General features: G+C 73.8%; 199 protein-coding genes, 1 tRNA gene, 1 rRNA gene and 1 riboswitch. Of the genes, 89 read left to right on the top strand and 112 right to left on the bottom strand.

Annotation, left to right across the window (positions count from 1 at the left end; genetic code table 11):
• The 3 genes from IR170_RS17105 to tyrS form a co-directional block, all read right to left on the bottom strand.
• Nucleotides 1–106 (bottom strand): 16S ribosomal RNA (locus IR170_RS17105); the annotation flags it as partial.
• Between the two features lie 545 nt (nt 107–651).
• Nucleotides 652–1,695: an alpha-hydroxy acid oxidase gene (locus tag IR170_RS17110; RefSeq protein ID WP_319805139.1), complete on the bottom strand. Its 1,044-nt coding sequence runs from the start codon at nt 1,693–1,695 to the stop codon at nt 652–654.
• Between the two features lie 10 nt (nt 1,696–1,705).
• A complete protein-coding gene (gene tyrS / locus IR170_RS17115) occupies nt 1,706–2,977 on the bottom strand; it encodes a tyrosine--tRNA ligase (RefSeq protein WP_193666139.1) in 1,272 nt (423 codons plus the stop codon).
• 144 nt (nt 2,978–3,121) lie between these two features.
• Between tyrS and IR170_RS17120 the strand changes: the two genes are divergently transcribed.
• Together IR170_RS17120 and IR170_RS17125 are read left to right on the top strand one after the other, a co-directional pair.
• Nucleotides 3,122–4,585, top strand: coding sequence for a serine/threonine-protein kinase (locus IR170_RS17120; protein WP_193666142.1), 1,464 nt, complete (start codon nt 3,122–3,124; stop codon nt 4,583–4,585).
• 53 nt (nt 4,586–4,638) lie between these two features.
• Nucleotides 4,639–7,854, top strand: a complete 3,216-nt coding sequence (locus IR170_RS17125; protein WP_193666145.1) for a hybrid sensor histidine kinase/response regulator — start codon at nt 4,639–4,641, stop codon at nt 7,852–7,854.
• 11 nt (nt 7,855–7,865) lie between these two features.
• Here the strand turns inward: IR170_RS17125 and IR170_RS17130 are convergent, their stop codons facing one another.
• Complete coding sequence (locus IR170_RS17130; protein WP_056865880.1) at nt 7,866–8,108, bottom strand: DUF3099 domain-containing protein; 243 nt, start codon at nt 8,106–8,108, stop codon at nt 7,866–7,868.
• Between the two features lie 10 nt (nt 8,109–8,118).
• Nucleotides 8,119–9,036 carry an oxygenase MpaB family protein gene (locus IR170_RS17135; protein WP_193666147.1) on the bottom strand — a complete coding sequence of 306 codons (918 nt, stop codon included), beginning with the start codon at nt 9,034–9,036 and terminating at the stop codon, nt 8,119–8,121.
• A gap of 46 nt (nt 9,037–9,082) precedes the next feature.
• Here IR170_RS17135 and IR170_RS17140 point away from each other — a divergent pair, with 46 nt between their 5' ends.
• Nucleotides 9,083–9,691, top strand: a complete 609-nt coding sequence (locus tag IR170_RS17140) for a TetR/AcrR family transcriptional regulator (protein WP_193666149.1) — start codon at nt 9,083–9,085, stop codon at nt 9,689–9,691.
• A 16-nt stretch (nt 9,692–9,707) separates the two neighbouring features.
• Here IR170_RS17140 and IR170_RS17145 read toward each other — a convergent pair whose 3' ends face one another.
• Genes IR170_RS17145 through ligD (IR170_RS17160) form a run of 4 tightly spaced genes read right to left on the bottom strand, consistent with a single transcriptional unit; the run spans nt 9,708 to nt 13,093 of the window.
• On the bottom strand, nt 9,708–10,463 hold the full coding sequence (locus IR170_RS17145) for an HAD-IIA family hydrolase (RefSeq protein WP_193666298.1): 756 nt from the start codon (nt 10,461–10,463) through the stop codon (nt 9,708–9,710).
• A gap of 41 nt (nt 10,464–10,504) precedes the next feature.
• The gene (locus IR170_RS17150; protein WP_193666150.1) at nt 10,505–11,197 is read right to left on the bottom strand and encodes a response regulator transcription factor; all 693 of its coding nucleotides are present in this window, start codon (nt 11,195–11,197) and stop codon (nt 10,505–10,507) included.
• Nucleotides 11,198–11,225: 28 nt separating this feature from the next.
• Complete coding sequence (ligD, locus tag IR170_RS17155; protein ID WP_319805140.1) at nt 11,226–12,140, bottom strand: non-homologous end-joining DNA ligase; 915 nt, start codon at nt 12,138–12,140, stop codon at nt 11,226–11,228.
• A complete protein-coding gene (ligD, locus tag IR170_RS17160) occupies nt 12,137–13,093 on the bottom strand; it encodes a non-homologous end-joining DNA ligase (protein WP_193666151.1) in 957 nt (318 codons plus the stop codon). The genes ligD (IR170_RS17155) and ligD (IR170_RS17160) overlap by 4 nt, the downstream gene beginning before the upstream one ends.
• Before the next feature lie 86 nt (nt 13,094–13,179).
• Between ligD (IR170_RS17160) and ku the strand changes: the two genes are divergently transcribed.
• Complete coding sequence (ku, locus tag IR170_RS17165) at nt 13,180–14,145, top strand: non-homologous end joining protein Ku (protein WP_193666153.1); 966 nt, start codon at nt 13,180–13,182, stop codon at nt 14,143–14,145.
• A gap of 4 nt (nt 14,146–14,149) precedes the next feature.
• Here ku and IR170_RS17170 read toward each other — a convergent pair whose 3' ends face one another.
• From IR170_RS17170 to IR170_RS17180, 3 genes are read right to left on the bottom strand one after another with little or no spacing between them, the layout of a single operon-like run.
• Nucleotides 14,150–15,586 carry a carboxyl transferase domain-containing protein gene (locus tag IR170_RS17170; protein WP_193666155.1) on the bottom strand — a complete coding sequence of 479 codons (1,437 nt, stop codon included), beginning with the start codon at nt 15,584–15,586 and terminating at the stop codon, nt 14,150–14,152.
• Entirely contained in the window at nt 15,583–16,830 is a 1,248-nt protein-coding gene (locus IR170_RS17175) for a CaiB/BaiF CoA transferase family protein (RefSeq protein WP_193666157.1), read from the bottom strand. Before IR170_RS17175 ends, IR170_RS17170 begins: the two co-directional genes overlap by 4 nt.
• Before the next feature lie 17 nt (nt 16,831–16,847).
• Nucleotides 16,848–18,176 (bottom strand): SLC13 family permease, encoded by a 1,329-nt coding sequence (locus tag IR170_RS17180; RefSeq protein WP_193666160.1) that lies wholly within the window; start codon nt 18,174–18,176, stop codon nt 16,848–16,850.
• A gap of 103 nt (nt 18,177–18,279) precedes the next feature.
• Between IR170_RS17180 and IR170_RS17185 the strand changes: the two genes are divergently transcribed.
• Complete coding sequence (locus IR170_RS17185; protein ID WP_193666162.1) at nt 18,280–19,002, top strand: FadR/GntR family transcriptional regulator; 723 nt, start codon at nt 18,280–18,282, stop codon at nt 19,000–19,002.
• A complete protein-coding gene (locus IR170_RS17190; protein WP_193666164.1) occupies nt 18,999–19,763 on the top strand; it encodes a sulfite exporter TauE/SafE family protein in 765 nt (254 codons plus the stop codon). Before IR170_RS17185 ends, IR170_RS17190 begins: the two co-directional genes overlap by 4 nt.
• Here IR170_RS17190 and IR170_RS17195 read toward each other — a convergent pair.
• Nucleotides 19,760–20,614: an SDR family NAD(P)-dependent oxidoreductase gene (locus IR170_RS17195; RefSeq protein ID WP_193666166.1), complete on the bottom strand. Its 855-nt coding sequence runs from the start codon at nt 20,612–20,614 to the stop codon at nt 19,760–19,762. The genes IR170_RS17190 and IR170_RS17195 overlap by 4 nt on opposite strands.
• A gap of 9 nt (nt 20,615–20,623) precedes the next feature.
• Nucleotides 20,624–22,036, bottom strand: coding sequence for an amidase (locus tag IR170_RS17200; RefSeq protein WP_193666168.1), 1,413 nt, complete (start codon nt 22,034–22,036; stop codon nt 20,624–20,626).
• 98 nt (nt 22,037–22,134) lie between these two features.
• Here IR170_RS17200 and IR170_RS17205 point away from each other — a divergent pair, with 98 nt between their 5' ends.
• Nucleotides 22,135–22,524: a tautomerase family protein gene (locus tag IR170_RS17205; protein ID WP_056865868.1), complete on the top strand. Its 390-nt coding sequence runs from the start codon at nt 22,135–22,137 to the stop codon at nt 22,522–22,524.
• Nucleotides 22,525–22,535: 11 nt separating this feature from the next.
• On the opposite strand, the gene IR170_RS17210 is transcribed toward IR170_RS17205, so the two are convergent.
• From IR170_RS17210 to IR170_RS17235, 6 genes are read right to left on the bottom strand one after another with little or no spacing between them, the layout of a single operon-like run.
• Nucleotides 22,536–24,362: an ABC transporter ATP-binding protein gene (locus IR170_RS17210; protein ID WP_319805141.1), complete on the bottom strand. Its 1,827-nt coding sequence runs from the start codon at nt 24,360–24,362 to the stop codon at nt 22,536–22,538.
• Nucleotides 24,359–26,167 (bottom strand): ABC transporter ATP-binding protein, encoded by a 1,809-nt coding sequence (locus IR170_RS17215; protein ID WP_193666170.1) that lies wholly within the window; start codon nt 26,165–26,167, stop codon nt 24,359–24,361. Before IR170_RS17215 ends, IR170_RS17210 begins: the two co-directional genes overlap by 4 nt.
• 43 nt (nt 26,168–26,210) lie before the next feature.
• On the bottom strand, nt 26,211–31,133 hold the full coding sequence (locus IR170_RS17220; RefSeq protein WP_193666172.1) for an NAD-glutamate dehydrogenase: 4,923 nt from the start codon (nt 31,131–31,133) through the stop codon (nt 26,211–26,213).
• Nucleotides 31,134–31,143: 10 nt separating this feature from the next.
• A complete protein-coding gene (locus IR170_RS17225; protein WP_193666174.1) occupies nt 31,144–31,452 on the bottom strand; it encodes a hypothetical protein in 309 nt (102 codons plus the stop codon).
• Nucleotides 31,449–32,189 carry a hypothetical protein gene (locus IR170_RS17230; RefSeq protein WP_193666176.1) on the bottom strand — a complete coding sequence of 247 codons (741 nt, stop codon included), beginning with the start codon at nt 32,187–32,189 and terminating at the stop codon, nt 31,449–31,451. The genes IR170_RS17225 and IR170_RS17230 overlap by 4 nt, the downstream gene beginning before the upstream one ends.
• A complete protein-coding gene (locus IR170_RS17235) occupies nt 32,186–32,530 on the bottom strand; it encodes a hypothetical protein (protein ID WP_193666178.1) in 345 nt (114 codons plus the stop codon). Before IR170_RS17235 ends, IR170_RS17230 begins: the two co-directional genes overlap by 4 nt.
• A 93-nt stretch (nt 32,531–32,623) precedes the next feature.
• On the opposite strand from IR170_RS17235, the gene IR170_RS17240 reads away from it, so the two are divergent.
• Nucleotides 32,624–32,983 carry a hypothetical protein gene (locus IR170_RS17240; protein ID WP_193666180.1) on the top strand — a complete coding sequence of 120 codons (360 nt, stop codon included), beginning with the start codon at nt 32,624–32,626 and terminating at the stop codon, nt 32,981–32,983.
• Nucleotides 32,984–33,010: 27 nt separating this feature from the next.
• On the opposite strand, the gene IR170_RS17245 is transcribed toward IR170_RS17240, so the two are convergent.
• The gene (locus tag IR170_RS17245) at nt 33,011–33,730 is read right to left on the bottom strand and encodes a GntR family transcriptional regulator (protein ID WP_193666181.1); all 720 of its coding nucleotides are present in this window, start codon (nt 33,728–33,730) and stop codon (nt 33,011–33,013) included.
• A 104-nt stretch (nt 33,731–33,834) separates the two neighbouring features.
• Between IR170_RS17245 and IR170_RS17250 the strand changes: the two genes are divergently transcribed.
• From IR170_RS17250 to IR170_RS17275, 6 genes are all read left to right on the top strand, one after another.
• Nucleotides 33,835–34,278 carry an SRPBCC family protein gene (locus IR170_RS17250; protein WP_193666182.1) on the top strand — a complete coding sequence of 148 codons (444 nt, stop codon included), beginning with the start codon at nt 33,835–33,837 and terminating at the stop codon, nt 34,276–34,278.
• A 61-nt stretch (nt 34,279–34,339) separates the two neighbouring features.
• Nucleotides 34,340–34,954: an alpha-ketoglutarate-dependent dioxygenase AlkB gene (locus tag IR170_RS17255; RefSeq protein ID WP_193666183.1), complete on the top strand. Its 615-nt coding sequence runs from the start codon at nt 34,340–34,342 to the stop codon at nt 34,952–34,954.
• A 60-nt stretch (nt 34,955–35,014) separates the two neighbouring features.
• Nucleotides 35,015–36,469 carry an NADP-dependent phosphogluconate dehydrogenase gene (gene gndA, locus IR170_RS17260; RefSeq protein ID WP_193666185.1) on the top strand — a complete coding sequence of 485 codons (1,455 nt, stop codon included), beginning with the start codon at nt 35,015–35,017 and terminating at the stop codon, nt 36,467–36,469.
• Nucleotide 36,470: 1 nt separating this feature from the next.
• Nucleotides 36,471–37,322 carry an aldo/keto reductase gene (locus IR170_RS17265; protein WP_193666187.1) on the top strand — a complete coding sequence of 284 codons (852 nt, stop codon included), beginning with the start codon at nt 36,471–36,473 and terminating at the stop codon, nt 37,320–37,322.
• Between the two features lie 30 nt (nt 37,323–37,352).
• Entirely contained in the window at nt 37,353–37,718 is a 366-nt protein-coding gene (locus tag IR170_RS17270) for a lipopolysaccharide assembly protein LapA domain-containing protein (RefSeq protein ID WP_193666189.1), read from the top strand.
• Nucleotides 37,719–37,767: 49 nt separating this feature from the next.
• Nucleotides 37,768–39,087 (top strand): MFS transporter, encoded by a 1,320-nt coding sequence (locus IR170_RS17275; RefSeq protein ID WP_056903472.1) that lies wholly within the window; start codon nt 37,768–37,770, stop codon nt 39,085–39,087.
• On the opposite strand, the gene mftF is transcribed toward IR170_RS17275, so the two are convergent.
• Nucleotides 39,035–40,489, bottom strand: a complete 1,455-nt coding sequence (gene mftF / locus IR170_RS17280; protein WP_193666190.1) for a mycofactocin biosynthesis glycosyltransferase MftF — start codon at nt 40,487–40,489, stop codon at nt 39,035–39,037. The genes IR170_RS17275 and mftF overlap by 53 nt on opposite strands.
• Before the next feature lie 182 nt (nt 40,490–40,671).
• Here mftF and mdo point away from each other — a divergent pair, with 182 nt between their 5' ends.
• From mdo to mftM, 4 genes are all read left to right on the top strand, one after another.
• Complete coding sequence (mdo, locus tag IR170_RS17285) at nt 40,672–41,964, top strand: NDMA-dependent methanol dehydrogenase (RefSeq protein WP_056865852.1); 1,293 nt, start codon at nt 40,672–40,674, stop codon at nt 41,962–41,964.
• A 79-nt stretch (nt 41,965–42,043) separates the two neighbouring features.
• Nucleotides 42,044–43,270 carry an AAA family ATPase gene (locus IR170_RS17290; RefSeq protein ID WP_193666191.1) on the top strand — a complete coding sequence of 409 codons (1,227 nt, stop codon included), beginning with the start codon at nt 42,044–42,046 and terminating at the stop codon, nt 43,268–43,270.
• Nucleotides 43,271–43,274: 4 nt separating this feature from the next.
• Entirely contained in the window at nt 43,275–44,813 is a 1,539-nt protein-coding gene (locus IR170_RS17295; RefSeq protein ID WP_193666192.1) for a VWA domain-containing protein, read from the top strand.
• Nucleotides 44,810–45,766 carry a mycofactocin oligosaccharide methyltransferase MftM gene (gene mftM, locus IR170_RS17300; RefSeq protein WP_193666193.1) on the top strand — a complete coding sequence of 319 codons (957 nt, stop codon included), beginning with the start codon at nt 44,810–44,812 and terminating at the stop codon, nt 45,764–45,766. Before IR170_RS17295 ends, mftM begins: the two co-directional genes overlap by 4 nt.
• Before the next feature lie 2 nt (nt 45,767–45,768).
• Here mftM and IR170_RS17305 read toward each other — a convergent pair whose 3' ends face one another.
• The 4 genes from IR170_RS17305 to IR170_RS17320 form a co-directional block, all read right to left on the bottom strand.
• Complete coding sequence (locus IR170_RS17305) at nt 45,769–46,452, bottom strand: MadR family response regulator transcription factor (protein WP_193666194.1); 684 nt, start codon at nt 46,450–46,452, stop codon at nt 45,769–45,771.
• Entirely contained in the window at nt 46,440–47,843 is a 1,404-nt protein-coding gene (locus IR170_RS17310) for a MadS family sensor histidine kinase (RefSeq protein ID WP_251535492.1), read from the bottom strand. The genes IR170_RS17305 and IR170_RS17310 overlap by 13 nt, the downstream gene beginning before the upstream one ends.
• On the bottom strand, nt 47,840–49,075 hold the full coding sequence (locus tag IR170_RS17315) for an iron-containing alcohol dehydrogenase (RefSeq protein WP_193666195.1): 1,236 nt from the start codon (nt 49,073–49,075) through the stop codon (nt 47,840–47,842). The genes IR170_RS17310 and IR170_RS17315 overlap by 4 nt, the downstream gene beginning before the upstream one ends.
• 82 nt (nt 49,076–49,157) lie before the next feature.
• Nucleotides 49,158–49,427, bottom strand: a complete 270-nt coding sequence (locus IR170_RS17320; protein WP_056865845.1) for a DUF4242 domain-containing protein — start codon at nt 49,425–49,427, stop codon at nt 49,158–49,160.
• A gap of 165 nt (nt 49,428–49,592) precedes the next feature.
• Here IR170_RS17320 and idi point away from each other — a divergent pair, with 165 nt between their 5' ends.
• Genes idi through IR170_RS19680 form a run of 3 tightly spaced genes read left to right on the top strand, consistent with a single transcriptional unit; the run spans nt 49,593 to nt 53,580 of the window.
• Complete coding sequence (gene idi, locus IR170_RS17325) at nt 49,593–50,207, top strand: isopentenyl-diphosphate Delta-isomerase (RefSeq protein WP_193666196.1); 615 nt, start codon at nt 49,593–49,595, stop codon at nt 50,205–50,207.
• Nucleotides 50,204–51,727, top strand: a complete 1,524-nt coding sequence (locus tag IR170_RS17330; protein WP_056903465.1) for a phytoene desaturase family protein — start codon at nt 50,204–50,206, stop codon at nt 51,725–51,727. Before idi ends, IR170_RS17330 begins: the two co-directional genes overlap by 4 nt.
• Entirely contained in the window at nt 51,724–53,580 is a 1,857-nt protein-coding gene (locus IR170_RS19680; RefSeq protein WP_227489514.1) for a DUF5914 domain-containing protein, read from the top strand. The genes IR170_RS17330 and IR170_RS19680 overlap by 4 nt, the downstream gene beginning before the upstream one ends.
• A 16-nt stretch (nt 53,581–53,596) precedes the next feature.
• Here the strand turns inward: IR170_RS19680 and IR170_RS17345 are convergent, their stop codons facing one another.
• The 12 genes from IR170_RS17345 to IR170_RS17400 form a co-directional block, all read right to left on the bottom strand.
• Nucleotides 53,597–55,168, bottom strand: coding sequence for an FAD-dependent oxidoreductase (locus IR170_RS17345; RefSeq protein WP_319805142.1), 1,572 nt, complete (start codon nt 55,166–55,168; stop codon nt 53,597–53,599).
• A gap of 1 nt (nt 55,169) precedes the next feature.
• Nucleotides 55,170–55,976 carry a class I SAM-dependent methyltransferase gene (locus IR170_RS17350; protein WP_193666197.1) on the bottom strand — a complete coding sequence of 269 codons (807 nt, stop codon included), beginning with the start codon at nt 55,974–55,976 and terminating at the stop codon, nt 55,170–55,172.
• Nucleotides 55,973–56,317 carry a lycopene cyclase domain-containing protein gene (locus IR170_RS17355; protein WP_227489515.1) on the bottom strand — a complete coding sequence of 115 codons (345 nt, stop codon included), beginning with the start codon at nt 56,315–56,317 and terminating at the stop codon, nt 55,973–55,975. Before IR170_RS17355 ends, IR170_RS17350 begins: the two co-directional genes overlap by 4 nt.
• A complete protein-coding gene (locus IR170_RS17360; RefSeq protein WP_056865840.1) occupies nt 56,317–56,697 on the bottom strand; it encodes a lycopene cyclase domain-containing protein in 381 nt (126 codons plus the stop codon). The genes IR170_RS17355 and IR170_RS17360 overlap by 1 nt, the downstream gene beginning before the upstream one ends.
• 154 nt (nt 56,698–56,851) lie before the next feature.
• Nucleotides 56,852–57,598, bottom strand: coding sequence for an SRPBCC family protein (locus tag IR170_RS17365; RefSeq protein ID WP_193666198.1), 747 nt, complete (start codon nt 57,596–57,598; stop codon nt 56,852–56,854).
• Nucleotides 57,599–57,603: 5 nt separating this feature from the next.
• A complete protein-coding gene (locus IR170_RS17370; RefSeq protein ID WP_056865838.1) occupies nt 57,604–58,458 on the bottom strand; it encodes an FAD binding domain-containing protein in 855 nt (284 codons plus the stop codon).
• On the bottom strand, nt 58,455–60,959 hold the full coding sequence (locus tag IR170_RS17375) for a xanthine dehydrogenase family protein molybdopterin-binding subunit (protein WP_193666199.1): 2,505 nt from the start codon (nt 60,957–60,959) through the stop codon (nt 58,455–58,457). The genes IR170_RS17370 and IR170_RS17375 overlap by 4 nt, the downstream gene beginning before the upstream one ends.
• Nucleotides 60,956–61,462, bottom strand: a complete 507-nt coding sequence (locus tag IR170_RS17380) for a (2Fe-2S)-binding protein (protein WP_056865836.1) — start codon at nt 61,460–61,462, stop codon at nt 60,956–60,958. The genes IR170_RS17375 and IR170_RS17380 overlap by 4 nt, the downstream gene beginning before the upstream one ends.
• Before the next feature lie 95 nt (nt 61,463–61,557).
• A complete protein-coding gene (locus IR170_RS17385) occupies nt 61,558–62,799 on the bottom strand; it encodes a sigma-54-dependent transcriptional regulator family protein (protein ID WP_193666200.1) in 1,242 nt (413 codons plus the stop codon).
• A gap of 135 nt (nt 62,800–62,934) precedes the next feature.
• Nucleotides 62,935–64,083, bottom strand: coding sequence for an XdhC family protein (locus IR170_RS17390; protein ID WP_193666201.1), 1,149 nt, complete (start codon nt 64,081–64,083; stop codon nt 62,935–62,937).
• Entirely contained in the window at nt 64,076–65,239 is a 1,164-nt protein-coding gene (locus IR170_RS17395; protein ID WP_319805143.1) for a vWA domain-containing protein, read from the bottom strand. Before IR170_RS17395 ends, IR170_RS17390 begins: the two co-directional genes overlap by 8 nt.
• A complete protein-coding gene (locus tag IR170_RS17400) occupies nt 65,236–66,117 on the bottom strand; it encodes an AAA family ATPase (protein WP_056865834.1) in 882 nt (293 codons plus the stop codon). Before IR170_RS17400 ends, IR170_RS17395 begins: the two co-directional genes overlap by 4 nt.
• Before the next feature lie 61 nt (nt 66,118–66,178).
• Here IR170_RS17400 and IR170_RS20080 point away from each other — a divergent pair, with 61 nt between their 5' ends.
• Complete coding sequence (locus IR170_RS20080; RefSeq protein ID WP_193666202.1) at nt 66,179–66,559, top strand: DUF2256 and DUF3253 domain-containing protein; 381 nt, start codon at nt 66,179–66,181, stop codon at nt 66,557–66,559.
• A 5-nt stretch (nt 66,560–66,564) separates the two neighbouring features.
• Here the strand turns inward: IR170_RS20080 and IR170_RS17410 are convergent, their stop codons facing one another.
• From IR170_RS17410 to thrC, 10 genes are all read right to left on the bottom strand, one after another.
• Nucleotides 66,565–67,521, bottom strand: a complete 957-nt coding sequence (locus IR170_RS17410; protein WP_193666203.1) for an aminoglycoside phosphotransferase family protein — start codon at nt 67,519–67,521, stop codon at nt 66,565–66,567.
• 11 nt (nt 67,522–67,532) lie between these two features.
• Nucleotides 67,533–68,093, bottom strand: coding sequence for a nucleotidyltransferase family protein (locus tag IR170_RS17415; protein ID WP_193666204.1), 561 nt, complete (start codon nt 68,091–68,093; stop codon nt 67,533–67,535).
• A 10-nt stretch (nt 68,094–68,103) separates the two neighbouring features.
• On the bottom strand, nt 68,104–68,796 hold the full coding sequence (locus tag IR170_RS17420; protein ID WP_193666205.1) for a hypothetical protein: 693 nt from the start codon (nt 68,794–68,796) through the stop codon (nt 68,104–68,106).
• Nucleotides 68,793–69,365, bottom strand: coding sequence for an RNA polymerase sigma factor (locus IR170_RS17425; RefSeq protein WP_193666206.1), 573 nt, complete (start codon nt 69,363–69,365; stop codon nt 68,793–68,795). The genes IR170_RS17420 and IR170_RS17425 overlap by 4 nt, the downstream gene beginning before the upstream one ends.
• A gap of 93 nt (nt 69,366–69,458) precedes the next feature.
• Complete coding sequence (gene groL / locus IR170_RS17430; protein ID WP_056865829.1) at nt 69,459–71,087, bottom strand: chaperonin GroEL; 1,629 nt, start codon at nt 71,085–71,087, stop codon at nt 69,459–69,461.
• A 193-nt stretch (nt 71,088–71,280) separates the two neighbouring features.
• Nucleotides 71,281–72,150 carry an ATP-grasp domain-containing protein gene (locus tag IR170_RS20460; RefSeq protein WP_193666207.1) on the bottom strand — a complete coding sequence of 290 codons (870 nt, stop codon included), beginning with the start codon at nt 72,148–72,150 and terminating at the stop codon, nt 71,281–71,283.
• A gap of 26 nt (nt 72,151–72,176) precedes the next feature.
• Nucleotides 72,177–73,046 (bottom strand): SGNH/GDSL hydrolase family protein, encoded by an 870-nt coding sequence (locus IR170_RS17440; RefSeq protein WP_193666208.1) that lies wholly within the window; start codon nt 73,044–73,046, stop codon nt 72,177–72,179.
• Nucleotides 73,047–73,215: 169 nt separating this feature from the next.
• Nucleotides 73,216–74,949 carry an HNH endonuclease signature motif containing protein gene (locus IR170_RS17445; protein ID WP_193666209.1) on the bottom strand — a complete coding sequence of 578 codons (1,734 nt, stop codon included), beginning with the start codon at nt 74,947–74,949 and terminating at the stop codon, nt 73,216–73,218.
• Between the two features lie 435 nt (nt 74,950–75,384).
• Nucleotides 75,385–75,660 carry a MoaD/ThiS family protein gene (locus IR170_RS17450; protein ID WP_056863510.1) on the bottom strand — a complete coding sequence of 92 codons (276 nt, stop codon included), beginning with the start codon at nt 75,658–75,660 and terminating at the stop codon, nt 75,385–75,387.
• A gap of 60 nt (nt 75,661–75,720) precedes the next feature.
• Nucleotides 75,721–77,013, bottom strand: coding sequence for a threonine synthase (gene thrC, locus IR170_RS17455; protein ID WP_082500124.1), 1,293 nt, complete (start codon nt 77,011–77,013; stop codon nt 75,721–75,723).
• Nucleotides 77,014–77,022: 9 nt separating this feature from the next.
• Nucleotides 77,023–77,167: riboswitch (SAM riboswitch) on the bottom strand.
• 200 nt (nt 77,168–77,367) lie between these two features.
• On the opposite strand from thrC, the gene IR170_RS17460 reads away from it, so the two are divergent.
• Together IR170_RS17460 and IR170_RS17465 are read left to right on the top strand one after the other, a co-directional pair.
• A complete protein-coding gene (locus IR170_RS17460; RefSeq protein WP_193666210.1) occupies nt 77,368–79,155 on the top strand; it encodes a PHP domain-containing protein in 1,788 nt (595 codons plus the stop codon).
• Nucleotides 79,152–79,763, top strand: coding sequence for a beta/alpha barrel domain-containing protein (locus tag IR170_RS17465; RefSeq protein WP_193666211.1), 612 nt, complete (start codon nt 79,152–79,154; stop codon nt 79,761–79,763). Before IR170_RS17460 ends, IR170_RS17465 begins: the two co-directional genes overlap by 4 nt.
• Nucleotides 79,764–79,806: 43 nt before the next feature.
• Here the strand turns inward: IR170_RS17465 and otsB are convergent, their stop codons facing one another.
• From otsB to IR170_RS17480, 3 genes are read right to left on the bottom strand one after another with little or no spacing between them, the layout of a single operon-like run.
• Nucleotides 79,807–80,652: a trehalose-phosphatase gene (gene otsB, locus IR170_RS17470; protein WP_193666212.1), complete on the bottom strand. Its 846-nt coding sequence runs from the start codon at nt 80,650–80,652 to the stop codon at nt 79,807–79,809.
• 26 nt (nt 80,653–80,678) lie between these two features.
• Nucleotides 80,679–81,194: a LytR C-terminal domain-containing protein gene (locus tag IR170_RS17475; RefSeq protein WP_193666213.1), complete on the bottom strand. Its 516-nt coding sequence runs from the start codon at nt 81,192–81,194 to the stop codon at nt 80,679–80,681.
• A 40-nt stretch (nt 81,195–81,234) separates the two neighbouring features.
• Nucleotides 81,235–81,525, bottom strand: a complete 291-nt coding sequence (locus IR170_RS17480) for a DUF3263 domain-containing protein (RefSeq protein ID WP_056863505.1) — start codon at nt 81,523–81,525, stop codon at nt 81,235–81,237.
• A 121-nt stretch (nt 81,526–81,646) separates the two neighbouring features.
• Here IR170_RS17480 and IR170_RS17485 point away from each other — a divergent pair, with 121 nt between their 5' ends.
• The 5 genes from IR170_RS17485 to IR170_RS17505 all read left to right on the top strand — a co-directional run bounded on the left by IR170_RS17485 (nt 81,647) and on the right by IR170_RS17505 (nt 86,890).
• Nucleotides 81,647–82,711, top strand: a complete 1,065-nt coding sequence (locus IR170_RS17485) for a Gfo/Idh/MocA family protein (protein ID WP_193666214.1) — start codon at nt 81,647–81,649, stop codon at nt 82,709–82,711.
• 82 nt (nt 82,712–82,793) lie between these two features.
• Nucleotides 82,794–84,218: an alpha,alpha-trehalose-phosphate synthase (UDP-forming) gene (locus IR170_RS17490; protein ID WP_056903450.1), complete on the top strand. Its 1,425-nt coding sequence runs from the start codon at nt 82,794–82,796 to the stop codon at nt 84,216–84,218.
• A gap of 22 nt (nt 84,219–84,240) precedes the next feature.
• On the top strand, nt 84,241–85,341 hold the full coding sequence (locus tag IR170_RS17495) for an alpha/beta fold hydrolase (RefSeq protein ID WP_227489516.1): 1,101 nt from the start codon (nt 84,241–84,243) through the stop codon (nt 85,339–85,341).
• 9 nt (nt 85,342–85,350) lie between these two features.
• Complete coding sequence (locus IR170_RS17500) at nt 85,351–86,043, top strand: uracil-DNA glycosylase (protein ID WP_193666215.1); 693 nt, start codon at nt 85,351–85,353, stop codon at nt 86,041–86,043.
• A gap of 34 nt (nt 86,044–86,077) precedes the next feature.
• Nucleotides 86,078–86,890: a dioxygenase family protein gene (locus tag IR170_RS17505; protein ID WP_227489553.1), complete on the top strand. Its 813-nt coding sequence runs from the start codon at nt 86,078–86,080 to the stop codon at nt 86,888–86,890.
• Between the two features lie 15 nt (nt 86,891–86,905).
• Here the strand turns inward: IR170_RS17505 and IR170_RS17510 are convergent, their stop codons facing one another.
• Nucleotides 86,906–87,445 (bottom strand): GNAT family N-acetyltransferase, encoded by a 540-nt coding sequence (locus IR170_RS17510; protein ID WP_193666216.1) that lies wholly within the window; start codon nt 87,443–87,445, stop codon nt 86,906–86,908.
• Between the two features lie 46 nt (nt 87,446–87,491).
• Here IR170_RS17510 and pdxY point away from each other — a divergent pair, with 46 nt between their 5' ends.
• The 3 genes from pdxY to IR170_RS17525 all read left to right on the top strand — a co-directional run bounded on the left by pdxY (nt 87,492) and on the right by IR170_RS17525 (nt 89,560).
• Nucleotides 87,492–88,343, top strand: a complete 852-nt coding sequence (gene pdxY / locus IR170_RS17515) for a pyridoxal kinase PdxY (protein WP_193666217.1) — start codon at nt 87,492–87,494, stop codon at nt 88,341–88,343.
• 22 nt (nt 88,344–88,365) lie between these two features.
• Entirely contained in the window at nt 88,366–88,788 is a 423-nt protein-coding gene (locus tag IR170_RS17520) for a DUF6153 family protein (protein WP_193666218.1), read from the top strand.
• A 73-nt stretch (nt 88,789–88,861) separates the two neighbouring features.
• Nucleotides 88,862–89,560, top strand: a complete 699-nt coding sequence (locus IR170_RS17525) for a DUF305 domain-containing protein (protein ID WP_193666219.1) — start codon at nt 88,862–88,864, stop codon at nt 89,558–89,560.
• A gap of 21 nt (nt 89,561–89,581) precedes the next feature.
• On the opposite strand, the gene IR170_RS17530 is transcribed toward IR170_RS17525, so the two are convergent.
• Nucleotides 89,582–89,657: transfer RNA gene (locus IR170_RS17530), tRNA-Thr, on the bottom strand.
• Nucleotides 89,658–89,784: 127 nt separating this feature from the next.
• On the opposite strand from IR170_RS17530, the gene IR170_RS17535 reads away from it, so the two are divergent.
• Together IR170_RS17535 and IR170_RS17540 are read left to right on the top strand one after the other, a co-directional pair.
• A complete protein-coding gene (locus tag IR170_RS17535) occupies nt 89,785–91,662 on the top strand; it encodes a glycoside hydrolase family 13 protein (RefSeq protein ID WP_193666220.1) in 1,878 nt (625 codons plus the stop codon).
• A gap of 40 nt (nt 91,663–91,702) precedes the next feature.
• Nucleotides 91,703–92,914: a DUF4032 domain-containing protein gene (locus IR170_RS17540; protein ID WP_193666221.1), complete on the top strand. Its 1,212-nt coding sequence runs from the start codon at nt 91,703–91,705 to the stop codon at nt 92,912–92,914.
• A 10-nt stretch (nt 92,915–92,924) separates the two neighbouring features.
• Here the strand turns inward: IR170_RS17540 and IR170_RS17545 are convergent, their stop codons facing one another.
• Nucleotides 92,925–94,478: a metallophosphoesterase gene (locus tag IR170_RS17545; protein ID WP_193666222.1), complete on the bottom strand. Its 1,554-nt coding sequence runs from the start codon at nt 94,476–94,478 to the stop codon at nt 92,925–92,927.
• Between the two features lie 121 nt (nt 94,479–94,599).
• Here IR170_RS17545 and IR170_RS17550 point away from each other — a divergent pair, with 121 nt between their 5' ends.
• Nucleotides 94,600–95,658, top strand: coding sequence for an aldo/keto reductase (locus IR170_RS17550; RefSeq protein WP_193666308.1), 1,059 nt, complete (start codon nt 94,600–94,602; stop codon nt 95,656–95,658).
• Nucleotides 95,659–95,668: 10 nt separating this feature from the next.
• On the opposite strand, the gene rlmB is transcribed toward IR170_RS17550, so the two are convergent.
• Both rlmB and cysS read right to left on the bottom strand, forming a co-directional pair.
• Nucleotides 95,669–96,622, bottom strand: a complete 954-nt coding sequence (gene rlmB, locus IR170_RS17555) for a 23S rRNA (guanosine(2251)-2'-O)-methyltransferase RlmB (protein WP_193666223.1) — start codon at nt 96,620–96,622, stop codon at nt 95,669–95,671.
• Nucleotides 96,612–98,030 (bottom strand): cysteine--tRNA ligase, encoded by a 1,419-nt coding sequence (cysS, locus tag IR170_RS17560; RefSeq protein WP_193666224.1) that lies wholly within the window; start codon nt 98,028–98,030, stop codon nt 96,612–96,614. Before cysS ends, rlmB begins: the two co-directional genes overlap by 11 nt.
• An 85-nt stretch (nt 98,031–98,115) precedes the next feature.
• Here cysS and IR170_RS17565 point away from each other — a divergent pair, with 85 nt between their 5' ends.
• Nucleotides 98,116–99,435, top strand: a complete 1,320-nt coding sequence (locus IR170_RS17565) for a C39 family peptidase (RefSeq protein WP_193666225.1) — start codon at nt 98,116–98,118, stop codon at nt 99,433–99,435.
• 3 nt (nt 99,436–99,438) lie between these two features.
• Here IR170_RS17565 and IR170_RS17570 read toward each other — a convergent pair whose 3' ends face one another.
• On the bottom strand, nt 99,439–101,001 hold the full coding sequence (locus IR170_RS17570; protein ID WP_319805144.1) for a molybdopterin-dependent oxidoreductase: 1,563 nt from the start codon (nt 100,999–101,001) through the stop codon (nt 99,439–99,441).
• Nucleotides 101,002–101,032: 31 nt separating this feature from the next.
• On the opposite strand from IR170_RS17570, the gene ispF reads away from it, so the two are divergent.
• Complete coding sequence (ispF, locus tag IR170_RS17575; RefSeq protein ID WP_193666226.1) at nt 101,033–101,560, top strand: 2-C-methyl-D-erythritol 2,4-cyclodiphosphate synthase; 528 nt, start codon at nt 101,033–101,035, stop codon at nt 101,558–101,560.
• Between the two features lie 21 nt (nt 101,561–101,581).
• On the opposite strand, the gene nirD is transcribed toward ispF, so the two are convergent.
• Nucleotides 101,582–101,953, bottom strand: coding sequence for a nitrite reductase small subunit NirD (nirD, locus tag IR170_RS17580; protein WP_193666227.1), 372 nt, complete (start codon nt 101,951–101,953; stop codon nt 101,582–101,584).
• A gap of 208 nt (nt 101,954–102,161) precedes the next feature.
• Between nirD and IR170_RS17585 the strand changes: the two genes are divergently transcribed.
• From IR170_RS17585 to IR170_RS17640, 12 genes are all read left to right on the top strand, one after another.
• Nucleotides 102,162–103,139, top strand: coding sequence for a thiamine pyrophosphate-dependent dehydrogenase E1 component subunit alpha (locus IR170_RS17585; protein WP_319805145.1), 978 nt, complete (start codon nt 102,162–102,164; stop codon nt 103,137–103,139).
• A gap of 43 nt (nt 103,140–103,182) precedes the next feature.
• The gene (locus IR170_RS17590) at nt 103,183–104,208 is read left to right on the top strand and encodes an alpha-ketoacid dehydrogenase subunit beta (protein ID WP_193666229.1); all 1,026 of its coding nucleotides are present in this window, start codon (nt 103,183–103,185) and stop codon (nt 104,206–104,208) included.
• A complete protein-coding gene (locus IR170_RS17595) occupies nt 104,208–105,527 on the top strand; it encodes a dihydrolipoamide acetyltransferase family protein (protein ID WP_193666230.1) in 1,320 nt (439 codons plus the stop codon). Before IR170_RS17590 ends, IR170_RS17595 begins: the two co-directional genes overlap by 1 nt.
• A 204-nt stretch (nt 105,528–105,731) precedes the next feature.
• Nucleotides 105,732–106,718: a sugar-binding transcriptional regulator gene (locus IR170_RS17600; protein ID WP_193666231.1), complete on the top strand. Its 987-nt coding sequence runs from the start codon at nt 105,732–105,734 to the stop codon at nt 106,716–106,718.
• Nucleotide 106,719: 1 nt separating this feature from the next.
• Entirely contained in the window at nt 106,720–107,124 is a 405-nt protein-coding gene (locus IR170_RS17605) for a transcriptional regulator GutM (RefSeq protein WP_056863484.1), read from the top strand.
• Between the two features lie 152 nt (nt 107,125–107,276).
• The gene (gene srlA / locus IR170_RS17610) at nt 107,277–107,903 is read left to right on the top strand and encodes a PTS glucitol/sorbitol transporter subunit IIC (RefSeq protein ID WP_082500122.1); all 627 of its coding nucleotides are present in this window, start codon (nt 107,277–107,279) and stop codon (nt 107,901–107,903) included.
• Entirely contained in the window at nt 107,900–108,496 is a 597-nt protein-coding gene (locus tag IR170_RS17615; RefSeq protein WP_082500121.1) for a PTS glucitol/sorbitol transporter subunit IIB, read from the top strand. The genes srlA and IR170_RS17615 overlap by 4 nt, the downstream gene beginning before the upstream one ends.
• A 32-nt stretch (nt 108,497–108,528) precedes the next feature.
• Complete coding sequence (locus IR170_RS17620) at nt 108,529–108,900, top strand: PTS sorbitol transporter (RefSeq protein WP_193666232.1); 372 nt, start codon at nt 108,529–108,531, stop codon at nt 108,898–108,900.
• Nucleotides 108,897–109,304, top strand: a complete 408-nt coding sequence (locus IR170_RS17625; protein ID WP_193666233.1) for a PTS glucitol/sorbitol transporter subunit IIA — start codon at nt 108,897–108,899, stop codon at nt 109,302–109,304. The genes IR170_RS17620 and IR170_RS17625 overlap by 4 nt, the downstream gene beginning before the upstream one ends.
• Complete coding sequence (locus IR170_RS17630; protein ID WP_193666234.1) at nt 109,301–110,632, top strand: NAD(P)H-dependent oxidoreductase; 1,332 nt, start codon at nt 109,301–109,303, stop codon at nt 110,630–110,632. The genes IR170_RS17625 and IR170_RS17630 overlap by 4 nt, the downstream gene beginning before the upstream one ends.
• 112 nt (nt 110,633–110,744) lie before the next feature.
• Nucleotides 110,745–111,536, top strand: coding sequence for an IspD/TarI family cytidylyltransferase (locus IR170_RS17635; protein WP_319805146.1), 792 nt, complete (start codon nt 110,745–110,747; stop codon nt 111,534–111,536).
• Entirely contained in the window at nt 111,533–111,841 is a 309-nt protein-coding gene (locus tag IR170_RS17640; RefSeq protein WP_193666235.1) for a hypothetical protein, read from the top strand. The genes IR170_RS17635 and IR170_RS17640 overlap by 4 nt, the downstream gene beginning before the upstream one ends.
• A 21-nt stretch (nt 111,842–111,862) precedes the next feature.
• Here the strand turns inward: IR170_RS17640 and IR170_RS17645 are convergent, their stop codons facing one another.
• The 3 genes from IR170_RS17645 to IR170_RS17655 form a co-directional block, all read right to left on the bottom strand.
• A complete protein-coding gene (locus tag IR170_RS17645) occupies nt 111,863–112,570 on the bottom strand; it encodes a 2-C-methyl-D-erythritol 4-phosphate cytidylyltransferase (RefSeq protein ID WP_193666236.1) in 708 nt (235 codons plus the stop codon).
• A gap of 31 nt (nt 112,571–112,601) precedes the next feature.
• Nucleotides 112,602–113,198, bottom strand: a complete 597-nt coding sequence (locus IR170_RS17650; protein ID WP_227489517.1) for a hypothetical protein — start codon at nt 113,196–113,198, stop codon at nt 112,602–112,604.
• A 118-nt stretch (nt 113,199–113,316) separates the two neighbouring features.
• Nucleotides 113,317–113,802: a CarD family transcriptional regulator gene (locus IR170_RS17655; protein WP_056863477.1), complete on the bottom strand. Its 486-nt coding sequence runs from the start codon at nt 113,800–113,802 to the stop codon at nt 113,317–113,319.
• A 268-nt stretch (nt 113,803–114,070) separates the two neighbouring features.
• On the opposite strand from IR170_RS17655, the gene IR170_RS17660 reads away from it, so the two are divergent.
• From IR170_RS17660 to IR170_RS17670, 3 genes are all read left to right on the top strand, one after another.
• Entirely contained in the window at nt 114,071–115,042 is a 972-nt protein-coding gene (locus IR170_RS17660; protein ID WP_193666237.1) for a UbiA family prenyltransferase, read from the top strand.
• A gap of 64 nt (nt 115,043–115,106) precedes the next feature.
• Nucleotides 115,107–115,772, top strand: coding sequence for a copper chaperone PCu(A)C (locus IR170_RS17665; RefSeq protein ID WP_193666238.1), 666 nt, complete (start codon nt 115,107–115,109; stop codon nt 115,770–115,772).
• A gap of 2 nt (nt 115,773–115,774) precedes the next feature.
• Nucleotides 115,775–116,527, top strand: a complete 753-nt coding sequence (locus IR170_RS17670) for a phosphoglyceromutase (RefSeq protein ID WP_193666239.1) — start codon at nt 115,775–115,777, stop codon at nt 116,525–116,527.
• Between the two features lie 28 nt (nt 116,528–116,555).
• On the opposite strand, the gene phoU is transcribed toward IR170_RS17670, so the two are convergent.
• Entirely contained in the window at nt 116,556–117,212 is a 657-nt protein-coding gene (gene phoU / locus IR170_RS17675) for a phosphate signaling complex protein PhoU (protein ID WP_056863473.1), read from the bottom strand.
• 121 nt (nt 117,213–117,333) lie between these two features.
• Here phoU and IR170_RS17680 point away from each other — a divergent pair, with 121 nt between their 5' ends.
• The 4 genes from IR170_RS17680 (at nt 117,334) to IR170_RS17695 (ending at nt 121,544) form a co-directional block, all read left to right on the top strand.
• Entirely contained in the window at nt 117,334–118,482 is a 1,149-nt protein-coding gene (locus IR170_RS17680) for a sensor histidine kinase (RefSeq protein WP_056903431.1), read from the top strand.
• A complete protein-coding gene (locus IR170_RS17685; protein WP_056863471.1) occupies nt 118,479–119,156 on the top strand; it encodes a response regulator transcription factor in 678 nt (225 codons plus the stop codon). The genes IR170_RS17680 and IR170_RS17685 overlap by 4 nt, the downstream gene beginning before the upstream one ends.
• Nucleotides 119,157–119,235: 79 nt before the next feature.
• The gene (locus tag IR170_RS17690; protein WP_319805147.1) at nt 119,236–120,189 is read left to right on the top strand and encodes a DMT family transporter; all 954 of its coding nucleotides are present in this window, start codon (nt 119,236–119,238) and stop codon (nt 120,187–120,189) included.
• Nucleotides 120,186–121,544: a putative bifunctional diguanylate cyclase/phosphodiesterase gene (locus IR170_RS17695; RefSeq protein WP_193666240.1), complete on the top strand. Its 1,359-nt coding sequence runs from the start codon at nt 120,186–120,188 to the stop codon at nt 121,542–121,544. Before IR170_RS17690 ends, IR170_RS17695 begins: the two co-directional genes overlap by 4 nt.
• A 10-nt stretch (nt 121,545–121,554) precedes the next feature.
• On the opposite strand, the gene IR170_RS17700 is transcribed toward IR170_RS17695, so the two are convergent.
• Nucleotides 121,555–122,070, bottom strand: a complete 516-nt coding sequence (locus IR170_RS17700) for a type III secretion system chaperone family protein (protein ID WP_193666241.1) — start codon at nt 122,068–122,070, stop codon at nt 121,555–121,557.
• The gene (mshA, locus tag IR170_RS17705; RefSeq protein ID WP_425572647.1) at nt 122,067–123,344 is read right to left on the bottom strand and encodes a D-inositol-3-phosphate glycosyltransferase; all 1,278 of its coding nucleotides are present in this window, start codon (nt 123,342–123,344) and stop codon (nt 122,067–122,069) included. The genes IR170_RS17700 and mshA overlap by 4 nt, the downstream gene beginning before the upstream one ends.
• A gap of 180 nt (nt 123,345–123,524) precedes the next feature.
• Here mshA and IR170_RS17710 point away from each other — a divergent pair, with 180 nt between their 5' ends.
• Together IR170_RS17710 and IR170_RS17715 are read left to right on the top strand one after the other, a co-directional pair.
• Nucleotides 123,525–124,325 carry an SDR family NAD(P)-dependent oxidoreductase gene (locus IR170_RS17710; protein ID WP_193666242.1) on the top strand — a complete coding sequence of 267 codons (801 nt, stop codon included), beginning with the start codon at nt 123,525–123,527 and terminating at the stop codon, nt 124,323–124,325.
• 33 nt (nt 124,326–124,358) lie between these two features.
• A complete protein-coding gene (locus IR170_RS17715; protein ID WP_193666243.1) occupies nt 124,359–125,048 on the top strand; it encodes an aspartate/glutamate racemase family protein in 690 nt (229 codons plus the stop codon).
• A gap of 30 nt (nt 125,049–125,078) precedes the next feature.
• On the opposite strand, the gene IR170_RS17720 is transcribed toward IR170_RS17715, so the two are convergent.
• Nucleotides 125,079–126,440 carry a protealysin inhibitor emfourin gene (locus tag IR170_RS17720; protein ID WP_193666244.1) on the bottom strand — a complete coding sequence of 454 codons (1,362 nt, stop codon included), beginning with the start codon at nt 126,438–126,440 and terminating at the stop codon, nt 125,079–125,081.
• 157 nt (nt 126,441–126,597) lie between these two features.
• Between IR170_RS17720 and IR170_RS17725 the strand changes: the two genes are divergently transcribed.
• Nucleotides 126,598–128,163 (top strand): sulfatase family protein, encoded by a 1,566-nt coding sequence (locus tag IR170_RS17725; protein WP_193666245.1) that lies wholly within the window; start codon nt 126,598–126,600, stop codon nt 128,161–128,163.
• A 31-nt stretch (nt 128,164–128,194) separates the two neighbouring features.
• On the opposite strand, the gene IR170_RS17730 is transcribed toward IR170_RS17725, so the two are convergent.
• Nucleotides 128,195–128,665 (bottom strand): PPOX class F420-dependent oxidoreductase, encoded by a 471-nt coding sequence (locus IR170_RS17730; protein WP_056863465.1) that lies wholly within the window; start codon nt 128,663–128,665, stop codon nt 128,195–128,197.
• A gap of 198 nt (nt 128,666–128,863) precedes the next feature.
• Here IR170_RS17730 and IR170_RS17735 point away from each other — a divergent pair, with 198 nt between their 5' ends.
• Together IR170_RS17735 and typA are read left to right on the top strand one after the other, a co-directional pair.
• A complete protein-coding gene (locus tag IR170_RS17735; RefSeq protein WP_193666246.1) occupies nt 128,864–129,868 on the top strand; it encodes a hypothetical protein in 1,005 nt (334 codons plus the stop codon).
• Nucleotides 129,869–129,925: 57 nt separating this feature from the next.
• Nucleotides 129,926–131,821, top strand: coding sequence for a translational GTPase TypA (gene typA / locus IR170_RS17740; protein WP_056863463.1), 1,896 nt, complete (start codon nt 129,926–129,928; stop codon nt 131,819–131,821).
• An 86-nt stretch (nt 131,822–131,907) separates the two neighbouring features.
• Here the strand turns inward: typA and IR170_RS17745 are convergent, their stop codons facing one another.
• Nucleotides 131,908–132,336 (bottom strand): hypothetical protein, encoded by a 429-nt coding sequence (locus tag IR170_RS17745; protein ID WP_193666247.1) that lies wholly within the window; start codon nt 132,334–132,336, stop codon nt 131,908–131,910.
• A 323-nt stretch (nt 132,337–132,659) separates the two neighbouring features.
• On the opposite strand from IR170_RS17745, the gene IR170_RS17750 reads away from it, so the two are divergent.
• From IR170_RS17750 to IR170_RS17765, 4 genes are all read left to right on the top strand, one after another.
• Nucleotides 132,660–133,574 (top strand): DUF4397 domain-containing protein, encoded by a 915-nt coding sequence (locus tag IR170_RS17750; protein WP_193666248.1) that lies wholly within the window; start codon nt 132,660–132,662, stop codon nt 133,572–133,574.
• Nucleotides 133,575–133,636: 62 nt separating this feature from the next.
• A complete protein-coding gene (locus IR170_RS17755) occupies nt 133,637–134,305 on the top strand; it encodes a class F sortase (protein ID WP_193666249.1) in 669 nt (222 codons plus the stop codon).
• The gene (locus IR170_RS17760) at nt 134,305–135,456 is read left to right on the top strand and encodes a glycosyl hydrolase family 8 (protein WP_193666250.1); all 1,152 of its coding nucleotides are present in this window, start codon (nt 134,305–134,307) and stop codon (nt 135,454–135,456) included. Before IR170_RS17755 ends, IR170_RS17760 begins: the two co-directional genes overlap by 1 nt.
• A gap of 29 nt (nt 135,457–135,485) precedes the next feature.
• Nucleotides 135,486–136,259 (top strand): tyrosine-protein phosphatase, encoded by a 774-nt coding sequence (locus IR170_RS17765; RefSeq protein WP_193666251.1) that lies wholly within the window; start codon nt 135,486–135,488, stop codon nt 136,257–136,259.
• Nucleotides 136,260–136,270: 11 nt separating this feature from the next.
• On the opposite strand, the gene IR170_RS17770 is transcribed toward IR170_RS17765, so the two are convergent.
• The 3 genes from IR170_RS17770 to IR170_RS17780 all read right to left on the bottom strand — a co-directional run bounded on the left by IR170_RS17770 (nt 136,271) and on the right by IR170_RS17780 (nt 139,224).
• Nucleotides 136,271–137,629 (bottom strand): MFS transporter, encoded by a 1,359-nt coding sequence (locus IR170_RS17770; protein ID WP_193666252.1) that lies wholly within the window; start codon nt 137,627–137,629, stop codon nt 136,271–136,273.
• 176 nt (nt 137,630–137,805) lie between these two features.
• Complete coding sequence (locus tag IR170_RS17775; RefSeq protein ID WP_193666253.1) at nt 137,806–138,600, bottom strand: enoyl-CoA hydratase-related protein; 795 nt, start codon at nt 138,598–138,600, stop codon at nt 137,806–137,808.
• Nucleotides 138,601–138,627: 27 nt separating this feature from the next.
• Entirely contained in the window at nt 138,628–139,224 is a 597-nt protein-coding gene (locus IR170_RS17780; protein ID WP_193666254.1) for a rhomboid family intramembrane serine protease, read from the bottom strand.
• Between the two features lie 99 nt (nt 139,225–139,323).
• On the opposite strand from IR170_RS17780, the gene IR170_RS17785 reads away from it, so the two are divergent.
• A complete protein-coding gene (locus IR170_RS17785; RefSeq protein WP_193666255.1) occupies nt 139,324–140,964 on the top strand; it encodes a sensor histidine kinase in 1,641 nt (546 codons plus the stop codon).
• A 145-nt stretch (nt 140,965–141,109) separates the two neighbouring features.
• On the opposite strand, the gene IR170_RS17790 is transcribed toward IR170_RS17785, so the two are convergent.
• Nucleotides 141,110–142,117 (bottom strand): cytochrome d ubiquinol oxidase subunit II, encoded by a 1,008-nt coding sequence (locus tag IR170_RS17790; protein WP_056863455.1) that lies wholly within the window; start codon nt 142,115–142,117, stop codon nt 141,110–141,112.
• Nucleotides 142,114–143,508, bottom strand: a complete 1,395-nt coding sequence (locus IR170_RS17795) for a cytochrome ubiquinol oxidase subunit I (RefSeq protein WP_319805148.1) — start codon at nt 143,506–143,508, stop codon at nt 142,114–142,116. The genes IR170_RS17790 and IR170_RS17795 overlap by 4 nt, the downstream gene beginning before the upstream one ends.
• A gap of 209 nt (nt 143,509–143,717) precedes the next feature.
• On the opposite strand from IR170_RS17795, the gene IR170_RS17800 reads away from it, so the two are divergent.
• On the top strand, nt 143,718–144,098 hold the full coding sequence (locus IR170_RS17800) for a hypothetical protein (protein WP_193666256.1): 381 nt from the start codon (nt 143,718–143,720) through the stop codon (nt 144,096–144,098).
• A gap of 366 nt (nt 144,099–144,464) precedes the next feature.
• Here the strand turns inward: IR170_RS17800 and IR170_RS17805 are convergent, their stop codons facing one another.
• From IR170_RS17805 to IR170_RS17820, 4 genes are read right to left on the bottom strand one after another with little or no spacing between them, the layout of a single operon-like run.
• Entirely contained in the window at nt 144,465–145,148 is a 684-nt protein-coding gene (locus tag IR170_RS17805; RefSeq protein WP_193666257.1) for a dihydrofolate reductase family protein, read from the bottom strand.
• On the bottom strand, nt 145,136–145,714 hold the full coding sequence (locus IR170_RS17810; RefSeq protein ID WP_193666258.1) for a class III extradiol ring-cleavage dioxygenase family protein: 579 nt from the start codon (nt 145,712–145,714) through the stop codon (nt 145,136–145,138). Before IR170_RS17810 ends, IR170_RS17805 begins: the two co-directional genes overlap by 13 nt.
• A 5-nt stretch (nt 145,715–145,719) precedes the next feature.
• Entirely contained in the window at nt 145,720–146,583 is an 864-nt protein-coding gene (gene folP, locus IR170_RS17815; RefSeq protein WP_228942672.1) for a dihydropteroate synthase, read from the bottom strand.
• Nucleotides 146,580–147,593 (bottom strand): glucosyl-3-phosphoglycerate synthase, encoded by a 1,014-nt coding sequence (locus tag IR170_RS17820; RefSeq protein ID WP_319805149.1) that lies wholly within the window; start codon nt 147,591–147,593, stop codon nt 146,580–146,582. The genes folP and IR170_RS17820 overlap by 4 nt, the downstream gene beginning before the upstream one ends.
• 166 nt (nt 147,594–147,759) lie before the next feature.
• Here IR170_RS17820 and IR170_RS17825 point away from each other — a divergent pair, with 166 nt between their 5' ends.
• Nucleotides 147,760–148,980, top strand: coding sequence for a hypothetical protein (locus tag IR170_RS17825; protein WP_193666260.1), 1,221 nt, complete (start codon nt 147,760–147,762; stop codon nt 148,978–148,980).
• Here the strand turns inward: IR170_RS17825 and IR170_RS20465 are convergent.
• The 7 genes from IR170_RS20465 to IR170_RS17860 form a co-directional block, all read right to left on the bottom strand.
• On the bottom strand, nt 148,892–151,099 hold the full coding sequence (locus IR170_RS20465; RefSeq protein ID WP_193666261.1) for an acyltransferase family protein: 2,208 nt from the start codon (nt 151,097–151,099) through the stop codon (nt 148,892–148,894). The two genes, IR170_RS17825 and IR170_RS20465, sit on opposite strands and share 89 nt — an antisense overlap.
• An 8-nt stretch (nt 151,100–151,107) precedes the next feature.
• On the bottom strand, nt 151,108–152,229 hold the full coding sequence (locus IR170_RS20470) for a glycosyltransferase family 4 protein (protein ID WP_193666262.1): 1,122 nt from the start codon (nt 152,227–152,229) through the stop codon (nt 151,108–151,110).
• A gap of 29 nt (nt 152,230–152,258) precedes the next feature.
• A complete protein-coding gene (locus tag IR170_RS17840) occupies nt 152,259–152,402 on the bottom strand; it encodes a hypothetical protein (RefSeq protein WP_193666263.1) in 144 nt (47 codons plus the stop codon).
• A gap of 218 nt (nt 152,403–152,620) precedes the next feature.
• Nucleotides 152,621–154,063 carry an oligosaccharide flippase family protein gene (locus IR170_RS17845; protein WP_193666264.1) on the bottom strand — a complete coding sequence of 481 codons (1,443 nt, stop codon included), beginning with the start codon at nt 154,061–154,063 and terminating at the stop codon, nt 152,621–152,623.
• Nucleotides 154,060–155,625: a phospholipid carrier-dependent glycosyltransferase gene (locus tag IR170_RS17850; RefSeq protein ID WP_193666265.1), complete on the bottom strand. Its 1,566-nt coding sequence runs from the start codon at nt 155,623–155,625 to the stop codon at nt 154,060–154,062. Before IR170_RS17850 ends, IR170_RS17845 begins: the two co-directional genes overlap by 4 nt.
• A 72-nt stretch (nt 155,626–155,697) precedes the next feature.
• The gene (locus tag IR170_RS20475; protein WP_193666266.1) at nt 155,698–157,098 is read right to left on the bottom strand and encodes a glycosyltransferase family 4 protein; all 1,401 of its coding nucleotides are present in this window, start codon (nt 157,096–157,098) and stop codon (nt 155,698–155,700) included.
• On the bottom strand, nt 157,091–157,888 hold the full coding sequence (locus IR170_RS17860) for a glycosyltransferase (protein WP_193666267.1): 798 nt from the start codon (nt 157,886–157,888) through the stop codon (nt 157,091–157,093). Before IR170_RS17860 ends, IR170_RS20475 begins: the two co-directional genes overlap by 8 nt.
• Before the next feature lie 608 nt (nt 157,889–158,496).
• Here IR170_RS17860 and IR170_RS17865 point away from each other — a divergent pair.
• From IR170_RS17865 to IR170_RS20480, 3 genes are read left to right on the top strand one after another with little or no spacing between them, the layout of a single operon-like run.
• Nucleotides 158,497–159,747, top strand: a complete 1,251-nt coding sequence (locus IR170_RS17865) for a glycosyltransferase (RefSeq protein WP_056863441.1) — start codon at nt 158,497–158,499, stop codon at nt 159,745–159,747.
• A complete protein-coding gene (locus tag IR170_RS17870; protein ID WP_193666268.1) occupies nt 159,744–161,393 on the top strand; it encodes an ArnT family glycosyltransferase in 1,650 nt (549 codons plus the stop codon). Before IR170_RS17865 ends, IR170_RS17870 begins: the two co-directional genes overlap by 4 nt.
• The gene (locus IR170_RS20480) at nt 161,390–162,616 is read left to right on the top strand and encodes a glycosyltransferase (protein ID WP_319805150.1); all 1,227 of its coding nucleotides are present in this window, start codon (nt 161,390–161,392) and stop codon (nt 162,614–162,616) included. Before IR170_RS17870 ends, IR170_RS20480 begins: the two co-directional genes overlap by 4 nt.
• Nucleotides 162,617–162,659: 43 nt before the next feature.
• On the opposite strand, the gene IR170_RS17880 is transcribed toward IR170_RS20480, so the two are convergent.
• From IR170_RS17880 to IR170_RS17920, 9 genes are all read right to left on the bottom strand, one after another.
• Complete coding sequence (locus IR170_RS17880) at nt 162,660–162,965, bottom strand: STAS domain-containing protein (RefSeq protein ID WP_193666269.1); 306 nt, start codon at nt 162,963–162,965, stop codon at nt 162,660–162,662.
• A 188-nt stretch (nt 162,966–163,153) separates the two neighbouring features.
• Complete coding sequence (locus tag IR170_RS17885; RefSeq protein WP_193666270.1) at nt 163,154–163,333, bottom strand: hypothetical protein; 180 nt, start codon at nt 163,331–163,333, stop codon at nt 163,154–163,156.
• Between the two features lie 116 nt (nt 163,334–163,449).
• A complete protein-coding gene (locus IR170_RS17890) occupies nt 163,450–163,806 on the bottom strand; it encodes a phosphomannose isomerase type II C-terminal cupin domain (protein ID WP_193666271.1) in 357 nt (118 codons plus the stop codon).
• 174 nt (nt 163,807–163,980) lie between these two features.
• Entirely contained in the window at nt 163,981–164,142 is a 162-nt protein-coding gene (locus IR170_RS17895) for a hypothetical protein (protein ID WP_193666272.1), read from the bottom strand.
• An 88-nt stretch (nt 164,143–164,230) separates the two neighbouring features.
• Nucleotides 164,231–164,434 carry a hypothetical protein gene (locus IR170_RS17900; RefSeq protein WP_156697800.1) on the bottom strand — a complete coding sequence of 68 codons (204 nt, stop codon included), beginning with the start codon at nt 164,432–164,434 and terminating at the stop codon, nt 164,231–164,233.
• A 26-nt stretch (nt 164,435–164,460) separates the two neighbouring features.
• Nucleotides 164,461–164,751 (bottom strand): DUF2516 family protein, encoded by a 291-nt coding sequence (locus IR170_RS17905; RefSeq protein WP_056903389.1) that lies wholly within the window; start codon nt 164,749–164,751, stop codon nt 164,461–164,463.
• Between the two features lie 123 nt (nt 164,752–164,874).
• Nucleotides 164,875–165,624 (bottom strand): hypothetical protein, encoded by a 750-nt coding sequence (locus tag IR170_RS17910; RefSeq protein ID WP_193666273.1) that lies wholly within the window; start codon nt 165,622–165,624, stop codon nt 164,875–164,877.
• A 57-nt stretch (nt 165,625–165,681) separates the two neighbouring features.
• Nucleotides 165,682–166,080 (bottom strand): helix-turn-helix domain-containing protein, encoded by a 399-nt coding sequence (locus IR170_RS17915; RefSeq protein WP_193666274.1) that lies wholly within the window; start codon nt 166,078–166,080, stop codon nt 165,682–165,684.
• Nucleotides 166,081–166,192: 112 nt separating this feature from the next.
• Nucleotides 166,193–167,173, bottom strand: a complete 981-nt coding sequence (locus tag IR170_RS17920) for an asparaginase (RefSeq protein ID WP_227489519.1) — start codon at nt 167,171–167,173, stop codon at nt 166,193–166,195.
• An 88-nt stretch (nt 167,174–167,261) separates the two neighbouring features.
• Between IR170_RS17920 and cysC the strand changes: the two genes are divergently transcribed.
• Together cysC and IR170_RS17930 are read left to right on the top strand one after the other, a co-directional pair.
• The gene (gene cysC, locus IR170_RS17925) at nt 167,262–168,545 is read left to right on the top strand and encodes an adenylyl-sulfate kinase (protein ID WP_319805151.1); all 1,284 of its coding nucleotides are present in this window, start codon (nt 167,262–167,264) and stop codon (nt 168,543–168,545) included.
• Between the two features lie 85 nt (nt 168,546–168,630).
• On the top strand, nt 168,631–169,689 hold the full coding sequence (locus tag IR170_RS17930) for a sulfite exporter TauE/SafE family protein (RefSeq protein ID WP_193666276.1): 1,059 nt from the start codon (nt 168,631–168,633) through the stop codon (nt 169,687–169,689).
• On the opposite strand, the gene gmd is transcribed toward IR170_RS17930, so the two are convergent.
• Nucleotides 169,657–170,694 carry a GDP-mannose 4,6-dehydratase gene (gmd, locus tag IR170_RS17935; protein ID WP_193666277.1) on the bottom strand — a complete coding sequence of 346 codons (1,038 nt, stop codon included), beginning with the start codon at nt 170,692–170,694 and terminating at the stop codon, nt 169,657–169,659. The two genes, IR170_RS17930 and gmd, sit on opposite strands and share 33 nt — an antisense overlap.
• Nucleotides 170,695–170,905: 211 nt before the next feature.
• Between gmd and cysD the strand changes: the two genes are divergently transcribed.
• Nucleotides 170,906–171,820, top strand: coding sequence for a sulfate adenylyltransferase subunit CysD (gene cysD / locus IR170_RS17940; protein ID WP_056863431.1), 915 nt, complete (start codon nt 170,906–170,908; stop codon nt 171,818–171,820).
• Nucleotides 171,820–173,115 carry a sulfate adenylyltransferase subunit 1 gene (locus tag IR170_RS17945; protein ID WP_056863430.1) on the top strand — a complete coding sequence of 432 codons (1,296 nt, stop codon included), beginning with the start codon at nt 171,820–171,822 and terminating at the stop codon, nt 173,113–173,115. Before cysD ends, IR170_RS17945 begins: the two co-directional genes overlap by 1 nt.
• Nucleotides 173,116–173,199: 84 nt before the next feature.
• Here the strand turns inward: IR170_RS17945 and IR170_RS17950 are convergent, their stop codons facing one another.
• The 5 genes from IR170_RS17950 to IR170_RS17970 all read right to left on the bottom strand — a co-directional run bounded on the left by IR170_RS17950 (nt 173,200) and on the right by IR170_RS17970 (nt 176,016).
• Nucleotides 173,200–173,496 (bottom strand): DUF1416 domain-containing protein, encoded by a 297-nt coding sequence (locus IR170_RS17950; protein WP_056863429.1) that lies wholly within the window; start codon nt 173,494–173,496, stop codon nt 173,200–173,202.
• The gene (locus tag IR170_RS17955; RefSeq protein WP_193666278.1) at nt 173,496–174,359 is read right to left on the bottom strand and encodes a sulfurtransferase; all 864 of its coding nucleotides are present in this window, start codon (nt 174,357–174,359) and stop codon (nt 173,496–173,498) included. The genes IR170_RS17950 and IR170_RS17955 overlap by 1 nt, the downstream gene beginning before the upstream one ends.
• 67 nt (nt 174,360–174,426) lie before the next feature.
• Nucleotides 174,427–174,882: a DUF4395 domain-containing protein gene (locus IR170_RS17960; protein ID WP_193666279.1), complete on the bottom strand. Its 456-nt coding sequence runs from the start codon at nt 174,880–174,882 to the stop codon at nt 174,427–174,429.
• A gap of 291 nt (nt 174,883–175,173) precedes the next feature.
• Nucleotides 175,174–175,671, bottom strand: coding sequence for a thioredoxin family protein (locus IR170_RS17965; RefSeq protein WP_193666280.1), 498 nt, complete (start codon nt 175,669–175,671; stop codon nt 175,174–175,176).
• 69 nt (nt 175,672–175,740) lie between these two features.
• The gene (locus IR170_RS17970) at nt 175,741–176,016 is read right to left on the bottom strand and encodes a MoaD/ThiS family protein (protein WP_193666281.1); all 276 of its coding nucleotides are present in this window, start codon (nt 176,014–176,016) and stop codon (nt 175,741–175,743) included.
• Nucleotides 176,017–176,129: 113 nt separating this feature from the next.
• Here IR170_RS17970 and IR170_RS17975 point away from each other — a divergent pair, with 113 nt between their 5' ends.
• The gene (locus tag IR170_RS17975; RefSeq protein ID WP_193666282.1) at nt 176,130–176,864 is read left to right on the top strand and encodes a response regulator transcription factor; all 735 of its coding nucleotides are present in this window, start codon (nt 176,130–176,132) and stop codon (nt 176,862–176,864) included.
• An 18-nt stretch (nt 176,865–176,882) separates the two neighbouring features.
• Here IR170_RS17975 and IR170_RS17980 read toward each other — a convergent pair whose 3' ends face one another.
• Nucleotides 176,883–177,191 (bottom strand): MerR family transcriptional regulator, encoded by a 309-nt coding sequence (locus tag IR170_RS17980; protein WP_319805152.1) that lies wholly within the window; start codon nt 177,189–177,191, stop codon nt 176,883–176,885.
• A 130-nt stretch (nt 177,192–177,321) separates the two neighbouring features.
• Between IR170_RS17980 and IR170_RS17985 the strand changes: the two genes are divergently transcribed.
• The gene (locus tag IR170_RS17985) at nt 177,322–177,750 is read left to right on the top strand and encodes an Hsp20/alpha crystallin family protein (protein WP_056863424.1); all 429 of its coding nucleotides are present in this window, start codon (nt 177,322–177,324) and stop codon (nt 177,748–177,750) included.
• A 61-nt stretch (nt 177,751–177,811) separates the two neighbouring features.
• Here the strand turns inward: IR170_RS17985 and IR170_RS17990 are convergent, their stop codons facing one another.
• A complete protein-coding gene (locus IR170_RS17990) occupies nt 177,812–178,888 on the bottom strand; it encodes a YihY/virulence factor BrkB family protein (protein ID WP_193666283.1) in 1,077 nt (358 codons plus the stop codon).
• Between the two features lie 79 nt (nt 178,889–178,967).
• Between IR170_RS17990 and mshD the strand changes: the two genes are divergently transcribed.
• Nucleotides 178,968–179,789, top strand: coding sequence for a mycothiol synthase (gene mshD, locus IR170_RS17995; RefSeq protein WP_319805153.1), 822 nt, complete (start codon nt 178,968–178,970; stop codon nt 179,787–179,789).
• Between the two features lie 27 nt (nt 179,790–179,816).
• Here mshD and ygfZ read toward each other — a convergent pair whose 3' ends face one another.
• Genes ygfZ through IR170_RS18010 form a run of 3 tightly spaced genes read right to left on the bottom strand, consistent with a single transcriptional unit; the run spans nt 179,817 to nt 181,745 of the window.
• Nucleotides 179,817–180,767, bottom strand: a complete 951-nt coding sequence (gene ygfZ / locus IR170_RS18000) for a CAF17-like 4Fe-4S cluster assembly/insertion protein YgfZ (protein ID WP_319805154.1) — start codon at nt 180,765–180,767, stop codon at nt 179,817–179,819.
• Nucleotides 180,764–181,243, bottom strand: coding sequence for a Fur family transcriptional regulator (locus IR170_RS18005; RefSeq protein ID WP_193666285.1), 480 nt, complete (start codon nt 181,241–181,243; stop codon nt 180,764–180,766). The genes ygfZ and IR170_RS18005 overlap by 4 nt, the downstream gene beginning before the upstream one ends.
• Before the next feature lie 7 nt (nt 181,244–181,250).
• The gene (locus IR170_RS18010) at nt 181,251–181,745 is read right to left on the bottom strand and encodes an FABP family protein (protein WP_193666286.1); all 495 of its coding nucleotides are present in this window, start codon (nt 181,743–181,745) and stop codon (nt 181,251–181,253) included.
• Between the two features lie 199 nt (nt 181,746–181,944).
• Here IR170_RS18010 and IR170_RS18015 point away from each other — a divergent pair, with 199 nt between their 5' ends.
• The 5 genes from IR170_RS18015 to IR170_RS18035 all read left to right on the top strand — a co-directional run bounded on the left by IR170_RS18015 (nt 181,945) and on the right by IR170_RS18035 (nt 188,231).
• Entirely contained in the window at nt 181,945–182,307 is a 363-nt protein-coding gene (locus tag IR170_RS18015; protein ID WP_193666287.1) for a DsrE family protein, read from the top strand.
• Nucleotides 182,308–182,441: 134 nt separating this feature from the next.
• The gene (locus IR170_RS18020) at nt 182,442–183,002 is read left to right on the top strand and encodes a hypothetical protein (protein ID WP_193666288.1); all 561 of its coding nucleotides are present in this window, start codon (nt 182,442–182,444) and stop codon (nt 183,000–183,002) included.
• A gap of 81 nt (nt 183,003–183,083) precedes the next feature.
• Nucleotides 183,084–186,446 carry a coiled-coil domain-containing protein gene (locus IR170_RS18025; RefSeq protein ID WP_193666289.1) on the top strand — a complete coding sequence of 1,121 codons (3,363 nt, stop codon included), beginning with the start codon at nt 183,084–183,086 and terminating at the stop codon, nt 186,444–186,446.
• 388 nt (nt 186,447–186,834) lie between these two features.
• Complete coding sequence (locus tag IR170_RS18030; RefSeq protein ID WP_193666290.1) at nt 186,835–187,410, top strand: DUF6318 family protein; 576 nt, start codon at nt 186,835–186,837, stop codon at nt 187,408–187,410.
• A gap of 392 nt (nt 187,411–187,802) precedes the next feature.
• Nucleotides 187,803–188,231 (top strand): hypothetical protein, encoded by a 429-nt coding sequence (locus tag IR170_RS18035; protein ID WP_193666291.1) that lies wholly within the window; start codon nt 187,803–187,805, stop codon nt 188,229–188,231.
• Nucleotides 188,232–188,238: 7 nt separating this feature from the next.
• Here the strand turns inward: IR170_RS18035 and IR170_RS18040 are convergent, their stop codons facing one another.
• Together IR170_RS18040 and IR170_RS20485 are read right to left on the bottom strand one after the other, a co-directional pair.
• Nucleotides 188,239–189,309, bottom strand: a complete 1,071-nt coding sequence (locus IR170_RS18040; protein WP_319805155.1) for an alpha/beta hydrolase — start codon at nt 189,307–189,309, stop codon at nt 188,239–188,241.
• Between the two features lie 82 nt (nt 189,310–189,391).
• On the bottom strand, nt 189,392–190,324 hold the full coding sequence (locus IR170_RS20485; protein WP_193666292.1) for a glycoside hydrolase family 16 protein: 933 nt from the start codon (nt 190,322–190,324) through the stop codon (nt 189,392–189,394).
• A gap of 185 nt (nt 190,325–190,509) precedes the next feature.
• On the opposite strand from IR170_RS20485, the gene IR170_RS18050 reads away from it, so the two are divergent.
• The 6 genes from IR170_RS18050 (at nt 190,510) to IR170_RS18075 (ending at nt 198,430) form a co-directional block, all read left to right on the top strand.
• On the top strand, nt 190,510–192,654 hold the full coding sequence (locus tag IR170_RS18050; protein ID WP_056863414.1) for an RNA degradosome polyphosphate kinase: 2,145 nt from the start codon (nt 190,510–190,512) through the stop codon (nt 192,652–192,654).
• Between the two features lie 69 nt (nt 192,655–192,723).
• Nucleotides 192,724–193,344 carry a DUF47 domain-containing protein gene (locus IR170_RS18055; protein WP_228942510.1) on the top strand — a complete coding sequence of 207 codons (621 nt, stop codon included), beginning with the start codon at nt 192,724–192,726 and terminating at the stop codon, nt 193,342–193,344.
• A 7-nt stretch (nt 193,345–193,351) separates the two neighbouring features.
• The gene (locus tag IR170_RS18060; protein WP_056863412.1) at nt 193,352–194,356 is read left to right on the top strand and encodes an inorganic phosphate transporter; all 1,005 of its coding nucleotides are present in this window, start codon (nt 193,352–193,354) and stop codon (nt 194,354–194,356) included.
• A complete protein-coding gene (locus IR170_RS18065) occupies nt 194,353–195,930 on the top strand; it encodes a peptide chain release factor 3 (protein ID WP_056863411.1) in 1,578 nt (525 codons plus the stop codon). Before IR170_RS18060 ends, IR170_RS18065 begins: the two co-directional genes overlap by 4 nt.
• A gap of 72 nt (nt 195,931–196,002) precedes the next feature.
• Nucleotides 196,003–197,688, top strand: a complete 1,686-nt coding sequence (locus tag IR170_RS18070; RefSeq protein ID WP_193666293.1) for a ribonuclease J — start codon at nt 196,003–196,005, stop codon at nt 197,686–197,688.
• A 100-nt stretch (nt 197,689–197,788) separates the two neighbouring features.
• Nucleotides 197,789–198,430 carry a DUF4396 domain-containing protein gene (locus IR170_RS18075; protein WP_193666294.1) on the top strand — a complete coding sequence of 214 codons (642 nt, stop codon included), beginning with the start codon at nt 197,789–197,791 and terminating at the stop codon, nt 198,428–198,430.
• Nucleotides 198,431–198,446: 16 nt separating this feature from the next.
• Here IR170_RS18075 and IR170_RS18080 read toward each other — a convergent pair whose 3' ends face one another.
• The 7 genes from IR170_RS18080 to pstC form a co-directional block, all read right to left on the bottom strand.
• Entirely contained in the window at nt 198,447–199,562 is a 1,116-nt protein-coding gene (locus IR170_RS18080; RefSeq protein ID WP_319805156.1) for an NAD(P)-binding domain-containing protein, read from the bottom strand.
• Between the two features lie 38 nt (nt 199,563–199,600).
• Nucleotides 199,601–200,002, bottom strand: a complete 402-nt coding sequence (locus IR170_RS18085; protein ID WP_193666295.1) for an arsenate reductase ArsC — start codon at nt 200,000–200,002, stop codon at nt 199,601–199,603.
• Between the two features lies 1 nt (nt 200,003).
• Nucleotides 200,004–201,155 carry an ACR3 family arsenite efflux transporter gene (arsB, locus tag IR170_RS18090; protein ID WP_227489521.1) on the bottom strand — a complete coding sequence of 384 codons (1,152 nt, stop codon included), beginning with the start codon at nt 201,153–201,155 and terminating at the stop codon, nt 200,004–200,006.
• On the bottom strand, nt 201,152–201,520 hold the full coding sequence (locus IR170_RS18095; protein WP_227489522.1) for an ArsR/SmtB family transcription factor: 369 nt from the start codon (nt 201,518–201,520) through the stop codon (nt 201,152–201,154). Before IR170_RS18095 ends, arsB begins: the two co-directional genes overlap by 4 nt.
• A gap of 68 nt (nt 201,521–201,588) precedes the next feature.
• Nucleotides 201,589–202,368, bottom strand: a complete 780-nt coding sequence (pstB, locus tag IR170_RS18100) for a phosphate ABC transporter ATP-binding protein PstB (protein WP_193666296.1) — start codon at nt 202,366–202,368, stop codon at nt 201,589–201,591.
• A 29-nt stretch (nt 202,369–202,397) separates the two neighbouring features.
• Nucleotides 202,398–203,480, bottom strand: coding sequence for a phosphate ABC transporter permease PstA (gene pstA, locus IR170_RS18105; RefSeq protein WP_193666297.1), 1,083 nt, complete (start codon nt 203,478–203,480; stop codon nt 202,398–202,400).
• Nucleotides 203,481–203,484: 4 nt separating this feature from the next.
• Nucleotides 203,485–204,378: a phosphate ABC transporter permease subunit PstC gene (gene pstC / locus IR170_RS18110; protein ID WP_228942507.1), complete on the bottom strand. Its 894-nt coding sequence runs from the start codon at nt 204,376–204,378 to the stop codon at nt 203,485–203,487.
• Between the last annotated feature and the right edge of the window lie 204 nt (nt 204,379–204,582).

Consider the following 204,582-nt stretch of genomic DNA (forward strand, 5'->3'; position numbering starts at 1 on the left):
ACCCGTTCGCCGCTCGTGTACCCCCGAAGAGGCCTTACCGCTCGACTTGCATGTGTTAAGCACGCCGCCAGCGTTCGTCCTGAGCCAGGATCAAACTCTCCGTTGAAAAACAACACCCCACACCCACAAAGGACGCAAGGAAAAAGAGATGCCTGACAAGAACAAAACCCTGACATGATGTCAGAATCATTGTCTTACCAAAGAAACCATCAACCAACCCCCAAAAAGGAGATCAGCCAACGGGGCATAACAAACTAATTCGTCGACTATGACACACTGTTGAGTTCTCAAGAATCAGACGCACACCGTCCCAGACCGTTTCCGACCCGGCGGCGGGGCTTGCGTTGCTAACGTTAGCGGAGCGAATTCTGCGGCGCAAACTCGCGCTTTTCGCATTCAATTCCGCTCACCACGCACACTACTGATCGCGGCTTTCGGCTTCCGCTCGAGGCGGTGGCCGTCTGCTCGCGATGCAGGCGTGAGGGTGGTCGACCCGGGGCCGGGAACCCGATCCAGACCGGATCTTGTCCCCCGCCGCTCCCTGGCGACAGATGGAACGTTAGGCGACCTGTCCCCGCAGCGCCAAATCGAACGGGCGTGACGGCGGGCACAGGCCCCTGACGGCGCTCGGAACAGGGCTCGGCGAAGCGCTCAGAACGGCGCTGGCGACCCGACGACGTCGCGCGCGTCGGCCACCCGCCGGCAGCCCGCGAGACGCATGGCCTCGACCAGCTCGGCCCGGATCCGGTCCTGCAGCCGGCCCACGCCGTGCTCCCCCTCGACGAGTGCCCACAGGGGCAGGCGGCCCAGGAACGCGGCGTCGGCTCCGAGGCCGAGAGCGGCGAGCACGTCGGTGCCGGAGCCGAGGCCGCCGTCGACGTAGACCTCGGCGTCCTCGTCGGCGAGCTCCCGCACGATCGCGGGCAGCGCGCGCGCCGGCGCCACCGCGCGGTCGAGCTGGCGTCCGCCGTGGTTCGACACCCAGACGGCGGCCGCACCGGCCTGGACACAGCGGCGCGCGTCGTCGGCACGCAGCACCCCCTTGGCGACGACCGGCAGCCCGGTGCGCTCGGCGAGCCAGTCGAGGTCGTGCGGCCCGAGGTCGAGGGCCTTCTCGGCACCGGGCTGCGTGTCGTGGCCCTCGTCGAAGTTGACCCGGGTGAACGCGGGGTCCACGACGTCCCAGACCCGGTCGCCGGCCGGCTCCCAGGACCCCACCACCGGGGTGTCGACCGTGAGCACGACGGCCCGGGCGCCGGCCGCCACCGCGCGCTCGAGCAGCGGCAGGGCGAGGGTCCGGTCGGAGGGGAGGTAGACCTGGAGCCACCAGGCGACCCCGGTGGCCGCGATGTCGGCGAAGGTCGACCCGGCGTTGCTGCTCACGACCATGAGGCCACCGGCCGCGGCCGTCGCGCGGGCCATCGCGAGCTCGCCGTCAGGGTGGACCGCACGCTGGAGCGAGGTGGGAGCGACGCCCACCGGTGTCTCGAGCCGGGTGCCGAGGACCTCGGTGGCGAGGTCGACGTCGGTCACGTCGTGCAGCACGTGGGGCAGGAACCGCACGTCGCGCCAGGCCGCCGCGGCCTCGTCGCGGCTGGTGCCGGCTCCGGCGCCGTGCGCGACGTACTCGTGCACGGGGGCGGGCAGGGACGCGCGGGCGCGCGCCTCGAGCCCGTCGACCCAGGACCTCGGCACCCCGACCACCTCAGACGACCTCGACGCCCTTGAAGCTCTTCTTGCCCTTGCGCAGCACCAGCCAGGTGCCGCCCACCAGGTCGTCGGAGGACGGCACGTGGTCGGGGTCGGTGACGCGGACGTTGTTGACGTAGGCCCCGCCCTCGGTGACGGTGCGGCGGGCCTCACCGCGACTCTTGGCCAGCCCGGCGCTCACCAGGAGGTCGAGGACGCCGGGCAGCCCGTCGGCCCGGTCGAGCCGCACGCTGCCGGCCTCCCGCAGCGCGGCGCCCAGGGTGTCGGCGCTGAGGCCGCCCATGTCGCCGCCGCCGAACAGCGCCGCCGACGCCGCCTGGATCCGGGCGGTCTCCTCGGCACCGTGCACCAGCGTGGTGACGTGCTCGGCCAGGGCCTTCTGACCGGCCCGCAGGAAGGGCTTCTCGGCGTGCTGGGCCTCCAGGGCCTCGATCTCGGCCCGCGGGAGGAAGGTGAAGATCCGCAGCAGCTCGCCGACCTTCTCGTCCTCGACGTTGAGCCAGAACTGGAAGAAGGCGTAGGGCGAGGTCAGGTCCGGGTCGAGCCACAGGGCGCCGCCCTCGGTCTTGCCGTACTTGGTGCCGTCGGTCTTGGTGATGAGCGGGGTGGCGAAGGCGTGCACGGACGCGCCGTCGGCACGACGCACGAGCTCGACCCCGCCGGTGAGGTTGCCCCACTGGTCGGAGCCGCCGAACTGCAGCGTGACGCCGTGGTCGCGGAAGAGCGCGAGGTAGTCCATCGACTGCAGCAGGACGTAGCTGAACTCGGTGTAGCTGATGCCCGACTCGAGGCGTCGGCGCACCGTGTCGCGGGCCAGCATGCGGTTGACCGGGAAGTGCTTGCCGATGTCGCGCAGGAAGTCGATGACCGAGAGTCCGCCGGTCCAGTCGAGGTTGTTGACCATCGTCGCTGCGTTGTCGCCCTCGAAGGAGAGGAACGGCTCGATCTGGGCCCGGACCCGCTGGACCCAGTCGGCGACCGTGTCGGCGGAGTTCAGGGTCCGCTCGCCGGAGTCGCGCGGGTCGCCGATCATGCCGGTCGCGCCGCCGACCAGGAGGTAGGGCGTGTGGCCGGCGTCCTGGAGGCGGCGCGCGGTGAGGATCTGGACCAGGTTGCCGAGGTGGAGGCTGGGCGCCGTGGGGTCGAAGCCGACGTAGTACCGCACGCTCCCGGCCGCCAGCGCCTCGCGCAGGGCGTCGAGGTCCGTCGTGTGGGCGAGGAGTCCGCGCCACGCGAGGTCGTCGGGGAGGGAGGGGTCGAGGGGCACGTCGGGCCTTTCGGGACGGACGGCGGGCGGGTCCCGCCGGGACAAGCCTGCCGCACGAGGACCACCGGCGCCCACCCGCCCACCCCGTCGGAGGATGAGCGACGCCGCCGCAGCGCCTATCGTGGCGCGCCAGGAGGTCAGACGTTGATCGCAGGCAGGTACACCCTCGACCGGGAGGTCGGGCGAGGGGGCATGGGCGCCGTGTGGCTCGGCCGCGACGAGGTGCTCGGACGCCAGGTGGCGGTCAAGCGGATCGGGCTGGCGCCGGGCGCCAGCGACGCCGACCTCCACCGCGCCGAGCGCGAGGCCAAGCTGGCGGCCCGGCTCAACCACCCCCACGTGGTGGCGGTCTTCGACCTCGTCGACGAGGGCGACCAGCAGTGGCTGGTGATGGAGTACGTCGAGGGCACCAACCTCTCCGGGCTGCTGCGGGACCGGGGCCGCCTCACCCCCGACCAGGCGGCGCCGCTGCTGGGACAGGCCGCCGACGCCCTCGCCGCGGCGCACGCCGCGGGCATCGTGCACCGCGACGTGAAGCCGTCGAACATGCTGGTGACCGACGAGGGCCACCTCAAGCTGTCGGACTTCGGCATCGCGCGCGCCGAGGCCGACCCGTCGCTGACCCAGACCGGCCTGGTGACGGGGTCGCCGGCCTACCTGGCGCCCGAGGTGGCCTCCGGGTCGACCGCGACCGACCGCAGCGACGTGTGGTCGCTCGGCGCCTCCCTCTACCACGCGCTGTCGGGCCACCCGCCCTACGAGGTCAAGGACAACGTGCTCGGCGCGCTCTACCGCATCGTGCACGAGGACCCTCCGCGGCTCGACGACGCCGGCTGGCTGGCCCCGCTGCTCGAGCACACGATGACCCACGACCCGGCCGAGCGCTGGCCGATGCACCGGGTGCGGGACTTCCTCGCCGCCGGGCCGGGCTCGGCCGAGACCGCCGTGCTCCCCCGTGCCGGCTCCGGTGAGACCCAGCGGCTCTCGGTGCTCCCGCCCGTCTCGACGGGCGTGGCCCCCGTGGTCACCCCCGCCGCGGCGGCGGCCGCGACCGGGGGCCGGGCGGAACGCCCCCGGCGTGCGGGCCGGGTGCTGGCGGCAGCGCTGGCCCTCGTGGCCATCGCCGCGGTCACGGGGCTCGCCTTCGTGCTCGGCAACGACCGCGCCACCGAGCAGCCCGCCACCGCGGCCCCGGGCTCGGGGGGCAGCGCCTCGGGCAGCCCTGAGGCCTCGCCGTCGGGGTCGCCGTCGGGGTCGCCCTCCGGCTCCCCCTCGCCGACGGCGCAGCCGCGGCCCACCGCGGCGTCGATGACCGCCTTCGTCGACCAGTACATCCCCCTCGCCGCCTCCGACCCCGAGTCGGCGTTCGCCATGCTGACCCCGGCCTTCCAGCAGGCCAGCGGCGGGCTCGAGGGCTACCTGGGCTTCTGGGGCACGGTGCGGCGTGCCGAGGTGCTCGACGTGAGCGCCGACCCCGCGGCGGGCACGGTCAGCTACGTCTACCGGCGTCAGACCGAGGCGGGCGGCGGGCCCGTCGAGGAGTCGGTGACCCTCCAGCTGCAGCAGCAGTCCGACGGCAGCTACCTGATCGCCGGCGACCTGAGCTGAGCCCTATCGTGGGGCCCACCAATCGACGCCCGGGGGGACCTCACGTGCAACCGGTGGATCTCTACCGCGACATCGTGGAGTCCTCCCCCGACGGGGTCTGGGTGGTCGACCTCGAGGGGCGCACGGTCTACGCCAACCGGGTCATCGCCCGCATGTGCGGCGTGCCGGAGCACGAGGCCATGGCGATGGACCTGCGCGAGGCGCTCGACCCCGGCGGGGTCGCCGACTTCGAGGCGCACCTGGCCGAGCTGCGCGAGGGCCGGGTGCGGGAGGCGCCGGTGGAGGTGCAGCTGCTGCGGCGCGACGGGGGCGTGCTGTGGACCCTGACCCGGGAGAGCCCGCTGCGCGACGAGCGGGGGCGCCTGACCCGCGTGATCTTCACCTTCACCGACTACACCGAGCGGCGGGCGACCACCGAGGCCCTGCGCACCAGCGAGGCCAGCCTCGCCGAGGCCCAGCAGATCGCCCGCATCGGTGGCTGGCACTGGGACCTCGACAGCGGCCTGGTCACCGCCTCTCCCGCGCTGCTCGCGCTCTACGGGCTGCCCCAGGACGAGCCGCTGACCGACGTCGAGGGCTTCCTCGCCCGGGTGCACCCCGACGACCGGGCCGACGTCGAGCACGCGGTCTCCCAGGCCCTCGCCGGGCCCGAGGACCTGGCGTTCGTGGCCCGGATGCGGGCCGGGGAGGGCTGGGTCTGGACGAAGGGGCGCGGCCGCGTGCACGAGGCGGACGGGCGCCGGTGGATGGCCGGCACCCACCAGGACGTCACCGAGGCCCACGAGACCGAGCTGGCGCTGCAGGACCAGGTCGCCCAGAACGCCCTCATGCAGACCGTCGCCAGCGCCGCCAACCAGGCGAGGACCCTGGAGGAGGTGCTGCTCCAGGCGCGGTCGCTGGTGCTGCTGCACGACGACTGGGTGCGCGGGCGCGCCTTCGTGCCGGTGGCGGACAGCGACGACCTCGCCCCGCTGCACCGCGGCGAGGTCGAGACCGCGGAGGACCTGAGCACCCCGGTCGAGACGGCCAACGAGCTCGCCCTGGCCCGGCGGGTCCTGCGCGAGCGGCGACCGCGGTGGGACGACGCCCGGCTCACCATCGGCTTCCCGGTCACGCTGGACGACGAGGTCTGCGCGGTCGTCACCCTCACCAGCGACCCGCCGCTCTACCGCCACGCCATGATCGAGGCGATGGTGGGGCTGGTCGCGGGCCAGCTGGGGCGCGTCGCCGAGCGCGAGCGCGACGACCGCGCCCTCGCGGCGGCCCGCGACGAGGCGATGGCCGCGTCGCTGCAGAAGTCGGAGTTCCTGGCCACGATGAGCCACGAGATCCGCACCCCCCTCAACGGCGTCATCGGCCTCACCGACCTGCTGCTGCGCTCGGGCCTGGAGACACGGCAGCAGCGCCTGGCCTCCGGCGTGCAGGTGGCGGGACGCGCCCTGCTCGGCGTCATCAACGACATCCTCGACTTCTCCAAGATCGAGGCCGGGCGGCTCGAGCTGGAGACCCTCGACTTCGAGGTGCGGCTCGTGCTCGACCAGGTCGTCGGGGTGCTGGCCGAATCGGCGCGCACGCGCGGGCTCGACCTGTCGGTGTCCTGCCACCCCGACGTGCCGGTGGTGCTCGCCGGCGACCCGACCCGGCTCGCGCAGGTGCTCACCAACCTGGTCTCCAACGCGGTGAAGTTCACCGAGACCGGCGGGGTGGCCGTGCGCGTCACCGCCGCGCCGACGACGGGGCCCGCGGGCGACGGCGGGGTGCGCCTGGCGGTCTCGGTGAGCGACTCGGGGGTCGGGGTCGACCCGAGCGAGCTCGACCACCTCTTCGAGCCCTTCACCCAGGCCGACGCCAGCACGACCCGGGTCTACGGCGGCACCGGTCTGGGCCTGGCCATCTCCCGCGAGATCGTCCACGCGATGGGAGGGGACATCACCTACGCCCCGCGCGACGGGGGCGGCAGCGTCTTCTCCTTCTCGGTGCCGCTGCGGGAGGCGGCCGGGGACGGCATCGACCCCGCCGAGGTCGAGGCCCGGACCCTGCTGTCGGGGCACCGGGTGCTGGTCGTCGACGACGTGGGCGCGAACCGGCTGATCCTCGAGGAGCAGCTGAGCTGGTGGGAGATCAGCACGGTCGGGGCGGCGTCGGCCGCCGAGGCCCTGGACGAGCTCGCCCGCGCCCGTGCCGCGGGCGACCCCTTCGACGCCGTCGTGCTCGACCTGGTCATGCCCGGGGTCGACGGCCTCGGCCTGGCCCGCGCGGTGCGGTCCGACCCGGCGTGGGACGGGGTGCGGCTGCTCGTGCTCACCTCCACCCCGGCCGTCGCCCCCGAGGAGCTCGACGCCGCCGGCGTCGACGACTGGCTGGTCAAGCCCGTCGTCACCGGGGTCCTGCGCTCCACCCTCGTGCAGCTGCTGGGCTCGGCCACCTCCGGGGCGGCCGGCGACGGCGCCGGCCAGGACGCCGGCGAGAGCCGCACCCGCGAGCAGGACGACCCGGCCGTGCTCGGTCGGGTGCTCGTGGTCGAGGACAACGCGGTCAACCAGATGGTCGCCACGGGTCTGCTCGAGGCGCTGGGCTTCGAGGTCGTCACCGTCGACGACGGGGCCGAGGGGGTCGCCCGCGCCGCCGCGGAGGACTGGGACGTCATCCTCATGGACGTGCAGATGCCGCACATGGACGGCTACGCCGCCACCCGCGCCATCCGCGCCGCCGAGTCCGGTGCGCGCCGCCCCATCGTGGCCATGACGGCCGCGGCGGTGGAGGGTGAGCGCGAGCGCTGCCTCGAGGCCGGCATGGACGACTTCCTCACCAAGCCCGTCGACCCGACCGCCCTGGCGGCCACCCTCGGTCGCTGGCTGGGCGTCGAGGTCGAGATGCCCACCGCGCTGCGCCGCTCCGCCGCGCCGCAGGCGGTGGCGCAGCTCGACCTCGACCGGCTCGAGATGCTGCGCGAGGTCGACGAGGACGGCACCTACCTGGCCCGTGCCATCGGCAACTTCGTCACCAACGGCACCGAGACGCTCAGCCGGCTGCGGACGCTGTTGGCGCAGGACGCCGATCCGGCCGAGGTGCGCGGCTGCGCGCACAAGCTCGTGGGCGGCGCGCTCAACCTCGGCGCCCGCGACGCCGCCGAGGCCCTGCGTCGGGTCGAGCACGTGGCCGAGTCGGGCACCACGGAGGGCATCGAGGCGCTGCTGCCCGACGTGGAGGCCGAGCTGGCGCGGGCCGGGGCCGCCATGCTCGCCTGGCGCGACGCGACCCTGGGCTGAGCCCGGGCCGGTCAGCGGTCGGGGTCGGGAGGCGGCGGGCGGCGCTCCGGGCGCTCCCGGGGCAGGTCGCTCTCCGCCAGCGCGCCGTGGTTGGCGACCACGCTGGCCACCGGCGGGATCACCGCCGCCACCACGCTCATCACCACCGCCGCCGAGGTCGACCACAGCCGGACGACGTTCCAGGCGAGCACGACCAGCACGAGGCAGGTGCCCATCAGCACCAGGTAGACCCGTCGTCGTCGCGCACGCTGCACGGCCCCGACGTTACGCCTGCCGCACCGGGCAGCCGGCGACCCCCGGCACAGGCCGGGTGCCGAGCGCAGCCACGTCGAAGCCGTCGGGGTAGGAGCGCACGTAGGGCAGGTCGTTGACGGTGCGCGCGCTCGTGCGGCTCGGGAACGCCCGCAGCAGCAGGCCGCGCGCCTTGAGCGCGCCGCGGGAAGCGGCCACGACGGCGGCCGGGGGCGCGGCGTACTGGAGGGCCGAGCGCAGCGGCGGATCCATGAGCGCGCGACTGAAGACCTCGACCGCCCGCGCGGCGGGGCGGGGGTAGAAGGTCAGCATCAGCCCGAGCGTGGCGTCGGCGACCCGGCGGGCGCCGGCGTCGGGGGCGAAGTGGACGGCCTCGTAGTCGTCGAGCAGCCGCTCGAAGCCGGCGTAGTCCTCCGGGACGTCGCGGATGCCGAGGTGGCGGCCGAGCTCACGGTAGTAGTTGACCGACGCCCGCAGCTCACCGTCGGTGAGCCGGCGCCAGCCGTAGTCGTCGACCCAGCGCTTGGGCACGACCACGAAGGTCGACAGCACGTAGCGCATCTCGTGCTCGGGGATGTCGTAGGAGCGGTGCATCTGGTTGATGCGCCGCACGGCCGTGCGGGCCTCGGGGTGCTCGAAGCCGCGGAGCAGCGGCACCTCCAGCAGCAGCCCGGTGTCGTCGTAGCGCTTCTGCACCGCCCCGGTGAACTGGCCGGTCTCGTCGAGGAGGCGACCGATGCCCGGCACGGCGTAGGTGCGGAAGAGCGCGAAGGAGAGGGCCTGGTTCATGTCCCAGGGCAGGTCGTAGGTGACGACGTTGCGGTAGATCTCGACGAAGTCGGTCTCGGGGTCGAGGCGGTCGTTGACCCGCCGCCAGTGGTCGCGGCCCACGCCGCCGAAGCGCTGCCCGCGCCAGGTGAAGGTCCTCATGGAGCCAAACTAGAGCACCTGCTCCAGTCGCGCTAGGGTCGTCGGCGTGAGGACCCCCGTGCAGTCGCGCAGCGAGTCGTCGGCCGACCGCATGCTCGCCGCGGCCCTCGACCTGCTGGCCGAGGGCGGGCTGGCGGCGGTGACGATCGCCGCCGTGGCCCGCCGGGCCGGCACCTCCAACGGCTCGCTCTACCACCGCTTCGGCGACCGCACCGGACTCCTGGTGGCCGCCCAGGCCCGCGCGCTGGCCCGGATCGAGGCGGCGACCGCCGCGTCGTTCGCCGCCGCCGACGCCGAGCCCGACGACGACCGCGCCGTGGGGCTGCTCGCCCGCGCCGCGCTGGGGATCTTCGCCACCGAGCGCGCTCCCCTGCGGACCTTCCTCGTCGAGGGACGCAGCGACCCCCGGCTGGGCCCGCCCGCCACGGCGGCGACCCACCGCCTCGGCGACACGGTGAGCGGGTGGCTGGTGGAGCGCTTCGCGACCACGCCGGAGCAGGCCGGCGCGGCCTGGCGGGTGCTGTTCGCACTCGGGGCGAGCCAGGCGCTCTTCGACGACGGGCAGGTCGCGGCCCGGCCGCTCGACGGCGACGTGCTGGGCGAGGCGCTGGCCAGGGCCGTGCTCGCGGTCGTGCGGGACCGCCCCGCCGGCTGAGCCGGCCGGGTCGCGGCTAGAGCGTGCCGTCGCCGACGAGGTCGACCAGGTCGGCCACGGACTCGAAGACCCGGGTGGGCCGGTAGGGGAAGGTCTCGACCTGGTCGGCGCGGGTCGAGCCGCTGGTGACCAGCACCGTGCGCAGCCCCGCCTCGAGGCCGCTGATGATGTCGGTGTCCATCCGGTCGCCGACCATCACCGTGGTCTCGGAGTGCGCGTCGATGCGGTTGAGGGCGCTGCGCATCATGAGCGGGTTGGGCTTGCCGATGAAGTAGGGCTGCCGCCCGGTGGCGGTGCTGATGAGCGCGGCCACCGAGCCCGTGGCGGGGAGCATGCCCTGCTGGGAGGGCCCGCTGGGGTCGGGGTTGGTGGCGATGAAGCGGGCGCCGTCGGCGATGAGCCGGATCGCGCGGGTGATGGCCTCGAAGGAGTAGGTGCGGGTCTCGCCGAGCACGACGTAGTCGGGGTCGCGGTCGGTCATGACGTAGCCGATGTCGTGCAGCGCCGTGGTCAGGCCGGCCTCGCCGACGACGTAGGCCGTGCCGCCGGGGCGCTGGTCGGCCAGGAACTGCGCGGTCGCCAGCGCCGAGGTCCAGATGGCGCCCTCGGGCACGTCGATCCCGCTGCCGAGCAGACGGGCACGCAGGTCGCGCGGGGTGTAGATCGAGTTGTTGGTGAGCACCAGGAAGCCCAGGCCGGAGGCCTTGAGCCGCTCGATGAACTGCTGGGCGCCCGGGATGGGCACCTCCTCGTGCACCAGCACGCCGTCCATGTCGGTGAGCCAGGTCTCGACGGCCCGCTCCGGGTGGGCGCTCACGGCGCGGGGGTCTCGAGGCGGAAGCCGACGCCGCGCACGGCCACGACCTTCTCGGTGACGCCGACGCTCTCCAGCTTCTGGCGCAGCCGGCCGATGGTGACGTCGAGGGTCTTCGTCGAGCCGTACCAGTTCTCGTCCCACACGTCGGCCATCAGCCGGCCGCGGGAGACCACCTTGTCGCGCTGGGCGGCGAGGATGCTGAGCACGTCGAACTCCTTGCCGGTGAGCGGCACCTCGACGTCGCCGGCGTAGACCCGGCGCGCGCCGACGTCGATGCGCAGCCCGTCGTGGGCGGGCTCGGGCTCGCGGACCGCCGTGGTGCGGCGCAGCAGCGCCCGCACCCGCGCCTGGAGCTCGGCCAGGCCGAAGGGCTTCGCGACGTAGTCGTCGGCGCCGTAGTCGAGCCCGACGACGCGGTCGAGCTCGGCCGCGCGGGCGGTGACGATCATGATCGCGCCGCCGAAGCCGGCCTCGCGCGCGCGGCGGCAGACCTCCAGGCCGTCCATGTCGGGCAGGCCGAGGTCGAGGATCACCACGTCGGCCGGGACCGCCGTCGCGCCGCCGGCGAGGTCCTCGAGGGCCTTCTGCCCGCTGTCGACCCAGACGACGTCGTAGCCCTCGCGCTCGAGGGTGCGGACCAGGGGGAACGCGATGTCCTCCTCGTCCTCGACGACCAGAACCCGCGGCATGTGCCCACCCTAAGGCCAGGCGGGCCGCTCAGGTGGCAGGGGCGAACAGGTCGCCGAGGTCGGCGACGCGGTCGAGGACCTCCTCGAAGCGCAGCTGCTCCAGGCCGAGCGGGTCCTCGGCTCCCGCCTCGACCTCCGCCCAGGTCACCGGGGCGGCGACGGTGGGCCGCTCGCGCCCGCGCAGGGAGTACGGCGAGACCGTCGTCTTGGAGCCGGCGTTCTGCGACCAGTCCAGGAACACCTTGCCGCCGCGCCGGGCCTTGGTCATGGTCGCCGTGACCAGCCGCGGCACGCGCGCCTGGAGCGCCTCGGCGACCTCCTTGGCCAGCGCGGTGGAGTCGTCGGGACGCATCCGGCCCGGCAGGTCGGCGTAGAGGTGCAGGCCCTTGCTGCCGCTGGTGACGGGGCGCACCGCCAGGTCGTGACCCGCCAGCTCCTCGCGCACCAGCATCGCGACCTGGCAGCACTCGTGCAGGCCGGCCGGCTCGCCGGGGTCGAGGTCGACGACGAGGCGGTCGGCGTTGCGCGGGCGCCCGTTGCGGCCCACCGTCCACTGGTGGACGTGGAGCTCGAGGGCGGAGAGGTTGGCCAGCCACGTCAGGGTGGCCAGGTCGTCGACGACGGGGAAGACCACCGTGTCGCCGTGGCGGCTCGGGCCGCGGGTGCCGGTGGTGGGCACCCGGGCGGTGCGGACCCACGACGGGGTGCCCGCGGGGGCGTTCTTCTCGTAGAAGCTCCCGTCGGCGACGCCGTGCGGCCACCGGATGCGGGTCACCGCCCGGTCGGCGAGGTGCGGCAGCAGCACCGGGGAGACCCGGGCGTAGTAGTCGAGGACCTCGCCCTTGGTGGTGCCGGTCGCGGGGTACATCACCTTGTCGAGGCTGGACAGGGTCAGCGTGCGGCCGTCGACCTCGACGCGCACCTCCTGGCGCTCGGGGCTCACCGGTCCTCCCCCGGGGCCGGCGCGACGACGTCCTGCGGAGCCAGGTCGGGGCGCAGGCCCTGGTACGACGGCTGGCGCAGCCGCTGGGCCCGCGAGGTGTGGTGGGTGTCGACGTCGACCACCAGCCGCGGCTCCACCCACCGGGTGCCGCGGGCGTCGACCCGCGGCACCTCGTCGGCGAACGGGCTGTCGCCCCGTGCGAGCGGGGCGAGCGCCTCGGCGAGCAGGGCGGAGGCCCGCCCGCCGATGCCGCTGCCCACCCGACCGCGGTAGAGCAGGCCGTCGCGGGTGGGCTCGCCCACCAGCAGCGCACCGAGCCGGTCGGTCGTGCCCTCCTGGGGCCGCCAGCCGCCCACGACGTAGGACAGCCGGTGGCGGTGGGCCCGCTTGAGCCAGTGCGGGCTGCGCTCGCCCGGGGTGTAGCGCGAGGTCAGCCGCTTGCTGACGATGCCCTCCAGCCCCTGCGCCCGCGTCGCCTCGGCGAGCATCTCGCCGTCGTCGTAGGTCGGCGGGACCTGCCACGTGCCGCCGAGGCCGTCGGCGACCAGGTCCTCGAGCAGCTCGCGACGCCGGGCGAGCGGCTCGCCGGTGAGGTCGGCCCCGTCGAGGCGCAGGACGTCGAAGACCATGAGCAGCGCGGGCACCTGCTCGGCCAGGCGGGCGGCCGTCGCGGCGCGGCGTACGTGCATCCGGTCCTGGAGCACGCGGAAGTCGGGCAGGCCCGCGTCGTTCATCGCGATGATCTCGCCGTCGAGGAGGACGTCGCGGCGCCCCAGCGGCGCGTCGACCAGGTCGGGCCAGGCCGGGGTGATGGCGTTGTCGTTGCGGCTGGTCAGGCGGGTGGAGCCGCCGGCGGTGTCGACGAGCGCCCGCACGCCGTCCCACTTCACCTCGTGGACCCACCCCGGGCCGGTCGGCACGTGGTCGGCCTTCGTGGCCAGCATCGGCAGCATGCGGCCATCCTGGCGCACCCGCCCCCGGCCGGCAGCACCCCGCGCGGGGTGATGACGCGCAGGCGGCGGAGGGGAATACTCGGCGCATGCGAGCCATCTGGAAGGGCGCCGTCTCCTTCGGCCTGGTCAACGTGCCGGTGAAGCTCTACGCCGCCACCGAGTCCCACGACGTCTCCTTCCGCCAGGTGCACGTCGCCGACGGGGGCCGCATCCGCTACCAGCGGATCTGCTCGGTCGACGGCGAGGAGGTGCCCTACAGCGAGATCGCGAAGGGCTACGAGACCGAGGACGGCGAGATGGTCGTGCTCACCGACGACGACATGGCCGAGCTGCCCGCGTCGTCCTCGCGCGAGATCGCGGTCGAGAAGTTCGTGCCGAGCGACCAGATCGACCCGATGCTCTTCGAGAAGAGCTACTACCTCGAGCCGGAGAAGTCCGGCGCCAAGCCCTACGCCCTGCTCCGCCAGGCCCTCGTCGACGCCGACCGGATGGCCGTGGTCACGGTGGCGCTGCGCCAGCGGACCTCCATCGCCGTGCTGCGGGTGCGCGAGGACGTGATCGTGCTCCAGACCATGATGTGGCCCGACGAGATCCGCACCCCCGACTTCTCCGTCGAGCCCGGCGAGGTCAAGGACAGCGAGGTCGCGATGGCCACGATGCTGGTCGAGACCCTGGCCGGGGACTTCGACACCGCGGAGTTCGAGGACGACTACGCCGGGGCCGTCGAGGCCCTGGTGAAGGCCAAGATCGAGGGCGGCGAGCTCACGCGCACCGCCACCTCGACCAAGTCCTCCGGCGAGGTCGTCGACCTGCTGGCCGCCCTGCAGCGCTCGGTCGACGCCGCCAAGAGCGCCCGGGGCGACGCGGGCCCGGCCTCGCCGCCGGCGGGGAAGACCACGAAGAAGACCACGAAGAAGGCTGCGAAGAAGACCACGACGAAGGCCACGGCCACGAAGGGCACCACGAAGAAGAGCACCGCGAAGAAGACCCCGGCCGCCAAGACCGCCGCCAAGCGCACGACGCGCAAGGCGGCGGCCCCCCAGGCCAGCTGAGGGCTCAGCCCCGGGCCGCCGCCAGGTCGCGGAGGCGGGCCGAGCACTCCGCGGCGACCGCGCGCGCCAGCGCCGCCGCGTCGTCGTCGGCGCGCTCGGGCACGACGTGGTGCACCGTGCCGTCGCGCAGCAGGTCGACGGCGCGGACCTGCTGGTGCTCCGACATCTCGGCCGCGTGGCCGGTGTCGCCGCGGTGCACGATCGCGCTGGCGCCCTCGGGTGGCAGCGGGGAGAGCCAGGCGCTCTCGGCTGCGACGACCACCTGCGCGGGCAGCAGCGCGAGCGCCCCTCCCCCGCAGCCCTGGCCGAGCACCACCGACAGGGTGGGCACGGTCATGGTGGTCATCGTGGCGATGCACCGGGCGATCTCGCCCGCGATCGCACCCTCCTCCGCACGCTGGGACAGCTCCGCGCCCGGGGTGTCGATAACGGTGACCAGCGGCAGGCCGAGCTCCTCGGCCAGCCGCATGGCGCGCCGGGCCTCGCGCAGCGCGCCCGGCCCCATCGGGGTGGCGGGGGTCTGACGCGTGCGGTCCTGACCCACGACGACGCACGGCTGGCCGTCGAGACGGGTCAGCGCGACGATCACGGTGTGGTCGTGCTCGCCCTCGTCGGTGCCGCGCAGGCGCAGCGTGCGCGACCCGGCGTGGCGCAGCAGGTCGCGCACCCCCGCGCGGCCCGGTGCCCGGGTGCGCTCGATGGCGGCCCAGGCCGAGGCGTCGGGATCGGGCTCGCCGGTGCGGCGCGGCAGCGCCGGCTCGTCGGGGGCGTCGACCAGCACCGCCAGGGCCTGGTCGACCAGGGCGGGCAGCTGCTCGGCCGGCACGACGGCGTCGATGACGCCACGGTCGGCGAGGTTCTCCGCGGTCTGCACACCGCTCGGGAAGGGCTCGCCGTTGAGGGCCTCGTAGACCTTCGGGCCCAGGAAGCCGACCAGCGCGCCGGGCTCGGCGACCGTGACGTGGGCCAGCGAGCCCCAGGAGGCGAAGACCCCGCCCATGGTGGGGTTGCGCAGGTAGACGAGGTACGGCAGCCCCGCAGCCCGGTGGGCCATGATCGCGCGGGAGATCTCGACCATCTGCACGAAGGCGGGGGTGCCCTCCTGCATGCGGGTGCCGCCGGAGGCCGTCGTCGCGAGCAGGGGCAGCCCCTCGGCGGTGGCGCGGCGTACGGCGGAGGCGATCCGGTCGGCCGCGGCGCGACCGATGGAGCCGGCCAGGAACCCGAACTCGTTGGCCACGACCGCGACGGGCCGCCCGTGCATCGTGCCGCGGCCGGTGACCACCGACTCGTCGGTGCCGGCCTTCTGCGCGGCGCGCTCGAGCGCCGCGCGGTAGTCGGCGGAGTGCCCGGAGATGTCGATGGGAGCGTCCCACGACTCGTAGGAGCCGTCGTCGAGCACCAGCTCGAGCAGCTGGTGGGCGGTCCAGCGCTCGCTCACGCCTCCTCCTCCAGCCACGCGCGGAGGGCGGCGCCGTGCTCGTCGAGCACCGGCGGCGCGGCGTGGTCGCGCCGGGTCACCTCGGTGCCGTCGCCGGCGAAGAAGCGCAGCGGCGGGCCGGGCAGCGAGACCGTGCCGAGCGTGGAGTGCTCGACGTCGACGACCAGCCCCTGGCTGAGGGTCTGGTCCCAGGTGTAGACCTCGTCGAGGGTGCGGACCTTGCCGGCCGGCACCCCGACCTCGGCCAGCCGGGCGAGCAGGGGCTCGCTGTCCCAGTCGGCGAAGACCGACTCGACCAGGGCCACGACCTCCTCCCGCACGGCGACGCGCTCGGGGTTGGTGGCCAGGCCCTCGGCCTCCGGGTCGAGTCCGAAGCCGGCGCAGAAGCGGCGCCACAGGCCCTCGCTGCCCAGCGCGATCTGCACCGCGCCGTCGCGGCAGCGGAACAGGCCGTAGGGCGAGATCGAGGGGTGGTGGTTGCCCTGGGCGCGGCCGACCTCGCCGGCCACGGTCCAGCGGGTGCCCTGGAAGGCGTGCACGCCGACCAGCGAGGCCAGCAGGGAGGTGCGCACGACGCTGCCGCGCCCGGTGCGGTGGCGCTCGTTGAGGGCGGCCAGCACGCCGTAGGCGCCGTACATGCCCGAGAGGAGGTCGGCGATGGGCGTGCCGACGCGCTGGGGGTCGTCGGGCCCGGAGCCGGTGAGCGACATCAGCCCGGCCTCGCCCTGGGCGATCTGGTCGTAGCCGGCCCGCCCGCCCTCGGGGCCGTCGTGGCCGAAGCCGGTGATGGAGAGCACCACGAGACGCGGGTTGCGCCGCTGCAGCTCCTCGATGCCCAGGCCGAGCCGCTCGAGGACGCCGGTGCGGAAGTTCTCCACCAGCACGTCGGCGCGGTCGACCAGTCGCAGCAGGACCTCGCGGTCGCCGCCCTCGCTGTCGTCCTTGAGGTCGAGGGCGATCGACTCCTTGTTGCGGTTGGCGGAGAGGAAGTACGTCGACTGCCGCTGGTCGGGCTCGCCCACGAAGGGCGGGCCCCAGCCGCGGGTGTCGTCGCCGCCCTGCGGGGTCTCCACCTTGACCACGCGGGCGCCGAGGTCGCCCAGCATCATCGTGGCGTGGGGGCCGGCCAGGGCGCGGGTCAGGTCGACGACGAGCACGTCGGACAGGGGGGTGCCGCTGGGGCCGGCACCGGGGGTCCGGCCGGGGGTCTGCTCGGAGGTCTGGTCGGGGGTCTGGTCGGTCATCGGTGTGGTCGTCCCTCTCACCAGTGCGGCAGCACGAGCGCGGCCCAGACCAGGAGCGGTCCGAGGACGACCACGATCACGCTGTAGGTCAGGATCTGCTTGTAGTAGACGGGCTCGCTGATGGTGTCGGGCCGGTTGGCCAGCATCAGGGCGCCGTTGGTCGAGAACGGGCTCACGTCGACGATGGTCGAGGAGACCGCGAGGGCCGCCACGAAGAGCGCGGCGTTGATGCCGCCGTCGGCGATGAGCGGCACCGCGATCGGGATGATCACCGGCAGCAGCGCCGTGGAGGAGGCGAAGGCCGAGACCACGCCACCGACGTAGCAGAGGATCAGCGCGCCGAGCGCGGCCGCACCCAGGCCGGCGGCCCACGTGCCGACGAACTCCGGCGAGCCCGCGGTGGTGAGGATCGTGGCGTAGGTGCTCACGCCCGCGACGAGGAGCACGGTGGGCCAGGCGACCTGCTTGACGGCGTCCTTGTGCTGGTTGGGCGAGAGCATGGCCAGGATGACCGCGGCCGTGATGGCCACGAAGCCGATGTTCTTGTCGAAGGCCAGCGCGATGACCGCGACCGCGACGAAGGCGACGAGCGTCAGCACCTGGTCGCTGCGCACACCCAGCGACTGCGTCGGCGTCGCGGTGGTGGCGCCCGTGCCGCGGGCCGGGATCGAGGCGCCGCCACGGTGGAGGTCCTCGGTGAGGGTGTCGGGTCCCTGGGCCTCGTCGGCGTCGATGCGGCGGCTGACGAGCTCGCGACCGCCGAGGACGGCGAAGAGCACGACCGCGAGCAGGAAGTTGACGATCAGGCTGGAGAGGAACACCACGATCTCGTTGGAGGGCAGACCGGCGTCCTCCATCACCGAGTTGGTGATGATGCCGTAGATGCTGATCGGCGAGAACCCGCCGGCCTGCGCGCCGTGGACGACGAACATGCCCATCATCAGCGGGCTGATGCGGTAGCGACCGGCGAACCCGAGGGCGATCGGGCCGATGATGGCGCAGGCGGCCGGGCTGGCCGCCCCGATCGCGGTCAGCAGCGCGGTCACGAAGAACATCACCCAGGGGATGAGCGCGACGCGCCCGCCCACCGCCCTGACCGCGCTGCGCACGATGAGGTCGACGGTGCCGTTGTTCCTCGCGATCGCGAAGAGGTAGGTGACGCCGATCAGCGTGAGAATCAGGTCACCGCTGACCCCGGCCAGGATCTCCTTCTCGTCGAGCTCCAGGGCGTACATGCCCACCAGCCACGCGGCGACGTAGGCCAACGCTCCCATGTTGATCGGCAGCAGCGTGCCGATGACGAACAACGCGACGAGCGCGATGATCGCTACCCATTCCGGTCCCATCAGGTCCCTCTCTCCCGAGCCCGCCGTCCCGGTGACCGCGATCACATCTGGCTCAGTGGCCTAGCCAATAGCCCAGTGACCCATTAGTCAATACGCTGGCCGCATGTCCGACGCCGCCTTCCCGCGCCGCCTCGCCCGCACCCGCCTCTACGAGCAGGTCGCGGAGCAGATCACCGGGTGGGTGCAGGAGAACGGGCTCGTCGCCGGCGACCGGCTGCCGCCCGAGCGCGAGCTCGCGACCAGGCTGGGGGTGAGCCGGGCGACGCTGAGCCAGGCCCTGGTGGCCCTCGAGGTCATCGGCGTCGTCGCGGTGCGCCACGGCGACGGCACCGTGGTGACCGGCTCGCCGGGCTCCTCGGGCGTGCCGGCCACCACCCGCATCACCGACGCCATCCGCGCCCACGCCGACCGGCTGCCCGAGATCCTCGAGACCCGCGACGCGCTCGAGACCAAGATCGCCTCGCTCGCGGCGGCGCGCCGCACCGACGACGACCTCGCGCGCATCCGCGACGCCCTCGCCGCCATGGAGGCCGACATCGCCGCCGGCGGGCGCGGCGTCGAGGGCGACGAGCGCTTCCACGGCGCCGTCACCGCGGCCGCCCACTCGCTGCTGCTGGCCCGGCTGATGGGCGAGATCGGCGACCTCGTCCGCGAGTCGCGCATCGAGTCGCTCTCCCAGCCCGGGCGACCCCGCGACTCCCTCGCGGGCCACCGCGCGATCGCCGACGCCATCGCCGCGGGCGACCCCGTCGCCGCCGCGGCGGCCATGCACCGCCACGTCGAGATGGTCAGCGACGTCGCCGTCCTGCGCGACGAGGAGCGGTGAGCGGGCTCGAGCAGCTGGCCGTGCTCGTGGCCGGCCTCGGGGCCGGCGTGCTCACCTCGACGGTGGGCGTCGCGTCGTTGCTCAGCTTCCCGGTGCTGCTGGCCGTGGGCCTGCCGCCGGTGGTGGCCAACGCCTCCAACACCGTGGGCCTCCTCCCGGGCGCGGTGAGCGGGTCGGTCGGCTACCGCGCCGAGCTGCGCGTCCACCCGCGGCTCACCTGGTCGGTGCTGCTGGCCTGCGGCTCCGGCGCGGTGGCCGGGGCCTTCCTGCTGCTCTCGCTGCCGGCCGAGGTCTTCGGGGCGGTGGTGCCGTGGCTGATCCTCTTCACGTGCCTGCTGGTGGGCGTCCAGCCGCGCCTCTCGGCCCGGCTGCGGTCGCGCCACGACGGCGGGACCCCCGTCGACCGCACCGCGATGTCGCGCACCACCCGCGTCTTCTGCGCCCTCACCGGCGTGTACGGCGGCTACTTCGGCGCCGGCTCCGGGGTGATGGCGATGGCCGTGCTCGGCCTGGGACTCGACGTGGAGATGCGCGTGCTCAACGCCCTGAAGACGCTGGCGGTGATGGCCGGCAACCTCGTGGCCGGGGCGATCTTCGTCGCGGTCGCCGACCTCGACTGGACCGCGGTCGGGCTGCTCGCCCTCGGCTCGGTGGGCGGCGGCTACGTCGGCGCCCGGATCGGCCGGCGCCTGCCGCCGACCGTGCTGCGCGCCCTCGTCGTGGCCGCGGGCGTGGCCGCCGCCGTCGGGCTGCTGGTCTAGGGGCGGTCGGAGCCGCGCGCCGCGGCGGAGTCGGGGAAGCGCGCGTCGACGAGGGAGAACACCGCGTCGGAGAGCCGCGGGGCGGCGATGGTGACGATCTCGCCCAGCCGGCCCGCGAGGGTGTCGACGGTGACCGGGCGGTCCTCCAGCGCCCGCACGACCCGCGCCCCGGCCCTCTCGGGGGTCTCCCCCCGGCCGGCGTAGGCCTCCGTGGGGGCGATCATCGGGGTGCGGACCAGCGCGAAGCGCATGGCGGTGAAGGCGACGCCGTCGGCGTAGGTCTCGCGCCCGGCGATGCGGCCCCAGGTGTCGAGCGCGGTCTTGGAGGCGATGTAGGCGGAGAACTTCGGCGCCTTGACCTGCACGCCCCAGGTCACGACGTTGACCACGTGGCCGAAGCCCTGGGCCCGCATCGCGGGGAGCAGGCCCATGGTCAGCCGCACCGGGCCGAGGTAGTTGACCGCCATCGTGCGCTCCACGTCGTGCAGCCGGTCGTGGCTCAGGCGCAGCGAGCGGCGGATCGAGCGACCGGCGTTGTTGACCAGGTGGTCGACGGCGCCGTGCTCGGCCAGCACCTGCGCGACGAGGGCGTCGACGGCGTCGGGGTCGGTGAGGTCGCAGGGATAGGTCGCGGCCCGGCCGCCGGCCGCTTCGATCGTCTCCTGCACACGCGCCAGCTCCTCGGCCCGACGGGCGACGAGCAGCACCGTGGCGCCCTTGGCCGCGGCCTGCACCGCGGTGGCCTCGCCGATGCCGGAGGAGGCGCCGGTGACGAGCACGACCCGCCCGGCCAGGGGGCTGGGGAAGCCCAGCAGACGACGGACGCGGGAGACGGGCGTGGTCAGCAGCACCCGCGGAGTCTACGAGGCGGGCGGGAACGACCAGGGGCGTGCCGCCTCGAGCTGGGCGCTGAGGCTCAGCAGCGTCGGCTCGTCGTCGGTGCGGCCCACCAGCTGCACCGCCAGGGGCAGCCCGTCGGAGGCCAGCCCCGCCGGCACGGCGGCCGCGGGGTTGCCCGCGACGTTCCACAGCGCGGCGTAGGCGATCGAGGGCAGCGCCAGCAGCGAGCTGGCCACCGTGCCCCGGCCGTCGAGGACTCCGGCCCGGGCGGGACGGTGGGCCGTGGCGGGGGTGAGCAGCACGTCGACGGCGCCGTCGCCCTCGAAGACCCGGTTGGCCAGGGCGGAGACGGTGCGGGTGCGCCGCAGGGCGGCCTCCCGCACCCGCGGGGTCACCCACGCGCCCAGCCGCAGCGTCTCGCGCGTGCGGCGCTCCAGCCGCTCGGGGTGCTGCACCAGCTCGGCCTCCGAGCGGATGCCGGCGAGGAACTGCGGCACGAAGGCGGCGGTCGGGTCGGGGTAGCGCGGATCGACCTCGCGCACCTCGTGGCCCAGCTCGGCCAGCAGCCGCGCGGTGTCGTGGACGGCCGCGACGTGCTCCGGGTGCGGGCGCACCCCACGGGTGACCGGTCGCACCGACCAGCCGACCCGCAGCCGCCCCGGAGCGCGGCCGGCCGCCTCCACGAAGGACCCCGCCTCCCCGGCGTGGTGGAGGTCGGAGGGCAGGCTGCCGCGCACCACGTCGTAGACCAGCGCGGCGTCCCGGACGCTGCGGGCCAGCGGGCCGGTCGTGCCCAGCGCCCACCACAGGTGCGGCTGCGGCGCCGCGGTCACCCGCCCGCGCTGCGGCTTGAGACCGAAGAGCCCGCAGCAGGCGCTGGGGATGCGGATCGACCCGCCGCCGTCGCCGCCGACGGCCACCGGCACCATGCCCGTCGCGACCGCCACCGCCGTGCCCCCGCTCGACCCTCCCGGGGTCCGCGAGGGGTCCCAGGGGTTGCGGGTGAGCCCGCGCGAGGCGCCCTCGGTGAACGGGAACGCGCCGAACTCCGGCATCGTCGTCTTGCCGACCACCACCGCGCCCGCCGCGCGCAGCCGACGCACCAGCTCCGCGTCGGCCGACGCGGCGGCGGAGTTGGCCTCGCCGCCGTACGTCGTCACGGCGCCGGCGACGTCGAGCTCCTCCTTGACCGCCACCGGCACCCCGTGCAGCGGCCCCAGCGGCTCCCCCGCCGCCTGGGCCGCGTCGCGCGCGTCGGCCTCGGCGCGGGCCGCCTCGGCGAGCACGACCGAGAACGCGTTGAGCGGCGGGTCGAGCCGCGCCACCCGCGCGAGGCTCTCCTCGAGCACCTCCCGCGCGCTCGACCGTCCCGAGGCGACCCGCTCGGCCACCGCCACCGCGTCGTGCTCGTCGACGCCCCTGCGCTCGTCCATGACCCGACCCTAGACCCGACCCGCGACCCGACCCTGGGGCCTGCTGCTTGACTCGGGCACGACCCGTCACCGCTGACCCCACCACCCCGAGGAGACCCATGCCGCTCGTCAGGATCGACGTCACCGCCGGCCGCACCCCCGAGGAGCTGCGGCGCCTCGCCGACGTCGTGCAGGAGGTGATGCTCGACGTCTTCGCCGCGCCGGCCCGCGATCGCTACCAGGTGGTGACCGAGCACCCGGCCGGGCAGATCATCGCCGAGGACACCGGGCTGGGCTACGAGCGCACCGACGGCATCGTCGTCGTGCAGGTCTTCCAGCAGGGGCGCGACGCCGAGCAGAAGCAGGCGCTCTACCGGGCGCTCGCCGACCGGCTCGAGGAGCACTGCGCGGTGCGCCCGCAGGACCTCATCGTCTCGGTGAGCGCCAACGAGAAGGAGGACTGGTCCTTCGGCGAGGGCAGGGCGCAGTTCCTCGACGGCGGGCTCTGAGGGCGCCTCGCTCAGGCCAGCGACTCCACCCAGGCGTCGTGGAGGGCGGAGTAGCGCCCGGTGCCGCCGGCGACCAGGTCGCCGGGCGCGCCGTCCTCGACGATGCGTCCGTGCTCCATCACCAGCACCCGGTCGGCGATCTCCACCGTCGAGAGCCGGTGGGCGATGATGACCGCCGTCCGGCCCGCCAGCACGGTGCGCAGCGCCTGCTGCACCAGGCGCTCGGAGGGCACGTCGAGCGAGGACGTCGCCTCGTCGAGGATGAGCACCGCGGGATCGGCCAGGAAGGCCCGGGCGAAGGCGACCAGCTGGCGCTGGCCGGCCGAGAGCCGACCGCCCTGGTTGGCGACGTCGGTGTCGTAGCCGTCGGGCATCGCGGCGATGAAGTCGTGGGCCCCCAGCGCGGTGGTCGCCTCGACCACCTGCGCCATCGTGGCCCCCGGGCGCCCGAAGCGGATGTTGTCGGCGATGGTGCCGGAGAACAGGTAGCTCTCCTGGGTGACCATGACGACGTGGTCGCGCAGGGTGTCGGAGGTCAGGTCGCGCACGTCGACCCCGTCGAGCAGCACCCGGCCGCCGGTGGGGTCGTAGAAGCGGGTCGCGAGCTTGGCCAGGGTGGTCTTGCCCGCGCCGGTCGTGCCGACCAGGGCGAGGGTCTGGCCCGCCGGCACGACGAGGTCGAGGTCGGGCAGCACCGGGCGGTCCTCGACGTAGGCGAAGCGCACGTGGTCGAAGCGCAGCTCCCCGTGGGCGGTGGGCAGCGCGACCGGTGAGGTCGGCTCCGGCACGTCGGGCTCCTCCTCCAGCACCCCGGCGAGCTTCTCCAGCGCCGCGGAGGCCGACTGGAAGGTGTTGTAGAACTGCGAGATCTCCATCATGGGCTCGAAGAACTGGCGCAGGTAGAGCAGGAAGGCGGCCAGGACGCCCACGGTCACGTCGCCGCGGTAGGCCAGCAGGGCGCCGTAGAGCAGCACGACGGCGATGGTGACGTTGCCGATGAGGCGGATGCCGGGCATGAACCACGCGACGAGACGGAACGCGACGAGGTTGGCCGCGCGGTACTGCTCGTTGACGTCGTCGAAGATCTCCTGGTTGCGCGGCTCGCGCCGGAAGGCCTGCACCGCACGGATGCCGCCCATCGACTCCACGAAGTGGACGATGACCAGCGCGACCTTCTCGCGGGTGGCGCGGTAGCTGCGGGCCGAGGCGTTGCGGAACCAGTTGGTGAGCAGCGCCAGGAACGGCCCGCACAGCAGCGCCACCAGGCCCAGCTCGACGTCGAGGAAGAGCAGGACGGCCGCGGTGCCGACCAGGGTGAGCGCCGCGGTGACGAGCCCGTCGAAGCCGGTCTCGAGCATCTCGTAGACCGCGTCGACGTCGGAGGTCTGGCGCGAGATGACCCGGCCCGAGGTGTAGCCGTCGTGGAAGGCGGGGCTGAGGTCCTGGAAGTGGCCGAAGACCCGGCGCCGCACCTGGAGCAGGACGTCCTGGCCGATGCGCCCGGAGCGCACCAGGAAGAGCTGGCGCGCGACGGCCTGGAGCAGGGTCGCGCCCAGCACGGCGCCGACCACCACCAGCAGCACCGTCAGGTCGTCGTCGCGACGGATGGGCGGGATGCCCGAGTCGATGCCGACCTTGACCAGGTAGGGGATCGCCAGGCGCGCGGCGTTCTCGACGACGACGACCGCGACGAGCAGCCACAGCGCCCGTCGGTAGGGCGCGAGCAGCTCCCCCAGCAGCCGGCGGGCGCCCCCGCCCAGACGCGCGGCGGTCATCGCCTCGGCGGCCTCGTCGGCGTCGACCGCCGCCGCGCCGCGCCAGTCGGTCGCGGCGCTCACACCGACACCGCCGCGTCGTCGGCCCAGGCCTCGGCCGACAGCAGCCGGGCGTAGGCGGGCACGGTGGCCAGCAGCTCACGGTGCTCGCCGACGTGGGTGATGGTGCCGTGCTCCACCAGCGCGACCCGGTCGGCCAGCATCACGGTGGAGGCACGGTGCGCGACGACGAGCCCCGTGGTCGACCCCAGGACGCGGCCCAGCGCCTCCTCGACCAGCTTCTCGGTGTGCACGTCGAGGGCCGACAGGGTGTCGTCGAGCACCAGCACGGCCGGGCGCGCCAGCACGGCACGGGCCAGGGCCAGGCGCTGCCGCTGCCCCCCGGAGAGCGAGAGCCCCTGCTCGCCGATGCGGGTGTCGAGACCCCACGGCAGGTCGTGGACGAACTGCGCCTGGCTGATCTCGAGGGCTTCGGCGACGTCGGCGTCGGAGGCGTCGGAGCGACCGAGGGTGAGGTTCTCCCGGGCGCTCATCGAGAAGAGCGTGGGGTCCTCGAAGGCGGTGGCGACCAGCGAGCGCAGGTGCACCAGGTCGAGCTCGCGCACGTCGATCCCGTCGAGCAGCACCCGTCCGCCGGTCACGTCCCACAGCCGCGGCACCAGGGCGGTCAGCGCGGTCTTGCCCGACCCGGTGGCACCGACGAGGGCCACGGTCTCCCCCGGCGCGACGTCGAGGTTGACGTCGCGCAGCACCGGCTCGTCGGGGGCGTCGGGGAAGGCGAAGTCGACGTGCTCCAGGCGCAGGTGGCCGCGGGGCCGCTCGATGCGGCGCGTGCCGCCGACGATGGCGGGCTCGGTGTCGAAGATCTCCAGGATCCGCGCGCTCGCCGTCATCGCCTCCTGGGCCATGGCGAGGATGACGCCGAGGGAGGAGATCGGCCAGACCAGCGAGAGCATCAGCGTGATGAAGGCGACCAGCTCGCCGGGGGTGAGCGCGCCGCGGCCCACGCCGATCGCACCGAGCAGCAGCACCGCCGCGACCGCGAGGTTGGGCACCGCGCCGAGGAAGGTCCAGAAGCGGGCCGAGAGACGGACCTTGTCCATGCTCGTGGCGTGCAGGGTGCGGGCGGCCGCGGCGTACTGCTCGCCGACGTGGCCGCTGCGGCCGAAGGACTTGATGACGCGGATGCCGACGGCGCCCTCCTCGGCGAGGGTGGCGAGGTCGCCCTGCTCGTCCTGCACGCGGCGCGAGACGACGACGTACTCCTTCTCGAAGCGCATGCACAGCCACACGATGGGGGCGGCGGCCGCCGCCACGACCAGGCCCAGCGGCCAGTACATGTGCAGCAGCACCGCGGTCGTGGCGACCAGCTGCACGACGTTGACCAGGAGGAAGAGCACGCCGAAGCCGCTGAAGCGGCGGATCGCGGAGAGGTCGGTGGTGGCGCGCGAGAGCAGCTGACCCGAGCCCCAGCGGCTGTGGAAGGCCATCGGCAGGCGCTGGAGGCGCTCGTAGAGGTCGTGGCGCATCGCGGTCTCGATGCCGAGCACGGCGTTGGACTGCACCCAGCGGCGCCAGAAGACCAGCACGGCCTCGAGCACGCCGAGCCCCAGCGCGAGCAGGCCGAGCGGGAGGATCGCCCCCGCGTCGCGCTCGGTGATCGGCCCGTCGATGAGGGCCTTGGTGACCAGCGGCACCGCGATCGACAGGGCCACCACCCCGAGGCTGGTGAGCAGCATGATGGTCAGGGCCACCACGTGCGGCCGCAGGTACGGCGCCAGGCGCAGCAGCGAGCGCACGTCGGCCGGCGGCGGCGCGGCGGCCCCCGCCGGGGCCTCGGCGGGGGACGGCCCGAGAACAGTTGACATCGTCAAGCAGCCTAGGCGCGCGCGCCGACGACGGGCCAATCGGTCAGCCGGCCAGCAGCCCCCGCACGACACGCAGCGCGACCGACATCCGCGCCAGGTCGGCGCTCTCGTCGGAGCAGATCTCCTGCAGCGTGGCCGCGGCCCGCGAGACCACGACCTCGTCGCCGTCCTCCCACGAGCCGATGCGGGCGGTGGCCGACTCCTCCCCCGACGTCGCGGCCAGCACCTGACCGGTGAGCTGCACGTGCACCGCGTTGAGGTCGTCGCGCAGGGCGGCCCGGGCCATGGTCTGCCACCGGTCGTGCCTCGGCAGGTCCAGGATCCGGTCGACGAGCACCGGCAGACCGAGCCGCTCGCCCAGGGCCACGTGCACCCGGGTCACCTCGACCGGGTCGAGCCCGTCGCGCAGGGCGAGGTCGACCACGCCCAGCAGCGTGTAGGCCGGCTGCAGACCGGCCACGCGCGAGGCGAGCTCCTCGTCGAGCCCGCCACGCACCAACCGGTCACGCCGGTCCTCGAAGGCCTGCAGCTCGCGCCCGGTGAGCAGGTCGGGCAGGGCCGCCATCGTCGTCTGCACCGGATCGCGGAAGTGCTCCACCGTGGCCGAGGAGTCGAGCGGGGGGCGACGGTTGACCACGAGCCAGCGCGAGGCCCGCTCGACCAGCGTGCGCATCTCCAGCCGGGCCCGGGTCTGCACGCCGGCGTCGATACGGGTGTCGAGGGCCGCGAGCCGCTCGCGCAGGTCGAGGGAGCCGAAGATCTCGCGGGCCACGAAGTTGGCCCGGGTCAGCTCGGCGGCGCTCGCGCCGGTCTCCCCGCCCAGGCGGGGCCAGAAGGTCATGCCGGCGCCGTTCACCAGGTCGTTGACCACCTGCGTGACGATGATCTGGCGTCGCAGCGGGTGGTCGGCGACCTGCGCGGCGAAGCGCTCGCGCATCGGCGTCGGGAAGTAGACCTCCAGGTCGTGGGCGAGGTAGGGGTCGTCGGGCAGGTCGGACTCGAGCAGCTCCTCGGCCAGGACGATCTTGGTCCAGGCCAGCAGCACCGAGAGCTCGGGCGCCGTGAGGCCCTCCCGGGCGTCGAGGCGCCGGCGCACCTCGGCGCTCGAGGGCAGGCCCTCGATTTCGCGTACGAGCACGCCGTCGCGCTCCAGGCGGCGCATCCAGTCCTCGTGCACGTGCAGCAGCGCGGCGGCGTGGTCGGCGGCGTTGGCCAGGGCGAGGTTCTGCTCGTAGTTGTCGGCCAGCACCAACGAGGCGACCTCGTCGGTCATCTCCGCCAGCAGGGCGTTGCGCTGCTTGCCCGTGAGGTCGCCGGCGGCCACCACCCGGTCGAGCAGGATCTTGATGTTCACCTCGTGGTCGGAGGTGTCGACGCCGGCGGAGTTGTCGATGAAGTCGGTGTTGATCGCCCCGCCCGAGCCGTCGCCGCCGCGCTGGGCGTACTCGATGCGGCCGGCCTGGGTCAGGCCCAGGTTGCCGCCCTCCCCGACGCAGCGGGCGCGGACCTCGCGACCGTCGACGCGGATGGCGTCGTTGGACTTGTCGCCGGCCTCGGCGTGGGTCTCCTGCGAGCCCTTGACGTAGGTGCCGATGCCGCCGTTCCACAGCAGGTCGACGGGGGCCTGCAGGATCGCCCGCATCAGCTCGGCCGGGGTCAGCCTGTCCACGTCGTCGGGCAGTCCGAGCGCCCGCCGCACCTGGGGGCTGACCGGCACGGACTTCAGGGCCCGGGACCACACGCCCCCGCCCTCGGAGATCAGGGAGGCGTCGTAGTCCTGCCAGCTGGAGCGCGGCAGGTCGAAGAGCCGACGGCGCTCGGCGTAGGACGTCGCGGGGTCGGGGTCGGGGTCGAGGAAGACGTGGCGGTGGTCGAAGGCGGCCACCAGCCGGGTCGTGGGCGAGCAGAGCAGGCCGTTGCCGAAGACGTCGCCGCTCATGTCGCCGATGCCGACGCAGGTGAACTCCTGGGTCTGGCAGTCGATGCCGCGCTCGCGGAAGTGGCGCTGCACCGAGACCCACGCCCCGCGGGCGGTGATGCCCATGGCCTTGTGGTCGTAGCCCACCGAGCCGCCCGAGGCGAAGGCGTCGCCGAGCCAGAAGCCGTAGTCGGCCGCCACCGCGTTGGCGAGGTCGGAGAAGGTCGCCGTGCCCTTGTCGGCGGCGACCACGAGGTAGGAGTCGTCGCCGTCGTGGCGCACCACGTCGCGCGGGGGCACGGTCACGCCGTCGACGAGGTTGTCGGTGAGGTCGAGCAGACCCCGGACGAAGGTGGTGTAGGCCGCCACCCCCTCCGCCATCCAGGCCTCCCGGTCGCCCGGGTCGGGCAGCTGCTTGGCGTAGAACCCGCCCTTGGCGCCGACCGGCACGATCACGGTGTTCTTGACCATCTGGGCCTTGACCAGGCCGAGCACCTCGGTGCGGAAGTCGTCGCGGCGGTCGGACCAGCGCAGTCCGCCGCGTGCGACCGCGCCGAAGCGCAGGTGCACGCCCTCGACCCGCGGGGAGTGCACGAAGATCTCGAAGCGGGGCCGCGGCTGGGGCAGGTCGGGCACGGCCTGCGGGTCGAGCTTGAAGGACAGGTAGGCGTGGGGCTCACCGTCGACGGTCTGGAAGTAGTTGGTGCGCAGGGTGGCGCGGACCAGCGTGAGGTAGGACCGCAGGATGCGGTCGTGGTCGAGGCTGGCGACGTCCTCCAGCGCCCGGCCGAAGGCCGCGACGAGGTCGTCCTCCCCGCGTGCCCCGGCGCCGGGGTGGGGGTCGAAGCGGGCCTCGAAGACCGCGACCAGGAGCCGGGTGAGGTCGACGTTGTCGCGCAGCGCGCCCTCGATGGAGTCCTGGGCGAAGGGCGAGCCGGCCTGGCGCATGTACTTGGCGTAGGCGCGCAGCACCGAGGTCTGGCGCCAGGTCAGCCCGGCGCCGAGCACGAGCCCGTTGAAGCCGTCGATCTCGCTGCGTCCCTCCCAGACCGCGCGCAGCGCGTCCTGGAAGAGGCCGCGCGCCCGCTCGGGCAGGGCGCGGCCGTAGCGCAGGCCGAACTCGTAGACGTAGGACGGCCGGTCGAGGCCGTCGAGCTCGTAGGGGCGCTCGTCGACGACCTCGACCCCGAGGGAGGACAGCATGGGCAGCACCTGCGAGAGGCTCAGCGGCTCGCCGACGCGGTAGACCTTGAGCCGGGCCTCGCCGCGGCCGGCGTCGAGCTGCTCGTAGAGCGACAGGTCGATGCCCTCCTCGCCCTCGACGTCCTCGAGGCGACGCAGGTCGACCGCCGCGGTGCGCGGGGAGAAGTCCTCCTTGTAGGCCTCGGGGAAGGAGTCGACGTAGCGCCGCCCGAGGCGGGCGCCGGCCTCCTCGCCGTACTCCGCGATGACCGCGGAGGTGAAGTCGTCGCGCCAGCTGCGGCTGGCTTCCGAGAGCCGACGCTCGAGGTCGGCGGCGTCGATGTCGCCGCTCCCCCCGGTCGCGTCGGCGGACAGGTGGACGACGAAGTGCACCCGCGCGGTGGTCGACTCGTTGATCCGCACGGTGAACTCGACCGACTCGCCGTGGAGACGGTCGAGGAGGATCTGGGAGAAGCGCTCGCGCACCGCGGTGTTGTAGCGGTCGCGCGGCAGGTAGACGAGCACCGAGACGTAGCGCCCGTAGGTGTCGCGCCGGGTGATCGTGCGCACGGCGCGCCGCTCGCGGGCGTGCATGGCCGCCTCGGCGCGCGGCGCCAGCTCGTCGACGCTGGTGTGGAACAGCTCGTCGCGGGGGTAGGTCTCGAGGGTGTCCATGAGGGCACGTCCGGCGTAGCTGCGCGGGTCGTAGCCGCTGCGGCGCAGCACGGCGGCCGCGCGCTCGCGCAGCAGCGGGATGCGGGTGAGGCTCTCGGCGTAGGCGGTCGAGGAGAACAGGCCGAGGAAGCGACGCTCCCCGACCACGGCCCCCGAGGCGTTGAACGTCTTCACCCCGACGTAGTCGAGGTACGCCGGGCGGTGCACGGTCGCCCGGGAGTTGGCCTTGGCCAGCACCAGCAGGCTGCGCTCGCGCGCACGGGCCTTGACGGCCTCGGGCAGGCGGGCGAAGGACTCCGACTGGTCCTGGTCGGCGCGCAGGACGCCCAGGCCCGTGCCCGGCACCGCACGCAGCACCTCGTCCTCGGCCGGGCCCTCCGGGCCGCCGGTCGAGCCGGCGGCGGAGCCCTCGGACGGCACGGTCTCGAGGTGGTACTCGCGGTAGCCGAGGTAGGTGAAGTGGTCGTCGGCGAGCCACTCCAGCAGCTCGGCGCCCTGCCGGACCTCCTCGGGGTCCAGCGGCGGCGGGTCCTGGCGCAGCTCCTCGACGATCTCGAGCATCCGGCCGCGGGTGCGGCTCCAGTCCTCGACCGCCTCGCGGACGTCGCGCAGCACCCGCTGGACGTCGGCGACCAGGTCGCGCGCGAGCTGCTCCCCGGTCCCGCCCTGGGGCAGCCGGTCGATCTCGACGTGCATCCACGACTCGCGCACGGCCTCGCCGTCGGGCTGCAGCGCGCCGTCGTCGACGACCCCGACGTGCTGCAGGGCGCCGGTGATGTCGCGCCGCACGTCGAAGTGGGGGTGGACGACCACGTGCACGTCGTGGAGCTGCCGGGCCAGCTCCATGGTGAGGGAGTCGACCAGGAAGGGCATGTCGTCGGTGACGACCTCCACCACCGTGTGACCGGAGGCCGACCAGCCGTGCTCGGCGAGCGTCGGGGTCAGCACGCGCACCGCCGCGGTGCCCTGCGGCCGCTCGGTGGCCAGCCGGTGGTGGGAGGCGAGGGCGCCGTAGACGTCGGCCTCGCTCCGACCGGCGAGGTCCTCCGGGGCGACGTGGCGGTAGTAGGCGGCCAGCAGCGCGCCCACGTCGTCGTGGGGCGGACCGCCCGTGCCCTTCCCGGCCCGGGCCAGGTCGGTCGCCTTCGCGAGGAGGTCGGACTTGTCCAGATCATGCGTCGTCGTTGACACGGGACCGACCCTAGGACCCCCGGACGGGTGGGGCCAACGCGCCCCGCCCGGTCTCGACCACCGCGGCGCGCACGAGGTCGACGCCCTCGCCCGCGCCGAGGCTCCAGGGGTCGCGCCACAGCGCCTCCCACGTGGTCTCACCGCGGTCGACCGAGGCGGCGTGGCGCCGCTGGGCGAGCGTCCCGCCGCGCGCAGCGCGCTCCAGCGCGCCGAGCACCGGCCGCGGCACACCGCGGTCGAGCTCGGCGGCGCGCCGCAGGGTGCGGCCCGACCGCTCCAGCGCGGCGGCGACGAGCCGGTCGGCCTCCGAGCCGCTCACGGCACCAGGTCGGGCAGGGAGGCGAGCAGCGCGAGCCGGTCGCCCACATGGCGGGCCCACACCGGCACCGTCTCCTTCAGCTCCAGCAGCCGCTGGAGCAGGTCGACCACGAGCCGGACGTCGTCGACGAGGTCGGCGATCGCGTCGAGCCCCTTCATCGTCACCTCGGCGGCCAGGGCGGCCCACCCGGCCGGTCCGCAGGCGCGGCTCAGCAGCCTGCGCACGAGCCGCGCCATGGCCTTGCCGAGCTCGACGACGAGGTGCTCGACCTCGACCCCGAGCCGCTCGGAGACGTCGGCCACCTCCTCCAGCACGAGCGCGCCGCGCTCGACCACGGCGCCCACCGCGCGTCCGGCGAGGGCGAGCCCCTCGATCCGTGCCGCGCAGGCGGCCCCGGCCAGCCCGCCCCACCCGAGCGCGACGTGCACGGCGAGACGGTCGAGGTTGCCGGCCCAGGCGGCCCACGCCGCCCCGGTCGTCACGCAGGCCGTCGCGTTCTGCCGGATCGCGGTGTAGTCGCCGCTCAACGGCAGCACGACCAGCTCCTCGAGGCTGCCGCCGGGCAGCTCGGGCAGCCCCGCGCCCACGCCGTTGAGGGCGCGCACCCCCAGGTTGATCGTGTCGCGCATGGCCGAGAAGGCGGTGTCCCACGACTCGAAGGTGGCGTCGTGGCGGCGCTGCGGGTCGCCCTCCTCGGGCACGAGGAGCACCGGGTCGAGCAGCACCGGGCCGCTCACGCCCCCGCTCCCGCCACGTCGCGGTGCAGGAGCGCGGCCGACGCCGACGCGTCGAGGTCGGCGCCCTCGAGCCCGGCGAGGGCCGACTCCACGTCGTCGACCACGTCGGCCCAGAGCGCCGCGAAGCGCCGGTCGAGCGCGTCGAAGGCGGCCGACACGAGGTCCATGGCCCCGGCCAGGGGCCGCAGCACGCACACCGGGCTCGGCTCGAAGCCGTCGCGTCGCGCCACCCACTCCCGGGCGTAGTCGCTCACCTCGCGCTCCTGCTCGGCCAGCACCGCGAGGTGGCGTGGCACCCGCCACGTCTCGACCCAGCTCGTGATCTCCGGTCCACCCGTCATGACCCACCTCCCGCTCCCCGCCGACGCACCGTGCACCGGCTCCCTCCAGGTGCCCGGCCGGGGTGGGCTTTGAAACGGGAGCATGATGGGGCTGTGGACAACGCGCTTCTCTTCGACGCCCGGGCGCGGGTGCTGGCCGACCTCCGGGCCCGCGACCACGCCACGCCACCCGCTGTCTCGGCGCTGGAGGACGCCGTCTCGGCGCGCTCGTGGTGGGCGGGGCAGTGGCCCGAGGGGGCGCAGTACGTCGCCGGCCTGGTCGCCCAGGACGTGCAGGACGCGCTGTTCGAGAGCATCGGTCGCTGGCCCCTGTGCGTCGGCTGTCCCGACGCGCCGGAGCACTCGCTCTACATCCAGCCCGACCTCGGGGGCCCCGACCCGCACTGGGTGTGCGAGGAGACCGGCCAGACGGTCGCCGACCTGGGCCGCCTCGGTGAGTGGCGCCCCTTCTGAGCCGACCCCTCCCCGGAGTCGTGGCCCTCAGACGTCGTGGCCGAGCTGGACCCAGAGCGTGAAGCGGTCGGCGCGGTAGACGGTGCGCGAGACCTCGACGACCTTGTCGCCGGCCAGCGCGCGTCGTGAGTGGCGCAGCACGGGCGCGCCCTCGTCGACCTCCAGGAGGGTCGCCTCCTCGGGCGTCGCCCGGTCGGCGGTGATGGAGTCCTCGGCCCAGGTCGGGCGCAGGCCGCGGCCGTCGAGGGCGTCGTAGAGGCTGGTCGGCATGCCGCTCTGGAGGAAGCCGGGCAGGAGGACCTCGTTGAGGTAGGCGTCCTCGAGGCACATCGGCGTGCCGTCGGCGCGGCGCAGCCGCCGCCAGTGGATGACGGCGTCGCCCTCGGTCAGGCTCAGCGCACGGGCCACGCCGGGGCCGGCCTGCTCACGACGCGCGAGGAGGGTCTGCGACTCGGCCAGCAGCCCGCGCCGCGACATCTCCTCGGTGTAGCCGATGATCCGGCTGGCCGCACGCCGCGGGCGGGCGACGAAGGTGCCCCGCCCGGGGATGCGCTCGAGCAGCCCCTCGACCACGAGCGCGTCCATGGCCTGGCGCACCGTCATGCGGGCGACCCCGAACTGGTGCACGAGCTCGCGCTCGGAGGGAGCGGGCGACCCGGGCGCGCTGCCGGTGACCAGCGAGCGGACGTACTCGCGCACCGCGACGTGCTTGAGGCCACGCCCGTCCGGCGCCAGAACGTCTTCCACACCCCCCAGATTAGGGAGGCGCGCGGCACCCTGTCCGGCGAATGCGCAACCTCGGGCGCCCCAGGGGTGAGCCCGCGCCGCGCCCCCCTCCCTACCCTCGACCCATGCACGTCGAGCGCACCTTCACCGTCCCGCGGCCCGTCGAGGCCGTCTTCGACTACCTCAGCGACTTCGCGCACACCACCGAGTGGGACCCCGGCACCGTCACCACCACCCGCACCTCCGGCGACGGCGGCGTCGGCACGACGTACGCCAACACCTCGCAGTTCATGGGCCGCACGGTCGACCTGACCTACGAGACGACGGCCTTCGAGCGGCCCTCCCGCGTGCAGTTCCGCGGCACCAACAAGTCCGCGACCGCGACCGACACGCTGAGCTTCTCCCCCGACGCCGACGGCAGCGCGACCCGCATCCACTACCGGGCCGACTTCGACTTCGGCTTCCTGCTCAACCTGGTGGCACCCGTCGTGCTGCGCGGCAAGCTCGACGCCCTCGCCGACGAGACCGTCGAGCAGATCACCCGCACGCTGCTGAACAAGGCCGTCTGACCGGCGGCGCGCCGGCCGATCGGTCGAACACGCGTTCGACCGATCGGTCTAGGATGACCTCGTGGACTTCCAGTCGTCGCTCTTCGAGGCGCCGGTCGCGCAGGTCGGTGACCTGAGCGCCCTCGAGCGCCACCCGCTGTCGCACGGCGCGTGGGTCGACGTGCACCGCACGTGGCTCCCCGAGCCCGACGACGTGCTCGCCACCCTGGTCGCCGACGTGCCGTGGCGCGCCGAGCGACGCCAGATGTACGACCGCCTCGTCGACGTGCCGAGGCTGGTGCACACCTACCTCGTCGGCGACGCCCTGCCCCACCCGCGGCTCACGCAGGCCCGCGACGCGCTGAGCGCGCACTACGCCGACGAGCTCGGTGAGCCCTTCCGCACCGCCGGCTGCTGCTACTACCGCGACGGGCGCGACAGCGTGGCCTGGCACGGCGACACCATCGGGCGCGGCTCGACGCAGGACACGATGGTCGCGATCGTCTCCCTCGGCGACCCGCGACGCCTGGCGCTGCGCCCCCGCGGCGGCGGGGCCTCGGTGTCCTTCGAGATGGGCCACGGGGACCTGCTCGTCATGGGCGGCTCCTGCCAGCGCACCTGGGAGCACGCCGTGCCGAAGGTCGCCTCGGCCGGGCCGCGGGTCTCGGTGCAGTTCCGCCCGCTCAACGTGTTCTGACCGCGCCCACTCACCCCCTTGGGCGGAACAGCGGCCCCCCACCCGTGGTTGTGTCGAACCATGGACGCCACTGCCACCATCGGCCTGACCGGCCTCGCTGTCATGGGCCGCAACCTGGCCCGCAACATCGCCCGCAACGGGCACACCATCGCCGTGCACAACCGCACCGCCGCCAAGATGACCGCGCTCGTCGAGGAGTTCTCCGACGAGGCCCGCGAGGGCGGCGGCGAGCTGGTGGGCTCGGAGAGCCTCGAGGACTTCGTCGCCTCGATCCAGCAGCCCCGCACCATCCTGGTGATGGTGAAGGCCGGCGAGCCGACCGACGCCGTCATCGACGAGCTGGTGCCGCTGCTCGACGAGGGCGACATCGTCGTCGACGCCGGCAACGCGCACTTCACCGACACCCTGCGCCGCCAGCAGGCCCTCGAGGAGAAGGGCCTGCACTTCGTGGGCATGGGCGTCTCGGGCGGCGAGGAGGGCGCCCTCAACGGGCCCTCGATCATGGTGGGCGGCTCCGAGCACGCCTACGAGAACCTCGGCCCCGTGATGGAGTCGATCGCCGCGGTCGTCGACGGCACCCCGTGCAGCACCCACGTCGGTCCCGACGGCGCCGGGCACTTCGTCAAGATGGTGCACAACGGCATCGAGTACGCCGACATGCAGCTGATCGCGGAGTCCTTCGACCTGCTGCGCACCGTCGGCGGCCTCGAGCCCGCCGAGATCGCCGACGTCTTCGACGAGTGGAACCGCGGCGACCTCGAGTCCTTCCTCATCGAGATGACCGCCGACGTCCTGCGCCACACCGACGCCGAGACGGGCAAGCCCTTCGTCGACGTCGTGCTCGACCAGGCCGAGCAGAAGGGCACCGGCCGCTGGACCGTGCAGAGCGCCCTCGACCTCGGCGTGCCGATCACCGGCATCGCGGAGGCGACCTTCGCCCGCAGCCTCTCGGGCCACGCCGAGCAGCGCGCCGCGGCCCGCGAGATGTTCTCCACCACCTCCGAGGAGCACACCGTCGAGGTCGACCGCGACGCCTTCGTCGACCAGGTGCGCGCGGCGCTCTACGCCTCCAAGGTCGTGGCCTACGCGCAGGGCTTCGACCAGATCGCGGCCGGCGCGGAGGAGCACGGCTGGGACATCGACCTCGGCAGCATCGCCACCATCTGGCGCGGCGGCTGCATCATCCGGGCGCAGTTCCTGGACCGCATCAAGGAGGCCTACGCCGAGGAGCCCGACCTCACCACGCTGCTGACCACGCCCTACTTCGCCGACGCGGTCAAGGGCGGCGTCGACGCCTGGCGCGACGTGGTGGCCACCGCGGCGCAGGCCGGCGTGCCGATCCCGGCCTTCGCCTCCTCGCTGTCCTATTTCGACGGGCTGCGGCGCGGCCGCCTGCCCGCCGCGCTCATCCAGGGCCTGCGCGACAACTTCGGCGCCCACACCTACCAGCGGGTCGACCGCGACGGCTCCTTCCACACCACGTGGGCGGGCGACCGCACCGAGCAGGAGGCCTGACGTGACCGGCACGAGCGACACCTTCCGCATCGGCGGCGACCTGCCCGTGACCCGTCTGGGCTACGGCACGATGCAGCTCACGGGCGAGGGCGTCTGGGGGCCGCCCGAGGACCACGACGGCGCGATCGCCGTGCTCCGCCGCGCAGTCGAGCTCGGCGTCACCCTCTTCGACACCGCCGACTCCTACGGCCCCGAGGTCGCCGAGGACCTGCTCCGCGAGGCGCTGCACCCCTACGCCGACGACGTCGTCATCGCCACCAAGGCCGGCCTGACCCGCACCGGTCCCGGCCAGTGGATCCCGGTCGGTCGCCCGTCGTACCTGCGCCAGCAGTGCGAGCTGAGCCTGCGCCGCCTCGGCCTCGAGCGCATCGACCTCTTCCAGCTGCACCGCATCGACCCCGAGGTCGCGCTGGAGGACCAGGTCGGCGAGCTGGCCGCGCTGCAGCAGGAGGGCAAGATCCGCCACATCGGGCTCTCCGAGGTCAGCGTCGAGCAGACCCGGGCCGCCCGCGAGGTCGCGACCATCGCCACCGTGCAGAACCTCTACAACCTCGCCGACCGCAGCGCCGAGGAGCTCGTGGACTACTGCGAGGCGGAGGGGATCGGCTTCATCCCGTGGTTCCCCCTCGCCACCGGCGCGCTGTCGAAGGACGACGGACCGCTGGCGGCGGCGAGCCGCGAGCACGACGCCACGCCCTCGCAGCTCGCGCTGGCCTGGCTGCTGCGCCGCTCCCCTGTCATGCTGCCGATCCCGGGCACGAAGAGCCTGGACCACCTCGAGTCCAACACCGCGGCGGCCGGGATCGACCTGAGCGACACCGAGTTCGAGGCGCTGGCCCGGGCCACGGCCTGACCCCCCTTCCCCACCACCAGGAGACGACCGATGAGCACCCAGTCCCACGAGCCCACCGCGGGCGACCGCGGCACCGGCACCGACCCCACGCCCACCCCGACCGACACCGGCTCGAGCCGCCACGAGGACCCGCTGCGCGGCTCACGCACCAGCGGCCTCTGGGTCGCCGTCATCGCCTCGATCGTGGTGCTGGTGCTGCTGGTGGTCTTCATCATGCAGAACACCGAGCGGGTCACCGTGGCCTTCCTGCCCTGGGAGGCCGAGCTGCCCCAGGCCGCCGCCCTGCTCATCGCCGCCGCCGCGGGCATGCTGCTGGCCGGCATCGTCGGCAGCATGCGCATCCTGCAGCTGCGACGCCGCGTCAAGCGCGAGGTGAAGGTCAACCGCAAGGGCTGACCGCGGTCGATTCCGCCGTCTCCGGCGCAGGTGCGAGACTGCGCCGGAGATGAGCACCAGCACCCCCGGCAGCACCGGCACGACCGACCGCCCGACCCTCGCGTCCTTCTGGCACGACCTGCCCCGGGAAGGGCGGTTGCTGCTGTCGGTGGTGGTCCTGGAGTTCTTCGGCACCGGTCTGGTGCTGCCCTTCCAGGTCGTCTACCTCAACGAGGTCCGCGGCTTCGCCCTCGCCGACGTCGGCCTGCTGCTCGCGGTGCCCCCGCTGATCGGCTTCCTCATCGTCGGCCCCGGCGGAGCCCTCATCGACCGCATCGGGGCCCGGCGGGTGCTGCTCGCCTCGCTGCTCCTGCTGGTCGCCGGCAACGCCCTCCTCGCCTTCGCCTCGACCATGCTGCTGGCGGGGGTGGCGCTGACGCTGAACGGCGTCGCCTTCGGCGTCTCCTGGCCGGCCTCCCAGAGCTTCATCGCCGCCGTCGTGCCGGCCGCGCTGCGCCAGCGCTACTTCGGCGTCAACTTCACCCTGCTCAACCTCGGCATCGGGATCGGCGGGATCCTCGGCGGGGTGCTGGTCGACGTCGAGCAGGTCTCGACCTTCCAGGCCATCTACCTCGGCGACGCCGCGAGCTACCTGCCCGCGATCGTCCTGCTCCTCGGCCCGCTGCGCCACGTGGCCGGGCGGCCTGACCACGACACCGCGACCACCGGGCCGTCGGTCGGCTACCTCGTGGTCCTGCGCCGGCCCGCCGTGGCCTCGCTCATGGTGCTGGGCTTCGTGTCGTCCTTCGTCGGCTACTCCCAGCTCAACGCCGGGATGCCGGCCTACGCCCGCGCCGTCGGCGAGGTCTCGACCCAGGGGCTGGGCCTGGCCTTCGGCGCCAACACCCTGGTCATCGTGGTGCTCCAGCTGTTCGTGCTCCAGCGCATCGAGGGCCTGCGGCGCACCCGGGTCATCGCGGTGATGGCGGTGATCTGGTCGCTGGCCTGGCTCTGCCTCGGCGCCACCGGGCTGGTCGCCGGCACCGTCGCGGCCACCGTGCTCGTCGCCGCCTGCGCCTCCGTCTTCGCCCTCGGCGAGACCCTGCTCCAGCCGACGATCCCCGCACTCGTCAACGACCTGGCCCCCGACCACCTGCGGGGTCGCTACAACGCCCTCAGCTCGGCCTCCTTCCAGGCCGCCGCCGTCATCGCCCCGCCGGTCTCCGGCTTCCTCATCGGCCACGCGCTGGGCGAGGTCTACATCGGGCTGCTCGTGGTCGGGTGCCTGCTGTGCGGCGCCCTGGCCGTGCTGCGCCTGGAGCCCCAGCTCGACCCCGTCACCAACGGGGTGCGGCCCCGCCCCGACCGGTCGGGCGCCGCGGTCGACTGACCCGCACGGGCACCAGCGCGCGCACCGAGCCCTCCCGCAGGGCACCGGCCCACACACCGGCCCCGTAGGCCACGTCGTCGAGGCGGCGCAGGGCGGCGTACGGGAGCAGGCCGAGGCGCGGACCGGTGCGGCGGTGGTCGGCGACGGCGTCGAGCACCCCCACCACCACGACCGTACGCCGGGCCCGTCGCGAGACGACCGCGGCGAGCAGGGCCGTGGGCCACTGCTCGCGCAGCAGCACCGACCCGCTCCCCCACAGCGCCGCCACCGCCTCCTCGAGCACCACGACCGCGGCCGCCCGCACCGGGCGGGGCGACCCGTCGCGCCGCAGGCCGCGGGTGCGCCCGACGAGCGCGAGGCCCGCCGCGGCGCCGGTCACCGCCAGCGCCCGCCGCCCGAGCAGGGGCGCGCCCACGAGCCCGCCCAGCAGCGCGACGGTCCACGGACGCATCACCAGCGAGGCCGCCGCCTGCGGGTGGCGGGCGGCCAGCGGAGCCGCGGAGGTGCCGTAGAAGGCCTTGCGCCCGGCCCAGGCCGCCACGCCGGTCCGGTGCTCGTGACGCACGTGGGCGCCGGGCTCGTAGCGCACCCGCCAGCCCGCGGCGAGCAGGCGGCGCACCAGGTCGACGTCCTCGCCGCAGCGCAGCCGGGGGTCGAAGCCGTCGCCCAGCGCCGCGGTGCGGGCCAGGAGGCAGGCGCCGGGGAGGTAGGAGACTCGGCCGCCCGCGCGCACCGCCGCCGGCGCCGGGCCCAGGTCGAGGGAGGAGCGCGCCTGCTCGTAGCGGGCGACCGCGCCGTCGCCGGGGCGCGCGGCGGGCCCCAGCACCCGCGGCGCGACCACGGCCAGCGACGGGTCGTCCAGGTGCGGCAGCAGTCGCTCGAGCCAGCCCGGCTCCGGCACGACGTCGACGTCGACGAACGCGACGCAGGGCGTGGTCACCTCCCGCAGGCCGCTGTCACGGGCTGCGGCGGGGCCGCGGTTGCGCCGGTGCGCCACCAGTCGCGCGCCGTGGGCGAGCACCACCGCCGCGACCTCGCCCGGGGCGCGCGAGGCGTCGTCGACGACCACGACCTCCACCCCGGGTGGGAGGTCCTCGCGCAGCGCGGCGAGCAGCCGGCCCAGTCGCACCGCGTCGTCGCGCACCGGCACCACCACGCTGACCTCGCGGGCGTCCACCGGCCGCGGCGTGACCAGCGGGTCGGCCAGGTCGGCGTCGAGGAGCCGGCGGGCGAGCTCGCCCCCGACCGGTCCGGCCGCGACAGCGGCGGCCTCCGCGTCGTCGAGGCGCACCAGGCCGGACTCGCCGCCGACCCCGCCAGCGACCCCGAGCAGGGAGCGGCCGCCGTCGCAGACGTGGGTGCGCGCCGAGAGCGTCGCGAGGGGCTCGGTCGGTGGCCGCACCCGCTCACGCTAGGCACCGGCGCGACCCGGCGCACCCCTCCCCGGGCCGTGGCCGACCTGTCCCGACGGGCAGGTCCCCACTGCCCCGCCAGGGTGTTTCCGCGTCCTCGTCTGTCGGTGCGGTCCCCACGCTCCTAGCGTCCGCAGGGCGAGCACCAGCCAGCGCGACCAGGAGGTCCCACATGCAAGTCGACGAGCTGCTCAAGCCCTTCCCGATCAAGGAGTTCCACCCCTTCCCCCGTGCCCTCATGGGTCCGGGCGCCCACGAGATGATCGGGCCCGAGGCCCTCAAGATGGGCTTCCGCAAGACCCTCGTGATGACGTCGGGCCTGCGCGGCACCGACATCGTGCACAAGATCGTGGAGTCGATGAAGTACCACGGCCTCGAGGTCGTCGTGTACGACAAGGTCGAGTCCAACCCCAAGGACTACAACGTCATGGACTCCGTGGCGCTCTACCAGCAGAACGAGTGCGACTCCTTCGTCTCCATCGGGGGCGGCTCCTCCCACGACGCCTGCAAGGGCGCGCGGGTCTCGGTGGCCCACGACGGGCGCAACGTCAACGAGTTCGAGGGCTTCAACATGTCCGAGAACCCGAAGAACCCGCCCCACATCGCGGTCTCGACCACGGCCGGCACCGGCTCGGAGACCTCGTGGGCCTACGTCATCACCGACACCACGACCGACCCCGACAACCCGCACAAGTACGTCGCCTTCGACGACGCCTCGGTGACGAGCCTGGCCATCGACGACCCGGTGCTCTACTTCGACTGCCCGGTCGACTACACCGCCCAGTGCGGCTTCGACGTGCTCGCCCACGCCAGCGAGCCCTACGTCTCGCGGCTGAACTTCGAGCCGTCGCTCGGCAACGCGATCCGCGCGATCAAGCTGACCTCGGAGAACCTGCGCGAGGCGGTCTGGAACGGCCAGGACCTCAAGGGCCGCGAGGGCATGATGTACGCCCAGTACATCGCCGCCCAGGCCTTCAACTCCGGCGGCCTCGGGATCATCCACTCCATCTCGCACGCCGTGTCGGCCTTCTACGACACCCACCACGGCCTCAACAACGCCATCGCGCTGCCGCGCGTGTGGGCCTTCAACATGCCCGCGCAGTACGCCCGCTTCGCCGACATCGCCGAGGCGATGGGCATCGACACCCACGGCATGACCAAGCCGCAGGCCGCCGACGCCGCGCTCGCCGCCGCCATCCGGCTGCTGCGCGACGTGGGCATCACCGAGAAGTTCACCGACGTCACCAAGGACAGCTACTCCAAGAACCGGCTCGGCGAGGGACCGACCGCGTTCTACGAGAACGCCGGGGTCATCACCGGCGACGCCGCCGACGTCGACCGCATCACCCACCACGTCCTCGGCGACGCCTGCACCCCGGGCAACGCCAAGGAGTGCACCTTCGAGACGGTGCGCCCCGTGGTCGACCACTGCATGAACGGCGACCTGGACGACCTGCTCAGCTGACGCCGCCGCGCGGCGGGCGCTCCCACGCCCGCCGCGCGCCGGTCAGGTCCCGCCCACCCCCAGAGCCCAGGAGCAGCGCGTGAGCGACGCACCCACCACCCCGTCCGACAGCGAGTTCCGCGACGTCGACGAGACCCGCGAGCGCTTCCGCGACGCCGGCTACCTCGCCGACGACCGGCTGGCCACCACCGTCTTCCTGCTCTCGCGGCTGGAGAAGCCGGTGCTGCTCGAGGGACCGGCCGGCGTCGGGAAGACCCAGCTGGCCACCAGCCTGGCCCAGGTCACCGGCCGGCGCCTGATCCGGCTGCAGTGCTACGAGGGACAGGACGAGACCAAGGCCCTCTACGAGTGGGACTACGGCAAGCAGATGCTCTACACCCAGATCCTGCGCGAGAAGATCGGGCAGGTCGTCGAGGACGCCACCACCCTCTCCGAGGCCGTGGAGCGCATCGCCGACCAGGACAGCATCTTCTTCTCCGAGCGCTTCCTCGCCGCCCGGCCGCTGCTGGAGGCCATCACCTCGGCGGAGCCCGTGGTGCTGCTCATCGACGAGGTCGACCGCGCCGACGAGGCGCTGGAGGCCGTGCTGCTGGAGCTGCTCAGCGAGTTCCAGATCTCCATCCCCGAGATCGGCACCGTGCGCGCCACCCACCTGCCCTACGTCGTGCTGACCTCCAACAACACCCGCGACCTGTCGGCCGCCCTCAAGCGACGCTGCCTGCACCTCTTCCTCGACTACCCCGAGGCGACCCGCGAGCTGGAGATCATCCGGTCCAAGGACACCGGCCTGGCCGAGGCCCTCGCGGTCCGCCTGGTCGACGTCGTGCGCGGGCTGCGCGAGCTCGACCTGCGCAAGTCGCCGAGCATCTCCGAGACCATCGACTGGGCCCGCACCCTCGCGGTGCTCGGCGTCGAGGAGCTGACCGCCGACGTGCTGTCGTCGACCCTGAGCGTGGTCGTGAAGTACGAGCGCGACCTCGACAAGGCCCGCAAGGCCCTGCCCGGCCTGGTCGACCCCAACGCCACCGTGCCCGACCACCTCGACCACGGCCACGGCCACGGGCACGGCCACGGCCACGGCCACGACGCGGACGACCGCGCCGGCGGCCCCGGTGACCCCGGCGACCCCGGCGACGGGCCCGACGGTCGCGACGTGCGTGCGGCCAAGGACCGTCCCGGGCGCCACGACGCGGCGTACGCCGGCGGCGGCCGGACCTCCAGCGAGGGCAAGCCCGCCAAGGCGGTGCCCGCCGGCCAGGGCGCGCGCTCCTTCGCGGCGCGCGGCGCCCGCAAGCGTCCGGTCTGATCCCGTGGAGGGCGCGGTCCACCGGTTCATCCGGCTGCTGCGGCTGCTCGGGGTGCGCGTCAGCACCGCCGAGGCCATCGACGCCATGCACGCCGTGGCCCAGCCCGGCGTGCTGTCGGACCGCGAGGTCCTGCGCTCCGCGCTGGCGGTGAGCCTGGTCAAGGACCGGCGCGACCTGCCGACCTTCGAGCGGGTCTTCGACCGCTTCTTCGGGCTGCGGGCCGTGGTCGAGGAGGAGACCGGCCACGGGCACTCCCACGCCCACGACGACCTCACCGACGACGGCGAGCTCGAGCAGTTCACGCTCTCCGAGGAGCCCGGCGACACCCCGGAGGACGGGCACTCCCACGGCAAGCCCGACGACATCAAGGAGTTCTTCAAGCCCGAGGACATGGCCCAGCAGTACAACCTGCACCAGGAGGCCAACAAGATCGACATCGCCGCCCTGACCGACGAGATCGTGCTGTCCAACGACACCCAGGACAGCGCCGGCGAGGCCGCCCGCGTGCAGATCTCCACCCAGCGCATGCACAACCCCGGGGCGCCCGGCGACCTCGTGCGCCGACCCGGGATGACGCTCGACACCGAGCTGACGGTGGCCGAGGAGATGATGCTGCTCGGCTGGCTGGAGGAGGCGATGCCCGACGGGCCCGACGACCCCGACGACGAGGGCCCGGCCGGCGAGGGCCTCGCCGCGCTGCGCGAGGCGCTCGCGCCCTTCCTGGCCAGCCTCCCCGAGCGGCTCAAGCAGCACCTCGAGCGGCTCATGGAGCTCGAGCACGACATCGAGGAGCGGGAGATCGCGGCGGCCCGGGCCGAGAGCGTCGAGGAGCACGAGCGCGCCGACCTCGAGGAGTCGCTGCGGCGGCTGCTGCGCAGCCTGCGCGGCGCACCCCGGCCCCGCCGCAAGGCCGCCGCCCGCGGCGTCGTCGACGGCGCCCGCACGATGCGGGCCAACATGCGCTACGACGGCGTGCCCTTCCGGCCGGTGACGGTCAGCAAGGTCGAGGACCGGCCCCGGCTGCTCGTGCTGTGCGACGTGTCGCTGTCGGTGCGCTCCACCGCCCGCTTCACCCTCCACCTGGTGCACGGCCTGCAGTCGGTGGCCTCGTCGGTGCGCACCTTCGCCTTCGTCAAGGACCTCGTCGAGATCACCGACCTCTTCGCCGAGCACCGCACGGAGGACGCGCTCAGCCTGGTGATGTCGGGCCTGCCGGCCGGCGGGGTCCTCGACGTCGACGCCGACTCCGACTACGGGTCGACCTTCGAGCAGTTCCTCGAGCAGTTCGGGTCGGCCGTCACCCGCCGCACGACGCTCGTCGTGCTGGGCGACGGCCGCGGCAACGGCAAGGACCCCGGTCTCGGCGCCTTCGAGGAGCTCAGCCGCCGGGCCCGCGAGACCGTGTGGCTGACCCCCGAGCCGCGCTACTCCTGGGGCCTCGGCTCCTGCGACCTCCCCCTGTACGCCGAGCACTGCAGCCGGGTGCAGGTCGTGCGCAGCCTGCACGGCCTCGACCTGGTGTCCACCGCCGCGGTGCCATGAGCACCCCGGCGGACCACACCACCCGGGGCGAGCTCGAGCGCATCGACCCCCTGGCCCCGCTGCGCGACGGGGCCTACCGCGACACCCTCGTCGAGGTCCGCCGCGTGACGGGGGCGCGCCCGCGCCGCTCGCTGCACATGGTCCGCACCCCCCACTTCGACGTGGTCCAGGGCCCCGAGCGGGTGCAGGTCGACCACGTCGTGCCCCCCGAGCTCGTCGACGACGACCTCGCCGGGCTGCTGGCCGCGGAGCTGTTCAGCCCCGGCTGGCTGCGTGGGCCCGAGCTCTTCGAGCGGCTCCTGACCGGCGTCGTGCTGACCTCCGGCGGCAGCGCCCTGGACTGCTGGACCCGCTTCTACCGCACCACGCTGGCCCGCATCGAGGAGTCGCTGGCCGCGGGCGGGCCCGGCAGCGACGCGCCGGCCGGGAGCGGCAGCAGCAGCGGCCACGGCACCATCGACGACTACGCCCCGGTCTACGCCTTCGCCGAGCAGCAGGTGGCCCCCGGGTCGGTGCTCGAGCTGGGCTGCTGCTTCGGCTTCCTCTCACTGCGGCTCGCGGCGGCCGGCCACGACGTCCTGGCCTCCGACCTGTGCGAGGGCACCGTGGGCCTGCTCGCCGCGGTGGCGCCGCGCCTGGGTGCGACGCTCGGCACCTGCGCCGCCGACGCCGCGCGCTTCCCCGCCCCCGACGCCACCGCCGACACCGTGCTGGCGGTGCACCTGCTCGAGCACCTCGACGCCGAGCACGGCGAGCGGGTGCTGGCCGAGGCCGTGCGCCTGGCGCGGCGCCGGGTCGTGGTGGCCGTGCCCGTCGAGGACGTCCCCGACGAGACCTGGGGCCACGTGCGGACGTTCACGACCGCAGACCTCGAGGCGGCCGGACGCCGCAGCGGCCTGCCCTACGCCGTGCACGAGCACCACGGCGCCTGGCTCGTGCTCGACACGGGCTGACCTCAGATCACGCCCATCTTGGAGGCCTCGTAGACCGCCTCGGCGCGGCGGGTGACGTCGAGCTTGCGCAAGATGTTGCCGACGTGGAACTTGGCGGTGGTCTCGGAGATGAAGAGCTGGGCCCCGATGTCGCGGTTGGACAGCCCCCGGGCCAGCAGCCGCAGCACCTCGCACTCGCGCGGGGTGAGGTGGCGGGCCTCCTCGGGCGGCGGGGTGTTGAGCCCGCGCACCATGGCGGCGGCGCTGCGGGCGTCGAAGGCGCTCTCGCCCCGCGCCACGTCGCGGATGGCGCGCACCAGGCCGGAGGTGTCGACGTCCTTGACGACGTAGCCCCGTGCCCCGGCCCGCACCGCACGCAGCACGAGCTGGTCGTCGAGGAAGGTGGTGAGCACGAGGACGCCCAGGCCCGGGAAGCGCCCGACGAGGGCCTCGCACAGGTCGAGGCCCTCGGTGTCGGAAGAGGTCGAGAGCTTGAGGTCGAGCAGCACCACGGCCGGGCGGGCCCGGCCGATCACGGTCATCGCCTCCGCCGCGGTGGAGGCCTCCGCGACCACCCGCAGGTCCTGCTCGCGCTCGAGGATCGAGCGCAGGCCCTGGCGCACGATCGCGTGGTCGTCGACGAGCATGATGTCGACGCCCGCCGACGGCGCGGGGCGGGCGGGCTGGGGTGGGCTCAGCGTGGCCATGGTGGCTCCTTCTGCCCGGTGCCGACCAGGCCGTGGATGACTCCCGCGTGGCGGGGCGCCACGAGGGGTAGCGGCAGGCGCATCTCGACCCGCACGCCGCCGAGCCGCGCCCGGCGGAAGACGACGCTGCCGCCCAGGTCGCCGATGCGGCTCTCGATGTTGACCAGCCCGCGGTGCCGGCCGTCGACCACCGGGCCGCGCTCCAGGCGCAGGCGGCGGGCGAGCTCGGTGGGGTCGCCGGTGCCGTCGTCGGCGACGCTCACGAGGATCTCCTCGGCGCGGTAGCGCAGGCGCACCACCGCCCGCGTCGCCTCGGCGTGGGTGGCGACGTTGAAGAGGGCCTCGCCCACGGCGCGGGCGATCTCGTGGTCGGCGTCGGCGGCCAGCACCTGGGCGTCGCCCTCGACCCGCACGCTCACCGACAGCTGAGGGCGGTGGTGCTCGGCGACCTCGTGGAGCAGCTCGGGCAGGGTGCCCACGGTGTCGCGGTGGGGCTGGTGGAGGGCGTAGATCGCGCGGCGCAGCTGGTCCACCGCCTCCTGGCTCAGGGCCTTGGCGGTGGCCAGCCGCTCCAGGATCGGGGCGCCGGCGGAGCCGAGGTCCTCGGCCTCGCCCCGCGCGACCTCGACGGCCATCCCGGCCGACAGGACGTACTGGGTCACGCTGTCGTGCAGCTCGCGGGCGATGCGGTGGCGCTCGTGGTCGACCAGCTCGCGCTGGTGGGCCACGACGAGACGCTCCTCGGCCTGGCGCAGCTCACGGGTGCGGTCCTCGAGGTCGCGGGCGCGGTCGGTGGCCTCGTCGTAGAGCCGCTGGGCCCGGCGGTGCAGGGCCAGGCCGGCCTGGTACTGCTCGGAGGTGTGCAGCGAGACCGCAGCCTGGTTGGCCAGGATGCGCAGCACGGACAGGTCGCGCGGCTCGGGGTCGTCGTCGAGTCCGTGCAGCCCGGCCAGGCTGCCGATGTGGCGGCCCTCCAGGCTCATCGGCACCCGCACCCAGCGCTGGTCGGCCCGGCTGCGGGTGACGTGGCCGGCCCGCACGGCACCCAGCTCGCGCCGCACCTCGGCCGGCACGGCCGCGACCTCGTCGTGCACCCCGCCGTCGGGCCCCACCAGGAGGAAGCGCGGGCGTGCGCCGGGCAGGTGCCCGTCGGCGAGCGCCAGCATCGTCCAGCTCGCGTCGAGGTGGGAGCCCGCGGCCCGCACGACCTCCTCGAGCAGGCTGCGCGGTCCCTCCACCGTGCGCACGAGCGCCCGGGAGATCGAGTCCATCGCCCGCACCGCGCGCTGCATGCGCTCGTCGGAGCGGACGTAGGCGCGGTAGTAGGAGCCCTTGCCGGAGCGGACCCCGGTGAGGGTCGCGACGTCGAGGGGACGCTCGGTGCTGCTCACAGCGCGTCTCGGAAGAGCTGCTCCACCTCGGCCGCGCTCGCCGGGCGCGGGTTGGTGGTCAGGCAGGCGTCGTCGAGGGTGGTCGCCGCCAGGCGCGGCACGTCGTGCTCGCCGACCCCCAGTGCGCGCAGCCCGCGGGGGACGCCCACGTCGTCGGCCAGCCGTCGCACGTGGGCGGCGAGGAGCTCGGCCGCCTCCACCCCGGGCAGGCCGTCGACCGGGAGGCCCGCGGCGGCGGCCAGGTCGACGAAGCGGTCGGGGGTGGCGCGGGCGTTGTAGCGGATGACGTGCGGCAGCAGGACGCCGTTGACCACCCCGTGGGGCGCGTCGAGCAGCCCGCCGACCTGGTGGCTCATCGCGTGGGTGGCGCCCAGGATGGCGTTGGTGAACGCCAGCCCCGCCTGCAGGCTGGCCTGCGCCATCTTCGTGCGCGCCGCCTCCTGCCGCGGGTGGCTCATCGTCGTGCGCAGGTGGGCGCACACCAGCCCGACCGCGGCGAGGGCGTGGGTGTCGGCCAGGGGGTTGTGCGCCAGCGACACGAACGCCTCCACGCCGTGGGTCAGCGCGTCGAGCCCGGTCGCGGCGTTGAGCTGCTCGGGCATCGTCATCAGCAGCCGCGGGTCGGTGATCGAGATGTCGGGCACCAGGGCGCGGCCCATGATGGTGATCTTCACCGACCGCTCGGTGTCGGTGACGATGCAGAACTGCGAGACGTCGGCACCCGTGCCCGAGGTGCTGGGGATGACCAGCAGCGGCGGGATCGGTGCGGTCGCCCGGTCGACGCCGGCGTAGTCGAGGATGTCGCCGCCGTTGCCGCTGAGCAGGGCCACGCCCTTGGCCGCGTCGGCGCACGAGCCGCCGCCCAGGGCGATGATGACGTCGGCGCCCTGCTCGACGTAGCGGCGGTGGGCGGCGCGGACCTCGTGGTCCTTGGGGTTGGGCGTGATCTCCGACCACACGACCGGCGTGAGCCGCGCCTCGCGCAGGTGGCCCAGCAGGGCGTCGACCCAGCCCGCCTCGATGATGCCGGGGTCGGTCACCACGAAGGGGCGCCGGGCGCCCAGCCGGGCGGCCGCGAAGCCGGCCTCGGCCAGCGACCCGATCCCGAACACGACCTCCGGGGCGTGGAACTTCACCAGCGGCACCCGCTCGGGGGCCGGCTCCGTGCCCGGGTCCGGCGTCGACCCGGTGCCGGCGTCCGGCGCGCGTCGCGGCGAGAGCGTTGCGGACATGACGGCCTCCCCTGCGTGACGTGCACCACACTGCCCGCCCGACGTTGTCAGAACGTTGGTCGGCGGCGCGCCACGGGCCGGGTCAGCGCCCCGTCTCGGGCGAGATGGTGGAGCGGACCTCGCTGATCCGGTCGCACGGGAAGCCCCCGCGGCTCGCGTGCTCCTCGATGAGGGCGGGGTCGGCGGCGTCGTAGACGCAGAACAACTTGTCGTCGGTGACGTAGGACTCGACCCAGCTGATGTCGTCGAGGCCGGCGAGCACCTCGTTGGACCGGGCACTGAGGTCGTGCAGCGCCCGGTCGTCCAGGTCCCCGGCTCCGGGCAAGTCGCGCTCGATGACGTATCGGCTCATGGGTGACCTCCTTCACACCCCACCCTAGGAACGCCACCCGGCGTGGCCACCGCCCGCACGGGCAGGCCCACCTGCCCGACCGGTGAGGAGCCGCGAGGGTGAGATCGTGCGTGGTGGGCCCGGCTACCGTCGGAGCCGCACGCCCCGCCTCCCGAGAGGTCAGCCATGACCGCGCCCGCCCGTCCCGACCGCCTGGCCGACGACCCGGCCGACGACCCGGCCGACGACGTCGTGCTGCTCGACGACGAGGGTCGCCCGACCGGCTCGGCACCGCGGCTGGAGGTGCACACCACCGACACCCCGCTGCACCTCGCCTTCTCGGTGCACCTGCTCGACCCCGACGGCCGCACCCTGCTGACCCGGCGCGCCCTGGGCAAGCAGGCCTGGCCCGGCGTGTGGACCAACTCCTGCTGCGGCCACCCGCGACCGGGCGAGCCCGTCGCCGACGCCGTGCGCCGCCGCACCCGCGAGGAGCTCGGCCTCGCGCTCGGGGACGTCGACGTGGTGCTGCCCGACTTCCGCTACCGCGCCGTCGACGCCTCCGGCGTCGTCGAGCACGAGGTCTGCCCCGTGCACGTCGCCCTGGTGGAGCGCGACCCGGTGCTCGACCCGCACGCCGAGGAGGTCGCCGAGCACGCCTGGGTGCCCTGGGCCGACGTCCACGGCGCCGTCACCCGCACCCCCGCCGTCTTCAGCCCGTGGCTCGTCCTCCAGGCGCGCGCCCTGGGCCCCGACCTGACCGCACACACCACCACCGCCCACACCAGGAGCCGAGCATGAGCAGCGTCGTCGTCATCGGAGGAGGCCTCGCCGGCCTCGCCACCGCGTGCCACCTCTCCGGCAGCGGGCACGAGGTGACGGTCGTCGAGCGGGAGCCGATCCCCGGTGGCCGAGCCGGCCGCATCCACCGCGAGGGCTTCACCTTCGACACCGGCCCGACGGTGCTCACCATGCGCAACCTGCTCGACGACGTCGTCTCCGCGGCCGGCGGTGACCTCGACACGCTGCTGCCGATGCGTCGCCTCGACCCGGGCTACCGCGCCCGCTACGCCGACGGCTCCGAGATCCTGGTGAAGTTCGGCCACGACGCCATGCGCGAGGAGATCGCCCGCGTCGCCGGCGCCCACGACGCCGCCGCCTTCGACGGCTTCGTCGACTGGCTGCGCGACCTCTACGACGTCGAGATGCCCCACTTCATCGACCGCAACTTCGACTCCCCGCTCGACCTGCTCTCCTCCCCCGGCGCCGCCGCCCGGCTCGTGCGCCTCGGTGGCTTCGGCCGCCTCGGCCCCGCCATCCGCCGCCGCTTCGACGACGACCGCCTCCAGCGGCTGTTCACCTTCCAGGCGATGTACGCCGGGCTGCCGCCCTCCGACGCGCTGGCCCTCTACGCCGTCATCACCTACATGGACTGCATCGAGGGCGTGTGGTTCCCCGAGGGCGGCATGAGCCAGGTGCCGGTCGCCCTGGCCCAGGCCGCCTCCGACGGCGGCGCCGAGCTGCGCTACGGCACGACGGTGACCCGCGTGCTGCGCCGCGGCGACGGCGGGGTGGCCGGCGTCGAGCTCGACGGCGGCGAGCAGCTGCGCGCCGACGCGGTCGTCTGCACCCTCGACCTCCCGGTGGCCTACTCCCAGCTGCTGCCCGACCTCAAGCCCCACCGCGCCGTGCGCAAGGGGGTCTACTCCCCCTCCGCCGTCGTGTGGCACGTCGGCGCGCGCGGGTCGCTGCCCGAGGGCGTGCACCACCACAACATCCACTTCGCCGACGCCTGGGACTCCTCCTTCGACGCGCTGATCAAGCGCGGCGAGATGATGCCCGACCCCTCGCGCCTGGTCACGGTGCCCTCGCTCAGCGACCCGTCGCTGGCCCCCGAGGGCGCCCACACGCTCTACGTGCTGGAGCCGGTGCCCAACCTCGACGGCGTCGTCGACTGGCGCACGCAGCGCCCGAAGATCCGCGAGTCGCTGCTGCGCTTCCTCGACCGCGAGGGCTACCCCACCGACGTCGTGGCCGAGGAGCTCGTCGACCCCGTCGACTGGCAGCGCATGGGCATGGAGCGCGGCACGCCGTTCGCGCTGGCCCACACCTTCCCGCAGACCGGCCCTTTCCGCCCGCCGAACGTGGAGAAGCGGGTGCCGGGGCTGTTCTTCGCCGGCTCCGGCACCACTCCCGGCGTGGGCGTGCCGATGGTGCTCGTCTCGGGGCGTCTCGCCGCCGAGCGGGTCACCACCTTCCTGCCCGCGGCCGGACGCAGCCGGCGACCCCAGCGGCCCGCCGCCGGTACGGTGGGCCGATGACGGCTCTGCTCCACCACGACGACGACCTCCTCGCCGAGGGCTACCGCCGCTGCGCCGAGCTCACCCGCCGTCACGGCACGACGTACTTCTGGGGCGCAGCGATCCTGCCGGCCCCCCAGCGTCGCCACGTGCACGCGGTCTACGCGCTGTGCCGCCTGGCCGACGACATCGTCGACGCCGCCGGCGCCACCACCGAGGGCCACGTCGCGACCACGACCGCGGCGCTCGAGGCCTTCCGCGGCCGTTTCCAGGACGCCGTCGCCGCGGGCACCAGCGACGACCCCGTGCTCGCGGCGGTCGCGCGCACCGTGCTCGACGCGCGCATCGACCCCGAGTGCTTCGACCGGTTCTTCGGGGCCATGGCCCAGGACCTCGACACCACCCGCTACGCCCGCTGGGACGACCTGCTCGACTACATGGAGGGCTCCGCGGCCGTCATCGGCGAGATGATGCTGCCGGTGCTCCAGCCCACCAGCCCGGCCGCGCGCGAGCCCGCCCGCGCGCTGGGCCTGGCCTTCCAGCTCACCAACTTCCTGCGCGACGTCGACGAGGACCTCGACCGGGGCCGGGTCTACCTGCCCCAGGAGGACCTCGAGCGCTTCTCCGCCGACCCCGCGGCCCGGGCCGTCACGCCGGAGTGGCGCGAGCTGATGCGCTTCGAGATCGCCCGCAACCGCGAGCTCTACCGCGAGGCCGACGCCGGGCTCGCCCACCTGCCGGGCCCCTCGCAGCGCTGCGTGCGCACCGCCCGTGTCCTCTACGCCGGCATCCTCGACCGCATCGAGGCCGCCGACTACGACGTCTTCTCCTCCCGCGCCCGGGTGCCCACGTGGCGCAAGGCCGGCGTGGCCGCCCGCTCGCTGGCCCAGCGCGACCCCGAGGCCCCGCCGCGGGTGCCGCTCGCCCTCCGCCCGATGCCCAAGCGCACCGAGCTGACCCCGACCTGGCGCGAGGCCCGCCCCGCCCGGATCCGGCGCGCCCTCGACGTGGCGCTCGCCGCCGACCCGGGCGGCTGGTACGTCGTGGGCGCCAGCCGCGACCTCGGTCGGCGCTCGCTGGTGCGCTCGGTCGGCGGTCGCGAGGTCGTCGTGTGGCGCACCTCCACCGGCGTCGCGGCCGGGCCGGGCTCGTGCCCCCACCTCGGGGCCCTGCTCACCGACTGCGAGGTCATGTCCGACGCCGTGGTCTGCAAGTGGCACGGCCTGGCCCTCGACCCCGCGGGCGCCCCGGGCTGGCCGGCGTACGCCGCGCACGACGACGGGGTGCTGCTGTGGGTGCGCGTCCCCACCCAAGGCGAGGTTACCGCCGACGCGCCGAGGATCACCCGGCGGCCCGACGCCGCGAGCTCGGTGGCCGCGGTGGTGGAGGTCGCCGGCACCTGCGAGCCGCGCGACATCATCGCCAACCGGCTCGACCCGTGGCACGGCTCGTGGTTCCACCCCTACGCCTTCAGCCACCTCACCGTCGACGAGGCGGCCAGCACCGACGAGGTGCTGACCGTCGACGTGACCTTCCGCGTCTCGCGCACGTGGGGCGTGCCGGTGCGTGCGGAGTTCGCCTGCCCCGACGCCCGCACGATCGTCATGACCATCACCGACGGCGAGGGCGCCGGGAGCGTGGTCGAGACCCACGCGACGCCCCTGGGGCCCGACGCCGCCGGCCGGCCGCGCACGATGATGGTCGAGGCCACCGTCGCGACCTCCGAGCGCACCGGCTTCGCGGTGGCCCGCCACCTGGCCCCGCTGCTGCGGCCGGCGATGCGCTCCACCGCGCGCCGGCTGTGGGTCGACGACATGGTCTACGCCGAGCGGTCCTACCTGCTGCGCTCGCGCGGGGAGTCCTACGGCGTGTAGCCGGCCCGGTCCCGCGTCAGCGGGCCACCCGGGCCAGGCCGCGGCGCAGCGCCGGCACGACCCGGTGGCGCCCGGTCACGGGCACGCTCCAGACGCCGTGCCCCGAGACCTCCCACCCGGCCAGCAGCGTGTCGGCGGCCTGCCACCCGGTGGTGGCGGCGCGCTCCATGAGCGCCACCGGCAGGGCGCAGCGCACACCGTCGCCGGCGAGCACGACGCGGGGGTCGGGGGTGACGACGCCCGGGCGCTCGGCCCACGGGTCGGTGCCGGCCATCGGGCAGTCCTCACGCACGAGCCACTCCTCGTGCACGACCCCGGCGCCGTCGAGCTCGGGGTGCAGGCGCGAGAGCTCGGCGCGCAGCCGCGCGCGCAGGTCGGCGTCGTCGGTGCCGGCGGGCACGGCGTAGGCGTGCAGCTCGACCACCGAGCCGGCGTGCTCGCGCGACCAGCGGGCGGCGCCCTCCTCGAAGAGCTCGAGCACCGAGACGTTGTCGAGCGGCCCGAAGCCGCTGGTGGCCAGGAAGGGCGGGCTCCCCGCGGCGACGCGGCGGTCGAGCCACAGCCGCCAGACCGCGAAGGACGGGGCCGAGGTCTGCGCGGCCAGCGCGCCGCGCCAGGTCGCGTCGCCCAGCCATCCGGCGTCGCCCACGAGGCGCTGGAGCGGGGCCCGGTCGGTGGCCAGGACGACCCCGTCGGCCGTGAGCTCCTCACCGTCGCCGGTGACCACGACGACCCGCCCGTCGCCTCCCTCGCGCAGGGCGGCGGCGGCGCAGGAGGTGCGCACGTCGACCCCGAGCCCGGCCAGGTGCCGGCCCAGCGGCGCCCACAGCGAGGTGTCGTAGTCGTCGGTCGGCACGTCGAAGAGCAGGCCCTCCGACGAGCCGAGGAAGTAGGCGTGGAACATCGCCACGAGCTCGCCGCCGGAGAAGTCGCGGGGGTCGGCGAAGAACGAGCGGGCGAAGACCTCCAGGGCGAGGTGCCGCGCGTCGTGGGGGAAGCGCAGCCGGTCGAGCACCTCGGCGGCGCTGATGCCGTCGTGCTCGACGAACGTGCGCGGGAAGGCGACGTCGAGCAGGCCCATCGCGGCGTGCACGTCGACGGCGGCGAGGTCGCGCAGGCGGAAGCTCGGCGAGCGCGCGACGAAGGCCATCATGTTCAGCGGCGGGGTCCGCGGGATGTCGCTGAAGGAGTCGGTGGGCCCGTCGGCCAGCACCAGCGGGTAGTCCTCGACCGCGCGCAGCCGCTCGAGCGCGGGGTCGGCGCGGCGCAGCAGCGCCCGCAGGTTGTAGTACTGGCGGAAGAAGGCGTGGAAGCCGCGGCTCATCGTGGTGGTGCCGCCGCCGGCCTCGACCGGCCAGGCCGCCACGCGTCCGCCGAGCTGCGGCGTCGACTCCAGCAGCGTCACGCGTACGCCGCGCTCGGCCAGCCCGGTCGCGGCGGCCAGGCCGGCGATGCCGCCGCCGACCACCACCACGTGGTGGCGACCCGCGTCGTCGGCGTCGTGCGGGCCGTCGACCGGCGGGTGCCACACGGCCCGGGGGTCGACGCCGGGGCGCCAGGCGCCGGTCGCACCGCTCGCGGCAGGCACGTCAGGCCGTCCCGGCGGCGCGGGGTCGGCGTCCGTGGAAGGTGTGCAGCACGTCCTTCTGCCAGCCCCCGAAGGTGCGGCTGCGCACCTGCTCGAGCCCGGCGGCGACCATGCGGCTGCGGAAGCGCTCGGCGCCGTCGAAGTCCACCACGCTGCGCCACAGGTAGCGGTAGATGCTGCTGCGGGGGGCGGTCAGCAGGCCCAGCGGCACGACCACGCCCCAGCACACGACGTCCCACTTGACCCGTCCCGAGCGGCTCTCCTCGACGCTGTACTCGTGCACCACGAGCGAACCGCCCGGCACGAGCAGGTCGCGCACCTGGGCGAGCAGCCGGTCGCGGGCGTCGACGTTGCGGAAGAGGTAGGCCGCGAACACCCCGTCGTAGCCCTCGCCCGGGGCACCGCTCGGCGCACCGGGCGCCAGCGAGGCGGGCGTCAGCGTCTCGGCGTTGCCCTGGAGGAAGCGCACGGCACCGCGCCAGGGCTTGCGACGGGCCTGGGCGAGCATGCCCGCGGAGCCGTCGACGCCGAGCAGCTCGTAGTCGAGGCCGGCGTCGCGCAGCGCGGCCTCCAGGGCCGCGGTCGAGGCCCCCGAGCCGCAGCCGAGGTCGGCGAGGCGCACCGGCCGGTCGAGGTCGCGGGGCAGCGCGGCGACCAGCACGTCGGCCGACGCGCGCAGGTGGGCGTGGTAGCCCGGGTTGAGCGCGACCATGAGGTCGTAGGTCGAGGCGACGCCGTCGAAGGCGTCGGGCACCGCGTCGAGGTCGACCCCGGTGGTGCGGGAGCTGGCGGCGGTCGAGGGGGTCACGGGGTCTCCTGGAGGGACGGGGTGCGGGCGCGGCGGTCCTCGCGCTCGCCGAGGCGGAGCCAGACGAGCATGGTCAGGGTGACCATGCCGAAGCCGAAGGCGAAGTCCTCGACCGGGATGTCCCACGGGAAGCGGACGCCGGTCATCTCGGCCTCCTCGTAGAGCACGATCGGGTCGGAGAGCTTGGTCAACCAGCCGTCGACGGGCACCTGGAAGCCCAGCACGATGAGCATGGCCAGCCAGTAGCGGGCGGTGCGGAAGACGCCGGTGCGCAGCCACAGCAGCTCGACCAGGACCACCACGAGCACCGACAGCACGGCCGGCACGGTGTAGAGCAGCATCAGCGCGCACCTCCGCGGTGCACGACCAACGCCGCCTCGCGCAGCCCGGCCCCCGCGCGCAGGGCCCGCAGGCCCGCCAGCACGTTGCCGACGGCCTCCAGGGTCAGCAGGCCGCAGATCGGGATGACCACGAAGAAGGCCAGCTCCTCCAGCGGCATCGCGAAGGGCAGCAGGATGCCGGTGGTGAAGCGCTCGCTGTAGTCCCACATGCCGCTCTCGATGGCCAGGACGTCCCAGACGGAGTAGACGACCACCACGGGCAGCAGGGTGAGCAGGAGCCGTCGGGGCCGGCGCCAGACCCGCGCGCCGAGCACGAGCTCGAGCGGGAGGGTGATCAGCAGGCAGCCGGCCAGGACGAGCAGGTACTGGTACTGGTCCACGCGCTCCCCCGGGTCAGGGCGGCCGGCGGCCGCTGCTGCGACTCTAGAGGACCGCCGGGAACGCCCCGCACGCACGACGACGCCCTCCCCGCGGGCGCGGGGAGGGCGTCGGGTGGTCGTGACGGGTGGGTCACGCCGGGTGGGTCGTGGCGGGTCAGCGCCGCCCGAGGAGCCAGCGCAGGACCAGGAGCACGCCGAGGCCGGCCGCGGCCTGGCGCCAGTAGGTCTTGGCCAGGATCGGGATGACCGCGGCGCCCAGGTCGAGCGCGTCGTCCTGCGGCGGGGGCGCCGCGTGGCGCGGGACCGCCGAGACCGGCGCGGGGGCCGCGGGAGCCGCAGGCGCGCCCATGGCCGACGGGGCGCTGGTCTCCCCCGCCGGGGCCGAGGCCGCCGCCGGGTCCACGGGCGGGGCGGCCGCGGCCGACTGCGCCGCGACCTCCTCGCCCGACGGTCCGCTCAGCCGCTGCTCCAGGCAGCCCACGAACTGCCCGAGCAGCTTGTCGGAGACGTCCTGCATGACGCCGCGGCCGAACTGCGCCGGCTTGCCGGTGATCGCCAGATCGGTGAGCACCTCCACGTCGGTCGACCCCGGGGTCTGCGACGAGGCTTGCATCGAGAGCTTGACCTTGGCGCCGGCCGTGCCGTTGCCGCGCTTGTCCTTGCCCTTCGCGTCGACGACGAACCGGTGGTCGGTGTCGTCCTTCTCCACGAAGGTGCCCGAGCCGTTGTAGACCAGGGCGATGGGGCCGAGCTTGACCTTGCAGGAGCCGGTGAAGGTGCTGTCCTCGACCGAGGTGACGGTGGCGCCGGGGAAGCACTCGGCCAGCCCCTGGATGTCCTGGAAGTGCGCCCAGGTCTCCTCGACGCCGGTGGGCACGGTGAAGCGGTGGGTGAGGTCCACGGGCCTCAGGCCCCCGCTGCCGCGAGCACCGCGCGGCGGGTCAGCACCGTGGCCAGGTGGCTGCGGTACGCCGCGTCGCCGTTGAGGTCGGAGGGCGGGTTGGCGCCCTCCGTGGCGTGGGCGGCGGCCGCCCGCACGGCCTCGTCGGTGGCCGGCTGCCCGCGCAGGGCGTCCTCCACCGCACGGGCGCGTAGCGGGGTCGAGCCCATGTTGGTCATGCCGACGCGGGCCTCGGTGATCACCCCGCCCTCGGCCTTGACCGTGGCCGCGATGGCCACGATCGGCCACTGGTGGGCCACGCGGACGAACTTCTCGTAGTGCGCGCCCCAGCCGGTGTGCTTGGGCACCCGCACCGCGGTGAGGATCTCGTCCTCGCCGATGGCGGTCTCGAAGAGGTCGACGAAGAAGTCGTCGGCCTCGACGGTGCGCGAGCCGTTCGGGCCCTGGATGACGAACTGCGCCCCCAGCGCGAGCGCCGGGGCGCCCAGGTCGCCGGCGGGGTCGGCGTGGGCCAGGGCCCCGCCGAAGGTGCCGCGGTGGCGGATCTGGAGGTCGGCCAGGTGCTCGACCGCGCGGTGGATGAGCAGCGCGTGCTCCTCCACCAGCGGGTCGTGCTCCACGACCGAGTGCTGGGTCATCGCGCCGATGCGGATCGCGTCGCCGTCGTCGGTGATCCCGCGCAGGGAGTCGATGCGGTTGAGGTCGATCACCATCTCGGGGGCGTTGAGCCGCATCCGCAGCACGGGGAGCAGGCTCTGGCCTCCGGCCAGGATCTTGGCGTCGTCACCGTGCTCGACGAGGGCCGCGACGGCCTCCTCGACGGTGGTGGGCGCCAGGTAGTCGAACTGTGCGGGGATCATGCGTCCGCTCCTCCGGTCGTGCGGTCGACGGTGCCTTCCATGCCGGTCGAGGGGTCGAAGTGCGGCGCGGCCGCACCGACCGTCTCGGCCTTCTGCCCACCTCGGGCGTCGTTGATGGCCTTCCACACGCGCTCGGGCGTGCACGGCATGCGCACGTCGTCGACGCCCAGCGGGCGCAGCGCGTCGACCACGGCGTTGACCACGGCCGGGGTGGAGGCGATCGTGCCGGCCTCGCCCACGCCCTTGGTGCCCAGCGTGTTGGTCGTCGCCGGGGAGGTGGTGTGGTCGAGGTCGAAGCTGATCGTGTCGGCCGCCGTCGGCAGCAGGTAGTCGACGAACGAGCCGGTCACCAGCGTGCCGGCGTCGTCGTAGACCGCCTCCTCCCACAGCGCCTGGGCGATGCCCTGCACCAGGCCGCCGTGCAGCTGGCCCTCGACGATGAGCGGGTTGATGATGTTGCCGATGTCGTCGCAGGCGGCGTACTTGCGCATCGTCACCTGGCCGGTCTCGGTGTCGACCTCCATCGCGCACAGGTGCGTGCCGTGGGGGTAGTTGAAGTTCACCGGGTCGAAGGTCGCGTCGGAGTCGAGCGAGGGCTCCACGCCGTCGGGCAGGTTGTGCGCCGCGAAGGTCGCCAGCGCCACCTCGGCCATGGCCAGGCCCTGGTCGGTGCCCTTGACGCTGAAGCGTCCGCCGGAGAACTCCAGGTCGTCCTCGGAGGCCTCCAGCAGGTGGGCCGCGATGACCTTGGCCTTGTCGATGACCTTGTCGGCGGCCTTGACGATGGCCTCGCCGCCGACGACCAGCGAGCGCGAGCCGTAGGTGTCGAGGCCCTTGTGGGCCACCTGGGTGTCGCCGTGCAGGATCTCGACGTCCTCGAAGGCCACCCCGAGGCGGTCGGCCACGATCTGGCTGAAGGCCGTCTCGTGGCCCTGGCCGTGGGCGGAGGCCCCGGTGAGCACCTCGACCTTGCCGGTGGGCAGCATCCGCACGCTGGCGTGCTCCCAGCCGCCGGCGCCGTAGTCGAGGGAGCCGAGCACCCGCGAGGGCGCCAAGCCGCACATCTCGGTGAAGGTCGACACGCCGATGCCGAGCTGGACCCGGTCGCCGGACTCGCGGCGCCGCTTCTGCTCCGCGCGCAGCTCGTCGTAGCCGAACATCGCCTTGGCGTTGGCCGTGGCGGCCTCGTAGTTGCCGGAGTCGTACTCCAGGCCGGCCACGGTCGTGAACGGGAACTCCTCGTGCTTGATCCAGTTCTTCTCACGAAGCTCGAAGGGGTCCACGCCCAGCTCGGCGGCGAGGTCGTCCATGATCCGCTCGATGCCGAAGGTGGCCTCCGGGCGCCCGGCGCCGCGGTAGGCGTCGGTCCAGGTCTTGTTGGTCAGCACGGTCTGGCAGTTGAACTGGTAGGCCGGGAACTTGTAGATCGCGTTGAACATGAAGGCGCCGAGCACGGGCACGCCGCCGCCGATCAGCGAGACGTGCGAGCCCAGGTCGGCCAGCAGCTCGACCTTGAGTCCGGTGACGGTGCCGTCCTTCTCGGCCGAGATGGTGAGCTTCTGCCACTGGTCGCGCCCGTGGTGGGCGGCCATCAGCGACTCCGAGCGGGTCTCGGTGTACTTGACCGGCTTGCCCAGCCGACGCGCCAGCAGGAAGGTGATGAACTCCTCCGGCGTCGTCTGCAGCTTGCCGCCGAAGCCGCCGCCCACGTCGGGGGCGATCACGCGGATCTTCGACTCCGAGACGCCGGTGACGGCGGCGAGCAGGAACTTGAGGATGTGCGGGATCTGGGTGGCCGACCACATGGTGATCTGCTCGCCCGTGGGGTCGACGACCGTGGAGCGCGGCTCCATGAAGGCCGGGATGAGGCGCTGCTGGCGGTACTCCCGCTCGAGCACGACGCCGTCGGCGCGCGCCTTGGCGATGGCCTCGTCGACGTTGCCACCGGTGCCGGCCTCGGCGGAGTCGAACTTCCAGAACGCCGACTTGTTGGTGCCCAGGTCGGGGTGCGCGAGCGCGCCGCCGTTCTCCGGGGTCGCCTCGGCGGCGGCCTTCAGCTCGAGGGCGGCGGGCAGCTCGTCGTAGTCGACGTCGACCAGCTCGGCGGCGTCGCGGGCCTCGGCGGCGCTGCGGGCCACCACGACGGCCACGATCTCGCCGGCGAACACGACCCGGTCGACGGCGATCGGCGGGTGGGCCGGCGCGACCTGGTCGGGGGTGATCGGCCAGGCGTTGGGCAGCGCGCCCTGCACGTCGGCGACGTCGGCGCCCGTGATCACGCTGACCACGTTGGGCGAGGCCTCGGCCGCGGACTTGTCGATGCCGGTGATCTTGGCGTGGGCGAAGGGGCTGCGGACCATGGCCACGTGGACCATGCCGGGCAGCACGATGTTGTCGGTCCACCGGGTGCGCCCGGTGATGAGGCGCTGGTCCTCCTTGCGGCGGCGGTCGCGCCCGATCTCCTTGGCGGCCTCGGCGGGACGCTCCTGGGTGGCGGTCACTGGGCACCTCCGGCGGCCTGGGTGACGGCGGAGCCGCCCGCGGCGCCCTGCGAGGCCGCGTGCTGCACCGACTTCACGATGTTGTGGTAGCCCGTGCACCGGCAGAGGTTGCCCTCGAGCCCGAGGCGGATCTCCTCCTCGCTCGGGTCGGGGTTGTCCTTGAGCAGGTCGACGCTCTGCATGATCATGCCCGGGGTGCAGAAGCCGCACTGGAGGCCGTGGCACTCGCGGAAGGCCTCCTGCACGGGGTGCAGCCGGCCGTCCTGGGCCAGGCCCTCGATCGTGGTGACCTCCGACCCGTCGGCCTGCACGGCCAGGACGTTGCAGGACTTCACGCTGGTGCCGTCGAGGTGCACGGTGCAGGCGCCGCAGTTGCTGGTGTCGCAGCCGATGACGGTGCCGGTCTTGCCGAGCTTCTCGCGGAGGTACTGCACGAGCAGCATGCGCGGCTCGACGTCGTCGGCGACCGTGGCGCCGTCGACGGTGAGGTTGATCCGGGTCATGGACTCTCCCTGAGGGTGACTGTGGTGCGCATCACGCTAGGTCGGTCTGGTTGGTGCTGGGTTGGCCTCCGGCGGGCCGTCTCATCCGGGAGGGATCAGCCGTCGGCGGCGGCGAGGCGGCCCTTCAGCAGCGGCAGCGCGGGGTGGGGGCCGGGCTGCGCCGACAGCGCCGCCACGCAGCGCTCGACGACCTCGGTGTCGTAGGGCGCGAGCTCGCCGTAGCGCAGCACCGCGTCGGGCTGGGGGTCGGCCAGGAGGGCCTCGCGCAGGGCGACCGCGACGTACTCCCCCAGCTCGCTGAGGGCCGGGGAGTTGGTGCCGGGCAGCAGGTCGCCGCCGTAGGCGTCGACGGCGGCGCGGACCTGGCCGCGGCGCAGGAGGGCGAGCACCTGCTCGACGTCGGTGGCCACCGGCATCAGCAGCCGGTAGGGCCGCGAGGAGAGCTGCCCGCCCAGGGCGGCGCGCAGGTGGGAGACCTCCGCCTTGAGCGTGGAGAAGGTGACGGCCTGGTCGCCGTAGACCATCGCGTGCAGCTGCTCCAGCGACAGCCCACCGGGGTGCAGCGCCAGCAGCGCCAGCACCTCGGTCTGGCGGCGGTTGAGCAGCAGCCGCTGGCCGTCGAGGCGCGACTCGGCCGTGCCGAGCAGGGTCATCACCAGCCCGGGGTCGCCGGTCTCCTCCAGCAGGGCCGCGGCGGGGTCGTAGTGGGTGTGGGGCATCGCGCCCTCGATGAGGCGCGCCATCACGCGGGCGGTGGCCATGCCGATCGGGTGGGTGCGGTCCCAGGTGGTGGAGAGGTCGAGCACGCCGAGCTGGCGCCCGGTCACCGGGTCGTGCAGCGGGGCGGCCCAGCAGACCCAGTTGTGCACGATCGAGGCGTAGTGCTCGGCGCTGAAGACCATGCTGGGGGCGTCGAGGCGGTTGGCCAGGTCGAGGGCGTTGGTGCCGGCCGAGCGGTCGTCCCAGCGGGCGCCGGCGACGAAGTTGACGCTCTCGGCCTTGCGGCGCATCACCCGCCCGCCGTAGGTCCACAGGATCCGGGTCTCGGGGTCGGTGACCGCGACGACCAGGTCGCCGTCCTCGGCGGTGCGGCGCAGCTCGGACTCCACCCGCTCGACGGCGACGGCCAGCGGCGACTCGCGCCAGTAGGCCTCGGTCTCGCCCTCGTCGGCCAGGGGTGCCTCGGTGAGGTCCTTGGAGACCGCACGCGACGAGCGGGTCCAGCTGGTGAGGATCTCCGGGCGCACGAGGGCCTCGGCCTCGTCACCGCGCTCGACGAAGGAGGTCCAGGCGCGGACCGCGTCGTACCTGCGCGCCTGGAGGTCGCTGCCCGTCATGCCCACCCCTGACCTCTCCGCCCGGCACGAGCCGGCATCCCGCCTGGTCCGGGCCCAAGGTAGCACCGGACGGGTGATCGTGGTCACACCTGTTCACCTCGTCGTGACGGCCCGGGCGCCGCCCCGGCCCGGGTCTCAGACCCCCAGCACGGGACGGTCGTGGTGGTGGATCCGGCCGTCGGTGCTCGCGAGCCGCTCACCGCTGCCGCCCCAGCGCCCGGCGATGATCTCGGCGGCGATGCTGATCGCGGTCTCCTCGGGGGTGCGGGCGCCCAGGTCGAGCCCGATCGGGCTGGAGAGCCGGGCGATCTCGGCCTCGGTGAGCCCCACCTCGCGCAGCCGCGCGAGGCGGTCGTCGTGGGTGCGGCGCGAGCCCATGGCCCCGACGTAGGCGACCTCGGGCAGGCGCAGGGCCACCTCGAGCAGCGGCACGTCGAACTTGGGGTCGTGGGTCAGCACGGCGAGCACGGTGCGCCCGTCGACGCGACCCGCCTCGTGCTCGGCGGTGAGGTAGCGGTGGGGCCAGTCGACGACGACCTCGTCGGCCTCGGGGAAGCGGCTGGCCGTGGCGAAGACGGGCCGGGCGTCGCAGACGGTGACGTGGTAGCCGAGGAACGCCCCGACCCGGGCCACGGCCGCGGCGAAGTCGATGGCGCCGAAGACGAGCATCCGCGGCTTGGGTGCGAAGGCCCACACGAAGACCCGCATGCCCTCGCCGCGGCGCTCCCCGTCGGGGCCGTAGCCGAGGACGGCGCTGGTGCCGGTGGCGAGCAGGCCGAGGGCGTCGTCGCGCACCGCGTCGTCGGCGCGCGGCGAGCCGATGCTGCCCGCGGCCAGTCCCTCGGTCTCGGGGCGCACCACGACGCGCCGCCCGCGCCACGCGGGGTCGGGGTGCTCGATGACGGTGGCCACGGCCACCGGCCGCCCCTGCGCGATGTCGTCGGCGATCTCGGCCAGCTCGGGGAAGGTCTCGCGGCTGACCTTCTCAACGTAGACGTCGAGGATGCCGCCGCAGGTCAGCCCGACGGCGAAGGCGTCGTCGTCGGAGACGCCGTAGCGCTCGAGCTGCGGGGCACCCGAGCCGACCACCTCCTGGGCCAGCTCGTAGACCGCGCCCTCGACGCAGCCGCCGGAGACCGAGCCCACCGCCGAGGCGTCGGGGCCCACCAGCATCGAGGCGCCGGGCGGGCGCGGCGCCGACTGGAAGGTCGCGACGACGGTGGCCACGCCGACGGTCTCGCCGGCCTCCCACCACTCCATCAGCTCGGGCAGCACCTCACGCACGACCGATCACCTCGCACAGCTCCGTGTAGGTCGCCAGCGAGTGGCCGGCGACGAAGTCGTCGACGTGCGGCAGCACGGCCAGCACGCCCTGTTGCACCGGCGCGTAGCCGGCCTTGCCGCGGTGGGGGTTGACCCACACCACACGGTGGGCGACGCGGTGCAGCCGCTCCACCTGCTCGGCCAGCAGCGCGGGGTCGCCGCGCTCCCAGCCGTCGCTGAAGACGACCACGACGGCCCCGCGGGCCATGCCGCGCTGGCCCCAGCGGTCGAGGAAGAGCCGCAGCGACTCCCCCAGCCGGGTGCCGCCCGACCAGTCGGGCACCGTCTCGCCGGCGGCGACCAGCGCCCGCTCGGGGTCGCGCAGCCGCATGGCCCGGGTCAGGTGGGTCAGCCGGGTGCCGACGGTGAAGGTCTCCACCGACCCCGCGCGCCCGGCCGCGTCGGCGGTGGCCAGGGTGATGCGGTGGGCCAGGCGCAGCAGCGCGTCGGCGTAGCCGCTCATCGACCCCGACACGTCGACCAGCAGCACCACGCGCCGCGGACGGGTGGCGCGGCGGCGCCACGCGATCTCCGAGGGCTCCCCCATGCGGCGCAGGCTGGCGCGCAGCGTGCGGGCCGCGTCGACGTCGCCGCGGTGCCACCCCTGGTGCCGTGGCGTACGCCGCCGCGGCGGGCGCACGCGCAGAGTGGCGAACATCGCCGCGAGCCGGGCCTTCTCGTGGTGGGTCATGCCGGCCACGTCGCGCTGGCGGAGCACCTCGGTGTCGCTGGCCATCGCGCGCACCAGGTCGGCGTCGGCCTCGGAGCCGGCCCCGCCCGCGGCGTCGGACTCCGGCAGCTGCGACGCGGTCGGGGCGGTCGGCGGGGTGGGCACCGTGCGGGGCAGGCCGTCGCGGGCGTTGAACCACGCCTCGAAGACCTGGTCGAAGCGCACCAGGTCGTCAGGGCCGGCGCACAGGGTGGCCCGGCCGGCCCACCGGGTGGCGTCGACGTCGTCGAGCCCGACCACCGACGTGGCGGCGACGAAGGTCTGGGCGCGGTCGGAGGTGACCCCGACCCCCGCGGCGCGCAGCGCCCGGGTGAAGGCCAGCAGGATCTCGTCGGCCCCGTGACCGGCCTCGGCGGGGGCCTCCCGGGTGTCGGTCGGCACGCTCACGCCGTGAGCACCCGGTCGAGCGCGTGACGCACGCGCTCGGCGTCCTCGCGGTACTTCACCAGGGCGCCCAGCGTGCGGGCGGCGGTCTCCAGGTCGAGGTGCTCGGCACCGAGGTGCTCCAGCGCGCGCGCCCAGTCGAGGGTCTCCGCGACGCCCGGCGGCTTCTGCAGCGAGCCGCCCTCGCGCAGCTGCTGCACCAGGGTCACCACCTGCCGGGCCAGGGTCTCCGACACCTCGGGCGCGCGGGAGCGCACGATCTCCACCTCGCGCTCCAGGCCCGGGTGGTCGATCCAGTGGTAGAGGCAGCGCCGCTTGAGGGCGTCGTGGAGCTCGCGGGTGCGGTTGGAGGTGAGCACCACGATCGGCGGGGTCGCCGCCGCGACGGTGCCGAGCTCGGGGATCGAGACCTGGTAGGTCGAGAGCACCTCGAGCAGGAAGGCCTCGAACTCGTCGTCGGCGCGGTCGACCTCGTCGACCAGCAGCACGGCCGGGCTCTGCTGGAGGGCCGCGAGCACGGGGCGGGCGAGCAGGAAGCGCTCGTCGTACAGGCTCTTCTCGGCCTCCTCGGCGTCGGCGCCGCCGGCGGCCTCGAGGGCGCGCAGGTGGAGGATCTGGCGGGGGAAGTCCCAGTCGTAGAGCGCCTGGGTGGCGTCGATGCCCTCGTAGCACTGCAGCCGCACGAGGGGCAGGTCGAGGGTCTGCGCGAGCGCCTCGGCCAGCGCGGTCTTGCCCGTGCCGGGCTCGCCCTCGAGCAGCAGCGGGCGCTCCATGCGCAGGGCGAGGAAGGCGACGGTGGCGAGGTCGTCGTCGCAGAGGTAGCCCGTCGAGCCCAGCAGCGTCGCGACGTCGGACGGGCTCGCGGGAGGGGTCGGCTGCATCGGCCCACCGTAGACGGGGCGGTGTTGGTCCCGGGTTGGCCGGTGGAGGCAGACTCGGGGCGTGAGCGTGCCCGAGCCGAAGACCTGCGCGTCGTGCGGGCGCACCATCGAGTGGCGCAAGAAGTGGGAGCGCGACTGGGACTCGGTGAAGTACTGCTCCACCTCGTGCCGCCGTCACGGCGTCACCGACACCGACCGCCGGCTCGAGGCCGCCATCCTCGACCTGCTCGCCGCCCGCGCCCGCACGTCGACGATCTGCCCCTCCGACGCCGCCCGGGCCGTCGGTCCGGCCGAGGACGAGGGCTGGCGCGAGCTGATGGAGCCGGCGCGCCGCGCGGCCCGGCGGCTCGTGGCGGCGGGCGAGGTCGAGATCACCCAGGGCGGCCGCGTCGTCGACCCCTCCACCGCCAAGGGCGCGATCCGGATCCGCCGGGCCCGCTGACCCGGTCAGTCGACCAGCGCGCGGGCGGAGTCGAGGAAGCGCCGACCCAGCGTGTCGGCGCCGAAGGACAGCACGTAGAGCCCCGTGGAGACCCGCTCGAGGTAGCCCCAGTCCCAGACCGCGTCGGCGTCCTCACCGGTGGCGTCGGCGAGCCTGGCGGCGTAGTCGCGCAGCACACCGCGCGGGTCGGGACCGACCAGCCGCGAGGTCCAGTCGCGCAGCGCGACCCCGAGGTCGTGGGCGGGGTCGCCGCGCACCCCGTCGGGGTCGACGAGCACCCACCCCGCAGGGGCGCCGGGTCGCGGGGTGCGCACGCGCAGCGCGTTGGCCGGGTGGGGGTCGCCGTGCAGCACCACGTGGCGGGCGGGGTCGTCGGCCCCGGCGCGCCGCTCGGCGGCGTCGAGGGCGGCGGCCAGCACGCGGGGGTCGCAGGGCCGGCCGAGGTCGGCGTCGCGGCGGCGCAGCAGCGCGGCCCGGGCGAGGGCGCGCTCCCCCGGGGGTGGCGTCGGGCCCTCGGGCAGCGGCACGGTCCAGGCCTCGCGCAGGGTGGCCGCCAGCACCGCGAGGGCGTCGTGCGGCGCGAGGGGCGACTGCTCCAGCGAACCGCCCAGCGCCTCGAGCAGCAGCGCGTCGTGGCGCTCGTCGTGGTCGTGCAGCAGCACGTGGCCGCGGCCGTCGGCCCGTCGCAGGGCACCGGCCTCGTCGGCCAGCGCGGGGTCGGGCAGGCGCAGCTTGAGCACGCGCTCCTCGCCGCGGGCGGTCCTCGCGCGCACGACGTACGACGCGCTGCCGCCGGGCAGCCTGCGCCCCGGTGTCAGCCCCCAGCGCGCGCAGAGCTCGGCGAGCACGGCGGGCAGGCCGGCGGCCCAGGCGCGGGCCGGCTCGCCGAGGTCGGCCACCCGCGCGCGCGTGAGGGGCTGCAGCCGCACGGGGGCGGTCGGGTCGGGGGGCACGGGGTCCACCGGGGCCACGCTCAGCGGCTGTCGACGTCGCGGCCGGTGGCGAGGTCGGAGCAGTCGACGAGCTCGACGGGGTGGCTGCGCAGGTAGTCGCGGGCCCCGCGGTCGCCGGTGGCCGCGGCGCGCACTCCCGCCCAGTGGTCGCGACCGAGCAGCACCGGGTGGCCGGGTCCCTCGGCGTAGGAGGCCCGGGCGAGGGTGGCGCCGCCGCGGGGCTCGGCCAGCAGCCGCCGCAGCACCGCGGGACCCACGTCGGGCAGGTCGACCAGGCTGACGACGGCGACCTCGGGCGGCCCGCCCCCGTCACGCCCGTCGCGCCCGAGGGCGGCGAGACCGGCGGCCAGCGACGCCGACATGCCACGGTGCCAGTCCTGCGCCACCACGTGGTCGGCGCCGGTGCCCTCGAGTCGGGCCACGGCCTCCTCCACTGCGGCGCCGAGCACCACGGTCACGGTGTCGCAGCCGCCGTCGCGCAGCGTGGCGACGCCGCGCACCAGCCAGTCGTCGACGAGCGCCTTCGGCGTGCCCATCCGCCGACCGGCGCCGGCGGCCAGCAGCAGGCCGGCGACGGTCACCGTCGTGCGCTCACCGGTTGAAGGCCTCGGCGTAGAGCTGCTCCTGGGCCGGGGTGGCCAGGTCGCTGAAGCCGCACACCATCACCTGGGCGCCGTCGGCGGCCACGAGGTAGCGCTCGCCGACCTGGAAGTCGACCGCGGAGATGAGGGCCTGGAGGTCCTCGCTCGGCGCGGTCACCTCGACGGTGTCGGTGGAGCGGCCGGCGAAGAACTCCGAGGGCTCGAGCACCGCCGTGCCGTCGACCAGCTCGGTCACGGTGCCCTCGAAGGCCAGCGAGGCGCCCGCCAGGACCTCGGGGGTCGGCACCATGCAGCGACCGGCCGGGGCGTCGGCGACCTCGAGGCGGGTGACGCTGGGCTCCGCGTCGCCGGAGACGGCGGGGGCGTCGCCGGCGGTGGGCACGTCGTCCTCGTCGTCGGCGCCGAGCAGGGCCCCCACCCCGAGCACGCCGATGAGGGCCACCGCGGCCGCGGCGACCAGCCAGGTCAGCGGGCTGCGGCCACGGGTGCCGCTGGCGCGGTTCTCGCCGGTGGTGGTCGAGGAGTCCTCACCGTGACGGGGCTTGCTCATGACGTCCTCCAGGAGTCGGGCCACCCGCGCGGGGTCGGCCGGCGGCAGGGAGGCGGCCGGGTCGGCGCCGCGCAGGAGCGCGCGCAGCTCGGGATCGTGCTGCGCGTCGTCGTGCTGCGGGTCGTCGGTCATCGGCTGCTCCTCCCTCTCGTCCCCTCATGTCCGGCGGCGCGCCCGTCCTTTCGGGCGGCGAGCTCCTCGCGCAGCCGGCCGCGGGCGCGGTGGAGACGGATGCTCGCGGCGTTGGCGCTGATGTCGAGCACGACGGCGAGCTCGGCGGGCGTGAGCTGCTCCCAGGCCCACAGCCGCAGCAGCTCGGCCTCCTCCTCCCGCAGCGCGGCGAGGGCGGCGTCGAGGTCGGCGGCGAGGTCGGGGTCGGTCACGGCGTCGTGTCCCGGCCCCGCGGTGCTGGCCTGCGGCGGGTCGACCACGGCGATGCGCGCGGCGACGCGCTGCTGGCGACGGCGGCCCCGCTCGGCGTTGGCCAGGCAGTTGCGCGCGACGCCGTAGGCCCAGGGCAGCGGCGCGTCGGGCAGCTGGTCGGCGCGGCGCCAGCAGACCAGCAGGGTGTCGGCCAGCACGTCCTCGGCGGTGTCGGCGTCGGTGCGGCGGGCGAGGAAGCGACGCAGCGGCTCGACGAGGGTGGGGGCGAGCTCCTCGAAGCGCGCGCGGTCGCGGGCGTCCTGCTCGGCGGGGTCCACCACTCCAGCCAAGCACAGCAGGGCCCCCGCCGGAGCGGGGGCCCTGCTGGTGGTGCGGGTGCTACGGGTGCTGCGGGTCGTGCGGGGCGGGACTCAGAAGTCCATGCCGCCCATGCCGCCGGAGGGGTCGCCACCCATGGGGGCGGCCTTCTCGGGCTTGTCGGCCACGACGGCCTCGGTGGTGAGGAAGAGCGCCGCGATGGAGGCGGCGTTCTGCAGCGCGCTGCGGGTCACCTTGGCGGGGTCGATGATGCCGGAGGCCAGCATGTCGACGTACTCGCCGGTCGCGGCGTTGAGGCCGTGGCCCGGGGTCAGGTTGCGCACCTTCTCCGCCACGACGCCGCCCTCGAGGCCGGCGTTGACCGCGATCTGCTTGAGCGGGGCCTCGGTGGCGTAGCGCACGATGTTGGCGCCGGTGGCCTCGTCGCCCTCGAGCTCGAGCTTGTCGAACGCGGTGGCCGACGCCTGCACCAGGGCCACGCCGCCGCCGGCGACGATGCCCTCCTCGACGGCCGCCTTGGCGTTGCGCACGGCGTCCTCGATGCGGTGCTTGCGCTCCTTGAGCTCGACCTCGGTGGCCGCGCCGACCTTGATGACGGCCACGCCGCCGGCCAGCTTGGCGAGGCGCTCCTGGAGCTTCTCGCGGTCGTAGTCGGAGTCGGACTTCTCGATCTCAGCGCGGATCTGGTTGACCCGGCCCTCGATCTGGGCGGCGTCGCCGGCGCCCTCGACGATCGTGGTCTCGTCCTTGGTGATGACGACCTTGCGGGCCTGGCCGAGCAGCTCGATGCCGGTCGACTCCAGCTTCAGGCCGACCTCCTCGGAGATGACCTGGCCGCCGGTGAGGATCGCGATGTCCTGCAGCATGGCCTTGCGGCGGTCGCCGAAGCCCGGGGCCTTGACGGCGACGGACTTGAAGGTGCCGCGGATCTTGTTGACGACCAGGGTCGACAGGGCCTCGCCGTCGGTGTCCTCGGCGATGATCAGCAGGGGCTTGCCCGACTGCATGACCTTCTCGAGGATCGGGAGCAGGTCCTTGACGCTGGAGACCTTCTGGTTGGCGATGAGGACGTAGGGGTCCTCGAGCACGGCCTCCATGCGCTCCATGTCGGTCGCGAAGTACGCCGAGATGTAGCCCTTGTCGAAGCGCATGCCCTCGGTCAGCTCGAGGTCGAGCCCGAAGGTGTTCGACTCCTCGACCGTGATGACGCCTTCCTTGCCGACCTTGTCCATCGCCTCGGCGATGATCTCGCCGACGGTGGTGTCAGCGGCGGAGATCGACGCGGTGGCGGCGATCTGCTCCTTGGTCTCGATCTCGGTGGCCATCGAGAGCAGCTGCTCCGAGACGGCGGCCACCGCGGCCTCGATGCCGCGCTTGAGACCCATCGGGTTGGCACCCGCGGCCACGTTGCGCAGGCCCTCGCGGACCATCGCCTGGGCGAGGACGGTGGCGGTGGTGGTGCCGTCGCCGGCGACGTCGTCGGTCTTCTTGGCGACCTCCTTGACGAGCTCGGCACCGATCTTCTCGTAGGGGTCCTCGAGCTCGATCTCCTTGGCGATGGAGACACCGTCGTTGGTGATCGTGGGGGCGCCCCACTTCTTCTCGAGGACGACGTTGCGCCCCTTGGGGCCGAGGGTCACCTTGACGGCGTCCGCGAGCGTGTTCATGCCACGCTCGAGGCCGCGTCGGGCCTCCTCGTTGAAAGCAATCAGCTTCGACATAACTCCTGCGATCCTTCGCATGGGACGTGCGTGGACGGACCGGCTCGTTGCCCGCGACGGACGATCTGGCCGATCCGGCGGACCCTTCCCGCCGACGCTGCAGACCTCAACCCGCCGGTCCTGATGTCTTGGCAGTCTCCAGAGGAGAGTGCCAGCATCATGTTTAGCACTCGCCCTGGGCGAGTGCAAGAAATCAGGAGGCGGTCGACGCGGCGCCGAGGGCGCCGACGACGACGTCGGCGAACGCCTCGGCGTTGCCCGGCACGAGGTCGAGGTAGAGCCCGGGCTCGATCAGCTCGACCTCGCTCACCGCCAGGGCGCCGTCGACCTCGAGCAGGTCGACGCGGGCGTAGGGCAGCGGGCGGCCGAAGCGCTCGCCCAGCCAGGCGGTCGCGCGCTCCGCGAGGTCGACCGCCGCGGGGTCGAGGGGCACCGGACGCGAGCTCCCGCCGTACTGCGGGTGGACGCGGAGGTCGTCGGAGGGAGCCACCTTGTCCACCTGCGAGACCACGGCGCCGTCGAGCACGAACAGCGAGCGCTCCCCCGTCGTGCGCACCGACGCCACCACCGGCTGCAGCAGCCAGGGACCGTCACCCAGGTCGGCCAGGCGGGGGTCGTCGGTGCGAGCGGCCACCACCAGGCCCACGCCGCCGGCGCCCGTGCGCGGCTTGAGCACGACCTCGCCGTGCTCGGCCAGGGCCGCGGCCAGCGCGACGGCGAGGTCGGTGTCGTCGACGAGCCGGGACGGCACGACGGGCAGGTCGACCGCGAGGTCGAGCAGGTAGGCCTTGTCGGCGTTCCAGGCGAAGACGTCGGCCCCGTTGAGCAGCGGCACCCGCCGGCCCACGCGCTCGGCCCAGGCCAGGAACTCCGGGAGCCGGCGGTGGTAGTCCCAGGTCGACCGCACGGCGACCAGGTCGGCCCCTGCCCAGTCGACGGTGTCGTCGGACCAGGAGACCCAGCGGGCCTCGATGCCGCGCCGGGCCAGGGCGGGCGGGAGCAGGTCGCCCCCGCGCTCGCCGTCGGGCAGGAGGTCGAAGGTGGCCAGCAGCACGGTCGTCACACCACGAGCCTGCCGCACCCGCGGGCTCAGCCCGGCGGCAGGGCCGGGGCGCGGTGACCGAACGGCACCTGCTCCGCGACGCCCAGGGCGGCCAGCACCGAGGGCAGCATCGCCTTGGCGGTGCGCTTGTAGCCCAGGGCGCTGGGGTGGAAGCGGTCGAGGCTGAACATCTCGTCGGGGTTGGTGATGAAGAACGGGCCCACGCAGTGCGCCAGCGACACCGCATGGGCCCCGGCGGCCACCGCCGCCGTCATCTGGGCGGCGGCCAGCTGCCGCGAGGCGCGCGAGCCCAGCGCCCGCAGCGGCTGCGGCACCGGGCGCAGCAGCCCGAGGTCGGGACACGTGCCGACCACCACCGCCGTGCCGCGCTCGCGCAGCAGCGCGATCGCCTCCTCGAGGTGCTTCACGCTGTCGGCCACGGGCACGCGGTGGGTCACGTCGTTGCCGCCGACGACGATGACGGCCACGTCGGCGCGGTACGACGCGGGCAGCCCGGCCAGCTGCGCGGTCAGCATCGAGCTCTCCGACCCGACCACCGCGCCCGTGCGCAGTCGCACCGACCGGTGGGTCGCCTTGGCCAGACCCTTGGCCAGCCGGCCGCCGAGGGTCTCCTTGGGCCGGTCGGCGCCCAGACCTGCCGCGATCGAGTCGCCGAGCAGCAGGAGCTGCACGGGGTCGCCGTAGGACTTCTTCCACGTGCGGTCGGCGTCGGGCGCCACCTCGCCCAGGGGCTTCCCGATCAGCCGGCGCGCGTGGTCGGCCTGGCGGTGGAGCAGCTCGCGCGCGCCGATCCCGAGCCCCCCGGTGGCCGCGCCGACCGCCGCGGCAGCCACACCGACCGCGACGAGCCGGTTGCGCGTCGAGCGGGCGTGGGTCGTGGAGGGGGCGTGGGGCATGGGGACGTTCAACCAGGTGCTCCTGAACGGGCGGTGTCGTGGGCGTGGAGGCGACGTGTCGCCCAGCCGGACCCCTCGACACGGACCCCGACCGCACCACGGTCGCAGACACCCCCGCATCGGGCCGCTTCCCCGGGAGCCGCACCTCGGCGCCGGGGGCCGACAGGGCTCAGCCGGTGCGGACCAGCGTGGTCCAGCCGTGGGGGTTGGTCCAGGCGTAGGTGCCGTCGGGATGCCGGGTGTAGCGCCAGGGTGGACTGCCCTCCGAGCCGGTCGTCTTCAATCGGTGGTGGTGGCGGCACAGCGGCGCGAGGTTGGAGGGGTGGGTTTGGCCGGGGCGTCCGCCGTGGTCGAGGGGTCGGTAGGGGGTGATGTGGTCGAGGTCGCAGCGGCGTGAGGGCACGGTGCAGCCGGGGAAGATGCAGCGGGGGTCGCGGATGGTGACGTGTTCGCGCATCCAGGGTGGTGGGTCGTGCCGGTCCACGGCGCCGGCGGTGGTGGGGTCGAGGTCGATGACGGGGCGTAGGTAGACCTTGGTGCCGGCCAGCCAGCGGCGCAGGGTGGTGGTGGAGACGACCCCGAGGCCTTCGACGACCGCGGTGCCGGGTGGTGGGCCGGTGCGGTCGATCTGGGACAGGTGGCTGGTCTCGTGGTGGCGGTGGACCGGGGAGGGGCGTAGGTCGGGTCCGGTGGTGCGGTACGGGTCGTCCGCGGGCTGCTCGTGCACTGGGTGCTCGTCGGTGGTGGGGTGGCTTCGAGACGCTCGCTGCGCTCGCTCCTCAGCCACCGGCGCCGGGGCCTGCCCGGCGGGCGTGATCTCGGGGTCGCCGCCGGCGGAGGCCTGGCTTCGAGACGCTCGCTGCGCTCGTTGCTCGGCCACCGGGGCCGGGGGCTGCTCCGCGGGGACGGTCTCGTGGTCGGTGGGGGTGGGGAGGTCCCGGGGGTCCGGTGGGGGTTCCTCGGCCGGGGCTTCGGTGGGTGGCGGGAAGTCCTCGTGAGCCGGGGGCCCCTCTCCACTCATGCGGGTGGCGTCGAGGGCGGCGAGGGTCTCGGCGCGTGCGAGGTCCTCGGGGTGCAGGTGGAGGTAGACCACCCGCTCCTTCGCAGTCGTGGGCTCCACCGAGTCCAGTGCCGTCAGTCCTTGGGCGCGGTCGGTGATCACCCCGATCGCGCGGGCCTTGCGGACCTCCAACGACTCGACCACTGCTCCGGTCGAGGTCTGGTGGCGTCCGAGCTCGGCGGCGGTGGCGCAGATCAGGTCGTGGAAGCGGGTGAGGTCCTGGGTGTCACCGAGCACCTCCAACCAGGAGGTGCCCGACGCGGAGCCGCGGTCGACGTCGTGGGTCACCCGGACGTTCCACCCACCGCGGGCTCGTTCTTCGAGGGCAGCCTGGGCGTGGGGGTCGTGCCTGGCCGCGGCTTCCGCGACGAACAGCTCGATGCGTCGCGCCCCGAGGCCTTGGACCTTCGCCCCGAGGGCGGCGACCTTGCGGTCGACGTACGCAGCCCCGGTGTCGTTGAGGACCTGGGTCTGGGAGGCGATCCGCCGCGCCCGCCAGCCGGGGAGGGTGAGGTCCTCCACCATCGCCCAGATGCGGGGCAGCCGGTGGACCAGCTCCATGACCTCGGCCAGGTTGCAGCCCGCATTCACTGGCGACATCTCCAACGCCAGGGCCAACGGCTCAGCCGCGAACTCGTCCAGCCCATGGCGCATCATGCCCGGCACCGACCAGGCGTAGGCCCGGTCGGGGTTCAGCGCTCCCCAGCGGGCCATGACCCGCAGGGTGCGACGCTCCGCGGCGCGAACCGACCTCGCCGTGTCGGCGGCGTACTCCAGGACGTCATCGGCCTCGAGGGACTCCACGTCGACCACAGCGCCGGTGGTGTCGAGGTCGAGGAGCATGCGTCTAGTTTATTCGAACAGGTATTCGATGACTAGGTCTGTCGGTGGATCTGTGGAGAGGGTTGCGCTGTCGCGTGAGGGTGGTTTCGAGACGGTCGCTGGCGCTCCCTCCTCAACCACCGTGGTGCTGGCGCTCCCGCCTCGACCACCGGGGCGCGGGCGCTCCCGCCTCGACCACCGGGGCGCGGGCGCTCCCGCCTCGACCACCGGGGCGCGGGCGCTCCCGCCTCGACCACCGGGGCGCGGGCGCTCCCGCCTCGACCACCGGGGCGCGGGCGCTCCCTGCTCGACCACCGGGGCGCAGGCGCTCCCTGCTCGACCACCGGGGCGCAGGCGCTCCCTGCTCGACCACCGGGGCGCAGGCGCTCCCTGCTCGACCACCGGGGCACAGGAGGTGCCGCCTCGACCGCCGCTCCGAGCAGGGAGCGGATCGGGTCAGCCGCCGGCGACGGCAGGGATGACCGAGACCTGGGTGCCGTCGGGGGTGGGGGTGGCGAGGTCGTCGAGGAAGCGGACGTCCTCGCTGCCGACGTAGACGTTGACGAAGCGGCGCAGCTTGCCGTTGTCGTCGAGCACCCGGGCGCGGATGCCGGCGTACTGCGTCTCGAGGTCGTCGAGCACGTCGGCCAGGGTGGCGCCGGAGGCGGTCACCTCGGACTCACCACCGGTGTAGGTGCGCAGGATCGTGGGGACGCGGACGGACACGCTCATGGGGTCGATCTCCTGGTGCTGGTGCGGCGAGGGCTGGGAGGGGTGCGGCGGACCGGCCGGTCAGGCGATGCCGGTGGCGGTGAACGCCGCGTAGGACGCGTCGATCGTGGCGGCCGGGCCGACCTGGTCGGAGACGGCGTCGAGGGTCTTCAGGCCCATGCCGGTGTTGATGACGACGGTCTCGAGGGTGGGGTCGAGCTGACCGGTCTCGACGAGCTTCTTCAGCACACCGACGGTCGTGCCGCCGGCGGTCTCGGTGAAGATGCCCTCGTGGCGGGCCAGCAGCAGGATGCCCTCGCGGACCTCGTCGTCGGTGATGTCCTCGACCGCGCCGCCGGTGCTGCGGCAGATGTCGAGCACGTAGATGCCGTCGGCGGGGTTGCCGATGGCCAGGCTCTTGGCGATGGTGTCGGGCTTCACCGGGCGGATCGCGTCGACCTCGGCCTTGTAGGCGGTCGAGACCGGCGAGCAGCCGGTGGCCTGGGCGCCGAAGATCTTGACCGGCTTGTCCTCGACCAGACCGAGGCGCACGAGCTCGCCGAAGGCCTTGTGCACCTTCGTCAGCTGCGAGCCCGAGGCCACGGGGATGACGACCTGGTCGGGCAGGCGCCAGCCGAGCTGCTCGGCGATCTCGTAGCCCAGGGTCTTGGAGCCCTCGGCGTAGAAGGGACGGACGTTGACGTTGACGAACGCCCAGCCGTCCTCCTCGCCCGCGATCTCGGAGGCCAGCTTGTTGACGTCGTCGTAGTTGCCGTTCACCGCGACGAGGGAGTCGGTGTAGACCGCGGAGTTGACCTGCTTGGGCTTCTCGAGGTTGCTCGGGATGAAGACTACGGTCTTGATCCCGGCGCGGGCGCCCGCCGCGGCGACGGCGTTGGCCAGGTTGCCCGTCGAGGGGCAGGCGAAGACCTTCGAGTGGAACTCGGTGGCGGCGCTCAGCGCGCAGGCCACGACGCGGTCCTTGAAGGAGTTGGTGGGGTTGGTGCTGTCGTCCTTGACCCACAGCTTCTCCAGGCCGAGCTCGCGGCCGAGGTTGCGGGCCTGGAGCAGGCGGGTGAAGCCCGGCTCCATGTTGGGGCTCTGCTCGATGTCGTCGGGCACCGGCAGCAGCGCCTTGTAGCGCCAGATGTTGCGGGGGCCGGCCTCGATCTCCTCGCGCGTCACGACCGGGAAGTCGTAGGACACCTCGAGCGGACCGAAGCACTCCGGACAGGCGTAGTGGGGGCCGAGCTCGACCTCGTTGCCGCACTCGCGGCAGGCGAGGGCCCGGGCGTTGCCGAACGCACCCTCACGGATCCCGGGCTGGTCGGCCGGGGTGGGCTGGGCGGTCTCTACTTCAGCGACGGTGCTCACGCGTCCTCCTTCTCATCTTCCCCGGCTGCGACTCTCGCGCCGGGCGGAATTGGCACCGTCTCCACGTCCGTGTCCCCGATGTGCCGGGTGGCGGAGGCTCGTGGCGGTTGCCGGGACTTCACTGGGCCGTTCCCTCAGTCCCTCTGGATGAGCTGTTGAAAACAGTACGACGCCGTCTCAGCATGCGCACATCGGTCCCGCGATGTGGACCCGCCCACCGGGGTGAGACGTACGCCGGGCGCGCGTCGTTCACCGGCGGGCCGCCCGCAGCGGGGCCGGCGTTCACCGTCGCGGTGGAGCGTCGCAGGGCTGGCCCGCGGCGGCCGGCTCCCCCACGTCTCGAGGAGAGCGACAGTGAGCACGCACGACGGCCACACCCACGACCCCCACCACCCGCACGACCACTCCCACGACCACTCCCACGGGCACACCCACCACCGCCACACCACCGACGAGGCCACCGCGCTGACGTCGGCGGCGCTGGCGAGCGACACCGCCGACACCGACCTCTCCCCCGGCGAGCTGTCACGGCGCAACCTGCTGCGCGCGGCCGGCCTCACCGGCGCGGCGGCGGCCGGCATGGCCGGCATGAGCGGCGTCACCGCGGCCACGGCGGAGGAGGCCGCCCGGCGCGGCCCCGGCCCCTCCGGCGGCGCGGTCACGCAGTGGCTGGCCGGCGACCACCACATCCACACCCAGCACAGCTCCGACGGGCAGTACACCGTGCTCGACCAGGCCCAGCACGCGGCGGCCTACGGCCTGGACTGGCTGGTCATCACCGACCACGGCGGCGCCACCCACGCCCGCATCGGCGTCGACCTGGTCAACCCCGACATCCTCGACGCCCGCGCCGAGCTGCCCGGCACCCTGGTCTTCCAGGGCCTGGAGTGGAACATCCCCGCCGCCGAGCACGGCACGGTCTTCGTCGCTCCGGGTCCGCACGAGGTCGCGGTGCTCAAGCAGTTCGAGAACGACTACGACGGCTCGGTCAAGGGCGCGTCCGCCAGCAGCCCGGAGAACGAGGCGCTGGCCGTGGCCGGCATCCAGTGGCTGGGCCGGCAGGTCAGCCGCAAGCGGGTCACCGACGCGCTCTTCCTGGCCAACCACCCCGCCCGCAACGGCATCGACAGCCCCCACGAGATCCGCGCCTGGCGCGACGCCGACCCGAGCGTGGCCATCGGCTTCGAGGGTGCGCCCGGCCACCAGGCCGCCGGTCTGCCCGAGGGCTACGGCGCCGGCTCCTCGCGCGGCTACTACGGCAACGCGCCCGGCCCGAACTCCTTCGCCGCCTACCCGCCCGAGAGCTACCGCACGTGGGGCGGCTTCGACTGGATGACCTCCACCGTCGGCGGGCTGTGGGACTCCCTGCTGGCCGAGGGCAAGCCCTGGTCGATCAGCGCCAACTCCGACTCCCACGTCAACTGGACCGACACCTCGCGGCGCCCCGACGGCTCCACCTCCGAGCAGTTCAACGCCGACGGCCGCTACGGCGACCCGGTCTACGCCGGCCGGGTCAACACCACCGCGGGCGACTTCTGGCCCGGCTTCTACAGCCGCACCCACGTCGGCACGACCTCGCGGTCCTACCGCGCGGTGATGAAGGGCATGCGCGACGGGCGGGTGTGGGTCGACCACGGCGGCCTGGTGAAGTCGGTCGACGTCAAGGTGGTCGCGACGCGGGGCAACGGACGGCGCCCCGGGCGGCTCACCGAGACCCTTGGCGGCACGCTGGTCGCCCCGCGCGGCGCCCGCCTCAGCCTGGTCGTGACCATCACCGCCCAGGACGTCCCGAACTGGGCGATGTTCACCCCCCGGCTCAACCGCGTCGACCTCGTGCGCGGCGTCGTGGACCCGGCCTCGGCCAGCGACCGCGACACCTTCACCGCCCCCGACACCAAGGTCGTGGAGCAGTGGGACACGTCGGCGCGCACCGGCACCTTCCAGATCCGCCACGACCTCGGCACGGCCGAGGAGGCCTTCTACGTGCGCCTGCGCGGCACCGACGGCAACCGCCAGCAGCCGGGCTACCTCGGCGCCGGCGTCGACCCGGCCGGTCCCGCGCTCGACGTCATGGGCGACGCCGACCCGTGGGTGGACCTGTGGTTCTACACGAACCCGATCTGGGTCGTCCCGGCGAGGTGACCCCGCCCCTGCGCACCACGCTGGGCGTCGACGGCGGCACCCGCGACCACGGCGCCGCCGAGCACCTCGTCCACGCGGTGGGCGAGGTGCTCGCGCAGGTCGCCGGCACCGGGACGGACCGCTGGGCCAGCACCCACGTGGTGCGCGTGCCCGACGCGCACACCGCGGTCGCCCTCTCCTGGGCCGACCCCGGCGAGGGCGCGGGACCCCCCGCCCGGGCCGACGTGCTCTGCCGTCTGGCCGAAGCCCTGCCCGGGGTCGCGCTGGTGCTCGACGGCGCCAGCGCCGGGCCGCCCGAGCTGCTCGGCGGCGCCCGGGCGGCACTGAGCGAGCACCGCGCCCGGCGGGCGGGGCGGCTGGTCGACTACCCCGGCCGCGCCGCCGTCGAGCGGGTCACCACGCCGGCCGCCGTCGAGGCCGACAGCGGCGTCGACGCCGTGGAGGGCCTGGCCGGGAGCGACGTACGCCGCGACGCGGCGCTCGACCTCACCGGCTTCGCCCGGCCGGTGTGGCGCGAGGGCCGGTGCGTGCTCCTCGTGCAGCCGGGTCGTGGCGGCCTGGTCGCCTTCGAGCAGCGCGTGCAGATCCCCTGCTGCTCGGCGCACTGAGCCGCCCGGTCCAGGAGGGCACGGCCCGGGGCGGGCGGCGGTGTCAGGCCCGCGAGTCGCGCGCGTCGGCGGTGAGCTGGGCCAGCAGCGCGAGGACGCCCTCGGGCCCGGCGACCACGACGTCGGACATCGCGACGAGCGTGCTCTCCTCGTCGCTGGCCGAGCACACCCGCAGCGTCGGCAGCCCCGCGTCGTCGAGCGCGCCGACGGCCTCGAAGGCCTCGACGTCGCCGAGGTCGTCGCCGGCGAAGAGGAAGCCACCAGCGCCCAGCTCCTCGACCAGTCGCTCGACCACCAGCCCCTTGTGCATGCCCGCCGAGCGCACCTCGATCACGTGGCGGCCGGGCTCGACGCTGAGGTCGTGGCTGCGGGCGAGGTCGCCCACGGGGCCGAGCAGCGCCTCGAAGGCCGCGTCGGGGTCGGGCAGGCGGCGGGTGTGCACGGCCACCGCGAGGCCCTTGTCCTCCAGCCAGGCCTCCCCCGCGCCGGCGCTGCGCAGCGTGCGGGGCAGGTCGCGCAGGAAGGTGGCCAGGCCGTGCGGCGGGCGCGGGCCGACCACGCGGCGCCGCGTGGAGCTCCAGCGCTCGTTGCCGTACTGGCCGAAGACGTAGAGCTCCTTGCCGGCCTCGCCGACGGCGTTGCCGACCTCCTCGAGCCCGCCGAGGTCGAGGGCCTGGCGCGCGGGCCGCCCGGTCACGACGGCGACCGCGCAGACCTGCGTGGCCAGGTCGACCAGCACCGCGCTGGCGTCGGGGTGGATGTGGGCCTGCTCGGGGTCGTCGACGATGGGCGACAGCGTGCCGTCGAAGTCCAGGCCCACGACGGTCTCGGCGGCGGCGCGGACCAGGGCGGCGTAGCGCTGCTCGCCCCGGGTCGAGGTGAACTCCATGGACCCAGCCAACCACGCCCCCGCGCTCAGGACAGGGGCGCGGTGAGGATCAGGGTGAGGCGGTCGGGCTTCATGACGCCGACCGCCGGCATGGTGCGGTCCACGCCGAGGTCGAGGGCGAGCAGCTCACCCTCGCGCTTGAGGCCGGCGGGGTAGTAGACGGTGGTGGCCGGCACGGTGCCGTACCAGTTGTCGGTGCCGACGACCTGCCAGCCGACGTCGGAGGCGCTGGCGCCCGCCTCGGCGGCCAGGCCGGAGATGCTCGAGTTGTTGTAGACCTCGACGTAGACCGTGCTGCGCTCCACGGCGGGCTTCGGCTTCTTCGTCTTCTCCGGCTCCGCCGGCTCGGTCGCCTCGTCGGCCTCGGGCGTGGCGCTCGGCGAGGGGCTGGCCTCCTCGCGCGCGATCGGGGTGATCTCGCGCTCGGTGGGCTCGCTGCCCTGGGTCGCGAAGAACGCCACGGCCGCCATCGCGACGGCGATGATGGAGAGGATCACCACGGGCGAGGGGTAGACGACGCCTCGCTGGTCACGCACCCGCATGGGAGCTCCCTGTCAGGGTCTGGTCGTGCTGGGGAAGGGGTCAGACCTCGAAGCCGAGGCGGCGCGCCGAGCGCTGGCGCTGACGGGCGGCCCGCAGCCGCCGCAGCCGCCGCACGAGCAGCGGGTCGGCCTCGAGCGCCTCGGGGCGGTCGATGAGGGCGTTGAGGACCTGGTAGTAGCGCGTGGAGCTCATGTCGAACTTCTCGCGCACCGCCGACTCCTTGGCGCCGGCGAACTTCCACCACTGCCGCTCGAACTCGAGGATGTCGCGGTCGCGCTCGCTGAGCGCGGCGGGGCCGGGGTCGCGCTGGGTGTCTCGCTGCGGCTCCATGCGTTGCGCTCCGGAAGGTCGTGGTGGGGGTGGCCGGGGCTCACTGTAGTCGCCGAACCACAACGGTGTCATTCGAACCGCCGCCGGACCCGCCGCGCGTCGCGCTCCTAGGGTGGGGCCCATGAGCGCCCCCACCCCGACGCCCGACGCCGCCCCGGTCCCCGAGCTGCGGTGGGGCTTCCTGGCCACCGGCAAGATCGCGCGGAGCGTGGCCCAGGACCTCGCGCTCACCCCGGGCGCCCGGCTGGTGGCCGTGGGCTCGCGCCGCCAGGAGGCGGCCGAGGAGTTCGCCGATTGGTACGCCGCGATCGGCCCCCGGCCGACCGCCCACGGCTCCTACGAGGCCCTCGTGGCCGACCCCGAGGTCGACGTCGTCTACGTCGCCTCCCCCCACGCCCTCCACCTCGAGCACGCCCGCCTGGCCTTCGAGGCCGGCAAGCACGTGCTGTGCGAGAAGCCGCTGACCCTCGACGCCGCCCAGGCCGAGGAGATGGTGCGCCTGGCCGGCGAGCACGACCGCTTCCTCATGGAGGCGATGTGGACCGCGACCCACCCCGTCGTGCGGGAGGTCGCGGCCCGGCTGGCCTCCGGCGAGCTCGGCACGCCGCGCCACCTCCACGCCGAGCTCGGCTTCCGCGTCGACGCCGATCCCAGCGACCGGATGCTCGACCCCGCGCTGGGGGCCAGCGCCCTGCTCGACATGGGCATCTACCCCCTCACCGTGGCCCACCTGCTGCTCGGGGAGGCCGAGGCCCTCACCGCGACCGCCACGCTCTCCGAGGGCGGCATCGACCTCGACATCGCGGTCGCCGGTCGCTACCCCGGCGGCGCCCTGGCCACGATGACCGCGTCGATGACGTCGTGGTCCTCGCGCGCCGCCGCCGTCGCCACCAGCCTCGGCCGCGTCGACCTGCCCGACTTCCACCACCCGGCCGCCGCCACCTTCACGCCGTACGCCGAGGGCAGCAGCAACGACGGCGGCGGGCTGGGCGAGGTGCTGCTCCTCGAGGGCGCCGAGCCGGTCGTCGGGCGCGGCTACGGCAACGAGCTGCTCGAGGTGGCGCGCTGCGTCGCGGCGGGGCTGCGCGAGAGCCCGCTGGTGCCGCACGCCCAGACCCTCGCCCTGCTGCGGCAGATGGACGACCTGCGCGCGCAGGTCGGTGTGCGCTTCCCCCACGAGCGCTGACCCCGCGCCCCCCCTCCGATCCGCCCCCGATCCACCCCACCGGGGGGACGCGCCGCCCCCGAGGACTGACTAGGGTCGCCCCGTGCCCTACGACCTCGTCATCGTCGCCAACCGCCTGCCGGTCGACCGGGTCACCCAGCCCGACGGGTCCTCGGGCTGGCGCACCTCCCCCGGCGGCCTCGTGACCGCCATCGAGCCCGTGATGCGCGCCAACGACGGCGTGTGGATCGGCTGGCCCGGCGGCACCGAGGAGGGCCTGGAGCCCTTCGAGCACGACGGCCTCGAGCTGGTGCCGATGTCGATGACCCAGGCCGACATCGAGGGCTTCTACGAGGGCTTCTCCAACGGCACCCTCTGGCCGCTCTACCACGACCTCGTGGCCAAGCCGGAGTTCCACCGCGAGTGGTGGGACTCCTACGTCCACGTCAACCAGCGCTTCGCCGAGAAGGCCGCGTCGCTGGCCGCCGAGGACGCCACGGTCTGGGTCCACGACTACCAGCTGCAGCTGGTGCCGCAGATGCTGCGCACGCTGCGCCCCGACCTGCGCATCGGCTTCTACCTCCACATCCCCTTCCCGCCCGCGGAGCTCTTCCAGCAGCTGCCGTGGCGCCGCCAGCTGCTCGAGGGCCTGCTCGGCGCCGACCTGGTCGGCTTCCAGCTGCCGGGGGCGGCGCAGAACTTCGTGCGCCTCGTGCGCCAGCGCGTGGGCCACAAGACCCACCGCGACCTCGTCTACCTGCCCGACGGCCGCACCGTGCGGGCCTCGCCCTTCCCGATCTCCATCGACGCGGCCGGCTTCGAGGAGATGGCGCGCTCCGAGCCGGTCGTCGCGCGCGCCGCGGAGATCCGCGAGGCGCTCGGCGACCCGCGCAAGGTCTTCCTCGGCATCGACCGGCTCGACTACACCAAGGGCATCTTCGCCCGGCTGCGCGCCTACGCCGAGCTGATCGAGGACGGCCAGCTCGACGTCGAGGACGCCGTGTTCGTGCAGGTGGCCGTGCCCTCGCGCGAGCAGGTGGAGGAGTACCGGATCCTGCGCGACGAGATCGACCGGCTGGTCGGCCGCATCAACGGCGACCTGGGCCGCATCGGCCGCCCGGCGATCTCCTACCTGCACTCCTCCTACCCCCGCGAGGAGATGGCCGCGCTCTACACCGCCGCCGACGTCATGGTCGTCACGCCCTACCGCGACGGCATGAACCTCGTGGCCAAGGAGTACGTCGCCTGCCGCTACGACAACGACGGCGCCCTGGTGCTCTCGGAGTTCGCCGGCGCCGCCGACGAGCTGCGCCAGGCGTGGCTGGTCAACCCCTACGACATCAACGGCATGAAGTCGGCGCTGCTGGAGGCCTTCAACGCCGAGCCCCGCGAGACCACCCGGCGGATGAAGGCGATGCGCAAGACCGTCACCCAGCACGACGTGGCGGCGTGGGCGGCCTCCTTCATGTCGGAGCTCTCCGACGTCGGCACCCACGGCAAGGCGGTCAAGCCGGCCCGCCGCTCGTGACCCCCGGGGTAACTTTCGCAGCATGGATCTGATCCCCAAGCCCGATCAGGTCGTCTCCGCGGCCGGCAACGTCGCCCACAAGGTCCTCTACGGCGGCCTGGCCGACCTGCGACCGATGCCGCGCACCCTCATCGACGAGGGCACGCTGCGCGAGGTCTACCACTACCGGCCCGCCGCCGCGGTCAAGCAGACGGGCGACCCGGTGCTGCTGGTGACGCCGCTGGCGGCGCCCGCGACCTGCTACGACCTGCGCCGCGGCTGCTCGCTGGTCGAGCACTTCGTGCGCGCCGGCCGCCCGACCTACCTGGTGGAGTACGGCCAGGTCTCCTTCCGCGACCGGGCCCTGGGCATGGAGCACTGGGTGGAGGAGGTCGTGCCCACCGCCGTGCGCGAGGCGTCGGCCCACGCGGGCGGGCGCCCGGTGCACGTGGTGGGCTGGAGCCTGGGCGGCATCTTCTCGATGCTCGCGGCCGCGGGCTCCCCCGACCTGCCCATCGCCTCGCTCACCGTGGTCGGCTCCCCGGTCGACGTCAGGCTGGTGCCGCTGGTGGCGCCGCTGCGCCCGCTGCTCAACCTCAGCGACGGCCGAGGCCTCGTCACGCGGGGCTACCAGGCCCTCGGGGGCGCCCCGAAGCCGCTGGTGCGCTGGGCCTTCCAGCTCTCGTCGTTCCAGAAGGTCGTCACCAAACCGCTCGCGGTGGCCCGCAACCTCGACGACGGGGAGTGGCTGGCCCAGATCGAGGCGGTCGACCGCTTCACCGACGGCATGATCGCCTACCCCGGGCGCACCTTCGGCCAGCTCTACCACCGCTTCGTCAAGGGCAACGCCCTGGTCGGCGGCACCTTCGAGGTCGAGGGACGCACCCTCGACCTCGCCGACATCGACGTGCCCGTGCTCGTCTTCGCCGGCGCCACCGACGGCATCGCCCCGGTGCCCGCGGTCAAGGCCGTCGTGCCGCTGCTGTCGGGCTCGCCCGAGGTCCGCTTCGAGATCGTGCCCGGCGGCCACCTCGGCATGCTCACCGGTCGCGCGGCCCGGGGGACGACGTGGGTCGCGCTCGACGAGTGGATCGCCCAGTGGTCCTCCGACGCCGCCGGGGCGACCCCCTCCGGCGCTGGGTAGCGTCGCGGCATGAGCGCACTCGCCGGACTCGTGGAGAAGGGCCTCATGGCCCCCGACTGGGCCGAGGCGCTGGCCCCGGTGGACGCGCAGGTGGCGGCGATGGGGGCCTTCCTGCGCGAGGAGGTGGCGGCGGGCCGCGGCTACCTGCCCGCCGGCGAGCACGTCTTCCGCGCCTTCCAGCGGCCGCTGGCCGACGTGCGGGTGCTCGTGGTGGGCCAGGACCCCTACCCCACGCCGGGGCACCCGATCGGGCTCAGCTTCGCCGTCGACCCCCACGTGCGGCCGGTCCCGCGCAGCCTGGCCAACGTCTACGCCGAGCTGCGCAGCGACGTCGGCGTCGAGCCGCCGCCGCACGGCGACCTGACGGCCTGGGCCGACGCCGGGGTCATGCTGCTCAACCGCGTGCTGACGGTGCGGCCCGGGGAGTCGGCCTCGCACCGCCGCAAGGGCTGGGAGCAGGTCACCGACGCGGCGATCGCGGCGCTGGCGGCCCGCGGCGGGCCGCTGGCCGCGATCCTGTGGGGCCGCGACGCCCAGTCGCTGCGCCCCGCCCTGGGTGACGTGCCGGCGGTGGAGTCGGTGCACCCCTCGCCGCTCTCGGCGAGCCGGGGCTTCTTCGGCTCCCGCCCCTTCTCGACGGTCGACCGGATGCTCGTCGAGCAGGGCGGCTCCCCGGTGGCGTGGACGCTTCCGATGGAATAATGTTGAATCATCAACCATTGACCTGGACGTGACCATGCCCGACGCAGCAGCACCCTCCGCCCCACCCGCGCCCGCCACCGGACGCATGCCCGCCCTCTACATCGGCCACGGTGCGCCGCCGCTGCTCGACGACCCGCTGTGGTCCTCGCAGCTGGCCGCCTGGGCCGGGGACCTGCCGCGCCCCACCGCCGTGCTCATCGTCAGCGCCCACTGGGAGTCGGCCCCGATCAGCCTGAGCGCCAGCGGCGCCCCGCTGGTCTATGACTTCGGCGGCTTCGACCCGAAGTACTCGCGGATGACCTACCGCACCCCCGACGCCAGCGCGCTGGCCGCCCGGGTCGCGGCCATGATGCCCGCGGGCGAGCCGGTGCACCAGCACACCTCCCGCGGCCTCGACCACGGTGCGTGGGTGCCGCTGAAGGTCATGTACCCCGACGCCGACGTGCCCGTGCTGCAGATGTCGCTGCCCACCCACGACCCGGCCCGCCTGCTGGCGATCGGCGAGCGGCTGCGCCCGCTGCGCGACGAGGGTGTCCTGGTGATCGGCTCGGGCTTCCTCACCCACGGCCTGCCCTTCCTGCGCGACTTCCGCATCGACGCCGAGGCCCCTGCCTGGTCGCAGGACTTCGACGCGTGGGCCGCGGAGGCGCTCGCCCGCGGCGACGTCGACGAGCTCGCGGCCTACGCCGACCGCGCACCGGGCCTGCCCTGGGCCCACCCCACGGTCGAGCACCTCTCGCCGCTCTTCGTGACCCTCGGTGCGGCCACCCGCGCCGACGACCCCGGCGAGCAGCGCATCGACGGCTTCTGGATCGGGCTCTCCAAGCGCTCGCTCCAGGTGGCCTGACCCGGGTCCGCCGCCTCAGCCCGGCTCGGGCTCGAGGGGGCGGTCGCTCCACGCGTGGCGCTCCACGCCGTCGTTGGCGTCGACACGGGGCCCGCGGTCGACCAGGCCGACGGCTGCGGCGACGCGCGCCGAGGCCGTGTTGGCGGCCAGCACGTAGGCCACCACGGGGCTGGTGGGGTCGGCCAGGCGTGCGGCCTCCACGCCGGCCGCGGCCAGCTCCGTCGCCAGGCCCCGGCCCCACTGCCCGGTGGCCACGCGGTAGCTGAGGTTCCACGCGCCGCTGCGGTGGCGCTGGGCGCCGCCGAGGCCCACCACGTCGCCGGTGCGCAGGTCGCGGGCGGTCCAGTAGGACAGCCCGTCGGCGGGCCACCGCGCGGCAGCGCGCTCGGCGTACGCCCGGGTGCGGGCGAGGTCGACGTGGCGTGCCGCGGGGTCGAACCACCACCCGCGCGGGTCGGAGAGGACCGCGAAGAGCTGCTCGGCGTCGTCGGGTCCCATCGCGGTGAGCGCGAGTCGCGCGGTGGAGCGCGTGCGCAGGTCGGGAGCCGGGGGCACGCCCCCAGGCTCGCACGCCACCCACCCGGCCCGCGATGATGGTCCCGTGCAGATCCTCTCGATCCAGTCCTCGGTCGCCTACGGCCACGTCGGCAACTCCGCCGCGGTCTTCCCGCTGCAGCGCCTCGGCCACGAGGTGTGGTCGGTCAACACCGTGCACTTCTCCAACCACACCGGCTACGGCGCGTGGCGCGGCCCGCTCCTCGCCCCCGACGACGTGCGCGACGTGATCGCCGGCATCGACGACCGCGGGGTGCTCGGGCAGGCCGACGCGGTGCTCTCGGGCTACCAGGGCGACCCCGCCGTCGGGGCGGTCGTGCTCGACGCCGTGGCGCGGGTCAAGGAGCTCAACCCCGCCGCGGTCTACTGCTGCGACCCCGTGATGGGCGACGTGGGGCGCGGCATGTTCGTGCGACCGGGGATCCCCGAGTTCATGCGCGACACCGTGGTGCCGGCCGCCGACGTCGTCACCCCCAACCACTTCGAGCTCGACTTCCTCGCCGGCACCACCACCACGACGCTGGAGGAGGTGCTGGCCGCGGTCGACGTCGTGCGCGAGCGCGGCCCGCGCGACGTGCTGGTCACCTCGGTGCTGCACGACGCGGTGCCCGAGGGCCACCTCGACGTCGTCGCCGTCTCCGACGCCGGCGCGTGGGCGGTCACCACCCCCCTGCTGCCCCTCGCCCCCAACGGCTGCGGCGACGTCACCGCCGCGCTCTACCTCGCCCACCTGCGCACCACCGGCTCGCCCGCCGAGGCGCTCGCCCTCACCACCGGCACCGTGTTCGCGGTGCTCGAGGAGACCCTCGCGGCCGGCACCCGCGAGATCCAGCTGGTGGCGGCCCAGGGGTCCATCGCCTCCCCGCCGAGGACGTTCGCCCCTCGACGGCTGCGCTGAGCGCCTCGCTACCCTGGAGGACGTGACGAGGTCGAGGTCCCGCTGGGCCCTGGCCGCACTCTTCCTGGTGCTGGCCGGGCTGTTCGGCATGCACGGGCTCGGCGACCACTCCGCGGGCCACTCCGCCCACGTCGCCCCCGCCGGTGCCACCGACCACGGGACCGACCACCGGACGGGCCACGAGACCGACGTGGCCGGGGCGGCGGCCCCGGGCACCGGCCCGGACACGGCGGTGCTGTCGGCGCCCCCGGTGGACGACGGCATGGCCGGGCTGTGCCTCGCGGTGCTGCTCGGCGGCCTCGGCGCCCTGCTGCTCCTCGGGCGTGGACTGCGCCGCACCCCCTGGCTGCTGCCGCGGCTGACCCTCCTCGGTGTCGCCCCGCCGGCCCGAGGCCGCGACCCCGACCCACCGCTGCTCTCCGCGCTCTGCGTGTGCCGCTGCTGAGGAGCCGGTCGTCGACGACGACCGGCACCTGCGCGCCCGCACACCTGCACCACCGACGAGAGACGAGACAGCCATGACCACCACCCGCACCACCCCTGCCCGCACCACCCCTGCCCGCACTACCCCTGCCCGCACGCGACGGGCCCTCGCCGCCGGCCTCGCGGCCGCGGCCCTCGCCACCGGCCTGGCGGCCTGCGGCGACGACGACGGCTCCGGCCCCGACACCGGGTCCTCCGCGGTCTCGGTGCCCGAGGGCGCCGACTTCAACGAGGCCGACGTCGTCTTCGCCACCGACATGGTCCAGCACCACGCCCAGGCCCTGGCCATGGTCGACATGACCACGGGCCGCGACCTCGACCCCGAGGTGGCCGCCCTCGTCGAGCAGATCCGCTCGGCCCAGGCTCCCGAGATCGAGCAGATGGTCGACTGGCTCACCGCCTGGGACCAGCCCGTGCCCCCCACCGTCAACGACCACGCCAACGCCCACGCCGAGGAGGGCACGGGCATGGACGGGTCCGGCGGCATGGACATGGACTCCGACATGCCCGGCATGATGAGCGACGCCGAGATGGACGCGCTGGAGGAGGCGCCCGACGCGTCCTTCCAGGAGGAGTGGCTGGAGATGATGGTCGCCCACCACGAGGGTGCGGTGGAGATGGCCGAGACCGAGGCCGCCGAGGGCGAGGACGCCGACGCGGTCGCCCTCGCGGAGTCGATCGTCGACTCCCAGAGCGCGGAGATCGAGCAGATGCGGGCGCTGCTCGGCGCGTGAGAGCGGTGGTGGGGCAGGTCGTGGAGCCGGTGACAGGAGTCGAACCCGCGACATCTTCTTTACAAGAGAAGCGCTCTACCTACTGAGCTACACCGGCGTGCGCCCGTCGGGCGCGGCGTCATCCTAGACGCCGCGCCCGACGGCGGGTCGAGCCGGGCGGCACCCGTGGGCGCAGTCGCCGGAGCCGTGCGCCCGGCCGCGCGCGGTGAGGGAGAATCCGCGCCATGAGCCTGCTGCGCGAGCCCCACCACGACGGGTCCCCCGCCTACCTCGACGACGAGTCCCCGACGCTGGGCTGGTCGGTGCGCGTGCGCTGCCGGGTCGCCGCCGACGACCCGGTCGAGCGGGTGTGGATCCGCACGACGTACGACGCGGAGCCCACCTTCCACGCCTGCACCGTGGTCGCGCGCGACGCCCGCGCCGACGGCTCGGTGTGGTGGGAGGGCGAGCTGCCGCTGCACAACCCGGTCACCCACTACCGCTTCCTGCTGGTGGGTCCCGAGGCCGACGGCTCCCCGCAGCGCTGGCTCACCGCCGCCGGCGTCGTCGACCACGACGGCCCCGACAGCTTCGACTTCCGCGTCACCACCCACGCCGGGGCGCCCGACTGGGGCAGGGAGGCGGTGGTCTACCAGGTCTTCCCCGACCGCTTCGCCCGCTCGACGGCCGCCGACGAGCGCGAGACCCCGGCCTGGGCGGTGCCGGCGCACTGGGACGACGAGGTCGTCTTCGAGGGCTCCGACCCGCGCACGCCGCTCCAGCTCTTCGGCGGCGACCTCGACGGCGTCACGGAGCACCTCGACCACCTCGTCGAGGTCGGCGCGACCGTGCTCTACACGACGCCGGTCTTCCCCGGTGAGAGCAACCACCGCTACAACGCCTCCACCTTCGACGGTGTCGACCCGCTGCTGGGCGGCGACGCGGCCTACGCGCGGCTGGCCGAGGCCGTCCACGCCCGCGGGCTGCGCCTGCTCGGCGACCTCACCACCAACCACACCGGCGACACCCACGAGTGGTTCACCCGGGCCGCGTCGGCCCCCGACTCCCCCACCCGCGGGTGGTACTACTTCGCCCACGACGGCAGCTACGAGTGCTGGATGGGCCACGGCACGCTGCCCAAGCTCAACCTCGCCGACCCCGACCTGCGCGCGGCCATGGTCGAGGGCCCCGACAGCGTCGTGGCGCGCTGGCTGCGCCCGCCCTTCTCGGTCGACGGGTGGCGCATCGACGTCGCCAACATGACCGGGCGCCTCGGCGCGGTCGACGTCAACCACGCCACCGCCCGGGCCGTGCGGCGCACGGCGGAGGCCGAGCGCGGCGACGCCTGGGTCATCGGCGAGCACAACCACGACGCCTCGGGCGACCTCGACGGCGACGGGTGGCACGGCACCATGAACTACTCCGGCTTCTCGTGGCCGGTGTGGTCGTGGCTGCGCGACCCCGACTCCCCGGCGCGCCCCTTCGGCCGCCCGGTGCCCGTGCCGCGCCGCCCCGGCCAGCAGGTCCACCGCACCCTGCGCGAGTGGCAGGCGCGCTACGGCTGGCAGGCCACCGCCCAGTCGTGGAGCATCCTCGGCAGCCACGACTCCGCGCGCATCCGCACGCTGACCGGCTCCGCGCCCGTCCACCGGGTCGCGGCCGGGCTCCAGTTCACGCTGCCCGGCGTGCCCATGGTGTTCGCCGGCGACGAGATCGGCCTCGAGGGCGTCAACGGCGAGGACGCACGCCGCCCGATGCCGTGGCACCGCCGCGACGACTGGGACCACGACACGCTCGCGACGTACGCCGCCCTCGCGCGGCTGCGCGCCGCGGAGCCCGCGCTGACCCGCGGGGGCCTGCGGTGGGCCCACGTCGACGACGACACCCTCGTCTTCGTGCGCGAGCACCCCGCGGGGTCGCTCCTGGTGTGCGCGCGACGCGCCGCGGGCGGGAGCGTCGACCTGCCCGAGGGCGCCCTGCTCGCCACCGGCCAGGAGGCCCTCGGCGACGTCGAGGCGCTGCTCGGCACCGAGCCGGGCGGCCCAGGCGGGCGGCTCAAGGTCCGCCGCGGCACCCTGCGCGTGCCGGCCGACGGGGTCGGCGTGCGGGTCTGGCGGCTCTGAGCCGCCCGGGGAGGGCCGAGCGAGGGTCTAGGTTGTGGCCATGGCGCTGCGCATCGTCGCGAGCAGGCCCGATCCCGCGATCGTGACCCTGCCCTGGTCGACCCCGCTCGAGGAGTGGGACGACCGGTTCGTCGTGCCCCTGCCGCGCGGGCTCTCGCGCCACGTCGTGCGCATCGTGCGGCTGCGCGGGCGCACCTACGCGGTGAAGGAGACCGTGGAGGCGATCGCCTTCCGGGAGTACCGGATGCTGCGCGACCTCGGCCGGCTCGGCCTGCCCGCCGTGGTGCCCCAGGGCGTGGTGGCCGGCCGGGTCGACGCCCACGGCGAGGAGCTGCCCGCGGCGCTGCTCACCGAGCACCTGCAGTTCTCGCTGCCCTACCGCAGCCTGTTCAGCCACGGCCTCGACGCCGACGACCTGCCCTCGCTGGTCGACGCGCTCGTGGTGCTGCTGGTGCGCCTGCACCTCGCCGACTTCTTCTGGGGCGACGTCTCGCTGTCCAACGTGCTCTTCCGCCGCAACGCGGGCGGCTTCGCGGCCTACCTCGTCGACGCCGAGACCGGGGAGCTCAACGCCACGCTGTCCGACCAGCTGCGCCAGCACGACCTCACCGTCGCCACCGAGAACGTCTTCGCCGAGCTGCTCGACCTCCAGGCCAGCCAGTCGGTGCGCCACGAGATCGACGCCCACGCCGTCGTCGAGCTGCTGGGGCGCCGCTACACCGAGCTGTGGGACGAGCTGACCGGTGTCGAGCAGTTCTCCGCCGAGGAGATGTGGCGCATCGAGCAGCGCATCGAGCGCCTCAACGACCTCGGCTTCGACGTCGACGAGCTCGACATCGTCACCGACTTCGACGGCGACCAGGTGCGCATCCAGCCCAAGGTCGTCGACCTCGGCCACCACCGTCGTGAGCTGCAGGCCCTCACCGGGCTCAACGTCGAGGACGGCCAGGCGCGACGCCTGCTCAACGACCTCGCCTCCTTCACCGCCCACCACGACCTCGGCCGCGAGGACCGCTCGCTGGTGGCCAACCGCTGGCTGACGCGCATCTACGAGCCGGTGACCGCCCTCGTGCCGCCGGAGGCGCGGGGCAAGCTGGAGCCGGCGGAGGTCTTCCACGAGATCCTCGAGCACCGGTGGTACCTCTCCGAGCAGGCCGGGCGCGAGGTCGACATCTTCGACACCGCCCGCGACTACATCGCCACCCAGCTCACGCGCCGCCCCGACGAGGTCGTCGCCGTCGAGCCCGAGTGAGCCCCGGCCCTCACCCGGCCTCGGCCAGCTCCAGCTCGACGTAGTCGCGCACGGTGAAGGCGCCGTTGGTCTGCAGCTGCACCGACTGCACCCCGGCGGGCCGGCCGTCCTCGGCGTAGGTGACCAGCGTGACGTCGGCGGCGCGACGGATCTTGCTGCCGATCGCCAGGGCGTAGGCTGCGCCGCCGGTGGTGCCGTTGGTGACGGTGTAGCCGACCTGGTCGCCGTCGGTGGCCTCGACCCGGTCGGGCCCGCCCTGCACGTGCAGGTGCCCGCCCAGGACGAGGTCGGCGCAGCCGCGCTCGAGCACCTCGCGGGCCATGTTGGCGTCGTGGACCACGACGGTCTCGACGCGGTCGTCGGCCCCGCAGGCGGCGTCGGCCAGGCGGGTGCCGACCTCGTCGAAGGACAGTCCGGTCTCGTCGCGCCAGCTGCCCAGCCCGCTCGCGCGGGGGTCGGAGACGCCCAGCAGGTCGCCCCCGCCGGGGCCGTCGACGACCTCGCCGTCGAGCAGGGTCCAGCCCCGGTCGGCGAGGTAGCGGCCCACGAAGTCGCCGTTGTCGTGGTTGCCGGTGACGGCCCAGCGGCGGTCGTCGTAGGGATCGCCGTCGAAGGCGGCGTTGAGGGAGTCGAGGGAGAAGGCCTCCCAGGGCTGGCCGGTGGACGTGTCGTCGCCGAGGTCGAGCACCGCGCTGGCGCCGGCGGCGTCGCCGATGCCGCGGGCCACGGCGTCCATGCCGACGTTGTCGTGGCGGTCGGAGACGACGACCGCCACGGTCTCGCCCTCCGCCGGCTCGTGCAGGTCGAGGTCGGCGGCGGCCTCCGCAGCGTCGGCGTAGAAGACCCGGCTCTTGTCGTAGGTGTCGACGGCGCTGGCGACCAGGCGGCTGGTCTCGTCGGTGGTGACGTCGCCGAGCACCTCGACGTCGGCCAGCTCCTCGGGCACGGGCACCCCCGGGCCGAGGAAGTCGTCGAGCGCGACCCAGCGCTGCTCGTCGGTGAGCCGGTCCTCGCGCGGCGCCCACGGCTGCCACAGCCCCGCGGCCATCAGCCCCACCAGCGCCACGGCGAGCAGTCCCCGCGGGGTGCGCGCCACGCCCAGCAGCTCGCGGCGGCGGGCACCGCCCACCAGCACCCACACCAGGAGCGGCACCAGCCCGAGCACCGCGCCCCGCAGGGCGGCGTCGACGGCCATGTCCTCGACCGCCTCGCGCAGCTTGGCCTCCAGACCCTCGGGCTGGGCGGCGATGACGGCGTAGCGGTCGAGCAGCGCGCCGGTCGTCGTGGCGTCGGTCTTGCCGAGCCTGACGTCGATGCCGATGCGGCTGTCGGAGGCGACCCGCACGTCGGGCAGCACCGGACCGGTCCGCACGACGACCTCGCCGGTGAGGTCGGGGCGCACGACGGCGTCGTGGCTGGCCAGGTTGACCTCGCGGTCGCTGCCGAGGAAGAGCAGCACGGCGGCGAGGGCGGCCAGCACCAGCCAGGCGCCGAGGTAGCCCGCGACGACCGCGGCCGTGCTCCACGGCCGTCGCCGCGCCGGGCCGGTCTGCTCCTCGTGCACGGGGTCGGCTCCTGGAGGTCGGGGGGCTGTGCTGGTTGGCCGGGCGGCCTAGCGTGGGTGCATGGCCGCCGACACCGCAGCAGACACCGCCCCCGACAGCACGCAGCAGCCCACGCCCTCGATGTCCCAGTATCGCAGCCTGGGTCGCACCGGCATGCAGGTGAGCCCGCTGTGCCTGGGGGCGATGATGTTCGGCGCCTGGGGCGAGCCCGACCACGCCGAGTCGACGCGCATCATCCACCGCGCGCTCGACGCGGGCATCACCATCGTCGACACCGCCGACGTCTACTCCCGCGGGGAGTCGGAGGAGATCGTCGGCAAGGCGCTCTCCGGCGGGCGCCGCGACGGCGTCGTGCTGGCCACCAAGTTCCACGGCCCCATGGACGTCGACATGGGCCGCCCCGGCGGCGACCCGCTCCAGCGCGGCAACTCGCGCCGCTGGATCGTGCAGGAGGTCGAGCACAGCCTGCGCCGCCTGCGCACCGACTGGATCGACCTCTACCAGGTGCACCGCCCCGAGCGGGAGACCGACGTCGAGGAGACCCTCGCGGCCCTCACCGACCTCCAGCGCGCCGGCAAGATCCGCGCCTTCGGCTGCTCCACCTTCCCCGCCCACGAGGTGGTCGAGGCCCACTGGACCTCCGAGCGCCGCGGTCTGGGCCGCTTCGTGACCGAGCAGCCGCCGTACTCGCTGCTGGCCCGCGGCATCGAGCGCGACCTGCTCCCGGTGGCGCAGAGGTACGGCATGGGCGTGCTCCCGTGGAGCCCGCTGAACGGCGGCTGGCTCACCGGCCGCTTCCGCCAGGGCCAGGACGCCCCCGACAACCACCGCTCGCGCCTGCGCGCGGGCCAGTACGACCTCACCGACCCCGCCAACCAGCGCAAGCTCGAGGCCGTCGAGCAGCTCGCGCTGCTCGCCGAGGAGCTCGACCTGACGCTGGTCCACCTCGCGCTGGCCTTCGTGCTGCAGCACCCGGCGGTGACCGCGCCGATCATCGGCCCGCGCACCATGGAGCAGCTGGAGACCCAGCTGGGTGCCGTCGAGGTGCGGCTGACCCCCGACGTGCTCGACCGCATCGACGAGATCGTGCCGCCCGGCACCGACCTCGCCACCGCCGACCGGGGCTACGTGCCGCCCTCGCTGGAGGACCCGTTCCTGCGTCGGCGGCGCACCGCCTGACCCGCCTGGGTCAGGCGCGCGCCTGCGCGATGGCGTAGAGGGTGACGGAGGCGGCGACGCCGGCGTTGAGCGACTCCACCTGGTTGGCCATGGGGATCGACACCAGCTGGTCGCAGGTCTCCGACACCAGGCGGGAGAGGCCGTTGCCCTCCGAGCCGACCACGACGACCAGCGGGCCGTCGGCGAGGTCGAGCTCGGGCAGCGTGACGTCGCCGTCGGCGGCCAGGCCGATGACCATGCAGCCGGCGTCCTGGTAGGCCTTGAGCTGGCGCACGAGGTTGACGGTCTGGGCCACCGGGATGCGCGCTGCGGCGCCCGCGCTGGTCTTCCAGGCCGACGCGGTCATGCCGGCGGCGCGACGCTCGGGGATGACGACGCCGTGCGCGCCGAAGCCGGCCGCGCTGCGCACGACGGCCCCGAGGTTGCGGGGGTCGGTGACCTGGTCGAGCACCACGATGAGCGGCTTCTCACCGGCCTCCTCGGCGCGGTCGAGCAGGTCGTCGGCGTGGGCGTACTCGTAGGCCGGGATCTTCGCGGCCAGGCCCTGGTGGACCGCACCGGCGGTGAGGCGGTCGAGCTCCTGGCGGCCGACCTCGAGCAGGCTGATGCCCTTCTCGGCGGCCAGGGCGAAGGCCTCACGCAGCCGCCCGTCGCGCTCGGCGCCCTCGGCGACGTAGACGCCGGTGACCGGCACGCCCTCGCGCAGCGCCTCGACCACCGAGTTGCGCCCGGCGATCCACTCGATGTCGGTCGAGCCGGTGCGTCGCCGCTTCTGCGGCGTGCGCTCGGCCGACTTCTCGGCGCGCTTCTTGGCCTTGTGGGCCTGGTGGTAGGGCCGGTCGGTGGCCTTGGGCGTGGGGCCGCGCCCCTCCAGGCCGCGGCGGACCCGCCCGCCGGAGCCGGCGGTGGGGTTGCCCTTGCCGGTCTTCTTGATCGCGCCCTTGCGCTGGGAATTACCGGGCATCGGTCAGGCTCCACTTCGGTCCGTCGGGGGTGTCCTCGATCGCGATGCCGGCGTCCTTGAGCCGGTCGCGCAGCGCGTCGGCCGTGGGCCAGTCCTTGGCGGCCCGGGCCGCGTCGCGCTGCTCGAGGAGGCCGGCGACGAGGACGTCGACGGCATGGGTGAGCTGGTCGTCGGCGCCCGCGGCCGGGCCCCAGGCGGGGTCGGCGGGGTCGAGGCCGAGCACGGCGAGCATGGCGCGCACCCCGCCCGCGAGCTCCCGGGCGCCGGCGTGGTCGCCCGCGGCGAGCTGGCGGTTGCCCTCGCGCACGGCGTCGTAGAGCACGGCCACCGCCGCCGGGGTGCCGAGGTCGTCGTCCATCGCCGCGACGAAGGCCGCGGGCAGGGTGTCCCCGCACTCGACCGGCCCGCCGGCGGCGGCGACGCGGTCGAGGAGGCCCTCGATGCGTCGGAAGCCCTGGGCGGCCTCGTCGAGCGCCTCGAAGCTGAACTCCACGTGGCTGCGGTAGTGGGCGGCCACGAGGTAGAACCGCAGTTCCACCCCGCGCACGCGCTGGAGCACTGAGGGGATCGAGAGGGTGTTGCCCAGCGACTTGCTCATCTTCTCGCCGGCGGTGGTGATCCACGCGTTGTGCAACCAGTACGACGCGAACGCGTGACCGGCCGCGCGGGACTGGGCCTGCTCGTTCTCGTGGTGGGGGAAGCGGAGGTCGACGCCGCCGCCGTGGATGTCGAAGGCGGGGCCGAGGTACTTGCCGGCCATCGCGGAGCACTCGATGTGCCAGCCCGGCCGGCCGCGGCCCCACGGGCTGGGCCACGACGCGGTCTCCGGCTCGGTGGCCTTGCGGCCCTTCCACAGCGCGAAGTCGCGGGGGTCGCGCTTGCCGCGGGGGTCGGCGTCCTCGGCGGCCTCCATGTCGTCGATGCCCTGGCGCGTCAGCTCGCCGTAGGACGGCCACGACCGCACGTCGAAGTACACGTCGCCCGAGCCGTCGGCGGCGGCGTAGGCGTGGCCGCGCTCCACCAGCGCGCCGATCAGCTCGACCATCTCCGGCACGTGGCCGGTGGCGGCGGGCTCGTAGGTCGGCGGGGCGACGTTGAGCGCGGCGTAGGCGCGGTCGAGCTCGCGGTGCATCGCGTAGGCCAGGTTGAACCAGGGCCGGCCCTGGTCGGCGGCCTTGGTGAGGATCTTGTCGTCGATGTCGGTGACGTTGCGGATGAAGGTGACGTCGTAGCCGCTGTGGCGCAGCCAGCGCTGGAGCACGTCGAAGTCCACCCCCGAGCGCACGTGGCCGACGTGCGGCTCCGACTGCACGGTGAGACCGCAGAGGTAGAGACCCGCCCGACCCTCGACGAGGGGGACGAAGTCGCGCACCTCGCGCGTCGCGGTGTCGTAGAGCCTGAGCGTCACGGGCCCAGTCTAGGAGCGCGGGGCCCCGCCCGGCGCATCCCCGGATCCTGTGACTGCTGTGACGGGAGTGACTTATCGTGGCGACATGCGTCCTCCCCGCCGTCCCGCCGCCTCCCGCCTGCTCGGCGCCCTGCTCGGCGCCGCCCTCGTCGCACCGCTGGCCCCCGCGCCCGCGACCGCCGCGACCGGCTCCGCGTCGGCGGACCCGGCGCCGGCCGAGCGGCGCGCCGGCACCCGGCAGGTCGACCAGACCCGCTTCGAGGGCGCGAAGGCCTTCCGCGCGGGACAGCTGGCCGGCACCCGCGTCGCCCGCGACCGCGTCTTCCTCGGCGAGCCCGTGGCCACCCGGGGCTACGGCGGGCGCACCTACGACGTGGGCCGCTGGACCGGCCGCTGGGTCGAGCCGGGCTTCGGCCTGACCCAGCTCGTGGCCTCGTGGGAGGCGCGCACCCCCGGCGACAGCTGGGTCGAGGTCGAGGTCCGCGGCCGCGGCCCCGCCGGGAGGGTGACCGGCTGGGACACCCTCGGCCGCTGGGCCGCCGACGACCGCTTCGTCCAGCGCACGACCGTCTCGGGCCAGGACGACGACGACACCTCCGTCGACGTCGACACCTGGAAGGTGGGCGGCACGGCCGGCATGGCGGCCTGGCAGGTGCGGGTCTCGCTGATGCGGCGCGCGGGCGCGTCGACCAAGGCGCCGTCCTTCGGCTCGGTCGGGGCGATGTCCTCGCGGCTGCCCACCGGCGACGTCACCACCTCCCGGCCCGGCGTGGCCCGCGGCGTGGTGCTCGACGTGCCCCGCTACTCCCAGATGATCCACCAGGGCCACTACCCGCAGTGGGGCGGCGGCGGCGAGGCGTGGTGCTCCCCCACCTCGACCTCGATGGTCCTGGCCTACTACGACGCCCTGCCCTCCCCCGGCTCCTACTCCTGGGTCGGCGAGGGCCACGTCGACCCGTGGGTCGACGCCGCCGCCCGCAGCACCTACGACCACGCCTACGACGGCACCGGCAACTGGCCCTTCAACACCGCCTTCGCCGCGCTGCACACGACCTCGCCCGAGGGCGGCGGCGCCTTCGTGACCCGGCTGCGCTCGCTGCGCGAGGCCGAGCTGATGATCAAGGCGGGCATCCCGGTGATCGCCTCGATCTCCTTCGGCTCCGGCGAGCTCTCGGGCGCGCCGATCTCGGCCTCCAACGGCCACCTGCTGGTCATCGTGGGCTTCACCGCCTCGGGCGACGTGGTGGTCAACGACCCCGCCGCCCGCGACCGCACCGGCGTGCGCCGCACCTACGACCGCGGACAGTTCGAGGACGCCTGGCTGCCCACCTCCGGCGGGCTGGCCTACCTCGTCACCGACGCCGAGCACCCCCTGCCCGCGCCGGGAGAGCACTCCAACTGGTGAGCCCTAGGCGGAGGCGGTGAAGTCGCGGGCGTCGAGGCCGGTGGCCCCGTCGGGCAGCACGTCGCGCTCGACGGCGGTCTGCACGAGGCCGTCGGCGTCGGTGGCCCGCACCCGCACGAGGTGGTCGCCCGGCTCGACCTCGGCCGTGCCGGTCCACTGCACCCAGGTGTCCTCGCTCGGCACCCGGCCCAGCTCGGCGGGCAGCCACGGTCCGCCGTCGACGCTGAACTCCACCGCCGAGATGCCGGTGTGCTGCGACCAGGCGACACCGCCGAAGCGGACCTCGCCGGCGGCGACCTCGGCCCCGGAGGCGGGCACGTCGACGCGCGAGGACATCTTGACCGGGCCCATCTCGCCCCAGCCGCGCTGGGTCCAGTAGGCGTCGACGTCCTCGAAGCGGGTGACCTCGTAGTCGACGACCCACTTCGTGCCGGAGACGTAGCCGTAGAGCCCGGGCACGATCGTGCGCACGGGGAAGCCGTGGTCGATGGGCAGCGGCTTGCCGTTCATGGCCACCGCGAGCATCGCGTCGCGCCCGTCGGTGAGGGCCGCCAGCGGGGTCGAGCAGTTCCAGCCGTCCTCCGAGGTCTGGAGCACGCAGTCGGCACCGTCCTGGACCCCGGCGCGCTCGAGCAGGTCGGCGACGCGCACCCCGCTCCACCAGGCGTTGCCGATGAGCGTGCCGCCGACGGGGTTGGACACGCAGTTCAGGGTGATCCAGGCCTCGGTGGTCTCGCTGTCGAGCAGGTCCTGGTAGGTCACGACGACCTCGCGGTCGACCATCCCGTGGATGCGCAGCGACCAGTCGACCGGCTCGATGGTCGGCACCACGATGGCGGTGTGGATGAGGTAGAAGTCGTCGTTCGGGGTCATCCACGACGAGATGCCCTCCACCGGCAGCCGCGCCCCGGTCGGCAGCGTCGGCTCCGTGACGCCGTCGAGCTTGAGCAGCCGCCGGGTCTCCTCCACGTGGCGCCGCCCGGAGCCGAGGACGCGCCCGGCCACGCCGAGCACGACACCGACGCCGGCGATCAACCCCGCCCGCAGCAGGAACGTACGCCGCGTCCCGCGGTCGGCGCCCTGCGCCACCGGGTCGGTGCCGTCGACCTCGGCGGCCGCGGCCGTGAGCCGCTCGGCGCGGCGCAGCGGCTCGGTGAGCAGCGAGAGGCACACCACCCAGGTGACGTAGCCGACCGCGACGGGCACCAGGTCGATCGAGCCGGCGCTGCGCTGGAGCAGCACCGCGGTCGCGGCGAGCGCCGCGAGCAGCGAGTAGATGAGCACCGGCGCCCACCAGCGGGTGCGCGCCAGGCGACCCGTGCCCCAGAAGAGCCACGAGACCAGCAGCAGGATGACGAGCACCAGGAAGGGCTTGTCGAAGGTGCCGAGGAAGCGGATGGCCCGCTCGGCCACCGGGCCGGGCGTGAGGCGGATGACCAGCTCCGCGATCGCCACGACCGGCGACTCGCGGATGGTCATGAGCATCGCCGCCGCGTAGCTGGTCAGCAGGCCGGCCCAGCCGGCGACGAGGCCGGCCGGGGGCCAGAGGTCACGGGGGCGTTCCACCTCTTGATTGTGGCTCAGGCATCATCATCGCGTGCACGAACCCCCGTCAGGACCCCGCGTCGGCATCGGCACCGACGTCCACCGGCTCGTCGAGGGCCGTGCGATGCACCTGGCCGGGCTGGCCTGGCCCGAGGAGACCCACGGGCTGGAGGGCCACTCCGACGCCGACGTCGCCGCCCACGCCTGCTGCGACGCACTGCTCTCGGCCGCCGGTATCGGCGACCTCGGCTCCCACTTCGGCACCGCGGAGCCCGCCTGGGCCGGCGCCTCGGGGGCCACGCTGCTCGCCGAGACCGCGCGACGGGTCCGCGAGGCGGGCTTCACCATCACCCACGTCGCCGTGCAGGTCATCGGCAACCGGCCCAAGGTCGGCCCGCGCCGCGCCGAGGCCCAGGCCGCGCTCGGCGCCGCCGTGGGCGCCCCGGTGTCGGTCTCGGCCACCACCACCGACGGCCTCGGCCTCACCGGGCGCGGCGAGGGCGTCGCGGCCGTCGCCACCGCGCTGCTGCAGGGGCTGGGCCAGGAGACGACACGACGGACGGCCCACCAGCAGGAGTGACCCCGGGCCTCGGCGGCCGGATCAGGCGGCGTCGACCTTGCGGTGCCCGACGTGCACGACGCCGTCGAGCACCTTGACGCAGTAGACCGGCACCGAGACCCCGAGGTCGTCGAGACAGCGGCCGGTGCGCAGGTCGAAGGCGTGCTTGTGCGCCGGGGAGGCCACGAAGGGCACCCCGGAGCGCTGGCCCACGATCCCGCGGGCGAGCACCGAGGCCTTGGCGAAGGGGTCGTGGTTGCCGAGGGCGTAGACGGTGTCGTCAGCGCGCCGGAAGAGCGCGACGGCCTGGCCGTGGACCAGCGCGGTGGCGCCACGGTCGACCTCGAGGTCCACGACTCGGCAGACCGGCTGCCACTCGTCGTGGCTGGCTGCGCGTGCCGGACGCGGGGTCATCCGCGCCCTCCGGCGGGCCGAGTCATCGCCATGGAGGTGCCTCCTTCACCCCGTCGACGCTAGGTCTGGCGTGTTCGGTCCCGGTTTCGCCGTGTTACGGGCGTGAAAACCCTTCCTGCGCGGCGACCTCTTGTGGACGGTGACCTGAGTCACCTACAGTCTGAACATCCGTGACTGACATATGCACATATGTGCAAAGGAGCCTCCCGTGACCTCTGCCCCTCTCGCCGACGCCGGACGCGCGCGTCACGCGCTGCTGACCATGTGGACCATCCGCCGCTTCGAGGAGGCGGTCGACGACCTCTTCGCCCGCGGGCTCATGCACGGCACGATGCACCTCTCGATCGGCCAGGAGGCGTCGGCGACCGGCGCCTGCATGGCCCTGCGCAGCGACGACGCCATCACCTCCACCCACCGCGGGCACGGACACTGCATCGGCAAGGGGGCCGATCTGACGCGGATGATGGCCGAGCTCCTGGCCAAGGAGACCGGTTACTGCCGTGGTCGGGGCGGCTCCATGCACATCGCCGACGTCGCCACCGGCAACCTCGGCGCCAACGGCATCGTCGCGGGCGGCATCCCGATCGCCACGGGCGCCGCGCTGGCCTACCAGCTGCGCGGCGAGGACCGCGTGGTGGCCTGCTTCTTCGGCGACGGCGCGGCCAACGAGGGCGCCTTCCACGAGGCGGTCAACCTGGCGGCCATCTGGAAGCTGCCGGTGGTCTTCATCTGCGAGAACAACAAGTACGGCATGTCCTTCTCCACCGAGAAGTCGATGGCGGTCGCGCACGTCGCCGACCGCGCCTCGGCCTACGGCATCCCGGGCGTCACGGTCGACGGCAACGACGTCGAGGCGGTCCACGCCGCGGTCGCCGACGCGGTCTCGCGGGCCCGCTCGGGCGCGGGACCCACCCTGGTCGAGAACGTCACGTACCGGTGGAAGGGCCACTCCAAGTCCGACAAGAACCTCTACCGGACCAAGGAGGAGATCGCCGAGTGGCGGGCCCTGGACCCGATCGTGCGGTTCGAGGCCGTCGTCCAGGAGCGCGGGCTCCTCGACGAGGCCGCCGTGCAGGCCGTGCGCGACGAGGCCATGCAGGCCATGCGCGAGGCCGTGCGTGCCGCCAACGCCGCGCCCGACGCCGACCCCTCCGACCTCCTCGACGCCGTCTTCGCCCCGGCCTGACCCGCCGCGGCCCACCCGACCCCACCGCACAGGAGCAACGACCATGACCAGCACCACCCTCGACCCGGGCGCACCGACCGCCGGCGAGCGCGACCTCACCTACTCCGAAGCCGTGCGCGAGGCGATCGGCCAGGCCATGGAGGCCGACGACCGCGTCTTCATGCTCGGCGAGGACATCGGCGTCTACGGAGGAGCCTTCGGCGTCAGCGGCGACCTCTTCCACCGCTTCGGCGGCGAGCGCATCCGCGACACCCCCATCTCCGAGCTGGGCATCGTCGGCGCCGCCGTCGGCGCCGCGCTGGCCGGCATGCGTCCGATCGTCGAGATCCAGTTCTCCGACTTCACCAACCAGGCGATGGACCAGATCGTCAACCAGGCCGCCAAGATCCACTACATGCTCGGGGGCGCGGCGAGCGTGCCGATGGTGCTGCGAGCCCCTCTCGGCTCCGGCACGGGCGCCGCCGCCCAGCACTCCCAGAGCCTCGAGGCGTGGTTCGCGCACGTGCCGGGGCTCAAGGTGGTCATGCCGGCCACCCCCGCCGACGCCAAGGGCCTGCTGCTCTCGGCCATCGACGACCCCAACCCGGTCATCTTCCTCGAGCACAAGCTCCTCTACCGCACGTCGGGGCCGGTCCCCGTCGAGCCGCTCCGCGTCCCGCTCGGACGGACGGCGGTGCACCGCAGGGGCGCCGACCTCACCGTCGTGGCCACCGGCGTGATGGTCTCCCGGGCCCTCGACGCCGCCGCCGTCCTGACCGACGAGGGCGTGGACGTCTCCGTGCTCGACCCGCGGACCCTCACCCCGCTCGACGACGCCCCGATCCTCGAGGACGTCTCCCGCACCGGGCGCGCCCTGCTCGTCCAGGAGGCGCCGGGCCATGCCGGCTTCACCGCGGAGATCGCCGCTCGCATCACCGAGTCCCCGACGCTCTACCGCCTCCTGGCTCCCGTGCGCCGCCTCAGCGGCCTCGACGCCCCCATCCCCTACGCGCCACAGCTGGAGCGCGCCTCCGTGCCACAGGTCGACGACATCGTCGATGCGGCCCTGACGCTCATGAAGGAGTCCTGATGGCACGACTGGCCATCCGCATGCCCAAGATGTCGATGACCATGACCGAGGGCGAGGTGTCGTCCTGGATGGTCAAGGTCGGCGACGCCGTCGAGACCGGCGACGTCGTGTGCGAGGTCATGACCGACAAGGTCGACATGGAGGTCGAGAGCACCGTCTCCGGCACCCTGGTCGAGATCGTGGTCGAGACCGGCCTGGTCGACGTGGGCGAGCCGATCGCCTGGGTCGAGGGTGAGGACGACGGCGGCGCGTTCGGCGACCTCCTGTCCGAGCCGGACCCGGAGCCCGAGCCGGCCGTCCCCTCGACGGACCCCGGCGACCTGGGCGTCCCGGACACCGGCGTCCCGGACGCCGAGGCCCCCTCGACCACGCTGGCCGCGGAGACCCGGGCCCCGCTCGCCCCACCCGAGGCGGACCAGGGAGCGCCTGCCGGACCGGTCGCCGCGGTCCCACGGGCTCGCGCCCTGGCCCGGCAGCACGGCATCGACCTCGGCGCCGTCACCGGCACCGGGCCCGAGGGGCTCGTGCGCGTCGGCGACATCGAGGCCCTCGTCGCCTCGGCGACGGACTCCCCCGCGGCTCCGACGCCCGCCACGCCCGCCGCGACCGCCGACCCCGCTGCCCCCGCACCCGCGGACCCCCGGGCGCCGAGCACGACCGACGTGCCCTCCCGGCCGGCCAAGGCCCCGCAGGACCGGCGTACGGCGATCCGGGTCGCCGTGGCCCGCGCGATGGCCCCGAGCGCGGCGGTGCCGCAGTTCACCGTGTGGCGCGAGCTGCGACTCGACGCCGCCGACGCTCGCCGCGGGCGGCTGTCCTGGACCACCGTGCTGCTGCGTGCCTACGCCGCATCGCTGCGCGAGGTGCCCGAGCTGCTCAGCCGGTGGGAGGACGGTCGGCCCGGCCCCTCCACGCCGCCCTCGATCGCGCTGGCCGTGGCCACCGACCGCGGACTGCTGGTGCCGACGTTCACCGAGCCCGACGTCGACACCGCGGCGGATCTCGACGGCGAGATCCGCGCCGTCGTCACCTCCGCCCACGCCGGACGCCTCGACCCGAGCTACATGGGGCTGGCCAACGCCTCGCTCTCCAACCTCGGGGGCATGGGCGTCGACCGCTTCCAGGCACTGCTCACCCCGCCGCAGGCGAGCGTGCTCAGCCTCGGCGGCATCGCACAGCGTCCGGTCGCCGTGCCCGGCGGCGTCGGACTGGCCCTGACCCTCCACGCGGGCCTGACGGTCGACCACCGGGTGGCCGACGGGGCGCACGCCGCGCAGCTGCTCGAGAGGATCCAGCACCGGCTCGACGGCGCACTCTGAGACCGCCGCTGGCGCGACCGCCCGACCCGGGCGGTCGCGCCCTCGGTCGCGCCCCACGCCCGGATCCCCCCGCCCCGCAGCCCGTTTCCTGCCGACCGCGCCCGACCGTTCCCAAGATGATCACGTTCGACCCTTGACGTGACCCGGCTCACACGCTTACATGATCGAGCACATATGTGATCGACCTTCCGCACAGAGGTGAACATGCCCACTCCCCGCGATCCCGCGATGCTGCTCGCCGCGGCCCGGATGTACTACGTCCAGGGCCGCTCGCAGGCGCAGGTCGCAGACGCCCTGGGCACGAGCCGGTCCAACGTGTCGCGCATGCTCACCGAGGCGCAGAACCAGGGCATCGTCGAGATCCGCATCAACGACCCCGAGGGACGCGTCCACGACCTCGAGGACGAGCTGCGCGACCGGTTCGGTCTGCGTGACGTGCGTGTGGCCCACGCCGGCCTCGTGGCGGGTCTGCGCATCGAGGACCAGGTCGGCACCCAGGCGGCGCGCCTGCTGCTGGACAACCTCAAGGACGCCATGACCGTGGCCCTCTCCTGGGGTCAGGCCCTGCAGGCCATGGTCTACGCGACGACCGCCCAGACCGAGCACCACCGCCTGTCGCTCGTCCAGCTCGTCGGAGGCCTGTCGTCGATCAGCAACGAGATCAGCGGACAGGAGCTGGTCCGCGAGCTCGCCGTGCGTCTCGGTGCCGAGTACCGGTTCCTGCACGCGCCGGCGACCCTCGAGACGCGACGCTCACGTGACGCGCTGCTCGGCGAGTCCTCGATCTCCGACGCGCTCACCGAGGCCGCCCGGGCCGACCTCGCGCTGGTGGGCATCGGCACCCCGACCCACGGGTCGTCGTCGGCGATCCTGGAGTCCCTGAACCTCGCCCCGGCCGAGCTCGACGCCTTCTGGGCCGCGGGCCCGGTCGGTGACGTCGCCGCGCGCTATTACGACGCCGAGGGCCGACCGATCCAGGGCGCGGTCGACGACCGTGTCCTCGGTGTGGACCTGCCCACGCTCCTCGAGATCCCCCACGTCGTGGGCGTCACCTGGGGCCGGGCCAAGATCCCCGGCGTCCTGGGAGCACTGCGCGGCCACCTCATCGACTCGCTCGTCTGCGACGAGACCCTCGCGCGCGGCCTCATCAGTGCCGCACGCACCCGCCCCGACAGCACCGGAGGTGCCTGAGATGCCCGCTTCATGGATCCTCGTCCTCGCCGCCGTCGTCGCCGGTTGGGCCGTGCAGCTGCTGCTCGCCTACAAGCAGTCGATGGCCTTCAACGCCGCCGTGCGGGACCTGCGCCGCTCGGGCACGGTGAGCGTCGGCGCGGCCGGTCGGCGCTACCGCGGCGGCCGTGCCTTCGTGGCGCTCGCCGTCGACGAGCACGGCATCATCCGCGAGGCGCTGACGCTGCGCGGCTTCACCACCTTCGCCCGGGCCCGACCGGTGCCCGCGCTGATCGACGCCAGGACCAACCACGTCCTCGGCGACAAGGACTTCCCCACGCTCTCCACACAGCAGCGCGACGCGGCCCGCCAGGCCGTCGAGCTCCTGCGGGCGCGGGACAGGACGGCGGCTCGGGCCACGGCCTAGCAGCACCACTCTCACCGGACCCGGGGTGGAGCCCGGAGCCGGCGAGAGGCACCTCGGTCGAGCGGGCCCACCCGCCGACCACACACACGATGCCGGGCAAGCATCACCGACTGGCCCTCCTGAGGGAGGCCTACTCGACGAGGAGTTCCATCATGCCATTCACCTTCACGGCCGCGGCCCTGCTGCCGCTCGCCGCCGATCCCCAGATCGAGGAGCCGTCCGGCGTCTTCGGCGCGCTGGCCCACGGCGCCGAGTGGTTCATCGGGCTGTTCCAGGCGGGCGGCGAGGTCTTCGTCGGCCTCGTCACCGGCATCCTGCCGACCCTGATCGTCCTGCTGACCGCGGTCAACGCCCTCATCCGCTGGATCGGGCCCGAGCGCATCGACAAGCTCGGCGAGTACGCCGCGCGGCCCGGTGTCCAGTGGTACCCGGTCCGCTACCTGCTGTTCCCCATGCTGTCGGTCTTCTTCCTCACCAACCCCATGTGCTACACGATGGGGCGCTTCCTGCCCGAGCGCTACAAGCCGGCGTTCTACGACTCGGCCGTCAGCTTCGTGCACCCGATCACCGGCATCTTCCCGCACGCCAACGCCGGTGAGCTGTTCGTCTACCTCGGCATCGCCGCCGGCATCACCACCCTGGGGCTCGGCACCAGCGACCTCGCGGTCCGCTACCTGCTGGTCGGCCTCGTGGTGATCCTGATCCGCGGCATCCTGACCGAGCTCATCACCGCCCGGATGCTCTCGCGCCGCGGCACCACCCAGGAGGTCGCGGCATGAGCACCACCACCCCCACCCCGAACAAGGGCGGCTCGGGCAAGAGCGTCGACGCCGTGAACCGCGCCCTGGTCGGTGTCGGCAAGTCCGTCGGCGGAGTCGTCAACACGCTCTACCAGTCGGGTCGCGACACGATCGAGACCGTCATCCGCAACATCCTGCCGTTCATCGCCTTCATCGCGGTGCTGATCGGCATCATCCAGGAGTCAGGACTCGGCGACCTGCTGGCCCACCTCGTGGAGCCGCTGGCCGGCAACCTGCTCGGTCTGCTCGCGATCAGCGTCTTCTGCTCGATCCCGATCCTCTCCCCCGTCCTGGGCCCGGGAGCCGTCATCGCCCAGGTCGTCGGGGTCATCCTCGGCACGCGCATCGGCGAGGGCGACATCCCGCCGCAGTACGCACTTCCGGCGCTGTTCGCGATCGACCCGCAGGTCGGGTGCGACTTCATCCCCGTCGGTCTCGCCCTCGGCGAGGCGGAGCCGGAGACCGTCGAGGTGGGCGTGCCCGCCGTGCTCATCTCACGCCTGGTGACGGGTCCGCTGTCGGTCGTGATCGCCTACTTCGCCAGCTTCGGCCTCTACAGCGCCTCGAGCTGACCCACCACCCCCACCAACACACAAGGACAACCATGAGCGACTACAAGTCCGTCACGGTCAGCAAGGGCCGAGGAGGATGGGGAGGGCCCCTCACCATCACGCCCACGAGCGAGAAGCCCCTCATCGCCTCCATCACCGGCGGCGGGATCCACCCGGTGGCCCAGCGCATCGCCGAGCTCACCGGCGGCGAGGCCTTCGACGGCTTCAAGAGCTCGGCGCCCTTCGACAAGATCGCGGTCGCCGTCATCGACTGCGGCGGCACGGCGCGGGTCGGGGTCTACCCGATGAAGAAGGTCAAGACGGTCGACATCCACGCCACGAGCCCGGCTGGGCCGCTCGCGCAGTTCATCACCGAGGACCTCTTCGTCTCGGGCGTCAAGACCGAGGACGTGCAGGAGTCATGACGGTGACCAGCCCCGCGACCACGACCGTCTACGAGTCGGTCGTGACCCAGGTCGGCGAGCAGGTGGAGGCCTTCCTGGCCCACGGTCTCCTCATCTTCTTCGCCGACGGCTCTCCCGCCGAGCTCCACGACATCTCCGTGCTGCACACGGCGAGCACCGCGGTCGACGGGCCCCGCCCCGGCGACACGGTGCACGTCGGCGACACCTCCCTGGAGGTCCTCGCCGTCGGTGACGTCGTCGGCGACAACCTGCTCAACCTGGGTCACCTCGACCTCAAGGCCGACGGACGCAGCCAGGCCAAGCTGCCCGGCGACGTCTGCGTGCGCAAGGGCGACCTGCCCCTGCTCGCGGTCGGCGACACGTTCCGCATCACCCGCAGCGCGGGAGAGGAAGGCAGCCCATGAGCTACCGAGACAGGCTCCAGCTCCGCCTGGAGGAGACAGGACGCCCGCTGCGCATCGGCCTCGTCGGCGCGGGTCAGATGGGTCGCGGCTTCGCCGCCCAGCTGCTGCGCATGCCCGGCATCACGTTGTCCGCCGTGGTCGACGTCCAGCACGAGCGTGCGGTGGAAGCCCTCACCCAGGCGGGGATCACCCCCGTCGAGACGCTCGGGCCCGACGATGCGGCCCGAGCGGTCGAGGCCGGCGGCAGCGTCGCCCTCACCCGTCCCGAGGACCTCGGCTCCCTGCCCCTGGACGTCGTGGTCGAGGCCACCGGCGTGCCCGAGGTGGCCGTCAACGTCGCGGTCCAGGCGCTGGCAGCCGGGATCAACGTCGCCACCCTGACGGTGGAGGCCGACGTCACCGTCGGTCGCTACCTGACCCACCTCGCGGCCCAGTCCGGTGCCGTCTACTCCGTGTGCCGGGGCGACGAGCCGGTGGAGACCAAGATCCTGGTCGACTACGCCCGCGACCTGAACTTCGAGGTCATCTGCGCCGGCAAGGGCAAGAACAACCCGCTCGACCCGTACGCGACCCCCGAGTCGCTGGCCGAGCGCGCCGGGACGAAGCAGATGAACCCGAAGATGCTCACCAGCTTCGTCGACGGGTCGAAGGCCATGATCGAGATGGCGTCGCTGGCCAACACCACCGGTCTGGGGGTCAGCACCCGCGGCATGCACGGCCCGCCGTCGACCGTGCCGACCCTCCACGAGACCTTCTCCCTCGTCGAGGACGGCGGCGTCCTGGAGAAGGCCGGGGTGGTCGACTACTGCACCGGCCCGGTCGCACCGGGCGTCTTCGTCGTCATCCGCACCGAGGACCCCTACGTCCACCACGAGATGAGCTACCTGCAGATGGGCGACGGGCCCTACTTCGCCCTCTACCGGCCCTACCACCTGGCGAGCATCGAGGCGCCGCTCACGGTCTACGAGATGGTGCTCGACGGGCGTGCCAGCCTCACCACGGAGCACTGGACCGCGGAGGTGGGCGCGCAGACGAAGCGGGCCATGTCGGCCGGTGAGCGGATCGACGGCATCGGCGGCGCGACCGTGCGGGGCATGATCGATCCCGCGGAGGACTTCGCACGGGAGGGACTGGTCCCGCTCGGGGTGCTGTCGGGTGCCGTGCTGACCCGCGACGTGCCTGTCGACCATGTCCTCACCTACGACGACGTGGCCCTCGAGGAGTCCTCGCTCATCGTGCGGATGCGACGCATCCAGGAGGCGATGGACACCCCTGGAGCCGAGGTCCCGGCGCTGGGCGACCTGCAGCGACGGCTCGTCGCGGGCTGAGCAGACCCGCCCGGCACGACGTCCGGGCGGATCGGGAGGAGGACGACGTGACCGCTACGCTCCGTGCGTGCGACCACGCCCCTCCCGTCCGCCCGGACGGTCCTCGCAGGACGTGTCCGCCCCCCGGGCCGCCGTCGTCATGCTGGCCGCCGGCGAGGGCCGCCGCTCCGGCTACCAGACCAACAAGGTCCTGCTCCCCCTCGCGGGTCGCCGGGTCTTCACGTGGGCGGTGCGCTGGGCACGTGAGCTGGCCTCGGTGGAGCGCACCGTGATCGTCATCCGCGAGGCCGACCGCGACGACGTCGTCGCCGCCGTGGGTCGCGAGGTCGGCCCTCCCGAGGTCACGATCGTCACCGGCGGCGACAGCCGCCACGCCTCCGAGTGGGAGGCCCTCCAAGCACTCGCGCCCGACATCGAGGCCGGCCGGGTCGACGTCGTCGTCATCCACGACGCCGCGCGTCCCCTCGCCGGCACGGCTCTCTTCGCCTCGGTGGTCGACGCCGCCTGGGAGCACGGCGGAGCACTCCCGGTGCGAGAGCAGGCGCACCTGACCGCTCTCGACTCCGGCAGCGAGCCTCCGGACCGCGTCGTCGCCGTGCAGACGCCGCAGGCCTTCCGAGCCGCTCCCCTGCTCGAGGCCTACCGCCGAGCCCATCGCGACGGCTTCGTCGGCACCGACACCGCCAGCTGCATGGAGCGCTACACCGACCTGCCCGTGCACTGCGTCGAGGGCGACGCACGCAACGTCAAGATCACCTTCCCCGAGGACCTGTTCCTGGCCGAGCGCCTTCTCGCCAAGGCCGGCTACGACCTGTCGGGCACCCACGGTCCCGACCCCGCTGCCGCTCCGGCGTCGCGACGCTCGGCACTGCGCCACCTCTGGCCGGGGGGTGATCACCCGTGAGCGTCGAGCAGGCCTCCCTGCGCTGCGAGAGCTGCGAGGAGCTGACCGTGCACGAGCTGCACTACGCGGGCCGGCTCCTCGACGCGGTGCGGTGCACGCGGTGCGGTCGACACCTGGAGCTCTCGCAGCGGGCCCTCCTCCCGGCGTACGTCGTCGACCTCGAGCAACGCGTGGTCAGCAAGCCGGGCCGGATGCTGCGACGCGCCGGCGCCGACCCGCTCGGTTTCCTCCGCCAGCTGCCGCGAGCGGTGCTGCGCCAGCCGGTGAAGTTCCTCGGCGAGTTCCGCGAGCTGCTGCGCCGCTGACGGCGGGCCCGGCCGCCCGGGTCAGTGCCGCACGGTGCGACTGAGCTCGTCGACGCACTCCAGCAGCTCGACGGCGGAGCGGTCGTCGACCCGGCGTGCCAGGGAGGGGCCCTTGACCAGCTCCACATCGCCCCTCTCCCGCATCCACCTGACCAGGGCCGCGGTGTCGTCGAGCGGCGGGACCGCCCCCTCGCTCAGCGCTCGCCCGACGACCGCGCCGGAGACGACCGTCGGCACGATCAGCGCTCCGAGCCGCTCGCGGTCGATGGTGCCGGCGATGCGTCCCTCGTCGACCGTCTTCACCGTGTCGGTGACCGGGCGGAAGGTCGCCAGCGAGACCTCAGGGGCGAGGAGCTGCTGGTCCAGCACCGAGCGCAGCAGCTCCGCCGAGGCCAGCGGGCACCGGGCGTCGTGCACCAGCAGGGCCCCCGCAGGGCGGGAGGAGCGCGCACTCCACCACTCCTGCTGGGTCATGACCTCGACAGCACCGCCGCCCCGGGAGGCCCGGACGGCTCCCGACCACCCGGCGGCCACCCGGGCGTGGTCCCCGTCGGACACGAGGAGCGTGACCGGGACCTCGGTGCCGGCGAGAGCCGCGACCAACGAGGTGGCGGCGTGCAGGTAGAGCGGTCGACCGTGGAGTGCCTCGAAGGCGAGGCCGTCGCGTCGGCCCACGACGAGCACCGCCTCGGTCCCCCGTGGGTGCGTCGATCGCGCGGCCGGGCTCATGGGCCCCACGGTAGACGGCCCCCGCGCGACCTCAGCCCTCGGCCGACGCCGGGCGGGTCTCGCGCTCGAGCAGTGCCACGTCCTCTCGCGTGGTCACCCGACGGCCCGCGGCCGGCGCCCTGACCCGGACCACCTCGTGGTGCGTCTCCAGCGCCGTCACCAGCGCGCCCAGGTCGCCGTCGTCGACGAGTCCGGAGGGACCGTCGCCGAACGACCCGAGCGCGACCTGCGCCACGACCGCAGCCGGCAGCACCACCGGCGACGCGGCGTCGGGGCGTCCCTCGGAGCCCCCGGTCACGCCGACCACCACGGCGTCGCGCTCGACGGCGGCCCGCACGCAGGCGGCCAGGAACGACGCGGGGGTCATCGGGCACAGCGCGTCGTGGAGCACGAAGGGCTCGCCGGCGTCGGCAACCCCCTCCCAGCCGGTGCCGAGGTCGACGGCGGTGATCCCGGCGTCACCGAGCGCCCAGGAGGCGCAGGCCACCAGCGCCTCGCCGTGGATGAGCGCGTAGGGCAGCGACCCGCGCCCCTGCTCGACGACCGCCCCGAGGGCGGGCTCGGGCTCGACGTCGGGGTCGGGGTCGGGGAGGACGACCGGGACGGCGTCGTGCGGCGCGGTGCTCATGACCGCCCACCGTACGGCGTCCCGGGCCCGGCGTGACGGCTCGCGACGCGACGAGGCCCCCGGGTGGTCCCGGGGGCCTCGTCGGTGGTGCGGGTGACCCGACGCGTCGGGTCGGGGCTCAGGACGCGAGCACCTCGTCGAGGAGGGTCTCGGCCTTGTCCTCGTTGGTGTGCTCGGCCAGGGCCAGCTCGGAGACGAGGATCTGGCGCGCCTTGGCCAGCATCCGCTTCTCGCCGGCCGACAGCCCGCGGTCGCGCTCGCGGCGCCACAGGTCGCGCACGACCTCGGCCACCTTCATCACGTCGCCGCTGTGCAGCTTCTCCAGGTTGGCCTTGTAGCGGCGCGACCAGTTGGTCGGCTCCTCCACGTGGGCCGCCCGCAGCACGTCGAAGACGCGCTCCAGGCCCTCCTTGTCGACGACGTCGCGGACGCCGACCAGGTCGAGGTTGCAGGCCGGCACGCGCACGACCAGGTCTTGCTGGGCCACGATCCGAAGGACGAGGTACTGACGGTCCTCCCCCTTGATCGTCCGCATCTCGATGTCCTCGATGACTGCGGCCCCGTGGTTCGGGTAAACAACCGTTTCGCCGACGGTGAATGTCATATGTCAGGTACCCCTTCCTAGGCCTCTATCTTAACACGACCTGAGAATGTCGTCTGACACGTTTGCGCAGGTCAGAGGCCCCTTCGGGGCTTGACAGATATCGAGACGTGTGATGCGGACGACTCCGGGACCCCCGCCGGCACACCCTTCGGGACCCTCGTCCGTGCCGCCGGCGCGCCCGCCGAGAGCCTCCTCGGGCCCGGGCGCCGACCGCGACCCGCGGGCTGGTTCTGCGCGGATCCGACCGGCCGTGGCCGATACTCCCCCCATGGCCAGACCGACCCCGTGGCGACGACGTCGCAGCAGCGGTGAGCAGCACGAGACCAGCACCCCGGCTCCCGCCTCCCCGCCCGCACCCGCGCCCGCTCCGACGCCCGCACCCACGAGCGCAGCGTCCGGCGACGTCCCGGGGCCCGGCGCGCGAGCCGGCGGCACCCTCACCGCCGCGGCTCCCGCGACCACCTCACCGACCCCCGCCTCCCCGACCCCCGCCCCTCCGTCCGACGCCACGGCGCGCCGGGGTGCCCTGACCCGGCTGCGCGACCTCACGCCGCTGCTCCTGCTGCGCGCGGCCCACCCGCGCCAGGCGGTGCTCACGGCGGCGCTGATGGTCCTGGCCTCGGCCCTGGCCGACCGACCGACGCGCGAGCTGGGCCTCGTGCTCGCCACCGTCCTGGTGGGGCAGGCCGTCCTCGGCTGGCACAACGACCTGGTCGACCGCGGCCGCGACGCCGCCCACGCCGCCAAGGGCAAGCCGCTCGCCGACGGGCGCCTCGAGCCGGGCACCACGTGGTTCGCGCTGGCCTGCGGGGTGCTGCTGCTGGTGCCGCTGTCGGTCTCGCACGGCGTCACCGCAGGGTCGGCGTACCTGGTCTCGGTCGCGCTGGGGCTGGTCGGCAACGTCGTCCTGCGCAGCGGCGTGCTGTCGTTCGTGCCCTGGGCGGCGGCCTTCGCCCTCTACCCCGTCTTCCTCTCCTACGGCGGGTGGAACGGCGAGGACGCCGGCTCCGCGCCCACCGTGGTCATGGTGGTCCTCGCGGCACTGCTGGGCGTCGGGGTCCACGTGCTGCGCGCCGTGTGGGGCCTCGTGGCCGACAACGAGGACGGCTGGACCTACCTGCCGCTGCGCCTGGGGCTCCGGCTCGGCGCCGCCCGGCTGCTGCTCCTCGTGGGCCTCTACCTCGCTCTCGTGGTCGTCGGGATGGTCGTGGCCGGCACCGCCGTCGGGCTGCGCGCCTGAGCCCCGTCGGCGCCCGCTAGGCTGGCGCCACACACGCGCCACGACGACCTGAGAAGGCCACCTCATGCACCTCCCCCGCAGGCTCACGCTCGCCGTGGGCGCGCTCGCGCTCGTCGCGCCCACGCTGACCTCGTGCGGCTTCAACCTCGGCACCGACCGGCCCTACACGCCGGCCGCAGGCACCAACTTCGTCGACGGCAGCGTCAAGGTCCTCGCGGCCACGGTCGTCTCCAGCGCCCCCGGCTCGGGCACGCTGGTCGTGGGCCTGAACAACGACGACCCGCTCGAGCCCGTGACCCTGACCGAGGTCGGCGGCGGCAGCGAGGAGCAGACCGTCGAGGTCTCCTCCTTCGACCCCGTCGAGATCGCGCCGCTGGGCTTCGTCAACCTCATCGACGCCGAGCCCGCGATCGCCGTGACCGGCGACTACATCGCCGGCGACGTGCTGCCGATGACCTTCACCCTCGAGAGCGGCGACACCATCGACCTCGACGTGCCCGTCGTCGCGGCCTGCGACGAGTACGAGGGCTTCGACGTCGCCGACACCGGCGAGACCGGCTCCGGCGAGGCCGCGGCCGGCGACGAGCAGGCCTACGACTGCGAGTTCCCCGAGGCCGTGGTCGAGTACGGCCCCGAGACCGAGCCCCAGGGCGAGGTCGAGGGCCCCGGCGGCAACGAGGGCACCGCCCCCGACGAGCCCGTCGAGACCGAGTCGACCCCCACGGAGTGACGATGACCGACACGACCCACACCCTCGTGCTGCTCCGCCACGGCGAGAGCGAGTGGAACGCCAAGAACCTCTTCACCGGCTGGGTCGACGTCGCCCTCACCGAGAAGGGACGCGCCGAGGCCGCCCGCGGCGGGGAGCTCATCAAGGAGTCGGGCCTGCTGCCCGACGTGGTCCACACCTCCCTGCTGCGCCGCGCCATCAACACCTCGGCCCTCGCGCTCGACGCCGCCGACCGCCACTGGATCCCGGTGAAGCGGTCCTGGCGGCTCAACGAGCGCCACTACGGCGCCCTCCAGGGCAAGGACAAGAAGCAGACCCTCGAGGAGTACGGCGAGGAGCAGTTCATGCTCTGGCGCCGCTCCTTCGACGTGCCGCCGCCGCCGATCGCCGCCGACGACCCGTGGTCGCAGGTCGGCGACCCCCGCTACGCCGACCTCGGCGACGCGATGCCGGCCACCGAGTGCCTGCAGGACGTCATCGCCCGGATGCTGCCCTACTGGGAGTCCGACGTGGTGCCCGACCTGCGCTCCGGCAAGGTCGTGCTCGTCGCCGCCCACGGCAACAGCCTGCGCGCGATCGTCAAGCACCTCGACGGCATCTCCGACGACGACATCGCCGGCCTCAACATCCCCACCGGCATGCCGCTCGTCTACCGCCTCGACGACGACCTGCGCCCCACCGTGCCGGGCGGGGAGTACCTCGACCCCGACGCCGCGGCGGCCGCCGCCGCCGCGGTCGCCAACCAGGGCCGCTGAGCGACCCCGACCGGCGGGGCCGGCGCCCTCAGGCCTGCAGGGCCCGCGGGTGCTCGCCGGTGACGACGAAGACGATCCGGTTGGCGATCGACACGGCGTGGTCGGCGATGCGCTCGTAGTAGCGACCCAGCAGGGCCACGTCGACCGCGGCCTCGACGCCCTCGGTCCAGTCGTCGGAGAGCAGCTGCGCGAAGCTGCTGCGGCGCAGCTGGTCCATGACCTCGTCGTCGCGGCCCAGCTCGATGGCGGCGGTGACGTCCTGGCTGAGGATGATCTGGCCGACGCGCTTGACCATGTCCTCGGCGACCTCGGCCATGCGGGCGATGGTGGGGTGGATGGCCTGGGGCACGGCGACGTTCGGCACGCGCAGCCGGGCGATCTTGGCGACGTGCACCGACAGGTCGCCCATGCGCTCGAGCTCGCTGACCATGCGCAGCGCGGCGATGACCACGCGCAGGTCCCCGGCGACCGGCGCCTGCAGCGAGAGCAGCGCGAAGGCCTGGTCCTCGACCCGCTCGCGGGCCCGGTCGATCTCGACGTCGGCGCTGATCACCTGCTCGGCGACGGCGGCGTCGCCGCTCAGCAGCGCCTCGGTGGCGAGCCTGACGGCGGTCTCGACGTCGCGGCAGATGCCGGCGAGGTCACCGAGGACGGACTCGAGCTGGTCGTGGAAGGCGTCGCGCATGGAGGCAAACGTAGAGAGCCTAGGTGTCCGGCGTGCGAGGAGGGGTGAACGTGCGGTGAACATCGCGAAGCCGGCCGCTCCGCGGTGAGGGCGGGTCCGGGGGCTGCGTACCATTCCGCACGTGGACCCGACGACGCAGGCCTTCCTGGCCGCGATCATCGGGGCCGTCGTCGCCGGCGGCGCCGTGCTCGCGTGGCACGTCAGCGACCGTCAGCAGTACGCCGCGCGCCCGGTCGAGACGCCCGTGGTGCCGCCCGGGGTGGCCACCGTGCTGTCGGTCCTGCGCAGCAGCGCGGTGGTGGTCGACGACGACGACACCGTGCTCAAGGCGTCGGCCCCGGCCTACGCCCTGGGGCTGGTGCGGGGCACCCGGCTGCTCGCCGACGAGCTGGCCGAGATGGTGCGCCAGGTGCGCCGCGACGGACAGATCCGCGAGACCGAGATCCTGATGACCCGCGAGGGCGTGCCGGTGCGCAACGTGACCGCACGCGTCGCGCCGCTGGGCTCGCGGCTGGTCCTGGCCCTGGTCGAGGACCGCACCCGCGAGCGACGCGTCGAGGCCGTGCGGCGCGACTTCGTGGCCAACGTCAGCCACGAGCTCAAGACCCCTGTCGGCGCGCTGCGCCTGCTGGCCGAGGCCGTCCACGAGGCCTCCGACGACCCCGAGGCCGTCGAGCGCTTCGCCGACCGCATGCTCACCGAGAGCGACCGGCTCTCCAAGCTGGTGCAGCAGATCATCGAGCTCTCCCGGCTCCAGGCCGACGCCCCGCTCGACGCGCCGGTGGCCGTCGACCTCGACGAGGTCGTGCAGGTCGCGGTCGACACCAGCAAGATCGACGCCGAGGACAAGCGGATCTCGGTGATCGTCCACGGCACCGAGGGCCTCGAGGTCTTCGGCAACGAGGGCCAGGTGATGGCCGCGGTGTCCAACCTCGTAGCCAACGCGGTGTCCTACAGCGAGCCCGACTCGACCGTGCTGGTCACCACCAAGGCCGACGACGGCACGGTCGAGATCTCGGTGGTCGACCAGGGCATCGGCATCCCCGCCGGGGAGCTCGACCGGATCTTCGAGCGGTTCTACCGCGTCGATCCCGCACGACACCGCTCGACGGGCGGCACCGGACTGGGGCTGTCCATCGTCAAGCACGTCGCCGCCACCCACGGCGGCGAGGTCCGGGTCTGGTCGGCGGAGGGTCAGGGCTCGACCTTCACCCTCACGCTGCCCCAGCACCACGCGCACGAACGACAGATGCAGGAGGAGAGCCCGTGACACGGGTACTGGTGGTCGAGGACGAGGAGAGCTACAGCGACGCCCTCGCGTACATGCTGCGCAAGGAGGGCTTCGAGGTGGCCATCGCCGCCGACGGCAACGCCGCGCTCACGGAGTTCGAGCGCAACGGCGCCGACATCGTGCTGCTCGACCTGATGCTCCCGGGGCTCCCGGGCACCGAGGTGTGCCGGCAGATCCGGCAGACCTCCCACGTGCCGGTGATCATGGTGAGCGCCAAGGACGACGAGGTCGACAAGGTGGTCGGGCTGGAGCTCGGGGCCGACGACTACGTCACCAAGCCCTACTCCCCCCGCGAGCTGGTCGCCCGCATCCGGGCCGTGCTGCGCCGCGGCACCGAGCCCGACCTGGCCCCGGCCACCCTCGAGGCCGGACCGGTGCGGATGGACGTGGAGCGCCACGTCGTGACCGTCGACGGCGAGGAGCAGCGGCTGCCGCTCAAGGAGTTCGAGCTGCTGGAGATGTTCCTGCGCAACCCCGGGCGGGTGCTGACCCGCGGTCAGCTGATCGACCGGGTCTGGGGCTCGGACTACGTCGGCGACACCAAGACCCTCGACGTGCACGTGAAGCGGCTGCGGGCCAAGCTCGAGCCCGACCCGGGCGAGCCGAGGTACCTCGTCACCGTGCGGGGCCTGGGCTACAAGCTGGACCTCTGACGCCGCGGTGCGCACGGCCCCGACCGTGCGGTCCGAAACCCGCGCGACCGGGCCGGGCGCACGTCCCTAGGGTGGTCGCGTGACCACCCGTCCCTCGGCCCCGGCGCCCACCTCCCCGACCTCCGACGCCGTCCCGGCCCCCGCCGCGTGGCTGCCGGTCGCCGCGGTCGGGGTGACCCTGGTGCTGTGGGCCTCGGCCTTCGTGGCGATCCGTCACCTCGGGGCCGACTTCTCCCCCGGCGCCCTGTCGCTGGGGCGGCTGGTGGTGGGCTCGCTCGTCCTGGCGCCCTTCGCGCTGGCCCGGGGCCTGCCGCGGGCGACGCCACGGCAGTGGGTGTCGCTGGTCGTGATCGGGGTGCTGTGGTTCGGCGTCTACAACGTGGCGCTCAACGAGGGCGAGCAGCGGGTCGACGCCGGCACGGCGGCCATGCTCATCCAGGTGTCGCCGGTGCTCATCGCGCTCCTGGCCGCGCTCTTCCTGGACGAGCGGTTCACGCCCTACCTCGGGCTCGGACTGGCCCTGGCCTTCGGCGGCGTCGCCCTCATCGGGCTGTCGACCTCGGAGAGCGGCGAGCGCGACCTGCTCGGGGTCCTCCTCTGCCTGCTGGCCGCGGTCGTCTACGCCGTGAGCCTCGTGCTGCAGAAGCCCCTGGTGGCGCGACTGCCCGCGGTGCACGTGACGTGGCTGGCCTGCACGATCGGGGCGGTCGCGTGCCTGCCCTTCGCGGGCCGGCTGGTCGCCGAGACCGCGGCCGCGCCGGCCTCGTCGGTGGCCTGGGTGGTCTACCTGGGCGCCTTCCCCACGGCCATCGCCTTCACCACCTACGCCTACGCGCTGTCGCGGATGAGCGCGGGCAACCTCGGCGTCACCACCTACCTCGTGCCGCCGATCACCATCGTGCTCGGCCTGCTGCTGCTCGACGAGACCCCGCCGACCATCGCCTACGCCGGCGGCGCGCTGGCCCTCGTCGGCGTCGCGGTGGCCCGGCGCAGGCCGCAGCCCCGGGCGCAGCGCACGGTCGCGGGGCCGTGACCCGTCGGGTCGGCCGCGCGGGCACCGACGCGCTGACCGGGCTGGCCGACCGCGCGCGGCTGGAGCGGCGCGCCCGGCGTCTCCTGACCGGGGAACGGCACGGCGACCCGACCCGCCGGGCCGTCCTGATCGTCGACCTCGACCACTTCAAGCACGTCAACGACACGCTCGGGCACGCCGCCGGCGACGCCGTGCTGGTCGAGGTCGCGGCCCGGCTCGAGCGCGTGGCGCGGCCCGGGGCCCTGGTCGCGCGCCTCGGGGGCGACGAGTTCCTCGTGCTCTCCGCCGCCCTTCCGCCCGGCGACGACGGCTCCTCGCTGGCCGGTGCGGTGCGCCGGTCCCTCGCCCCGCCCGTGCGGGTCGACGGGGTGGGACTGCGGGTCGGTGCCTCGGTCGGCGTCGCTCTCGAGGGCCGCGACGGACACGACCTCGTCGAGCTGATGCGCGTGGCCGACCGGGCGATGTACGCCGACAAGGCCCGCCCGGGCGCGCCTGCGCGCGAGGAGGCCGCCGCGGACCCCACGCTCGGCCCCGACCTGCGCGCGGCCCTCGAGCGCCGCGACGGCTCCGAGGCCCTGGGCCTGCACCACCAGCCGCAGGTCGGGTGGGACGGCACCGTGAGCGGCTACGAGGCGCTGCTGCGCTGGAGCCACCCCCGTCGCGGGCTGCTCCTGCCCCGCGACGTCCTGCCGGTGGCGCGGGCCGAGGGCGCCCTCACGGCGCTGACGCTGCACGCCGTGGCCCGGGCCCTCACCGACCACGCGGTGCTGGCGGCCGCCGCCCGGCCCGCCGACCCGCTCACCGACCTGGCCACCGACGCACCCACGGTGTCGGTCAACGTCGCCGCGCGCGACCTGCTCGTCGACGGCTTCGTCGACGACGTCGCGTCGCTCCTGGCCGCGTCGCCGGCCCCGCCGGGGTGCCTGCTGCTCGAGATCGCCGAGCCGGCGCCCCACCCGCGCCCGGCGGTGCAGGCGCTGTTCGCCGCCCTCGACGCCCTCGGGGTCGGGGTGAGCATCCACGAGTTCGGCGCCGGGGCGGCCTCGCTGGCCCCGCTGGCCGGCTACGCGGGTGTGCGCGAGCTCAAGCTCGACCCGGCCCTGACCCGTGCCGTCGCGACCGACCCGGCCGCGGCACGCCTCGTGGCCGCCACCGTGGGCGCCGCCCACGCCCTCGACCTCGCCGTGGTGGCCGAGGGGGTGGAGGACCCCGGCGTGGTGCCCCGCCTGCGCGAGCTCGGCTGCGACCGGCTCCAGGGCTTCCTGGTGGCTGCGCCGCTGCCGCCCGGCGAGGTCGCCGCGTGGCTGGAGCGCTGGCGGGCCGGCGGGGGCGCTCAGGCGCTGCTCGGGGCCTAGCCGGCCGGTCTCAGTTCTCCGAGACCGGCTCGTGGTCGCTCTCGAGCCAGCCGCGGAAGGCCTCGAGGTTGGCGGTGGACTCCCCGCGCAGCTTGCGCCACTCCCACTCCTTGCGGATGGAGGAGGCGAAGCCGAGCTCGAGGATGGCGTTGAAGGACTCGTCGGCGTAGGTCAGGACCGAGCCGAGCAGCCGGTCGAGCTCGGTCTCGTCGACCGAGCGCAGCGGGAGACGGCCGTCGAGGTAGATGTCGCCGAGCCGGTCCACGGCGAAGGACACGGCGTACATGCGCAGGTTCTTCTCCAGCAGCCAGCGCCAGACGCGCTCGTGGTTCTCGTCGGGGTTGCGGCACACGAAGGCGTGCACCCCCAGGGCGTGGGCGCCGATGTCGAGGCGCACGGGGGTCTGGAGCTTCTTCTCGCCGGGCAGCGAGAAGGAGAAGACGCCCTCGGCCGACTCCTCCACCTCGAGGTCGTTGCTGCTCAGCCAGGCCCGGACGGTCGCGGCGGCCGCGTCGCGTGTGGTCATGACACCGACTCTCGCATGCGGGTGCGCGCTCGCTCGTAGACCGCGAGCACCTGGGCGGCGGTGGCCTCCCACGAGAAGCGGCGTGCCTGGGCCACGGCACCGGCCTCGAGCCGCGCGTGGAGGGCCTCGTCGCCGACCACCCGGGCCAGCGCGTCGGCCCAGGCCCGTGGGTCGTGCCCGTCGACCAGCAGGCCGCTGCGACCGTCGTCGACCACCGTGGTCAGCCCGCCGACCGCCGCGGCGACGACCGGGGTGCCGGCCGCCTGGGCCTCGGCGGCCACCAGCCCGAAGGACTCGTTGTACGACGGCACCGCGACCACCGAGGCGGCGGCGTACCACCGGGCCAGGTCGGCCTGGGCGACCGGCGGCACGAAGCGCACCACGTCGGGGCGGCCGGGCGACCCGACCAGGCCGAGGTCGCGGGCCAGGGTCGCCAGGGCCTCGGGGCGGTCCAGACCGCTGCCCGAGGGCCCGCCGACGACCGGCACCACCAGCCGGTGGCGCAGCGCCGGGTCGCGCTCGAGCATCACCGCCACGGCGCGCAGCAGCACGTCGGGAGCCTTGAGCGGCTGGATGCGCCCGGCGAACAGCAGCACGTGGGCGTCGCGGGCCAGGCCGAGGTCGTCGCGGGTGCGGGCGCGGTCGAGGGGCCGGAAGAGGTCGAGGTCGACGCCGGGGTGGACGACCTCCACGCGGCCGGGGTCGGCGTCGTAGAGGTTGATCAGCTGCTTGGCCTCGAGGTCGGTGTTGGCCACCAGCATGTCGGCGGCCTCGACCACCTGCTCCTCGCCGATGACGCGGGCGGCGGGCTCGGGGTGGTCGCCGAGGGCGAGCGCGTCGTTCTTCACCTTGGCCATGGTGTGCATCGAGTGCACCAGCGGCACGCCCCAGCGGTCGCGGGCCAGGGCGCCGACCTGGCCGGAGAGCCAGTAGTGGGAGTGCACGGCGTCGTAGTGCCCCGAGGGCTGGGCGGCCTCGGCCCGCAGCACCTCGCGGGCGAAGACGCACAGCTGCGCCGGCAGCTCCTCCTTGGTCAGCCCCTCGAAGGGACCGGCGTGGATGTGGCGCACGACGAGGCCGTCGCCGGCCTCGACGACGGGCGGCAGCGTGGACCGCGTGGCGCGGGTGAAGATGTCGACCTCGACGCCGCGCGCGGCCAGGCGGCGGGCCAGCTCGATGACGTAGACGTTCATGCCGCCCGCGTCGCCGGTGCCCGGCTGGTCGAGCGGCGAGGTGTGCAGGCTGATCATGGCCAGCCGGCGGAGCTCTCCCACGCTGCGCCACCCTTCCTCGCGTCGTCGCCGGCGCCCCTGCGCCGGCCTGCGGGCTCCCGCGGCGCGCGGAGGCCCACGGACCAGAGTGGTCCACCGGACAAGAACCCTGCGGCCCGCCCGGGGATTCCCGACCCGGCGACCGGGTCGTGGACACCTGGCGCCACGCGGCAGGATGGAGCCATGAGCGCCCCCTCCACCCCCTCGACCTCGCCGACCACCGACCCCGGGTCGGGCTCTGCCGACCGTCCGCTCGCCGTGGTCACCGGCGCCAGCAGCGGGATCGGCGCGGCCACCGCGCGCCAGCTCGCCGCCGCGGGCTACCGCGTGGTCTGCGCGGCCCGGCGCGCCGAGCGGGTCGAGGAGCTCGCCGCTGAGATCGACGGGGTGGCCGCGGTCTGCGACGTCACCGACGAGGCGTCGGTCGCCGGGCTGGCCGAGCTCGTCGGCGGGCGCCTCGACGTGCTGGTCAACAACGCCGGCGGGGCCTTCGGCTCCGCCCCCGTGGCCCAGGCCGACGCCGAGGAGTGGCGCCGGATGTACGAGGTCAACGTCATCGGCCTCATGCAGGTCACCCGCGCCCTGCTGCCGGCCCTGCTGGCCAGCGGCGCGGGGGTGATCCTCAACGTCGGCTCCACTGCCGGGCGGGTGGCCTACGAGGGCGGTGCCGGCTACACCGCCGCCAAGCACGGCACCCAGGTCGTGACCGAGACCCTGCGCCTGGAGCTCTTCGACCAGCCGGTGCGGGTGTGCGAGATCGCCCCCGGCATGGTCCGCACCGACGAGTTCTCCCTGGTCCGCTTCGACGGCGACCGGGAGAAGGCCGACGCGGTGTACGCCGGGGTCCCCGACCCCCTGGTCGCCGACGACGTCGCCGACGCCATCGTGTGGATGGTGACCCGACCGGCGCACGTCAACATCGACCAGCTGGTCATCCGCCCCCGCGCCCAGGCCGCGCAGCACAAGGTCCACCGCGTCGGCTGACGCGCTGCTGCACCGGCTGTCACACTGACCCGCATGCAGACCATCGGACTCGTCGGCGGCATGAGCTGGGAGAGCAGCGCGGCCTACTACAAGGCGCTCAACCTGGGCGTGGCCCAGCGCCTGGGCGGCCTCTCCTCGGCCAAGGTCGTGCTCTCCTCCCTCGACTTCGCCGAGCTCACGACGCTGCAGGCCCAGGAGCGCTGGGACGAGGTCGCCGCGGTGCTGGTGGCCGCCGCCCAGGGCCTGGAGCGGGCCGGGGCCGACGTGCTGCTGCTGTGCACGACGACTTTCCACCGCGTCGCCGACGAGGTCGCCGCCGCGGTCGACGTGCCGCTGCTGCACCTCGCCGACGTCGTGGCCGAGGCCTGCCTGGCGCGCAAGGTCTCCGAGGTGGGCTTCCTCGGCACGACCTTCACCATGGAGCGCAGCTTCTTCACCGACCGCCTCGCCGACGACGGGCTGACCGTGCACGTGCCCGCCACCGAGCACCACGCCGAGCTGAACCGGATCATCTACGAGGAGCTCGTCCACGGGCGCGTCGAGGACTCCTCGCGCCGCTTCGTGGTCGACCTGATCTCCCAGCTCTGGGACGCCGGCGCCGGCGGCGTCGTGCTCGGCTGCACCGAGCTGGAGCTGCTCGTGCGCCAGGCCGACTCCGAGCTCCCGGTCTTCCCCAGCACCACGCTGCACGTCGAGGCCGCCCTCGACCGCGCCCTGGGCTGATCCGGCCGGGCTGATCCGGCTGGTCCCGGCTCAGGCGGGGTCCTGCGGGGGCCGCAGCACGACCTCCACCAGCCGCGCGAGGTCGGCGCCGAGGGCCTGCTCGGGCACCCGCACGTGCGTGCCGGCCACGTCGACGTCGTAGACGAAGCGGTCGGCGCCGCCCGACTCCGCCGCGCGCGCGGCGGCCGCCGCGAGGTCGACGCGCTCGAGCAGCGAGCGGGCCTCGGCCGCGCGCGGGTCGTCGTCGGCGTCGAGGTCGAGGTCGGCCTCGGCGCGCAGGCCGGCGAAGCCGCCCGTGCGCCGCACCGTCAGCCGACGGCCCGGGTCGGCGCCGCGACCGACCGCACCGTCCTCCCCCGCGCGGCCGCCACCGGCCCGCGGCGTCACCCCGACCTCCTCCCACGCCGCGCCGACGGCGTCGGCGTGCACCCCGGCCGCAGCGACCGTCGCGGCCGCGAAGCCGGCGAAGTCGGTGCGCGGACCGACCCGGCCGCCGGTGAGCGCGGCGTACCAGATCGCGCCGGCGCCCTCGGCGCTCGAGCCGCCGACCGCGACCGCGGCGAGCTGGAAGGCGCGGTTGGGGATGCCGGAGTTGAGGTGGACCCCGCCGTTGTCCTCGCTGGTCTCGACGTAGTCGTCGAGGTGGCCGGGCTGGGGGTCGGTGCCCAGGCGCGGGTCGTCGTAGGCCGTGCCCGGCGCGCGCATGTCGCGCAGGCCGCGCGCGGCCACCCCGGGCAGGAAGATGTCGGCCCCGATCAGCCAGTCGGCCTCCTGCGGCGACTGACCGAGCAGGCGCTGCGCGAGGCAGGCGGCGAAGACGTCGGAGACCGACTCGTTGAGGGCACCCGACTGCCCCTGGTAGACCAGCCCCGCGCTGCGCTCGGTGACCGCGTGGGCCAGCTCGTGGGCGAGCACGTCGACCGCGGCGGTGAAGCGACCGAAGACCTCGCCGTCGCCGTCGCCGAAGACCAGCTGCGTGCCGTCCCAGAAGGCGTTGGCGTAGTCGCGGCCGTAGTGGACGGTGAGGCTCACCGGCGCGCCGGCGTCGTCGTAGGAGTCGCGGTGGTAGACGTCGGCGAAGAGCGCCAGCGAGGCCGCGATGCCCGTGGCGGCCTCGTCGACCGCGGGGTCGCCGGTCGCGCCCTCGCCCGCGCGCCGCACCGGACGGCCCGGAAGCGTGGTCGTGGCCCCGGCGTCGTGCACGGTCCAGGCCGGGGTGGCGCGCGCGGCGAGCGGCGGCGGCGCCGACGCCGGGCCCGGGCGCGCCGCGCGGAAGCCGGCGTCGAGCGACAACGTCTGCTCCCGGCCGAGCCGGCGCAGCAGGTAGGGCGGCACGAAGCCGCAGCGACGACCGGCGCGCGGCCGGGGGGCGGAGGAGGTCCCGAGAGTCATCGCCCCAGCGAAGCCCACGCCGCCGACAGTGACAAGGCCCACGTCGCCCGGCGCCGGGACAGGAGGATTCCCGCAGCGGGGGTGGGTCCGGGTTTACTTGCCGGCCAGCCGGTCCCCTCGCCCGGTCCCCGCCCTTCCCCTCCCCACGGAGTCCGACGTGAGCACACCACCCGGTGCCCCGAGCCGCCGCCAGGCGCTCGTCCGCGCGCTCGCCGGGGCGCTCGCCGGGCTGCTCGTGGTGGGCGGGCTGGTGTCGTGCCGTGAGGCCCCGGAGCGCGCCGACGGCGACCCGGCCACGGGCACCGCGGTCACCGACGTCGCCGACGCCCGGGGCACCCGCCCCAACATCGTCCTGCTCAGCTCCGACGACCAGACCGACACCGAGCTGGAGCACATGCCGCTGACGCGGAGCCTGCTCGCCGAGGCGGGCACGGAGTTCACCGACGCGATCAGCCCGCACCCGCTGTGCTGCCCGGCGCGCGCGGAGATCCTCACCGGGGAGTACGCCCAGAACAACGGCGTGCGCCACAACCGCGGGGCCTACGGCGGCTACCAGGCCTTCGCCCGCCACAACACCGAGCAGAACCTCGCGGCCTGGCTGCACGACGCCGGCTACCGCACCGGGTTCGTCGGCAAGACGCTGAACTCCTACACCGCGAGCTCGCGCCGGATGCGCGGCTGGGACTACTGGAGCCCGACGATCGCCGACACCTACCGCTACTACGGCACGCGCTTCTACGACGACGGGCGCCCGCGCACCTACGACGGCTACGTCGCCGACGTGGTGCGCGACCAGGCCGTCGACCTGGTCGAGCGCTGGTCGGCCGGCGACCGGCCGTTCTTCGTCTGGGCCTCCCACGTGGGCCCCCACGACGCCACCGAGAGCGACGGCACGTGGGGCCCGCCCGTGCCGGCCGAGCGCCACCGCGGCCTCTTCTCCGACGTCGGGCTGCCCAGCGCCGACGACCCGTCCTTCGACGAGCCCGACACCTCCGACAAGCCCCCCGCCGTGCGCCGCGGCCGCGACGGCGTGCCGGTGCGCACCGAGTGGTACCGCGACCGGCTGCGCAGCCTGCAGGCCGTCGACGAGGCCAACGCGGCCGTCATCGAGGCCCTCGACCGCGCCGGGGAGCTCGACGACACCGTGGTCGTCTACGTCTCCGACAACGGCTTCCTCACCGGCCAGCACCGCATCTACGGCAAGAACTACCCCTACGAGGAGGACCTCCAGGTCCCCTTCGTGCTGCGCGGTCCGGGCGTGCCGGGCGGCACGACGAGCGGCGAGACGGCCACCATCGTCGACCTGGCCCCCACCTTCCTCGACCTGGCCGGGGTGCTCGGCGCCGTGCGCTCCGCCGGGCACACCGACGGTGAGTCGCTGCTGCCCGCGCTGCGGGGCGGCTCACTGGGCGCCACCAGCCTCATCCAGGCCGGCACCTCCGGGCGCCGCGAGCTGCGGGCCTTCGGCTGGTCCTTCCGCGGGGTCCGCACGCCCCGCTTCACGTGGGTGCGGTGGTGGGACGGCGCGGAGGAGCTCTACGACCGCGAGCTCGACCCCTTCCAGGAGAGCAACCTCGTCGGGCCCGACGGCCAGGTGGGCGACCCGGCGTACGCCGCGGTGCGTGAGGAGCTGGAGCGGCGCTACCGCGCGCTGCGCTGGTGCCGCGGCGTCGCGGAGTGCGAGCGGCAGGACTTCGGGCCCGAGCCCGCGCCGGCGTCCTGAGCGCGGGCCCGCGCCGGCTCCGCAGAGCAGGTCAGGAGGGCACGCGGTCGGGCGGGAAGCCGCCCGTGGCGACCGGGCCCCAGCCCGTCACGGTGATGCGCAGCAGCGACTTGCCCTGACGGCGCATCGCCTCCCGGTACTCCTCCCAGTCGGAGTGCTCGCCGGCGATGCAGCGGAAGTACTCCACCAGGCCGTCCTCGGCCTCCTGGCTGGGCATGTCGAGCACCTCGGCGGTGCCGTCGACCTGCACCCACGGCCCGTCCCAGTCGTCGGAGTGGACCAGCACCGTCGCGGCGGGGTTGCGGCGCAGGTTGGTGGCCTTGGCGCGCGAGGGGTAGGTCGAGATGACGATGCGGCCCTCGGCGTCGACGCCCCCGGTGACCGGCGAGATCTGCGGCCGGCCGTCGGACTTGGTCGTCATCAGCGTCAGGTGGTGGCGGGTGCGCACGAAGTCGAGCAGCTGCTCGCGGTCGACCCGGTCGGTGGTGGCGATGTTCGGCATGGCGCCAGCCTAGGCGGGGCGATCACGCGACCGGGAGCGTCACGGACGCCGTGGGGTGCTGGGTGTCGTGGGGTGCCGTGGGGTGTCGTGGGCGACGATGGGGCGGTGGCAGCGAGGAGCAGGGCGGGCGGGACCGGCGGCAGGACCGGGCCCAGGACCGGGGGACGTCGCGGCGCAGCGGGTCGCGAGGGCGCACCGGTGCGGGTGACGGTGGTCGGCGACCCGGTGGCCGGCGCCGCAGCGGGCGAGCCCGCTGCCGAGGCCGCTGCCGAGCCCGCTGCCGAGCACACCGTGGAGGTGCCGGCGGCGACGACGCTGGCGGCGCTGCTCCCCCAGGTCGTGTCGCCGGTCGCCGCGGGCGGCGCCGACGTGGTCCTGCTGCTGCGCCACGGCGGCGACTGGCTGGGGATGCACAGCGCGACCACGGGCACGCGGGTGCTCCGCGACCCCGAGCGCACCGTGGCCGAGCTCGACCCCCCGCGGGTCCGCCTCGAGCCGTGGCCCGGCGTCGACGCGTCGCTGCTGCTGGAGGAGCTCGCCCTGGGCCGACTGCCGGACCGCGCCGCCCTCGCCGGCGGTGCCGGCGACGGGTGGCGGCGTCGCTGGGAGGCCGAGGAGCGGGCGCTCGGCACGGTCGACGGCACCGCCCGGCTGCTCGACGCCGACGTCGTGGAGGCCCTGGCCGACGTCGGTGCGACGGTGCTCGCCCACGGCCCGGGCCACGCGCGGGTCGAGGACGCCGCCGGGTCGTCGTACGTCGTGCGCTGCGACCGCCAGGGCGGTGCGGTCTCCCGCCTCGACGCCGATGGCCTCGAGCACCCGGTCGCCGCGGTCGCCACACGGCCGAGCAGCCGGGCGGGCACCGGGTCGGACGCCGGGGCCGAGGCCGGGGGGCCGACCGCGCGACGTGCCCTGGCCGCGACGCTCGCGGCCCTGCTGGGCACGACGTGGCGCGAGCAGCGTGGCCTGGAGCCGGCCCCGCCGCCTGCGCCGACGCGCGACACCCGGGTCGAGGTGGCCCGCGGCGGCGGGGTCTGGGGCTGGTCGTGGAGCGACGCCGCGGGGCGCCACGAGGGCCGCTTCGCGGCCGACGGGGCGATGGCCGCCGCGACGGCGGCGTACGCCCGGCTGGAGCCCGCCGACGTCGTCGCGCACCTCACAGCCCCCGCCGCCGATGGGGGCGGGGACCCCTCGCGGCCCTAGAATCGAGGAGGCTCCATCGGGGCCCCTCGACTCCCACCGGAAGTGACGACGCACCGAATGTCTGGAAACACCACCCGCAACGACCTGCGCAACGTCGCCATCGTCGCGCACGTCGACCACGGCAAGACGACCCTCGTCGACGCCATGCTGCGCCAGGCCGGCGCCTTCACCGCCCACCAGGCCGAGAGCGTCGCCGAGCGCGTCATGGACTCCGGTGACCTGGAGCGCGAGAAGGGCATCACGATCCTCGCGAAGAACACCGCGGTCCACTACGCCGGCCCCGCGGCCGACGGCAAGCCGATGACGATCAACATCATCGACACCCCGGGCCACGCCGACTTCGGCGGCGAGGTCGAGCGCGGCCTGTCCATGGTCGACGGCATCGTGCTGCTGGTCGACGCCTCGGAGGGCCCGCTGCCGCAGACCCGCTTCGTGCTGCGCAAGGCGCTCAACGCCGACATGCCGGTGATCCTGGTCGTCAACAAGACCGACCGCGGCGACGCCCGCATCGCCGAGGTCGTCGACGAGACCTACGAGCTCTTCATGGACCTGCTCGACGACAGCCACAGCCAGGACGCGCTCGACTTCCCGGTCGTCTACGCCTCGGGCCGCGCCGGCGTCGCCGGTCTCGACCAGCCCGCCAACGGCGAGCTGCCCGACTCCCCCGACCTCGAGCCGCTCTTCAAGACGATCCTCGAGACGATCCCCGCCCCGACCTACACCGAGGGCGCGCCGCTCCAGGCCCACGTCACCAACCTCGACTCCTCGCCGTTCCTGGGCCGCCTGGCTCTGGTGCGCGTGCACGAGGGCACCCTGAAGAAGGGCCAGACCGTGGCCTGGATGAAGCGCGACGGCGAGACCAAGAACGTCCGCATCACCGAGCTGCTGGTCACCGAGGGCCTCGAGCGCAAGCCGGGCGAGTCCGCGGGGCCGGGCGACATCGTCGCCATCGCCGGCATCCCCGACATCACCATCGGCGAGACCCTCGCCGACCCCGAGAACCCGGTCGCGCTGCCGCTCATCCACGTCGACGAGCCCGCCATCTCGATGACCATCGGCACCAACACCTCGCCGCTGGTCGGGCGGGTCAAGGGCGCCAAGGTCACCGCCCGCCTGGTCAAGGACCGCCTCGACTCCGAGCTCATCGGCAACGTGTCGCTGCGCGTCCTGCCCACCGAGCGCCCCGACGCCTGGGAGGTGCAGGGCCGCGGCGAGCTGGCGCTGGCCATCCTGGTCGAGCAGATGCGCCGCGAGGGCTTCGAGCTCACCGTCGGCAAGCCGCAGGTGGTCACCAAGGAGGTCGACGGCAAGGTCCACGAGCCCGTCGAGCGCCTGACCATCGACGCCCCGGAGGAGTACCTCGGCACGATCACCGAGCTGCTCGCCTCCCGCAAGGGCCGCATGGAGCAGATGACCAACCACGGCACCGGCTGGGTCCGCATGGAGTTCCTCGTGCCGGCCCGCGGCCTGATCGGCTTCCGCACCGAGTTCCTCACCGACACCCGCGGCACCGGCATCGCCCACCACATCTCCGAGGGCTACGAGCCGTGGGCCGGCGAGATCCGCTCGCGCAACAACGGCTCGCTCGTCGCCGACCGCAAGGGCGCCGCGACGGCCTACGCCATGACCTCGCTGCAGGAGCGCGGCGTGATGTTCCTCGAGCCGACCACCGAGGTCTACGAGGGCATGATCGTCGGCGAGAACTCCCGCGCCGACGACATGGACGTCAACATCACCAAGGAGAAGCAGCAGACCAACATCCGCTCCGCCACCTCCGACAACTTCGAGAAGCTGATCCCGGCCAAGAAGCTGTCGCTGGAGCAGAGCCTGGAGTTCTGCCGCGACGACGAGTGCGTCGAGGTGACCCCCGAGATGGTCCGCATCCGCAAGGTGATCCTCGACGCCGGCGAGCGCGCGAAGATCGCCAGCCGCGCCCGCAAGGCCAGCAAGTAGGCACCCGCCACCCCGCTCCACCCCCGAGGGCCCGCTCCGTCTCACGACGGGGCGGGCCCTCGGTGCGTGACCGGACCCGCTGAGGCTCAGGTCCGACCGCGTTCCCGAGGGATCTCGGCGACGAGCGTGAGGATCTGGATGATGCCGACGCCGCCCACGATGAAGGCGAGGTAGAGCCGGTCCCCGGCAGCGCCCGCGTCGGGAAGCCAGGCCTCGGTCTGCGTGCCGGTCCACACGTCGCACACCAGCGCGGGCGCCGCGAACGCGAGCACCGTGTGGGCCCGCCAGGGCGCCGGCACGGAGAGCAGCCGGAGCAGCGCCAGGACCACGACCGCGAACCCCGCGGTCCCGAGGGCCAGCCAGGCCCACCAGATCCCGAGCGGGTCCTCCGGCTCCGCGGGCAGCGGGAACGCGAGCCGGAACAGCGCGGCGAAGCCCGCCCAGGCCACCACGGACAGCACGCAGACGGTACCGATCGTGGTCACGTAGCGGCGGCGGGTCAGGGTCGTCTCCATCGGGCCTCCTCGAGGGGTGTCGTCTAGCAGCACGCGGTGCGGTGGCGGGATGTTAGCCGCCCGGCGCTGGTCGTTCCAGGTCTCGATCCGACGGGACCGGCCCGGGGCCCGGCCGTGCGGTCGGGACCCCGGGCGCCGGGCAGCGAGCAGGCATGAAAACCCGGGGTACGGGGTATGTCACGTACCGTGGTGCCTGGTGACCACCGCGCCGACCCTTCACGGGCGCGCGCGGTCGCCGCCAGGCCGGGCCGGGGGGACCAGCTGCACCGACTCCTCGACGTCTCGACGCCGCACGACCGTCAGCCAACGCTCGAGGAGCACCTGTGAGCCCGCACCGCCGTCCCCGCACCGCCCGAACCGCCCCGGCCCGGACCGTCCTGGCCACGCTGGCCCTCGGAGCCGTCGCGGCCACCACGCTGGCGCCGAGCGCCACCGCCGCCCCCTCGACGGCGGGCAACGGCCCCGCCGCCAAGGCCCCCGCCACCACCGGCTGGCTGCGCCTGGGCCACCTCAGCCCCGGCACCGGCGACGCCGACGTGCGGGTGCTGCCCCTCGACGACGGCAGCCGGCTCAACCTCACCGACGTCCCCTACGGCGAGGTCTCCGACTTCCAGCGCCTCCCGGCCGGCCGCTACCGCATCGCCTTCCGCGAGGCCGGCCAGCCGCTCTCGGCCAAGCCCATGGTGGCCCGGCTCGTCGAGGTCGACCCGGGCTCGGCGGCCACCGTCGTCGCCACCGGCCGCGGCGAGTCGCTGCGCACCGAGGTCATCGACGACGACCTCACCCCGCCGCCCGCCGGGCAGGCCAAGGTCAGGCTGGTCTCCGGCGTCGGCGACAACGGCCCGGTCTCCGCGGCCGTCGTCGGCGGCCCGGTCATCGCCGAGGACGTCGCCACCGGCGGCTCCACCCCCTACGCCAACGTCGCGGCGCAGACCTGGCAGGTCGACGTCGCCTCCGGCTCCGACATGCCCACCACCGGCAAGGTCGCGGTGAAGGCCGGCGGCGTCTACACCCTCCTCGTCGTCGACGGGGCCGACGGCGGCGTCGAGATCAAGGCCCTCCAGGACAGCGGCAGCGCGGCCACCATGCCCTCCGGCGGCGTCGACACCGGCGCCGGTGGCCTCGCCCCCACCGCAGGCGCCCCGACCGACCTGACCGCGCCCGCCGCGGGCGTCCTGGCCGCCCTCGCCGCGCTGGGCGGCCTCGTGCTGCTGCGCCGCGGACGCGCCACCGCCTGACCGATCCCGCCGGTCCCCCGACCGGCGCCCGCCCCCCGCACCGCCGACCCCGAGGCCGACCTGTGAGCTCCCGCCCCGTCGCACGCCGCGCCGCCGCGGTGACGCTGCTCGTCGTCGCGGGCGTCGCGGCGCTGGTCGCCGTACGGGCCGGGGACGGACCGCAGGCGGCGTCCTCGCCGGCCGCTGCCGTGCCCTCCGCTGCCGCCGACCCGACCGCCCCGACCGCCCCGTCGGGCTCCTCCGCGCCGTCGTCGGGTGCCTCGACGATCCCGGTGCAGGGGGCCACGGCGGCGCGACCGGTGGAGGTGCGGGTGCCGCGCCTGGGGATCGTCTCGCGCCTCGACGACCTCGCCGTGGTCGCCGACGGCACCCTGGAGCGCCCGCCGCGCTGGCAGGTGGCGGGCTGGTACGCCGCCGGCCCGCGGCCCGGCGAGACCGGCCCCGCGGTGATCGCGGGGCACGTCGACTCCCCCACCGGGCCCGCGGTGTTCACCGGGCTCGAGGCGCTGCGCCCCGGCGACGTGGTCGAGGTGCTGGGCGACGACGGCACCACCACCACCTTCACCGTCGACCGGCTCGCCACCGCCCCCAAGGACGCCTTCCCCACCCGCGCCGTCTACGGCCAGACCCCCGACGCGCAGCTGCGGCTGATCACCTGCGACGGCGCCTACGTCGCCGACGCGGGCGGCTACCAGGACAACCTCATCGTCTTCGCCACCGAGCGCGCCTGATGGACGGCGGGGTCGCCTCAGCGGAGCCCCCGCGTCCCGGGCGGCGACGGACCCTGCGCCTGCTCGGTCTCTGCTGCGCCACGGCGCTCGTGGTCGCCCTCGTCGCCACGGCGCTCGTCCTCGTCCTGCGCCCCACCGGCAACGAGAGGGGGCCGGAGGGACCACGCGCCGACGTCGACGCCCGGGCCTTCCTGGAGACCTACGTCGAGCCGGACGGCCGGGTCGCGCGCACCGACCAGGGCGGCGACACCGTCAGCGAGGGCCAGGCCTACGCCATGCTGCTCGCGGTCGCCACCGGCGACCGTGTCACGTTCGACCGGGTGTGGGACTGGACGCGCGAGGAGCTGATGACCGCCGAGGGCCTGCTCAGCTGGCGGTGGGCCGACGGAGCAGTGGTCGACGCGTCCCCGGCCGCCGACGCCGACCTCGACGCCGCACGAGCCCTCGTCACCGCGGGCCGGACCTTCGAGGAGGCCGACTACACCGAGGCGGGGCTGAGGCTGGGCACGGCGCTGCTCGACCACGAGACCGTCCGCACCCCGGCGGGCCTCGTCCTGGTCGCCGGACCGTGGGCCACCCAGCGCTCGCCGTACGTCTTCAACCCCAGCTACGTCTCGCCCGTCGCCACCGGTCTGCTCGACGCGGCCTCCGACGACCCGCGCTGGGAGGAGCTGACCGCCGGGTCGCGAGCGGCCCTGGAGGGCCTGACGTTCGGTGGTCGCCTGCCGCCGGACTGGGCCGAGGTGTCCTCCGACGGGTCGGTCCGGGCGACCGGCTCCCCGAGCGGAGGAGGGCCGCAGTTCGGCTACGACGCAGCGCGGGTGCTGGCCCGTCACGCGGAGTCGTGCGACCCGGACGACCGCGCCATCGCCGCGCGGGCCGCCGACCGGCTGGGCCCCGAGCTGGACGTCGACGTGCTGGCACTGTCGGGCGAGCCGCTGTCGCGCTTCACGAGCCCGGTGATGCTGGTGGCCCGCGCCGGGGCCGACGCAGCGTCGGGCGACCCCGCCGCCGCGCGCGCGGCACTGGCGGCCGCGGACACGGCCGCGGAGGCGGCGCCGACGTACTACGGCGACGCGTGGGCCGCGCTCGGTCCCCTGATGCTCACCACGACCACGCTGGGCGCCTGCCCTGCGGTGCCGGCCGCGTGAACCACCCGGCACCGAGGCAGGCTTGCTCCGTGACCCACGACCCCCTGGCCGCCCCCGCCGGTCCGCCCGCCGACCTCCCCGACCTGCACAACCTGCGTGACGTGGGCGGCCTGCGCACCGACGACGGCGGGCGCACGCGCCACGGCGTGCTCTACCGCAGCGGCACGGTGGCCTTCCTCGACGCCGCCCAGGCCGAGGTCCTCGTCGGCGACGACGGCCTCGGCGTGCGCTGCCGCGTGGACCTGCGCGGGCCGCGCGAGGTGGCCGAGGAGACCAGCGCCGCGCTGCGCGAGCGCGAGCGGCGCGCCGAGCACGTCGAGATCCACGCCGCCGACGTGGCCTGGGACTTCACCGCCTCCCACCGCAGCGACTGGGTCGCCGCCCACTACGCCCGCTACCTCGAGGCCTCCGGCGACCGCATCGTCACCGTGGCCCGGCTGCTCGCCGACCCGGCCAACCGTCCGCTGCTCGCGCACTGCTCCGCGGGCAAGGACCGCACGGGGGTGACCGTGGCCGTCCTGCTGCGCGCGGTCGGCGTGGTCGCCGACGACCTGGTGGCCGACTACGCCCGCACGGCGCAGGCCATCGCGGGGCTGCGTGAGCAGCTGACCCGTCTGCCGGCGTACGGCGACCGGATCGCCGCGGTGCCGCAGGAGGCGCTCGGGTCGACCCCCGAGACCATGTGGACCTTCCTGTCCACGCTGGAGGAGCGCCACGGCGGCGCGCGGGCCTACCTGCTCGGCCACGGACTCGACGGCTCCGAGCTGAGCGCGCTCAGCGAGGCTCTCGTCGAGCCGGCCTGAGGGGCCCGCCCTCACTCCACCTCGGCGTACGCCGGCTCCGCGCGCCGCGACGACCGGGCCGGCCGGGAGCCGCGCAGCGCGGGGGCGAGCACCAGCAGACCGGCCAGCGGCAGCAGCGCGAGCACGGCGAGACTGGGGCCGATGCCGATCACGTCGCCGAGCCCGCCGACCACGGCGGAGCCGACCGAGCCGCCGGTCATGAAGACCAGGGTGGCCACACCGAGGGCGACGCCGCGCACGTCGGCGTCGACGGCGTCGCCGACCGCGGCGCTGAGCGAGGGCTGACCGAGGCCGAAGGCGAAGGTCACCAGCACCACGGCCCCGCCCAGCACGGCCGGCACGTCGAGGATCGCCCCGACGCCCGCGACGAGCAGGGCCACCGAGGCGACGGCCCCGGAGATGGCCAGGCAGACGGTGGGGCCGATGCCGCTGATGAGCGGGCCGGCCACCCGCGGCACGGCGAGCGCCAGCACGGCGCTCGGCACGAGGAGCAGCCCGACCTGCCAGGGCTCCCAGCCCTCGGCCACCAGCACGGCCGGCACCGCGATGAGCTGGCCGAACCACGCCGCCGGCACCGCGGCCGCGGCCACCGCGCTGCGCACGACGGCGGGGTTGCGCACCACGGCCAGCGGCAGGAACCCGTGGGGCCGCCGCCGCACCCGCAGCGTCGCCAGCGGAGCGCCGAGCACGAGCAGCAGCAGGCCCACCAGGGCCACCACCACGCCGGTCGACGGCGACTGCACGAGCAGCACCAGCCCGGCCGCGGTCACCGCGACCAGCACGGCTCCGAGGACGTCCAGGCTCGCGCCCGTGCCCTCCCCCACCAGGGCGCGCCACAGGAAGGGGATCACCGCGACGCCCAGGATCGGGATCGCCATCACCGCGCGCCACCCGAAGGCGTGCTCCACGAGGCCCCCGAGGAGCGGCCCGAGACAGCTGACCGCCGCCGCCACGCCGGCGAGGCGACCCAGGGCCAGACCGCGCACGGCCCCGTCGTACCGCGCGCTGAGGATGGCCACGCCCAGGGTCGGCACCGCCGCCGCGCCCGCGCCCTGGAAGAGCCGGGCGGCCAGCAGCACGCCGAAGGAGGGCGCGAAGGCCGCGACCAGCGCACCACTGGTCATCAGGCCGATGCCGATGACGAGCGGCAGCTTGACCCCGACGAGGTCGGAGACGCGGCCGTAGACCGCGGTGGTCACCGCGAGCATCAGCGCGTAGAGACTGATCACCCAGGTCGCGCCGCCCACGCTCGTGCCGAACTCCGCGCCGATCGCGGGCAGCGCGATGGCCGCCGATGCCGACCCCATGCCGGCCAGGCCGAAGAGGAGCCCGAGGAGCACGGAGACACGGCGCGAGTCGTCGAGGGGCATGGTTGTCGCCAACAACGACCGACCCGGGCGCATTCCGCGCCCGGACGCCCTGCACGGCCGGCGCGCCCCTCCACCGGGCCCGCGGGGTGGACCTGTCGGCCCGGACCCGCACCTGTCGGCCCGTGCGTGGGGCGACCGGTGCGGGTTTCGCCAGCCGGCTGGCGAAACCCGCAGCCTCACCCGAAGGCCGGCTTCTCCTTGCCCAGGAACGCCCGGACCCCCTCGGCGAAGTCGGGCCCGGTGTAGACCTCGCGCAACAGCTCGTGGTCACCGGCGGGCGAGGCCTCGAGCCGGCGGGCGCGGTCGAGCAGCTGGCCCTTGGTGGCGCGCAGGGTGACGGAGGAGGCGGCGCGCAGACCGTCGAGCAGGGCGGAGAGCTCGGCGTCGAGGGCCTCGGCGTCGGGCGAGACGGCCATCAGCGCACCGACGGCGTGGGCGCGCTCGGCGTCGACGAGCCGCGAGGCGAGCAGCATCTCGCGGGTCACCGGCTCGCCGAAGACGGTGGCGCAGCGGTAGACGATCGAGGCGGCCAGCGCGTTGCCCAGCGTGCGGGCGATGGGGTAGCCGAAGCGCGAGCCGGCCGTGGCCAGGCGCAGGTCGCAGTGGGTCGCGACGGCCAGTCCCCCGCCGACACAGACCCCGTCGACGGCCGCCACGGTGACCTGCGGCAGCGCGAAGAGCTGCTCGAGCAGGTCGCGGATCCAATCCTCGTAGGCGACCGCGTCGGCGTCCACGAAGTCGCTGATCTCGTTGCCCGCCGCGAAGGCCCGCCCGCCGGCGCCGCGCAGCACCAGCACCCGCACGCTGCTGTCCTCGCGCAGCTCGGCGCAGAGGTCCTTCAGCGCGGCGTACATCGCCCGGGTGAAGGCGTTGCGGCGGTGGGGCCGGTTGAACACGACCTCCACCACCCCGTCGCCGCGGGTCACGATCAGGTCCTCGCCCGGGCCCTCGCCGGTGCTCGTCTCGCTCACGCCGCACGACCCTACGGTCCGGCGGCCTCAGCCCCGCGAGGTGTCCGCGCCCGGCCGGGCCACGACGTACGCCGCGACCGCGCCGGCCAGCGCTCCGAAGAGGTGGCCCTGCCACGAGATGCCCGGCTGCCCGGGCAGCACGCCCCACAGCAGCCCGCCGTAGACGACCAGCAGCACGACGCCGAGCACCATCTGGCCGACCCGGCGGGCCACGAAGCCGCGCAGCACCAGGTAGACCAGCCAGCCGAAGACGAGACCGGAGGCCCCGATGTGCACCGTGCCGGCCGGGGAGACCAGCCACGTGCCGAGCCCACCGAGCAGCCAGATGACCGCCGTGGCGGCCAGCCCGCGGCCGATCCCCCCGAGCAGCACGAGGAAGAGCAGGAGCGCGGCCAGCAGGGAGTTGGAGGCGAGGTGGTCGAAGCCGCCGTGCAGCAACGGGGCGAGCAGCACCCCGACGAGGCCGTCGCCGGTGCGCGGGCGGATCCCGTCGTCGTCCCACTGCACCCCGGGGAGGGCGTCGACGAGCTCGAGCACCCACAGCAGCGCGACGAAGCCGAGGGAGATCCCGAGGGCGGCGGGCCAGCTGCGCCGGGGGCGGGTGGGCGTGGTCGTCAGGCTCACGCGACCACGGTAGCCAGGCCCCGCACGGACCGGGTGGTCGCTCGGCCCGGATCGCGGCGAAGCACCGCGGGCGGGGGCGCCATGCGTCAGACTGCGGGCGTGACCGTCCTGACGGCCGCGGGGGGCACCGTCGAGGCTGCTTCCTCGCTGCCCGCCGCGCTGCCCTCCTCCTCCCGTCGTGCGCCCCTGGTGGTCGCGGCGGTGGTGCCGGCGGTGGTCGGGCTGCTGTTCCTCAACGCCGACCTGCTGCTGGGTCCCCACCCCGCCTTCCTGCCGGCCTTCCTCACCCTGGTGCTGGCCTGCGACCTGCTGACGGCGGTGCTGCTGGTCGAGCAGTACCGCGCCGGCGGCGGGCCCCGCGTGCTGGCGCTCAGCGCCGCCTACGTCTGGTCGGCCGCGATCGTCGTGCCCCACGCCCTGGTCTTCGGCGGGCTCTTCACCCCCACCGGGCTCCTCGGCGCCTCCCCCAGCAGCGCGCCCTGGCTGTGGGCGGCCTGGCACACGGGGCTGCCGGTGCTGGTCGGGCTGGCCCTGGCGCCCTGGCCGGCCGGGCTGGAGGCTCGCCTCGGCAGCCTCGAGCACCGCGGCCGCCGGCTGCTGCTGACCCACGGCGCCGTCCTGGCCGCGGCCGTCGGGACCACCGCGCTGGTGACCGCGGGCGCCGACCGGATCCCCACGATCATCGTCGACGGCGACTACACCGTGCTCACCGAGCGCTTCGGCCCGTGGATCGTGGCGCTCTGCCTGCTCTCGCTCGGCGCGGCCCTGGTCGGCGTCCTGGGGCGCCGCGACGCCCAGGGCATCGAGGCGTGGGCGATCGTCGCCGTGGTCGCCACCACCGGCGACGCCACCCTCACCCTCTTCTCCGAGTCGCGCTTCACCGTGGGGTGGTACGGCGCACGAGCCCTGGCCCTCACCGCCGCGACCGTCGTGCTGCTCGCCATGCTGCGCGAGGTCACCGCGCTGCACCGCCAGGTGCTGCGCGACTCGGTGCGCCTGGAGACCACCAACCGCCAGCTCCTCGACGCCCAGAACCTGCGCGAGCACATGGTCGCCGTGGTCACCCACGACATGCGCACCCCGCTGACCGGGCTGCAGGGCTACCTCGAGCTGCTCTCCGAGGCCGGGGGCGACCTCGGCGAGGAACGGCAGGCCACCATGATCGACCGCAGCCGCATGCTCACCCGCCGGCTGACGCTCATGACCGAGGACATGCTCGCGGTGGCCACCACCGACCGGGCCGTGGTCGCCCTGGAGCCGGCGACGCTGCTGCTCGCCGCGGAGCTGCAGGCGTGCGCCGAGGTCTTCCCCGACCTCGACCTGCGCCTGGAGTGCGAGCCCGGGCTCCGGGTGCAGGCCGACCCGCTGCGCCTCCAGCAGGTGCTGGTCAACCTGGTCGGCAACGCCCAGGCCTACGGCGCCGAGCCGGTCGTCCTGGCCGCCCGCCCGCTCCCCGGGCCGCCCGCCGCCCCGGGTCCCGCCCTGGTCGAGCTGGCCGTCTCCGACGCGGGGGCCGGGGTGCCGGCCGACTTCGTGCCGCGGCTCTTCGAGTCCTACACCCGCGCCGAGGGCACCGGCCGCCGTGGGTCGGGCCTGGGCCTGTCGGTGGTGCGGGAGCTGGTCGAGGCCCACGGCGGACGGGTCTCCTACGACGCCGCCGCCAACGCCTTCCGCGTCGTGCTCCCCGCCCCGGCCGAGCTCAGCCTGGTCGAGCCGGTCGCGGCCGACCCCGTCGCCTGACGTACCGCTGGGTCCCCAGCTGTCCCACGCGTCACACCTGTCGGCCCCGACCCGCACCTGTCGGCCGACGCGTGGGCCGACAGGTGCGGGTTTCACCAGCCGGCTGGCGAAACCCGCGGACGCCCGCCGACCCCACCCGACGCCCTCAGTGCCCCGCGTCGGCCCACTTCTCCGACTGCGTCAGCGAGAAGAGGTACGCCAGGGCGGGCAGGACGACGGCGCCGGCGATGCCCACGGCGACGAGGAGGGCGGCCAGCGTGGCGGGGGCGCCGGCGGCGTCGGTGAGGGTGACCTCGTCGACGAGCAGCCAGGGGTACTGCCCGATCCCCCAGCCCGACACCACGGCGGCCACGGCGACGAGGGCGGTCAGCCGGGCCACGGAGTGGCGTCCGACCCAGAGCAGCCACAGGGTGGCGGCGCCGGCCGCGGCGGAGAGCAGCACCAGCGGCAGGGCGCGGCCGCTGAGGCCGGCCCACAGGGTCGGGGCGTCCTCGTGGAGCGGCACCAGGGCGGCGAAGACGACCAGCCCGGTGACCGCGCCGACGCCGAGGGTCCGGGCGCGCAACTGCGCGACCAGGTGCGTGCGACCGGCCCGCGCGGCGTCGGCGACCAGGAAGACCCCGGCGAGGAAGGCGCAGGTGCCGACGGCGATGGCCCCGCCGAAGAACGACGTGGCGGTCAGCCACGACCCCCACACGTCGCCGCGTCCCTCGGCCGGCACCCGCCCCGAGGCGATCGCGCCGGCGGCCGCGCCGAGGAAGAAGGGCGTGATCAGCGAGGAGGCGGCGAAGACCGCGCCGAAAAGCTGGGCCTGGCGCAGCGAGCCGGAGTACTTGCGGAACGCGAACGCGGCCCCGCGCAGCACGATGCCCAGCAGCGCGAAGAGCATGGGGAAGATCAGCGTGCTCATGGTGGAGGCGAAGGAGGCCGGGAAGCCGGTCCACCACACGACGAGCACGTAGATCAGCCACACGTGGTTGGCCTCCCACACCGGCCCGAGACTGTGGTCGACCTGGGTGCGCAGCTCCGCGCCGCGTCGGCTGCCGCCGGCGGTGAGGTCGTAGAAGCCCGACCCGAAGTCGGCCCCGCCGAGGAGGGCGTAGGCGATCACGCCGGTGAACAGCGCCGCGGCGACGGCCAGCTCGAGGCTCACGCGTCGGCCCCCTCGAGCGACTCGCGCTCCGGGCCGTAGGGGCTGGGCAGGTCCTCCTCGCCCTCGCGCCAGCGCCGGGCCATCGAGCGGAGCACGACCACGGCGCCGACGGTCATCGCGGTGTAGACGACGGTGGAGATGCCGAGCAGCCACCACAGGCCGGGGTTGTCACCGGCGGCCTCGGTGGTGCGCATGACGCCGTAGACGACCCAGGGCTGCCGGCCGACCTCGGTGGCGATCCAGCCCGCCTCGAGGGCGACGACGGCCAGGGGTCCGGCGAGCACGGCGCCGCGCAGGAACCAGCGGTTGCCGAGCAGGTCGTGCCCGCGCCAGCGGGCCAGCCAGAAGAGCACGACCGCGAGGGCCAGCAGGGTGCCGATGCCGACCATCGACTGGAAGGCCAGGTGGGTGATGTTGACCGGCGGCTGCTCGTCGACGGGGATGGTGTCGAGGCCCTGCACCGGCTCGGTGAAGGAGTTCCGCGCGATGAGCGAGCCGAGGTAGGGGATGTCGAGGGCGTAGCGGACCTCGCCGTCGACCAGCAGGCCGCCCAGGCGCAGTGGCGAGGGGCTCTCGGTCTCCAGGGCCAGCTCGAAGGCGGCCAGCTTGGCCGGCTGCGTCGAGGCGAGCCGGGAGCCGAGCAGGTGGCCGATGACCGGCTGGAGCAGCGCGGCGACGGTGGCGAAGACGAAGGGCACGGTGAAGCCGAGGCGGTGGTGGCGGTCGCGGCGACCGCGGAGCATCCCGGCGGCGTAGACCGCGCTGATCGCGAAGCCCGCGACCATGAAGGCCGCCACCCACATGTGGAGGAACTGCATCCACACGCCGTCGTTGAGGAAGGCCACCCAGGGCTGGACGTCGACGACCTCGCCGCCCTCGATGCGGAAGCCGGTGGGGTTGTTCATCCACCCGTTGACCGCGAGCACGCAGAAGGTGCCGACGACGCCGGTGATGCCCATCGGCACGAGCATCAGCAGGTGCTGCTTGGGCGGGATGCGTCCCCAGCCGTAGAGGTAGATGCCCAGGAAGATGGCCTCGAGGAAGAAGGCGAGGCCCTCGAAGGCGAAGGGCAGTCCGAGCACGTCGCCGAAGCGGCTCATCAGGCCCGGCCACAGCAGCCCGAACTCGAAGGACAGCACCGTGCCGGAGACCGCGCCGATCGCGAAGAGCACCGCGGAGACCTTCGACCAGCGCTTGGCCAGCACCAGCGCGTCGGGGTCGTCGCGGTAGATGCCGCGCCAGTGCATCGCGAAGATGATGGTGGGGAAGGCGACGCCGAAGCAGGCCAGCACGATGTGCCAGCCCAGCGACAGCGCCATCTGCTGCCGCGCCGGGAGCAGCCCGGCGGGGTCGTCGGTGACCAGGGACGTGAGGGCGAGGAGGGGCTCCACGCACTCGACGCTACGTCGGGGGGAGACCCCCTCCGAGGGTTTGTGAATTCATTCACGAAGTCGTGGGGGTGGCCCTCGACACACGGCCGTCACACGTTCTTCACGGCCTCCACCCCGCAAGGTGAAACGATTGGCGCGCAGGCTGGGGCAGCATCTACGGTCGGTCGGCCGTCTGGCACCAACCGGCCCGCGACAGGAAGAGGACAGCCGTGAACGCCCCCGAGCGATCCGACGACGCCCCCCGTCGCGACCCCGGCGTGCCCGCCGTCCGCCTGACCGACGTCGACACCACGCTGCTGACCCGGGTCGGCGCCGTGCGCTGCACGCTGCGGGTGAGCAACGACGACGTCACCCCCATCGTCGACCTCGCCGTCACCCACGAGAGCGAGGACGGCCTCGTCTGCGGCATGCTCGCGAAGGAGATGCCCGGCCGCAGCAGCCGCGAGTTCAGCGTGCTGATCCAGGTCGGCGAGCACGCCGAGCTCTCCCTGCCGCTCACCCTCGTCTTCACCGACGCCTACGGCGGCCACTGGGCCGCCACCAGCGAGGCCCCCGTCCGGTACGTCGGGCCCGCGGCCCCCGGCGACTGACGCCGGGCACCGGACCCGAGGGCCTTACAACGTAAGGCCTTCCGAAGGTAAAGACAATGGTCCGATCCGACCATTCAGACCGCAGCGTCCCGAGCGCCATGATCGACCGGTGCGGGCACCCGGCCCGCACCCACGGGGCCCCCCGCCACGCGCGCGTCGAGTCGCTCCGCTCCGGGGGGACGGGGCGACCGACGACCGGCCCGGGGTCGCCCTCGACGGGCGCGGCACCCGCCCGGGTGGGGGTCGTGCGAGACGTGGGGTCTCCCCCGCGTGGCGCACGACCTCCACCGAACCCGGCTCGCAGCGGCACCGGGCGCCGGCGCCCGCGGGCGACGGTCGCGCACCCGCGCGGGTGGCGCAGCGGGGCTACTGGCCGACGCGCCAGCGTCCGAGCAGCGTGCCGTGGTCCTCGAGCAGCAGGGTCAGGTCGAGCGGCTTGTCGATCGGCGCACCCTCGGTGATCCGGCCGTTGCTGCCGGCGACCAGGCGCGGCACGGTGGTGCCGGTGAGCTCGTCGACACAGCCCTGGAAGACCATGTCGCGCAGCAGGTGGGGCCCGCCCTCGCAGAGCTGGTTGCCCCAGCCGCGCTCGGCCAGGGTGGCCTTGAGCAGAGGCAGGTCGACCCGGTGGGAGCCGAGGGTCAGCACGTGCTCCTCGCCGAGGGTCGCGCGGGCCTTCTCGATGCCGTCGGAGCGCGAGCAGGTGGCGAGGTAGACCGAGCCGGCCGGCGCGCCCACCAACGAGGGCGGCACCTGCGCCTTGCGGCTGACCAGCACGATCGGGGTGTCGGTGGGGCGGTAGCCCTCGGCCTTGGCCGTGCCGGCGCCGACGATGATCACGTCGGCCAGCGAGCGCAGCGTGTCGAAGACCCGCTTGTCGGCGGCGTTGTTGATCGAGCCGCTCACCCCGGTGTCGCCGGTGGCGCTGCCGTCCACCGTGCTCACCATGTTGGCGCGCAGCCACGGCGTCGACGGCGCCGAGTAGAGCTCGCGCAGGTCGTCGTCGCTCACGTCAGGTCCGACGGTGTCGGGACCGATCAGGACTCGCATGTCCACCTCATCACCCAGTACTGCACGCCGAACGGGTCGGCGGCGAAGTCCACCTCTGCCCGCCAGGCCCCCTGTCCGCCCCCGAGGAGCCGGCCCAGCGTCACGAACCCGTCGGGGTTGCCGACCAGCAGCTGATCCGCGAGCTCGCGGTCCAAGCGTGTCAGGTGCTCCGCGTCGACCTGACGGAGGGCCCTCCCCAACGCCTCGTCGAAGCCCCGGGCCCGCTCGTCGAGGTGCCCCGGCGCCTTCTCCCCGCGCCGGGCCGACCCGTTGGCCACCACCACGTACGCCGCACCCTCGGGGTCGGCCGCAGGGTCGCTCGCGGGGTCGGCCGCGTTGCTCGCGGGGACGACGTCGGCAGCGACTCCCGCCGCCCCGAGCAGCGAGCGGGCGACCCGCTCGCCCTGCGCGTCGGCCACGAGCACGACCGACCCCGCGCCGGCGAGCGACCCGAGCGCCGCGACGCACGCCGCGCGGAGCTCCGCGACCGGGTCGGCGATCCCGGCGTACTCGGGGAGCAGCGCGAGCACCCCCGGCACCAGCACGACGGTCCTCGCACCACGCACGGCACTCACTGCAGCCCCCTGATCGCTCGGGCCGGGCGGCGACGCCCGAGCACGGTGTTGACCATGTCGACGGTCTGGCGCGTCTCCACGACCTGGTGCACGCGGTAGATCCGCGCGCCGGCGGCGGCGCACAGCGCGGTGGCGGCCAGGGTGCCGACGAGTCGCTCGCCGACCGGGAGGTCGAGCGACTCCCCCACGAAGTCCTTGTTCGAGAGCGACACCAGCACCGGGCGACCGGTGTCGACCATCTCGCCGATGCGCCGGGTGACCTCGAGGGAGTGGAAGGTGTTCTTGCCGAAGTCGTGGGCGGGGTCGATGACCACGCTGCGGGGGTCGACGCCGGCGGCGACGGCGCGGTCGGCGTAGGCCATGGTGTCGGCGATCGCGGAGGCGACGACGTCGTCGTACTCCACCCGGAAGGGGCGGGTGCGCGGCGTCGCGCCGCCGGTGTGGGTGCAGATCACCGCGGCGCCGGCCTCGGCGGCGGCGTCGACGAGCTCGGGGTCGGCCCCGCCCCAGGCGTCGTTGAGCACGTCGGCGCCGGCCTCGCAGACCGCCCGGCCGACCTCGGCGCGCCAGGTGTCGACGGAGATGACGAGGTCGGGGTGCTCCGCGCGCACCTGCGCGACGAAGTCGACGACGCGCGCCTTCTCCTCGGCGGCGTCGATCTCGACGCCGGGGGCGGCCTTGATGCCGCCGATGTCGACGATCTCGGCGCCGTCGGCCACGACCTGCGCGACGCGCGCGAGCGCCTTGTCCTCGGCCCAGGTGGCGCCCTTGTCGAAGAAGGAGTCGGGGGTGCGGTTGACGATGGCCATCATCAGCATGGCGTCGTCGTCGAACTCACGACGGCCGAGCTTGAGCGTCACAGGAGGTCCTTCGCGGGTGGTCGTTCGATGATCGGTACGTCGCGCTCGACGGGGCTGATGCGCCCGCCGTCGGGACGGTACTGCCGCAGCCGCACTGCTCCCTCCCCCCTCCGGCCCGACTCCTCGGCGTCTCCCCCGGTGGTCGAGTAGCCAGCGCCGGTGGGCGTCTCGACACCCCCACGCCGCTGCTCGACGGCCGCGAGGATCTGCACGGCCATGGCCCCCAGGTCGAGCAGCGCCTGGTGGCGGTGCGCGCGCCGCCCGAGGTCGACCTGGGCGATCGCGCCGGCGCCCCGCAGCCGGCAGGTGTCGATGAGGGCGGCCAGCTCCACGGCGTAGCCGGTCGGCACCGACAGCGACGCGAAGAGCTCACGGCGGATCGCCCACTCCCCCGCCAGGGGCTGCACGAGCCCGGCGAGCGCGGGGTGCTCGAGGGCGATGACCGGGCGGGCGACGAGCTCGGTGACCCGCCCGCCGTCGAGCGCGCCGAGCCCCTCGGGGCCCTCGCCGGTGCCGGGCCGCTCGTAGAAGCCCTTCACCAGCCCGACCTCGGGCCGGGTCAACAGCGGACCGAGCAGACCGGGCACGAAGTGGGTGTCCCAGTCGACGAGGTCGGCGTCCATGAAGACCAGCACGTCGCCGGTGGTCACGAAGAGCGACTTCCACATCGCCTCGCCCTTGCCGGGGTGGCTGCCCAGCTCGGGGCGCACCTCCGCGGAGCGGTGCACCACGGCGCCGGCGTCGGTGGCGACCTCGTAGGTCGCGTCGGTGGAGTCGGAGTCGATGACGACGATCTCGTCGAGCAGCGCGACGGTCTCCACGAGCGCCTCGCGCACCCGGGTGACGACGTCGCCGACGGTGGCGGCCTCGTTGCGGGCCGGCACGACGAGGCTGACCCGCAGCCCGCTCGCGGCCTTGGCGGCCAGCAGGTCGTCGAGCGACCAGTCGGCCCACACGTAGGTCGCCGGTGCCGAGCCGGCTGCGGGGGCGGAGGCAGCCGAGTGCGTCACGTGGCGAGCGTAGCCAGCGACCCGGCGCACCCACCCACCGGACGACGACCGGGCGACCCGCCGGTCGGCTCGCGCCACATGGTCATGAATGACCATCTCGTCGTCCGACCGGTGCGCTGCGTCTCACGACGCCGCGCGGGTCGCCCGGCTCTGCGAGGCTGGTGTCATGCCCCCCCGCCCCCGCCGTCGCCCGAGCGACCGGACGACACGCGCCCGCCTGGCGTCCGTCCTGGCGCTCTGCCTCGTGGCCGTGGGGTCCACCGGCACACTGCCGCCGGCCGCCGCCCACGAAGGTTCAGCCGACCCCGCGCACGCCTACTACGGGATCCTGGGCGCCAACGCGCTCGACCTCACCACGCTGACCGGGACCGGCGTGACCGCGGTCTCGCTCGAGGTCGGCTGGGACCGGCTGGAGCCGCAGCGGGGCCGCGTCGACCCGGTCTACGCCGCCCAGGTCGCCGGTCGCGCCGAGCAGATCCGCGCGGCAGGCCTCGACGTCATCCTCGACGCCGGCCTGCAGTACCCGCCGTCCTGGGTGTTCGACGTCGGCGGCGACACCCGCTTCGTCAACCAGTACGGCGACGTCTGGCAGGGCCAGGTCGGTGCTCGGGTGCCCGACGCCGTCTTCAACCCGAGGGTGCGACGGGCCCAGAACCGCTACCTCCACCGGCTGTCGGCGGTGCTCGACGACGGGCCCATCGCCGCGATCCGCGTCGGGGGGCTCTGGTACAACGAGCTCCACTACCCCCCTGCCACCGTCGGCGACCACCGCAACAGCCTGTGGGCCTTCAGTCCCACGGCCCAGGCCCAGTCACCCGTGCCCGGCTACCGACCCGGGCAGGGCACGACGGAGGAGACGGCCGCCTTCCTGACGTGGTACCTCGAGGAGATCAACGACTACGGGATGTGGCAGCTGCGGCACTACCGCAGGGCCTTCGGGTGGAGGCCCACCCTCCAGCTGCTGCTCCCGGGGTGGGGAGTGCGCCCCGGCGACGTCGACAAGGCCGTGGCGGGCGGCCTGCGCGGTGCCACCCGTGGCGAGCTGACCGGCGCCCTCAACGAGGGCCTCGACTGGGCCGGTCTGCTGCCTCGCGTGGCCACCGTGCGCGGGCACAACGAGGCCTACACCACCTGGGTCGACGCTGCCGACCAGGGCACCGACCCGGTCTACGAGAGCCCGGTGCGGCACCTGGTGCGACTCGCGGAACCCCTGGGCCTGCCGGTCGCCGGCGAGAACACCGGCACCAACTCCCCCGAGGAGATGCAGCGCTCGGTCGACCGGGTGCACGAGCTGGGCCTCACCGGCCTGGTGTGGATGAACGCAGCCCAGCTCCAGGACGGTCGGTGGGCGACCCTGGACGACTACCGGCGCCTTCTGGCCCCCTGACCAGCGGACCGCCTGCGCCGCTAGCGCCGCCGGTCAGCGCGGCGGTGGAGCGCAGGGCGGAGGCCAGCAGGGGCTCCACCCGCTCGGCGAAGGCCGTCGTCATGTGGACGGCGTCCGACCGCACGGGCACACCGTCCACGAAGCTCGGGCACTGGTCCCGGAAGCAGAACCACGGCGCCGAGTTGATCCACGTGCCGCCCAGGTCGGCGGCCATCGCCTGCTCGGAGCGGGCCCGGCTGACCCACGAGTCGCTCACCTGACCGACGCAGTCGACGGGCGAGGACAGCCGGGTGTAGCACTCCTCGATGTCGGTCCCGCCGGGCGGCGGGGCGAGGACCACCACGGCGGCTCCCGCGGCGGCCGCGGGGGCGAGCAGCTGCTCCACGCCCCGCGCCCACCCGCTGTCGCTCACCGAGTCGCCGGTGCCCAGCACGTCGGGTGTCTCCGAGGAGTTGGACACGACCACCACGTCGGGGTCGAGGTCGGCGATGGTGGCGAGGGCTGCGTCGCGTCGCGTCGCGCAGTCGTCGACGGCCTCGCTGCTGCTGCCGACCGGCAGCGGCACGAAGGGACAGCCGAACGTGCCCAGGCTGACCAGGTCCCACGACCCGCGGGCCCCGAGCACCTCGCGCAGAGGGGCGACGTAGGTCAGCGAGACGGAGTCGCCCACGACCACCGCGGTCCTCCGGGCGGCCGGCGACCCCCACGTGCACGCCTCGAGGTCGACGGACTCCGTGCTCACCCCGCAGGCGACCACGTCGTCCGGCGCCTGGGCGCTCCCGATCGCCTGCTCCATGCTCGGATCGAGCACCGGCCAGTCGGTTGTCTCCAGCGCCGCCAGCACCTTCTCCTGCCAGCGCGTCTCCGCCGCGGTCAGCGGAGCGACCGTCGTGGCCGCGGGAGCCGCTGCGGTCAGGTCGACCTCGGGCTGGGCGGCCGTGGGCCGCAGGGCGAGGCCGGCGAGCAGGGCGGTCACCGTGACGGCGCCGAGACTGGCGACCAGCAGCCGGTAGCGGGGTGTGAGCACGCCCGAGGTGGCCGCTCGCCCGGAGGACCGCTGTCGCGAGCGACGCAGCGGGGTCTCCACCAGCTCGTAGGAGTAGTAGGCGGCGACCAGCATGGCGAGCGCCGCCCCGGCGCGGGTCACCGTGGTCTCCGCGACGACCGCGAACCCGAGGACGATGACCGGGAAGTGCCACAGGTAGAGGGAGTAGGAGCGGTCGCCCAGCCAGGTGGCGACGCGGTTGCGCAGCAGCCACGGACCGTCGGCGTGCTCGGGCACCCCGGCGAGCACCACCAGGGCGGTGGCCGCGACAGGGGCGGCCGCCCAGGGGCCGGGGAACGCCAGGTCGGAGCCGACCAGCAGCAGCGAGGCCACGATGCCCGTCAGCCCGACCCACGACAGCACGCGAGCCGGGACGGGGCGGATCCGGCGCAGCACCGGGACGCCGGCCGCGAGACCCGCCCCGACGGCCAGCTCCCAGGCACGGGAGAAGGTGGAGAAGTAGGCCACCGTGGGGGCGACGGCCGACTCGTGCACCGCCCACGCGAACGACGCGAGTGCGAGCAGGGCGGCCGTCGCCCCCACGACCACACGCTGGGCGCCCCGGACGCCCGCGCGCGAGGTCAGGGCCGCGAGGGCGACCAGGAGCACCGGCCAGACGACGTAGTACTGCTCCTCGACGGCGAAGGACCAGTAGTGCTGCAGCGGCGACGGTGGGGCGTCGGCCCGGAAGTAGTCGGTGCCCTCGAGCCCGAAGCGCCAGTTGGCGGCGAAGGCCACGGCCCAGCCGGCGTCGGTGACGGTGGCCGCGAGCCGGGGGCCGGAGTAGATCAGCCACGACCCGAGGAGGGTGACGGCGAGCACGAGCCAGGCCGCCGGCAGCAGTCTGCGAGCACGTCGCTCGTAGAAGCCCCTCAGGGAGATGCGGCCGGTCGAAGCCCGCTCCCGCAGCAGCAGGTCGGTGATGAGGAAGCCGGAGAGCACGAAGAAGACGTCGACCCCGACGAAGCCGCCGGTGGGCCAGCCGAGGAGGTGGTCACCGACGACCGCCACGACCGCGAGGGCGCGGAGGCCCTGGATGTCGCGCCGGTGCTGGCTCCCTTCCGGGGCTGGCACGCCCGCGCTCACCTGCGCTCCGCCGGGTCGGGCCTGGACGCCGCGCCCGCTTGGGCCACGTCGAGGTAGACGGTCTCCTGCTCGCGCGCGATGGCGTCCCACTCGAAGCGACGGGCGAAGTCGCGCCCGTTGCTGGCGGCACGCGCCTTGAGACCAGGGTCGGCCCACGCGTCCGCGAGCGCCTCGCCGTAGGCCCCGGTGTCGAGCAGGTCGGGCACGAGTACGCCGCTCCCCTCGGGCACGACCTCGCGCAGGCAGGGGATGGCAAAGGCCACCACGGGGCTGCCACAGGCCAGCGCCTCTACCGCCACCATGCCGAAGGTCTCGTAGCGCGAGGGCATCGCGACGACCCGCGCCCCGGCGAGCAGCCGGAGCTTCTCCTCCCCCTCCACCCGGCCGAGCATCACCACGCTGTCAGCGATGCCGAGACGCTCGCAGAGCCGCTCCAGCCTGGCCCGGTCGGGACCGTCGCCGGCGATGACCAGGCGTCCGCCGACCCGGTGGGCGACGCCGGCCCAGGCTTCGCAGAGCAGGTCGAGCCCCTTCTGCGCGATCTCGAGGCGGCCGAGGTAGACCACGTCGCCGCTGTCGGGCTCGCGCACCTCGAAGGCCTCGGGCTCGACCCCGTTCGGCACGACGTCAACGCGCAGCGCGGGTGCGCGCGACCCGATCTGGTCGGCGAGATCGTGCGAGACGGCCACCGCTCGGCGGTGGGAGCGCAGCCCCAGGGACTCGAAGGCGAGGAACGGCAGGTGGTACTGCCGCGACTTGCCCGCTGCGTCCAGCCACTGCACCACCGCGAGCGTCGGGCGTCGGGTCCACCGCGGCGCCGAGACCGACCCGAGCGGCGCCGCGAACTCCTCCACGACGAGGTCGTGGTGCCGGGAGTGGCGCAGGAGGAACCACGGCAAGCAGGCGAAGTAGCTGAGCAGCGAGACCATGTAGCCGCGACCGATGCCGAGGTGGACGTGCCGTACGCCGTCCTCGACACGGTCCTCCGCGCCCGGGTAGCGGGCGGTGACCATCGTGATGTCGTGGTGCCGCGCGAGCCGTGCGTTGACGGCCCGGTTGCGCGCCGAGCCGCCCCCGCTCCCGGGGCGTCGATGGTCCTCGAACCCGAGGTGGAGCACGCGGAGCCTGCGGGAAGGGCTGTCGGCCGTCACTGCTGCCGCCCGACCGCCGACGGGCTCACGTCGATCCGTGCGGTCACGACGCCGGCGAGACGTTCATGGCCCGAGGCGCTCCAGTGCATGTGGTCGGCGAGGTAGTCGCCCCAGACATCGAGCTCCGGGGTGGGATCCACGAACTCGGCTCCGTGCTTCGCGGCTGCCCTGCGCAGCACAGTCGCGAGGTGAGAAGTGGTCGCAGGAGCAGAACGCTCAGGGCATTCGTGACCCCAGTCCGGGGGGTGCTGGACGCCCATGGTGATGCCGTGGCAGCGTGGAATAGTCGCAGATGCGACTACTCGGATCTTCTCAGGTAACTGCATTCCAGGGCGGTGATGGCTGACGCGCTGGTCCGTCATGAGTCGCCTCTCGATACGAGGATGGTGTGCAGGGAGGTGCCGAGGAGCGCCGCGGTGGCCAGCGGCACGGCCAGGAGCCAGACCCAGGTGGAGCCGGAGGCGTCGCCGCCTGCGAGGAACGCCGTGGCGAGCAGGGCGCCGGCGAGGTCCGACCGCCCGACACCTGCCCAGGGGCGCCACGACCGGGTGCGCACCGCGAGGTGGCACAGCAGTCCCACCATGACGACGGCCGCGGTGAGTGCCACGGCGTGGGCACCGCGCGTGGACGCCAGCACGAGGGCGACGGTCTGCAGCACGGCGGCCGCGAGCAGGACCAGGAGCGCAGTGCGGGAGCGCGCGCGGGCGAGGAGGCCCACCACGAGGAGGTTGACCACACCGGCAGCGACTCCCGTGACCCCGGTGATGCGCACCAGCGCGGACACCTCGCCAGCGGCTTCCCCGCCCACCACCGCGACCAGGTCGGTCGGCACGGTGAGGAAGGCGAGGAGGGCGAGGACTCCCAGTCGGGCGAAGAGGGCTACCCCCAGCCGCAGCTGCTCGGCATGAGCCTCGTCGGACCGAGCGGCGACGAGGGCGGGATAGATGGCTTGGCCGAGCGCGATGCTGAGGAAGAGCGGCGCGCGCCCGAGCAGCGCAGCGGCCTGGTAGGCGTACCCGTCCAGGTCCGACCAACCAGCCGCTGCCGCCACCACGGTGTCGACGCTCGACAGCATCGTCAGCAGCACCTGCACGACGCCGAGCACCAGGGCCGTGGACAACAGCTCGCGGGTGACGCCCCGACGGGGTCGTCGCAGCGGTAGGCCGGCACGGCACAGGACGACAGCCGCCAGCAGCAGCAGTGCGCTGGCTATCGGCATCCCGGCTACCGCGCCGATCGCCGATCCGCCGAGCGCGACCACCGCGACCAGACCGATCACGATCCGGCCCATGGCCTCGCCGATGCGCAGCAGAGCGATGGTCGACATGCGTTGCTGACCCTGGAGGAACCCGACCGGGGCTGCGAGCAGCGAGGTCGCCAGTGCTGCGCCGGCTGCGACGAGGGCGAGGCCGGGACCTCCGATGCCCAGGCAGATCACGAACGTCAGCGCCGCCAGCACGACACCCTGGACGGAGGCTGCGACCACGCCGAAGTGGAGTGCCTGTCGTCGGGCGTGCCCCGCACCCTCGCCCAGGGTCGAGGCGTGGGCCACCTCGCGGGCCACGACCCACGGCACCGCCGCCATGACCCCGGTCCCGATCACCAGGAGCACCGACTGCACGCCGACGAACTCGACGAACGCGGCCTGCGGCAGCAGCCTCGCCATGGAGAGGCTGAAGAGGTAGTTGCCGCCGCTGATGGCCACGACGGCCAGGGAGAGCCAGAGAGCCCCGCGGGCCCAGCCGCTCGACGCGGAGGGCGAGGAGGGTCCGGCGGTGTCCTCGACCGTCGAGCCGGTCATGACGACCCGCCCGTCAGGGGGCGCACGTCGAACAGCACGAGCCGGTCTCCGTCGCCCGCCGGCGCCTCGAAGACGACGTCCGCCTGCTTCTCCAGACGCGCCAGGACAGCCGGCCTGGCGAGGCCGTACCCCTCACGTACGAGCTTGGTCTGCACGAGGACGTAGTCGACGTCCTCGCGACGGAATTCGCGCACGGTCGACCACTCGCCCAGCTCGGCGTTCTCGACCAGGAACTGCGCGGTGCCCTCGGTGACCGCCATGCGGCTGCCGGCGGTGATGGCGTCGGCCTCCCAGTGCACGAAGGCCGCGTAGGCATCGACGTCGGTCGTGTGGGTGCGGTGCCACACCGACACGTCGAAGAGCACCGGCACGACCACGAGGACGGCGACCACGACGGGGGCGAGTCGGTGGCCGATGCCGGCGGCCCACGACCGGGCCCACAGGACGAGGGTCAGGACGCAGGGCGCCAGGGTGATGTAGTACATCTGCTCCTCGATCGAGCCGATGAACGTGGCGTAGACGAGGTAGCCGCAGGCAGCCAGGCTCCAGGCCGGCAGCACCACGGCCATCGGGTCCGGCCTCAGGGCGGCACGCTCGCTGGCGGCGACGAGCCGCCGCAGCAGCACGAGCGTGGCGATGCCGCCGAGCAGGAGGAGGCCGTAGGTCACCGCGAAGTCCTGGGCGTTGGCGGCGATGCGGGAGGTGAGCGTCACCTGGGTCGTCGGGGAGTTGAAGCCGGTCGGCTGCTCGGTGCCGACGAGCCGCGCGAGCCCCTCGGTCCGCGAGTCCCACCAGGTGGAGAAGCCGTACGACGAGGCCACCGCCAGGCTGCACGCCGCGTAGCCGGCGATGCTGCCGACCAGCACGGTCACCGTGGTCCGCCGGCGCACCGCCGCACCGAACCACAGGGCCAGCACGGCGAGGGCTCCGACCAGCACCATGCCGAAGGTCTCCTTGGTCGAGAGCGTCAGCCCGCCGAGGACGGCCGCGCCGGCGGTGGCCCACCGCTCGCGGGTCCGCTCGGTGGTGCGAGCAGCGGTGACCAGGAGCAGCAGGCACCCGAGGAGGAACAGCTGGGCGAAGGGCTCGATCAGCACCCTGCTGTCGAAGGAGATCTGGAAGGGGTCGACGGCGACCAGGCCACCCGCGACGAGGGCCGGGACCCGGCCCAGACCCACACGGCGGGCCAGGGCCCAGACCGCGACGACGACCAGGGCTCCGGCGGCCGCGCTCACGTGCCGCAGCGCCAGGATCGAGTCGATGGGGGCGAGGTCGGGGCCGAGGAGTCGCAGCGCACCACCGAGGACGAGGAAGGAGACCGGCGGGTGCAGGGTGAAGGGCTCGCCGTACAGCACGACCCCTGCACCGGTGGCCACGTTGTGCGCGAGCTCGCGGTAGGTGACCTCGTCGATGAAGACGTCGTAGGCACTCTCCACACGGAACCACCGCAGCGCGAGCGCGAGCACCAGCAGCCCCGCGGGGAGCAGCAGGTCGACGAGTCGTCCGGTCGGCCTCCTCCTCAGCGTCGCGGCAGCGCGCTGCGACCAGGCGTGCGTCCTCACCGGCGAGTCGGCCCGGTGGACCGGCTGCTCAGGGCGCGCGGACGTGGCCCGGTCCTCGGTCTGGGTCACGGATCAGCCGGCCAGGGGAGCCAGGTGGTCCCGCCGGCGAGCGACGCGGTACTCGATGCGTCCGTCGTCGACGATGCCGACGCGCCGCATCACGGCGGCGCTCGCGCTGGTGTCGGCGTTGGCGAGGAAGACCTCGACCCATCCCGGCCCGGTGCTGACCACGTCGCCGTGTCGCAGACGGGGCTGCCAGTCGACCGGCACCAGCTCGGCGGGCACCCGCACGACCGTCGAGACGTCTGACCCCGTACGACGCTCGGGGTGGGGCAGCGACAGGCGACGGGTCTCCTGCTCGACGGCCGACCAGATGCGCCCGGTCATCGCGCTCCAGGTGAAGTTCAGAGCCCAGCCGTGGCAGGCCGCGGCCAGGGCCGCCCGGTGTGCGGGGGCGGCGAGCTCGGCGAGCAGCGGCGCTGCCGCTTCCGCCAGCGGCTGGGCGTCGTCGATCAGCCAACCGTTGGTGCCGTGCTGGATGGAGTCACGCAGTCCCGGGCGGGCGTAGGCCACCACCGGGGTGCCGAGTGCGTTGGCCTCGATGACGGAGATGCCCCATCCCTCCCCCTCGGAGGCGTTGACGCACAGCCACGACGCTGCCACCACCTGGTCGCGCTCCTCGTTGCTGCAGTGGGGCCGGAAGGTGACGATGTCGTCGACGCCGAGGTCTGCGGCCAGGCGCTTCAGACCCTCCAGCTCGGTGCCCCCTCCCACCACGTCGAGGGTGATGTCGGGGACCGTCGCCCGAAGCGCGGCCACCGCCTCGATGGTCATGCCCGTGCGCTTGTGCGGCACGAGGCGACCGACGCTCACGACGGAGGGATGGTCCGTCTTGACCGGCGAGGAGGTCGCGAGGTCGAGACTCACCCGCCAGCCTGGCGGGACGATCTTCACCTCGCCGCGCAGCTGGAGGATCTCCCGCGCGCCCTGGCGGGTGGACGGGGACACGGCGATCACCGTCCTGGTGCCGTAGACGGCGCGCGAGACCGTGGACTCGAGGAAGCGGCCGACCGCGGCCACCGGCCGCGGGAAGTAGAGGGCGAACTGGTCCTGGTGCACGTGGTGCAGCAGGAGGAGGCACGGGGTCGAGCGCCGCACCGCGAGCGGGCTGAAGAACGGGATGCCGTTCTGGGAGTCGATCACGGCCCGCACGCTGCGACGGTGCAGGAGGAGCCACAGCAGCGCCCAGGCGTAGACGGTGAAGCGACCACCCCGCCGACGCACGGTGTAGCCGTGCACCTGCTCCTCGCGTGGCCGGCCTGCCACTGAGGAGGTCAGCAGCACCACGCGGTGTCCCCTTCGGGCGAGGTCCGCAGCGACCTCGTCGCACACCAGCTCCGCCCCACCCGCCTGCGGGTGGTCGAGGTCGCGCCAGTTGGCCACGACGACGTATCCGCTCGTGTCGTCACGCACGGGCCACCGCCTCGGTCTCGTTGAGCACCCGGCGCACGGTCATCAGGTCGCGGAAGGAGCGCCAGCCGTCGCTGACGACGTTGAACCGGCTACCAGCGTCGTTCGACCAGCTCACCGGCAGCTCGGCCACCACGGCATCGGTCCGCTGGATGCGGGCGATCAGCTCGACGTCGAAGGCGTAGCCCTGCAGGCGCATGGTGCCGAAGACCCGCCGGGCCAACGCGCCGTCGAGCATCTTGAATCCGCACTGGGTGTCGGGCATCGGGCCGACGATGGTCGTGGCCACGCGGTTGAAGGCCCGGCTACCGACCTGGCGCAACAGGCTCTGGGGCACCTCGATGCTCGCGCCGATGGCCCGCCGGCTCCCGATGACGGCGTCGTGACCACCGCGCACCATCTGCATCCCGTCCAGCAATGCACTCGGCGGCGTCGACAGGTCGGCGTCGCAGTAGGCGACGACGGCGGCCCTGGTCTCCAGCACACCGCGCCTGACAGCCGCGCCCTTGCCCCGCTCCGAGCAGCTGACCAGACGGAGGTCGAGCCGGTCGCGGAAGCGCTCCAGCACGTCGGCGGTCCCGTCGGTGCATCCGTTGTCGACGACGACCACGGACACGGAGAAGGGCGCGTCGGCCAGAGCCACGGCGATCTCGTCGAGGGTGGCGCCCAGGCGCAGCTCCTCGTTGAGCACCGGGATGACGACCTCGAGGTCGGCCACGGAGGAGGAGCGCAGTCCCGGACCGCGTCCGGATCGCCCCTCGTCAGGGCGCACTCGCCCAGCGGTGATGCTCATGTGATCCCCCCAGATCGATCTGAAGGATCCGCGCGGTGATGCCCGGTCGCTGCCCGGCCGCCTCGGATCCGTCCACAGGAGAACACGACTCGCAAAGCAAAGCCAGTCCGGACCGAGCCCTTCGCGCATCCTCCGATCGGCCGAGAATTTTCTAGTCCGACACGTGAGATGCATCATCGAACGCACGACATCGCGCCATCCTCGGGCGCTCCGGCCCCGCTCACGGGTGGCGTCGGCCGGGGCGTTCGTCACCCGTCTCAGGCCTCTGACCTGCGATGGAGGCCGGCCCGAGACCGGCGCACCGAGTGCGTCGGGGCCTCGCTCACCCCCGCGCACCGCCACTGCGACCCGCTCGACGCGCCGGTGAACGGGGCGTGACAGGCGGGCGCGGGAAACCTGGCGTTAACCAAAAGTCCACTACGTGATTTAACCGACGATTGCCATAGTCGATCGGACATTTGTACAGTCCATCCCGACCTGGGGTTCTGGTGCGGCACCGTCGCCGCCCCCCCGGTCCACTGATCGTCGCAACCGGGGGGAAAGACGATGTCACTCACTACTGCTGTGCCCACGCACGGCACGTCCACCACGCGCCGCGAGCGACGCCCGTGACGGCGCTCGTCGTCCTGGTCGTGGTCGTGGCCGTCGCGCTCACGACGATCTCCGCGGCCACCTTGTGGTGGATGATGCACGCCTGGGGCTCGCCCGAGGCCTACGAGTCCATCAACGCTCCGCGCACCGACCGGCCGGGGCTGTCCTTCAGCCTGATCATGCCGTGCCGCGACGAGAGCGAGCGCGTGATGGCGGAGACCGTCCGTCGCCTGCTGGCCCAGGACCATCCTGACTTCGAGGTCTTCATCAGTCTCGGCCACGACGACGAGGCGACCATCGAGGCGGCTCGGCGCATCGCGGCCCGTGACCCGCGCGTGCACATCGCGATCAACCACGACGAGCACAAGAACAAGCCGCGCCAGCTCAACAGCACCCTGCAGGAGTGCTCCGGTGACGTCGTCGGCATCATCGACGCGGAGTCGCTCACCGCTCCCGGCCTGCTGCGTCACGTCGACCACACCTTCCGACGCGAAGGCGCCGACGTCGTGCAGGGGGCCGTGCACCTCATGAACCTGCGCAGCCGGTGGTTCAGCCTGCGCAACTGCCTGGAGTACCGGATCTGGTTCCGCTCGCGCCTGCACGGTCACGCCGACAACGGCTTCGTGCCTCTGGGCGGCAACACCGTCTTCATCCGTCGCGCGCTGCTCGAGGAGGTCGGGGGCTGGGACGGCGACTGCCTCGCCGAGGACTGCGAGATCGGCGTCCGGCTCTCCGTGCTGGGCAAGAAGACCGTCTGCGTCTACGAGCCCGCCCTAGTCACGCAGGAGGAGACCCCCGACACCGTCGCCGCGTTCGTCAAGCAGCGCACGCGGTGGGCGCTCGGCTTCATGCAGGTCATGGCCAAGGGCGAGTGGCGCAAGCTCCCCACGCGCCGGCAGCGGGTCCGGGCGCTCTGGCTGCTGAGCCAGCAGTACACGGTGGCCTTCGCCGGGCTGGTGCTGCCCCTCGCGGTGGCTTCGGCCATCATCGGGGGCCTGCCGATCCTCGCCGTGCTGATCGCCTTCGCCCCGCTCGCGCCGGCCCTGATGACGATCGCCTTCGAGATCATCGTGCTCCACGAGTTCGGCCGCGACCTCCAGGTGCGCATCCGCGCCCTGGACTACGTGTGGCTCGTGGTCTCGACGCCGTTCTACCAGCTCCTGCTGGCCGCGGCCTCCCTGCGCGCTGTCGGCAAGTACTGGAGCGGCAACTTCTCCTGGGAGAAGACCAGCCACGTGGGTGCGCACCTCGAGGAGGTGGCGGCATGAGCCTCCTCGAAGGCCGCCACCTCGCCCCGGTGCCCACCGGCCCCGTGGCCCGCCCGTCCGACGCACCGGAGACGCCGGGCTCGCTCCGCCGTCGCGGCGGGCTCGGTCGCCGGCCGGGCCCAGCCGTCTGGGTCGGTCTCGCCGTGGCCCTGGTCGCCCTGGTCCACGTGGCCAACCTCAACGGGTGGCCGGCCTACTTCGACGACGAGGGCACCTACGTCGCTCAGGCCTGGGCCGTCTACCAGGGCGACCTGGCCCACTACACCTACTGGTACGACCACCCGCCGGCCGGCTGGCTGCAGCTGGCCTCGTTCCTCGGCCTGCCGACCCTCGTCGGCGTGGAGCCCAGCATCACCGTGGCGCGCTACGTCATGGTGCTCTACACCGTCGTGACCGCGCTACTGGTCTACCGCCTGGGCCGCAACCTCGGCCTCCGGCGCGGCTTCTCCCTGGGCGCGATGCTGCTGTGGGGACTCTCGCCGCTCGTGGTCTTCGAGGGACGCCAGGTCATGCTCGACAACCTGACGCTCCCCTGGGTCGTGGGGGCGATGGCCCTGGTCACCAGCCCGCGTCGCAACCTGTGGCAGTACGTCGGAGCCGGCGTCTGCTTCGGCGTCGCCGTGCTCACCAAGGAGACGGCCGTGCTCGCCGCACCGGCGCTCCTGGTCGGCCTGTGGGCCTACGCCTACCGACCCACGCGTGCCTTCGGCGTGGTCGGCGCGCTGATGGCGAGCGGTCTCGTCATCGGCCTGTACCCGCTCTACGCGCTCCTGAAGCTCGAGCTGTTCGCCGGCCCCGACCACGTGTCGGTCCAGGACGCCGTGCTGTTCCAGCTCGTCGACCGCGGCGGCTCCGGCAACTTCTGGCAGGTGGGGAGCGACGCCTACACCGTCCTCGACAGCTGGCTGTTCTACGACGAGCTCCTCCCGATCGGCGGCGTCGTCGCCGGCCTGGTGTGCCTGGCCGTGCCGCGGCTGCGCTGCGTCGGCGTCCTCGTGACCACGATGGCGGTCGTGGCGCTGCGACCCGGCGGCTACATGCCCGTCATGTACGTCATCGGCGTGCTGCCCTTCGCCGCCGTCGCGATCGCCGGGATCGCCGACCGCGCGACCACGGCGGTGGCCTCGCGCGGCCCGCGCCTGCGGCTGGCCGGGCGCGCCGGCCTGGTGGCAGCACTCCTCGCGGTCGTGGCCTGGACCGGCCCGACCCACGCCGACCGCATCGAGCTCGCTCTGACCGACGAGGGCACCGAGCCCTACGACTCGGCCGTCGCGTGGATGGACGCCAACCTCGAGCGCGACACCAGGATCGCCGCGAGCGACTCCTACTGGAGCACCCTGGTCAACCTCGGGTGGTCCTCCGACGGCTGGTCCGGCCCCATCTGGGCCTACAAGCTCGACGGTGACCCCATCGCCCGGAGGGCCAACCTGCCCGACGGGTGGCGCTCGGTCGACTACCTCGTGCTCGACCGCACCATCCTCGACTCCCGACTCACGCTGGAGTCCAAGCCCCAGCTCTCGCGGGCCATCCGTCACAGCGAGCCCGTGGCGGAGTGGGGCGAGCGCTCGACCCTGGTGCAGATCCGCAGGGTCGTCGACGGCCCGGCCCAGACCAAGCTCTACGACGTGTGGCGGAGGGCCCAGTGAGCACGATCGACCTCAAGGACGACCCCAGGATCGCGGCGTCGGTCGCGCCTCGACGCGACCAGGGTCCGGCGGTCCGTCCGACGACCTCGGTGGTCGTGCCGACCTACAACGAGCAGGACAACGTCGTGCCGCTCGTGCTGGCCCTGCAGGAGGTGCTCGGTCGCGACGGCCGGCACGAGGTGGTCTTCGTCGACGACTCCGACGACGCCACGCCCGACGTCGTCCGCGCCGTCTCCCGCGAGGTCGACCTGCCGGTCAGGCTGGTGCACCGCGCCGTGGGCCAGCGCCAGGGCGGGCTCGGGGGCGCGGTGATCGCGGGCATCCGGGCCAGCAGCGCCGAGACCGTGGTCGTCATGGACGGCGACCTGCAGCACCCGCCCGCCACGGTGCCTCTGCTCGTGGCGGCCCTCCGGGGCCACGACGTCGCCGTCGCGTCCCGCTACTGCGAGGACGGCGGTGCCGACGGGCTCGCCGGCGGGCTGCGCCACGCGGTCAGCCGGGCGTCGACGTGGTCCGCCAAGGCGCTGTTCCCCCGGCGACTGCGCGACTGCACCGACCCGATGACGGGGTTCTTCGCGGTGCGGCGCAGCGCGCTGGACGTGGACCGGCTCGAGCCCATGGGCTTCAAGATCCTGCTGGAGATCCTCGCGCGCCACCCTCTGCGGGTCACCGAGGTGCCCTTCGAGTTCGGCGAGCGCCACGCGGGTGAGTCGAAGGCCGACCTGCGCCAGGGGCTCCTCTTCGTGCGCCAGCTGCTCAACCTCAGGGCCGGTCGCATGGTGCGCTTCGGTCTGGTCGGACTCACGGGTCTCGCGGTCAACCTGGCGTGCATGGCGCTGCTGCTGGCCGTCGGTGTCCACTACCTGCCGGCGAGCGTGCTCGCCACCGAGGTCGCCATCGTCAGCAACTTCCTCCTGCAGGAGCGGTTCGTCTTCGGCGACCGACGCGGGTCCTCGTCGCGGCGACGCAGGGCGTGGCAGGCCGTGCTGTTCAACAACGTGGAGCAGCTGGTGCGCCTCCCCCTCCTCGTGCTCGCCGTCGGCGTTCTCGGCGCAGGCGAGCTCGCTTCGCAGGCGGGCCTGATCGTCCTGGCCTTCGCGGGGCGGTACGCCTTCATGAGCCGGGTGGTCTACCCCCAGCGGGCCTCAGGCGTCCTCGTCGTGCTGCGCCGGCGGTCCGGCCGGCGGCCGGTCGCCGCCCCGGTGGACGAGCTCGTCGGCTGACGTCCCCTGGCCGAGGGCCGGTCGGCGTACGACGGGCCGGCCCTCAGGCCGACGCGAAGACCGCGGTGGTGCCGGCGCGCTGCGACGTCCGCTCGAACGTGGCGCTCGCGCTCTCGATCACGATGCCGGCTCCCGACCTGGTGACATCGGCCCAGGTGCGCGCGAGCACCCCGAGGGCTGAGGCGTCGACGAAGGCCACGTCGGTGAGATCGAGCACGACCTGACGACAACCCGACGCCAGTGCGTCGCCGACGGCTCGTCGGATGGACGCAGCGGTGAACGCGTCGAGGTCACCGGCGTATCGCAGCGAGCAGAGGCCGGGCTGCGTCAGCAGGTGGGTGAGGATCACGGGGAGCACCTGACCGGCGCCGCGGCGCCAGGGTGGTCGAGCGACCCGGGGCGGGCCCGCCTTGGACGGCAGGACCACGAGGTGCCTCGGGACTCCCCTGACTTTACCCGCCAGGGCCGCAGACGACCTCCACCCGAACAGGCTGGCCCTTCCGGGCTATCGGACTGGGGGTGACGCGGCGGAGCACGTCACGCGACGTCGCCCAGCGGGGCCTCGACGTCCCCTGCGCCGGGCACGAGGGTGAGCCGACGGCGCGCACCCCCACGGCGTGCTGAGGAGAACGCACCCCGCAGGACCGCAGCGACAGCGATGCCCAGCGGGAGGGAGAGCGGGATCCAGGTCACGAGCAGGATCAGGACGGCGTTCACCCCCTCATCATCGAGGGCGGGACAGTCGGCCCGCTGCACACGAACGCGCCGGAGGGTCTAGTCCGTTGTGACTAGACCCTCCGGCGTTCGCCCGGCACTCCGAGCGCGATCATCCCTCAGCTCTCGTCGTGCCGCCCGTAGTCGTCCTCGAGGCGCACGATGTCGTCCTCGCCGGTGTAGCGGCCCATCTGGATCTCCACGATCTGCAGGAGGGTGTCCTCCTCGTTCATGATCCGGTGGGCCTGCCCGATCTCCACGTCGACGGTCTGACCCGGCCCGGCGATGATGGTCTCCCCGTCGATGACGCAGGTCGCCTTGCCGGTCACGACGAACCAGTGCTCCGCGCGGTGCTCGTGCGTCTGGTAGCTCAGCCGCGAATGCGGCTTGACGTCGATCCGCTTGACCTTGAAGCCCTCGTCCTCGTCCAGGACGTACCAGGCGCCCCAGGGCCGCTGCTCGAACTCAGATGCCATGTCTCTCGTCCCCCCGTGCTTGCCGTCGGAGCAAGCACCGACGGCGGCGGCCGTGGTGACCGCTCACAGTAAAGGGTAAGGGCAGCAGCACGCTCGGAACGACGCCGACATCGAAACTTCATCGGCCCGTCGTTCGGGGCCGGACTGAGGAGCCCGGACGGTCGCAGCGTCCGATCAGGCGACGTCCATGAGGGCACTGTCTCCGACTACGGGCACGGGCGCGAGTGAGCCGACCCGCACGCGTCCTCGCGGGCCTCGGAGCACGGCGGCCACGGCGAGGCCGAGCGGCACCGACAGCAGCATCCATCCGACGAGGAGGGCGAGGACGAGGTTCACACCACGATCATCGCGGCGTCCACAGACCACGCGCACGATGCGATCGGCGCGACCGCCCTAGTCATTTGTGACTAGGGCGAGCGTCGGTTCAGCTGTCGTGGGTCCAGAGCAGGACGCACCCCACCACGCCCATGCCCCAGATCGCCAGGACCGGGACGTCCCCGGTGTTCAGTCCGTGGGACTCGTCGAACGCCCAGAACGACTCCCCCGCCCACGGGCCGTGACCCGCGAGCAGCAGAAGCGCCAGGACGGTCAGGGCGAGGAAGAAACCGACCGCCAGAAGACGCCGCACCGGCACAGCGTAGAGGCCGGAGCGTCTCACCGCCTGGTCAACGAGAGCAGCGCAGGCCGCACGTCGGCGAGGTAGACCAGCGCCGCGATGAGGAAGATCAGGTTGAGGAACGAGATGGGCGAGCCCAGCAGGAGCACGTTGACCGCCACGCCGATGCCGAGGATCAGGCACCAGGCCGGCTTGGTCAGCTTGCCGGCCGCCTCGTAGGCCTCGCCGGAGAACATCAGCGCGTTGACGAAGGTGAAGATCTTCACCACGAGGATCACGAAGGCCACGACGAGGTAGAAGTTGAGCTCGAGCTCGGTCACGTTGGGCACGCCCCGAGCCTAGCCAACGACGCCCTGCCCACCGAACGACGAGACCCCCGGGCCAGCGGGCCCGGGGGTCTCGTCGTCGTGCGTGAGTCAGAACAGCATCAGCTGGTCGTCGTCGGGGTCTCTTCAGTCGCCGACCTTCTTGGCGGCCTCGGTGACGGCCTCGGTGGCGGCGGAGGCGGTCTTCTTGGCCGTGGTGGTGGTGGCCTTCGCGCTGCTCTGGGCGGGCGCCGAGGTCTTCTTGGCCGTGGTGGTCGTCTTCTTCGCGGCGGTCTTGGCCGTGGAGGTGGTCTTCTTGGCCGCGGTCTTGGCGGTGCTGCGGGTCGAGGCCGCAGCCTTCTTCGCGGTCTCGGCCGTGCTCTTGGCCGAGGTCTCGGCCTGCTTCGTGGTGGCTTCGGCCGACTTCTTGGCCTGGGTCGCGGTGGTCTTGGCGCGGGCCTTGGTCGACTTGGCCTGCTTCACCGTGGCCTGGGTCGAGTCCTGCTTGCGGATGCGCCCGACGAGGACCTCGCCGCGCTTGGCCAGGTCGGCGTAGGCCGAGGTGGCGGTGTCGACGTTCTCGTTGACGGCCGACTGCACGCGCGTGGGGAGCGCCTGGAGCTCGGCGACGCGGGCCTCGATGGCCTCGCGGCGGGCCTTGGCCTCGTCGGTGATGGTCTCGACGCGGTTGCTGACCGCGGTGGTGGCCTTGTCGCGCAGGGCGGCGGGCTTGAGGCCGTTGACCTTGGCGTGCACGTCCTTCTGCACGTCGGAGACCTTCTTCTGCACGTCGGCGACGTAGTCGCGGACCGCCTCGACGGCGAGGTCGGCCACGCCGGCACCCGCGTAGAGGCCCTTGGTCGCCTCGGTCTTGATGTCGAACTTGGCCTTCGCCATGTCTGTTTCCTCCTGTGGGGTCGGTCCGGCTCCGTGCCGGACCTGGGTGGTGGTCGCTCAGGCCTCGTCGCCGGCGGCGGCCGGGGAGGTGCTCTGCCCGGTGGCGTTCAGCGCGAGGAAGCTCTGGTAGACGTCGAGCAGGGACTGCTTCTGCCGCTCGGTGAGCGCCGTGTCGTTGAGGACGGCGATCTCCACGCTGCCGCCGACGCCGTCGTCGGGGCTGACGATGCCCGCGTGGATGTAGAGCTGCTCGGCCGAGATGCGCAGCGCCTTGGCGATCTGCTGGAGCACCTCGGCGGAGGGCTTGCGCAGCCCGCGCTCGATCTGGCTGAGGTAGGGGTTGGAGACGCCGGCCTGCTGGGCGAGCTGCCGCAAGGAGAGCTGCGCTGTGGTGCGCTGCTCCTTGAGGTAGTCGCCGAGCGAGACGACGGTCTTGCCGACCTTTCCCTGTGCCATGCGTTCCATAGTGCTAGCAATTGCTAGCGCTTGCAAGCGCTAGCACTGTGCACCGCCTCACACGGCCGGGCCTATTCCCGCTAGCACCGCTAGCACACCCTTCCGGATGAGCTCAGAAGCAGGCCGCGATCCGCCCGACCGGCACTCCCCCGCCCAGCAGCACCAGCTCACCCGTGCGCCGCACGGCCTCCCCGTCCACCCACTCCTCGGCGTCGACCCCGCTGCGCCGCAGCGCCTCGGCCATCAGCACCGGGCGCACCCGCGGGGCGCCGTCGTCGGTCTTCAGCGCGAAGGCCCGCCCGTCGGGCAGGGCGACGGCGTAGCAGGACTCCGCGCCCGCCTTGCCGATCGCACCCGGCAGGGCGGTGAGCAGGGTGAGCTCGTCGCGCCGGCTGCCCGACACGTTCTGCGGGAAGGCCCGGATCGCCTCGGCGATCCGGCGCTCGGGGCCGTCCTCGGCCACCGCGAGGGCGCGGAAGGCCCGTGCGAGACCGACCAGCGAGGTCGACAGCAGCGGCGCGCCGCACCCGTCGACGGCCACGGTGTCGACGGCCTCGCCGGTGAGCCGCTCGAAGGTGGTCCGGAGTGCGACCTGGAGCGGGTGGTCGGCGTCGCGGTAGGTCGCGAGGTCCCAGCCGTTGACCGCGCAGGTGACGAGCATGGCGGCGTGCTTGCCCGAGCAGTTCATCAGCACCGGCGCCTTGGCGCCGCCGGCGCGGATGACGTCCTCACGGGCCTGGTCGTCGAGCGGGTAGTCGGCCGGCGTCAGCAGCAGGCTCTCGTCGAGCCCGGCGGTGGCGAGGATGCGCCGGACGCCGTCGATGTGGAAGGGCTCCCCGGAGTGTGACGCGCAGGCCAGCGCGAGCAGGTCGGGCGGCAGGTCGAGGCCGGCCTCGACCATGCCGAGGGCCTGCACCGGCTTGTTGCACGAGCGCGGCAGGATCGGCGTCTCGACCGCGCCGACCGACCACTCCACGGCTCCGTCGGCGCTCAGCGCCACGACCGATCCGTAGTGGTGGCCCTCGACGAATCCGGAGCGCTGGATCTCGGCGACGACGACGGGCATCTCGGCTGCTGGCTGGGCTGAGGACATGCCCGCGAGGTTAGCCGCGTGCCTCGCTCCGACCGACGCCGAGTCGACCGCTCAAGTCCCCTCGATTACTCCGCTTAGGATGGCGGCCGTGCCTGCCTCCTCCGTGCCCCAGCACTGCCCGACCCCACGAGAGCTCGACGACCTCGAGCTGCTCACCACCGGGGCCCTCGCGCCGCTGACGGGCTTCAACCAGGACGGCAGCGTCGTGACGCTGACCCTCCCGCCCGACGTCGACGAGGCGGCCCGGGCCGCCGGTGCCATCGAGCTGGTCGACCCCGAGGGCCTGCCGCTGGCGCGCGCGCCCTGGCCGACCGGACCGGTCGAGGCCCTGACCCACGCGCAGTACGGTCCCTTCCGCGACCGCCACCTCTCCCCCGCCGCGGTCCGCGACCAGTACGCCGGCCGCACCTTCGTGCCCGTCGCCGGCCCGCTGGGCCTCGACCAGCTCGCGCGGCTGCGCGAGGTCGGCCCCGTCGCGCTGCTCGCCCTCGTCGGCACCGGCACGGCGGACCTGTCGCCGGTCGCACTGGTCCGGGCCACGCTGGCCGCCGCCGCCTCGCTGCCCGACGCCGTCGTCGTGGCCGTGCCGCTGGCCTCCCACGAGGACGCCGAGGCCGACCACGCCCTCGGCGTGCAGGTCGTGGAGACCTTCGCCGCCGGCGACCCGGTGCTGGCCCTGCCCGACGCCGGCGACGACGCCGATCTCCCTGACGACGTCGCGGCCATCGTCGACCGCGACCGCCCGGCCCCCGAGGACCAGGGCCTGGTGCTCTTCTTCACCGGCCTCTCGGGCAGCGGCAAGTCGACCTTGGCCCAGGCGCTGATGGACCGCGTGCTCGAGCAGGGCCGGCGCAGCCTGACCTCCCTCGACGGCGACGTCGTGCGCCGCAACCTCTCGGCCGGCCTGACCTTCTCCAAGGCCGACCGCGAGACCAACATCCGCCGCATCGGCTGGGTCGCCGCCGAGGTCTCCCGCCACGGCGGGCTGGCCGTGTGCAGCCCCATCGCCCCCTTCGACGAGACCCGCCAGCAGGTGCGCGAGATGGTCGACGCCGCCGGCGGCGCCTTCTTCCTGGTCCACGTCGCCACCCCGCTCGAGGAGTGCGAGCGGCGTGACCGCAAGGGGCTCTACGCCAAGGCCCGCCGCGGCGAGATCCCCGAGTTCACCGGCGTCTCCTCGCCCTACGAGGAGCCCACGGACGCCGACGTCCGCGTCGACACCACGGGCCGCTCCATCGACGACGCCCTCCACGACGTGCTCCTCGCCCTGCGCGACGCGGGCTACCTCGACCTCCTGTCGGGCGCTCACCGACCTGCGGCGCGTGTCGACTCCGCGACCCCCGCGACCCTGTCGACGGGGCCCACGCCGTGAGCGCGCCCGCGTCGCCCGCCACCCGGATCGATGATCTCCTGCGCGTCGTCGTCCCTGCCCTCCTCGGATCCAGGAGGATCCCCGCATGACCGAGATCCTCACCCTGACCGCGCTCTCGATCCTCGCGGCGGGCTTCCTCGTCGGGATCGTCGTGGGGCTGACCGGCATGGGCGGCGGCGCCCTGATGACGCCGGCCCTGATCTTCCTCGGCGTCGGCGGCGGTGAGGCGGCCACGATCGTGACCGCCGACCTCACCGCGGCGGCCGTCTACAAGACCGGCGGTGCCGCCGTGCACGCCAAGGAGGGCTCTCCGAACTTCAGGATGGCGGGCTGGCTGATCCTCGGCTCGGTGCCGATGGCCTTCGCCGGGCCCTATCTCGTGCACTTCTTCACCACCGACGAGGAGCAGCTCGACCGCGTCCTGAAGCTCAGCATCGGCTTCGCGCTGCTGCTGGCCGCCTTCACCTACGCGCTGCGGCTCTACGTCAACCTGCGCCGCGTGCGCGCCGGCGGCCCCACCGGCGACCCCGACCCCAAGGTCCGTCCGATCCCCACGCTGCTCGTGGGCGCCCTGGGCGGCATCCTGGTCGGCATCACCAGCGTCGGCTCCGGCTCGGTCATCATGATCGCCCTGCTCATGCTCTACCCCGGTCTGTCCGCGGTGAAGCTGGTCGGCACCGACCTGGTCCAGGCCGTGCCGCTCGTGCTCGCCGCGGCCATCTCCAACATCGCCATCAACGGCCTCGACTGGGGCATCGCGATCCCGCTCATCATCGGATCGGTGCCCGGCACCATCCTGGGCAGCAAGATCGCCCCCAAGGTGCCGCAGTCGTTCATCCGCCGCGGCATCGTGGTCGTGCTGACCATGTCGGGCGTCGCGCTGCTCGACAAGGCCGGCTGGGCGCCCCTGGGCCGCGAGGAGACCCACCCGGTCCTCATCGGCGTCATCGGCCTGGTCATGGCCGTGCTGGTGCCCGTCGTCTGGGGCTTCCTGCGCAAGGGTCAGGGGCTGCCGATGTTCGGCGCCCCGACCGTCTCCGAGCTCGACTCGTGGTCCTACGGCGGCTCGCGCACCGACCGTGCGGCCGCACGGGCGGGCGTCGGGGAGGGCTCAGGCCCGACCGACGACCGGCCAGTCGGTTAGCACCGGGCGGTCGATCCAGGTCGGACCCTCGTGCTCGAGGGCCTCGAGGTCGGCGTCGACCATGAGCCGGGCCAGCTCCGGCACGTGCACGGTGGCCTTCCAGCCCAGCTCGGCCTCGGCCCTGCCCGGATCGCCCAGCAGCGCGTCCACCTCGGTGGGCCGCAGGTAGCGCTCGTCGAAGCGGACGTGGCGCTCCCAGTCGAGGCCGACGTGGTCGAAGGCCGCCGCGACGAAGTCGCGCACGCTGAAGTCGCGGCCGGTCGCGAGGACGTAGTCCTGCGGCTCGTCGGCCTGCATCATCCGCCACATGCCCTCGACGTACTCCGGGGCGTAGCCCCAGTCGCGGACCGCGTCGAGGTTGCCGAGGTAGACGTGGTCGGCCCGGCCGGTCTTGATCGCCGCCACCGCGCGCGTCACCTTGCGGGTCAGGAAGGTCTCCCCGCGACGGGGGGACTCGTGGTTGAAGAGGATGCCGCTGACCGCGAACATCCCGTAGCCGTCGCGGTAGTTGCGGGTCATCCAGTGCGCGAAGACCTTCGAGACGCCGTACGGCGAGCGCGGGTGCAGCGCGGTCTCCTCGCTCTGCGGCGGGTTCACCGCGCCGAACATCTCCGAGCTCGACGCCTGGTAGAACCGCGCCGGCACGCCGCTGGCCCGCACCGCCTCGAGCAGCCGCACGGCCCCCACACCGGTGACGTCGGTGGTGTGGGCCGGCTCGTCGAAGCTGACCCTGACGTGCGACTGCGCGGCCAGGTTGTAGACCTCGTCGGGCTGCACCCGCTCGACGAGCTGGATCAGCCGTCCGGCGTCGGTGATGTCGCCGTGGTGGAGCAGCAGACGCGCGTCGGGGTCGTGGACGTCCTGGTAGAGGTGGTCGATCCGCGAGGTGTTGAAGGTGGAGGACCTCCGGAGGAGGCCGTGCACCTCGTAGCCCTTGCCGAGCAGCAGCTCGGCCAGGTAGGAGCCGTCCTGCCCGGTGATACCGGTGATGAGAGCGCGCTTCATGGAACCCCTGCGTCCGACGATGGTGACGCAACGCTAGCGGGGGCCCGGACCGCCGACCGCCCCCGCCGCCCCCGCGACCGCCGGTGCGCACCGGGCCGTCCTCCCGGCCGGCTTTGTGCCCTATGACGCGCGACAACGTGGACGTTTCATGCCCCGGGCCGCGCCGGGTCTACGATGAGGGCTGCTGTCCCGAGGAGAGGTCCCCTTTCGCATGCCCGAAACGCACGCCGACTACCGGCTGAGCCAGCTCGACCAGCTGGAAGCGGAGTCGATCCACATCTTCCGTGAGGTCGCAGCGGAGTTCGAGAAGCCCGTCCTGATGTTCTCGGGCGGCAAGGACTCCATCGTGATGCTCCGCCTCGCCGAGAAGGCCTTCTACCCCGCGAAGATCCCCTTCCCGGTGCTGCAGGTCGACACCGGTCTGGACTTCCCCGAGGTGCTCGCCACCCGCGACTCCTGGGCCGAGCGCCTGGGCCTGCGCCTGATCGTGGCCTCGGTCGACCAGGCCATCGCCGACGGCATCGTCGTCGACGACGGCAAGACCAGCCGCAACCGCCTGCAGATCGGCACGCTGCTGAACGCGCTGGAGGAGGGCCAGTTCACGGCCGCCTTCGGTGGCGGTCGCCGCGACGAGGAGAAGGCCCGCGCCAAGGAGCGCGTCTACTCCCACCGCGACGAGTTCGGCCAGTGGGACCCGAAGATGCAGCGTCCCGAGCTGTGGAGCCTCTACAACGGGCGCCTGCACGAGGGCGAGCACATGCGCATCTTCCCGATCTCCAACTGGACCGAGCTGGACATCTGGGACTACATCGGTCGCGAGGGCATCGAGATCCCCTCGATCTACTACTCCCACCAGCGCCGCGTCTTCGAGCGCGACGGCATGCTGCTCAGCGAGAACGACCTCAACCCGCTGCGCGCGGGCGAGACCGTCACCGAGCGCACCGTCCGCTTCCGCACCGTGGGCGACCTCAGCCAGACCGGCTGCGTGGAGTCGGACGCCGACACCATCGAGAAGATCATCGAGGAGGTGGCGGTCGCCCGGGTCACCGAGCGTGGCGCCACCCGCGGCGACGACCGCTTCTCCGAGGCCGCCATGGAAGACCGCAAGAAGGAGGGCTACTTCTGATGGCCGCCAGCGACACCGAGACCACCGAGACCATCACCACCAACATGGACCTCCTGCGGTTCGCGACCGCCGGGTCGGTCGACGACGGCAAGTCGACCCTCATCGGTCGCCTGCTGCTCGACTCCAAGTCGATCTTCGAGGACCAGATGGAGGCCGTCGAGGCCACCAGCCAGTCCAAGGGCTACGACTACACCGACCTCGCGCTGCTGACCGACGGTCTGCGCTCCGAGCGCGAGCAGGGCATCACGATCGACGTGGCCTACCGCTACTTCGCGACGCCCAACCGCAAGTTCATCATCGCCGACACCCCGGGCCACGTGCAGTACACCCGCAACATGGTCACCGGTGCCTCCACCGCCGACCTCGGTCTGGTGCTCGTCGACGCCCGTCAGGGCCTCACCGAGCAGTCGCGCCGCCACGCGGTGATCCTGTCGCTGCTGCGGGTGCCCCACCTCGTGCTCGCGGTGAACAAGATGGACCTCGTCGACTACTCCCAGGAGGTCTACGAGAAGATCCACGCCGAGTTCACCCAGTTCGCGACGAAGCTCAACATCCCCGACCTCGAGGTCATCCCGATCTCGGCCCTGGCCGGCGACAACGTCGTCAACCGATCCGAGAACATGGGCTGGTACTCCGGGCCCACCCTCATGCACCACCTCGAGCACGTGCACGTCGCCTCCGACCGCGACCTCATCGACGCGCGCTTCCCCGTGCAGTACGTCGTGCGCCCGAAGTCCGACGAGCACCACGACTACCGCGGCTACGGCGGCCAGGTCGCCGGCGGCGTGCTCAAGCCGGGCGACGAGGTGGTCGTGCTGCCCAGCGGCATGACCTCGAAGATCGCCGGCATCGACCTCTTCGACCAGGAGGTCACCGAGGCGTTCCCGCCCATGTCGGTGACCGTGCGCCTCGAGGACGACGTCGACGTCTCGCGCGGCGACATGATCGCCCGGGTCAAGAACGCCCCGCAGCCCAGCCAGGACATCGACGCGATGGTCTGCTGGATGACCACGGCGCCGCTCAAGCCGCGCCAGAAGCTGGCCATCAAGCACACCACCCGCAACGCCCGCGCCCTGGTCAAGGACATCCAGTACCGCCTGGACGTCAACTCGCTGCACCGCGACCAGGAGACCAAGGAGCTCGGGGTCAACGAGATCGGTCGCGTCACCCTGCGCACCACGGTGCCGCTGCTGTGCGACCCGTACTCGAAGAACCGCACCACCGGCTCGTTCATCCTCATCGACGAGGCCACCGGCATCACCGTCGGCGCCGGCATGATCAACAACGCCGGCTGATCCACGCCCAGCACGACAAAGGCCCCCGACCGCGAGGTCGGGGGCCTTCGTGCGTGACGCGCAGGCGGCGCCTGCGCGTGAGGCTCAGATCGCGACGACGACCTCGGCCACGCTGCCGACGGCGGCGTGGACCCTCTTGTCGACGGGCTCGGCCTTGGGGGCGAGGGTGCGCAGGGTCCACTCCCCCTCGCCGGCGAAGAACCGGAAGTGACCGGTGGCCGAGGTCGGGACCTCGGCGGTGAACTCGCCGGTGCGGTCGAGCAGGCGCACGTAGGCGTTGCCGACGGGCTCGCCGTCACGCACGACCTGGCCCTGCACGATGGCCTCCTTGGCGACGTTGACGCCGTCGAGGGACAGACCGCCCTCGGTCGCGCCGCACATCAGGCGCCCTGCCCGTCGGCCTGGCCGGGCTCGTCGCCGAGGGCGACGGGCACGCCGACGAGCGAGCCGTACTCGGTCCAGGAGCCGTCGTAGTTCTTGACGTTCTGGTGTCCGAGGAGCTCCTTGAGCACGAACCAGGTCAGCGACGAGCGCTCACCGATGCGGCACAGGGCGATGGTGTCCTTGGAGTCGTCGATGCCGGCCTCGGCGTAGAGGGCCTTGAGGTCCTCGTCGGACTTGAAGGTGCCGTCGTCGTTGCAGTTCTTGCTCCACGGCACGTTGATCGAGGTCGGCACGTGGCCGGCGCGCTGGGCCTGCTCCTGCGGGAGGTGGGCCGGGGCGAGGAGGCGACCGGCGTACTCGTCGGGGCTGCGCACGTCGACGAGGTTCTGCGCGCCGATGGCGGCCACGGTGTCGTCGCGGAAGGCGCGGATGGAGCGGTCCTGCTCCGAGGCGGTGTAGCTGGCCTTGTCGCGGGTGGGCAGCTCGTCGGTGAGCTCACGGGAGTCGAGCTCCCACTTCTTGCGACCGCCGTCCATGAGCTTGACGTCGTCGTGGCCGTAGAGCTTGAAGTACCAGTAGGCGTAGGCCGCGAACCAGTTGTTGTTGCCGCCATAGAGGATCACGGTGTCGTCGTTGGAGACGCCGCGCTCGGAGAGCAGCGCCGAGAACTGGTCCTTGGCGACGAAGTCGCGGCGCACCTGGTCCTGGAGGTCGGTGGTCCAGTCGAGCTTGATGGCGCCCTTGATGTGGCCCTTGTCGTAGGACGTGGTGTCCTCGTCGACCTCGATGACGACGACCTTCGGGTCGTCGAGGTGGTCCTCGACCCACTGGGTCGAGACGAGGGAGTTCTCGCGGCTCATGTCATTACCTTTCTGTTGCGCCCTGCGGCGCGGGGGTCTGGTGTGTGCTTCGTCGGAGGGACGGCGCTCAGGCGGTGGCGCGCTTGATCAGGAGGTACATCTCGCAGCCCAGGCAGAACCGGAAGACGGCGTTGAGCAGGGCGGCGACGAGGGCGAGGCCGATCGCGACCTGCGCGAGCAGCACGACGCCGGTCAGGTAGCCGACCAGGGCGACCAGGGTGAAGACGAGACCCACCGTCTGCGCGAAGCGCGGCGGGGCCGGGTCCTCGAGCTCGTCGGGCGGCGAGAGCCGCGGGCGCACGACGGTGCGGAACAGCCAGGCGTGGGGCGTGTGCTGCACGCCGCGCGCCGCCCCGAGGGCGAAGAACGCGGCCTGCACCGCCGTGAGCACGGCTGCCGGGGTCGGCGGTAGGACCAGCACGACCAGGAGGACGACCGCGGTGAGCGTGGCGGTGAGCTGCGGCCCCCGGGGGTCGATGCCGGCGCCGGTCGGGGCGGACGGGCGGGTGCTGGTGGTGGACATGTCTCTCCTGCTCGGACGAGGGCGGCGGCGCCGGAGCGCCTCGCTGGCGGGTCGAGGGACGACCGCACCGAGATTACTGCACTGGATCAGTCGACTTACGAGTCGAGACGCGGCAGCTCGGTCAGAGCATGCGACACAGCGAGGAGCGCACGCGGCAGTGGTCCACTGCGCGTCGCTTCGTCAGCCAGGTCGAGGACATGGGTCCAGGGTACGGCGACCCGCTGCTCACCGACGACATGACATCTCGCCCCGTGAGACGGCGGTCCGCATGGCGGACAACGCCTCGGACGCTCACGCCCGACCGAGCGCCTGCAGCACCTGCTCCTTGCGCGGGGCGCCCGCCGCGCGGGCGATCTCCGCGCCGGTGGCGTCGAGGACGAGGGTGGTCGGCGTGCGGAGGACGTCGAGGCGCCGGACCAGGTCGAGGTGGTGCTCGGCGTCGACCTCGAGGTGCACCACGCCGGGCACGACGTCGGCGACCTCGCTCAGGGTGCGCTTCGTGGCCCGGCAGGGCGCGCAGAAGGCACTGGAGAACTGCAGCAGGGTCGCCTGCTGGCCGAGTCGGGCGGAGGGGACGGCCTCGAGGACCGCCTGCCAGGTCGCAGGAGCGCCGGGGACCTCCGCCGCCACGCGCTGCCCGTCCGCCGGCGGGGCGTCGTCAGCGGACGGCTGCGCGTCCGCCGTCCCGGCGCGGGCCGAGGAGAACCGACCGTCGGTGCGCAGACGGTGGAGACCGAAGGCGAGGGCGACGACGACCGCGACGAGGGCGATGACGATTCCGGAGGACACGAGTGGTCAACCGCACGGGGGCGGCCGTTGTTCCGGTCGGGGTCCTGGCCGTGGTCCCGGCCGCCGCGCCTAGCCGCCCGCGAAGGGCGGCAGGAACTCCACCGAGCCGCCCGGCTCCACGAGGACGGTGTCGGGGTCGCGGCTGCCGACCGGCTGCTCACCGACCAGCGTGGAGCACACCGCCAGCACCGCGGGCAGGTTGGTGCCCGGGTGGAGCGCGGTCGCACGGCGTACGACCTCGGCGAGCGAGATCGGGCCGCTCACGTCGATCCGGTCGCCACCGACGCCGGCCGCCGCCTTGGCGCCGGCCCAGTAACGAACGTGGATGATTTCGGTCTCATTCACTTTGGAACCTTCCAATGTGTCCCCGGAGTTTCCTAGTGTGTCCTGCGTAGCACCTCGCCGGAGCCCAGCGTTGCGTTTCGGTCGCCTGCCCCATCCTCTGGGAGGAGACCACCGTGAGCACTCTTCTACTGCTGACCAGTGCCCTGCAGCCGTCCGCCGAGGTGCTGCCCGGGCTCTCGCTGCTGGGACACCAGGTCAAGATCCTGCCCGCCGAGGGGAGCGCACTGCTCGAGGCCCCCGACTCCGACCTCCTCCTGGTCGACGGACGCCAGGACCTCGCCCACGCCCGCGACCTGTGCCGGCTCATCCGCACCACCGGCACCGACGTGCCCGTGCTGCTCGTGGTCACCGAGGGCGGTCTGGCCGTGGTCAACCACGACTGGGGCATGGACGACGTCGTGCTGCACACCTGTGGGCCCGCCGAGCTGGAGGCGCGGATCAAGCTGGCCATCGGCCGGCTCAACGCCCGTCGCGAGGCCGCCGACCCCGACGCCCACGTCATCCGGTCCGGCGAGGTCGTCGTGGACGACGCCACCTACACCGCCAAGATCGGCGGCCGGTCGCTCGACCTCACGTTCAAGGAGTTCGAGCTGCTGAAGTTCCTCGCCCAGCACCCGGGCCGGGTCTTCAGCCGCCAGCAGCTGCTGCAGGAGGTCTGGGGCTACGACTACTTCGGCGGCACCCGCACCGTCGACGTGCACGTGCGACGGCTGCGCGCCAAGCTCGGCCCCGAGAACGAGACCCTCATCGGCACCGTGCGCAACGTCGGCTACCGCTTCGTGCTGCCGACCAAGGAGAAGGGCGCCGTCGAGGCCGACGCGCGCACCGGGCGGTCGGTCGACGCCTGACCGGGGCCGCTCGCTCCGTCAGCCGCCCTCCGCCGTGCGGAGCCGGCGGCGAAGGACGGCGACCTCGTGCTCGAGGGCGAGGACCCGGGCGATGCCGGCGAGGTTGAGCCCCTCGGCCAGCAGCTCCCGGATGCGGTGCAGGGTGGCGATGTCGCCCTCGGAGTAGAGGCGGTTGCCGCCGTCGGTGCGCTCGGGCGTCAGCAGTCCGCGGCGCTCGTAGACGCGCAGGTTCTGCACCTCCATGCGCACCATCCGCGCGGCCACCGAGATGGCGAAGACGCCCTCCTGAGCCGTGCTGTGCTGCGTGCTGCGCTGCTGTGTCGACACGGTCCACCTCCGCGCTTGAACCTACGTCATCTCTGCGGTACAACAAACCTATAACCGCTGATACACATGACGGGCTCACGCAGACCGTCGCCACCGCATCGACCACCAGAGACGACCAGGAGGACACGCCATGCTGCTGCGCACCACCGACCCGTTCCGCGACTTCGACCGCCTGACCCAGCAGCTGCTGGGCACCACCAACCGCCCGGCCGCCATGCCGATGGACGCCTGGCGCGAGGGTGACCGCTTCGTCATCGAGTTCGACCTGCCCGGCGTGGCCCGCGACAGCATCGACCTCGACGTCGAGCGCAACGTCCTGACCGTGCGCGCCGAGCGCGTGCGACGCAACGGCGACTGGGAGCGCCTCGCCTCGGAGCGCACGACCGGCAGCTTCAGCCGCCAGCTCGTGCTGGGCGACAACCTGGACCTCGAGCGCATCGAGGCGACCTACGACGACGGCGTGCTGCGCCTGGTCGTGCCGGTGGCCGAGAAGGCCAAGCCGCGCAAGATCGAGGTCGGCTCCGCTGCTCCGCAGGAGACCGCCGCGCTCGAGGCGTGAGCACCCCGCCGGGGTGAGTGGGAGGAGGGCCCGGGCGAGTCCGCCCGGGCCCTCGCTCGTGTCAGCCGTCCTCGCCCCGCGACGTGCGCAGCCGCCGGCCCCTCTCGACGTCCTCGCGGCGCTTCTCCTCGGCCTTCTCCAGGCCCTTGGTCATGCGCGGAGGCAGCTGGAGCTCCTCCTCGGCGGGCAGTCCCGCCTGCAGCTCGCGGCCCCGCTCGAGCTCGGAGTCGAGCTCGGCGCCGAAGAGGAGCGCGAGGTTGGTCAGCCACAGCCACAGCAGGAACACGATGACGCCGGCCAGTGAGCCGTAGGTCGTGTTGTAGCTGGAGAAGTGGGCGACGTAGAAGCCGAACGCCGCCGAGACGAGCACCCAGGTGAGGATGGCCAGGACGGCACCCATCGAGACCCAGCGGAACGTCGGCTGCTTGATGTTGGGCGTCACGTAGTAGAGCAGCGCCACGATCAGCACGACCACGGCGAGCACGGCCGGCCACTTGGCGATGCTCCACACGAGCACCGCGGTGTCACCGAGACCGATCGCGTCGCCGACGGCCTGCGCGGCGGGACCCGTCACCACGAGCCCCACGGCCACCAGGGCCACGAGCACCACGAGCACGGCGGTCAGCGCCAGCATCACGGGACGCAGGACGTAGAACGGGCGACCCTCGCCGGTCTCGTGGATGCGGTTCATCGCACGACCGAAGGAGCCGACGTAGCCGCTCGCGGACCACAGGGCGGTGGCGAGACCGAGGACCAGCGCGAGGCCGGCCCCGGGCGCCGCGGCCAGCTCCAGCAGCGTGGGCTCGACCGTGTCGGCGGCCGACCCGGCGCCGACATCGCGCAGGATCTGCAGCAGCGTGTCGACCGTCTCCGGACCGCGCCCCACCAGGCTGACCAGCGACAGCAGCGCGATCATCGCCGGGAAGAGGGCGAGGACGGCGTAGTAGGTCAGCGACGCCGCGACGTCGGTGCACTGGTCCTTGGAGAACTCGCGCATCGTCTTGCGCGCGACGTAGAGCCAGGAGCGCCGGGTGAGGTCGGTCGGCGAGTCGGGCTTGCCGTCGTCGTCGGGGTCGCGGTGCTCGCGCGCACGCGTCGTGGCTGCGGGCTCGGCGCTCGTCTCGGGGTGGGGGCTCATCGCTCCACCGTCCTCGCCCGCGCCCCGGGCCCGCGCCACCCTGCGGGGTGGACGCGCGGCGGCGCCTAGGGTGGCGGGCGTGGACGTGACGGAGGAGATCGAGCGGATCGCTGCGGCGGCCGAGGCGCACGACGGGGCGGCACCGCTCGACGAGGCCACCTGGCGCACGCTGCGGCGCCACCCCGAGCGCGCCCGGCACCGGGTGGTCGACGGTGGCTTCGCGCTGGTGGTCGGGCGCGAGCTCACCGTCGTGGTGGACCCGCCCGCGCGGGGCGCCGGCGTCGCGTCGGGGCTGGTGTCGGCGGAGCTGGCCGAGGCCGGCGGGGGCGAGCTGCTGGCGTGGTCGCACGGCAACCACCCCGCGGCGGCGGCGCTGGCCGCGGCGTACGGGTTCGAGCGGGTGCGTGACCTGTGGGTGATGCGGCGGGCCATGGCCGAGCCGCTGCCCGGTCTCGTCGTGCCCGACGGGGTCACGGTGCGCTCCTACGTCGACACCGACGCCGACGAGGTCGTGCGCGTCAACGCCGCGGCCTTCGCGCACCACCCCGAGCAGGGGGCGATGGACCGGGCCGAGCTGGCCGAGCGGATGGCGGAGGCGTGGTTCGACCCCGCGGGCCTCGTCGTGGCCGAGCGCGACGGCTCGCTGGTCGGCTTCCACTGGACCAAGCAGCACTCCCCCGACCTCGGTGAGGTCTACGTCGTCGGCGTCGACCCGGTGGCCCAGGGCCAGGGCCTGGGCCGGGTGGTCACGCTGGCGGGGCTGCACCACCTGGCCGGGCTCGGGGTCGGCGAGGTGCTGCTCTACGTCGAGTCCGACAACGAGCCAGCGGTCGCGACGTACTCGCGGCTGGGGTTCGGGCACGCTGCGGCCGACACCCACGTGCAGTACCGCCGGGGCTGACGAGCCCGGGAGCGCCCCGGCTCCGCCTCAGCGCAGCGGGCGCACGTGCAGGCCGACCTCGGGGTCGACGACGACCTCCTGGGCGGCGGGCATGCCCTCGACGTCGAGGGTCGCGTCGAGGGGCACGTTGCGCTTGACCATGGCCAGGGCGATGGGGCCGAGCTCGTGGTGGCGTGCGGAGGTGCCGACGAAGCCGATGACCTTCTCGCCGTGGCGCAGCTCGGCGCCGCGGGTGGGCAGGCGGTTCTCGGTGCCGTCGAGGTGCAGCAGGGTGAGACGCCGCGGCGGACGGCCCAGGGTGTGCACGCGGGCGACGGTCTCCTGGCCGCGGTAGCAGCCCTTGTCGAGGTGCACCGCGGGGCCGACCCAGCCGGCCTCGTTGGGGATGGTGCGCGCGTCGGTGTCGAGACCGTGGCGCGGCTCGCCGCGGGCGATGCGCAGCGCCTCGAAGGCCCACAGGCCCGCGGCCGGGCCGGCGGCATCGGCGTACGCGTGGAGCTGGTCGCGGGGCACGAGGTCGTAGCCCTGGGTGCTGGCCCGCCAGGTCACCGCGAGGTCGGCGGTGACCTCGGTGAGCTCGACGCGGGTCATGAACTTCATCCGCTCCAGGAAGCCCAGCAGCGCCCCGGCGGCGCCCGGCTCGGTGTGGGCGACGAAGGCCCCGCCGTCGTCGACGCCGGTGAAGGCGTGCTCGACGTGGCCCTGCGGGCTGAGGATCAGGGCGGAGGTCCAGACACCGGGGGCGAGGCCGGTGAAGTACTGGCTGGTGAGGCTGTGCAGCCAGGTCAGCCGGTCGGGGCCCTCCAGGCGCACGACGTCGCGGTGGGAGAGGTCGACGAAGCCGCTGCCGGCCTCGAGCGCACGCTGCTCGGTGTTGAAGGAGCCGTAGTGCGCCGCCACCGGGGCGTCCACACCGTCGCCGGCGACCGCGCCGGGCAGGGAGAGCAGCGTGCTGGGCGTCGGGCGGGGGTCGCTCACGGGGTGTCCTCACGGTTGGCCGAGCAGTCCTGGCAGTGGCCGAAGACCGTCAGGTGCCCGATGTCGACCACGAACTGCTGCTCGGCGGCCAGGCGTCCGACCAGATCGGCGGCCACGTCAGCATCAACGGAGGTCACCCGCTCGCAATTCCGGCAGACCAGGTGGAAGTGCTCGTGGTCGGTCACGGAGTGGTACGTCGGGGCCCTGTCGGACAGGTGGGCGTGACGGACCAGGCCGAGCTCCTCGAGCACCTCGAGCGTGCGGTAGACCGTCGAGACGTTGACCGCGGTGGAGTGGCGCCGCACCTCGGCCAGCACCTCGTCGGGCGTGGCGTGGCCGAGCCGCTCGACCGCGGCGAGGATGAGCTCGCGCTGCGGGGTCAGCCGGTAGCCGCTGCCGCGCAGCCGGCTGCGCAGGTCGGCCGGGGGCCGGGCGCCCCCGGAGGCGGACGCGTGGTCGTGCTCGTGGTCGGCCATCGGCGGGTCAGGCCCTCTGCAGGCGCGCCCACAGGTGCGGCTGGAGCGCCTGGCCGACCGCGGCCATGTCGTAGGCGTAGAGCAGGTCGCCCTCGACGTTGCCGTAGAGACGGTGGCCGGCGGTGACCTCCTTGGCGGTCTCGGTGCGCGCGACCGCGTCGGTGGCGAGCTCGAGCTTGCCGTCGGCGGCCTCGCCGTACCAGATCTCCACGAAGCCGGTGTTGTGCGTGAGCAGCAGCTCCACCTTGCCGGCCTCGGGGCAGCGCAGGAAGCCGGTCTCCTGGGCGGCGTCGCGGACCTTCTGGCCCTGCTCGTCGACGATCCACGAGCGCGCGAAGTAGTGGATGAAGGGGCGACCGTCCTGCTGGAAGATCAGCTCCTGCTGGTAGTCGTAGGGCTCGATCGTCGGGTAGTCGCCCTTGCCGCTGCCGCGCCACGTGCCGAGCATCCAGGCCAGCGGGCCGCAGTGGGGGTGGAGGTTGTCAGGGAGCTGGAAGACCACCGGGTCACTCTAGCGGCGCGCCCTCCCGCCCACCGACGGCCGAACTCCTGCTCGTGGTGGTGCCGCGCTGGCTGACCTGGAGCCCTCGCGGCGACCGCGCGCCGCTCCCCCGGTGCCGGTGTGCACGCCGGAGTGACCCTCGAGCAGGGCCGGGCGTCCAGCCCGGGCCACCTCCCTGCGCGCCCTCTACCGTGGGGTCATGCCTCGCTCCCTCGTCGTCAAGGTCACCTGCGCGCAGGGCGACCCCGAGCGCGCCAACCAGGCCTTCACCGTGGCCGCGGCCGCCGTGGCCATGGGCGCCGACGTCTCGCTCTGGCTCACCGGCGACGCCGCGTCCTACGCGGTGGCCGGTCGCGGGCCCGACCTCGGGCTCCCCCACGCCACCCCCGTCGCCGACCTGCTCGACACCGTGCGCGAGCTCGGCCGGGTGACCGTGTGCTCGCAGTGCGCCACGCGACGCGGCATCACCGAGGCCGACGTGCTCTCCGGGGTGCGTGTGGCCGGCGCCGCGGTGTTCACCGAGGAGGTCCTCGCCGAGGGCGTCCAGGCGCTCGTCTACTGACCCCCTGCGCCGAGGTCACCGAGGGGCCCGGGCTCCGCCGTACGGGTGAAGAGCGCGGGCAGGACCGCCTGGGATCGTGGGGCGGAGGGCGTGCGCCGGTCCGGCTCCGCGTCCTCGGGCGAGAGGAGTCGACGGTGCGCCCGGACCACGACTCGGTGGTGGTGCAGCAAGCGGTCGGGGTGGTGTGCGGCCTGACGGGGGTGTCGCCCGCAGACGCGGTCCGGGCGATCGAACGCGACGCCGCGAACCTGGGCCAGTCACCGGAGAGGTTCGCGGAGTCGCTGCTGGGCCGATGGTCGGCGGCCCTCGAGGGAGATGCCGCCCAGGCTCGTCTCGCGCTCGGCCCGCTCCTCGACGAGGCCATGGCCCGCACGGTGACGCAGCACCCCGGTCACGCGGCCTCCGAGCACCGTCACGCGGCCGCCGACGACCTGACAGGTCTCCCCCGCCCGCTCGCGCCCCGACGCGGCGACGGCGACCCGGCGGCAGCGGACGCCTCCGCACCCGCCTCCGCACCCGGCGGGGAGGACCCTGGTCTCGACGACGAGGAGAGCGCCCACCTCGCCGAGGCGCTGGGCCTGCCGCCCTCCCCAGGGGCGCCCCCGCACGACGGTGTCCGACGGGCCCCACCGCCACCACCGACGCGTGATGCCTCCCCCACCGACCACCCCGACGACCCCGACGAGGAGGACTGAGCACCCCCGGGCCCACCGGCGCGGACGAGGCCGCGGCAGGGTCTGCTGGAGGGCGTCGACCCCAGTAGGGTGCGAGTCCTCATGACTCCCACCGGTGACGCCCCCCTCCCGCCCGAGGAGACCTCGGGCCGGTTCTGGCGCCGCCGTGACCGCGCCGAGGGGACGCCGCTGCCGCCGCTGAGCCTCGAGGAGGCGCAGGCGCGCATCGTCGAGCTCACCGCCGCGGCCGAGCGCGCCGCGTCGCTGCGCAACTCCGCGGAGCTGGCCGCGGCCGAGCAGGCCGCGGAGCGCCTCGTCGCCGAGGAGCACGCCGGCGCCGCCTCCCGGGCCCTGACCGAGGCCGAACGCAGCGCCGAGGACCACGCGCGCGCCGCCGCCGACGCCTGGGCCGCCCGCGAGGCCGCCGACCGCGCCGCCGCCGACCACTCCCGCGCCCGGCGCGACGCCGAGGAGTCCGCCGAGCAGGCCGCCACCGCCCGCGCCCGGGCCGAGGAGTCCGCCCGAGCGGCGGCGGTCGCGGCCGAAGAGCTCGCCGTCGCCCTGCGGGAGGCCCAGGAGGTCGCCGCGACCGCTGCGCGCGAGCGCGCCGCAGCCGAGGAGTCGGCGCGCGAGGCGCTCGCCGGCGCGGAGACGGCGTACGCCGGGCGCGAAGCGGCCGAGGCCGCCGCCACCGAGGCCGCGCGCGTGGCCCAGGAGGCGTCGACCGCCCGCCGGGCCGCCGACGACGCCGCCCGCGCCCACGCCGAGGCGGCCACCCACGCCCACTCCGACCGGGAGAACGCCGAGCACGCCGCCGTCGCCGCCCACACCGCGCGCCAGGCCGCCGACACCGCCGCCCGGGAGGCCGCCGAGGCCCGCACCCGGGCCGAGGAGGCCGCCGCGACGGCGCTCGCGGGCCGCGAGGCCGCCGACCTCGCCGCGGCCGAGGCGTCCCGCGCCGCGCAGGAGGCCCTCGCCGGCCGCGTCGCCGCCGAGCAGGCCGCCGCGCAGAGCGTCGCTGAGGCCGAGGCGAGCGCTGCCCGGTCGATCGCCGGAGCCCAGGAGGCGGCCGCACGGGCGACCGCCGAGGCCGAGGCGGCCGCGGTCGCCCGCCGTGAGGCCGAGGAGGCCGCGACCGCGCAGTCCGCCCGCGCCGACCAGGCCCACACCGAGCGCGCCGCGGCGGAGCAGGGCGCGGCCGCAGCCGCGGTGGCCGCAGCGAGCGCCGCCGCTGCGCAGGAGCGCGCCGAGGCCCGGGCCGCGGAGTCGGCCACGGCCCGCGCGGCCGCGGAGGCCACCGCCGCCGAGGCCCTCGCCGGCCGTGAGGCCGCCGACGCCGCCGCCACCGAGGCGGCCCGACGGGCCGAGCAGGCCCTCGAGGCACGCGTGCGCGCCGAGCGCGACGCCGCCCGCGCCGTCGCAGAGGCCACCGACGCTGCCTCGCGGTCCGTCGAGGAGGCCGAGGCCACCGCTGCCCGCTCGGTCGCCGAGGCGCGGGAGGCAGCCGCCCGGGAGGTCGCCGCCTCCAGTGCCACCGCCGCACGGTCGATCACCGCAGCGCAGGAGGCCGCCACCGTCTCGGTCGCCGAGGCCCGGGAGGCCGCCGACCTCGCGCTGGCCGACGCCGAGGCCGCTGCCGCCGAGCGCGACCGCGCGGAGGTCGCCGCCGCCGAGCAGGCCCGCCTGGCCGAGCAGGCCCTCGCCGACCGCAGCGCCGCCGAGGTCGCCGCGACCGCGGCGGCGGTGGCCGCCGCCGCAGCAGCAGCAGGTCGGGAGGCGGCCGAGCAGGTCGCCGCCGAGGCCGTCACCGCCCGGCAGGCCGCCGAGCGCACCAGCACCGAGGCCCTCGCCGGGCGCGAGCAGGCCGACAGTGCCGCGGCCCGGGCGGCCGCGCAGGCCGCCTCGGCCCTGGAGGCCCGTCGCGAGGCCGAGGCCGCCGCCGCCCGGACCGCCGAGCAGGCCCAGGAGGCCGAGCAGGCCCGTCTGGTCGCGGAGGAGGCGGCGCAGCGCCAGGCCGAGGCCGCCGCGGCGGCCGCGCTGGCCGAGACCGCCGCCCACAGCGCCGCGGCCGAGGCCTCCCAGGCCGCCGCCGCAGCCGAGTCGGCCCGCCGGCAGGCCGACGAGCGCGCCGCCGAGCAGGCCACAGCGGCCTCCGCCGCCGCGGCCGCCCGCGCCGAGGCGGAGGAGGCCGCCAGGCGGGCCGGCGAGGCCCAGTCGGCCGCAGCCCAGTCCGCCGCCGCCGCCCTCGCCGAGGCCGAGTCGGCCCACGCCGGGCGCCGCGCCGCCGAGCAGGCTGCCCGGGAGTCGGGCGAGACCGCCGACCGCGCGCAGTCCGAGCGCGCCGCCGCGGAGGAGACCGCACGGGCGCAGGCCGAGGCCGCTCTCGCCGCGCACGCCGACCGCACCGCCGCCGAGGACGCCGCCGCCGGACAGGCCGAGGCGGCCCGTGCGGCCCACGAGGCACGCGCCGCCGCCGACGCCCTCGCAGCCGAGCACGCTGCGGCTGCCCGTGCGGCGTACGACGCCCGGGAGGCCGCCGACCGCGCCGCCGAGGAGGCCCTGCGCGCCCGCACCGCCGCCGAGGAGGAGGCCGCCCGTCAGGTGGCGCTCGCCTCCGCCGCGGTGGCCGACCGCGAGGCCGCGGAGCAGCGCACCATCGAGGCGCTCGAGGAGGTCGCCCTCGCGGCGCAGCAGCACGCCGAGGAGCTGCGGGCGGCTCACGACGCCCGTGAGGCCGCCGAGCAGGCCGCCACCGAGCAGGCCCGCCTGCGCGCCGAGGCCGAGGCGCTCGCCGAGCAGCGCGCCATCGACCGGCAGGCCGTCGAGTCGTCGGTGCGTCACCAGGCCGAGCTCGTCGAGGCCGCGCTCCAGGATCGTCTCGAGGCCGAGCAGCACGCCGCCGAGCTGGCCCGCGAGCTCGCCGAGGCGCGCGAGCAGCTGCTGGGACGACCGGTCGCCGCTCGCCCCGTCACCGACTCGCGCCACCGCGGCGACGCCGACGAGGGGGCAGGCTCGCCCGCGGCCATCGGCGAGCGGGCGTCCGGCGCGGCCACCGACGTCACCCGCACCCGCGGCCGCGCGTCGCTGGTCGCCCTGGTCCTCGCCGTGGCCGCCCTCGTGGCCGCCGCCGGTGTGGCGATCGGCGGCAGCCCCACCGACGCCGTCGTGCTGGGCCTGGCGCTGCTCGCTGTGCTGCTGGTCTACGTCGGCGCCCGCGCCCGCACCCCCTCCACCCGGGTGAGCATCGACGCCGCCGGCGTGGTCGACATCCGCACCGCCGACAGCCACCACAGCTTCGACCTCCAGCAGCCCGCCACCGAGGTCGAGGTGGTCGGCGAGCCCGGCAGCCGCGGCTGGGAGGTGAGGTTCGTGCGCCGCAGCCTCCCGCCCGTCGTCATCACCGCCAAGACGGTCGACCCCGAGGCCTTCACCCGCGCCCTGCGCACCTGGCGCCCCACCGCCTGACCCACGACGACGGGCACGCGCTCGTCTTTGCTCGGCGGGTGCCGCAGGACCGGGCTCGACGTCCGGTCGAACCCGCCGGCCGTCGAGGCAGGAGCCCAGCAGGTCGTTCTCCCAGAAGTGGCGGCAGACGACAGCCTCTGGGCCCGTCGACGCGTCGTTTCCCGCCACTTCCGGGCCCACCGACGGGGCAGCCGAACCTGGCGCCCGGCAGCGCACGGTCAGGGGCCGAGTGGAGTCGCACGCCCGCGACCGCGACCGGCCCGCGACCGGCCCGCCGAGTTGTCCACAGGGCAGCGGCACACCGGTGGTTTCGACGCGCCGATTCGGGTTAATTTCACCGTACGGTCCCCTCGGTCCTGGGGCCGGTCCCCTCGGGAAGGACCCCTTCGTGAAGCCCTCTGCTCTCGTCGCCACAGCCATGACCGTGTCACTGCTGAGCATCGCTGGCTGCTCGGAGGATCCGGAGCCTGAGATCGCGAGCCCGACCGCCGCTTCATCGCCTCTGCAGTCATCTACGGCCCCCACTGAGCCGACTGCAACCGCACCCCCCGCCGCAGCGCCGGAGGGTGAAAGCAGGAAAGCGGCGATGGCGGCTGTTCGGCACTACTTCGACCTCGTCAACTATGCGACCGCCACGGGCGACATTGATCCACTACGAGCAAGTACCGCTCCCAATTGCGCGGCGTGCTCGGGAGGTGCGGAAGCGCTCGATCAGATCTACGCGCAGGATGGCGAGATCGACGGCGGAGTCGCCACGCTAGAGCGGGCCTCCGCGCGCACCGTCAAGATCGGAGACGACGTCAGATACCTCGTGGAGGCAGACGTGACGACCGAACCCCAGGTCGTCACGTACCCGGAGGGCGAGGTCGACCGATACCCGGGCGGCACCGTCAGTTATCAGTTCTTCCTTGAGCCCTTCGAGAACGGGCTGCGCATCCTCGATTGGAACGAGACGCCGTCATGACGGCTCGAGCGCTTCTATGGGCCCTCTTTTTCGGCTGCGTGCTTTTCGGGCCTACCAAGTCGGCCACAGCCGACGACCCGACGGTCGGGGCTGACCAGGGCAGCTTTTTCGCTGGCGTCTCGCAAGCTACGTCTGGCGGGCTGACCGGCAGCAGCGCAGACACGGTTGTGTCGGCCGGGTCAGCACCCGAAGGGACCTGGAACTCCGCGCCGATCTGTCAGGTCGGCGGCGCGCAAACCTGTGCCGAACCCCAAGTTTGTAGCGACGGCACCCCAGCCATCTCGTGGTGGTTCCAGAGTTCGGATGGGGAAATCCTGAGCGCCTATTCCTCATGTGCGTCAGACGGAGCCCCCACGGCATCTTCTGATGCTCCCCCACAGGTCACCCCCGGCATGGTGCAGCGAGCACTCGAGCGCGTACCGCTGCCCGAGCCGGACCTCTCGGTCCAGCCGCCCGGGGGCAGGACCCTCATCAACTTCGAGACCAACTTCTTCACCGCCGCCGAGCCCTTCACCGAGACCGTCACCCTGCTGGGACGACGCGTCGACCTCGACATCACCCCCAGCCAGTTCCGGTGGGCCTTCGGCGACGGCGAGGGGCTGACCACCACCGAGCCGGGAGCGCCGTACCCCGACCTCGAGCTGACCCACACCTACCTCGAGCAGGGCCAGGTGCGGCCGCAGGTGACCACGGTCTACACCGCCGACTACCGCGTCGACGGCGGGCCGTGGCAGCCGGTGCCCGGCAGCGTCGACATCACCAGCGACCCCGTCGACCTCACCGTCACCGAGGTGACCAACCAGCTCGTCGACCACCGCTGACGCCGCCTCAGGCGCGCGGCGCGAGCCCTGCGCGGAGCCGGTCGGCGATCTCGGCGACGGCGGCGCGCGAGCTGCGGCCCACGCCGACGATGTTGAAGAAGCTGTGGATCTGGTCCTCGAAGCGCTTGAGCTCGACCGTGACGCCGGCGTCGGAGAGCTTGCGCGCGTAGGCCTCGCCCTCGTCGCGCAGCGGGTCGAAGCCCGCGGTGCAGACGTAGGCCGGGGCGACACCCTCGGGGACGTCGGCGTACGCCGGCGACAGGCGCGGGTCGCGCGGGTCGAGACCCTCGGTCATGTAGCTGTCGTTGGCCAGCTCCATGAACTCCGCCGACAGGTAGAAGCCCGCCCCGAAGAGGCGCAGGCTCTCAGTGGCGCGGGTCGCGTCGGTGGCGGGGTAGACCAGCAGCTGGAAGGCGCACGGCAGGCCCGAGCGGGCCGCCTCCAGGGCCACGCCGGCGGCGAGGTTGCCCCCGGCGGAGTCGCCGCCCACGGCGATCCGGTCGCGGTCGACCCCGAGCTCCTCGACGTGCTCCACGGCCCAGCGGTAGGCGGCGACGGCGTCGTCGTAGGCCGCGGGGAAGCGGTGCTCCGGCGCCAGCCGGTAGTCGACGGCCAGCACGAGGGCCTCACCGCGCTCGGCGAGGATGCGGCAGGTCGCGTCGTGGGTGTCGAGGTCGCCGAAGAAGAAGCCGCCGCCGTGGAAGAACACCAGCAGCGGCGCCGGGGGCTGCCGTACGGCGACCGACACTCGGGCGCGCGGCGTGTAGAGCCGCGCCGGGAGCCCGGCGACCTCGAGGTCGCGCACGGCGCCGATCGGCTGCTTGCCGCCGGCCATCGCGGTCTGCACCCGCGCCTGCACCCGGCCGTCGGGGAACGCCACCGTCTCGATCGGCGGATCGCCCGAGAGCTTCTGCAGCTTCAGCATCAGCTGGGTGTCGACGGCGAGGGTCTGTCCGTCGAGCACCACCGGGGAGCCCGCCAGCCGCCGCTGGACGGACGGCGGCAGCGACATGGCGGCGCCGAGCGCGGCCTTCTGCGCAGCGTGGGCGAGGGCCTGGAGGGGCGATCCGTTACTCACGAGTAGGGAACCTAGCCGACGGACCGGCCCAGCGGCAGGAGGTCCAGCCACCGGAGGTCCCGCGCCGACGCACGCGGCACCGTCACTGGTAGACGCGCACATGGTCGACGACGAGGTACTGCGGGAAGGGAGTCTCCGGCGGGACCGGGCCTCCCAGGTCACCGCCGATCGCGAGGTTGAGCAACAGGTAGAACGGCTTGTCGAAGGCCCACAGCCCCAACTGCTCGGCCTCGGCTCGCGACACCCCGCCCCACGGCCGGCCGTCGAGCTCCCACTCCAGCCCGTCGGGTCCCCAGTCGACGGCGTAGGTGTGGAAGCCGTCGGAGAGGGACGCGCCGGCGTCGTGCTCGCGGGTGACCTGCCACCGGGTGCCGGCCTCGGTGGGCCCGTGGATGGAGCCGGTGACGAGGGTCGGGCTGCGCCCGACGTGCTCCATCACGTCGATCTCCCCCGAGCGGGGCCAGCCCACCTCCGCCCGGTCGGTGCCCATCGCCCAGAAGGCCGGCCACGTGCCGACCCCGGCGGGCACCTGCGCGCGCACCTCCAGGCGGCCGTACTGCCACGACAGGCTGCTCTCCGTGGTCAGCCTCGCCGAGGTGTAGTCGCGCACGGTGCCGTCGGCGCAGGTGTGGCCCGGCGCCGAGAGCGCCGAGACGACCAGGTGGCCCTGCCCGTCGAGCGACGCGTTGGCCGGGTCGCCGGTGTAGCACTGCAGCTCGTTGTTGCCTCCGCCGTGGCCGAAGGCGTCGGGCTGCCAGACAGCAGGGTCGGGCGGGGCGCCGGCCTCGCCGTCGAACTCGTCGGACCACACCAGCCCGGGCGCCCCGACGGTGCCCTCCTCCCCCGGTGACACCGGGGACGCCGGGGCCGACGCGGCCGGGCCCGACGAGTCGGCCGGGTCGACGGGGACGACGGGGTCGGGGACGTCGGGCGGGCCGGAGCAACCGGCGAGCACGAACGCCACGAGGCCGAGCGCGACCAGGGATCGGCGGGCACGGAGCGGGTCTCGACGCACGGACCCTCCTCCGGCTCACACCCGCGACCGAGCCGCGCGGGACGTCGTACGACCTCCAGTCAACCCCGCACGCGTCGCGCGGCGAAACCGGCGCGCACCGGCCCCGCGCACCGGTCCTGCGCCCCGATCTCGCGAGCCGTCGCGCGAGACACCTCCCGTTCACGCGCGACTGCCACACTGGCCCCATGTCCGCCGAGATCGTCGAGAGCCACGACGCCGCGCCCGAGGAGCCCTTCGACGTCGAGCCGCCCTACGTGCCCGACGACGAGGCGCTGGCGGCGGTGGAGAAGTACGACGACCGGTTCCTCGACCGCGAGCTCAGCTGGCTGCGCTTCAACCAGCGCGTGCTGGAGCTGGCCGAGGACCGCGACCTGCCGCTGCTCGAACGGGTCCGGTTCCTGGCCATCTTCACCAGCAACCTCGACGAGTTCTTCATGGTCCGCGTGGCCGGCCTCAAGCGGCGCATCGCCGCGGGCCTGGCCGTGCGCGCGGCCAGCGGCCTCATGCCGCGCGACGTGCTGCACCACATCTGGACCACCACGCGCGAGCTCAGCGAGCGCCAGGCCCACCTCTTCCGCGACGAGATCGTGCCCGCGCTGGGCGACCACGGCATCGAGCTGGTGCGCTGGGACGACCTCGACCGCGAGGAGCAGAAGCAGTGCAAGCGGATGTTCAAGGACCGGATCTTCCCGGTGCTGACCCCGCTGGCCGTGGACCCGGCCCACCCCTTCCCCTACATCTCGGGCCTCTCGCTCAACCTCGCGGTGCTGATCCGCAACCCCAAGACCGGCAAGGAGCACTTCGCCCGGGTCAAGGTGCCCCCGATCTTCAGCCGCTTCGTGCCGCTGGGCAACGAGCGCTTCGTGCCGCTGGAGGACGTCATCGGCGAGCACCTGCGCCGGCTCTTCCCCGGCATGGACATCCTCGAGGTCCACACCTTCCGCGTCACCCGCAACGAGGACCTCGAGGTCGAGGAGGACGACGCCGAGAACCTCCTGGCCGCGCTGGAGAAGGAGCTGCTGCGCCGCCGCTTCGGCCCGCCGGTGCGCCTGGAGGTCGAGGAGTCGATCTCCCCCGGCGTGCTGGAGCTGCTCAAGGAGGAGCTGGGGGTCAGGGAGGACGAGGTCTTCCACCTGCCCGGCCCGCTCGACCTGCGCGGCCTGCACGGCATCGCCGACATCGCGCGCGAGGAGCTGAAGTACCCCGCGTTCGTGCCGACCACCCACTACCGCCTCGCCGAGGTCGAGTCGGCGGCCCCGGTCGACGTCTTCAAGGCCGCGCGGCGCCACGACGTGCTGCTGCACCACCCCTACGACTCCTTCGCCACCTCGGTGCAGCGCTTCATCGAGCAGGCCGCCGCCGACCCGCACGTGCTGGCGATCAAGCAGACCCTCTACCGCACGTCGGGCGACTCCCCGATCATCGACGCCCTCATCGACGCTGCCGAGGCCGGCAAGCAGGTGCTGGTCATCGTGGAGATCAAGGCCCGCTTCGACGAGCAGGCCAACATCCGCTGGGCGCGCAAGCTCGAGCAGGCCGGCTGCCACGTGGTCTACGGCCTCGTGGGCCTCAAGACCCACTGCAAGCTGGCGATGGTGGTGCGCGACGAGCCCGACGGCATCCGCCGCTACACCCACATCGGCACGGGCAACTACAACCCCAAGACCTCGCGGATGTACGAGGACCTGGGCCTCATCACCACCGACGAGCGCATCGGCGAGGACGTCGCGCACCTGTTCAACAACCTCTCGGGCTGGTCGCGCAACGCCTCCTACGACGAGCTGCTCGTGGCCCCCGACTCGGTGCGTCTCGGCCTCGTGGAGCAGATCCACCAGGAGATCAGCCACCACCTGGCCGGTCGTCCCGCGCGGATCCGCCTCAAGGCCAACTCGGTCGTCGACGAGGCGGTCATCGACGCCCTCTACCTCGCCTCGCAGGCCGGTGTGCCGGTGCAACTGCTGGTGCGCGGCATCTGCTCGCTGCGCCCCGGCGTGCCGGGCCTGTCGGAGAACATCGAGGTCCGCTCGGTGCTGGGCCGCTTCCTGGAGCACAGCCGCGTCTTCCGCTTCGAGAACGGCGGCGAGCCGGTGGCCTGGATCGGCTCGGCCGACATGATGCACCGCAACCTCGACCGCCGCGTCGAGGTGCTGGTGCGCCTGCCCGGCGAAGAGAGCCTGGCCGAGATCGACCGGGTGCTCGACATCGCCTTCGACCCCGAGACCGACGCCTGGCTGCTCGACAGCGACGGCACGTGGACGCGCAACCACGGCCCGGTGCACCTGCAGGAGAAGCTGATCGAGGGGCAGCGCCGGCGGCGCCAGAGCACCTGACTTTCCCGCAGGGGCCCCCTAGCGCCTAGCATGGCCGACGGTTCTTTTCCTCCTCACCAGGAGTTCTCCGTGGGTTTGCGTTTCCGGCCGGTCGAGACGGCGTTCTACGACCAGTTCTCCGAGTCGGCCCAGCACCTGCTGGTCGGCACGGGCCTGCTCGCCGAGTCGCTCGACGGCACCGCCGACCTCGCCGACGTGGCCTCGCGCATGCGGGAGGCCGAGCACGCCGCCGACGAGACGACCCACGCGATCATCCGCCGGGTCAACCAGACCTTCGTGACCCCCTTCGACCGCGAGGACATCTACGCGCTGGCCTCGGGCCTCGACGACGTCATGGACTGCATGGACGAGGTCGTCGACATGCTCATGCTCTACGAGGTCAAGGCGATGCCCACCGAGCTGCTGACCGACCAGGTCGACGTGCTCCAGCGCTGCGCGGAGATCACCGCCGCCGCGATGCCCAACCTGCGCTCGATGCAGTCGCTCGACGAGTACTGGATCGAGATCAACCGGCTCGAGAACGTCGGCGACCGCAACCACCGACGGATCCTCGCCCACCTCTTCTCCGGGGAGTACAAGGCGATGGAGGTGCTCAAGCTCAAGGACATCGTCGAGGGCCTCGAGGCCGCCATCGACGCCTTCGAGCGGGTCGCCAACACCGTCGAGCAGATCGCCGTCAAGGAGTCCTGAGCCCCTCATGGACCTCGCGATCGTCATCGCGGTCGTCGTCGTCGCCCTGGTCTTCGACTACACCAACGGCTTCCACGACGCCGCCAACGCCATCGCCACCTCGGTGTCGACGCGGGCGCTGACCCCTCGGGTCGCGCTGGGCATGGCCGCGATCATGAACTTCATCGGCGCCTTCCTCGGCCAGGAGGTCGCCAACACCGTCGGCTCGGTGATCACCCCGGAGTCCGGGGGGTCCCACGGGCTGGTGATCGTGATGTCGGGCCTGCTCGGGGCCATCGCGTGGAACCTGCTGACCTGGTACTACGGCCTGCCCTCCTCCTCCTCCCACGCCCTCATCGGCGGCCTGGTCGGCGCGGCGCTGGCCTCCGGCTCGGTGGTGAAGTGGGACGTCGTGGTCGACAAGATCATCCTGCCGATGATCGCCTCGCCGCTCTTCGGCTTCGCCGCGGCCTTCCTGCTCATGCTCGGCATCATGTGGGGCTTCCGGCGCCGCAACCCCCACCGCACCATGCGCGGCTTCCGGATCGCCCAGACCCTCTCGGCGGCCGCCATGGCGCTGGGCCACGGCCTCCAGGACGCCCAGAAGACGATGGGCGTGATCTTCCTGGCCCTGGTCACGGGCGGGTACGCCGGCGCCGACGACGACCTGCCGATCTGGGTGATCCTGGCCGCCGCCGCGGCCATCTCGGCCGGCACGTGGGCCGGCGGCTGGCGGATCATGCGCACCCTGGGCCGACGCATCATCCACCTCGACCCCGCCCGCGGCTTCGCCTCCGAGACCGTGGCCGCCGGCGTGCTCTACACCACCGCCTTCGTCTTCGAGGCGCCGATCTCCACCACGCACACCATCACCTCCGCGGTGATGGGCGCCGGCGCCACCAAGCGCTTCTCAGCCGTGCGCTGGGGCGTGGCCCGCTCCATCGTCACCGCCTGGGTGCTGACCTTCCCCGCGGCCGGCGCCGTCGCCGCGGGTCTCTACTTCCTCTGCAAGTACGTCTTCCAGCTGCCATGAGCCGACCTCTCTCCGACGACCACCGGCCCCGCCGGACCTTCGCCATCATCAGCCACCCCGACGCGGGCAAGTCGACGCTGACCGAGGCGCTGGTGCTGCACGCCCAGGTGATCACCGAGGCCGGCGCCGTGCACGGCAAGGCCGGGCGCAGCGGCACCGTCTCGGACTGGATGCAGATGGAGCGCGACCGCGGCATCTCCATCACCTCCGCCGCGCTGCAGTTCGAGTACGCCGACCACGTCGTCAACATGGTCGACACCCCCGGGCACGCCGACTTCTCCGAGGACACCTACCGCGTGCTCTCGGCCGTCGACTCCGCCGTCATGCTGGTCGACGCCGCCAAGGGCCTCGAGCCGCAGACCCTCAAGCTCTTCCGGGTCTGCGCCCTGCGGGGCATCCCGGTCATCACCGTCATCAACAAGTGGGACCGCCCCGGCCTCGACCCGCTGGAGCTGATGGACGGCATCGAGAAGCAGATCGGTCTGCGGCCCACCCCGCTGACCTGGCCGGTCGGCATCGCCGGCGACTTCCGCGGGGTGCTCGACCGGCGCAGCGGGGAGTTCATCCGCTACCTGCGCACCGCCGGCGGCTCCACCCGCGCCCCCGAGCAGCACCTGCCGGCCGAGCAGGCCGCCGCCGAGGAGGGCGAGGCCTGGACCACCGCCCAGGAGGAGCACGAGCTGCTCTCGGCCGACGGCGCCGACCACGACCAGCAGCGCTTCCTCGACGGCGCTACCACCCCGGTGCTCTTCGCCTCGGCCCTGCTCAACTTCGGGGTCGCCCAGATCCTCGAGCGGCTGCTCGAGCTCGCCCCTCCCCCGCACGCCACGCCCACCGAGGCGGGCGGCGTGCGCGAGGTCGACGAGCCCTTCAGCGCCTTCGTCTTCAAGGTCCAGTCCGGCATGGACTCCGCCCACCGCGACCGGCTCGCCTACGCCCGGGTCTGCTCGGGCGTCTTCGAGCGCGGCATGGTGGTCAAGCACGCCTCCACCGGTCGGCCCTTCGCCACCAAGTACGCCCAGGCCGTCTTCGGCCGTGAGCGCTCCTCGGTCGAGACCGCCCTGCCCGGCGACATCATCGGCCTGGTCAACGCCAACGCGCTGCGGGTCGGCGACACCATCCACGACGGCCCCGCCGTGCGGTTCCCTGCCATCCCGACCTTCGCCCCCGAGCACTTCATGAGCGTGCGCGCCAAGGAGTCGGGGCGCTACAAGCAGTTCCGCCGCGGCATCGAGCAGCTCGACCAGGAGGGCGTGGTCCAGGTGCTGCGCTCGACGGTGCGCGGCGACCAGAACCCCGTGCTCGCCGCGGTCGGCCCGATGCAGTTCGAGGTCGTGGCGGCGCGGATGGAGACGGAGTTCAACGCACCCGTCACCATGGACTCGTTGAGCTACACGATCGCGCGGCGCACCCGCGCCGAGGACGCCGACGTGCTGCGCGGTGTGCGGCAGATCGAGGTCCTCGAGCGCGCCGACGGCGCCCACATCGTGCTCTTCCCCGACAAGTGGCGGGCCCACACCGTGGCCCGCGACCACCCCGACATCCTGATCGAGGAGCTCCCGGCCAGCACCTGACCGACGCACCCGCGTCGGTGAGCACGCGCGCCGCCCTCCCGCGATCGCCAGCACCACCCTGAAGGAGCACCCATGAGTCACCCCCATCCCGAGCTGAAGCGCCCGCCGCGCCTGCCCCGCAAGGGCCTGCGCGTCGTCGCCCTCGGCGGCCTCGGCGAGGTCGGTCGCAACATGACCGTCTTCGAGCACGACGGCAAGCTGCTCATCGTCGACTGCGGCGTCCTCTTCCCCGAGGAGCACCAGCCCGGCGTCGACGTGATCCTGCCCGACTTCGAGTGGATCCGCGACCGTCTCGACGACGTCGTCGCCGTCGTGCTCACCCACGGCCACGAGGACCACATCGGCGGCGTGCCGTACCTGCTGCGCGAGCGGGCCGACATCCCGCTGGTCGGCTCGCGGCTCACGCTCGCCCTCATCAAGGAGAAGCTCAAGGAGCACCGCATCCAGCCGGTGCTGGTGGAGGTCAAGGAGGGCGAGACCCGCTCCTACGCGCCCTTCGACCTCGAGTTCGTCGCGGTCAACCACTCCATCCCCGACGCCCTGGCCGTCGCCATCCGCACCTTCGCGGGCATGGTGCTGCACACCGGCGACTTCAAGATGGACCAGTTCCCCCTCGACCGGCGCATCACCGACCTGCGCGCCTTCGCCCGCCTCGGCGAGGAGGGTGTCGACCTCTTCCTCACCGACTCCACCAACGCCGAGGTGCCCGGCTTCACCACCTCCGAGCGCGAGCTGCTGCCGGCCATCGAGCAGGTCTTCCGCACCGCCCCGCGCCGCGTCATCGTCTCCAGCTTCGCCAGCCACGTGCACCGCATCCAGCAGGTGCTCGACGCCGCCCACGCCCACGGGCGCAAGGTCGCCTTCGTCGGGCGCTCGATGGTGCGCAACATGGGCGTGGCCCAGGACCTGGGCTACCTCACCGTGCCTCCCGGCCTCATCGTGCCGCTCGACCAGCTCGAGAAGCTGCCGCCCCACAAGGCCGCCCTGGTCTGCACGGGCTCGCAGGGCGAGCCGCTGGCCGCGCTGTCGCGCATGGCCAGCCGTGAGCACAAGATCCGCATCGGCGAGGGCGACACCATCCTCATGGCCAGCTCGGTGATCCCGGGCAACGAGAACGCCATCTCCAACGTCATCAACGGCCTGACCCGCTGGGGCGCCAACGTCGTGCACAAGGGCAACGCCAAGGTGCACGTCTCGGGCCACGCCAGCGCCGGCGAGCTCGTGTACTGCTACAACGTCGTGCAGCCGCGCAACGTCATGCCCGTGCACGGCGAGTACCGCCACCTGCGCGCCAACGCCGACCTGGCCATCAGCACCGGCATGGACCCCGCCAACGTCGTGCTCGCCGAGGACGGCGTGGTCGTCGACCTCGTCGACGGCAAGGCCTCGGTGGTCGGCAAGGTGCGCTGCGGCAACGTCTACGTCGACGCCCAGACCGTCGGCGGCGTCACCGAGGCCACGCTCAAGGACCGGCGCACCCTCGCCGAGGAGGGCGTCGTCACGGTGCTCGCCATCGTCGACGCCGACACCGGCGAGCTGGCCGACCCGCCGGACTTCCTCGTGCGCGGCTTCGAGCACGCCCCCGACGCCTTCGACCCCGCGGTCAAGGTCATCGAGCGCACCCTGGCCCGCGCCGCCGCCGAGGGCATCGGCGACTCCCAGCAGCTCGAGCAGATGCTGGGCCGCGACATCGGCCGCTGGTCGCACAAGACCTTCCGCCGCAGCCCCCTCATCATCCCGCTGGTCATCGACGCCTGAGCGACCGGCCAGGAGCACGACCACCGGCGCGGCGCCGTCCCAGGAGGACGGTGCCGCGCCGGTGGCGTCCTGGGGGCACGCGGCTACCGTGGGCGCCCTGATGGACATGCCGATGAACGACCGCGTCCCCGACTGGGTCACCCCCCTCGCCTGGGTGTTCCTGGCCCTCTCGCTGGCGACGGCCGCGGTGATCGCCGTCGACGTCCTGCTGCGCGGCCACCGCCAGCGCACCCGCACCCTCGACGTGGTGTGGATCTGCTCCGGGCTCTACCTCGGACCCTTCGCGCTGCTGCTGTGGCGCCGTCACCGCGACCCGGCCGACCGGACCGACGGTGCTCTGCCGACCGCGGTCGAGGGGCTGCCCGGCGGGTCGGCCTCCGCGCTCGCCCACCTGGTCGGGGTGCCGCTGGTGGTCGCCTCCGGGCTCACCATCGCGGGCATCGACCTGTGGGTGATGATCCTGGTCATCGGTGCGCTGGCGATCGCTCTGCTCGTCGTCCACGAGCGGGCCACCCTCGGCACCCCGGTGGGCACGGCGGCGTTCGCGGCGGTGCTGACCGTGCTGGCCTTCGACGTCGGCATGGGCGGCTGGATGGTGCTGCTCCACCTCGCCGAGCTGATGCCGCCGGCGTCCGAGGGCGCCTTCTGGTTCCTCATGCAGCTCGGGGTGGTGCTGGGTCTGGTCACCGGCTACCCCGTGGTGCGGTGGCTCGCCGAGCGGCGCGGCGTGGCGACCGCCTGACCTCGCGCCCGGGGGCTCAGGCGTCCCGGCCGGGGCCGGGCACCTGCTCCTCGGGCCGGTCCAGCAGCTCGGTCAGGTGCCCGACGGCGTCGCGGGCCGAGCGGTTGGCGCCGATGAGCGTGGCGCTGGCCGCGCCGGTCCAGTCGCCGTAGCCCACGAAGAGCAGCCGGGGGTCGTCGGCGGAGACCGTCGGGTGGTCGGCCCGGGTCAGCGGGTGCCCGTCGACGCGGCGCAGCCCGACCCCGGTGACCGGCACGAGCGCGGGCCGGAAGCCGGTGCACCAGACGACGACGTCGAGGGCCTCCTCCCGGGCTCCCCTGCCACCGGGGTCGGCCCAGCGGGCGCCGGTGGGCGTCAGCCGCTCCGGCAGCGGTACGGCGCGCAGGCCGCGCCGGTCGCGGGCGTGCTGGACGCTGGCGACGGCGACCACGTCGCCGAGGCCGCCGACGCCGGGGCCCTCGCCCGCGACCGCGCGGGTGGCCGCCTCGAAGAGGGCGCGGCCGTCGACGTCGTCGGGCAGCAGGCGGGGCTGCTCGCGAGCGGCCCAGACGACCCGCGCGGGCGCAGGGTCGGCCAGCAGCAGGTCGGCGGCCACCTGGGCCGCGGAGTTGCCGCCGCCGACGACGAGCACGCGGCGCCCGGCGTACCCGGCGGGGCCGTGGTAGTCGACGGTGTGCAGCTGCCGTCCGCCGAAGTCCTCGGCGCCCGGGAAGGCGGGGCGGAAGGGGCGGCTCCAGGTGCCGGTGGCGCTGAGCACGGCCCGGGCACGCACGTCCCCGGCGTCGGTGCGCACGAGCACCGTGCGGGGGTCGCTCGCGTCGATCTCCCGCACCCGCACGGGCCGCAGCACGGGCAGGGCGTAGCGGGCCTCGAAGGCGGCGAGGTAGTCGCGGACGTGGGCAGCCGGCGGGGTGCCGGGGCCGCTCCAGGGAGGCATCGGCCAGCCGGGCAGCGAGGAGTAGGCCGCCGGGGAGAAGAGCCGCAGGCTCGACCAGCCCTCGGTCCACGCGCCCCCGGGCGCCGCGCGGTCGTCGAGCACGACGAAGGTCACCGGGCGCTCGCGCCGGCGGTTGGCGCGCACGAGGTGGTAGGCGGCGGCCAGCGCCGACTGCCCGCCGCCGACGACGACCACGTCGACGGCGGCGGGCAGCCCTCCGCGCGGCGGCGTGGTCAGGCCGTCAGCTCCGCGAGCAGCTTCTGCACGCGCTGGTCGATCTCGTCGCGCACCGCGCGCACCTCGTCGGGGCCCTTGCCGGCCGGGTCGGTGAGCGCCCAGTCCTCGTAGCGCTTGCCGGGGAAGATCGGGCAGGCGTCGCCGCAGCCCATGGTGATGACGACGTCGGAGGCCGCGACGTCCTCGGTGAGCAGCTTGGTGGGCACCTCGGCGGAGACGTCGATGCCGAGCTCGTCCATCACGGTGACGACCGCGGGGTTGATCGTGTCGGCCGGCGCCGAGCCGGCCGAGCGGACCTTGACCCGCCCCTGGGCGTGGTGCTGGAGCAGGGCGGCGGCCATCTGCGAGCGGCCCGCGTTGTGCACGCAGACGAAGAGGACCTCGGGCGTGGTGGTCATGTCAGGACTCCTGGGAGTGGGCGGGGTCGGGGGTGGGGGTGGGGTAGAGGCGACGGCGCGCCCAGAGCGCGACGTAGACGAGGGCGACCAGCACCGGCACCTCGATGAGCGGGCCGACGACGCCGGCCAGCGCCTGGCCGCTGGTGACGCCGAAGACGCCGATGGCCACGGCGATGGCCAGCTCGAAGTTGTTGCCGGCCGCGGTGAACGACAGCGTGGCCGTGCGCTCGTAGCCCAGGCCCAGGCGGTGGCCCAGGGCGAAGGAGACGCCGAACATGAGGAAGAAGTAGGCCAGCAGGGGCAGGGCGATCCGCGCGACGTCGCCGGGGCGGCTGCTGATCGTGTCGCCCTGGAGGGCGAAGAGCACCACGATGGTGAAGAGCAGGCCGTAGAGCGCCAGCGGGCCCACCCGGGGCAGGAAGGTCGACTCGTACCACTCCCGGCCGCGGGCGCGCTCCCCCAGCACCCGGCTGAGCCAGCCGGCCACCAGCGGCACACCGAGGAAGATCGCGACGTACTTCGCGATCTCCCAGGCCGAGACGTCCAGGCCGCTCTGCTCCAGGCCGAGCCAGCCGGGCAGCAGGTCGAGGTACAACCACCCCAGCGCGGCGAAGGCCACGATCTGGAAGACCGAGTTGATCGCGACCAGGACGGCGGCGGCCTCGCGGTCGCCGCAGGCCAGGTCGTTCCAGATGAGGACCATGGCGATGCAGCGGGCCAGGCCGACGATGATCAGGCCGGTGCGGTACTCCGGCAGGTCGGGCAGCATCAGCCACGCCAGTGCGAACATCAGCGCGGGGCCGACCACCCAGTTCAGCCCGATGGAGGCCGCGAGCAGCCGACGGTCGGAGGTCACCGTGCCGAGCCGGTCGTAGCGGACCTTGGCCAGGACGGGGTACATCATCACCAGCAGCCCGACCGCGATCGGCAGCGAGACCGAGTCGACCTCGACCGCCGAGAGGGCGTCGTCGAGACCCTCGACGGAGCGGCCGAGCACGAGACCGACCACCATCGCCACCCCGATCCACACGGGCAGGAACCGGTCGAGGGTGGAGAGCTTCGCGATGACGGCACCGTCGCGGGGGTCCTCCTGCGCCGCGGTGCCGGGCGGGGTCGGCGGCGGGGTGGACGGCGGGGTCGAGAAGGCGCTCATGCGGGCACCCCTGCTGCGTCGAAGAGCGAGCCGAGGGCGGCCATCGCCGCGGGCCGGGCCTGGTAGTAGACCCACACGCCGCGCTTCTCGCGGTCGAGGAGGCCGGCGTCGTGCAGCACCTTGAGGTGGTGGCTGATGGTCGGCTGGGAGAGGTCGAAGGCGGGCAGCAGGTCGCACACGCACGCCTCGGCGCCCTCGTGGGAGAGCACCATGGACAGCAGCCGCAGCCGCACGGGGTCGGCGATCGCCTTGAGCAGCGGCGCCAGCTGACCGGCCTGCTCGTCGGAGATCGGCTCGCGCGCCAGCGGGGTGCAGCACGCCAGCGGGTCGTCCGGGTCGGGAGCGAGGCTCTCATGCATCGACATGCGTCAATATTGACACATGTCGATGCCGTCCGCCACCCGCCGGACGCCCCGCCCCGCCCCGCCCCGGCTCAGCCGAAGCGACCGGAGATGTAGGACTCCGTCGACTCCATGTCGGGGTTGGTGAACATCTTCTTGGTGGGGTTGAACTCCACCAGGTGGCCCGGCTCCCCGGTCGCCTTGAGGTTGAAGAAGCCGGTGTCGTCGGAGACGCGCGCCGCCTGCTGCATGTTGTGGGTGACGATGACGATCGTGTAGTCGGCCTTGAGCTCGTGGATGAGGTCCTCCACGGCCGAGGTCGAGATCGGGTCGAGCGCCGAGCAGGGCTCGTCCATGAGCAGCACCTGCGGCTCGACGGCGATCGCGCGGGCGATGCACAGCCGCTGCTGCTGGCCGCCCGAGAGGCCCATGCCGGGCTTGCCGAGACGGTCCTTGACCTCGTTCCAGAGGTTGGCGCCCTTGAGGGAGCGCTCGACGATGGTGTCGGCCTCGGCCTTCTTCATCCGCTTGGCGTTGAGCCGGTTGCCGGCCAGCACGTTGTCGTAGATCGACATCGTGGGGAACGGGTTGGGCCGCTGGAAGACCATGCCGATCTGGCGGCGCACGGCCACCGGGTCGACCGACGGGTCGTAGAGCGACTGGCCGTCGACGACGACCTTGCCCTCGGCGCGGGCGCCGGGGATGACCTCGTGCATGCGGTTCAGCGAGCGCAGGAAGGTCGACTTGCCGCAGCCCGAGGGGCCGATCAGCGCGGTCACCGCCCGCGCCTTGATGGACATGGTCACGCCTTGCACGGCGAGGAAGTCGCCGTAGTAGATGTCCAGGTCGGAGACGTCGATGCTCTTGGCCATGACGGGTGGGTCCTCTCAGGGTGCCGCGGTCAGCGGCCGGTCTTGGGGGCGAAGAAGCTGCCGAGCACGCGGGCGATGACGTTGAGCAGCATCACGATGGTGATCAGCACGAGCGCCGCGCCCCAGGCGCGCTCGACCTGGAAGGGGACGTACTCCGCGAGTCCGCCGCGGGTCGCCTCGGAGAAGATCAGCACGGGAAGGGTGGCCATGCTGCCCTCGAAGGGGTTGAAGTTGGTGGAGCGCAGCGTGCCGACGATGAGCAGCAGCGGCGCGGTCTCCCCCGCCACCCGGGCGACGGCGAGCGTGACGCCGGTGATGATGCCGCCGATGGCGGTGGGCAGCACGACCTTGGTGATCGTGCGCCACTTCGGCACGCCCAGCGCGTAGGAGGCCTCGCGCAGCTCGTCGGGCACCAGCTTGAGCATCTCCTCGGTGGCGCGCACCACGATGGGGATCATCAGCACCGACAGCGCGATCGAGCCGCCGATGGCCATGCGGGTGCCGGGGCCGAAGATGAGCGTGAAGAGGGCCAGTGCGAAGAGGCCCGCCACGATGGAGGGGATGCCGGTCATGACGTCGACCAGGAAGGTCAGCACGCGGGCCAGCCGGCTGCCCTTGCCGTACTCGATGAGGTAGATCGCGGCCAGCACGCCGATCGGCACCGAGATCACCGTGGCGATCGCGGTGATGATCAGCGTGCCCATGATGGCGTGGTAGATGCCGCCGCCCTCTCCCAGGACGCCGTCCTGGGAGAAGGTCAGGAACTCCACCGACAGCGCCGGGGCGCCGCGGCTGACCACCTCCCAGATCACGGCCACGAGCGGCATCATCGCCACGGCGAAGGTGGTCCACACGACGGTGGTGACCAGGCGGTCGGTGCCCTTGCGCGAGCCCTCGACGGCGGTCGACCAGGCCGGGAGGGCCACGACGAGCAGGATCCAGCCGACCACGACGACCGGCACGGGGCCCCAGCCCAGCAGCAGGCCGACGAGCGCGGCCAGGCCGAAGGCGACCAGGGCGGCGACGGCCGGGGCCCAGCCGGGCAGCTGCGGGCGGGTCAGGGTGATGCTCTCGCCGGGGGCCGGCGAGGGACGGGTCTGGAGATCGGTCACGGGGTCACCCCTTGGCCTGGCCGCGGGCGGCGAGCCAGCGGCCGAGGAAGTTGACGGCGAAGGTCACGACGAAGAGCACGAGCCCGCCGAAGATCAGCACGTTGGTCTTGATGCCGGAGGCGTTGGAGTAGTTCAGCGCGATGCTCGCGGCGATCGTGGAAGGGTTCTGCGAGGAGATCAGGTTGATCGTGATGACGCCCGAGGCCGCCAGCACCATCGCCACGGCCATGGTCTCTCCGAGCGCACGGCCCAGGCCGAGCATGACCGCCGAGGTGACCCCCGAGCGGGAGTAGGGGAAGACCGTCATCCGGATCATCTCCCAGCGCGTGGCGCCGAGGGCCAGGGCGGCCTCCTCGTGCATGCGCGGGGTCTGGGCGAAGACCTCGCGGCACAGCGCGGTGATGATCGGCAGCGCCATCACCGCGAGCACGACGCCGGCGGTGAGGATCGTGCGGCCGGTGGTCACCGGGCCGGCGAAGAGCGGGATGAAGCCGAGGTTGTCGGCCAGCCACTGGTAGACGGGGAAGACCCAGGACTGCAGCGTCTCGCGGCCCCACAGGCCGTAGACGACGCTGGGCACGGCGGCGAGCAGGTCGATGGCGTAGCCGATGTAGCGCGCCAGGCGGCGCGGCGCGTAGTGCGAGATGACGAGCGCGACGCCGATGGCCAGCGGGGTGGCGATGATCAGCGCGATCACCGCGGCGATCACGGTGCCGTAGAGCAGCGGCCACACGTAGAGGACGATGTTGTCCTTGCCGTAGGCCTGGTCGCCGCTCGCCGAGAAGGCGGGGATGCTCTGCAGGAGCAGGAAGAGCGCCACGCCGGCGAGGGCCAGCATGATCAGCAGGCCCGCTCCGCGGGCGAGGCCGGCGAAGACCACGTCGCCGCGTCGGCTCACCACCTGGTCCTCGAGGGGCTCGGTCGGCCCCCCACGTGGCTCGGTGCTGGTGCTGGTCACCTGGGTCCCCCTGGTTCGGTGGCCCCGTCGGGGCCGCTCGTGCTGCCGTGTGGTGCTGGTGTGCGGGTCGATTGTGCCGGATCGCGAGCGACGGTGCCGCCTGCGTGGGTCGGGGGTGCGGGGCCCCCCCGGGCCCGCCCCCCC

The organism is Nocardioides kribbensis, assembly GCF_015070375.1.
GTDB lineage: Bacteria > Actinomycetota > Actinomycetes > Propionibacteriales > Nocardioidaceae > Nocardioides > Nocardioides kribbensis.

Excerpts from the sequence above, each read along its gene's own strand:
- IR170_RS17920 (WP_227489519.1), bottom strand. The coding sequence starts at position 167,173 with ATGTCCTCAGCCCAGCCAGCAGCCGAGATGCCCGTCGTCGTCGCCGAG.
- IR170_RS17950 (WP_056863429.1), bottom strand. The coding sequence starts at position 173,496 with ATGTGCGGCGCGACCGAGGGCGGTCTGTCCCTCGACGGCGTCAACGTC.
- IR170_RS17960 (WP_193666279.1), bottom strand. The coding sequence starts at position 174,882 with ATGTCCACCACCAGCACCCGCCCGTCCGCCCCGACCGGCGCCGGCATC.
- IR170_RS17670 (WP_193666239.1), top strand. The coding sequence starts at position 115,775 with ATGACCGACACGACCCACACCCTCGTGCTGCTCCGCCACGGCGAGAGC.
- IR170_RS17805 (WP_193666257.1), bottom strand. The coding sequence starts at position 145,148 with ATGCGAGTCCTGATCGGTCCCGACACCGTCGGACCTGACGTGAGCGAC.
- IR170_RS18070 (WP_193666293.1), top strand. The coding sequence starts at position 196,003 with ATGAGTCACCCCCATCCCGAGCTGAAGCGCCCGCCGCGCCTGCCCCGC.
- IR170_RS18075 (WP_193666294.1), top strand. The coding sequence starts at position 197,789 with ATGGACATGCCGATGAACGACCGCGTCCCCGACTGGGTCACCCCCCTC.
- arsB (WP_227489521.1), bottom strand. The coding sequence starts at position 201,155 with ATGAGCGCCTTCTCGACCCCGCCGTCCACCCCGCCGCCGACCCCGCCC.
- IR170_RS18025 (WP_193666289.1), top strand. The coding sequence starts at position 183,084 with ATGACTCCCACCGGTGACGCCCCCCTCCCGCCCGAGGAGACCTCGGGC.
- phoU (WP_056863473.1), bottom strand. The coding sequence starts at position 117,212 with ATGCGCGACGCCTTCCACGACCAGCTCGAGTCCGTCCTCGGTGACCTC.
- IR170_RS17605 (WP_056863484.1), top strand. The coding sequence starts at position 106,720 with ATGCCCGCTTCATGGATCCTCGTCCTCGCCGCCGTCGTCGCCGGTTGG.
- mftM (WP_193666193.1), top strand. The coding sequence starts at position 44,810 with ATGAGCACCCCGGCGGACCACACCACCCGGGGCGAGCTCGAGCGCATC.
- IR170_RS17175 (WP_193666157.1), bottom strand. The coding sequence starts at position 16,830 with ATGACCGACCAGACCCCCGACCAGACCTCCGAGCAGACCCCCGGCCGG.
- IR170_RS17320 (WP_056865845.1), bottom strand. The coding sequence starts at position 49,427 with ATGAGCCGATACGTCATCGAGCGCGACTTGCCCGGAGCCGGGGACCTG.
- ku (WP_193666153.1), top strand. The coding sequence starts at position 13,180 with ATGCGAGCCATCTGGAAGGGCGCCGTCTCCTTCGGCCTGGTCAACGTG.
- IR170_RS17890 (WP_193666271.1), bottom strand. The coding sequence starts at position 163,806 with ATGGCATCTGAGTTCGAGCAGCGGCCCTGGGGCGCCTGGTACGTCCTG.
- IR170_RS17235 (WP_193666178.1), bottom strand. The coding sequence starts at position 32,530 with ATGACGGGTGGACCGGAGATCACGAGCTGGGTCGAGACGTGGCGGGTG.
- IR170_RS17945 (WP_056863430.1), top strand. The coding sequence starts at position 171,820 with ATGGCCGCCAGCGACACCGAGACCACCGAGACCATCACCACCAACATG.
- IR170_RS17305 (WP_193666194.1), bottom strand. The coding sequence starts at position 46,452 with ATGGCCACGCTGAGCCCACCCCAGCCCGCCCGCCCCGCGCCGTCGGCG.
- srlA (WP_082500122.1), top strand. The coding sequence starts at position 107,277 with ATGCCATTCACCTTCACGGCCGCGGCCCTGCTGCCGCTCGCCGCCGAT.
- IR170_RS17660 (WP_193666237.1), top strand. The coding sequence starts at position 114,071 with ATGGCCAGACCGACCCCGTGGCGACGACGTCGCAGCAGCGGTGAGCAG.
- IR170_RS17355 (WP_227489515.1), bottom strand. The coding sequence starts at position 56,317 with ATGCTGCTCTACACCGTGCCGGCCGTGCTGTCGGTGCTCGTGGTGGTC.
- IR170_RS18035 (WP_193666291.1), top strand. The coding sequence starts at position 187,803 with ATGGTGCAGCGAGCACTCGAGCGCGTACCGCTGCCCGAGCCGGACCTC.
- IR170_RS17535 (WP_193666220.1), top strand. The coding sequence starts at position 89,785 with ATGAGCCTGCTGCGCGAGCCCCACCACGACGGGTCCCCCGCCTACCTC.
- IR170_RS18085 (WP_193666295.1), bottom strand. The coding sequence starts at position 200,002 with ATGACCACCACGCCCGAGGTCCTCTTCGTCTGCGTGCACAACGCGGGC.
- IR170_RS17505 (WP_227489553.1), top strand. The coding sequence starts at position 86,078 with ATGCCCGACGCAGCAGCACCCTCCGCCCCACCCGCGCCCGCCACCGGA.
- IR170_RS17915 (WP_193666274.1), bottom strand. The coding sequence starts at position 166,080 with ATGGCACAGGGAAAGGTCGGCAAGACCGTCGTCTCGCTCGGCGACTAC.
- IR170_RS17500 (WP_193666215.1), top strand. The coding sequence starts at position 85,351 with ATGAGCGCACTCGCCGGACTCGTGGAGAAGGGCCTCATGGCCCCCGAC.
- IR170_RS17600 (WP_193666231.1), top strand. The coding sequence starts at position 105,732 with ATGCCCACTCCCCGCGATCCCGCGATGCTGCTCGCCGCGGCCCGGATG.
- IR170_RS17650 (WP_227489517.1), bottom strand. The coding sequence starts at position 113,198 with ATGAGCACCGCGCCGCACGACGCCGTCCCGGTCGTCCTCCCCGACCCC.
- IR170_RS17615 (WP_082500121.1), top strand. The coding sequence starts at position 107,900 with ATGAGCACCACCACCCCCACCCCGAACAAGGGCGGCTCGGGCAAGAGC.
- IR170_RS17440 (WP_193666208.1), bottom strand. The coding sequence starts at position 73,046 with ATGCCCCACGCCCCCTCCACGACCCACGCCCGCTCGACGCGCAACCGG.
- idi (WP_193666196.1), top strand. The coding sequence starts at position 49,593 with ATGACCGCGCCCGCCCGTCCCGACCGCCTGGCCGACGACCCGGCCGAC.
- IR170_RS17825 (WP_193666260.1), top strand. The coding sequence starts at position 147,760 with ATGCCCCCCCGCCCCCGCCGTCGCCCGAGCGACCGGACGACACGCGCC.
- IR170_RS17620 (WP_193666232.1), top strand. The coding sequence starts at position 108,529 with ATGAGCGACTACAAGTCCGTCACGGTCAGCAAGGGCCGAGGAGGATGG.
- IR170_RS17250 (WP_193666182.1), top strand. The coding sequence starts at position 33,835 with ATGCACGTCGAGCGCACCTTCACCGTCCCGCGGCCCGTCGAGGCCGTC.
- IR170_RS17525 (WP_193666219.1), top strand. The coding sequence starts at position 88,862 with ATGACCACCACCCGCACCACCCCTGCCCGCACCACCCCTGCCCGCACT.
- IR170_RS18015 (WP_193666287.1), top strand. The coding sequence starts at position 181,945 with ATGCCTCGCTCCCTCGTCGTCAAGGTCACCTGCGCGCAGGGCGACCCC.
- IR170_RS17385 (WP_193666200.1), bottom strand. The coding sequence starts at position 62,799 with ATGACGGGCAGCGACCTCCAGGCGCGCAGGTACGACGCGGTCCGCGCC.
- IR170_RS17145 (WP_193666298.1), bottom strand. The coding sequence starts at position 10,463 with ATGGACGGCGTGCTGGTGCACGAGGAGGTGCCCATCCCGGGCGCCCAG.
- IR170_RS17770 (WP_193666252.1), bottom strand. The coding sequence starts at position 137,629 with ATGCCCCTCGACGACTCGCGCCGTGTCTCCGTGCTCCTCGGGCTCCTC.
- IR170_RS17625 (WP_193666233.1), top strand. The coding sequence starts at position 108,897 with ATGACGGTGACCAGCCCCGCGACCACGACCGTCTACGAGTCGGTCGTG.
- IR170_RS17215 (WP_193666170.1), bottom strand. The coding sequence starts at position 26,167 with ATGTCAACTGTTCTCGGGCCGTCCCCCGCCGAGGCCCCGGCGGGGGCC.
- IR170_RS17275 (WP_056903472.1), top strand. The coding sequence starts at position 37,768 with ATGAGCACCAGCACCCCCGGCAGCACCGGCACGACCGACCGCCCGACC.
- IR170_RS17910 (WP_193666273.1), bottom strand. The coding sequence starts at position 165,624 with ATGGCGAAGGCCAAGTTCGACATCAAGACCGAGGCGACCAAGGGCCTC.
- IR170_RS17595 (WP_193666230.1), top strand. The coding sequence starts at position 104,208 with ATGGCACGACTGGCCATCCGCATGCCCAAGATGTCGATGACCATGACC.
- gmd (WP_193666277.1), bottom strand. The coding sequence starts at position 170,694 with ATGAAGCGCGCTCTCATCACCGGTATCACCGGGCAGGACGGCTCCTAC.
- IR170_RS17720 (WP_193666244.1), bottom strand. The coding sequence starts at position 126,440 with ATGACTCTCGGGACCTCCTCCGCCCCCCGGCCGCGCGCCGGTCGTCGC.
- IR170_RS17480 (WP_056863505.1), bottom strand. The coding sequence starts at position 81,525 with ATGGAGCCGCAGCGAGACACCCAGCGCGACCCCGGCCCCGCCGCGCTC.
- IR170_RS17205 (WP_056865868.1), top strand. The coding sequence starts at position 22,135 with ATGCCGCTCGTCAGGATCGACGTCACCGCCGGCCGCACCCCCGAGGAG.
- IR170_RS17985 (WP_056863424.1), top strand. The coding sequence starts at position 177,322 with ATGCTGCTGCGCACCACCGACCCGTTCCGCGACTTCGACCGCCTGACC.
- IR170_RS17700 (WP_193666241.1), bottom strand. The coding sequence starts at position 122,070 with ATGACCACACGCGACGCGGCCGCCGCGACCGTCCGGGCCTGGCTGAGC.
- IR170_RS17200 (WP_193666168.1), bottom strand. The coding sequence starts at position 22,036 with ATGGACGAGCGCAGGGGCGTCGACGAGCACGACGCGGTGGCGGTGGCC.
- IR170_RS17565 (WP_193666225.1), top strand. The coding sequence starts at position 98,116 with ATGCGTCCTCCCCGCCGTCCCGCCGCCTCCCGCCTGCTCGGCGCCCTG.
- IR170_RS17150 (WP_193666150.1), bottom strand. The coding sequence starts at position 11,197 with ATGCCGCGGGTTCTGGTCGTCGAGGACGAGGAGGACATCGCGTTCCCC.
- IR170_RS17845 (WP_193666264.1), bottom strand. The coding sequence starts at position 154,063 with ATGACCGGCTCGACGGTCGAGGACACCGCCGGACCCTCCTCGCCCTCC.
- IR170_RS18005 (WP_193666285.1), bottom strand. The coding sequence starts at position 181,243 with ATGGCCGACCACGAGCACGACCACGCGTCCGCCTCCGGGGGCGCCCGG.
- IR170_RS17450 (WP_056863510.1), bottom strand. The coding sequence starts at position 75,660 with ATGAGCGTGTCCGTCCGCGTCCCCACGATCCTGCGCACCTACACCGGT.
- IR170_RS17495 (WP_227489516.1), top strand. The coding sequence starts at position 84,241 with ATGGATCTGATCCCCAAGCCCGATCAGGTCGTCTCCGCGGCCGGCAAC.
- IR170_RS17730 (WP_056863465.1), bottom strand. The coding sequence starts at position 128,665 with ATGCCGAACATCGCCACCACCGACCGGGTCGACCGCGAGCAGCTGCTC.
- otsB (WP_193666212.1), bottom strand. The coding sequence starts at position 80,652 with ATGGAGTTCACCTCGACCCGGGGCGAGCAGCGCTACGCCGCCCTGGTC.
- IR170_RS17990 (WP_193666283.1), bottom strand. The coding sequence starts at position 178,888 with ATGAGCCCCCACCCCGAGACGAGCGCCGAGCCCGCAGCCACGACGCGT.
- gndA (WP_193666185.1), top strand. The coding sequence starts at position 35,015 with ATGGACGCCACTGCCACCATCGGCCTGACCGGCCTCGCTGTCATGGGC.
- IR170_RS17180 (WP_193666160.1), bottom strand. The coding sequence starts at position 18,176 with ATGGGACCGGAATGGGTAGCGATCATCGCGCTCGTCGCGTTGTTCGTC.
- nirD (WP_193666227.1), bottom strand. The coding sequence starts at position 101,953 with ATGACCCCGCGTCCGGCACGCGCAGCCAGCCACGACGAGTGGCAGCCG.
- IR170_RS17330 (WP_056903465.1), top strand. The coding sequence starts at position 50,204 with ATGAGCAGCGTCGTCGTCATCGGAGGAGGCCTCGCCGGCCTCGCCACC.
- IR170_RS17475 (WP_193666213.1), bottom strand. The coding sequence starts at position 81,194 with ATGCGGGTGCGTGACCAGCGAGGCGTCGTCTACCCCTCGCCCGTGGTG.
- IR170_RS17645 (WP_193666236.1), bottom strand. The coding sequence starts at position 112,570 with ATGAGCCCGGCCGCGCGATCGACGCACCCACGGGGGACCGAGGCGGTG.
- IR170_RS17315 (WP_193666195.1), bottom strand. The coding sequence starts at position 49,075 with ATGTCCGCAACGCTCTCGCCGCGACGCGCGCCGGACGCCGGCACCGGG.
- IR170_RS17485 (WP_193666214.1), top strand. The coding sequence starts at position 81,647 with ATGAGCGCCCCCACCCCGACGCCCGACGCCGCCCCGGTCCCCGAGCTG.
- IR170_RS17715 (WP_193666243.1), top strand. The coding sequence starts at position 124,359 with ATGCAGACCATCGGACTCGTCGGCGGCATGAGCTGGGAGAGCAGCGCG.
- IR170_RS17270 (WP_193666189.1), top strand. The coding sequence starts at position 37,353 with ATGAGCACCCAGTCCCACGAGCCCACCGCGGGCGACCGCGGCACCGGC.
- cysD (WP_056863431.1), top strand. The coding sequence starts at position 170,906 with ATGCCCGAAACGCACGCCGACTACCGGCTGAGCCAGCTCGACCAGCTG.
- IR170_RS17760 (WP_193666250.1), top strand. The coding sequence starts at position 134,305 with ATGGACGGCGGGGTCGCCTCAGCGGAGCCCCCGCGTCCCGGGCGGCGA.
- IR170_RS19680 (WP_227489514.1), top strand. The coding sequence starts at position 51,724 with ATGACGGCTCTGCTCCACCACGACGACGACCTCCTCGCCGAGGGCTAC.
- IR170_RS17420 (WP_193666205.1), bottom strand. The coding sequence starts at position 68,796 with ATGACCGACGACCCGCAGCACGACGACGCGCAGCACGATCCCGAGCTG.
- ligD (WP_193666151.1), bottom strand. The coding sequence starts at position 13,093 with ATGCTGCCGATGCTGGCCACGAAGGCCGACCACGTGCCGACCGGCCCG.
- IR170_RS17930 (WP_193666276.1), top strand. The coding sequence starts at position 168,631 with ATGACCGAGATCCTCACCCTGACCGCGCTCTCGATCCTCGCGGCGGGC.
- IR170_RS17550 (WP_193666308.1), top strand. The coding sequence starts at position 94,600 with ATGTCCCAGTATCGCAGCCTGGGTCGCACCGGCATGCAGGTGAGCCCG.
- rlmB (WP_193666223.1), bottom strand. The coding sequence starts at position 96,622 with ATGCCCGGTAATTCCCAGCGCAAGGGCGCGATCAAGAAGACCGGCAAG.
- IR170_RS17860 (WP_193666267.1), bottom strand. The coding sequence starts at position 157,888 with ATGAGCATCACCGCTGGGCGAGTGCGCCCTGACGAGGGGCGATCCGGA.
- mdo (WP_056865852.1), top strand. The coding sequence starts at position 40,672 with ATGCAAGTCGACGAGCTGCTCAAGCCCTTCCCGATCAAGGAGTTCCAC.
- IR170_RS17655 (WP_056863477.1), bottom strand. The coding sequence starts at position 113,802 with ATGACATTCACCGTCGGCGAAACGGTTGTTTACCCGAACCACGGGGCC.
- IR170_RS17870 (WP_193666268.1), top strand. The coding sequence starts at position 159,744 with ATGAGCCTCCTCGAAGGCCGCCACCTCGCCCCGGTGCCCACCGGCCCC.
- IR170_RS17710 (WP_193666242.1), top strand. The coding sequence starts at position 123,525 with ATGAGCGCCCCCTCCACCCCCTCGACCTCGCCGACCACCGACCCCGGG.
- typA (WP_056863463.1), top strand. The coding sequence starts at position 129,926 with ATGTCTGGAAACACCACCCGCAACGACCTGCGCAACGTCGCCATCGTC.
- IR170_RS17185 (WP_193666162.1), top strand. The coding sequence starts at position 18,280 with ATGTCCGACGCCGCCTTCCCGCGCCGCCTCGCCCGCACCCGCCTCTAC.
- IR170_RS17955 (WP_193666278.1), bottom strand. The coding sequence starts at position 174,359 with ATGAGCCGCGAGAACTCCCTCGTCTCGACCCAGTGGGTCGAGGACCAC.
- groL (WP_056865829.1), bottom strand. The coding sequence starts at position 71,087 with ATGTCGAAGCTGATTGCTTTCAACGAGGAGGCCCGACGCGGCCTCGAG.
- IR170_RS17135 (WP_193666147.1), bottom strand. The coding sequence starts at position 9,036 with ATGAGGACCTTCACCTGGCGCGGGCAGCGCTTCGGCGGCGTGGGCCGC.
- IR170_RS17745 (WP_193666247.1), bottom strand. The coding sequence starts at position 132,336 with ATGGAGACGACCCTGACCCGCCGCCGCTACGTGACCACGATCGGTACC.
- pstB (WP_193666296.1), bottom strand. The coding sequence starts at position 202,368 with ATGGCCAAGAGCATCGACGTCTCCGACCTGGACATCTACTACGGCGAC.
- IR170_RS17400 (WP_056865834.1), bottom strand. The coding sequence starts at position 66,117 with ATGCAGCCGACCCCTCCCGCGAGCCCGTCCGACGTCGCGACGCTGCTG.
- IR170_RS17370 (WP_056865838.1), bottom strand. The coding sequence starts at position 58,458 with ATGATCCCCGCACAGTTCGACTACCTGGCGCCCACCACCGTCGAGGAG.
- IR170_RS17665 (WP_193666238.1), top strand. The coding sequence starts at position 115,107 with ATGCACCTCCCCCGCAGGCTCACGCTCGCCGTGGGCGCGCTCGCGCTC.
- IR170_RS17445 (WP_193666209.1), bottom strand. The coding sequence starts at position 74,949 with ATGCTCCTCGACCTCGACACCACCGGCGCTGTGGTCGACGTGGAGTCC.
- IR170_RS18050 (WP_056863414.1), top strand. The coding sequence starts at position 190,510 with ATGTCCGCCGAGATCGTCGAGAGCCACGACGCCGCGCCCGAGGAGCCC.
- IR170_RS18060 (WP_056863412.1), top strand. The coding sequence starts at position 193,352 with ATGGACCTCGCGATCGTCATCGCGGTCGTCGTCGTCGCCCTGGTCTTC.
- IR170_RS17380 (WP_056865836.1), bottom strand. The coding sequence starts at position 61,462 with ATGACCCGGATCAACCTCACCGTCGACGGCGCCACGGTCGCCGACGAC.
- IR170_RS18065 (WP_056863411.1), top strand. The coding sequence starts at position 194,353 with ATGAGCCGACCTCTCTCCGACGACCACCGGCCCCGCCGGACCTTCGCC.
- IR170_RS18095 (WP_227489522.1), bottom strand. The coding sequence starts at position 201,520 with ATGTCGATGCATGAGAGCCTCGCTCCCGACCCGGACGACCCGCTGGCG.
- IR170_RS17630 (WP_193666234.1), top strand. The coding sequence starts at position 109,301 with ATGAGCTACCGAGACAGGCTCCAGCTCCGCCTGGAGGAGACAGGACGC.
- IR170_RS17590 (WP_193666229.1), top strand. The coding sequence starts at position 103,183 with ATGACCAGCACCACCCTCGACCCGGGCGCACCGACCGCCGGCGAGCGC.
- IR170_RS17540 (WP_193666221.1), top strand. The coding sequence starts at position 91,703 with ATGGCGCTGCGCATCGTCGCGAGCAGGCCCGATCCCGCGATCGTGACC.